The sequence below is a fragment of the Streptomyces sp. NPDC055013 genome (genome assembly GCF_053608645.1).
Genome location: NZ_JBSGVW010000002.1, coordinates 36,214 through 266,899, shown reverse-complemented (window position 1 = coordinate 266,899; position 230,686 = coordinate 36,214). Strand labels below are relative to the sequence as shown.

191 protein-coding genes, 1 tRNA gene and 7 pseudogenes are annotated in these 230,686 nt (G+C 70.9%); 96 read left to right on the top strand and 103 right to left on the bottom strand.

Annotation, left to right across the window (positions count from 1 at the left end; translation table 11 throughout):
• Positions 1-3: 3 nt before the first annotated feature.
• From ACWGDB_RS03850 to ACWGDB_RS03795, 12 genes are all read right to left on the bottom strand, one after another.
• Entirely contained in the window at positions 4-1,068 is a 1,065-nt protein-coding gene (locus tag ACWGDB_RS03850) for a polyprenyl synthetase family protein (protein WP_453821077.1), read from the bottom strand.
• A 71-nt stretch (positions 1,069-1,139) separates the two neighbouring features.
• Positions 1,140-2,567, bottom strand: coding sequence for a hydroxysqualene dehydroxylase HpnE (hpnE, locus tag ACWGDB_RS03845; protein WP_453820940.1), 1,428 nt, complete (start codon positions 2,565-2,567; stop codon positions 1,140-1,142).
• Positions 2,564-2,707 carry a DUF6380 family protein gene (locus ACWGDB_RS03840; RefSeq protein WP_383600427.1) on the bottom strand — a complete coding sequence of 48 codons (144 nt, stop codon included), beginning with the start codon at positions 2,705-2,707 and terminating at the stop codon, positions 2,564-2,566. Before ACWGDB_RS03840 ends, hpnE begins: the two co-directional genes overlap by 4 nt.
• Positions 2,707-3,669 (bottom strand): presqualene diphosphate synthase HpnD, encoded by a 963-nt coding sequence (gene hpnD / locus ACWGDB_RS03835; protein WP_453820939.1) that lies wholly within the window; start codon positions 3,667-3,669, stop codon positions 2,707-2,709. The genes ACWGDB_RS03840 and hpnD overlap by 1 nt, the downstream gene beginning before the upstream one ends.
• A complete protein-coding gene (gene hpnC / locus ACWGDB_RS03830; RefSeq protein WP_453820938.1) occupies positions 3,666-4,595 on the bottom strand; it encodes a squalene synthase HpnC in 930 nt (309 codons plus the stop codon). The genes hpnD and hpnC overlap by 4 nt, the downstream gene beginning before the upstream one ends.
• 358 nt (positions 4,596-4,953) lie before the next feature.
• Entirely contained in the window at positions 4,954-5,733 is a 780-nt protein-coding gene (locus ACWGDB_RS03825) for an ABC transporter ATP-binding protein (RefSeq protein WP_389439581.1), read from the bottom strand.
• A complete protein-coding gene (locus ACWGDB_RS03820) occupies positions 5,726-6,655 on the bottom strand; it encodes an ABC transporter permease (RefSeq protein WP_383600438.1) in 930 nt (309 codons plus the stop codon). The genes ACWGDB_RS03825 and ACWGDB_RS03820 overlap by 8 nt, the downstream gene beginning before the upstream one ends.
• Positions 6,656-6,754: 99 nt before the next feature.
• Positions 6,755-7,627 carry a glycosyltransferase family 2 protein gene (locus tag ACWGDB_RS03815; RefSeq protein ID WP_453821076.1) on the bottom strand — a complete coding sequence of 291 codons (873 nt, stop codon included), beginning with the start codon at positions 7,625-7,627 and terminating at the stop codon, positions 6,755-6,757.
• Positions 7,628-7,635: 8 nt separating this feature from the next.
• Positions 7,636-8,415 carry a CDP-alcohol phosphatidyltransferase family protein gene (locus tag ACWGDB_RS03810; protein WP_383600441.1) on the bottom strand — a complete coding sequence of 260 codons (780 nt, stop codon included), beginning with the start codon at positions 8,413-8,415 and terminating at the stop codon, positions 7,636-7,638.
• On the bottom strand, positions 8,393-9,454 hold the full coding sequence (locus ACWGDB_RS03805) for an iron-containing alcohol dehydrogenase family protein (protein WP_453820937.1): 1,062 nt from the start codon (positions 9,452-9,454) through the stop codon (positions 8,393-8,395). The genes ACWGDB_RS03810 and ACWGDB_RS03805 overlap by 23 nt, the downstream gene beginning before the upstream one ends.
• Complete coding sequence (locus tag ACWGDB_RS03800) at positions 9,442-10,194, bottom strand: phosphocholine cytidylyltransferase family protein (protein ID WP_369274749.1); 753 nt, start codon at positions 10,192-10,194, stop codon at positions 9,442-9,444. The genes ACWGDB_RS03805 and ACWGDB_RS03800 overlap by 13 nt, the downstream gene beginning before the upstream one ends.
• A complete protein-coding gene (locus tag ACWGDB_RS03795; protein WP_453820936.1) occupies positions 10,191-11,999 on the bottom strand; it encodes a DUF5941 domain-containing protein in 1,809 nt (602 codons plus the stop codon). The genes ACWGDB_RS03800 and ACWGDB_RS03795 overlap by 4 nt, the downstream gene beginning before the upstream one ends.
• Positions 12,000-12,276: 277 nt before the next feature.
• On the opposite strand from ACWGDB_RS03795, the gene galE reads away from it, so the two are divergent.
• From galE to idi, 3 genes are all read left to right on the top strand, one after another.
• A complete protein-coding gene (gene galE / locus ACWGDB_RS03790) occupies positions 12,277-13,260 on the top strand; it encodes a UDP-glucose 4-epimerase GalE (RefSeq protein WP_453820935.1) in 984 nt (327 codons plus the stop codon).
• 169 nt (positions 13,261-13,429) lie between these two features.
• Complete coding sequence (locus ACWGDB_RS03785; protein WP_453820934.1) at positions 13,430-14,371, top strand: cation diffusion facilitator family transporter; 942 nt, start codon at positions 13,430-13,432, stop codon at positions 14,369-14,371.
• A gap of 187 nt (positions 14,372-14,558) precedes the next feature.
• Positions 14,559-15,152, top strand: coding sequence for an isopentenyl-diphosphate Delta-isomerase (gene idi / locus ACWGDB_RS03780; RefSeq protein WP_453820933.1), 594 nt, complete (start codon positions 14,559-14,561; stop codon positions 15,150-15,152).
• Between the two features lie 27 nt (positions 15,153-15,179).
• On the opposite strand, the gene ACWGDB_RS03775 is transcribed toward idi, so the two are convergent.
• Both ACWGDB_RS03775 and ACWGDB_RS03770 read right to left on the bottom strand, forming a co-directional pair.
• Positions 15,180-15,689 (bottom strand): ATP-binding protein, encoded by a 510-nt coding sequence (locus tag ACWGDB_RS03775; RefSeq protein WP_453821075.1) that lies wholly within the window; start codon positions 15,687-15,689, stop codon positions 15,180-15,182.
• 175 nt (positions 15,690-15,864) lie between these two features.
• Complete coding sequence (locus tag ACWGDB_RS03770; protein WP_453820932.1) at positions 15,865-16,461, bottom strand: HdeD family acid-resistance protein; 597 nt, start codon at positions 16,459-16,461, stop codon at positions 15,865-15,867.
• A gap of 112 nt (positions 16,462-16,573) precedes the next feature.
• On the opposite strand from ACWGDB_RS03770, the gene ACWGDB_RS03765 reads away from it, so the two are divergent.
• The gene (locus ACWGDB_RS03765) at positions 16,574-17,329 is read left to right on the top strand and encodes an enoyl-CoA hydratase/isomerase family protein (RefSeq protein WP_453820931.1); all 756 of its coding nucleotides are present in this window, start codon (positions 16,574-16,576) and stop codon (positions 17,327-17,329) included.
• On the opposite strand, the gene ACWGDB_RS03760 is transcribed toward ACWGDB_RS03765, so the two are convergent.
• Positions 17,316-17,951: a DJ-1/PfpI family protein gene (locus ACWGDB_RS03760; protein ID WP_453820930.1), complete on the bottom strand. Its 636-nt coding sequence runs from the start codon at positions 17,949-17,951 to the stop codon at positions 17,316-17,318. The two genes, ACWGDB_RS03765 and ACWGDB_RS03760, sit on opposite strands and share 14 nt — an antisense overlap.
• Before the next feature lie 23 nt (positions 17,952-17,974).
• Entirely contained in the window at positions 17,975-18,934 is a 960-nt protein-coding gene (locus tag ACWGDB_RS03755) for a GlxA family transcriptional regulator (RefSeq protein ID WP_453820929.1), read from the bottom strand.
• A 113-nt stretch (positions 18,935-19,047) separates the two neighbouring features.
• On the opposite strand from ACWGDB_RS03755, the gene ACWGDB_RS03750 reads away from it, so the two are divergent.
• From ACWGDB_RS03750 to ACWGDB_RS03735, 4 genes are all read left to right on the top strand, one after another.
• The gene (locus ACWGDB_RS03750; protein ID WP_453820928.1) at positions 19,048-19,917 is read left to right on the top strand and encodes an SCO6745 family protein; all 870 of its coding nucleotides are present in this window, start codon (positions 19,048-19,050) and stop codon (positions 19,915-19,917) included.
• 114 nt (positions 19,918-20,031) lie between these two features.
• A complete protein-coding gene (locus ACWGDB_RS03745; protein WP_010042827.1) occupies positions 20,032-20,163 on the top strand; it encodes an LPFR motif small protein in 132 nt (43 codons plus the stop codon).
• Positions 20,164-20,284: 121 nt separating this feature from the next.
• Positions 20,285-22,666 carry a Tex family protein gene (locus tag ACWGDB_RS03740; protein WP_453820927.1) on the top strand — a complete coding sequence of 794 codons (2,382 nt, stop codon included), beginning with the start codon at positions 20,285-20,287 and terminating at the stop codon, positions 22,664-22,666.
• An 80-nt stretch (positions 22,667-22,746) separates the two neighbouring features.
• Positions 22,747-23,298, top strand: coding sequence for a putative glycolipid-binding domain-containing protein (locus ACWGDB_RS03735; RefSeq protein ID WP_453820926.1), 552 nt, complete (start codon positions 22,747-22,749; stop codon positions 23,296-23,298).
• 20 nt (positions 23,299-23,318) lie between these two features.
• Here the strand turns inward: ACWGDB_RS03735 and ACWGDB_RS03730 are convergent, their stop codons facing one another.
• The 5 genes from ACWGDB_RS03730 to ACWGDB_RS03710 all read right to left on the bottom strand — a co-directional run bounded on the left by ACWGDB_RS03730 (position 23,319) and on the right by ACWGDB_RS03710 (position 31,252).
• Positions 23,319-24,959, bottom strand: a complete 1,641-nt coding sequence (locus ACWGDB_RS03730) for an ABC-F family ATP-binding cassette domain-containing protein (RefSeq protein WP_453820925.1) — start codon at positions 24,957-24,959, stop codon at positions 23,319-23,321.
• Positions 24,960-25,039: 80 nt separating this feature from the next.
• Positions 25,040-26,062 carry an oxidoreductase gene (locus tag ACWGDB_RS03725; RefSeq protein WP_453820924.1) on the bottom strand — a complete coding sequence of 341 codons (1,023 nt, stop codon included), beginning with the start codon at positions 26,060-26,062 and terminating at the stop codon, positions 25,040-25,042.
• Between the two features lie 171 nt (positions 26,063-26,233).
• On the bottom strand, positions 26,234-27,937 hold the full coding sequence (locus ACWGDB_RS03720; protein ID WP_453820923.1) for a BCCT family transporter: 1,704 nt from the start codon (positions 27,935-27,937) through the stop codon (positions 26,234-26,236).
• 88 nt (positions 27,938-28,025) lie between these two features.
• A complete protein-coding gene (locus tag ACWGDB_RS03715) occupies positions 28,026-29,297 on the bottom strand; it encodes a M14 family metallopeptidase (RefSeq protein WP_453820922.1) in 1,272 nt (423 codons plus the stop codon).
• Positions 29,294-31,252: a Xaa-Pro dipeptidyl-peptidase gene (locus tag ACWGDB_RS03710; RefSeq protein ID WP_453820921.1), complete on the bottom strand. Its 1,959-nt coding sequence runs from the start codon at positions 31,250-31,252 to the stop codon at positions 29,294-29,296. The genes ACWGDB_RS03715 and ACWGDB_RS03710 overlap by 4 nt, the downstream gene beginning before the upstream one ends.
• Before the next feature lie 208 nt (positions 31,253-31,460).
• Between ACWGDB_RS03710 and ACWGDB_RS03705 the strand changes: the two genes are divergently transcribed.
• Positions 31,461-32,954, top strand: coding sequence for a M1 family metallopeptidase (locus tag ACWGDB_RS03705; RefSeq protein ID WP_453820920.1), 1,494 nt, complete (start codon positions 31,461-31,463; stop codon positions 32,952-32,954).
• Between the two features lie 14 nt (positions 32,955-32,968).
• Here the strand turns inward: ACWGDB_RS03705 and ACWGDB_RS03700 are convergent, their stop codons facing one another.
• The 3 genes from ACWGDB_RS03700 to ACWGDB_RS03690 are packed head-to-tail and all read right to left on the bottom strand — an operon-like array spanning position 32,969 to position 35,872.
• Positions 32,969-33,880: a PfkB family carbohydrate kinase gene (locus ACWGDB_RS03700; RefSeq protein ID WP_453820919.1), complete on the bottom strand. Its 912-nt coding sequence runs from the start codon at positions 33,878-33,880 to the stop codon at positions 32,969-32,971.
• A complete protein-coding gene (locus ACWGDB_RS03695) occupies positions 33,877-34,365 on the bottom strand; it encodes a macro domain-containing protein (protein ID WP_453820918.1) in 489 nt (162 codons plus the stop codon). The genes ACWGDB_RS03700 and ACWGDB_RS03695 overlap by 4 nt, the downstream gene beginning before the upstream one ends.
• Positions 34,366-34,405: 40 nt before the next feature.
• Positions 34,406-35,872: an amino acid permease gene (locus tag ACWGDB_RS03690; RefSeq protein ID WP_453820917.1), complete on the bottom strand. Its 1,467-nt coding sequence runs from the start codon at positions 35,870-35,872 to the stop codon at positions 34,406-34,408.
• A 230-nt stretch (positions 35,873-36,102) separates the two neighbouring features.
• On the opposite strand from ACWGDB_RS03690, the gene ACWGDB_RS03685 reads away from it, so the two are divergent.
• A complete protein-coding gene (locus ACWGDB_RS03685) occupies positions 36,103-36,825 on the top strand; it encodes a MerR family transcriptional regulator (protein WP_383600508.1) in 723 nt (240 codons plus the stop codon).
• On the opposite strand, the gene ACWGDB_RS03680 is transcribed toward ACWGDB_RS03685, so the two are convergent.
• From ACWGDB_RS03680 to ACWGDB_RS03655, 6 genes are all read right to left on the bottom strand, one after another.
• Positions 36,802-37,506 (bottom strand): SDR family NAD(P)-dependent oxidoreductase, encoded by a 705-nt coding sequence (locus ACWGDB_RS03680; RefSeq protein ID WP_453820916.1) that lies wholly within the window; start codon positions 37,504-37,506, stop codon positions 36,802-36,804. The genes ACWGDB_RS03685 and ACWGDB_RS03680 overlap by 24 nt on opposite strands.
• A 139-nt stretch (positions 37,507-37,645) precedes the next feature.
• A complete protein-coding gene (locus ACWGDB_RS03675; protein ID WP_453820915.1) occupies positions 37,646-39,823 on the bottom strand; it encodes a 3-hydroxyacyl-CoA dehydrogenase NAD-binding domain-containing protein in 2,178 nt (725 codons plus the stop codon).
• Between the two features lie 34 nt (positions 39,824-39,857).
• Entirely contained in the window at positions 39,858-41,072 is a 1,215-nt protein-coding gene (locus tag ACWGDB_RS03670; RefSeq protein WP_453820914.1) for an acetyl-CoA C-acetyltransferase, read from the bottom strand.
• 44 nt (positions 41,073-41,116) lie between these two features.
• On the bottom strand, positions 41,117-42,259 hold the full coding sequence (locus tag ACWGDB_RS03665) for an acyl-CoA dehydrogenase family protein (protein WP_383622063.1): 1,143 nt from the start codon (positions 42,257-42,259) through the stop codon (positions 41,117-41,119).
• A complete protein-coding gene (locus ACWGDB_RS03660; RefSeq protein ID WP_453820913.1) occupies positions 42,256-43,422 on the bottom strand; it encodes a CaiB/BaiF CoA transferase family protein in 1,167 nt (388 codons plus the stop codon). The genes ACWGDB_RS03665 and ACWGDB_RS03660 overlap by 4 nt, the downstream gene beginning before the upstream one ends.
• 136 nt (positions 43,423-43,558) lie before the next feature.
• Positions 43,559-43,942, bottom strand: coding sequence for an MmcQ/YjbR family DNA-binding protein (locus ACWGDB_RS03655; protein WP_453820912.1), 384 nt, complete (start codon positions 43,940-43,942; stop codon positions 43,559-43,561).
• 91 nt (positions 43,943-44,033) lie between these two features.
• Here ACWGDB_RS03655 and ACWGDB_RS03650 point away from each other — a divergent pair, with 91 nt between their 5' ends.
• Entirely contained in the window at positions 44,034-45,215 is a 1,182-nt protein-coding gene (locus ACWGDB_RS03650; protein ID WP_453820911.1) for a saccharopine dehydrogenase family protein, read from the top strand.
• A 38-nt stretch (positions 45,216-45,253) separates the two neighbouring features.
• Here the strand turns inward: ACWGDB_RS03650 and mmpA are convergent, their stop codons facing one another.
• On the bottom strand, positions 45,254-45,400 hold the full coding sequence (mmpA, locus tag ACWGDB_RS03645) for a morphogenic membrane protein MmpA (protein WP_164905106.1): 147 nt from the start codon (positions 45,398-45,400) through the stop codon (positions 45,254-45,256).
• A gap of 540 nt (positions 45,401-45,940) precedes the next feature.
• Positions 45,941-46,624, bottom strand: a pseudogene (locus tag ACWGDB_RS03640) (endonuclease V); the annotation flags it as partial.
• A gap of 222 nt (positions 46,625-46,846) precedes the next feature.
• Here ACWGDB_RS03640 and ACWGDB_RS03635 point away from each other — a divergent pair.
• Positions 46,847-48,484, top strand: a complete 1,638-nt coding sequence (locus ACWGDB_RS03635) for an IS200/IS605 family accessory protein TnpB-related protein (protein ID WP_453820910.1) — start codon at positions 46,847-46,849, stop codon at positions 48,482-48,484.
• Positions 48,485-48,494: 10 nt separating this feature from the next.
• Positions 48,495-48,767 (top strand): annotated as a pseudogene (locus ACWGDB_RS03630) (YciI family protein); the annotation flags it as partial.
• A gap of 34 nt (positions 48,768-48,801) precedes the next feature.
• Here ACWGDB_RS03630 and ACWGDB_RS03625 read toward each other — a convergent pair.
• Positions 48,802-49,112 (bottom strand): annotated as a pseudogene (locus ACWGDB_RS03625) (plasmid stabilization protein); the annotation flags it as partial.
• A gap of 47 nt (positions 49,113-49,159) precedes the next feature.
• Positions 49,160-50,263: a WD40/YVTN/BNR-like repeat-containing protein gene (locus tag ACWGDB_RS03620; RefSeq protein ID WP_453820909.1), complete on the bottom strand. Its 1,104-nt coding sequence runs from the start codon at positions 50,261-50,263 to the stop codon at positions 49,160-49,162.
• 231 nt (positions 50,264-50,494) lie between these two features.
• Between ACWGDB_RS03620 and ACWGDB_RS03615 the strand changes: the two genes are divergently transcribed.
• The 5 genes from ACWGDB_RS03615 (at position 50,495) to ACWGDB_RS03595 (ending at position 57,317) form a co-directional block, all read left to right on the top strand.
• A complete protein-coding gene (locus ACWGDB_RS03615) occupies positions 50,495-50,911 on the top strand; it encodes an SsgA family sporulation/cell division regulator (RefSeq protein WP_453820907.1) in 417 nt (138 codons plus the stop codon).
• 317 nt (positions 50,912-51,228) lie between these two features.
• Positions 51,229-52,854: an ABC-F family ATP-binding cassette domain-containing protein gene (locus ACWGDB_RS03610; protein ID WP_453820906.1), complete on the top strand. Its 1,626-nt coding sequence runs from the start codon at positions 51,229-51,231 to the stop codon at positions 52,852-52,854.
• Positions 52,855-52,876: 22 nt separating this feature from the next.
• Entirely contained in the window at positions 52,877-55,249 is a 2,373-nt protein-coding gene (locus ACWGDB_RS03605) for an ATP-binding cassette domain-containing protein (RefSeq protein ID WP_453821074.1), read from the top strand.
• Positions 55,250-55,348: 99 nt separating this feature from the next.
• A complete protein-coding gene (gene ddaH / locus ACWGDB_RS03600) occupies positions 55,349-56,125 on the top strand; it encodes a dimethylargininase (protein WP_453820905.1) in 777 nt (258 codons plus the stop codon).
• A gap of 217 nt (positions 56,126-56,342) precedes the next feature.
• On the top strand, positions 56,343-57,317 hold the full coding sequence (locus ACWGDB_RS03595) for an acyl-ACP desaturase (RefSeq protein WP_453820904.1): 975 nt from the start codon (positions 56,343-56,345) through the stop codon (positions 57,315-57,317).
• Positions 57,318-57,408: 91 nt separating this feature from the next.
• Here the strand turns inward: ACWGDB_RS03595 and ACWGDB_RS03590 are convergent, their stop codons facing one another.
• Positions 57,409-57,663 carry a WhiB family transcriptional regulator gene (locus ACWGDB_RS03590; RefSeq protein ID WP_383600551.1) on the bottom strand — a complete coding sequence of 85 codons (255 nt, stop codon included), beginning with the start codon at positions 57,661-57,663 and terminating at the stop codon, positions 57,409-57,411.
• A gap of 273 nt (positions 57,664-57,936) precedes the next feature.
• On the opposite strand from ACWGDB_RS03590, the gene ACWGDB_RS03585 reads away from it, so the two are divergent.
• A complete protein-coding gene (locus tag ACWGDB_RS03585) occupies positions 57,937-58,728 on the top strand; it encodes a VOC family protein (RefSeq protein WP_453820903.1) in 792 nt (263 codons plus the stop codon).
• 13 nt (positions 58,729-58,741) lie between these two features.
• Here ACWGDB_RS03585 and ACWGDB_RS03580 read toward each other — a convergent pair whose 3' ends face one another.
• From ACWGDB_RS03580 to ACWGDB_RS03570, 3 genes are all read right to left on the bottom strand, one after another.
• The gene (locus tag ACWGDB_RS03580) at positions 58,742-59,776 is read right to left on the bottom strand and encodes a LacI family DNA-binding transcriptional regulator (protein ID WP_453820902.1); all 1,035 of its coding nucleotides are present in this window, start codon (positions 59,774-59,776) and stop codon (positions 58,742-58,744) included.
• 115 nt (positions 59,777-59,891) lie between these two features.
• Positions 59,892-60,815 (bottom strand): ornithine cyclodeaminase family protein, encoded by a 924-nt coding sequence (locus tag ACWGDB_RS03575; RefSeq protein ID WP_453820901.1) that lies wholly within the window; start codon positions 60,813-60,815, stop codon positions 59,892-59,894.
• Positions 60,816-60,829: 14 nt separating this feature from the next.
• Positions 60,830-61,846, bottom strand: coding sequence for a multicopper oxidase domain-containing protein (locus ACWGDB_RS03570; protein ID WP_453820900.1), 1,017 nt, complete (start codon positions 61,844-61,846; stop codon positions 60,830-60,832).
• Positions 61,847-62,024: 178 nt separating this feature from the next.
• On the opposite strand from ACWGDB_RS03570, the gene ACWGDB_RS03565 reads away from it, so the two are divergent.
• Both ACWGDB_RS03565 and ACWGDB_RS03560 read left to right on the top strand, forming a co-directional pair.
• The gene (locus ACWGDB_RS03565) at positions 62,025-64,502 is read left to right on the top strand and encodes a ThuA domain-containing protein (protein WP_453820899.1); all 2,478 of its coding nucleotides are present in this window, start codon (positions 62,025-62,027) and stop codon (positions 64,500-64,502) included.
• Positions 64,502-66,724, top strand: a complete 2,223-nt coding sequence (locus tag ACWGDB_RS03560; protein WP_453820898.1) for an OmpL47-type beta-barrel domain-containing protein — start codon at positions 64,502-64,504, stop codon at positions 66,722-66,724. Before ACWGDB_RS03565 ends, ACWGDB_RS03560 begins: the two co-directional genes overlap by 1 nt.
• 16 nt (positions 66,725-66,740) lie before the next feature.
• Here the strand turns inward: ACWGDB_RS03560 and ligD are convergent, their stop codons facing one another.
• Positions 66,741-67,793: a non-homologous end-joining DNA ligase gene (gene ligD, locus ACWGDB_RS03555; RefSeq protein ID WP_453820897.1), complete on the bottom strand. Its 1,053-nt coding sequence runs from the start codon at positions 67,791-67,793 to the stop codon at positions 66,741-66,743.
• A 75-nt stretch (positions 67,794-67,868) separates the two neighbouring features.
• Between ligD and ACWGDB_RS03550 the strand changes: the two genes are divergently transcribed.
• The gene (locus ACWGDB_RS03550; RefSeq protein ID WP_453820896.1) at positions 67,869-68,939 is read left to right on the top strand and encodes an ATP-dependent DNA ligase; all 1,071 of its coding nucleotides are present in this window, start codon (positions 67,869-67,871) and stop codon (positions 68,937-68,939) included.
• Positions 68,940-68,980: 41 nt separating this feature from the next.
• Here the strand turns inward: ACWGDB_RS03550 and ACWGDB_RS03545 are convergent, their stop codons facing one another.
• A complete protein-coding gene (locus tag ACWGDB_RS03545) occupies positions 68,981-70,171 on the bottom strand; it encodes a zinc-dependent alcohol dehydrogenase (protein WP_453820895.1) in 1,191 nt (396 codons plus the stop codon).
• Positions 70,172-70,423: 252 nt separating this feature from the next.
• On the opposite strand from ACWGDB_RS03545, the gene ACWGDB_RS03540 reads away from it, so the two are divergent.
• A complete protein-coding gene (locus ACWGDB_RS03540; protein WP_453821073.1) occupies positions 70,424-71,422 on the top strand; it encodes a DUF3048 domain-containing protein in 999 nt (332 codons plus the stop codon).
• A gap of 26 nt (positions 71,423-71,448) precedes the next feature.
• On the opposite strand, the gene ACWGDB_RS03535 is transcribed toward ACWGDB_RS03540, so the two are convergent.
• Positions 71,449-71,913, bottom strand: coding sequence for a MarR family winged helix-turn-helix transcriptional regulator (locus ACWGDB_RS03535; protein WP_328420981.1), 465 nt, complete (start codon positions 71,911-71,913; stop codon positions 71,449-71,451).
• A 210-nt stretch (positions 71,914-72,123) separates the two neighbouring features.
• Here ACWGDB_RS03535 and ACWGDB_RS03530 point away from each other — a divergent pair, with 210 nt between their 5' ends.
• The 8 genes from ACWGDB_RS03530 to ACWGDB_RS03495 all read left to right on the top strand — a co-directional run bounded on the left by ACWGDB_RS03530 (position 72,124) and on the right by ACWGDB_RS03495 (position 79,486).
• Positions 72,124-72,903 (top strand): CoA transferase subunit A, encoded by a 780-nt coding sequence (locus ACWGDB_RS03530; protein ID WP_453820894.1) that lies wholly within the window; start codon positions 72,124-72,126, stop codon positions 72,901-72,903.
• Positions 72,904-72,905: 2 nt separating this feature from the next.
• On the top strand, positions 72,906-73,550 hold the full coding sequence (locus ACWGDB_RS03525; RefSeq protein WP_453820893.1) for a CoA transferase subunit B: 645 nt from the start codon (positions 72,906-72,908) through the stop codon (positions 73,548-73,550).
• Positions 73,547-74,788: a thiolase family protein gene (locus tag ACWGDB_RS03520; RefSeq protein ID WP_453820892.1), complete on the top strand. Its 1,242-nt coding sequence runs from the start codon at positions 73,547-73,549 to the stop codon at positions 74,786-74,788. Before ACWGDB_RS03525 ends, ACWGDB_RS03520 begins: the two co-directional genes overlap by 4 nt.
• Before the next feature lie 17 nt (positions 74,789-74,805).
• Complete coding sequence (gene pcaH / locus ACWGDB_RS03515; RefSeq protein WP_453820891.1) at positions 74,806-75,579, top strand: protocatechuate 3,4-dioxygenase subunit beta; 774 nt, start codon at positions 74,806-74,808, stop codon at positions 75,577-75,579.
• Between the two features lie 6 nt (positions 75,580-75,585).
• A complete protein-coding gene (gene pcaG, locus ACWGDB_RS03510; RefSeq protein WP_453820890.1) occupies positions 75,586-76,191 on the top strand; it encodes a protocatechuate 3,4-dioxygenase subunit alpha in 606 nt (201 codons plus the stop codon).
• Positions 76,188-77,483 carry a 3-carboxy-cis,cis-muconate cycloisomerase gene (gene pcaB, locus ACWGDB_RS03505; protein WP_453820889.1) on the top strand — a complete coding sequence of 432 codons (1,296 nt, stop codon included), beginning with the start codon at positions 76,188-76,190 and terminating at the stop codon, positions 77,481-77,483. Before pcaG ends, pcaB begins: the two co-directional genes overlap by 4 nt.
• Positions 77,480-78,619 carry a bifunctional 3-oxoadipate enol-lactonase/4-carboxymuconolactone decarboxylase PcaDC gene (pcaDC, locus tag ACWGDB_RS03500; RefSeq protein WP_453820888.1) on the top strand — a complete coding sequence of 380 codons (1,140 nt, stop codon included), beginning with the start codon at positions 77,480-77,482 and terminating at the stop codon, positions 78,617-78,619. The genes pcaB and pcaDC overlap by 4 nt, the downstream gene beginning before the upstream one ends.
• 75 nt (positions 78,620-78,694) lie before the next feature.
• On the top strand, positions 78,695-79,486 hold the full coding sequence (locus ACWGDB_RS03495) for an SDR family NAD(P)-dependent oxidoreductase (protein ID WP_453820887.1): 792 nt from the start codon (positions 78,695-78,697) through the stop codon (positions 79,484-79,486).
• Positions 79,487-79,490: 4 nt separating this feature from the next.
• Here ACWGDB_RS03495 and ACWGDB_RS03490 read toward each other — a convergent pair whose 3' ends face one another.
• Positions 79,491-82,166 carry an ATP-binding protein gene (locus tag ACWGDB_RS03490; RefSeq protein WP_453820886.1) on the bottom strand — a complete coding sequence of 892 codons (2,676 nt, stop codon included), beginning with the start codon at positions 82,164-82,166 and terminating at the stop codon, positions 79,491-79,493.
• A gap of 206 nt (positions 82,167-82,372) precedes the next feature.
• Between ACWGDB_RS03490 and ACWGDB_RS03485 the strand changes: the two genes are divergently transcribed.
• The 3 genes from ACWGDB_RS03485 (at position 82,373) to ACWGDB_RS03475 (ending at position 85,937) form a co-directional block, all read left to right on the top strand.
• The gene (locus ACWGDB_RS03485) at positions 82,373-83,686 is read left to right on the top strand and encodes an MFS transporter (RefSeq protein ID WP_453820885.1); all 1,314 of its coding nucleotides are present in this window, start codon (positions 82,373-82,375) and stop codon (positions 83,684-83,686) included.
• 4 nt (positions 83,687-83,690) lie between these two features.
• Positions 83,691-84,845, top strand: a complete 1,155-nt coding sequence (locus tag ACWGDB_RS03480) for an anhydro-N-acetylmuramic acid kinase (protein ID WP_453820884.1) — start codon at positions 83,691-83,693, stop codon at positions 84,843-84,845.
• A 75-nt stretch (positions 84,846-84,920) separates the two neighbouring features.
• On the top strand, positions 84,921-85,937 hold the full coding sequence (locus ACWGDB_RS03475; protein ID WP_453820883.1) for a DUF2510 domain-containing protein: 1,017 nt from the start codon (positions 84,921-84,923) through the stop codon (positions 85,935-85,937).
• A gap of 164 nt (positions 85,938-86,101) precedes the next feature.
• Here the strand turns inward: ACWGDB_RS03475 and ACWGDB_RS03470 are convergent, their stop codons facing one another.
• Positions 86,102-86,716 carry a TetR/AcrR family transcriptional regulator gene (locus tag ACWGDB_RS03470; RefSeq protein ID WP_362381875.1) on the bottom strand — a complete coding sequence of 205 codons (615 nt, stop codon included), beginning with the start codon at positions 86,714-86,716 and terminating at the stop codon, positions 86,102-86,104.
• A gap of 285 nt (positions 86,717-87,001) precedes the next feature.
• Between ACWGDB_RS03470 and ACWGDB_RS03465 the strand changes: the two genes are divergently transcribed.
• Both ACWGDB_RS03465 and ACWGDB_RS03460 read left to right on the top strand, forming a co-directional pair.
• On the top strand, positions 87,002-87,823 hold the full coding sequence (locus ACWGDB_RS03465) for a phosphatase PAP2 family protein (RefSeq protein WP_453820882.1): 822 nt from the start codon (positions 87,002-87,004) through the stop codon (positions 87,821-87,823).
• A complete protein-coding gene (locus tag ACWGDB_RS03460) occupies positions 87,820-88,824 on the top strand; it encodes a DMT family transporter (RefSeq protein WP_453820881.1) in 1,005 nt (334 codons plus the stop codon). Before ACWGDB_RS03465 ends, ACWGDB_RS03460 begins: the two co-directional genes overlap by 4 nt.
• Before the next feature lie 18 nt (positions 88,825-88,842).
• On the opposite strand, the gene ACWGDB_RS03455 is transcribed toward ACWGDB_RS03460, so the two are convergent.
• Complete coding sequence (locus tag ACWGDB_RS03455) at positions 88,843-90,894, bottom strand: phosphocholine-specific phospholipase C (RefSeq protein WP_453820880.1); 2,052 nt, start codon at positions 90,892-90,894, stop codon at positions 88,843-88,845.
• 162 nt (positions 90,895-91,056) lie between these two features.
• Here ACWGDB_RS03455 and ACWGDB_RS03450 point away from each other — a divergent pair.
• The 8 genes and pseudogenes from ACWGDB_RS03450 to ACWGDB_RS03415 all read left to right on the top strand — a co-directional run.
• A pseudogene (locus tag ACWGDB_RS03450) lies at positions 91,057-92,389 on the top strand (MFS transporter); the annotation flags it as partial.
• Positions 92,390-92,474: 85 nt separating this feature from the next.
• The gene (locus ACWGDB_RS03445; protein ID WP_453821087.1) at positions 92,475-92,675 is read left to right on the top strand and encodes a hypothetical protein; all 201 of its coding nucleotides are present in this window, start codon (positions 92,475-92,477) and stop codon (positions 92,673-92,675) included.
• A gap of 82 nt (positions 92,676-92,757) precedes the next feature.
• Positions 92,758-93,480 carry a hotdog fold domain-containing protein gene (locus tag ACWGDB_RS03440; protein ID WP_453820879.1) on the top strand — a complete coding sequence of 241 codons (723 nt, stop codon included), beginning with the start codon at positions 92,758-92,760 and terminating at the stop codon, positions 93,478-93,480.
• Between the two features lie 145 nt (positions 93,481-93,625).
• Entirely contained in the window at positions 93,626-94,153 is a 528-nt protein-coding gene (locus tag ACWGDB_RS03435; RefSeq protein ID WP_453820878.1) for a hypothetical protein, read from the top strand.
• Positions 94,147-94,437 carry a thiamine pyrophosphate-dependent enzyme gene (locus ACWGDB_RS03430; protein ID WP_453820877.1) on the top strand — a complete coding sequence of 97 codons (291 nt, stop codon included), beginning with the start codon at positions 94,147-94,149 and terminating at the stop codon, positions 94,435-94,437. The genes ACWGDB_RS03435 and ACWGDB_RS03430 overlap by 7 nt, the downstream gene beginning before the upstream one ends.
• Before the next feature lie 115 nt (positions 94,438-94,552).
• Complete coding sequence (locus tag ACWGDB_RS03425) at positions 94,553-95,629, top strand: aromatic ring-hydroxylating dioxygenase subunit alpha (RefSeq protein ID WP_453820876.1); 1,077 nt, start codon at positions 94,553-94,555, stop codon at positions 95,627-95,629.
• On the top strand, positions 95,626-95,811 hold the full coding sequence (locus ACWGDB_RS03420; protein ID WP_453820875.1) for a hypothetical protein: 186 nt from the start codon (positions 95,626-95,628) through the stop codon (positions 95,809-95,811). The genes ACWGDB_RS03425 and ACWGDB_RS03420 overlap by 4 nt, the downstream gene beginning before the upstream one ends.
• Positions 95,808-96,773, top strand: a complete 966-nt coding sequence (locus ACWGDB_RS03415; protein WP_453820874.1) for a PDR/VanB family oxidoreductase — start codon at positions 95,808-95,810, stop codon at positions 96,771-96,773. The genes ACWGDB_RS03420 and ACWGDB_RS03415 overlap by 4 nt, the downstream gene beginning before the upstream one ends.
• On the opposite strand, the gene ACWGDB_RS03410 is transcribed toward ACWGDB_RS03415, so the two are convergent.
• Positions 96,688-97,539, bottom strand: coding sequence for an IclR family transcriptional regulator domain-containing protein (locus tag ACWGDB_RS03410; RefSeq protein WP_453820873.1), 852 nt, complete (start codon positions 97,537-97,539; stop codon positions 96,688-96,690). The two genes, ACWGDB_RS03415 and ACWGDB_RS03410, sit on opposite strands and share 86 nt — an antisense overlap.
• Positions 97,540-97,733: 194 nt before the next feature.
• Between ACWGDB_RS03410 and ACWGDB_RS03405 the strand changes: the two genes are divergently transcribed.
• Genes ACWGDB_RS03405 through ACWGDB_RS03390 form a run of 4 tightly spaced genes read left to right on the top strand, consistent with a single transcriptional unit; the run spans position 97,734 to position 101,099 of the window.
• Positions 97,734-98,702, top strand: coding sequence for an ABC transporter substrate-binding protein (locus ACWGDB_RS03405; RefSeq protein WP_453820872.1), 969 nt, complete (start codon positions 97,734-97,736; stop codon positions 98,700-98,702).
• Positions 98,699-99,472 carry an ABC transporter permease gene (locus ACWGDB_RS03400; protein WP_453820871.1) on the top strand — a complete coding sequence of 258 codons (774 nt, stop codon included), beginning with the start codon at positions 98,699-98,701 and terminating at the stop codon, positions 99,470-99,472. The genes ACWGDB_RS03405 and ACWGDB_RS03400 overlap by 4 nt, the downstream gene beginning before the upstream one ends.
• A complete protein-coding gene (locus ACWGDB_RS03395; RefSeq protein ID WP_453820870.1) occupies positions 99,469-100,248 on the top strand; it encodes an ABC transporter permease in 780 nt (259 codons plus the stop codon). The genes ACWGDB_RS03400 and ACWGDB_RS03395 overlap by 4 nt, the downstream gene beginning before the upstream one ends.
• A 20-nt stretch (positions 100,249-100,268) precedes the next feature.
• A complete protein-coding gene (locus ACWGDB_RS03390; protein ID WP_453820869.1) occupies positions 100,269-101,099 on the top strand; it encodes an ABC transporter ATP-binding protein in 831 nt (276 codons plus the stop codon).
• Here the strand turns inward: ACWGDB_RS03390 and ACWGDB_RS03385 are convergent.
• The 13 genes from ACWGDB_RS03385 to ACWGDB_RS03325 all read right to left on the bottom strand — a co-directional run bounded on the left by ACWGDB_RS03385 (position 101,071) and on the right by ACWGDB_RS03325 (position 115,544).
• Positions 101,071-103,227, bottom strand: coding sequence for a discoidin domain-containing protein (locus ACWGDB_RS03385; RefSeq protein ID WP_453820868.1), 2,157 nt, complete (start codon positions 103,225-103,227; stop codon positions 101,071-101,073). The genes ACWGDB_RS03390 and ACWGDB_RS03385 overlap by 29 nt on opposite strands.
• 81 nt (positions 103,228-103,308) lie before the next feature.
• Positions 103,309-104,892: a glycoside hydrolase family 13 protein gene (locus ACWGDB_RS03380; protein ID WP_453820867.1), complete on the bottom strand. Its 1,584-nt coding sequence runs from the start codon at positions 104,890-104,892 to the stop codon at positions 103,309-103,311.
• A gap of 44 nt (positions 104,893-104,936) precedes the next feature.
• Positions 104,937-105,797: a carbohydrate ABC transporter permease gene (locus ACWGDB_RS03375; protein WP_453820866.1), complete on the bottom strand. Its 861-nt coding sequence runs from the start codon at positions 105,795-105,797 to the stop codon at positions 104,937-104,939.
• Positions 105,794-106,750 (bottom strand): carbohydrate ABC transporter permease, encoded by a 957-nt coding sequence (locus tag ACWGDB_RS03370; RefSeq protein ID WP_453820865.1) that lies wholly within the window; start codon positions 106,748-106,750, stop codon positions 105,794-105,796. Before ACWGDB_RS03370 ends, ACWGDB_RS03375 begins: the two co-directional genes overlap by 4 nt.
• Before the next feature lie 6 nt (positions 106,751-106,756).
• A complete protein-coding gene (locus ACWGDB_RS03365; protein WP_453820864.1) occupies positions 106,757-108,103 on the bottom strand; it encodes an ABC transporter substrate-binding protein in 1,347 nt (448 codons plus the stop codon).
• Positions 108,104-108,234: 131 nt separating this feature from the next.
• Complete coding sequence (locus ACWGDB_RS03360; protein WP_453820863.1) at positions 108,235-109,233, bottom strand: LacI family DNA-binding transcriptional regulator; 999 nt, start codon at positions 109,231-109,233, stop codon at positions 108,235-108,237.
• 50 nt (positions 109,234-109,283) lie between these two features.
• Positions 109,284-109,982 (bottom strand): GntR family transcriptional regulator, encoded by a 699-nt coding sequence (locus tag ACWGDB_RS03355; protein ID WP_453820862.1) that lies wholly within the window; start codon positions 109,980-109,982, stop codon positions 109,284-109,286.
• A 53-nt stretch (positions 109,983-110,035) separates the two neighbouring features.
• Complete coding sequence (locus tag ACWGDB_RS03350; RefSeq protein ID WP_453820861.1) at positions 110,036-111,037, bottom strand: proline racemase family protein; 1,002 nt, start codon at positions 111,035-111,037, stop codon at positions 110,036-110,038.
• 21 nt (positions 111,038-111,058) lie between these two features.
• A complete protein-coding gene (locus ACWGDB_RS03345; protein WP_453820860.1) occupies positions 111,059-111,949 on the bottom strand; it encodes a dihydrodipicolinate synthase family protein in 891 nt (296 codons plus the stop codon).
• Positions 111,946-113,325, bottom strand: a complete 1,380-nt coding sequence (locus tag ACWGDB_RS03340; protein WP_453820859.1) for an FAD/NAD(P)-dependent oxidoreductase — start codon at positions 113,323-113,325, stop codon at positions 111,946-111,948. Before ACWGDB_RS03340 ends, ACWGDB_RS03345 begins: the two co-directional genes overlap by 4 nt.
• Positions 113,318-113,620: a (2Fe-2S)-binding protein gene (locus ACWGDB_RS03335; protein WP_453820858.1), complete on the bottom strand. Its 303-nt coding sequence runs from the start codon at positions 113,618-113,620 to the stop codon at positions 113,318-113,320. The genes ACWGDB_RS03340 and ACWGDB_RS03335 overlap by 8 nt, the downstream gene beginning before the upstream one ends.
• Positions 113,617-114,768, bottom strand: a complete 1,152-nt coding sequence (locus tag ACWGDB_RS03330; RefSeq protein ID WP_453820857.1) for an NAD(P)/FAD-dependent oxidoreductase — start codon at positions 114,766-114,768, stop codon at positions 113,617-113,619. The genes ACWGDB_RS03335 and ACWGDB_RS03330 overlap by 4 nt, the downstream gene beginning before the upstream one ends.
• Positions 114,769-114,881: 113 nt before the next feature.
• Positions 114,882-115,544, bottom strand: coding sequence for an MmyB family transcriptional regulator (locus ACWGDB_RS03325; RefSeq protein WP_427843953.1), 663 nt, complete (start codon positions 115,542-115,544; stop codon positions 114,882-114,884).
• Between the two features lie 223 nt (positions 115,545-115,767).
• Here ACWGDB_RS03325 and ACWGDB_RS03320 point away from each other — a divergent pair, with 223 nt between their 5' ends.
• From ACWGDB_RS03320 to ACWGDB_RS03310, 3 genes are all read left to right on the top strand, one after another.
• The gene (locus ACWGDB_RS03320; RefSeq protein WP_453820856.1) at positions 115,768-116,418 is read left to right on the top strand and encodes a helix-turn-helix domain-containing protein; all 651 of its coding nucleotides are present in this window, start codon (positions 115,768-115,770) and stop codon (positions 116,416-116,418) included.
• Between the two features lie 53 nt (positions 116,419-116,471).
• The gene (locus ACWGDB_RS03315; protein ID WP_383601203.1) at positions 116,472-116,996 is read left to right on the top strand and encodes a toxin-antitoxin system, toxin component; all 525 of its coding nucleotides are present in this window, start codon (positions 116,472-116,474) and stop codon (positions 116,994-116,996) included.
• 125 nt (positions 116,997-117,121) lie between these two features.
• Entirely contained in the window at positions 117,122-117,352 is a 231-nt protein-coding gene (locus ACWGDB_RS03310) for a hypothetical protein (protein ID WP_453820855.1), read from the top strand.
• 27 nt (positions 117,353-117,379) lie between these two features.
• Here ACWGDB_RS03310 and ACWGDB_RS03305 read toward each other — a convergent pair whose 3' ends face one another.
• Both ACWGDB_RS03305 and ACWGDB_RS03300 read right to left on the bottom strand, forming a co-directional pair.
• Entirely contained in the window at positions 117,380-118,060 is a 681-nt protein-coding gene (locus tag ACWGDB_RS03305) for a 4'-phosphopantetheinyl transferase family protein (RefSeq protein WP_453820854.1), read from the bottom strand.
• Complete coding sequence (locus ACWGDB_RS03300) at positions 118,057-118,917, bottom strand: metallophosphoesterase family protein (protein WP_453820853.1); 861 nt, start codon at positions 118,915-118,917, stop codon at positions 118,057-118,059. The genes ACWGDB_RS03305 and ACWGDB_RS03300 overlap by 4 nt, the downstream gene beginning before the upstream one ends.
• Before the next feature lie 312 nt (positions 118,918-119,229).
• Between ACWGDB_RS03300 and ACWGDB_RS03295 the strand changes: the two genes are divergently transcribed.
• Complete coding sequence (locus ACWGDB_RS03295) at positions 119,230-120,363, top strand: ATP-grasp domain-containing protein (RefSeq protein ID WP_453820852.1); 1,134 nt, start codon at positions 119,230-119,232, stop codon at positions 120,361-120,363.
• Between the two features lie 235 nt (positions 120,364-120,598).
• On the opposite strand, the gene ACWGDB_RS03290 is transcribed toward ACWGDB_RS03295, so the two are convergent.
• From ACWGDB_RS03290 to ACWGDB_RS03275, 4 genes are all read right to left on the bottom strand, one after another.
• Entirely contained in the window at positions 120,599-121,849 is a 1,251-nt protein-coding gene (locus tag ACWGDB_RS03290; protein ID WP_453820851.1) for an alpha-L-fucosidase, read from the bottom strand.
• A 5-nt stretch (positions 121,850-121,854) separates the two neighbouring features.
• Entirely contained in the window at positions 121,855-124,908 is a 3,054-nt protein-coding gene (locus ACWGDB_RS03285) for an alpha-mannosidase (RefSeq protein ID WP_453820850.1), read from the bottom strand.
• Between the two features lie 95 nt (positions 124,909-125,003).
• Positions 125,004-126,344, bottom strand: coding sequence for a 6-phospho-beta-glucosidase (locus ACWGDB_RS03280; protein WP_453820849.1), 1,341 nt, complete (start codon positions 126,342-126,344; stop codon positions 125,004-125,006).
• Positions 126,341-127,105: a DeoR/GlpR family DNA-binding transcription regulator gene (locus ACWGDB_RS03275; RefSeq protein ID WP_453821072.1), complete on the bottom strand. Its 765-nt coding sequence runs from the start codon at positions 127,103-127,105 to the stop codon at positions 126,341-126,343. The genes ACWGDB_RS03280 and ACWGDB_RS03275 overlap by 4 nt, the downstream gene beginning before the upstream one ends.
• Before the next feature lie 167 nt (positions 127,106-127,272).
• Here ACWGDB_RS03275 and ACWGDB_RS03270 point away from each other — a divergent pair, with 167 nt between their 5' ends.
• The 9 genes from ACWGDB_RS03270 to ACWGDB_RS03230 all read left to right on the top strand — a co-directional run bounded on the left by ACWGDB_RS03270 (position 127,273) and on the right by ACWGDB_RS03230 (position 139,025).
• Entirely contained in the window at positions 127,273-128,292 is a 1,020-nt protein-coding gene (locus ACWGDB_RS03270; RefSeq protein WP_453820848.1) for a carbohydrate kinase family protein, read from the top strand.
• Between the two features lie 89 nt (positions 128,293-128,381).
• On the top strand, positions 128,382-129,668 hold the full coding sequence (locus ACWGDB_RS03265) for an extracellular solute-binding protein (RefSeq protein ID WP_453820847.1): 1,287 nt from the start codon (positions 128,382-128,384) through the stop codon (positions 129,666-129,668).
• Positions 129,668-130,627, top strand: a complete 960-nt coding sequence (locus ACWGDB_RS03260; RefSeq protein ID WP_451173053.1) for a carbohydrate ABC transporter permease — start codon at positions 129,668-129,670, stop codon at positions 130,625-130,627. The genes ACWGDB_RS03265 and ACWGDB_RS03260 overlap by 1 nt, the downstream gene beginning before the upstream one ends.
• A 12-nt stretch (positions 130,628-130,639) precedes the next feature.
• Positions 130,640-131,479, top strand: a complete 840-nt coding sequence (locus ACWGDB_RS03255; RefSeq protein ID WP_453820846.1) for a carbohydrate ABC transporter permease — start codon at positions 130,640-130,642, stop codon at positions 131,477-131,479.
• Complete coding sequence (locus ACWGDB_RS03250) at positions 131,476-134,424, top strand: glycoside hydrolase family 2 TIM barrel-domain containing protein (protein WP_453820845.1); 2,949 nt, start codon at positions 131,476-131,478, stop codon at positions 134,422-134,424. The genes ACWGDB_RS03255 and ACWGDB_RS03250 overlap by 4 nt, the downstream gene beginning before the upstream one ends.
• A 72-nt stretch (positions 134,425-134,496) precedes the next feature.
• Complete coding sequence (locus ACWGDB_RS03245; protein WP_453820844.1) at positions 134,497-136,326, top strand: LamG-like jellyroll fold domain-containing protein; 1,830 nt, start codon at positions 134,497-134,499, stop codon at positions 136,324-136,326.
• Between the two features lie 18 nt (positions 136,327-136,344).
• Positions 136,345-138,012, top strand: coding sequence for a PHP domain-containing protein (locus ACWGDB_RS03240; protein ID WP_453820843.1), 1,668 nt, complete (start codon positions 136,345-136,347; stop codon positions 138,010-138,012).
• A gap of 7 nt (positions 138,013-138,019) precedes the next feature.
• A complete protein-coding gene (locus ACWGDB_RS03235) occupies positions 138,020-138,856 on the top strand; it encodes a hypothetical protein (protein ID WP_453820842.1) in 837 nt (278 codons plus the stop codon).
• Positions 138,857-138,893: 37 nt separating this feature from the next.
• On the top strand, positions 138,894-139,025 hold the full coding sequence (locus tag ACWGDB_RS03230) for a hypothetical protein (protein ID WP_453820841.1): 132 nt from the start codon (positions 138,894-138,896) through the stop codon (positions 139,023-139,025).
• 12 nt (positions 139,026-139,037) lie between these two features.
• Here ACWGDB_RS03230 and fxsT (ACWGDB_RS03225) read toward each other — a convergent pair whose 3' ends face one another.
• Complete coding sequence (gene fxsT / locus ACWGDB_RS03225) at positions 139,038-143,096, bottom strand: FxSxx-COOH system tetratricopeptide repeat protein (protein WP_453820840.1); 4,059 nt, start codon at positions 143,094-143,096, stop codon at positions 139,038-139,040.
• A gap of 167 nt (positions 143,097-143,263) precedes the next feature.
• Here fxsT (ACWGDB_RS03225) and ACWGDB_RS03220 point away from each other — a divergent pair, with 167 nt between their 5' ends.
• Genes ACWGDB_RS03220 through fxsT (ACWGDB_RS03205) form a run of 4 tightly spaced genes read left to right on the top strand, consistent with a single transcriptional unit; the run spans position 143,264 to position 150,007 of the window.
• Entirely contained in the window at positions 143,264-144,010 is a 747-nt protein-coding gene (locus tag ACWGDB_RS03220) for a TIR domain-containing protein (protein WP_453820839.1), read from the top strand.
• A gap of 17 nt (positions 144,011-144,027) precedes the next feature.
• On the top strand, positions 144,028-144,879 hold the full coding sequence (locus tag ACWGDB_RS03215; RefSeq protein ID WP_453820838.1) for a macro domain-containing protein: 852 nt from the start codon (positions 144,028-144,030) through the stop codon (positions 144,877-144,879).
• Positions 144,880-144,906: 27 nt separating this feature from the next.
• Positions 144,907-146,175 (top strand): TIR-like protein FxsC, encoded by a 1,269-nt coding sequence (locus tag ACWGDB_RS03210; protein ID WP_453820837.1) that lies wholly within the window; start codon positions 144,907-144,909, stop codon positions 146,173-146,175.
• Positions 146,159-150,007 (top strand): FxSxx-COOH system tetratricopeptide repeat protein, encoded by a 3,849-nt coding sequence (fxsT, locus tag ACWGDB_RS03205; protein WP_453820836.1) that lies wholly within the window; start codon positions 146,159-146,161, stop codon positions 150,005-150,007. Before ACWGDB_RS03210 ends, fxsT (ACWGDB_RS03205) begins: the two co-directional genes overlap by 17 nt.
• 48 nt (positions 150,008-150,055) lie before the next feature.
• Here the strand turns inward: fxsT (ACWGDB_RS03205) and ACWGDB_RS03200 are convergent, their stop codons facing one another.
• The 4 genes from ACWGDB_RS03200 to ACWGDB_RS03185 are packed head-to-tail and all read right to left on the bottom strand — an operon-like array spanning position 150,056 to position 153,837.
• Positions 150,056-150,511: a MaoC family dehydratase gene (locus tag ACWGDB_RS03200; RefSeq protein WP_453820835.1), complete on the bottom strand. Its 456-nt coding sequence runs from the start codon at positions 150,509-150,511 to the stop codon at positions 150,056-150,058.
• Positions 150,508-152,022 carry an acyl-CoA synthetase gene (locus tag ACWGDB_RS03195; protein ID WP_453820834.1) on the bottom strand — a complete coding sequence of 505 codons (1,515 nt, stop codon included), beginning with the start codon at positions 152,020-152,022 and terminating at the stop codon, positions 150,508-150,510. Before ACWGDB_RS03195 ends, ACWGDB_RS03200 begins: the two co-directional genes overlap by 4 nt.
• A gap of 10 nt (positions 152,023-152,032) precedes the next feature.
• Positions 152,033-152,908 (bottom strand): amidohydrolase family protein, encoded by an 876-nt coding sequence (locus ACWGDB_RS03190; RefSeq protein ID WP_453821071.1) that lies wholly within the window; start codon positions 152,906-152,908, stop codon positions 152,033-152,035.
• Between the two features lie 11 nt (positions 152,909-152,919).
• The gene (locus ACWGDB_RS03185) at positions 152,920-153,837 is read right to left on the bottom strand and encodes an SDR family NAD(P)-dependent oxidoreductase (RefSeq protein WP_453820833.1); all 918 of its coding nucleotides are present in this window, start codon (positions 153,835-153,837) and stop codon (positions 152,920-152,922) included.
• Between the two features lie 111 nt (positions 153,838-153,948).
• Here ACWGDB_RS03185 and ACWGDB_RS03180 point away from each other — a divergent pair, with 111 nt between their 5' ends.
• From ACWGDB_RS03180 to ACWGDB_RS03160, 5 genes are all read left to right on the top strand, one after another.
• Positions 153,949-154,488, top strand: a complete 540-nt coding sequence (locus tag ACWGDB_RS03180; RefSeq protein ID WP_453820832.1) for a MarR family winged helix-turn-helix transcriptional regulator — start codon at positions 153,949-153,951, stop codon at positions 154,486-154,488.
• Between the two features lie 36 nt (positions 154,489-154,524).
• The gene (locus ACWGDB_RS03175; protein WP_453820831.1) at positions 154,525-155,313 is read left to right on the top strand and encodes an IclR family transcriptional regulator; all 789 of its coding nucleotides are present in this window, start codon (positions 154,525-154,527) and stop codon (positions 155,311-155,313) included.
• A 100-nt stretch (positions 155,314-155,413) separates the two neighbouring features.
• Positions 155,414-156,607: a sensor histidine kinase gene (locus tag ACWGDB_RS03170; protein WP_453820830.1), complete on the top strand. Its 1,194-nt coding sequence runs from the start codon at positions 155,414-155,416 to the stop codon at positions 156,605-156,607.
• On the top strand, positions 156,604-157,275 hold the full coding sequence (locus tag ACWGDB_RS03165) for a response regulator (RefSeq protein ID WP_453820829.1): 672 nt from the start codon (positions 156,604-156,606) through the stop codon (positions 157,273-157,275). Before ACWGDB_RS03170 ends, ACWGDB_RS03165 begins: the two co-directional genes overlap by 4 nt.
• A gap of 129 nt (positions 157,276-157,404) precedes the next feature.
• Entirely contained in the window at positions 157,405-159,510 is a 2,106-nt protein-coding gene (locus tag ACWGDB_RS03160) for an MMPL family transporter (RefSeq protein WP_453821070.1), read from the top strand.
• A 70-nt stretch (positions 159,511-159,580) separates the two neighbouring features.
• Here the strand turns inward: ACWGDB_RS03160 and ACWGDB_RS03155 are convergent, their stop codons facing one another.
• The gene (locus ACWGDB_RS03155; protein WP_453820828.1) at positions 159,581-159,868 is read right to left on the bottom strand and encodes a DUF1905 domain-containing protein; all 288 of its coding nucleotides are present in this window, start codon (positions 159,866-159,868) and stop codon (positions 159,581-159,583) included.
• A gap of 187 nt (positions 159,869-160,055) precedes the next feature.
• On the opposite strand from ACWGDB_RS03155, the pseudogene ACWGDB_RS03150 reads away from it, so the two are divergent.
• A pseudogene (locus ACWGDB_RS03150) lies at positions 160,056-160,213 on the top strand (carbohydrate-binding protein); the annotation flags it as partial.
• A 196-nt stretch (positions 160,214-160,409) separates the two neighbouring features.
• Here ACWGDB_RS03150 and ACWGDB_RS03145 read toward each other — a convergent pair.
• Positions 160,410-161,297 carry an AraC family transcriptional regulator gene (locus ACWGDB_RS03145; protein ID WP_453820827.1) on the bottom strand — a complete coding sequence of 296 codons (888 nt, stop codon included), beginning with the start codon at positions 161,295-161,297 and terminating at the stop codon, positions 160,410-160,412.
• A 177-nt stretch (positions 161,298-161,474) separates the two neighbouring features.
• Here ACWGDB_RS03145 and tkt point away from each other — a divergent pair, with 177 nt between their 5' ends.
• From tkt to ACWGDB_RS03100, 9 genes are all read left to right on the top strand, one after another.
• Positions 161,475-163,550: a transketolase gene (gene tkt / locus ACWGDB_RS03140; RefSeq protein WP_453820826.1), complete on the top strand. Its 2,076-nt coding sequence runs from the start codon at positions 161,475-161,477 to the stop codon at positions 163,548-163,550.
• A 19-nt stretch (positions 163,551-163,569) separates the two neighbouring features.
• The gene (gene tal / locus ACWGDB_RS03135) at positions 163,570-164,718 is read left to right on the top strand and encodes a transaldolase (RefSeq protein ID WP_453820825.1); all 1,149 of its coding nucleotides are present in this window, start codon (positions 163,570-163,572) and stop codon (positions 164,716-164,718) included.
• Positions 164,715-166,250, top strand: a complete 1,536-nt coding sequence (gene zwf, locus ACWGDB_RS03130; protein ID WP_453820824.1) for a glucose-6-phosphate dehydrogenase — start codon at positions 164,715-164,717, stop codon at positions 166,248-166,250. The genes tal and zwf overlap by 4 nt, the downstream gene beginning before the upstream one ends.
• Entirely contained in the window at positions 166,247-167,182 is a 936-nt protein-coding gene (gene opcA / locus ACWGDB_RS03125; RefSeq protein WP_328421110.1) for a glucose-6-phosphate dehydrogenase assembly protein OpcA, read from the top strand. Before zwf ends, opcA begins: the two co-directional genes overlap by 4 nt.
• 4 nt (positions 167,183-167,186) lie before the next feature.
• On the top strand, positions 167,187-168,869 hold the full coding sequence (gene pgi, locus ACWGDB_RS03120) for a glucose-6-phosphate isomerase (protein WP_453821069.1): 1,683 nt from the start codon (positions 167,187-167,189) through the stop codon (positions 168,867-168,869).
• Position 168,870: 1 nt separating this feature from the next.
• Positions 168,871-169,749 (top strand): phosphogluconate dehydrogenase (NAD(+)-dependent, decarboxylating), encoded by an 879-nt coding sequence (gene gnd, locus ACWGDB_RS03115; RefSeq protein ID WP_453820823.1) that lies wholly within the window; start codon positions 168,871-168,873, stop codon positions 169,747-169,749.
• Positions 169,750-169,755: 6 nt separating this feature from the next.
• Entirely contained in the window at positions 169,756-170,343 is a 588-nt protein-coding gene (locus tag ACWGDB_RS03110; protein ID WP_453820822.1) for a histidine phosphatase family protein, read from the top strand.
• Between the two features lie 114 nt (positions 170,344-170,457).
• Positions 170,458-173,319, top strand: coding sequence for a peroxidase family protein (locus tag ACWGDB_RS03105; RefSeq protein WP_453820821.1), 2,862 nt, complete (start codon positions 170,458-170,460; stop codon positions 173,317-173,319).
• A gap of 63 nt (positions 173,320-173,382) precedes the next feature.
• Positions 173,383-174,849 carry a membrane-associated oxidoreductase gene (locus tag ACWGDB_RS03100; RefSeq protein WP_453820820.1) on the top strand — a complete coding sequence of 489 codons (1,467 nt, stop codon included), beginning with the start codon at positions 173,383-173,385 and terminating at the stop codon, positions 174,847-174,849.
• Between the two features lie 10 nt (positions 174,850-174,859).
• Here ACWGDB_RS03100 and ACWGDB_RS03095 read toward each other — a convergent pair whose 3' ends face one another.
• Together ACWGDB_RS03095 and ACWGDB_RS03090 are read right to left on the bottom strand one after the other, a co-directional pair.
• Positions 174,860-176,677, bottom strand: a complete 1,818-nt coding sequence (locus ACWGDB_RS03095; protein WP_453820819.1) for a bifunctional sugar phosphate isomerase/epimerase/4-hydroxyphenylpyruvate dioxygenase family protein — start codon at positions 176,675-176,677, stop codon at positions 174,860-174,862.
• A 39-nt stretch (positions 176,678-176,716) separates the two neighbouring features.
• Positions 176,717-177,604, bottom strand: a complete 888-nt coding sequence (locus ACWGDB_RS03090; protein WP_453820818.1) for a shikimate dehydrogenase — start codon at positions 177,602-177,604, stop codon at positions 176,717-176,719.
• A 169-nt stretch (positions 177,605-177,773) separates the two neighbouring features.
• On the opposite strand from ACWGDB_RS03090, the gene ACWGDB_RS03085 reads away from it, so the two are divergent.
• Positions 177,774-178,439 (top strand): TetR/AcrR family transcriptional regulator, encoded by a 666-nt coding sequence (locus ACWGDB_RS03085; RefSeq protein ID WP_328878046.1) that lies wholly within the window; start codon positions 177,774-177,776, stop codon positions 178,437-178,439.
• A 201-nt stretch (positions 178,440-178,640) separates the two neighbouring features.
• Complete coding sequence (locus tag ACWGDB_RS03080; protein ID WP_453820817.1) at positions 178,641-179,987, top strand: MFS transporter; 1,347 nt, start codon at positions 178,641-178,643, stop codon at positions 179,985-179,987.
• A gap of 126 nt (positions 179,988-180,113) precedes the next feature.
• On the opposite strand, the gene ACWGDB_RS03075 is transcribed toward ACWGDB_RS03080, so the two are convergent.
• The 4 genes from ACWGDB_RS03075 to wecB are packed head-to-tail and all read right to left on the bottom strand — an operon-like array spanning position 180,114 to position 185,875.
• Entirely contained in the window at positions 180,114-182,309 is a 2,196-nt protein-coding gene (locus tag ACWGDB_RS03075) for a glycosyltransferase (RefSeq protein WP_453820816.1), read from the bottom strand.
• Positions 182,306-184,114 carry a hypothetical protein gene (locus ACWGDB_RS03070; RefSeq protein ID WP_453820815.1) on the bottom strand — a complete coding sequence of 603 codons (1,809 nt, stop codon included), beginning with the start codon at positions 184,112-184,114 and terminating at the stop codon, positions 182,306-182,308. Before ACWGDB_RS03070 ends, ACWGDB_RS03075 begins: the two co-directional genes overlap by 4 nt.
• Complete coding sequence (locus ACWGDB_RS03065; protein ID WP_453820814.1) at positions 184,114-184,815, bottom strand: class I SAM-dependent methyltransferase; 702 nt, start codon at positions 184,813-184,815, stop codon at positions 184,114-184,116. The genes ACWGDB_RS03070 and ACWGDB_RS03065 overlap by 1 nt, the downstream gene beginning before the upstream one ends.
• Positions 184,808-185,875: a non-hydrolyzing UDP-N-acetylglucosamine 2-epimerase gene (gene wecB / locus ACWGDB_RS03060; protein ID WP_453820813.1), complete on the bottom strand. Its 1,068-nt coding sequence runs from the start codon at positions 185,873-185,875 to the stop codon at positions 184,808-184,810. Before wecB ends, ACWGDB_RS03065 begins: the two co-directional genes overlap by 8 nt.
• A gap of 190 nt (positions 185,876-186,065) precedes the next feature.
• On the opposite strand from wecB, the gene ACWGDB_RS03055 reads away from it, so the two are divergent.
• Genes ACWGDB_RS03055 through ACWGDB_RS03045 form a run of 3 tightly spaced genes read left to right on the top strand, consistent with a single transcriptional unit; the run spans position 186,066 to position 190,083 of the window.
• Positions 186,066-187,568, top strand: coding sequence for a glycosyltransferase family 4 protein (locus tag ACWGDB_RS03055; protein WP_453820812.1), 1,503 nt, complete (start codon positions 186,066-186,068; stop codon positions 187,566-187,568).
• A 28-nt stretch (positions 187,569-187,596) separates the two neighbouring features.
• A complete protein-coding gene (locus tag ACWGDB_RS03050) occupies positions 187,597-188,922 on the top strand; it encodes a nucleotide sugar dehydrogenase (RefSeq protein ID WP_453820811.1) in 1,326 nt (441 codons plus the stop codon).
• A gap of 27 nt (positions 188,923-188,949) precedes the next feature.
• Complete coding sequence (locus ACWGDB_RS03045) at positions 188,950-190,083, top strand: glycosyltransferase (protein ID WP_453820810.1); 1,134 nt, start codon at positions 188,950-188,952, stop codon at positions 190,081-190,083.
• A 7-nt stretch (positions 190,084-190,090) separates the two neighbouring features.
• Here the strand turns inward: ACWGDB_RS03045 and ACWGDB_RS03040 are convergent, their stop codons facing one another.
• Positions 190,091-190,540, bottom strand: coding sequence for a PPOX class F420-dependent oxidoreductase (locus ACWGDB_RS03040; RefSeq protein WP_453820809.1), 450 nt, complete (start codon positions 190,538-190,540; stop codon positions 190,091-190,093).
• Positions 190,541-190,623: 83 nt separating this feature from the next.
• Between ACWGDB_RS03040 and ACWGDB_RS03035 the strand changes: the two genes are divergently transcribed.
• The 3 genes from ACWGDB_RS03035 (at position 190,624) to ACWGDB_RS03025 (ending at position 193,875) form a co-directional block, all read left to right on the top strand.
• Positions 190,624-191,229, top strand: a complete 606-nt coding sequence (locus tag ACWGDB_RS03035) for a TetR/AcrR family transcriptional regulator (protein WP_453820808.1) — start codon at positions 190,624-190,626, stop codon at positions 191,227-191,229.
• The gene (locus tag ACWGDB_RS03030) at positions 191,226-192,578 is read left to right on the top strand and encodes an MFS transporter (protein WP_453820807.1); all 1,353 of its coding nucleotides are present in this window, start codon (positions 191,226-191,228) and stop codon (positions 192,576-192,578) included. Before ACWGDB_RS03035 ends, ACWGDB_RS03030 begins: the two co-directional genes overlap by 4 nt.
• A 64-nt stretch (positions 192,579-192,642) precedes the next feature.
• On the top strand, positions 192,643-193,875 hold the full coding sequence (locus ACWGDB_RS03025) for a serine hydrolase domain-containing protein (RefSeq protein WP_453820806.1): 1,233 nt from the start codon (positions 192,643-192,645) through the stop codon (positions 193,873-193,875).
• Between the two features lie 8 nt (positions 193,876-193,883).
• Here ACWGDB_RS03025 and ACWGDB_RS03020 read toward each other — a convergent pair whose 3' ends face one another.
• The 4 genes from ACWGDB_RS03020 to ribA form a co-directional block, all read right to left on the bottom strand.
• Positions 193,884-195,047: a saccharopine dehydrogenase family protein gene (locus tag ACWGDB_RS03020; protein ID WP_453820805.1), complete on the bottom strand. Its 1,164-nt coding sequence runs from the start codon at positions 195,045-195,047 to the stop codon at positions 193,884-193,886.
• Positions 195,040-196,110 carry a saccharopine dehydrogenase gene (locus tag ACWGDB_RS03015; RefSeq protein ID WP_453820804.1) on the bottom strand — a complete coding sequence of 357 codons (1,071 nt, stop codon included), beginning with the start codon at positions 196,108-196,110 and terminating at the stop codon, positions 195,040-195,042. The genes ACWGDB_RS03020 and ACWGDB_RS03015 overlap by 8 nt, the downstream gene beginning before the upstream one ends.
• Positions 196,107-197,246, bottom strand: coding sequence for an NAD(P)/FAD-dependent oxidoreductase (locus tag ACWGDB_RS03010; RefSeq protein WP_453820803.1), 1,140 nt, complete (start codon positions 197,244-197,246; stop codon positions 196,107-196,109). The genes ACWGDB_RS03015 and ACWGDB_RS03010 overlap by 4 nt, the downstream gene beginning before the upstream one ends.
• A 69-nt stretch (positions 197,247-197,315) precedes the next feature.
• Positions 197,316-197,984, bottom strand: coding sequence for a GTP cyclohydrolase II (gene ribA, locus ACWGDB_RS03005; protein ID WP_453820802.1), 669 nt, complete (start codon positions 197,982-197,984; stop codon positions 197,316-197,318).
• A 40-nt stretch (positions 197,985-198,024) separates the two neighbouring features.
• On the opposite strand from ribA, the gene ACWGDB_RS03000 reads away from it, so the two are divergent.
• Positions 198,025-198,813: a creatininase family protein gene (locus tag ACWGDB_RS03000; RefSeq protein ID WP_453821068.1), complete on the top strand. Its 789-nt coding sequence runs from the start codon at positions 198,025-198,027 to the stop codon at positions 198,811-198,813.
• Between the two features lie 146 nt (positions 198,814-198,959).
• Here the strand turns inward: ACWGDB_RS03000 and ACWGDB_RS02995 are convergent.
• The 5 genes and pseudogenes from ACWGDB_RS02995 to ACWGDB_RS02975 form a co-directional block, all read right to left on the bottom strand.
• Positions 198,960-199,976: pseudogene (locus ACWGDB_RS02995) on the bottom strand (lysylphosphatidylglycerol synthase transmembrane domain-containing protein); the annotation flags it as partial.
• Positions 199,973-201,022 (bottom strand): class I SAM-dependent methyltransferase, encoded by a 1,050-nt coding sequence (locus ACWGDB_RS02990; RefSeq protein WP_453820801.1) that lies wholly within the window; start codon positions 201,020-201,022, stop codon positions 199,973-199,975. The pseudogene ACWGDB_RS02995 and the gene ACWGDB_RS02990, both read right to left, overlap by 4 nt.
• Positions 201,019-202,239, bottom strand: a complete 1,221-nt coding sequence (locus ACWGDB_RS02985; protein ID WP_453820800.1) for a glycosyltransferase family 4 protein — start codon at positions 202,237-202,239, stop codon at positions 201,019-201,021. The genes ACWGDB_RS02990 and ACWGDB_RS02985 overlap by 4 nt, the downstream gene beginning before the upstream one ends.
• Positions 202,236-202,634: a 6-pyruvoyl trahydropterin synthase family protein gene (locus ACWGDB_RS02980; RefSeq protein WP_234768421.1), complete on the bottom strand. Its 399-nt coding sequence runs from the start codon at positions 202,632-202,634 to the stop codon at positions 202,236-202,238. Before ACWGDB_RS02980 ends, ACWGDB_RS02985 begins: the two co-directional genes overlap by 4 nt.
• 173 nt (positions 202,635-202,807) lie before the next feature.
• A complete protein-coding gene (locus ACWGDB_RS02975; protein WP_453820799.1) occupies positions 202,808-203,791 on the bottom strand; it encodes a zinc-dependent alcohol dehydrogenase in 984 nt (327 codons plus the stop codon).
• 108 nt (positions 203,792-203,899) lie between these two features.
• Between ACWGDB_RS02975 and ACWGDB_RS02970 the strand changes: the two genes are divergently transcribed.
• Positions 203,900-204,664, top strand: coding sequence for a CDP-alcohol phosphatidyltransferase family protein (locus ACWGDB_RS02970; protein ID WP_453821067.1), 765 nt, complete (start codon positions 203,900-203,902; stop codon positions 204,662-204,664).
• Between the two features lie 42 nt (positions 204,665-204,706).
• On the opposite strand, the gene ACWGDB_RS02965 is transcribed toward ACWGDB_RS02970, so the two are convergent.
• The 7 genes from ACWGDB_RS02965 to ACWGDB_RS02935 all read right to left on the bottom strand — a co-directional run bounded on the left by ACWGDB_RS02965 (position 204,707) and on the right by ACWGDB_RS02935 (position 211,676).
• On the bottom strand, positions 204,707-205,144 hold the full coding sequence (locus ACWGDB_RS02965) for a GNAT family N-acetyltransferase (protein WP_453820798.1): 438 nt from the start codon (positions 205,142-205,144) through the stop codon (positions 204,707-204,709).
• A 9-nt stretch (positions 205,145-205,153) separates the two neighbouring features.
• Positions 205,154-206,380, bottom strand: coding sequence for an MDR family MFS transporter (locus ACWGDB_RS02960; RefSeq protein ID WP_453820797.1), 1,227 nt, complete (start codon positions 206,378-206,380; stop codon positions 205,154-205,156).
• A complete protein-coding gene (locus ACWGDB_RS02955; RefSeq protein WP_453820796.1) occupies positions 206,377-208,170 on the bottom strand; it encodes an ABC transporter permease subunit in 1,794 nt (597 codons plus the stop codon). The genes ACWGDB_RS02960 and ACWGDB_RS02955 overlap by 4 nt, the downstream gene beginning before the upstream one ends.
• A 3-nt stretch (positions 208,171-208,173) precedes the next feature.
• Entirely contained in the window at positions 208,174-209,676 is a 1,503-nt protein-coding gene (locus ACWGDB_RS02950) for an ABC transporter substrate-binding protein (RefSeq protein WP_453820795.1), read from the bottom strand.
• Positions 209,677-209,679: 3 nt separating this feature from the next.
• The gene (locus ACWGDB_RS02945) at positions 209,680-210,216 is read right to left on the bottom strand and encodes a GNAT family N-acetyltransferase (protein ID WP_453820794.1); all 537 of its coding nucleotides are present in this window, start codon (positions 210,214-210,216) and stop codon (positions 209,680-209,682) included.
• 474 nt (positions 210,217-210,690) lie between these two features.
• Positions 210,691-211,230: a hypothetical protein gene (locus ACWGDB_RS02940; RefSeq protein ID WP_453820793.1), complete on the bottom strand. Its 540-nt coding sequence runs from the start codon at positions 211,228-211,230 to the stop codon at positions 210,691-210,693.
• A gap of 176 nt (positions 211,231-211,406) precedes the next feature.
• Positions 211,407-211,676 carry a hypothetical protein gene (locus tag ACWGDB_RS02935; protein ID WP_453820792.1) on the bottom strand — a complete coding sequence of 90 codons (270 nt, stop codon included), beginning with the start codon at positions 211,674-211,676 and terminating at the stop codon, positions 211,407-211,409.
• 171 nt (positions 211,677-211,847) lie between these two features.
• On the opposite strand from ACWGDB_RS02935, the gene ACWGDB_RS02930 reads away from it, so the two are divergent.
• Positions 211,848-212,492, top strand: a complete 645-nt coding sequence (locus ACWGDB_RS02930) for a DUF6461 domain-containing protein (protein ID WP_453820791.1) — start codon at positions 211,848-211,850, stop codon at positions 212,490-212,492.
• 85 nt (positions 212,493-212,577) lie between these two features.
• On the opposite strand, the gene ACWGDB_RS02925 is transcribed toward ACWGDB_RS02930, so the two are convergent.
• Positions 212,578-214,479, bottom strand: a complete 1,902-nt coding sequence (locus ACWGDB_RS02925; protein ID WP_453820790.1) for a discoidin domain-containing protein — start codon at positions 214,477-214,479, stop codon at positions 212,578-212,580.
• Positions 214,480-214,805: 326 nt separating this feature from the next.
• Between ACWGDB_RS02925 and ACWGDB_RS02920 the strand changes: the two genes are divergently transcribed.
• Positions 214,806-216,644, top strand: a complete 1,839-nt coding sequence (locus ACWGDB_RS02920; protein WP_453820789.1) for a coagulation factor 5/8 type domain-containing protein — start codon at positions 214,806-214,808, stop codon at positions 216,642-216,644.
• Positions 216,645-216,697: 53 nt separating this feature from the next.
• Here ACWGDB_RS02920 and fusA read toward each other — a convergent pair whose 3' ends face one another.
• The 5 genes and pseudogenes from fusA to ACWGDB_RS02895 form a co-directional block, all read right to left on the bottom strand.
• The gene (gene fusA / locus ACWGDB_RS02915) at positions 216,698-218,773 is read right to left on the bottom strand and encodes an elongation factor G (RefSeq protein WP_453820788.1); all 2,076 of its coding nucleotides are present in this window, start codon (positions 218,771-218,773) and stop codon (positions 216,698-216,700) included.
• 166 nt (positions 218,774-218,939) lie between these two features.
• Positions 218,940-219,083 carry a hypothetical protein gene (locus tag ACWGDB_RS02910; RefSeq protein ID WP_453820787.1) on the bottom strand — a complete coding sequence of 48 codons (144 nt, stop codon included), beginning with the start codon at positions 219,081-219,083 and terminating at the stop codon, positions 218,940-218,942.
• 122 nt (positions 219,084-219,205) lie between these two features.
• Positions 219,206-219,370, bottom strand: a pseudogene (locus ACWGDB_RS02905) (ferredoxin); the annotation flags it as partial.
• A gap of 141 nt (positions 219,371-219,511) precedes the next feature.
• The gene (locus ACWGDB_RS02900) at positions 219,512-219,877 is read right to left on the bottom strand and encodes an iron chaperone (protein WP_453820786.1); all 366 of its coding nucleotides are present in this window, start codon (positions 219,875-219,877) and stop codon (positions 219,512-219,514) included.
• 111 nt (positions 219,878-219,988) lie between these two features.
• Positions 219,989-220,073, bottom strand: a tRNA-Leu gene (locus ACWGDB_RS02895).
• Between the two features lie 142 nt (positions 220,074-220,215).
• Here ACWGDB_RS02895 and ACWGDB_RS02890 point away from each other — a divergent pair.
• Positions 220,216-221,547, top strand: coding sequence for a DUF2254 domain-containing protein (locus ACWGDB_RS02890; RefSeq protein WP_453820785.1), 1,332 nt, complete (start codon positions 220,216-220,218; stop codon positions 221,545-221,547).
• Between the two features lie 119 nt (positions 221,548-221,666).
• Here ACWGDB_RS02890 and ACWGDB_RS02885 read toward each other — a convergent pair whose 3' ends face one another.
• The 3 genes from ACWGDB_RS02885 to sucC all read right to left on the bottom strand — a co-directional run bounded on the left by ACWGDB_RS02885 (position 221,667) and on the right by sucC (position 225,354).
• Positions 221,667-223,214, bottom strand: a complete 1,548-nt coding sequence (locus tag ACWGDB_RS02885; protein WP_453820784.1) for an aldehyde dehydrogenase family protein — start codon at positions 223,212-223,214, stop codon at positions 221,667-221,669.
• Between the two features lie 110 nt (positions 223,215-223,324).
• Complete coding sequence (gene sucD, locus ACWGDB_RS02880; protein ID WP_453820783.1) at positions 223,325-224,209, bottom strand: succinate--CoA ligase subunit alpha; 885 nt, start codon at positions 224,207-224,209, stop codon at positions 223,325-223,327.
• A gap of 14 nt (positions 224,210-224,223) precedes the next feature.
• A complete protein-coding gene (sucC, locus tag ACWGDB_RS02875) occupies positions 224,224-225,354 on the bottom strand; it encodes an ADP-forming succinate--CoA ligase subunit beta (protein ID WP_453820782.1) in 1,131 nt (376 codons plus the stop codon).
• A gap of 144 nt (positions 225,355-225,498) precedes the next feature.
• Here sucC and ACWGDB_RS02870 point away from each other — a divergent pair, with 144 nt between their 5' ends.
• From ACWGDB_RS02870 to ACWGDB_RS02860, 3 genes are read left to right on the top strand one after another with little or no spacing between them, the layout of a single operon-like run.
• Positions 225,499-227,181: a thiamine pyrophosphate-binding protein gene (locus tag ACWGDB_RS02870; protein WP_453820781.1), complete on the top strand. Its 1,683-nt coding sequence runs from the start codon at positions 225,499-225,501 to the stop codon at positions 227,179-227,181.
• A 10-nt stretch (positions 227,182-227,191) separates the two neighbouring features.
• The gene (gene frc, locus ACWGDB_RS02865) at positions 227,192-228,433 is read left to right on the top strand and encodes a formyl-CoA transferase (RefSeq protein WP_427839028.1); all 1,242 of its coding nucleotides are present in this window, start codon (positions 227,192-227,194) and stop codon (positions 228,431-228,433) included.
• Positions 228,434-228,437: 4 nt separating this feature from the next.
• Positions 228,438-230,582 carry an acetate--CoA ligase family protein gene (locus ACWGDB_RS02860; protein ID WP_453820780.1) on the top strand — a complete coding sequence of 715 codons (2,145 nt, stop codon included), beginning with the start codon at positions 228,438-228,440 and terminating at the stop codon, positions 230,580-230,582.
• Positions 230,583-230,686 lie beyond the last annotated feature (104 nt).

Sequence of the window (230,686 nt, the reverse complement as noted above, 5' to 3'; positions counted from 1 at the left end):
TGCTCATCTCTTTCGTACGACGACGAAGTCGGCGAGTGCCGTGAACTGCTCCCGCACCCGGTCGGGCATGTCGACGGCGTCGAGGGCCTCGACGGCGATGGCGTGCTGACGGCGTGCCTCGTCGGCGGTCCACTCGCGGCCGCCCGCCTCCTCGATGAGGGCGGCGCGGGCGGCGAACTCCTCCTCGGAGAAGTTCTCGAAGTCGCTGCTCTTGGCGTCGGCGGCGAGGATCTCGCCGAGCTCCTCGGAGGCGGAACCGCCCGCCGCGAGCGCGGCCACGACCGGCAGGGACTTCTTGCGCTGGCGCAGGTCGCTCCAGGTCTGCTTGCCGGTGGAGACGGGGTCGCCCCAGATGCCGAGGAGGTCGTCTACGGCCTGGAAGGCGAGGCCCAGGTGGTAGCCGTACTTCTCCAGGATGTCGGCGGTGCGGTCGTCCGCGCCGCCGAGCACGGCGCCGATGGAGCTGGCGCAGGCGAGCAGGGCACCGGTCTTGTTGCCCTCCATCTCCAGGCACTCCTCGACGCTGACGCGGTCACGGTGCTCGTAGGAGATGTCCTGCGCCTGGCCGTCGATGAGGGCGCGGGTGGCGGTGGTCAGGCGGCGGGTGGCGCGGCCGGCCTCGACGGTGCCGAGCTCCAGCAGGACCTCGTTGGCGAGCGCGAACATGGCGTCGCCGACGAGGATGGCCTGCGCGGGCCCGTGCACCTTCCAGACGGTGTCTCGGTGGCGGCGCTGTTCGTCGCCGTCCATCAGGTCGTCGTGCAGCAGCGAGAAGTTGTGGACCAGTTCGACTGCGACGGCGCCGGGGATGCCGGCCTCGGGCGCGGCGCCCGTGACCTCGGCGGAGAGCACCGCGAGGGCCGGGCGCACGGCCTTGCCGCCGTCGCCGGCCGTGGGGTTGCCGTCGGCGTCGATCCAGCCGAAGTGGTAGGCGGAGACGGTGTCCATGGGAGGGGCCAGGCGGTCGATCGCCGCCCGCAGTACCGGCGTGGCCAGGGTCCTACCGCGCTCCAGGAGCGCGGTCACGTCGACCGCGGTCTCTCGAGCGGCCTTCGAGGCCGGGGGCACAGTGGGCACGTTCTCTCCTCTTGTTGCGGTACCGGGGGTGCGGGGGCCTGCCGCCGTGTGCTGGTTCAGCATCACGCCGCCTCCTCTACGTCGAAGAGGTGGCTGGGGCGGGGCCGGCCCAGGGCGCTCAGCGCGGCGCCGGCCGCACTCACGCCACTGCGGACCGCACTCTCCATGGTCGCGGGCCACCCTGTGGCGGTCCACGCTCCGGCCAGATACAGACCGGGTGCCTTGGTACGAGCGCCGGGCCGCAGCCGCCCGACGCCTGGAGCGGGAGCGAACGTCGCCGTGCGCTCCCTGGTCACGAAGAAGTCCTTCACCTGCGCGCCTCGTGCCTTGGGCAACAGCCGCTCCAGCTCGGGCAGATACCGCTCGCGCAGCGCGGCGACGGGTGCGTCGATCTCGTCCTGCGCGGCCGACTGGGACAGGGCGAGGTACTGGCCGCCGCGCAGCCCGGAGGCGGCGGTGCGGTCGAACACCCATTGCACCGGGGTGCCGAGCGCCGCGAAGAACGGCCGGCTGAGCACCTGGCGGTCGTACACGACATGCACGTTCAGGATCGGCGCGGTGCCGATCTCCAGCAGCCGTTCGGGCGCGTCGAGGGCACCCTCGGGCAGCAGGTCGTAGGCCTCACGCTGGGCAACGGCGAGCACGACGGTGTCCGCCCGCAGCGTCTCGCCGGGAACCTGAACGCTCCAACGTCCGTTCTCGTCAGTGGAGATGGAGGTGACTCGTGTTCGGACCTCGGTACGAACGCCCGCGGAGTCGAGCGCCTTGCGGGCCAGCCGGTCGTGCAGTTCGCCCAGCGGGACATGCGCCCACCCGATGTCGGCCGCGCCCGGGTCGGACAGCAGACCGGTCTTGAACACCATCGCGGCGAGCCCCAGCGAGGCGTCGCCCGCGACCGCGTTGAGCGTGGCGACCCCGACCAGGTCCCACAGGGCCTCGACGGCACGCGCCGACTGACCGTGCGAGGTCAGCCAGCTGCCGAAGTCCTGGGTGTCCAGGGTCGGATCGGCGAGGTCGAGCCCCTTGAGCGCGAGCGCGGCACGCCCGACCTTGGCACGATCGGCGAGCGACAGATGCGGATACGTCGCCAGGCTCCGGCCCAGGTGCAGGGGTACGGGCAGCGCGTCGCGCCGCAGCCTGCCCAGGCGCCGCCCCTCGGGCCGCGCGACGTCGACCACGGGCACGTCGAGGCGGTCCTGCAGCGGTGCCAGCGCCGTGCCCTCGATCCGGTCGAGGAACCAGCGGTAGGCGGTGCAGCAGCGCAGATAGACGTGCTGTCCGTTGTCGACGACCAGGTCGCCGCGCTGGAAGGAGAAGGCCAGGCCACCGAGTCTCGGCCTGCCCTCGATCAAGGTGACGCGCACTCCGGCGTCGGCGAGGGCGAGCGCGGCGGTGATACCGGCGAGCCCGCCGCCGATCACGACGGCGTCCTTCCCCGAGCCTGACGGGACGTCGGCGAGCGACCCTTGTGGCGGCGTGCCGTCGGTCATCGTGCACCCTCCCCTGACCGACCGCCGTGCAGGTGCTTGAACGGTGCACGGCCGGTCGTCTCAGTCAGGGACGCGCCTCGGCAGCGGAGGGTTGCCCGCCACTTTTCGCCGGTGGCATCACCTTGGACCGGAATGTCCATCAGGCGCGCCTCCTGACGGCACGGGTGACGGTTCGGCGGGTCGCATGCCGGGCGTCCAGACCGGACAGACCCCGCACGGCGACGTAGGCCTTCTCGCGGCCGGGCAGCGAGACCCGGCCGCGCAGCACGGCCTCCGGGTCGCGCTCGATGCGGTCGAGGAGGCGCAGGTAGATGCCGGCCATCGCGGCGACACAGGCGCCGCTGCGCCGGTCCAGCATGGGGAGCAGCCGGTAGCCCTCGGCGAACAGGGCGCGGGCCCGACGCACCTCGAAGTGCACGAGGCCCGCGAAGTCGGAGCCCTCCGGTGGGGTCGGCCCGCTGAAGCCGGCCGAGCAGCCGAACTTCGCCAGGTCGTCGGAGGGCAGATAGGTGCGTCCGCCCACGGCGTCCTCGCGGACGTCCCGCAGGATGTTGGTGAGCTGGAGGGCCAGCCCGAGCGTGTCGGCGTACTCGGGGGCGCGCTCGGCGCCGCGCACACCGGGCCCGGTGCCGAACACGCCGAGCGAGAGCCGTCCGATGGCGCCGGCCACGCAGCGGCAGTAGACCTTCAGGTCGTCCCAGGTCTCGTAGGTCTCGCCGCGTACGTCCATCAGGACGCCGTCGATGAGCTCGTCCAGGCCGCCGAGCGGGATCGGGAAGGCCCCGGCGGCGTGGGCGAGGGCGACGGCCACGGGGTCGGTGTCGTCCTCGGCGACCGCTCCGTCGCGGATCCGGGTCAGCAGCTTCCGGGTGTCCTCGAGCCTGGCGATCTTGACGTCGCCGCTCAGGGCGCCGTCGCCGATGTCGTCGACGCGGCGCGAGAACGCGTACAGCGCCGACATCGCGCGGCGCTTGGACGTGGGCAGCAGCCTGATGCCATAGGCGAAGTTCCGGGCCTGCTGCCCCGTGACGGCCTCGCAGTAGCTGTAGGCGGCGAGTACCGGTGCGGACGCGTGTGGTGCAGACTCCACGGTCCGGATCACCCCTCTCCTCGCAGAGTCACGCCCACCTCGCGCAGCAGCTGGAGCTTGCTGGCCTTGGGCGGGCCGGGAAGTACGTCGTATTCGGCGGCGGCGATCGCACGGATCGCCGCCCTTCCCCCAGCCACGAAACCCGCCAGCAGCAGCTTGAGTCTGCCGTGGACGCTACCCACCAGGGGGGTGCCTTCATTCAGGAGGTCCAGAGCACGTTCGGCTTCGTATGCAACCAGTGCGCGCACCGATGCGCCCGCTGTTTTTGCCGCCAGATCGGTTTCCTGGATGTGAAAACGCTTCATGTCCTGCGCGGGCAGATAAATCCGGTCACGGCCGAGGTCCTCGGCGACGTCCTGGAGGTGCTCGACGATCTGCAGCGCCGTGCACACCGCGTCGGAACGGCGGATCCGCTCGGGCGTCCCGGTGCCGGTGACGGCGAGGACGAGCCGGCCGACGGGGTTGGCGGACAGTTCGCAGTAGGCAAGGAGATCGTCGTAGGTCTCGTACCGCCCGACGAGCTGGTCCTGGCGATTGGCGGCGATCAGGCCGAGGAACGGCTCGGGGCTCAGTGAGCAGCGGCGGACGGTGTACTGCAGGCGGCGCAGCAAAGGGTGGCCGGGGGTGCCGTCGAAGACCCGGTGCAGGTCGGCTTCGAAGGCGTCGAGGAGCGCGAGGCGGTCCTCGGCCTCCTCGGGCGACACGCCGAGCAGACGGGCGTCGGCACCGCCGGGGGCGAGATCGCCGTCGCCGATGTCGTCCACCAGGCGGGCGAAGCCGTAGACGGCCATGAGGTCGGTCCGCCAGGCCCTGGGCAGGAAGAACGGCGCCACGGGGAAGTTCTCCGCGGCGGCCTTGTCGAGTGTGACGCGCTCCGGTTCACCTGGGCGCGCGGATTTTCCCGTCACCGTGGACTGCCCGGCGCAAGGACGGCACATGCTGCGTGGAGCTGGGGAGTTTCCGTAGCCATTGCCGTCACATCTCCCGTTCTACACCGCAGACCCAATGCACACTATTTCGGACACGCCGCCCGGACGTCCGCGCCGCAGCCCGGAGAGAGGGGTGTCGTGCCTTATCGCCCTACTTGCCGCGTTTCGGTACCGGTACAGCTTACGTTGTACAACGATGCGGGGCCCGTGGGGGTGTCCTGCACATCACAACAACACACCGATTGGCGTCAAGCTTCCCAGGGCCAGGCGAAGTTGACGTTTCCTTTGCAGACGCGGGGCCCCGCCGGGGCAGTTCCGGCGGGGCCCGGTCAAGCCTGCTGGGCCGCTCGGCCCATGTCGGGGTGGACTACTTGCCCGTGAACTTCTCGTACTCCTTGAGGACCTCGTCCGTCGGTCCGTCCATGCGCAGCTCGCCACGTTCCAGCCACAGGACGCGGTTGCAGGTGTCGCGGATCGACTTGTTGTTGTGACTGACGAGGAACACGGTGCCGGCTTCCTTGCGCAGCTCGCGGATACGTTCCTCGGAGCGCTTCTGGAACTTGCGGTCGCCGGTGGCCAGCGCCTCGTCGATCATGAGGACGTCGTGGTCCTTGGCCGCGGCGATGGAGAACCGCAGCCGGGCCGCCATGCCGGAGGAGTAGGTGCGCATCGGCAGGGTGATGAAGTCGCCCTTCTCGTTGATGCCCGAGAAGTCGACGATCTCCTGGTAGCGCTCCTTGATCTGCTCGCGGGACATGCCCATGGCGAGCCCGCCCAATATGACGTTGCGCTCGCCGGTGAGGTCGTTCATCAGCGCCGCGTTCACGCCCAGCAGCGAGGGCTGGCCGTCGGTGTAGACCTTGCCCTTCTCCGGCGGGAGCAGGCCGGCGATGGCGCGCAGCAGGGTGGACTTGCCGGAGCCGTTGGAGCCGATCAGGCCGATGGCCTCACCGCGGTAGGCGACGAAGGAGACGCCACGGACCGCGTGCACCTTGCGCACGCCCCGCTCCTCGCCACGCTTGAGAATGCGGCTCAGCGCGGCGGTGGCGCTGCCCTTGCCCGTCTTGGCGCCGTTGACGCGATAGACGATGTGCAGCTCGTCCGCGATGACGGTGGGGATGTGGGAATCCGTCCTCTGCTCAGCCACGGCCGTACCTCTCCTCCGCCTTCCAGAAGTACACGAAGCCGCCGACGGCCACCAGCAGGGACCAGCCGAGCGCGACCGCCCAGACGTGGTCGGGCAGGTTCGAGGAGCCGTAGCCGTCGATGAGGGCGAAGCGCATCAGGTCCATGTAGACGGCGGCCGGGTTCCACTGCAGGACGGTCGCGATCCACTCCGGCTTGCCCTCGAGCATGATCGGGATGGAGAACATCACACCGGACGCGTACATCCAGGTACGCATCACGAACGGCATGAGCTGCGCCAGGTCCGGCGTCTTGGAACCCGCCCGGGCCATGATCATCGCCAGGCCGGTGTTGAAGAGGAACTGCAGGACGAGCACCGGAACGATCAGCAGCCAGGACATCGCCGGGTAGCTGCCGAAGGCCAGGGCCACGGCGAACAGCACGATCATCGAGAACAGCAGCTGCTGGAGCTGCTGGAGCGCGAAGGAGATCGGCAGTGAGGCGCGCGGGAAGTGCAGGGCGCGGACCAGGCCGAGGTTGCCGGAGATCGCGCGTACGCCCGCCATCACCGAGCTCTGTGTGAAGGTGAAGACGAAGACGCCGGTGACCAGGAACGGGATGTACACCTCGCGGGACATGCCGCGGTCGGCCTGGAGGATCAGGCCGAAGATGAAGAAGTACACGGCCGCGTTCAGCAGCGGGGTGGCCACCTGCCAGAGCTGGCCGAGCTTCGCCTGGCTGTACTGGGCGGTCAGCTTCGCCCGCGAGAAGGCGAGGATGAAGTGCCGCCGGTCCCAGAGCTGACGGACGTACTCGAACAGCGAGGGGCGGGCGCCGCTCACGGACAGCCCGTACTTGGCGGCCAGCTCGGCCGCCGTGAGTCCCTCGTCGGGCGACGGAGGCGCGCTCACCGCGACTGAGCCGTCGTGCGTTGTCTCACTCACCAGTTGAAACTTTCGTCTTCGAGATGCGCAGCCTGTGCGGGCATGGCATGAACCTGGGGCCGGGGTACGGTCCGGTGGCTGCTCTCAGGGTCGAGCTTGTCAGATGACGGGAGGTCGGCCCAGTCGGGTCAGCCGCCACACCGTACGCCACTTCATGGGCCTGCGGGGACCGCATGAAGTGGTCCAGCCTTCCCGGAATCCGCCGAACCATGCCCGCAGGGCGGAGCGGGAGGGACGGCGGGCGAGGGTGAGCAGCATCCAGACGCCCAGATAGACCGGGACGAGGGGGGCGGGAAGGTTGCGGCGGGCGAGCCAGACGCGGTTGCGGGCGACCATGCGGTGGTAGACCGCGTGCCGCGAGGGCGCGGTCGTGGGGTGGTACAGCACCATGTCGGACCGGTAGTCGATCATCCAGCCCGCGTCGAGGGCCCGCCATGCCAGGTCAGTTTCCTCGTGCGCGTAGAAAAATTCGTCCGGCAGCCCGCCGACTTCGGCGAAGACCTGGGTACGGACGGCGTTGGCGCCGCCGAGGAAGGTGGTGACCCGGGAGGAGCGCATCGGGTCGGAGGCGCGCAGCCGGGGGACGTGCCGGCGCTGGGTGACGCCGTTGTCCGGGTCGGCGATGCGGAAGCTGATGATGCCGAGCTGCGGGTCGGCGGCGAAGGCTGCGCGGCACAGCTCGGCGGTGTCGTGGTGGGCGAGGAGACCGTCGTCGTCGAGGAAGAGCAGTATGTCGACATCGTGACCGCTGGGGCCGAAGGCCTCGATGCCGACGTTGCGGCCGCCGGGGATGCCGAGGTTCTCCGGCAGCTCGACCGTCCGGACGCCTTCGGGGACGTCCGGGACCGGGGAGCCGTTGCCGACCACGACGACCTCGACCCGGTCGCCGTCCTGCTTGGCGACGGAGTCGAGGAGGGCGCGCAGTTCGTCGGGGCGGTTGCCCATCGTGATGATCACCGCGCCGACCTTCATCGGCGCGCTCACTTCAGCCTGCTCGACGCGAGGATGGACACCAGGTGCAGCACGGTCTGCAGCAGCGCGATGCCGGCCAGCACCGCGACGCCGAGCCGGGAGAAGAACAGGTCGCCGCGGATCTGGTCGGCGATCGCCAGGACCAGGATCAGCAGGGACGCCTCGATGCCGAGGACGAGGCGGTGGAACTTGAGGGCACCGGCGGCCTTGCGGGCCAGCGCCATGCCGGAGGAGCGCATCTCGGACGCGGCCTCCTGGACCGGAGGCTTCCCGGCCTGGTGCCGGGCGACCCCGACGAGGTCGGTCTCGGCCTTGATCAGGATGGCGCCGAGGGCGGCCAGGGTGCCGAGGAAGGCCCACAGCCAGTCGATACGGCCGCTGCCCCACAGGTCGGCCGCGCGCAGGCCGAAGCCGACGAGCACCGCGGCATCGGTGAGGTAGGCGCCGACGCGGTCGAGGTAGACCCCGCCCAGCGAGTACTGCTTCTTCCAGCGCGCGATCTCGCCGTCGACACAGTCCAGCAGCAGGTAGAGCTGGACCATGACCACGCCGAGCACGGCCCCCGGGATCCCCGGCACGAGAAGTGCCGGGGCCGCGAGTACGCCGCATACGGTCATCAGGTACGTGAGCTGGTTGGGCGTGACCCTGGTGTTCACCAGGTAGCGGTCGACCCGCAGGGACACCTCGCGCATGTAGAGGCGTCCCATCCAGTGCTCACCGCTGCGCCTGTCCTTCACCCCCGCGGGGTGAACGACGGGGCGGAGTTCAGCTACCGATGGCCTTGACATAGTCGGCGTAGATGTCCTTGATCTGGTCGGTTGTCAGGTCGAGGTGTTCGAGGATCGTGTAGCGGCCGGGCCTGGTCTGCGGGGCGAACTCCACGGCGCGGACGAATTCGTCGTCCGTGAAGCCGATCTCCTCCGGCAGTACCGGCAGCCCGTGCCGACGCAGCACCTCGGCCATGTAGGCCGACTCCTCGTGAGCTCCGCGCAGGTACATCGCGAAGGCCGCGCCCAGTCCGCACTGCTCGCCGTGGGCGGCGGCACGCTTCGGGAACAGCAGGTCGAAGGCATGGTTGATCTCGTGGCACGCGCCGGACGACGGCCGGGAGTCACCCGACACCGACATGGCGATACCGCTGAGCACCAGCGCCTCGGCCAGCACCTGGAGGAAGTCGGTGTCCCCGATGCCGCCGGGGTGGCGCAGCACCGCCTCGCCGGCCTGCCGGGCGATCGCCGCCGCGAGGCCGTCGATCTTCTCGCCCTTGACGCGGTTCGCCAGCTCCCAGTCCGCGATCGCGGAGATGTTGGAGACGGCGTCGCCGATGCCGGCCCGCACGAAGCGCACCGGGGCGTCGCGGATGACGTCCAGGTCGATGACGACCGCGATCGGGTTCGGCACACCGTAGGAGCCGCGCCCGGCGTCGTTGTCGAGGGTGGCGACCGGCGAGCACAGCCCGTCGTGCGCCAGGTTCGTCGGTACGGCGACCAGCGGCAGACCGACGCGCGCCGCGGCGAACTTGGCACAGTCGATGATCTTGCCGCCGCCGAGCCCGACGACCGCGTCGAAGTGGCCGGCCCTTATGGCACCGGCCAGCTGGACCGCGTCGTCGAGGGTGCCGCCGCCGACCTCGTACCAGGTGGCGCCGGGCAGCGCGGGAGCGAGCCGCTCCTTCAGCCGGGCACCGGAACCGCCGCTGACCGCGACGGCCAGCTTGCCGGAGTGCGAGATGCGCTCGTCGGCGAGCACACAGGCCAGGTCGTCGAGGGCACCCGGGCGGATGTCCACGACCACCGGCGAGGGAATCAGCCGGGTCAGTACTGGCACGCGATCTCCCGTCCGCGGGCGAGATCGTCGTGGTTGTCGATCTCCACCCACTTGACGTCGCCGATCGGCGCCACATCGATGCGGAAGCCGCGGTTCACGAGCTCCTGGTAGCCGTGCTCGTAGAACTGCTGCGGGTCGGTCTCCCACACCGCCTTGAGGGCGTCGGCCAGCTCGGGGGCGGCGTCGCCCTCGATGAGGGTCACGCCGATGTACTCACCGGTCGCCTCGGCGGGGTCCATCAGCTTGGTGATCTTCGTCATGCCCTTCTCGGGGTCGACGACGACCTTCATCTCCTCGTCGGCCAGGCTCTTCACCGTGTCCAGGGCGAGGATGATCTTCTTGCCGTCGCCGCGGGCGGCGAGCAGCGTCTTCTCGACGGAGACCGGGTGCACGGTGTCGCCGTTGGCGAGGATCACGCCGTCCTTGAGGGCGTCACGGCCGCACCACAGGGAGTAGGCGTTGTTCCACTCCTCGGCCTTGTCGTTGTCGATGAGGGTGAGCTTGAGGCCGTACTTCTGCTCAAGGGCTTCCTTGCGCGCGTACACGGCTTCCTTGCGGTAGCCGACGATGATCGCGACCTCGGTCAGACCGATCTCGGCGAAGTTGCCGAGTGTCAGGTCGAGAACCGTGGGTTCGCCCTCTATGCCCGCGGGCCCCACCGGCACCAGAGCCTTGGGAAGGCTGTCGGTGTAGGGGCGCAGACGCCGTCCGGCGCCGGCCGCCAGCACGAGGCCGATCATGCGGGTTCTCCTTCATCGTGTACGGCGGGTGCCCCGGAGGACACCCAGAAGCGGATGCTCTCGACGAGCACCACGAGGGCCACGGCCACGGCGAGCACCGTGAGCGCGACACTGAACTGCGAGGCGGAGAGCACCGCGGCGAGGACGGTGACGAGCAGCGTCCGTCCTTCGTGCCCCCCGATGGCGCGCACCAGCCAGGCCGGGGGCGCTCCGGCGTTGCCGCGGATGCGGTACACCGTGTCGTAGTGATGGTAGGCGACGGCGGCCACCAGGCCGAAAGCCGCAGGAAGGGCTCCGTTCACCTCGGCTTTGGCTGCGAGCAGCAGCACGAGGCTGTATTCGGCGGCCCGGAAGAACGGCGGGACCAGCCAGTCGAGCGCGCCCTTGAGGGGGCGGGCGACAGCCAGGGCGGAGGTGCCGGCGTAGACGACGGCACCGATGACCGCCCACGGACCGCCGAAGCCGGGCTGTGCGGCCAGCCCGAGAAGGACGAGACCGCCGAGGAGGGCCACGGCGGGGGCGGCGATGCCGGGCAGTCGGCCCGCGGCGTTCTTGAGGACCCCGGCCAGGCCCTGCGCGAGCGGCCCCGAGTCCGCGAGGTCGGCCAGCGCCTGCGCGGCCCGGTCGGTGCGGTGCGCCTTCCGCGTCAGCGACCGCAGCACCCGACCCGCCGTGGTGTACGTCGCCGCGAAGGCACAGCCCACGAGCAGGACGTAGAAGGTGATCCGGGGCGTCGTGACGGCCGTGAGCACCGCGATCATCGCCCAGCGCTCGCCGATCGGCAGGACGATCATCCGGCGCACCCACACCGTCCAGCCGACGCTGTCGAGCTTGTCGGAGAGGGCGGCGGTGGGGCTGGTGTTGGCGGTGGCGTCGTGGTTGGCCTCGTTGAAGGAGAAGTCGACGACGTGTCGGCAGGTCTGGAGGACCATCGCGCCGAGGGCGAGGGCCCATACGTCGTCCCCGCCGCGGGCGGCTCCCAGCGCGAGGCCGGCGTAGTAGGCGTATTCCTTGGCCCGGTCGAAGGTGGCGTCGAGCCAGGCGCCGAGCGTGGAGTACTGCAGGGAGTAGCGGGCGAGCTGGCCGTCGGTGCAGTCCAGGACGAACGACGCGATCAGCAGGACGCCGGCCGCGATGAACCCGCCCCGGGTGCCGGTGGCCGCGCAGCCCGCCGCGATGAGCGCGGTGATGAGGGAGGCGGTGGTGACCTGGTTGGGGGTCAGACCCCGGCGGGCGCACCAGCGGGCGATGTAGCGGGAGTACGGGCTGATGCAGAAGGTCGTGAAGAAGCCGTCGCGGGACTTCACGGCCGACTTCAGACGTACGGCCTCGTCGTCGACGGCGGCGACGGCCTGCCGTGCCTCGTTGCGGGCCTGCGGGTCGGCCGGTACGGCGGCGACCAGGCTGCCGAGCTCGGGGCGGTGCACGTCGGTGCCGTCGTGGTCGAGAGCGGTGACGATGCGGTCGGCGAGGCTGTCGACGGCGACGGCCGTACCGCCGCCCGCGGAGTTCTCGCGAGCCATCACCCGGGTCAGCGCCTGGCGTCCGGCCGGCTGGGCCGTGACGGCGCCCGGGATCGCGGCGAGCGGGAAGCGGGGGTCGGTCAGGCCGAGGCGCAGCGCGTGCAGGTGGCCGACGAAGCCGGCGTCGACCACGGCGACCCGCTGGTCGCCGGGCACCTGGGCGAGCAGGGTCTCGGCGTCGGCGGTGTCGGCGGCGACCCGCACGTCATAGCCGAGGGACCGCAGATCGCCCTCGATCGACGATCCGGGCACCGGCTGACCGGTGAGGATGGCGGTCGACAACCGAACTCACTCCCTGGATACCGGCATTCGCGCCGGTCATGTACATGGTGGCGGCGCCCCCGCCGGTGTCGGCCGGGCGGCGTGTCGGCAGAGGCTATCGGATGATTGGAAGCCAGCGTTCACCGGCCGTTTGGCGGAGCGATCAACGTGGTTTGCCCTGAGCTTTGCCGCGATCATCATCACGGATCGCGGGGTCCGCCCACAAACTCACGCTCGCATACCGGGGCATCGGGGACATTGCATTCCCCGCCGGGGACCCGTCATAGGGTGGGCGACCATGACATGGCTGATCACAGGCGGAGCCGGCTACATCGGAGCACATGTGGCGCGGGCCATGACCGACGCCGGGGAGCGGGTCCTCGTACTGGACGACCTCTCGGCCGGGTATCCCGCACGGCTCCCAGCCGACATCCCGCTCGTCGAGGGCTCGTCGCTGGACGGTGACCTGCTGAAGAGGGTGTTCGCGGAGCACGCGGTGACGGGTGTGGTGCATCTCGCCGCACGTAAGCAGGTCGGCGAGTCCGTGGCGCAGCCGACCCGCTACTACAGGGAGAACGTGGGCGGCCTCGCCACGCTCCTGGAGGCGGTCGCCGAGGCGGGGATCAAGCGGTTCCTGTTCTCATCGTCCGCGGCGGTCTACGGCAACCCGGATGTGGACCTCATCACGGAGGACACCGCGTGCGCGCCGGTGAACCCGTACGGCGAGACCAAGCTCACCGGGGAATGGCTGGTGCGGGCGGCGGGCCGGGCGCACGGCATCTCGACCGTGTGCCTGCGCTACTTCAACGTCGCCGGGGCCGCGTCGCCCGAACTGGCCGACACGGGCGTCTTCAACATCGTCCCCATGGTCTTCGACCGGCTCACCCGTGACGAGGCCCCGCGGATCTTCGGCGACGACTATCCGACGCCGGACGGCACCTGCGTGCGCGACTACATCCATGTCGCCGACCTCGCCGAGGCCCACCTGGCGGCGGCCCGGCGTCTCACCGAAACGGACACGGACGGCGATCTGACGGTCAACATCGGTCGCGGCGAGGGAGTCTCCGTCCGCGAACTGATCACCGTCATCGGCGAAGTCACCGGCGACGCACGCCCCGCCCTCGTCGAGGCCCGGCGCCCCGGAGACGCCCCGCGCGCCGTCGCGTCGGCCACGCTGGCCGCCGAGGAGCTCGGCTGGACGGCTCGGCGCGGGGTACCCGAGATGGTCGAGTCCGCGTGGCAGGGGTGGCTGCTGCACCACGGCGACCGAGCAGCCGACTGATCATGTGAAGCTCCCTGACCTGCGGATCGTTTCCGCAGGTCAGGGCACATGACAACGGTGTTCAGTGCCGCGTTGCCGGATACCCCCCACCCGTAGTTCACTGTGATCCCGGACGGAATTCCGATCGGACATTCCGATCGTCGACGGACCGCAGAAGGGCGGCTTTCTCATGGGGGCTGGGCACGATCACGGGCACGGGCATGCGCACGCGCCGACGACCGGCACAGCGGCGGCCGCGTACCGCGGCAGACTGCGCGTCGCGCTGTCGATCACCCTCGGCGTCATGGTGGTCCAGATCGTCGGCGGTGTGGCCGCGGACTCGCTCGCCCTGATCGCGGACGCGGCCCACATGGCGACGGACGCGGTGGGCCTGGCCATGGCCCTGCTCGCCATCCACTTCGCGAACCGCCCGCCGAGCGAGAAGCGCACCTTCGGCCTCGCCCGCGCGGAGATCCTCGCAGCCCTCGCCAACTGTCTGCTCCTGCTGGGCGTCGGCGGCTATGTCCTGTACGAGGCGATCGAGCGGTTCCTCACGCCGGCCGAGACCGACGGCGGCCTGATGATCGTGTTCGGCGCGATCGGCCTGGTCGCGAACATGATCTCGCTCACCCTGCTGATGCAGGGCCAGAAGGAGAGCCTGAACGTGCGCGGCGCGTTCCTGGAGGTGGCCGCGGACGCGCTGGGCTCGCTCGCGGTGCTGCTCTCCGCGGCGGTGATCCTGACCACCGGCTGGCAGGCCGCCGACCCGATCGCCTCGCTCGTCATCGGCCTGATGATCGTGCCGCGCACCGTGAAGCTGCTGCGCGAGACCCTCGACGTCCTGCTGGAGTCGGCGCCCAAGGACGTCGACATGGCCGAGGTGCGGGCCCACATACTCGCCCTGGACGGTGTCGAGGACATCCACGACCTGCACGCCTGGACGATCACGTCCGGCATGCCGGTGCTGTCGGCGCATGTGGTGGTCCGCTCCGACGCACTGAACGCGATCGGCCACGAGAAGATGCTGCACGAGCTCCAGGGCTGCCTCGGCGACCACTTCGACGTGGAGCACTGCACCTTCCAGCTGGAGCCGGTCGGGCACGCGGAGCACGAGGCCCGACTCTGTCACTGAAACAACCGTACGGTCCGATAAGACGTCAGTACGGACGGAATGCAGCGATCCGGTGGTAGGCCGCGTCCTCATGCTCACAGCGCCCCCGGCGGCGGTTCCGTGCCCGCCGCGCCGGGCACGATCAACTGCCGGGAGTGCCGGATTCGTACGGCACACTTGGGGCGCAAGACCGAAGTGAAGGATGGGTATGCCGATCACACCTGCCACCGCGACGCACAGTCCGTCGAACGGCGCCGCAGACGCGATTTTGCTGGAACTGGTCGACGAGAACGGTGTGGCGATCGGCACCGCGGAGAAGCTCGCCGCCCATCAGCCTCCCGGGCAGCTGCACCGCGCCTTCTCCGTGTTCCTCTTCGACGAGCACGGCCGGCTGCTGCTCCAGCAGCGCGCACTCGGCAAGTACCACTCCCCCGGTGTCTGGTCCAACACCTGCTGCGGCCATCCCTACCCCGGCGAGGCGCCCTTCGCCGCCGCGGCCCGGCGCACCCACGAGGAACTCGGCGTCTCCCCATCGCTGCTCGCCGAGGCGGGCACGGTCCGCTACAACCACCCGGACCCGGACTCGGGCCTGGTGGAGCAGGAGTACAACCACCTCTTCGTCGGACTTGTGCAGTCCCCGCTGCGGCCGGACCCGGAGGAGGTCGGCGAGACGGCCTTCGTGACGCCGGCCGAGCTGGCTGAGCGCCACGCGAAGGACACCTTCTCGTCCTGGTTCATGACCGTGCTCGACGCGGCCCGCCCCGCGGTCAAGGAGCTGACGGGTCCGTCGGCCGGCTGGTGACGAGGATCGGGGCCGGTCCGGCAGCCCCTAGGGCACGCGCGCGGGCTTGAGCGGCACGGCGGCCCAGATCACCTTGCCCCCGCTCGCCGTGTGCTCGACGTCGCACACTCCGCCCGCCTCCCGGGTCACCTCGCGCACCAGCAGCAGCCCGCGGCCACCTGTCTGGCCGTGGTCGGCCTCCAGGGCGGTCGGGCGGTAGGGGTGGTTGTCCTCCACCGACACCCGCAGCCACTCGGCACCGACGGCGACCTCCACGGCGAGCGTCGGCGACAGCAACGCCGCATGCCGGACGGCGTTCGTGACCAGCTCCGACACGATCAGCAACACCCCCTGGACCAGATCGTCGGGGACCGGCACGCCCTGGCGGTACAGCAGGTCCCGTACGGCGTGCCGCGCCTGCGGGACCGAGGCGTCGACGGCGGGGGCGGTGAACCGCCAGACGCCCTCGTACGGCAGCGGACTCGGCGGCCGCTGGACGAGGTGCTCGTCCGCGCCGCCTGCTGGGCGTGGGCCGGACCCGCGCCCGTGGTTCTCCATCGTCCGGTCGCCACCCTCGCGCTCGATTGTCACCACACGTCGAGTGTTGATAACGCACAGGTCCGCGCCGTAGAACTGAACAGAAGTCAGCAGGTATCGAGCGTTTCTGATCGTTGGCGTATGACACGGTCAGTTGTGGGACCGCTCCGGCGCCGCTTGGTGCCGACTTCACGAACTATTCGGGTTGTACGGGTTTGGCGGCGTCCTTCTCCGTGACCATGCCGACGATCCGGCGGCCGCCGTAGCCCGTGGCGATCAGGCCGAGCCCGTCGAAGAGCAGGGCGAGGGAGAAGAGGGTACCGATGACGTACCTGCTGCTGGGCCAGGTGCTGAGCACCAGGATGCCGAGGAACAGGTCGAACGCGCCCTGCAGCAGGGTCCAGCCGAACTGGGGACCGCGTACCACCAGGCTCCCGACCAGCCGGAACAGCCCGCCCGTGAGGAACAGCAGGGCGGCGAACATGGCCAGTGCCTCGGCCGCCGCCTCCGGTCTGCGGATCACCACCACGCCGGCCGCGATGTTCAGCGCGGCGACGACCACACCGAGCCAGAAGAAGTTGGTACCGCGCGCCTGGACCGAGTGCAACAGGCCGACGATGCCGCCGATCAGCAGCAGCCAGCCGAACAGCAGCATCGAGGTCAGCGTGGCGAAGGCGGTGTAGAGCAGGCCGACCACTCCCCCGAGGACCAGCAGCACACCGAGGGCGGCGAGCAGGCCGAAGCCGCGCTGAAGTTTCGCGGCCTCACCCGTGGGTTTGCTGGACCTGGCCATCCGCGCCTCCTCGGCCGATACTCTCCGATCACTTCACTTGCACCTTCTGCCGGAATCGGCCGCGCGACCCTTCCTGATCGGCCGTTCGGCGCAAGCGGATAGCATCCGCCGCATGGAGCCCCAGCTACTGCACAGCGTCACCGACTCGGTCGCCACCGTCGTCATCCACCATCCGGCCAAGCGCAACGCCATGACGGCCGCGATGTGGCGGGCGCTGCCGCCGCTGCTCGGCACGCTGGCCGCCGATCCGGGGGTTCGGGCGCTGGTGCTCACCGGTGAGGGCGGGACGTTCTGCGCGGGCGCCGACATCTCCACGCTCCAGGGCTCGCCGCAGGAGGCGCAGGGGCTGGCGGTGGCCGCCGAGGAGGCGCTGGCGGCCTTTCCGAAGCCGACGCTGGCGGCGGTCCGGGGGCACTGTGTGGGCGGCGGGTCGCAGCTGGCGGCGGCGTGCGATCTGCGGTTCGCCGAGGAGGGGTCGCTGTTCGGGGTGACACCGGCGAAGCTCGGGATCGTGTATCCGGCGTCCTCCACGCGCCGGTTGGCGTCGCTGGTGGGCCCGGCCACCACCAAGTACCTTCTGTTCTCGGGCGAGTTGATCGAGACGGAGCGGGCCCTGCGCACGGGCCTGGTGGACGAGGTGCTGCCCGAGGGTGAACTCGGCAAGCGCGTGGTGGAGTTCACCCGGATCCTCGCCTCCCGCTCACAGCTGACGCAGGCCGCGGCGAAGGAGTTCGCGGACGGGCGCACCGACCGCGACGAGCACTGGGCGGAGCAGGCGCGCGGAAGCGGCGACACCGCGGAGGGCGTCGCCGCGTTCCTGGAGCGGCGGCAGCCCCGCTTCACCTGGAACGTGCCTACACCAGGCTGAAGCGGCTGTTCGTGCGGAACTCCTCGACGAGGTGCGCGGGCGCCTTCTGCGGGGAGCCGGCGTCGTAGGGCGGCTGGGGGTCGTACTCGGTCAGCAGCTGGACCGCCTGGGCGTGTTCGTCACCGGCGATCTTCCCGACCAGGGTCAGGGCCATGTCGATGCCGGAGGAGACACCGGCCGCGGTGATGTATTTGCCGTCGGGTACGACACGCTCGCCCGTCGGCTCGGCACCGTACTGCGGCAGGAAGTCCAGGGTGAGCCAGTGGGAGGTCGCGCGGCGGCCCTGAAGGAGTCCTGCGGCGCCGAGCAGCAGCGAGCCGGAGCAGACGGAGGTCGTCCAGGTGCTCGTGGCGTCGGCGGCCCTGAGCCACTCCAGCAGGGCCTCGTTCTCGATCTCGGCGAACGTCCCGGGTCCGCCCGGCACCACGACGACATCGGGGTGCGGTACGTCGGCCAGGGCCTTGTCGGCGGTGAGGGCGAGGAACCCCGTGTCGGCACGCACCGGTCCCGCGGACTCGGCGACGAAGTCGACCCGCGCGTCCGGGAGACGGCTCAGCGCCTCGTACGGTCCCACGATGTCGAGGGCGGTGAAGCGGTCGTACAGGATCATCGCGATCTGCATGATTCGTCCCTTCGGAAGGAAAGTCAGCCGGCCGGAACCGGGCGGAACCGGCGGCGGTACTCGATCGGGGCGGCCCCGAGCGTCTTGATGAAGGCGCGCCGCATGGCTTCGGGCGTGCCGTAGCCACTGGCCCGGGAGATCTCCTCGATGCCGTCGCCCGTGTCCTCCAGGAGGCGCCGGGCGTGTTCGAGACGGACCCGGTCCACATAGCGGCCGGGGGTCATGCCGGTCTCGGTCTGGAAGGCGCGTGCGAAGTGGCGCGCGGAGAGGCTGGCGCGGGCGGCGAGCGTCTCGACGGTCAGGTCGGCGTCGGGGTGCTCGGTGATCCAGCGCTGGACCTCCCGGAGGGGTTCGCGCTGGGCGGTCTGGGCGGCGAGCTGGGCGCTGAACTGCGCCTGGTTTCCGGGCCGGCGCAGGAAGACCACCAGGTGGCGGGCGATACCGAGGGCCACGTCCCGGCCCAGGTCCTCCTCGACCAGGGCGAGAGCGAGGTCGATGCCGGAGGTGACGCCGGCGGAGGTGGCGACGTGCCCGTCCCTTACGTAGATCGGGTCCGGGTCGACCTCCACGGCCGGGTGGTCACGGGCGAGCTTGTCGCAGTACGCCCAGTGGGTCGTGGCGCGGCGGCCGTCCAGCAGGCCGGCCGCCGCGAGCAGGATCGCGCCGGTGCAGACGGACACCAGGCGCTCGGCGCGGGGTCCGTTCTCGCGCAGCCAGTCGGTCAGCCCGGGCTGCGGACCACGCGTGCCTTCACCGCCCGGGACGAGGAGGGTGTGCGGCTCGCAGACCTCGGTGAGGGATTCGTCCGGTACGACGGTCAGGTTGCTGGACGTGCGGACGGGGGCGCCGTCCAGGGATGCCGTGCGGATGCGGTAGGTGCCCGCGCGATGCTTCTCGGCCCCCGCGAAGACCTCCAGCGGGCCGGTCACGTCGAGACTCTGTACGCCGTCGAAAAGGACGAAGAGAACGGTTCGCTGCGCCATGTCATCGATTCTTGGAGAGCGACCGCATGACCGCAATGACGAGGACCCCACCTTTCCTGCCACGATCCGCATCCGCCCGAGCCACGTACCAAGCGGTTGGTAACGTGCCGACCATGACTACTTCCGCCCTGGAACCGCGTGCCGCCCGCCGCTGCCACAACATGCTCAACTCCCTGCACTCCACGTCCTACTTCGCCCCCGAGACGGGGAAGGAGCTGGGCGCCCTCGGGATCACGCACCCCAGGGCCGTCAACTTCGCGGTCAGGGCGGCCGCGCTGGGCCCGGTCGGCGCGGGCGCGGTGACGGCGACGTTCTACAACTACAAGTACGACCTGGTGGCCCGGCACGTACCGGCGGTCTGGACAATCGCGTCCCCGCAGGACGTACTGGCGGCACGCACGCGCGCGGTCGACACGGCCCTACGGCGGCTGCTGGGCGAGGAGGCGGTGACGTCCCCGGAGATGGCGGAGGCCGCGCACCTGGCGCTCCAGGCCACCGAGGCCTGTTCCCGCAGCGCCCGCCCCCTGTACTCGGCGCACGCGGACCTGCCGGTCCCCGAGGAGACCCACCTGGCCTACTTCCACGCCACGACGCTGCTGCGCGAGCACCGGGGCGACGGGCACCTCGCCGTACTGATGTCCGAGGGGCTCGACGGTCTCGAGGCGGTGGTGACCCACACCGCGACCGGCAAGGGCATGACTCCGAAGTGGGTGTGCAGCACGCGAGGCTGGACCCGGGAGGACTGGGACGCGGCGTCCGACCGCCTGCGCGAGCGCGGCCTCCTGGACGACACGGGTGACCTCACCCCGGCCGGCGTCGCCCTGCGCGAACGCATCGAGTCCGAAACGGACCGCCTCGACCGGGCACCGTACGAACACCTCGGCGCGGAGCGGGTCGCACGCCTCACGGAACTCGCCACGGGGTTCACGCGCGCGGCGGTGGCGGCGGGGGCCTTCCCCCAGGACCTCCTCGGCAAGTCCTGATCCCCTGTCCCGGCCGCGCCGGGACGACCTGCTGCGACAGCCATACGGATCACGCTGCATAGTCGGCCCGGGGCGCGGTACTCGGGGTCCCCAACCACAAGTAAGGGTGATCACGTGTTCCGTGCCATCGCAGATGTACTGCGCCAGATCGGTGGCGCCATCGCCACTGTCGTCACGCTGCCGTTCCGCGCTCTCGCCAGGCTCTTCGGCGGAGCCTCCAGCAGCACGCGCAGCCGCAGGGTCTGATTTCGTCCCGCCATGGGCCCGCGACCCGCCACGACCGGCCGGGTCGCCGCCCTGATCCCCGGTTGTCGGTGCCACCTGCCACAATTGCCGCGCAACCTCAGTGAGAAGGCGGGACGGGATCGTGACGACACCCCTCGTAGGGTCCATCGAAGACAGGATCGCCGCGGAGCTCGGCGTACGAGAGCGGCAGGTGAAGGCCGCCGTGGAGCTGCTCGACGGCGGTTCGACGGTGCCCTTCATCGCCCGCTACCGCAAGGAAGCGACGGAGATGCTCGACGATGCGCAGCTGCGCACGCTCGAGGAGCGGCTGCGCTATCTGCGGGAGCTGGAGGAGCGGCGCACCGCGATCCTCGAGTCGGTGCGTGAGCAGGGCAAGCTGACCGAGGAGTTGGAGGCCCGGATCCGCGCCGCCGAGACGAAGGCGCGGCTCGAGGACATCTACCTGCCGTACAAGCCGAAGCGCAGGACCAAGGCACAGATCGCCCGCGAGGCCGGCCTCGAGCCGCTCGCCGAGGGTCTGCTCGGCGACCCGGCGGTCGACCCCCTCGCGGCCGCCGCGGCGTTCGTGGACGCCGACAAGGGCGTGGCCGATCCGCAGGCCGCCCTGGACGGCGCCCGGGCGATCCTCACGGAGCGGTTCTCGGAGGACGCCGACCTGATCGGCGAGCTGCGCGAGCGCATGTGGGGGCGCGGCCGGCTGGCCGCCAAGGTGCGGGAGGGTAAGGAGGAGGCCGGCGCGAAGTTCGCGGACTACTTCGACTTCGCCGAGCCGTTCACCGAGCTGCCCTCGCACCGCATCCTGGCGATGCTGCGCGGCGAGAAGGAGGAGGTCCTCGACCTCGTCCTGGAGCCGGAGGAGCCCACCGAGGGGCCCTCGTCGTACGAGGGCATCGTCGCCCACAGGTTCGCGATCGCCGACCGCGGCCGCCCCGGCGACAAGTGGCTGAAGGACACGGTCCGCTGGGCCTGGCGGACCCGCATCCTCGTCCACCTCGGCATCGACCTGCGGCTGCGCCTGCGCACCGCCGCCGAGGACGAGGCCGTGGGCGTGTTCGCGGCCAACCTCCGCGACCTGCTGCTCGCCGCCCCCGCCGGCACGCGCGCGACGCTGGGCCTGGACCCCGGCTTCCGTACGGGTGTGAAGGTCGCCGTCGTCGACGCCACCGGCAAGGTGGTGGCCACGGACGTGATCCATCCGCACGTCCCGGCGAACAAGTGGGACGAGGCGATCGCCAAGCTCGCCCGCCTGGCGAAGGAGCACGCGGTCGAACTGGTCGCGATCGGCAATGGCACGGCGTCGCGCGAGACGGACAAGCTCGCCGGTGAACTGATCACCAAGCACCCGGAGTTGCAGCTCACCAAGGTGATGGTGTCCGAGGCCGGCGCCTCGGTGTACTCGGCCTCCGCGTTCGCGTCCCAGGAGCTGCCCGACATGGACGTGTCGCTGCGCGGCGCGGTCTCCATCGCGCGCCGGCTCCAGGACCCGCTCGCCGAGCTGGTGAAGATCGACCCGAAGTCGATCGGCGTCGGCCAGTACCAGCACGACCTGTCCGAGGTGAAGCTGTCGCGCTCGCTGGACGCGGTGGTGGAGGACTGTGTGAACGGCGTAGGCGTCGACGTCAACACCGCCTCCGCACCCCTGCTCGCGCGCGTCTCCGGCATCACCTCCGGACTCGCCGAGAACATCGTGTCCCACCGCGACGCGAACGGCCCGTTCAATTCCCGCTCGCAGCTGAAGAACGTGGCACGGCTCGGCCCGAAGGCGTACGAGCAGTGCGCGGGCTTCCTGCGCATCCGCGGCGGCGACGACCCGCTGGACGCGTCCAGCGTGCACCCCGAGGCGTACCCCGTGGTCCGGCGGATGGTGAAGACGTCGGGCCAGCAGGTCGCCGCACTCGTCGGCAACACGAGCGTGCTGCGGTCGCTGAGGGCGAACGACTACGTGGACGAGACGTTCGGTCTGCCGACCGTCACGGACATCCTCAAGGAGCTGGAGAAGCCCGGGCGCGACCCGCGTCCCGCCTTCAAGACGGCCACCTTCAAGGAGGGCGTCGAGAAGATCTCCGACCTGGCCTCCGGGATGGTCCTGGAGGGCGTCGTGACGAACGTGGCGGCGTTCGGGGCGTTCGTGGACGTCGGTGTCCACCAGGACGGGCTGGTGCATGTCTCGGCGATGTCGAAGACGTTCGTCAAGGACCCGCGGGACGTGGTCAAGCCCGGTGACATCGTCAAGGTGAAGGTCCTCGACGTCGACATCCCGCGCAAGCGGATCTCCCTGACCCTGCGCCTCGACGACGAGGCGGCTCCCGAGCGTCAGCAGGGCGGGGGCGGCGGCGAGCGCCGGCAGCGGGGTGGCCGGCCGCCCCAGCAGCGCCAGAGCCGCGGCGGCGGAGGCGGAGGCGGAGGCGGAGGTGGCTCGCGCCAGGCACCGCCTCCGGCGAACAGCGCGATGGCCGACGCCCTGCGCCGCGCCGGCCTGGTCGACCCGAAGGGCAAGCGCTGACACGACAGGCGGACCGGACTCTCCGAGCGACACGGAAGTGACACGGAGGGTCCGGGCCCGTTCGCCCCTAGGGTGACGGCATGCCGAAGTCGCGTGTCATCACCTGGGCGGTGTCGGGGAGCAAGGGCATCGAGACCGCGTGGACCGAGCTCGGCGACGATGCCCTGCGAGCCCGCGGCCGAGCGGTCGGGACGACGCCGGAGCCGTACTGGATCTCGTACGAACTCGACACGGCGGACGGCTTCGTGACGCGTCGGCTGCGTGTCACCGCCGAGTCCGCGGTCGGCACGCGCACGCTCGACCTGCGGCACGACGGAGCGGGCCGGTGGACGGCCGACGGCGAGCACGTGCCCGCAGTCGACGGCGCCCTCGACTGCGACCTGGGCCTGTGCCCGCTCACCAACACGATGCCGGTGCTGCGGCACGGGCTCCTTCTGGCGCCCGGGGAACGGGAGTTCCTGATGGCATGGGTGTCGGTGCCCGACCTGGCCGTCCTCCCGTCCCGCCAGACCTACACGCACCTGGGGCACAACCGGATTCGCTTCGCCTCCGGCGACTTCCGCAGCGACATCGAGTTCGACGACGACGGGTTCGTCGTCGACTACCCGGAGCTGGCCGCCCGGCTCGCCTGAGCCGGCCGCGGAGTTCCTCGCTAGCGCTCGGTCACCTTGCCGTCGGCGACCTCCAGGCGGCGCGTGACATGGACCGCGTCGAGCATCCGGCGGTCGTGGGTGACCAGGAGCAGTGTGCCCTCATAGGCGTCCAGGGCCGATTCCAGTTGCTCGATGGCCGGCAGGTCGAGGTGGTTGGTCGGCTCGTCGAGGACCAGGAGGTTGACGCCCCGGCCCTGCAGCAGCGCCAGCGCGGCCCGGGTGCGTTCCCCCGGGGAGAGGGTGGCCGCCGAGCGCAGGACGTGGTCCGACTTCAGTCCGAACTTGGCCAGAAGGGTGCGCACTTCCGCCGGTTCGGTGTCCGGCACCGCGGCGCAGAAGGCGTCCAGGAGGGACTCCTCGCCGTGGAACAGCTTGCGGGCCTGGTCTACCTCGCCGATCAGGACACCGGAGCCGAGCGCCGACTGTCCGCCGGTGAGAGGGATACGGCCCAGCAGGGCGCCCAGCAGCGTCGACTTGCCCGCGCCGTTGGCGCCCGTGACGGCCACCCGGTCCGCCCAGTCGATCTGCAAGGACACCGGGCCCAGACTGAAGCCGCCGCGTCGTACCTCGGCGTCGCGCAGGGTCGCGACCACCGCGCCCGAACGCGGTGCCGAGGCGATCTCCATGCGCAGGTCCCACTCCTTGCGCGGCTCGTCGACGACCTCCAGACGCTCGATCATGCGCTGGGTCTGGCGGGCCTTCGCGGCCTGCTTCTCGCTGGCCTCGCTGCGGAACTTGCGGCCGATCTTGTCGTTGTCGTTGCTCGCCTTGCGCCGCGCGTTCTTCACGCCCTTGTCCATCCAGGCGCGCTGGGTCTGCGCCCGGTCCTGGAGGGCGGCCTTCTTGTCGGCGTACTCCTCGTAGTCGTCACGGGCGTGGCGGCGGGCCACGTCCCGCTCCTCCAGGTAGGCCTGGTAGCCACCGCCGTAGAGGTTGATCTGCTGCTGGGCGAGGTCGAGTTCGAGGACCTTGGTGACCGTGCGGGTGAGGAACTCGCGGTCGTGGCTGACGACCACGGTGCCGGCGCGCAGGCCGCCGACGAAGCGCTCCAGGCGCTCCAGGCCGTCGAGGTCCAGGTCGTTCGTCGGCTCGTCGAGCAGGAAGACGTCGTAGCGCGACAGGAGCAGCGAGGCGAGGCCGGCTCGTGCCGCCTGGCCGCCGGACAGGGAGGTCATCGGCTGGTCCAGGTCCACGGCCAGGCCCAGCGAGTCGGCGGTCTCCTCCGCCCGCTCGTCGAGGTCGGCGCCGCCCAGGTCCAGCCAGCGCTCCAGGCTGGTGGCGTACGCGTCGTCCGCGCCCGGTGCCCCGTCGACGAGGGCCTGGGTCGCCTCGTCCATGGTCCGCTGGGCCTCGGCGACTCCGGTGCGCCGGGCCAGGAACTCGCGCACGGTCTCGCCCGGCCGCCGCTCCGGCTCCTGCGGGAGGTGACCGACGGTCGCGGTCGGCGGGGACAGCCGCAGCTCGCCCTCCTCCGGTGCGGTCAGCCCGGCGAGCAGGCGCAGCAGCGTGGACTTGCCCGCGCCGTTGGCCCCTACCAGGCCGATCACGTCTCCGGGCGCCACGACGAGGTCGAGCCCGCTGAACAGGGAACGGTCGCCGTGACCGGCGGCGAGGTTCTTGGCGACGAGGGTGGCACTCACAGAGCGCGATCCTAGTCGCCGCGCAGGGCCGCGAGCACCTTCGTCTCAGCGCGCCATCGTCTCCGAGGACTCCTGCGCCCTCACCGCGCCATCGCCTCCACCAGCACACCCCCCGAGGTCCGCGCCACCACGAACGATTCCCCCTTCACTGCCTTCGCGTCCAGCGCGATGCGATGGCGGCCCGCTTCCAGGACGCCGTCGAAGACCTCGTGGGTGTGGGTGCGGTAGAGGCGGTCGAGGCGGTACGCGGTGAGCTGGACGCGGCACGGCGAGGTGACCTCGACGCCAGCCTCGCCGTCGGCGGCCACCAGACGGGTCAGGCGCCGCTGTTCGACCGGGCTGCGGTCCAGGGCGTGTTCGATCTGCGCGACCAGCAACGGCACGATCGGCGCGAGGCCGTCGACGTACGCCACGTCGACTCCGGCCTCCGTGAAGGCGCGGCGTGCGGCGGCGCGGTTTTCCTCGCCGATGCCACGGCCGAAGGCGACGGCGCCGTAGGTGCGCAGTTCGTCGACGGCGACGCCGCTCACGTCATGGGTGATCTCGACGCCGATGCCGATGGTGCGCAGGGCGGCGGCGAGCTTGGCCAGGAGGGCGACGCGGGCGCCGATGAGCAGGACCCGGCGGCGGGGCGCCTCGGAGTCGGTGTCGAGCAGGGAACCCAGCGCCGAGCGGTACTCGGCGGCGTGGAAGCGGAAGGGCCCGATGCCGTGGTAGCCGTTGAGCTCCAGGTCGGCGTGTTCGTCGGTCTGCCAGGCGAAGTCCCGCCAGACGTAGTCGTCGCCCACCTTGTCGATGAGCGCGGTGACCGCTCCGCAGGCGAGGTCCTCGCATTCGGGGCAGCCGTAGATGACGTAGCGGCCGCCTGGAAGCGGGGCCTCCGCCTCCAGCAGCAGGCTGCGGACCTGTGCGGTGAAGATGGCTGGCGGGACGTCGGAGGCGAGAGGGGAGACGGCGTCGAGGTCGGAGAGCTGGAACAGCAGCGGGCGTCCGTCGACGATGAAGTCCACGAAATCCCGGTGCACCTGGTAGTCACCGTTGGCGAGGACGCCACCGGCACGCATCGCCGGTGCCAGGCCGAAGGTCGCGTACTCGGCAGACATGCTGTGAGTATCCCCAGAGCGGGACCGATATGAGCGCGGCATGACATATTCCGCATACGTCCCCGGCCGACGGCGAACGGCTGACCGAAGGAACACGCCGGCCACCCGGGGCCGAGTCACGTGGAGGAGGCGGCTCTGCGGCTCGCCCCCTCCCGCGTGCGTGCGTACCGCTCAGCCGTGGTCGTGGCCCAGCGGGTCGCCCTCCGTCTCGGTGCCGGCGCCCGGGCCGACCCTGATCTCGAAGTCTCCGTCGTACTTCTTGTGGCCCTCGATCACCGCGAGTTCGACGGCCTCCGAGCCCATCTCGGTGCGCACGATGATCGGGTCCCGGCGCAGGTCGCGCACGAGTGCGACGCACATGCCGATCATCACGAGGACGAACGGCGCGGCGGCCAGGATCGTGAGGTTCTGCAGGCCGGTGAGCGCATCGCCCTGACCGCTTCCGACGAGCAGCATGATGGCGGCGACGGCTCCGGTCACCACACCCCAGAACACGACGACGAACCGGCCGGGTTCCAGTGCGCCCTTCTGGGACAGCGTGCCCATCACGATGGACGCGGCGTCGGCTCCCGAGACGAAGAAGATGCCGACCAGGATCATCACCAGCAGGCTGGTGACGGTCGCGATAGGGAACTCCTGCAGGACGGCGAAGAGTTGACCCTCCGGGGTCTCCTCACCGCCGAGTGCGCCGCCCTCCTTCAGCTTCATCGCCGTACCGCCGAAGATCGCGAACCAGATCAGACTGACGGTGCTGGGCACGAGGATGACGCCGCCGACGAACTGCCGGATGGTGCGCCCGCGGCTGATGCGGGCGATGAACATGCCCACGAAGGGCGTCCAGGAGATCCACCAGGCCCAGTAGAAGACGGTCCAGCTGCCGAGCCAGTCCGCGACTCCTTCGCCGCCGCTGGCCTCGGTGCGGCCGGCGAGCTGGGGCAGGTCGCCCAGGTAGGCGAAGATCGAGGTGGGCAGCAGGTCGAGCACGATGATCGTGGGGCCCGCGATGAACACGAAGACCGCGAGGATCAGGGCGAGCACCATGTTGGTGTTGGACAGCCACTGGATGCCCCGCTCGATGCCGGAGACGGCCGAGAGGACGAAGGCCAGGGTCAGTACGGCGATGATGGCGACGAGCAGGCCCTCGCTCACGTCGTCCATCCAGTCCAGCTCCTGGAAGCCGGAGCCGATCTGGAGCGCACCGAGGCCGAGGGAGGCCGCGGAGCCGAAGACGGTGGCGATGATCGCGAGGATGTCGATCACCCGTCCCCCGGCGCCGTTGGCGTGCTTCTCACCGATCAGCGGGGTGAACACCGCGCTGATGGTCTGGCGGCGCCGCTTGCGGAAGGTGCTGTAGGCGATGGCGAGGCCGACCACCGCGTAGATCGCCCAGGGGTGCAGCGTCCAGTGGAAGAGGGTGGTGGCCATCGCCGTCTCCATGCGCTCGGCGGAGTCGGCGGGGGTGGTGCCGGGCGGTGGGGCGTTGTAGTGCGAGAGCGGCTCGCTCACGCCGTAGAACATCAGTCCGATACCCATGCCCGCGCTGAACATCATCGCGACCCAGGACACGGTCTTGAACTCGGGTTCCTCACCCTCGGCGCCGAGGTGGATGCGGCCGTAGCGGCTGATCGCCAGCCACAGGGCGAAGACCACGAAGCAGGAGGCGGCGAGCATGAAGGCCCAGCCGCCGTTGTGGATCAGGCCGTCGAGCATCTTCGTGGACACGCTCTCCAGCGAGTCCGTGGCGGTCCAGCCCCAGATCACGAAGGCCAGGGTGATGACGGCGGTGACGCCGAACACCACTCGGTCGGTGCTGCGGTGGCCGGGGTCGTCCGCAGGGCCTTCCCGGCCACCTCTCTTCTTAAGATCGTCAGTCATCAGCGGCACCTTCCCCGGGAAACCGTGGATACGCCCTCTCCACGTCGTCTCCCAGGACCTACCACAGATTCCGCCGATCGCAGCCGTTTCAGCAGCCGGTGTCGGGCTCACCGGCGGCGAGGTGATATGGAGCGCGCTCATCCAGGAGGAGCGGAACAAGGGCACGCAAAGACTGCCTAAGCGGCACAAAAGCACCAGTATCGGTCGATTTGGCCTTCACTCCGTGCAGCGTGAGCTCATCCTTGATCTGCGCGTACTGGTCGGTGGTGAGCCGGTAACCGCAGGGCGGGTCCGCGATCACCTCGGCGGGTTCGGCCGGGTCGTTGTCGGCGCCGCCGACGTAGACGGGCCCGGTGTCGGCGAAGCCCGCGAGCCTGGCCAGGCCGGTCGCCGCATCGACCTGTCCGCGACGGGCGTCGGTGAAGTCGAACAGGCCGTCCAGCGCCGCGACCTGGGAGTACACCCGGCGCCGGTTGTTGAGCGACTCGTCGGCCTTCTCCTCCTCGGTCAGCGGATCGACGCGGCTCTCGATCAGCAGGCCCACCGAGTGCTTGACGCCGGACATGTTCCGCAGGATGCGTTCCTGCCCGTCACCGGCGACCTGCTTGATCGGCTCGCCCGTCTCGGGGTCGGTCCAGATCCCGTACGTGCCGGTCGAGTAACCGGCGCCGGACGCGGCAGGGCGCACGTACGACCCGGAGAGGGCCTGCGCCTCGTCGTGGACGCGGGCGTCCGTGTTGAGGTTGCGCGGCCACAGGTCGAACAGGTCCTTGTCGTAGTACGGGGGTGTGGCGCCGTACTCGTGCAGGTCGTAGATCACGTCGGGGCGCTGGTCGCGGATGACCGCGGCCATGGCGCGCCCCTCGGCGGTCTGCAGCGCGAGGTGGTCGCGGTTGACGTCCACGCCGTCGCTGTTGCCGCGGGTGTCGGCGGCACGGCCGTCGGGGTTGGCCGTGGGCACCACCAGCAGGGTGGTGCGCTCCAGGAAGCGCCGGGTCTGCCGGTCCTTCGCGTAAGCCAGGTCGCGGACGGTGGACAGGCAGGCCTCGCGGCCGGAGGGTTCGTCGCCGTGCTGGCTGCAGATCAGCAGCACCTTGTTCGAGGTGGGGCGGGTGCCGATCCGGACGAGCTGGAGCGGGCGGTCCTGCTTCGTCGTGCCGATACGGCTGACGGAGACCCGCTTGCTCGCCTTGTCGACGGTCGCGAGGAAGTCCTGCTCCTCGGGCTGGCTGGTCCAGCGGGCGCCGTTCGACTTCTCGAAGCCGGTGCGGGGCGTGGAGTCGGCGGCGTGGGCCGGTACGGCGACGATGGATGCGGCGAGGGCCGCGGCGACCAGGGTGACTGCTCGGGTGCGGGTCACTGGCCTCCCTCCGGGATGCGGTGAGTGGGCGTGCGGGGTGCGGTCAGGCCGTCGAGCGGCGCGGCCTCGGGAGCCGCGGGGACGGAGCCCGACGTGGCGCGTGCGAAGGCGTGGGCGCCGCCGACCAGCGGGACGCGGGCCTTGGTCCGGGAGAGATCGAGGGTGAGCGTCGGCTTGGTCGACGGAGGGTCGATCAGGTCCCTGTCGGTGCCCGCGACGATCAGGGCGAGGCGGTGGCCGGCCGGCACCACGTGGTCGGTGGCCGCCAGGTCGAGGGTGATCGTGTACGCCTTGCCCGGGGTGAGCGGTGCGCCCTTCAGGTCGGAGGCGTGGTTGCCCAGGTCGGCCCAGCCGCGGCTGACGACGGTGTGGCCCACGTCGGCCGTCTTGGCCCGCGTCTCCTTGAAACAGGAGGCGTCGCCGGTGGTGCTCGCGCCCCAGCAGGTGCGGTCGGTGAGGGTGGTGATGCCTTCGCCGCTCGACGCGTAGTCGCGGATGGTGTCGGGGCCGAGGTCCACGAGGACGGCGGAGAGGTGGGCCGTCGAGGTGGTCGGGGTCGCGGTGACGGTGACCTCGGAGGAGCCGGACAGGCGCAGGTCGCGGGTGAGCGGCTCGGTGACGAAGCCCGCCTTGTCCGGGGTGGCCCGGTCGATGTTCGCGGCCCAGTCGGTCTCGCTGTGCTGCGGGTCGTCGGTGAAGGTCTCGGTGCCCTTGCCCTTGCGCAGGCCGAGGGTGCCGACGCCGGCCTCGGCACCCTTGGCGGGGCGCAGGATGGTCGCGTCGGTGCCGCGCGGCGGCCAGACCTTGGAGGTGCTCCACTGGTCGGGGTGGCGCTCGATGTCGGCCATCGGCTCACGGTCGATGCCGTTGTCGTAGCCGAGGAGTTCGTGGTCGAACCAGCGGTGCAGGGTCTCGACCCACTCGGCGCGGCGGAAGTCGAAGGGGTCGACGTGGCCGGTCTGGGAGAGCCAGATCTTGCGCTCGACACCGTGCTTCGCCAGGGCGTCCCACCACTGGCCGACGTGCTTCATACGGACGTTGAGGTCCTGCATGCCGTGGATCAGGAAGACACTCGCCCTGACCTTGCGCGCGTCCTTCACGTAGTCACGCTCGGTCCACAGCGGCGTCCAGTCACCCGTGCGCGGGGCCCCGTCGATGAGCTTCTGCTGAACTGCGCCGCACTTGGCGCGGGCATCGGGGCTGTTGACGTAGTCGGAGAGCCACTCGGGGCCGGAGTCGTACAGCGGGGCGCCCTGCTGGAAGTAGTAGTCGTACCAGGAGGAGATGGCGCTGATCGGGACGATGGTCCTCAGGCCCTCGACGCCGGTTGCGGCGACGCCGTTGGCGATGGTGCCGTCCCAGCTCTTGCCGATCATGCCGGTGCGGCCGTTGGTCCAGGTCGCCTTGGCCTTGGTCGTGCCGGTGCGGGTCGTGTACGCCTTGCCGCGGCCGTTCAGCCAGTCGACGACGGCCTTCGCGGAGAGGATGTCGGAGCGGCCGCCGACGTCCACGCAGCCGTCGGAACGGTTGGTGCCGGCGAGGTCGACGCCGACGAAGGCGTAGCCGCGGGGCACGAAGTAGTTGTCGTAGAACAGCGGCATCTGGACGACGGCGCCGTCGGCGTCGTACGTCTTCTTCTGGCTCTCGTTGCCGCGCCCGCAGCAGGAGTAGTACGGGCTGGCGTCCATGATGACGGGGATCCTGCGGCCCTGCGCGGCCGCCTCCCGGGGGCGGACGACGTCGACGGCGACGCGGTCGGTCTTTCCGTCGCGGTCGTCGTCGAGTCCGGTGTCCACCCATACGGCCTCGCGGATGGCGTTCTCGTACGAGTACACGGGCTTGCTCTCCCGCGGGGCGGCGTGCGCCGTCGCGGGTGAGAGGAACGTGGCCGTCAGCGCGGCTGCGGCCACCGTCGCGAGCGGTCTCCAGATCGTGAAGCGCATGCGTTTCGGCATGCGCGGACGGTACATCGGTCAACTCTCGTGCAGAAGGGGGCGACTGATGGCGTGTGAGGTCACGTGTGGCCGATAAACGTCTGCCGGACGAGTGGACTCATGTCGGCCGAATGGCGATCGTGTGACAGCCGTGGTCATGGACACACCCGTGACACAGGTGGTGAATAGGCTCCGGACAGACTTCGGGCCCCTACGACTTGGAGCTTTCGTGCACCGCAGATTCATGGCGCCGGGCGCACTGGCGGCCGCCTCGCTGATGCTGGCGATCCCGGCGTCGGCCGCGAGCCACTCCCCCGGCGCTCCGGGCATCGGCGACCCCTACTACCCGGCCTACGGCAACGGCGGATACGACGTCTCCCACTACGACCTCCGGCTGAAGTACCAGCCGGCCACGGACGAGCTGGAGGGGACGGCGACCCTGCTGGCGAGGACCACGCAGGATCTGTCCCGGTTCAACCTCGACTTCCTGCTGGACGTCAGCGAGGTCCGGGTCAACGGCGCGAAGGCGTCGTTCGCGACCTCGGGCGAGCACGAGCTGGAGATCACGCCGAAGAAGCCGCTGGCCAAGGGCACGGACGTCACGGTGGTCGTGCGCTACCGCGGCGTGCCGTCGTCGAAGGAGGCGTACGGCTTCACCAGCTGGCACCGCACTGCGGACGGCGGAGTCGGGGCGAACGAGCCCGAGGCCGCCTGGTGGTGGTTCCCCAGCAACGACCACCCGCTCGACAAGGCGACGTACGACGTCTCGGTGCTGGTCCCGGACGGCACGCAGGCCATCTCCAACGGCACGCTGCAGTCGACGAGTTCACGCCTGGGCTGGACCCGCTACAACTGGCGCTCCGACAGACCGCAGGCGACGTATCTGGCCACGCTCGCGGTAGGCCGGTTCGACGTGACGACGGGGACGAGCGAGAGCGGCATTCCGGTCATCAACGCGTACAGCAAGGACCTGGGCGCCAACTCCGGGGCGGCGCGGGCGAGTATCGAGCGGACCGGGGAGATCGCCGACTGGCTGAGCGGGTACTTCGGGCCGTACCCCTACAACGCGCTCGGCGGCTATGTGCCGAACACGAAGACCGGGTACGCGCTGGAGACGCAGACCCGGCCGTTCTACAGCCCGTCGAACTTCGCGAACGGGACGAACACTTCCATCGTCGTCCATGAGATCGCCCACCAGTGGTACGGCGACCTGGTGTCCGTGAAGGACTGGAAGGACATCTGGATCAACGAGGGCTTCGCCCGCTACGCACAGTGGCTGTGGTCGGAGCACGAGGGTGAGGGGACGGCGCAGGAGATCGCCGACTACGTGTACGCGTCGCGTGCGGCCGGCGATGCGTTCTGGACGGTCAAGCCCGGGGATCCGGGGCCGGAGAAGCAGTTCCACATCGCGGTCTACGACCGGGGTGCGCTGACCCTGCAGGCACTGCGCAACGAGATCGGGGACGAGGCGTTCTTCGCCATCCTCAAGGGCTGGACGCAGAAGTACGCCTACGGCAACGCGTCGGTGGCCGACTTCCGGCGGTACGCCGAGGAGGTGTCCGGGCAGCCGCTGGCAGCGCTCTTCGACACCTGGCTGTTCGAGCCGTCGAAGCCGGCCGCGCCGGCCGCACGCGCGGCGTCCATCGCCAGGTCGGACACGGATCCGGTGCAGCCGAAGTCCTGGAAGAAGATCGCGGCGACGAACGGCGTGCACGAGCACTGACGTCGTCCGGCGCCCTATGACCCCTCGAATGCGGCTGCGCGCTCGATGAGTTCGTCCCTGCCCATCGGCGCCGTCCGCGTGGACGGCACCGTGCAGGCATGGGCGCCGGCCACCGCGCCGTACAGAGCGCAGCGGTGCGGTGGCTCGCCGGTGAGCATGCCGTGGAGGAAGGCGGCCGCGAAGGCGTCACCGGCGCCGTTGGAGTCGACCACGGGGGCCGCGGGCCGGACCGGCGGGACGTGACTCAACTCGCCGTCGGCCAGCAGGTGGGCGCCCTCGGCTCCGGCCGTGGCCAAGACCACCTGGGCCCTCCCCCGCTCGGCGATACGGCGCATCGTCCGTTCGGGGTCGTCCAGGGCGGCCGTCGACAGGAACACGACGTCCGCCGCGTGGGCGAACGGCTCGTGGTACGGATTCTCGCCGTCCCAGTTGTGGAGGTCGGTGGAGAGCGTGACACCGGCCTCGAGGAGGATCGGCAGGGCGTGGGCGCACGGTTGGGTGATGGAGACGTGGGCATGTCGGCTCGCGGCGGCGAGAGCCCGGACCGTCTCTTCCGGCAAGCGGTCCTCGGAGTGTCCGCGGCTCGTGTCGTACAGGGACAGCCGCCGTCCGTCCGGCCCGACCAGGTTGACCGCGCGCTTGGTGCCGGCGGGCTGCGGGATCGCGGTGAGGGCGATGCCGTGCTCGCGGTGCAGGGCGCGCACGAGGTCGCCCTCAGGGTCCTCGCCGAGGAAGTCGACGTGGTGGGTACGCAGACCGAGGCTGCTCAGTCCGACGGCCACGAAGTCCCCGGTCTGCCCGGCGCGGGTGCGGATCCCCGAGTCGATCATGTAACTGTCGGCGTACGGGAGCGGCAGCTCGGGGACGTACACGATGGTGTCCACGCCGGCGCCGCCCAGCACCAGGACGTCGGTGTCGCGGCTCAACTCCGGCCCTCCCCGTGGTCGTAGACCGTGACGGCGATCCCCCGTCGGACCAGCCGCTCGGTGATCAGCGGCTCGACATGGGACCACTTGCCACCGGCCAGACCGCAGCCTATCCGCGGCATGTGTATGGACGCGCCGAGCTCCGTCGTCCTGTCGGCCAGCCGCTCCAGCGCCGCGTCGATCGCCTCGTAGCGCACGGGTACGCCCTTGCTGCCGGTGCGGATTCCACGCTGGCCGACCATGTTGGCCACCCAGACGTACGGCTCGACCTGGACGAACTGGACCGCGCCCAGCCCGAGGTCGTTCGAGGCGCGCTCGCGGTGCCATGCGCGGTAGGACTTCTCCGGTTCCGGCCAGCGGCGCGACAGGGCCAGGACGAAGCCCTTTCCCCATCCCCCGATGTCGTTGCAGACGTGGGCGATCACCTTGACGCCCCTGACCGACGGAACGGTGGCGTCACCCCGGACATACGTGATCTCCGACATGACGCCACCGTAGAGGCCGCCTCTGACAACGGCCTTCGAATTACTTCGTGAGCTCGGTCAGCTCCTGGTCCTCCGCGCGGGTCGCCCTGCGGCGGATCGCGTACCAGCCTGCGACCAGCATCGCGGCGATCACCGGGATGAGGAGAAGGGTCTTGCGGCCGACCTCGGGGTCGTTCCACATCATGGCGAGGCAGGCGAGCAGGAAGACGATCGTGGCGATCTCCGTGACCGGGCTGCCGGGGAGACGGAAGTGCGGTCGGTCCACCAGGCCCGCCTTGGCGCGGCGGACGAAGATCAGGTGGCAGACCATGATGATCACCCAGGTCGAGATGATGCCGAGGGAAGCGACGTTCAGCACGATCTCGAAGGCCTGGCTGGGCATGAGGTAGTTCAGGCCGACGCCGAGCACGCACACCGCGCAGGTGAGCAGGATGCCGCCGTAGGGCACCTGGCTGCGGTTCATGCGCGCCGTGAACTTCGGGGCCGAGCCCGCCATCGCCATGGAACGCAGGATGCGGCCCGTCGAGTAGAGACCGGAGTTGAGGGAGGACATCGCCGCCGTCAGGACCACCAGGTTCATCACGTCGCCGGCGGCCGGGACGCCGATCTTCGACAGGACCGTGACGAACGGGCTCTGGTCGGCCGAGTAGACCGAGCCGGGCAGGAGGAGGGCCAGCAGGACGACCGAGCCGACGTAGAAGAGGCCGACGCGCCACATGATCGAGTTCACCGCGCGCGGGACGACCTTCTCCGGCTCGGCGGTCTCGCCCGCCGCGACGCCGACCAGCTCCAGGGCGGCGTACGCGAAGATCACACCCTGCATGACCAGGACGACGGGCATCAGGCCGTGCGGGAAGACGCCGCCGTTGTCGGTGATGACACTGAGACCGGGCGTCGTACCGCCCACCTCCTGCTGCGTGGCGAGCAGGAAGATGCCGACGAACATGAAGGCCACCAGCGTGGCGACCTTGATGATCGCGAACCAGAACTCCATCTCGCCGAAGATCTTCACCGAGATCAGGTTCACCGCGAGGACCACCGCCAGGGCGATCAGGGCCAATACCCACTGCGGGATGTCGGTGAACAGGCTCCAGTAGTGCGTGTAGAGCGCGATCGCGGTGATGTCGGCGATGCCGGTCGTCGACCAGTTCAGGAAGTACATCCAGCCGGCGACGTAGGCGCCCTTCTCACCGAGGAACTCGCGCGCGTACGACACGAAGGAGCCCGAGGAGGGGCGGTAGAGCACGAGCTCGCCGAGGGCCCTCACCACGAAGAAGGCGAAGATGCCGCAGACCAGGTAGGCAATTGCCAGCGCCGGGCCCGCGTTGTGGAGGCGGCCGCCGGCGCCGAGGAAGAGGCCGGTGCCGATGGCCCCGCCGATGGCGATCATGTTGACGTGGCGGGCCTTGAGGTCCTTGCTGTAACCGGCGTCGCCCGCATCCGCGGGCACCTGGGCCGCGTCGGTGCGAGGTGCGGCCACTGCCGTGTTCACGGCGTCCTTGCTCACGGGTGGTACCACTCTCTGGTGCGCCCGAGCGGATTGCGCTCGGGTGGCCGGACGTACGTATGGCCTGTGCGCTCGATAAGTGCACAGACCAAGGGGTCACCTTCCCCCGGAAAACCCGGCTCACGCGGTGGCGGACGTCACACAGCGTTACTTCTCACACGGAGGTGCCGCCCCGCCCCACGAGTCGCCGGTGGTGTCACAGCACCGGTGAGACAGCGATACTGCTGCACATGACGACCGGCACCGAGGAGACGACCCTCACGATCGACGAGCTGGCCGCGCGGGCGGGCATGACGGTCCGCACGGTGCGGTTCTACGGCACCAAAGGGCTGCTGCCGCCTCCGGTGCTGGGTCCGCGCAGAGTGGGCCACTACGGGCGCGAGCACCTGGCCCGGCTGGCGCTCATCGAGGAGTTGCAGCAGCAGGGCATGACGCTCGCGGCGATCGAGCGGTACGTGCAGCAGCTGCCGCCGGATCTGGACGCCCATGACCTCGCCATTCACCGGGCCGTGGTGGCCTCCTGGGCGCCGGACGCCGTGGAGACGGTGACGCGGCCGGAGCTGGAGCGGCGGGCGGGGCGGGCGCTCGGCGACGACGACGTGGAGCGGCTGGCCGCGATGGGTGTGGTGAAGCCGGACGACGGCGGCGACGGCTACCGCGTCGACCTCGGGCTGCTGCGGCTGGGTGTCGGGCTGCTGGACGTACCGCTGTCGCAGGAGGCGATCCTCGCGGCGCGCAAGGTACTCATCGGACACTCGCGGTCCGCCGCGCACGAGTTGGCGCAGCTCTTTCGTGGTGAGGTTTCACAACGCGCCACGCAGGACGTGAAGTCACTGTCCGCACACATGCAACCCCTGGTGGTGCAGGCTCTGCTGACGACCTTTCAGCGATCCCTGCGCGAGGAGCTGCGGGATTGGCTGGGCGGCGTCTCAGAGGAAGGCCGATCCGCCTGACACGTTGAGCGTCTGCCCGGTCAGGAAGCCGCTGCCCTCGTCCACGACGTACAGCAGCGTCGACACGAGGTCGGAGGGGGCCTGCGCCTTCGGCACCGCCTGCCGGTCGCGGCCGTGCTCGAAGCCGCCGTCCGCGCCGGCGCCGCGCTCGATGGGCGCTATGGCGTTGACCGTGATGTCGTACGGCGCGAGGGCAGCGGCGAGCGAGCGTGTGAAGCCGATCAAGCCCATCTTCGAGGCGACGTACGGGACCATCGTGGGCGGTGGGGTCAGTACGGCCGCCGAGGCGATGTTGACGACGCGGCCCCAGCCGGCCGCCTTCAGATACGGCAGCGCGGCCCGGGTCACCAGGAACGGCGCCTCCAGGTTGACGCGCATGGTCCGGCGCCACTCCTCGACCGACGTCTCCTCGAAGGGGTGCGCGGGGTGGACGTCGGCACTGTTGACCACGACATGCAGCGTGCCGAACCGGTCGATGACGCGCTCCAGCCCCTGGCACACCTGGGTCTCGTCGGTGGCGTCGGCCGTCAACTCCACGTAGTCCAGGATCTTTCCGGCGGTCTCCGGCTGCGGGACGAGGTCGAGACCGGCGACCCGGTACCCCCGCCCGGCGAGCGCGACGGCGAACTCCTGCCCGAGGCCCTGTGCCGCTCCGGTCACCAGGGCGGTACGCGTCTCCATGAGGCGAGTGTGATGAGCCGTCAGGAACTGAGCAAGGGGGCCTGTGCTCCCCAACGGGCTTTACGGAAGGGGCAGATCGGCTTCCGGAGCGGGGCGGGCAGGGGCGGCGGAGCGATGAACTCCCCCGCCGCCCCTGGTGTCACGCGTCCCCGAAGCGCTCCCCCTTCTCCGCCTTCTCCACCAGCAGCGCCGGCGGCGCGAACCGGTCGCCGTACTGCTCCGCCAGCTCACGCGCGCGGGCCGTGAAACCGGCGACGCCGCCCTCGTAGCCGTTGATGTACTGCAGGACACCGCCGGTCCAGCCGGGGAAGCCGATGCCGAAGATGGAGCCGATGTTGGCGTCGGCGACCGACGTCAGGACGCCTTCCTCCAGGAGCCGGACCGTGTCCAGGGCCTCGGAGAACAGCATGCGTTCCTGCATGTCCCGGAAGGGGATCTGCGTGCCCTCGCGGGTGAAGTGCTCGCGCAGGCCGGGCCAGAGGCCTGCGCGCTTGCCGCCCTCGTCGTAGTCGTAGAAGCCCGCTCCCCCGCTGCGGCCCTCGCGGCCGAACTCGTCGACCATGCGGTCGATGACGGCCTCGGCGGGGTGGGACGCCCAGACGCCGCCCGCCTCCTCCACGGCCCGCTTCGACTCGTTGCGGATCTTGCGCGGGAGGGTGAGCGTCAGCTCGTCCATCAGGGACAGGACCTTGGCCGGGTAGCCCGCCTGGGCCGCCGCCTGCTCCACCGACGCGGGCTCGATGCCCTCGCCGACCATCGCCACGCCCTCGTTGATGAAGTGGCCGATGACGCGGGAGGTGAAGAAGCCGCGGGAGTCGTTGACGACGATCGGGGTCTTGTTGATCTGCCGGACCAGGTCGAAGGCGCGGGCCAGCGCCTCGTCGCCGGTCCGCTCGCCCTTGATGATCTCGACGAGCGGCATCTTGTCGACGGGCGAGAAGAAGTGCAGTCCGACGAAGTCGGCCTGGCGGTCCACTCCCTCGGCCAGCACGGTGATCGGCAGGGTCGAGGTGTTGGAGCACAGCAGCGCGTCCGGCTCGACGATGCCCTGGATCTCCTGGAAGACCTTGTGCTTGAGCTCGGGGTTCTCGAAGACGGCCTCGATCACCGCGTCGCAGCCGGCCACGTCCTGCGGATCGGCCGTCGGCGTGATGCGGGCCAGCAGCGCGTCGGCCTTCTCCTGCGTCGTACGGCCCCGGGAGACCGCCTTGGCGCACAGCTTCTCGGAGTAGCCCTTGCCCTTGACGGCGGCTTCCAGCGCCACGTCCTTCAGGACCACGTCGATGCCCGCGCGGGCGCACGAGTAGGCGATGCCGGCGCCCATCATCCCGGCGCCCAGCACGGCGACCTTGCGGACCTTGCGGGGCTCGATGCCGCCCGGTCGGTTGGCGCCGGAGTTGACGGCCTGGAGGTCGAAGAAGAACGCCTGGATCATGTTCTTCGACGTCTGGCCCGCCGCCAGCTCCACGAAGTAGCGCGCCTCGATGGCCTGCGCGGTCTCGAAGTCGACCTGGGAACCCTCGACGGCTGCCGCGAGGATGTTGCGCGGCGCCGGGTAGGGGGCGCCGTTGGTCTGCTTGCGCAGGTTGGCCGGGAAGGCCGGCAGGTTCGCCGCGAACTTGGGGTTGGCCGGTGTACCGCCGGGGATCTTGTAGCCCGGTCGGTCCCAGGGCTGCTGCGACTCGGGGTGGGCCTCGATGAAGGCGCGGGCCTTGGCGAGCAGTTCCTCCTGGGTGCCGGCCACGTCGTCGACCAGGCCGTTCTGCAGGGCGCGCTGGGGGTTGTACTGGGTGCCCTGGAGGAGGACCTTCAGCAGGGCGTCGGCGATGCCGAGGAGTCGGACGGTGCGGACGACGCCGCCGCCGCCCGGGAGCAGGCCGAGGGTGACCTCGGGGCAGCCGATCTTGGAGCCCGGCGCGTCCAGGGCGATGCGGTGGTGGCAGGCGAGCGCGATCTCGTAACCGCCGCCCAGGGCCGCGCCGTTCATCGCGGCGACGACCGGCTTGCCGAGGGTCTCGATGCGCCGCAGCTGGCGCTTGATCGCCATGCCGCCCTCGAAGAGGTCCTGCGCGGTGTCCGGCGTGACGCGGATCAGGTCGCGTAGGTCGCCACCGGCGAAGAAGGTCTTCTTGGCGGAGGTGATGATGACACCGCGGATGGTGTCCTTCTCGGCCTCCAGCCGGTCGGTGATGACGGCGAGGGAGTCGCGGAACGCCTGGTTCATGGTGTTCGCGGACTGGTTGGGGTCGTCGAGGACGAGCGTGACGACGCCGGCGCGGTCCTGTTCCCAGCGGATGGTGGTGGACTCAGTGCTCATGTGGAGGTGCTCCGTGTGATCCGTCGGGAGGGGGTCAGATGCGCTCGACGATCGTGGCGATGCCCATGCCGCCGCCCACGCACAGCGTGGCGAGGCCGTACCGCTTGTCCTGGCGCTCGAGTTCGTCGACGAGCGAGCCGAGGATGATCGCGCCGGTCGCGCCGAGCGGGTGGCCGAGGGCGATGGCGCCGCCGTTGACGTTGACCTTGTCCAGGGACAGGCCCATGTCCTTCACGAAGCGCAGGACGACGGCAGCGAAGGCTTCGTTGATCTCGACGAGGTCGATGTCGTCGATGGTCAGCCCGGCCTTGGCGAGCGCCTTGCGGGTCGCGGGCGCGGGGCCGGTGAGCATGATGGTGGGCTCGGAGCCGGAGACGGCGGCGGAGATGATGCGGGCGCGCGGGGTGAGGCCGTAGCGCTCGCCGACCTCCTTGTTGCCGATCGCGACGAGTGAGGCGCCGTCGACGATGCCGGAGGAGTTGCCCGCGTGGTGGACGTGGTCGATCTTCTCGACCCAGTGGTACTTCTGCAGGGCGACGGCGTCGAAGCCGCCCAGGTCGCCGATGTCGGCGAAGGACGCCTTCAGCTTGGCGAGGGAGTCGGCGGTGGTGCCCGGGCGCATGTGCTCGTCGTGGTCGAGGACGACGAGGCCGCTGCGGTCCTTGACCGGGACGACGGAGCGGTCGAAGCGCCCCTCCTTCCAGGCCGTCGCCGCCCGCTCCTGGGACAGCGCCGCGTACTCGTCGACGTCGCGGCGCGAGAAGCCCTCGATGGTGGCGATCAGGTCGGCGCCGATGCCCTGCGGCACGAAGTTCACGGAGAGGTTGGTCATCGGGTCGTTGAACCAGGCGCCGCCGTCGGAGGCCATCGGCACCCGGGACATGGACTCGACGCCGCCCGCGAGGACGAGGTCCTCGAAGCCCGAACGGACCTTGGCGGCGGCCATGTTCACGGCCTCCAGGCCCGACGCGCAGAAGCGGTTCTCCTGTACGCCCGCGACCGTGTCCGGCAGTCCGGCGGCGATCGCGGCGATGCGGGCGATATCGGAGCCCTGGTCGCCGACCGGGCCGACGACGCCGAGCACGATGTCGTCGATCGCGGCCGGGTCCAGCGTCGGGAAGCGGTCGCGGAGCTCGTGGATGAGGCCGACGACCAGGTCGATCGGCTTGGTGCCGTGCAGGGCGCCGCTCGCCTTGCCGCGGCCGCGCGGGGTGCGGATCGCGTCGTACACGTACGCTTCGGTGCTCACTGGGAAGCCTTTCGGGGATGAGGGTCAGCCGAGCAAAAGGAGCCTTAGCCCAGCAGGGAACGGCCGATGATCTCCTTCATGATCTCGGTCGTCCCGCCGTAGATGGTCTGGATACGGCCGTCGGTGAAGGCCCGGGCGACCGGGAATTCGCTCATGTAGCCGTAGCCGCCGTGCAGTTGCAGGCAGCGGTCGGCGACGCGCTTTTGCAGCTCGGTCGCCCACCACTTGGCCATGGAGGCGTGCACGGCGTCGAGCTCGCCGTTGTCGTGGTCCGCTATGCAGCGGTCGAGGAAGGTGCGGGTGACGGCACACTCGGTGGCCATCTCGGCGATCTCGAACCGGACGTGCTGCTTGGTGGCCAGCGGCCGGCCGAAGGCCTCGCGTTCCTTGACGTACTCGGTGGTGATCTCCAGCAGGTGCTCGGCGGCGGCGATCGCGGAGACCGCGATGCTCAGCCGCTCCTGCGCGAGGTTCGTCATCAGGTGGACGAAGGCGCCGTCGAGGTCCCCGAGGAGGTTCTCCTTGGGCACGCGGACGTCGTGGAAGAACAGCTCGGCCGTGTCCTGCGCCTTCTGGCCGATCTTGTCGAGGTTGCGGCCGCGCTCGAAGCCCTCCGTGCCGCGCTCGACGACCAGCAGCGACAGCCCGCGCGCGCCGCCCTCGGGGGTCGTCTTCGCTACCACGATCACCAGGTCGGCGAGGATGCCGTTGGAGATGAACGTCTTGGAGCCGTTGAGGACCCAGTGGTCGCCGCGGTCCTCGGCGTGGGTGCGGATGCCCTGGAGGTCGGAACCGGCGCCGGGTTCGGTCATGGCGATGGCCGTGATCAGCGTGCCGTCGCAGAAGCCGGGCAGCCAGCGCCGCTTCTGCTCGTCGGTGGCGAGCGAGGTGAGGTAGGGGCCGATGATGTCGTTGTGCAGGCCGAGCGCGAGGCCAGGGGCGCCCGCGCGGGTGAACTCCTCGGCGAGGACGGCGCTGTAGCGGAAGTCGGGGGTGCCGCCGCCTCCGTACTCCTCGGGCACGGCGAAGCCGAGCAGGCCCTGCTTTCCGGCCGCGCGCCAGGCGTCACGGGAGACGATGCCGTCCTTCTCCCACTGCTCGTAGTACGGCAGCACCTCCCTGGCCAGGAAGCTGCGCACGGTCGCGCGGAACGCGTCGTGCTCGGGGGCGAAGATCTGCCGCTTCATTCGAGGCCCTTCATACCGGGGTCCTCCACATCGAGGCCCTTCATCAGGTCGGGTACGTCCCAGTCGCGCGCCACGCCCGCGGTGTCGGCACCCGGCGGGGCGGGTCCGGTCCGTACGGCGGTGGGGGTCGCGGAGAAGCGGGGCGCGGGAGCGGGCTGAGTGATGCCGCCGTGGTCGGTGAAGGTGCCGCGGGCCGCCAGGTGCGGGTGCCGCGGGGCCTCGTGCAGGGACAGTACGGGCGCCACGCACGCGTCGGACCCCTCGAACACGGCCGTCCACTCGTCCCGGGTACGGGCCTTGAAGCGGGCCGCGACAGCCTCGCGCAGCTCGCCCCAGCGGGCCCAGTCCTTGCGCGCGCCGGCGTGTTCGGGGATCTCCAGAAGGGTCACGAACTCGTCGTAGAACTGCGGCTCCAGAGCGCCCACGGCCATGTACCGCCCGTCGGCGGTCTCGTAGGTGCCGTAGTACGGGCAGCCGCCGTCCAGGAGGTTCGCGCCACGCCGGTCCTGCCAGCCGCCGGCGGCGAGCATGCCGTGGATCATCGCGGCGAGGTGGGAGGTGCCGTCGACGATGGCGGCGTCGACGACCTGGCCGGTGCCGGTCGCGCGCGCGTGGTGGAGGGCGGCGAGGACACCCACGACGAGGTAGAGGGAGCCGCCGGCGTAGTCGCCGACCAGGTTGGCGGGGATGGCCGGGGGTTCGTCGGGGCTGCCGATCATGCCGAGGGTGCCGGTGAGCGCGATGTACGCGATGTCGTGTCCGGCACGCTGGGCGAGCGGCCCCTCCTGGCCCCAGCCGGTCATGCGGCCGTAGACGAGGCGGGGGTTGCGGGCGTGGCAGGCCTCGGGGCCGACGCCGAGGCGCTCGGCGACGCCGGGGCGGTTGCCCTCGATGAGGATGTCGGCGCGGGCGGCGAGGTCCAGGACGCGGGCGGCGCCTTCGGGGGACTTCAGGTCGACGATCACGGAGCGCTTGTTGCGGTTGGTGATGTCGTACTCGGTGTTGATGGCGAGTCCGGAGCCGCCGGGCCGGTCCACGCGGACGACGTCGGCGCCCAGGTCGGCCAGGAGCATGGCGGCGAAGGGGCCGGGTCCGATTCCGGCCAGCTCGACCACGCGCACGCCGGTGAGCGGGCCGTGCCCGGGCGTCGGTGCCGTTGTCATCCTGCCCCCATTGGCGTGACACAACTGATGTAACACCAGTGATGCTAAGAACGTGTTCCAGCGGACACAAGACCTGACGAGCAAGCGCTTAGCCAATTTACCGGCCGGTCACCCGGCCGGTCACCGTCCTGTCGGGTCAGTCGCGCCCGTCCAGGTCGGCTATCAGCCGTTTCGGCGCGATCACCCGGTAGCTCTCCTCCACCCAGTCGCACAGCAGCTCCGCCGCCGGGGCACCCTTCTGCTCCAGCGGGATGCTCACCCAGCCCGCCTTGCCCAGGCCGTATCCGGCGGGCTCGGCGCCCGGGCAGGTCAGGGCGTGGGCGTGGGCCGACTCGCCCTTGAGCTTCACGGTGACGCCCATCGGATAGCTGCCGTCGGCGACGCCGAGGAAGACGAACACCTTCTTGTTGACCTTCGCGACCGTCTCGCCCCACGGGAACTCCTCGACGGCGCCCGGCATCCCGAGGGCGAACTCGCGTACTTTTTCCCACTTCTTCAGGGCAGTCCTGGGAACGGCCACCGCTAACCTCCGGGCTCGTCGTCGGGCTCCGCACCCCTCACGCTAGCCTCGGCCACCGACAACGGCGCGTGCTGCGAGACCGAGGGGTGTCATGACCAGGCTGGACAGGACGGATCGCCCGTACGACATCGTGCTCTTCGGAGCGACGGGATTCGTCGGGATTCTCACCGCGGAGTACCTGGCCGCGCATGCGCCCGAGGGGTTGCGCTGGGCGATCGCCGGTCGGAGCAAGGAGAGGCTGGAGCGGCTGCGCGACCGGCTGCCGGACGGCGGCAAGGGGGTCGGGCTGCTGGAGGCGGACGTCTCCGATCCGGCCTCGATGCGCCGGCTCGCCGAGCACGCGCGTGTGGTGGCCACGACGGTGGGCCCCTACGTGACGTACGGCGAGGACCTCGTGGCGGCCTGCGCGGACACCGGCACCGACTATCTGGATCTGTCCGGTGAGCCGGAGTTCGTGGACCGGACGTACGTCCGGCACGACGCACGCGCGCGTGAGACGGGTGCGCGGCTGGTGCACGCCTGCGGTTTCGACTCCGTCCCGCACGATCTGGGGGCGTACTTCACCGTCCAGCAGCTGCCGGAGGGCGTGCCGCTGACGGTGGACGGTTTCGTGACCGTAGATGCCACCTTCTCGGGCGGCACGTTCGCGTCGGCGCTCAACCAGTTCGCGCGCGGGCGTCAGATGCTGGCCGCCGCGCGTGACCGTGCCCGGCACGAGCCGCGGCTGATGGGGCGTCGGGCCCAGGCGCCGACGGGCGCGCCCCGGTTCGCCAAGGAGGTCGGCGCGTGGGCGGTGCCGCTGCCGACGATCGACCCGCAGGTCGTCAAGCGGTCCGCGCGGGCCCTCGATGTCTACGGCCCCGACTTCCGCTACCGCCACTACGCCGCCGTACGGCATCTGCCGATCGCGCTCGGCGGTGTCGCGGCGATGGGCGGGCTCTTCACGGCCGCGCAACTGCCACCCGCCCGGCGGTGGTTGTCCGACCGTCTCAAGCCGGGTGAGGGGCCCGGCCCGGAGAAGCGCGCGAAGAGCTGGTTCTCCGTCCGCTTCGTGGGTGAGGGCGGCGGCCGGCGGGTCTTCACCGAGGTGTCGGGCGGGGACCCGGGGTACGGGGAGACGGCGAAGATGTTCGCCGAGGGGGCGATGTCCCTCGCCCTGGACGACCTGCCGTCGACGGCCGGGCAGGTCACGACAGCCGTCGCGATGGGAGACGCCCTGATCGAGCGGCTGCGGTCGGCGGGGATCACCTTCCGGGTGGCCGCCACGCGCTGAACCGATCCTGCAGCCGTCTCCCGCCCAAGCCCCAGCCCCTAGAGCGGCCACCCCGCGATCGTGTAGATCATCCCGACGATCCAGCCGAGCCCGGCCAGCGTCGCCAGAACCAGCGCGGCGGTCACGGCACGCTCGACGGGGCGGTCGGGGTCGGCGAGGGGCTTGGGGGAGCGGTGCGTCGTCATGCGGCTCAGCCTGCCGACCACCCCAAGGGGCTGACATCCGTACGGGTACTCAGACGAGGTACTCAGGCCGCTCGCTCAGGCCGTCGGCTCCTGCGGCGGCCACTCCCCCAACGCGTTGGCGATCCGGTCCCGCACGGCGCTATCGCGCGCGGCCGTGGCGAGACCCACGGCCAGGGGCCCGACCTGCCAGCCGGCATGGTGGTCGAAGAACGGCGGAGGACCGGCCGCGTTGTGGGCCAGTTTGCCCACCAGCTCGGCGAGACGGAAAAGGGCCTCCTGCTCCGCCGGGAGGCGGCCCTCGTCCGCTGTCGCGCGCCCACGGACCTGATCGAACACCTCGCGGCCCGTGCTCCATCGGTCGCGGTCGGCCGCCAGGGCCAGCGCAGCCTCGACCTCCGGCGTGCGGCCCGCGCCCTCCGCTGCCGCCGCGAGCACACGGCCGGCCCAGGTGACCGGATCGGCCTGGCGCTCGAACAGGGTCCGCCCCCAGGACCGGGTGGGGTCCGCCGCTGCCCGGGCCGCCAGTTCGGGCCTCGGACCGGTCGCCTCCTTCAACACCCGTCGGCACAGCGCATCCGCCCTGCGCGTCGTCTCCGGCAAGCGGTACTCGGGGGTCAACGCGAGGGTGTGGGCGCAGGCGTTGGGGAGGGCTACGCGGTGGCCCGCCGAGACGAAGACCGGCTTGACGGTGTCCCGGGTGCGGAGGGCCCGGCCCACCTCCTCGTCGCCTGCCAGGAGGGGTGCGGACGAACCGCGTGTGGGGGCGGGGTCGTCGTAGGTGAAGGTGAACGGGTTCTTGGCGACGCCGATCGTAGGCAGGCCGGTGAGGACGCCGAGATGGCTGGCGAGCCCGAAGCGGCGGGGGTGGGCGAGGCCGTAGCCGTCGCAGACGACCAGGCCGGGCGGGCAGGGCAGGGCGTCGAGGGCGGCCAGCACCGTCGGGATCTCGCGGAAGGCGAGCAGGCCGGGGACGTACGGGAAGGAGATCCGGCCGACGGCCGTGGACTCGGCGACGACCTCCAGGGTCGCGGCGTCCAGTACGACGGCCGCTGCCGCCACCACGTCGCGCTCGTCGTCGTAGGCCACGTCGACGCCGGTCACCTGCCCCGACCCGGGCGGTGGCCCCGGCTCGTCGAGCACCACCCTCTCCCGCAGCTCGTCCTGGACGGCGCGGGCCTCTTCCTCGGTCGCGGGCCAGCCCGCGGGGATGCTTACGGTCGTCATGGTGGGCACGAGCGTACGTCCGGGGCCGACCAAGGCGGTCCAAGGGGTTGGAACTGCTGCCGATTGACAGTGCCTGGGCGTCTTGAGCATGCAGGAGTGAGTGCTGCGATGACGGCGGACGGATTAGGTGGAACGCGAGTTCTTGCATCGAACGCGTGACCTTCCCTAAGGAGGATCGTTGTGCGGGATGACGGATCTTCGGCATCGGGCGGGGAGAAGAGTATGGGCGGACTGCGGGAGGTGACGGCGCCATTCGTCGCGTCCGGGCCCTGCGGTGTGGCGATCCGTGCCCGGCTGAAGGCGCTCACGCCCCAGGACGAGCAGGTCCTGACCCTGGTGGGTGCGCACCTGGGCTCACTCGCCTCGAAGGACCTCAAAGCGCGTTGCGCTGACGGTCTGGAGCACTCCGCCCGGACGTGGGCGGCCCGGAAGCGGGAGCTGACGGCCGCATCGTCGTCCCGGTGGGCGGGAAGCATCACGAAGGCCACGCACGATCAGTGGGCACTCGCCCGGCGCGGGCAGTCGGCGTACATCCAGTCCCTGGAAGCAGGCATCGGGATGCTTCAGCGCCGTCTTTCCCTGCCGATCGGCGAGAGAGGATCCAGGCACTCCCCCGGCGGCTACCGATCGGCGCACGAGTGGTTCCACAAGACACGCCGCCTGCATGCACTCGAAGACCGGCTCGTCTCGGTCCGTTCCGACCGTGAGACCGGTGTCGTGCGCGTGTCACGAGGCGGGAAACGCCTGTTGAACACCCGTTACAACCTCGGCAAGGCGGGGCTCACCGAGGCCGAGTGGCGTGAGCGGTGGGAGGCGGAGCGCTGGTTCCTCCAGGCCGATGGCGAGTCCGGCAAGAGGTTCGGGAACGAGACGATCCGTGTCACGCCTGAGGGCGAAATGAGCATCAAGCTCCCGTCCCCTCTCAGCGAGCACGCGAACACGGGGCACGGCCGGTACGTCCTCGCCGCGAAGCTCCGTTTTTCCCACCGGGGCACGGAGTGGGCCGACCGCGTCGCCGCGAACCGGGCCGTCGCCTACCGCATCCACTACGACGTAGAAGGCGGACGCTGGTACGTCACCGCGTCCTGGACGCTCCCCGTCTCCGAGACGATCCCACTCGATGCCGCACTCGCCGACGGAGTGATCGGCGTGGACACCAACACCGATCACCTGGCCGCCTGGCGCCTGGACACCCACGGCAACCCCATCGGTCACCCGCGCCGCTTCTTCTTCGACCTGTCCGGTTCGGCCGACCACCGCGACGCCCACGTCCGCCATGCCCTGTCCCGGCTGCTGAAGTGGTCCAAGACGTACGGCGTCAAAGCCATCGCCGTCGAAGACCTCGACTTCGCCGCCGAGAAGACGCGCGAGAAGCACGGGCACGAGAGGCATTTCCGCCAGTTGATCTCCGGCATGCCCACCGGCAGGCTCCGCGCCCGGCTCACATCCATGGCCGACACCACCGGGATCACGATCATCGCTGTGGACCCGGCCTACACCTCGAAATGGGGCGCCCAGCACTGGCAACAGCCGCTCACCACGAAGAACCGTAAGACGACCCGTCACGATGCCGCCAGCATCGCGATCGGGCGACGCGCCCAAGGGCATCCGATCCGGCGACGGACGGCACCGCCCCCTGCTCACCAGAGTGATGTGCTGGGGTATCGGACCGTCCAGGCCGGTGTGGAGGCCCCTGTGCGTGAGGGAACCCGCCCCCGCAGTCCCGGACCACGCACACGATGCGTGCCGCCGGGCACGGAGAGAACGCGGGCGACCAGGACACTCAACACCGTTCGGGATGTCCGCAGCGACCAGGTGTGGGTACAACACTCACTCCTGCTCACTGATCAGGAACGGTAGGCTCGCGATCATGTTCGTGCTGGAGCTGACGTACACCGCACCGATCGAGGCCGTCGACGCCGTGTTGGAGGCTCATGTGGCGTGGCTCGACGAGCAGTACGCGAGGGGGCATTTCCTGGCGTCCGGGCGCAAGAACCCCCGCGACGGCGGGGTGATCCTCGCCGTCGCGGGGAACCGGCCCCTGATCGAGGAGATCGCCGCGACCGATCCGTTCGTGGTGGCCGGGGTCTGCGCCTACCGCATCACCGAGTTCTGCGCGACCAAGACGGCGCCGGAACTCGAGCGGACCGCGAGACGCCGGACTGAGCCTCACTTGTTGCCCAGCGCCTGCTTGAGCTGTTCATGTCCGAACGACCCCGGATGTTGCGCTGCCTGGCCTCCTCGTAGAGCTGGTCGTAGGTGGGCCCCTGGGAGCCCTTGCCCGACCGTTGGCCGCCCCGCTTGCCGGAGGACATGTCCTGGGTGGACGTGCGGCCGGCGGTCTTCGACTCGCCTGACCGGGCGCGCTCCTTGTTCACCGTCCGTGCCGCGATCTCCTCGGCTCGCCCGGCGCTCTCGCCCCGGTCCTGGGCGCTCTGCTTGATGTGCTCGTACTGCGTTCCCTCTTGGGGCTCGAACCGCGTGGCATGGGGTCGCTCCTCTCGCAGTCCGCGCCCGAGTACCCACCATGCGCCGTCAGCTCTCCAGCCGCGCGACCCGGCCCTTCTCCCCCGCCGCCCAGCACCCCAGGTCCGGCGTGCAGTCCACGGTGTCGTACGACCCGGTGTCGACGGTCCGCCAGGTGCGCCCGCCGTCGGTCGTCAGGTCGGTGCCGGTGGGGCCGACGGCGAGGGCGGCCGTGCGGCTGTGCGGGAGCCAGGCTACGCCGGAGCGGTAGGCCTGCACCGGCAGCGTGGCGGGCTGCCAGCCGGCGCCCCCGTCGCCGGTACGGGCGGCGGCCCGCGGGGAGGTCTGGTCGGGGCGGTAGTCGCCGCCGACCGCGAGCCCGTGCGTGCGGTCGCGGAAGGCGAGGGCGAAGACGCCGCGGGCCGGATCGCCCGCCGGGATCGGCGAGTCGGCGGCCGTCCAGGTCAGTCCCCGGTCGCGGGAGTGCAGCACGCGCGCGCGTGCGGCCCCGCCGGTGGCCAGCCAGACGTCCTTCGGCCCGGAGCTCACCAGGCACTGCCCGCTCGCCGCGAAGCCGGCCTCGCCCTCCTGCGCCGCGGGCATGCCGGCGCTGGGCAGCACCTTCCAGGAGCGGCCGCCGTCGCTGGTCGACAGGATGCGGAACCTGCCCTCCACCGGGTCACTCATCGCCAGGCCGTGGCGGCGGTCGAAGAACGTCATGCAGTCGTAGAAGGCCCGGGCGTCGGTGTTGCGGAAGGACTCGGTCCAGGTCGCGCCGCCGTCGTCCGTGCGGTACACGCGGGACGCCTCCCCCTCCCCGATGGCCAGCACCACCGCGCGGCGCGCGTCGAACGCCTCGATGTCCCGGAACTGCAGCTCGGCCGCGCCCGGCGGCGAGACGTTCCGCCAGCTCGCGCCGCCGTCGGTGGTGCGCAGAACGGTGCCCCCGGTTCCGGCCAGCCACGCGGTGTTCCGGCTGACGGCGGACAGGCCCCGGAATCGCACCTCGGGTGTGCCGCTGTCCTTGACTTCCCAGTGCGGCGCCCGGCTCTGCGGCCCGTGCGCCTGTGCCGGCACGGCCGTCAGTGCGGCAAGCGCGGCCCCGCAGGCCACCCCAGCGGCCACTGTCCGAAATGTACGCCCAACCCGTCGCGTGCTCCCCGAACGCCTCATGGCGGGCGAAGCTAGCCGACCCTCACGGCGCCGTCCAGATGGCCACGTCCACCACAGAGACCACATGTGACTTTCCCGGCACTGCAGGGCGAACGCACCACTCCCGCGCATGAAGGCGGTGACAGAGGTCACTCGACATTCGTGTGCACGGATTGGCTGATTCCGTCGTCTCTACCAGTGCCCGTCGCGTCCGCCCGGATGTTCGTCCAGCCGTCACAAGGGAGCAAGGCGTTGTCCACCGTAATCGAGCAGCCCGTCGAGGCCCGTCTCGTCGCCGCCGCGCCGCGGATGCCGAGCATTCCGGCCACCCTTCACTACGACCGCAGCGACCCGTTCGCCGTGCGCATGACCTTCCCGGCCCCGGCAACCCTGGAAGGCGTGGAGGTCTGCTGGACCTTCAGCCGTGAGCTGCTCCTGGCCGGCCTGGAGGCGCCCGAGGGCCACGGCGACGTCCGCGTGCGGCCGTACGGCTACGACCGTACGGTCCTGGAGTTCCACGCCCCCGAGGGCACCGCCGTCGTGCACATCCGCTCCGGCGAGATCCGCCGCTTCCTGCAGTCCACGAGCGAACTGGTGCCGCTCGGCCTGGAGCACCTCCAGCTGGACATGGACCACGACCTGGCGGAGCTGATGCGGGACGCCTGCTGAAGCGTACGCACCACCGGGCGTTCCACTCCGAACGCGCCGCCAGGCCTGCGGCGCGTTAATTGCGTTGACACCCTCCCCGTCCCCTCCTAGCGTTTACAGCGGTCCTGTTGCCGTCGATTGGAGAAGGACGTTGCTCGTCTGAGGTCCTGAGACACCGCGTCACACACCTGAGGTGTGTGCGCAGCGTGCGACCTCGGCATTCGAGCCGTCCTCCGGAAACAGGGCTTTCCTCATGCCCTCCCGAGGCCTCCCCGCCGGTCGCCGGTGTCTCGAAACGCGTTTGCCCTTGATCGCTTCGAGCATCCGCGGAGGCCCGCATGTCTACTTCCATCACCTGTACGTCCCTTTCCTTCACCTGGCCCGACGGCAGCCCCGTCTTCGAGGGTCTCGACGTCGCGTTCGGCCCCGGCCGGACCGGGCTCGTCGGCATCAACGGATCAGGAAAATCAACCCTGTTGAAGCTGATCGCCGGTGAGCTCACCCCGGCCGACGGCGCCGTACGCGTCGCGGGCGAGGTTGGCTATCTCCCGCAGAACGTCACCCTCGACACCGGCCTGAAGGTCGACGAGGCCCTCGGCATCGCGGACCGGCGGGCCGCACTGCACGCCATCGAGGCGGGCGACGTGGCCGAGAAGCACTTCGAGACCGTCGGCGACGACTGGGACGTCGAGGAGCGTGCCCTGGCCACCCTCGGCGAACTAGGGCTCGGGCACGTCGAGTTGGACCGCACGATCGGCGAGGTGTCGGGCGGCGAGTCGGTGCTGCTGCGGCTGGCCGCGCTGCTGCTGCGCCGCCCGGACGTCCTGCTGCTGGACGAGCCCACCAACAACCTCGACCTGTTCGCGCGCAGGCGGCTGTACGCGGCCGTCGCGTCCTGGCCGGGGGTGATGGTGGTCGTCAGCCACGACCGTGAACTCCTGGAACTCGTCGACCAGATCGCCGATCTGCGCTCCGGCGAGGTCACCTGGTTCGGCGGCAACTACTCGGCGTACGAGGAGGCGCTCGCCACCGAACAGGAGGCGGCCGAGCGCATGGTGCGCGTCGCCGAGGCCGATCTGAAGAAGCAGAAGCGCGAACTCGTGGACGCTCAGGTCAAGCTGGCCCGGCGCAGGCGGTACGGGCAGAAGATGTGGGACCAGAAACGCGAGCCGAAGATCGTCATGGGGGCGCGCAAGCGGGCGGCACAGGAGTCCGCGGGCAAGCACCGCATCATGCACGAGGAGAAGCTCGCCGAGGCCAAGGAGCGGCTCGACGACGCGGTGGACGCCGTGCGGGACGACGACGAGATCCGCGTCGACCTGCCGTACACGGCCGTACCGCCGGGCCGTACCGTGCTCACGCTGATGGACCTGGAGCTCGTGTACGGCGCGCGCGTCGCCGGTGGCTTCGATCTGCGCGGACCGGAGCGGATCGCGCTGATCGGGCGCAACGGCTCGGGCAAGACGACGCTGCTGCGGACGATCGCCGGGGAGCTGGAGCCGGTTGCCGGCGAGGCGAAGGCCCATGTGCCCCTGCGGTTCCTGCCGCAGCGGCTCGATGTGCTGGACGGGGAGCTGAGCGTCGCCGAGAACGTGGCCCGGTTCGCGCCGGGCGCCACCAACAACCGGGTCCGGGCGCGGCTGGCCCGCTTCCTGTTCCGGGGCGCCCGCGCCGACCAGAAGGCGGCGACGCTGTCCGGCGGCGAACGCTTCCGGGCGGCGCTGGCCGCGCTGATGCTCGCCGAGCCCGCACCCCAGCTGCTGATGCTGGACGAGCCGACGAACAACCTGGACATGGCGAGCGTTCGGCAGCTCACCTCGGCCCTGGAGTCGTACGAGGGGGCGCTGGTCGTGGCCAGTCACGACCTGCCCTTCCTGGAGTCGATCGGCATCACTCGCTGGCTGATGGTGGAGGACGGAGAACTGAAGGAAATCACGCCAGAAGCTGTCGGGTATCCCGCCTAGCTTCGACTGCATGGCCGACTTCATGCCCGATTTCATCACCATCACCGGAGCAAGGGAGAACAACCTCAAGGACGTCGCTCTCCGTATCCCGAAAGGCCGGCTGACCGTGTTCACCGGCGTTTCGGGATCGGGGAAGTCGTCGATCGTCTTCGACACGATCGCGGTCGAGTCGCAGCGCCAGCTGAACGAGACCTTCACGTGGTTCGTGCGCAACCGGCTGCCCAAGTACGAGCGGCCGCACGCCGAGGCGCTGGAGGACCTCTCGCCCGCGATCGTCGTCGACCAGCGGCCGATCGGGGGCCACTCCCGGTCCACGGTCGGCACGATGACCGACATCTACTCGGTGATCCGGGTGCTGTTCTCCCGGCACGGCACCCCGAGCGCGGGTCCTGCGACCGCGTACTCGTTCAACGACCCCTCCGGCATGTGCCCCGAGTGCGACGGCCTGGGCCGGACCGTACGGCCGGACTGGGACCGCATTCTCGACCCGGACCGCTCGCTGGCCGACGGGGCGGTCCGCTTCCCGCCGTTCGCGGCGGGCACCTGGCAGGGGCAGGCGTACACCAACAGCGCCGACCTCGACCCGAGCAAGCCCGTCAAGCGCTTCACCGCGGCCGAGCGGGAGTTCCTGATGCACGGCCGCCCCGGCAGCAAGGTCACCGTCAACGGCACGGGCGGCACCTGGACCACCGAATACGAGGGGCTGGCCACCCGCTTCGAGCGGCTGTACCTGAAGCGGGACCTGTCAGCGATGAGCCAGAAGACGCGCGATCTGGTGCGGGAGTTCCTGGCCGAGGGGACCTGCCCGGACTGTGCCGGGGCCCGCCTGAACGCGGCGGCGCTCGCGACCCGGATCAACGGCATGAACATCGCCGAGTGCGCGAGTATGCAGGTCAGCGACCTGACGGCCGTACTGAAGGACATCGCCGACCCGGTCGCCGGACCGATCGCCCGGGCCGCCGTCAGCGCCCTCGAACGCATCGACGCCATCGGCCTCGGCTACCTCAGCCTCGACCGCGAGACATCCACGCTCTCCGGCGGCGAGGGTCAGCGCCTGAAGACCGTACGGCACCTGGGCTCCAGCCTCACCGGCATGACCTACATCTTCGACGAGCCGAGCGTCGGCCTGCATCCGCGCGATGTCGGCCGGCTCGGCGATCTGCTGCTGCGGCTGCGCGACAAGGGCAACACCGTGCTGGTCGTCGAGCACGACCGGGACGTCATCGCGCTCGCAGACCACGTCGTCGACATGGGGCCGGCGGCCGGCGCGGGAGGCGGAGAGGTCGTGTTCGAGGGGGCGCCGGGCGAGCTGGCCGGGTCGGGCACGGTGACCGGGCGGTGCCTGGGCCGCCGTACCTCGATCAAGGCGGACGTACGCACGGCGGACGGCGGGCTCTGGGTGAAGGATGCCGGCCGGCACAACCTGCGGGACGTGACGGTGGAGTTCCCGAGCGGGGTGCTCACCGTGGTGACCGGGGTCGCCGGGTCCGGAAAGAGCACGCTGGTCGCGGAGTTCACCGACGCGCACGCCGACGCCGTGATCGTGGACCAGTCGTCGATCGGGATCTCGGCGCGGTCGACGCCGGCGACGTATCTGGGAATCATGGACACGGTACGGAAGATCTTCGCGCGCGAGACGGGCGCGGAGCCGGGGTTCTTCAGCTTCAACTCGACCGGCGCCTGCGGCACCTGTGAGGGCCGCGGGATCATCTACACCGACCTCGCCTTCATGGACCCGGTGACGACGACGTGCCACGACTGCGAGGGGCGGCGCTTCAAGGACGAGGTGCTGCGGCTGACCGTCGACGGCAACTCCATCGCGGACGTCCTGGGGATGACGGCCGACCAGGCACTGGAGTTCTTCCAGGACGCGGGCGTGCGGCGCAGGCTGCGCGCCCTGCGGGACGTGGGGCTGACGTATCTCACGCTCGGCCAGCCGCTGTCCACGCTCTCCGGCGGCGAGCGGCAGCGCATCAAGCTGGCGACGCGGCTGCACAAGGAGCCGGAGGGGCGCGCCGGAGGCGAGAGCTCGAGCGCGCGGAGGCCCGAAGGGCTGAGCACGGTCGAGCTCTCGACACCGGCTGGAGCGCCCCGGAGGCGACGCAGCAAGAACAGCACCGGAGCGGTGTACGTCCTCGACGAGCCGACGACCGGGCTGCACATGTCGGACGTCGACGGACTGCTCGGCCTGCTGGACCGGCTGGTCGACACGGGCAACACCGTGGTGGTCGTCGAGCACAACCTGGACGTCGTGGCGCACGCCGACTGGATCATCGACCTGGGGCCGGACGGCGGCCGGGACGGAGGTCGGGTGATCTTCGAGGGAACCCCGCAGCAGCTCCTCAAGGCCCACGACTCCTTCACGGCGGAGCATCTCAGGAGGGCCACAGCCTGACCCCGAGGGTTTTGTACGGGCGGGTAGGCCCTGCATGATGGCGGATCGGTGCCCCATGCATCAGGGCGCCGACCCCGCCATCGATCCGGAGATCCCGTCGTGCCCAGCAAGAAGGCCCTCGTCCGCCGCCCGAGCCCACGCCTCGCCGAAGGGCTGGTCACGCACATCGAGCGTGAGAAGGTCGACTTCGATCTCGCGGTCGAGCAGTGGGAGGCGTACGTCGAGGCCCTGCACACGCACGGCTGGGAGACGGTCGAGGTGGACCCGGCCGACGACTGCCCCGACTCGGTGTTCGTCGAGGACACCGTCGTCATGTACAAGAACGTCGCGCTCATCACCCGGCCCGGTGCCGAGTCCCGGCGCGACGAGACCCTCGGCGTCGAGGAGGCCGTGGCCTCGCTCGGCTGCTCCGTGAACTGGATCTGGGAACCGGGCACGCTGGACGGCGGCGACGTGCTGAAGGTCGGCGACACGATCTACGTCGGCCGGGGCGGCCGTACCGACGCGGCCGGCGTCCAGCAGCTGCGGGCCGCGTTCGAGCCGCTGGGGGCGCGCGTCGTCGCCGTGCCGGTGAGCAAGGTGCTGCATCTGAAGTCGGCGATCACGGCGCTGCCCGACGGCACGATTCTGGGCCGCATCCCCCAGTTGGACGCACCGTCCCTCTTCCCTCGCTTCCTGCCGGTGCCCGAGGAGTCCGGGGCGCATGTGGTGCTGCTCGGCGGCGAGAAACTGCTGATGGCCGCCAGTGCGCCGAAGACGGCGGAACTGCTCGCCGACCTCGGCCACGAGCCCGTTCTGGTCGATATCGGCGAGTTCGAGAAGCTCGAAGGATGTGTGACATGTCTCTCGGTCCGGATGCGGGATCTGTACGCCTGACCGGCTGAGTGCTGCACTCGTTCAGCCCCGGGACCTGCGGGTCCCGGGGCATTTCGCACACCCGTGAACTCTCCACGGAACGGGGCTGATCTGCGGTCTTTACGTCGCCCTTAACCTACGGCTACGTAACCTACGGTTTCGTAGCCTACGATTCCGTAGGTTCCGGCAACCGCTCGCCGGTCATCTTTCCTGTGTTGTGCGTCCCCCTGGAGTTCCCGTGACGATCACTTCCCCTCACCTTGGCAGCCCTGCCGTCTGGACCGACGCCCGCCTGCTGTATGCGTTGGAGGAAGTTGTCGAGACCGAACTCAACCGGCATCTGAAGGTCGCCAAGGACTGGATGCCGCACGAGTACGTGCCGTGGACCGACGGCCGCAACTTCCCCGGCCTCTTCGAGGACGGCGAGGCCTGGGACAAGGAGCAGTCCCAGGTCACCGAGATCGGCCGCATCGCCCTGGTCGTGAACCTCCTGACCGAGGACAACCTCCCCAGCTACCACCACGAGATCGCCTCGCTCTTCGGCCGCGACGGCGCCTGGGGTACCTGGGTGCACCGCTGGACCGCCGAGGAGGGGCGGCACGGCATCGTGATGCGCGACTACCTGCTCACCTCGCGCGCGGTGGACCCGGACAAGCTGGAGCAGTTCCGGATGTCGCACATGAGCGAGGGCTTCGAGTCGGACAACCGGCACTCGATGCTGCACTCGGTGGCCTACGTCGCCTTCCAGGAGCTCGCGACCCGCATCTCGCACCGCAACACCGGCCACCAGTCGGGTGACCCGGTCTGCGACCGCATGCTGGCGCGCATCGCGACCGACGAGAACCTGCACATGATCTTCTACCGGAACCTGCTGAAGGCGGCCTTCGAGCTCGCGCCCGACCTGACGATGCAGGCGGTGCGGGACGTGGTCGTGAACTTCCGCATGCCCGGCCACGGCATCCCCGGCTTCGAGCGCGCAGCGGCCCAGATGGCCATCGGCGAGGTCTACAACCTGCGCATCCACCACGACGACGTCCTGCAGCCCGTCCTCCGCTTCCTGAAGATCATGGAGATCGACGGCCTCGGTCCCGAGGGTCAGAAAGCGCAGGAGGAGGTCGGTCTCTACATGGGCGGCCTGGACGCGGAGGCCCTGAAGTTCGACGAGAAGCTGGCGGCCCGCAAGGCCCGCATGGCGGCTCGCGCCGGGGCCTGACGGAACCTGGCTGAGGCCGCCCGGCCGAACCGGGGGCGGCGACGGTCGGCGCGGCGGGGCCGGCCGACAGCACGGGCTGCCGAGCGGGCCTTCAGCGTGCAGTACGCCTGAGCTCAAGGCGTTCCTTCTCCGAGAGGCCGCCCCAGACGCCGAAGCGTTCGTCGTTGTCGAGGGCCCACTCCAGGCAGGCGGAGCGGATCGGGCACATGCCGCAGATCCGCTTCGCCTCGCGTACGGAGCTGCCCGGCTCGGGGAAGAAGAAGTCCGCCCCGGTCTGCGCGCACAACGCCTCCTGCTGCCAGTCCAGGTCGGCCGAGGTGATCGTTGTGATCGTGTCGATGAGCATGCACAGGATCGTGCCGGGCGGCGAAAAACGTTCGATCAACGCGGGATCAACGCCGCGCCGCAAGGCCCCCGGCCGACTCGATGGTCTCCCTCCGCACGCGGCGACGCACGGCGGCGCGCGCGGAAACGGGTGAAAACCACGAGACCCGTACCGGTCACCTGCGGTAGCCGCAGGGGCCGCCCGAAACGACGGCAGCACCTCCGGCAGCGATTGTCAGTGGGCGGTGCAAGACTCGGCAGAGCAGACAACGGGACCCTTCCGAGGAGGGCGATGATGCTCACCACCCGTTATGTCACCGGCGCGCCGAACTGGATCGACGTCGGCACCTCCGACATCGAGGGCGCCAGTACCTTCTACGGCGGCCTGTTCGGCTGGCGTTTCCAGCCGGGCGGGCCCGAGACCGGCGGCTACGGGCTCTTCCAGCTCGACGGCCGGACGACGGCCGGCGGCATGCAGACCACCGAGGAGCAGGGCCCGCCGTCCTGGACGGTGTACTTCCAGACACCGGACGCGGAAGCCACGGCCAAGGCGGCCGAGCAGGCGCACGGCGCGGTGCTGGTACAGCCCATGGATGTGCTGGACATGGGCCGCATGGCGATCCTCGCCGACAAGGCGGGCGTGGGCTTCGGCCTCTGGCAGCCGGGGACCAACAAGGGCCTCGACGTCATGAACGAGCCCGGGACGCTGTGCTGGCTGGAGCTGTACACCACGGACGTACCGGCCGCGGCGGGCTTCTACAACACCACGCTCGGCATGGAGACCTTCGCCCTCGACTTCTACGGCGGCACCTACACGACGTTCAGCCCCGCGGGCCAAGGGGAGGACGCCATGTTCGGCGGGGTCGTCGACAAGGCCGACGACCCGGCGGAGGCGGACGGACCGGCGTACTGGCTGCCGTACTTCGAGGTCACCGACACGGACGCCACGGTCGCCAGGGCGCAGGAGCTGGGCGGCACGGTCCGCATGCCCGCCACGGACCTCCCGGACGTCGGCCGTATCGCCAAGCTCACCGACCCTTACGGTGCCCGCTTCGCGGTGATCAAGAGCGCACCGGTGCCGGGCTGAGCCCGACCGACCGCTAGGCGGATGCGCGCCGGACCAGCGTCGTCGGCAGGACGACGCTGGACGGCGTGCCTCCCACCTGCTCGCCGGTGCGGCGGTCGAGGCCGCGCAGCAGCAGCCGGGCCATCAGCCGGCCCATCTCCTCGATGTCCTGACGGACCGTCGTGAGCGGCGGGTCGGTCTGGTCCGCCATCGGCTGCATGTCGTCGAACCCGACCACGGCGACGTCGTCCGGCACCCGCCGCCCCGCCTCGCGCAGCACCCGCAGCGCACCCGCCGCGGTGAGGTCGTTCGCGGCGAACACGGCGTCCAGGTCGGGGCAGCGTTCGAGCAGCTCGCGCATCGCCCGTTCGCCGCCGGCCGGTGTGAAGTCGCCCTCGACGATCAGCCGTGGATCGGCGTCGACCATGACATCCCGGTATCCGTCGAGCCGGTCCACGGCCGACGTCTGGTCGAGGGCGCCGGTGATGTGCGCGACGCGGGTGCGGCCGAGGCCGACGAGATGCCGTACGGCGTCACGGGCGCCGCCACGGTTGTCGGTGTCGACGTACACCACGCCACGCCGGTCGCCGCTCCACCCGGGCCGTCCGCCGAACACGGTGGGGACCCCGGCGTGCTGGATCAGTGCGGGCAGCGGGTCGTCGAGGTGCAGTGAGAAGACGAGCGCCCCGTCGACATGGCCGCCGGCGAGGTAGCGGCCGACGCGGGCGTGGTCGTCGCGGCCCTCGGTGAGGAGCAGCACCAACTGGTTGTCGTGGGCCGTCAGCTCCTTGCTGATGCCGCGCAGTTGCAGCGCGAAGAAGGGGTCGGCGAAGACGCGCGTCTCGGGTTCGGCGACGACGACGGCGATGGCGTCATGGCGCCGGGTCACGAGACTGCGGGCGGCCTGGTTGGGCACGTACCCGAGTTCCTCCACCGCCGCGCGGACCCGCTCGACGAGCGGCTCCCGGACCCCGTCCCCGCCGTTGACGACGCGGGACACGGTGGCCCGGGAGACCCCGGCCCGGGCGGCCACGGCCTCCAGGGTGGGACGCGGTGCGGTTTCGGTCACTGCGGGGCTCCTCATCGGCGGTTGCGGATCAGGATAGCCGTGGTGGAGGCAGAGGTGAGAGCGCTCTCGGATGATCCAAACCGCTGGTGGAACCCCCCTGGCATCCACGAGGCCCTCACGCCAGCAGATCCACCCGCCGCCCGATGCCCTCCCGCTGCGCCGCCCGATACGCCGGCCAGCTCAACGCCAGGTCCTGCCAGGGCAACCCGACCGGGGCGTAGACGGTACGGCTCTCGGCGCTCGCGCGTCCCGGGTGTTCACCCCGCACCACCTCGCCCAAGGTCGCGTCGGCGGTCCCGCCCCGCGCCAAGACGCCCATGGTCGTCGCGAGTTCACGGTCGTCGACCACGACCGTCGCAGCCTCCAGCAGATCGACCGCCAGCTCCGCCTTGCCCGGCTCGTCGGCTCCCAGGCTCGTGAAGTGCTGGCCCGTTCTGGCGTCCGCCAGGTGCAGCAGCGGCTCCCGCGACCAGGTGGCCGACAGGACGACGTCGGCAGCCGCGGCGACCTCCGCCGCGGAGGACAGCACGCGCCCGCCGTGCCGCCCCGCGAACGCCGCGGCGCGGTCGGCGGAGGTGTCGTGGACGACCAGGGCGCCGCGAGGCCGTAGCGCGGCGAGTCCGCGTACCACCAACTCGGCCTGGGCCCCGGCCCCGATCACCCCGACCGTCTCGCCCGGACCGGCGAGGAGATCCGTCCCCAGCGCCGCCGCCAGCCCCGTACGCCACGCCGTCACCGTGGCCGAGTCCAGCAGCGCCAGCAACTCGCCGTCCCGCCCGCTGTGCAGGCAGATCACTCCGCGCAACGCCGGTTGCGCGCCAGGGAACTTGGCGTTGACCTTCACCGTGTACGCCTCGATGCCCGGCAGCAGGCCGGGGATCAGCGCGGTGGCGGTGCCGGGGAACGGCAGGTCGGTCCGCACCCGTTGCCCGGCGACGGGCACGGCGTCAGCGGTCCGGAACCCCTCCCGCAGGGCGCCCAGACAGGCCTCCGGTTCCAGGACGGACTCCAGGTCACCACGTGTCAGTACAAGTGTCACCCGTCCATGATGCGTCAGTGCTGGTGCGCGGACCCGGACGCCGGCTCATGACCGTGATCGTGCGGGTCGTACCCCGGGATCGTCCCGTCCGTCTTCTTCACCAGGAACAGTCCCACCATCCCCATGTCCGAATGGCTCTGCACATGGCAGTGGTACATCCACGCGCCCGCACCGACGCCCTCCCCCGCGATCACCTGGAAGCCGAAGGAGTCCGCGGGGCCCACGATCTTGTTGTCGATGACCTGGCTGGGGTCGTCCGGGCCGGTGAGCATGCCCGTACGGTTGTCCGCCCAGCGGTGACCGTGCATGTGGAAGGTGTGGTAGTACTCGCCGTGCGTGATCATCACGAACTCGACGCGATCGCCCACCGTGGCCTCGAAGTCGGGGCCGCTGTGCGCGGGCTTGTTGTTGATGAGCATGTCGTTGAAGACGACCGTGTGGGTCGCGTCGGGCAGGACGTCCCCCTTGCGCCGGACGATCACCGGCCCGTACAGGCCCTTGCGGATGCCGCCGGTGCCGTGCTCCGTGCCGACGACGTGGTCGTGGTAGTGCCAGTAACCGGCGCTGCCCGCCCGCCAGGTACCGTCCTTGCGGCGGCCGGGGGCGTGGGTGCGCCAGGTGTAGGTACGGGTGCCGCCGGGCTCCACGTCACTCTTGTTGAGCTTCGTGCCGTCGCTGGTGATCTCGTAGTCGAGGCCGTGGACGTGCAGGCTCACCGGCACGTCCATCGTGTTCTCGAACTCGATGTGCGCGGTGTCGCCCTCGTTGAGCTCGATCAGCGGGCCGGGGATGGTCGCCTTGCCCTTCTCGAAGCCGTAGCCCATCTGCCCGTCGGCGAGTTTCTCGGCGTACAGCTTGAGGTGCCTGACCTCGCCGCCGGCCGGGGCGGTTCTCGCCGGCGCGTCGGCGCTCGCGGCCTCGGGCACCTGCCCGAGCGACAACGATGTCGCGACGGTCGCGCCACCGAGCAGGACGCGTCTGTTGAAGGTGCGCCTGTCGAAGCCGCGTCTGATGAAGCTGCCTTCGCTCATGCCGAACTCCCCACGGCGTTACGGAAATTACGGGGGTGAACCGCTGAGACGGTACCGGTCGATCCCTCGTTTATCCACACTCAGGACAAAGTTGGCCCCAGTACGGCCGTAGGTATTGGCGAGTCGTTCAAAGGGGTCTAGCTTCCTTGTCGCTGTTGCTGTGACCGTGGAGGTGCCCATGCGCTTGCGAGGGTTGAGCACGACAAGACAGACCTGGGTGGCCACTGTGACCGCCGGGATCGTCGCCGCCGGGCTGATGTCCGCCCCGGCGGCCGACGCACGCCCGGCCCCGGAGCCACCCCTGACAACGATGTCCATCAAGTCGCCCCCGGGCGGCGCAAATGTACGAGTGCTCATCTTCTATGGGTCCGCGGCCGGCGGCGAGGAGTCGCCCGTGGTGAACGCCGGCATCGGGGCGATCGAGAAGATCGGCCTGTCGGGCCCGGCCGACCGGCGCTTCAAGACCGAGGCCACGAACGACGCCTCGGTCTTCACCAATGAGACGAAGTTGGGCCGCTTCAACACGATCGTCTTCCTGACCGGCGGTGGTGACGTCCTCGACCCCGAGCAGGAGGCGGGCCTGGAGGCCTACATGGAGGCGGGCGGCGGTTTCGTCGGCATCCATGACGCGGCCCGCGCCGAGCCGTACTCGGACTGGTTCACCGGCCTGGTCGGCGCCCGCCCGGCCGCCGGCGGCCCGACGAACGTGCAGCGGGCCGTGGTTGAGGTCGGTGACCGGCAGCACCCGGCCTCCAAGGAGCTGCCGGTGCAGTGGAAACGGCCCGACAAGTGGCTGAACTGGGCGAAGAACCCGTCGGGCGCGGTGCACACGGTCGCCCGGGTCCGGGAGTCGTCGTACCAGCCGGGCACGGGCGCCAACGGCTGGGATCACCCGGTGAGTTGGTGCCGTGACTACGACGGCGGCCGCTCCTTCTACACGGGTATGGGCGGCACGGCGTCGTCGTACGACGAGACCGACTTCCGTACCCATCTGCGCGGTGCCCTGCTGTGGACGACGCGGCTGGTCCAGGCCGACTGCAAGGCCACGATCAGCGGCAACTACAAGGCCGAGCGACTCACCCAGCCCAACCAGCCCGGCCAGAACGACCAGATCGGCGAGCCGCACGGCCTGGTCACCGCTCCCGACGGCCGCGTGCTCTACATCGGCCGGGGCGGCGCCGACTCCTCCCAGCCGGTCGTCACCGACTGGAACAACCCGGAGATCGGCAAGGGCAAGGGCGAGATCCACGTCTACGACCCGAAGACCAAGAAGGTCACCCTGGCCGGGGCGCTCACGGTCTTCGGCAACAAGGGCGGCGGCGATGAGCTGATCAAGGTCGAGGAGGGGCTCCTCGGCATCGAGCTCGATCCACGCTTCGAGGACAACGGCTGGGTGTATCTGCACTACACCCCGCACTCACGGCTCAACCGAGACACGAGGATGGCCGAGCGGCGCGTCTCCCGCTTCACGCTCGACCTCGCCACCGACAAGCTGGACCTGGGCAGTGAGAAGGTCCTGCTCAAGTGGCCGGTGCAGGTCCACAGTTGCTGCCACTCGGGCGGCGGGATGGCCTGGGACTCCAAGGGCAACCTGTACATCGCGACCGGCGACAACAACTCCAGCCGCTTCAGCGACGGTTACTCCGGCAACAACCCCGAGCCCAACTACAAGGGTGTCTCCTTCGCCGACGCACGCCGCACCGCCGGCAACACCAACAACCTCAACGGCAAGATCCTGCGCATCCACCCGGAGCCGGACGGCACGTACACGCTGCCGGAGGGCAACCTCTTCACGGGCAGGGAGACCGACGAGGGCGGCGGCAAGACACGCGGCGAGATCTACGTGATGGGCGTCAGGAACCCCGCCCGCATCTCCGTCGACAAGCAGACGGACGTCCTGTACGCGGGCTGGGTCGGCCCCGACGCGGGCGCGCCCTCGACGACCTGGGGCCCGGCCAAGTACGACACCTTCGCGGTCATCACCAAGGCGAGCAACCGCGGCTGGCCGTACTGCATGGGCAACAAGCAGCCCTACCGTGACCGCAATCTGCCCGACCCGACGAAGCCGCTGGGCTGGTACGACTGCGACCACCCGAAGAACGAGTCGCCGAACAACGACGGCCTGGTCAACCTCCCGCCGGTCACCGGCAACAACATCTGGTACTCGCCCCAGGGCGGCGCGCCGGACTTCCCGCGTGACGCGAACGGCGTCCCGTCGTACAAGCAGGAGGAGTCCACCTACGCGCTGCCGTGGCTCAAGGGCGGTGGCCAGGCCGCGATGAACGGGCCGGTCTACCGGTACGACGCGGCGAGCGCCGGTGACACCAAGTGGCCGGCCTACTGGGACGGCAAGTGGTTCGTCGGCGACTTCTACGACGCCGACCAGCCGCGCAACGCGGTGATCACCGACCCGAAGACGCACGGTGACGGCGGACTGCCGATCCACTCGGAGTCGCTGAAGAAGATCGTGCCGGTCGGCAACGACGGCATCAAGAACCTCATGGACTGGAAGTTCGGGCCGGACGGCGTGCTCTACGTGCTCGACTACGGCCGCGGCTTCTTCACGTCGGACACCAAGTCGGCGCTGTGGCGGGTCACTTACACGGGCGGCGCTGCGACTCCGGCCGCCGACCAGCTGGCGAGGGGAGCCCAGTGATGAAGCGAAGCAGTCCACCTCGGCGAAGAGTCTGGGCGGCCCTGTTGGCCGTGCTGCTGGTGATGCTGGGACTGCAGTCGGTCCCCGCCGTCGGGCGGCCCGAGTCCCCGTCCGCGAACGCTGCCGCCGCCCAGACGCTCACCTGGACGGCCGGCGACGACATCACGAAGTACACGTCGGCGCCGGCCACGGCGGTGGCCGGGACGACGACGATCGTCTTCGAGAACAGCACGGCGACCGGCAACACCACCGGGATGCCGCACACGTTGACGTTCGACACCTCCGACCCCGAGTTCAACAACGACGTCCAGCTCAACATCCTCGCCAATCCGAACGACGACCAGGGCGGCAAGCACACCGCCGAGGTCACGCTCACCCCCGGCCGCTACCGCTACTACTGCACGATCCCCGGTCACGGGCAGATGCAGGGCATCCTCGTGGTGACCGAGGGCAGCGGCGAGGACACGACGGCACCGCAGACGTCGGCGCACGTCAGCGGGACCCAGAACGCGCAGGGCCAGTACGTCGGTTCGGCGAGCGTGGCGGTCCACGCCACCGACGAGGAGGGCGGCTCCGGGCTCGACCGCACCGAGTACGCGGTCGGCGACGCGGGCGCCTGGCAGCCGTACACCGCGCCGGTCGTCGTCGACCAGGTCGGCGACCACAAGATCCGCTACCGGGCCTTCGACAAGGCGGGGAACGTCTCGGCGGAGAAGAGCGCCCAGTTCACGGTCGTCCCGCCGCCGACCGACGACACGACGGCGCCTCAGACCTCGGCGACCGTCAGCGGCGAGCAGAACCCCGACGGCACGTACATCGACATGGCGACCGTCACCGTCTCCGCCTCCGACACCGGTTCCGGTGTCAACACCATCGAGTACGCGATCGGCGACGGAGCCTGGCAGCCGTACACCGCGCCCGTGATGGTGCACGAGGTCGGCGCTCATACGGTGCGCTACCGGGCCACCGACAAGGCGGGGAACGTCGCCGCAGAGAAGAATGTGCAGTTCACGGTCGTGGCGGCGCCCCAGCCGGACACGACTGCGCCGGTGACGGGCGTGACCGTGGAGGGCACGAAGAACTCCGACGGGGCGTACATCGGCAATGCCAAGGTGACCGTCACGGCGACCGACGAGCACCACGGCTCGGGTGTCGACCGGATCGAATACTCGATCGACGGCGGGCCGTACCTCGCGTACGGCGCCCCGGTGGTCGTCGACCGCGCCGGCACGCACACCCTCGGCTACCGGGCGACGGACAAGGCGGGTAACACCTCCACCGCCCGCACGGTGACCTTCACCGTGGTGGCGGGCCAGGTCCCCGCGCCCAACTGCCCCGAGTTCGACGAGCGGTTGACGGTGATCGTCGGCACGGTCGACTCGGGCGTCCCGAACCGGCTCACCAACAGCCGGTGCCGGATCAACGAGTTGATCGAGGACGAGAAGCAGTGGACGTCCCACGCACTGTTCCTCAAGCACGTGACGACGGTCCTGGACAAGCTCCTCAAGGAAGGCGTCGTCGACCAGCGCGAGTACAACGCCGTCCGCAAGGCGGCCCGGCAGTCCGGGATCGGCAAGCCCGGCCAGACCGAGGGCTACCGCACCATCCTCGACGGAAGCGCGGCGTCCTTCGCCAAGTGGCAGCAGGTGGGCGGTGGTTCGTTCGCGCAGAACGCCGACGGCTCGATCACCAGCGGCACCAGCAAGGCGGGCCTGGGCATGCTGTGGTTCCCCGAGCGGAAGTACGGTGACTTCTCGCTCAAGCTGCAGTGGCGCGACGACGCTCCGGGCACCGGCAACGCCAACTCCGGTGTGTTCGTCCGCTTCCCGTGGGTCCACGACCACTCCGAGGAGTCGCGGCCGGAGTGGGTCGCCATCAAGTACGGGCACGAGGTGCAGGTGCTCGACCGTCCTGACGGCGACATGTACAAGACGGGCTCGGTGTACGGCTTCGACCGGGTGGGGCTCGCCGGTGCCGGCGTCACCCAGAAGGGCACGTGGAACGACTACGAGATCCGCGTGGTCGACCAGCACTACTCGGTCTACCGCAACGGCGTGCTGATCAACGAGTTCGACAACACCGGCGGTCAGGACTTCGTCCCGCCGCGCTCGGACGACCCGGGCACGGACGGGCGCAGGTTCGCCTCCGGCTACATCGGGCTCCAGGTGCACGGCACGACGGACGTGGTCTCGTACCGGGACATCCGGATCAAGGAGCTGTAGACCGGCGAGCAGGAGATCAAGGAGCCGTGGGTTCTGAGGGAGGCGCCTCCGACGGGGGCGCCTCCTTCTTCGCCCGGCTCGGCTGCACTCTCTTCGGCTCGCCCGGCATCTTCGGATACTCGGGCGGGTACGGCAGATCGCCGAGTCCGTGGTCGCGTTCGTCCTGGTTGGCCAGCTCCAGCAGCGCGTCCAGCGAGAAGCGGTGGTCGTCCATGTCCGCGTGCACGTCGCCGAGTTCGGCGAAGCGCGCGGGCATGGTCACGAGGTCGAAGTCCTGGGGGTGTGCCTCGCCGACCTCCTCCCAGCGCAGCGGCGCGGAGACCGGGGCGTGCGGCCGGGGCCGTACGGAATAGGCGGAGGCGATCGTGCGGTCACGGGCCGTCTGGTTGTAGTCGATGAAGATGCGCTCGCCGCGCTCCTCCTTCCACCACTTGATCGTCACCTGGTCCGGCATCCGGCGCTCCAGCTCCCGGCCGACCGCGATCGCGGCGCGCCGGACCTGGGTGAAGGTCCAGCGCGGCTCGATGGGCACGAAGACGTGCAGTCCGCGTCCGCCGGAGGTCTTGGGCCAGCCGCGCAGGCCGCCGAACTCGTCGAGTACGGAGCGCAGTTCATGGGCGGCGCGGGCGGCGTCGTCGAAGTCGGTGCCGGGCTGCGGGTCGAGGTCGATGCGCAGTTCGTCGGGGCTGTCGACGTCGTCGCGGCGGACCGGCCAGGGGTGGAAGGTGAGCGTGCCGTACTGGGCGGCCCACAGGACCGCGGCCTCCTCGGTGGGGCACATCTCGTCGGCGCTGCGGCCGCTGGGGAAGGTGATGTGGGCGGTGGGGATCCAGTCGGGCATGCTCTTGGGCGCCCGCTTCTGGTAGAACCACTCGCCGGTCACACCGTCCGGGTAGCGCTCCAGGGTGGTGGGCCGGTTGCGCAGGGCGCGCAGGATGCCGGGACCGACGGCGATGTAGTAGCGGGCGAGGTCCAGCTTGGTGAAGCCGCGTTCGGGGAAGAAGATCTTGCCCGGGTTGGACAGGCGCACGGTCCGGCCGCCCGCTTCCAGTTCCACCGCTTCGCCCATGCGAGACACGGTAGGCGCCCGGCGCATGCCGCGCACACCGGGCGACGGCAGCCGGATGCGAGCAGAATCGTCAGCATGGACCTGCCGGTGATGCCGCCCGTGAAGCCGATGCTCGCCAAGTCGGTGGCGAAGATTCCGCCGGGCATGCAGTACGAGGCGAAGTGGGACGGGTTCCGGGCGATCGTGTTCCGCGACGGGGACGAGGTCGAGCTGGGCAGCCGTACCGGGAAGCCTCTGACCAAGTACTTTCCCGAGCTGGTGGCGGCGCTGAAGGAGCGGTTGCCCCAGCGGTGCGTGCTGGACGGGGAGATCGTCATCGCGCGCGAGGGGCGGCTCGACTTCGACGCGCTCACCGAGCGCATCCACCCGGCCGACTCCCGGGTGCGGACGCTGGCCGAGCGGACGCCGGCCTCGTTCGTGGCCTTCGACCTGCTGGCGCTGGCGGACCGGTCGCTCCTCGAGGTGCCGCTCGCGGACCGGCGGGCGGCGCTCACCATGGCGTTGTCCGGGGTGACGGCGCCCGTGCATGTGGCACCGGCCACGACCGACGTCGACACGGCCCAGGGGTGGTTCGAGCAGTACGAGGGGGCGGGCCTGGACGGGGTCATCGCGAAGCCCCTCACGCTGCGCTATCTCCAGAACGAGCGGGCCATGTTCAAGATCAAGCACGAGCGGACGGCGGACGTCGTCGTCGCGGGCTACCGCCTCCACAAGAGCGGCCCGGTCGTGGGCTCTTTGCTGCTCGGCCTCCACGACGACCGGGGCGCCCTCCAGCACGTGGGCGTGTCCGCCGCGTTCTCCATGAAGCGGCGTGCCGAGCTGATCGAGGAGCTGGAGCCGCTGCGCATGGCGGATGCCGCAGGGCATCCCTGGGCGGCGTGGGCCGACGAGGCGGCCCACGAGTCGGCGCGGCTGCCGGGCGCGCCGAGCCGCTGGTCGGGCAAGAAGGACCTGTCCTGGGTGCCGCTCAGGCCGGAGTGGGTGGCCGAGGTGGCGTACGACCACATGGAGAACGGTGCCCGCTTCCGGCACACGGCCCGCTTCCGCCGCTGGCGTCCGGACCGCACGCCCGAGAGCTGCACCTACGCGCAGTTGGAGGAGCCGGTCCGCTACGACCTGGCGGAGATCTTCGCGCCGCAGGCCTGACGAGCGGCGCGGGGATCATCACGGCCCCACGCGAGCCGGAGTCACGGCTGCATCAGCACCTTGACCGCGCCGTCCTGCTTGCGCTGGAACATCTCGTACGCGTGCGGGGCCTCGCTCAGCGGCACGCGGTGGGTGGCGAAGTCGTCGACGCCGAGCGGGTCCTCGTCCGTCAGGTAGGGCAGGATGTCGTCGCTCCAGCGGCGCACGTTGGCCTGGCCCATGCGGATCTGGACCTGCTTGTCGAACAGGGTGAGCAGCGGTATCGGGTCCGCGGTGCCACCGTAGACGCCGGACAGGGAGATGGTCCCACCGCGCCGCACCAGGTCGATGGCCGTGTAGAGGGCGGCGAGCCGGTCGATGCTGAAGCGTTCGGCGAGCGGGCCGCTCAGCTTGCGGGGCAGCATCGCGGAGGCCTGCTGGGCCAGCCGGGCGGCGGCGCTGCCGTGCGCCTCGGTGCCGACCGCGTCGATGACGGCGTCGGGGCCACGGCCGTCGGTCTCGTCGCGGATGGCGGCGACGAGTTCCTTCTCGTCGTGGAAGCTCCTGAGGTCGAACGTCTCGACCCCGCGCTCGCGCACCCTGCGCAGCCGCTCGGGCACCAGGTCCACGCCGAACACCCGCCCGGCGCCCTGGACCTGGGCGACCCGGCAGGCCATGTCGCCGATGGGGCCGAGGCCGAGCACGGCGACGCTGCCGCCCTTCGGAACCTCGGCGTAGCGGACCGCCTGCCAGGCGGTGGGCAGCACGTCGGAGAGGTAGACGAACCGGTCGTCGGGCGGCCCCTCCGGGATCTTGATCGGACCGAACTGCGCCTGCGGGACCCGCAGATACTCGGCCTGCGCACCCGGCACCGCGCCGTACAGGCGGGTGTAGCCGAACAGGGCGGCGCCCATGCCCTCGCCGCTGACCTGAGTGGTCTCGCACTGGGTCGGCAGACCGGTCAGGCACATCCAGCAGTCGCCGCAGGCGATCTGGAACGGCACCACGACGCGGTCCCCCGCCTGCAGGTCCGGCACCCCCGCCCCGACCTCCTGGACGATGCCCATCGGTTCGTGGCCGAGGATGTCCCCCGGTGTCATGAACGGCGTGAGCACCTCGTACAGGTGCAGGTCGGAGCCGCACAGCCCGGTGGACGTGATGCGGATGACCGCGTCCGTCGGCTCCTGGATGGTCGGATCGGGCACGCTCTCCACGCGTACGTCCCGCTTGCCCTGCCAGGTCACTGCCCTCATCGCCCGCGCTCCCTCCGGAACATCTGCGCGTTCGCTCGTTCGGTGGCCGCCGGGTACCCCTGTGCTTCCTCGCCGAACCGTGCGGGCGGGCCGGTGATCCGTCCGCGAGCCGGCCGTGCGGTGTACGCCGACCGGCTGGCCGCGCCAGGGCCGATCGGCGGATTGGCGCGGGCAGGCCCAGCCGATCGGGTATGTCTCCTATGAACAGATAAGCGCACTATTGATGACGCAGGGTGGGTGGGTTGGGTGCGAGTGGCAACGGTGGGCAGACAACGAGGGGCGCGCTCCAGACGCCTCACGACCCTGGCGGGGCTGCTGGCCGCCGCGCTGGGAGCATCCCTGGCGGCGGGATGCACGATGTCGGGCAACCCGGGCGACGACGGCCGCGGCCGACCGCATGCGTCGACGCCGAGCGAGGGCGAGAGCCGGGCGAAGGGCCCCTCGGTACTGGCCGTGAAGATCGACAACGCCCGCGCGGCCCGACCTCACACCGGCCTGAACGCAGCGGACATCGTGTACGTCGAGCCGGTCGAGGGCGGACTGAGCCGCCTCATGGCGGTGTACGCGACGAAGCTGCCGAAAGCCGTCGGGCCGGTGCGCAGCGCACGCGAGTCCGATCTGGAACTGCTGGCCCAGTTCAACAAGCCGACCCTCGCCTTCTCCGGGGCGCAGGGCAAGCTCATGCCGCTGATCGACAAGGCCCCCCTGCAGGCGGAGCCACCCGAGAAGGCGGCCGGCGCCTACTTCCGCGGCGACGACCGGCCCGCGCCGCACAACCTCTTCCTCCGGCCCGAGCGGCTGATGCCCGCCGCGCCGGGCAGGGACGCCCTGACGACCGGCTTCCGCTTCGGCGCCGCCCCGGCGGGCGGCAAGGCCACGGCCTCGCAGACGGTGCGCTACAAGTTGGCCCAGTACACGTTCACCTGGTCCGCAGGCCAGAACCGCTGGCTGGTCGCCATGGACGGCAAGGACGCCGTGGCGTCGGACGGCAAGCGGCTCGGGGCCCCGACGGTCGTCCTGCAGTACGTGAAGGTGCGCAAGTCCGACTTCCACGACACGCTGGGCCACTACACGCCGTACACCGAGACGGTCGGTTCCGGGAAGGCGCGGGTGCTGCGGGACGGGCGCGCCTACGACGTCAACTGGAACCGCCCCAAGGCCACGGACGGCACGACGTTCACGACCGGTGCCGGCGAGCGGATGACCTTCCCGGACGGCCAGGTGTGGGTGGTGTTCGCGAAGGCGCCCTGAGCGTCCGAGGGCCCGGAAGTGCGGGATCAGGGGTGAGCGACGAGGGGTTCCGCCGGGTTGCGGAGCCCCTCGGCCGCGTCCGCGACGCGCCGGATCAGGTCGAAGAAGAGTGCCTGCTCGTCGGCGGAGAGCGGGGCCAGGAAGACCTGGTTCATCCGGGCCGTGCGCACGGTCAGCTTCTTGTGCGTGCGCAGCCCCTCGTCCGTGAGGCGCAGCAGGAAGCGCCGGCCGTCCTGGGGGTCGCGGACCTTGTCGAGCAGCCCGCGGCGGCCGAGCCGGCTGATCACCTCGGCGATCGTGGACCGGTCGAGCCCGACCCGCTCCCCCACCGTCCGCTGGTCCAGCCCCGGCTCGGCGACGAGCGTGTTGAGGACGGCGAACTGGGGCGAGGTGATCTCCTCCGAGACCATGGTGTTCCAGAGCAGGTAGTGCGCCTGCTGGAGCCGCCGGGCCAGATGCCCGGGGTGGGTGGTGAGGTCCACGGCGGCCATGCGTGCTCCCCTGGTCGAAATCGTCGGTGCACTGAACAATACCGGAGCTCCACTCGACTGTCCTCGGGCCATCGACCCCGTGACGTTCGCATTTGCCGAGCTCTTGACGGCTTCGCGCTCCGGTGGCAGCGTGAGACGCAACCTCGCAGAAATACTCAGTGCGCTGACTAACTAGGGTGCTGAGCGCTCGGAAGAGATGGGGCTTCTCGGATGGACAAGGTGGTCGCCACGGCCCTGGGGGCGGTGGCCGATGTGGGTGACGGCGCGTCGCTCGCGGTGGGTGGCTTCGGGCTGAGCGGTGTGCCGAACGTGCTGATCCAGGCGCTGCACGAGCGCGGGGTGGGCAGGCTGTCGGTGGTCTCCAACAACTGCGGGGCGATGGAGTCGGGTCTTGCGGTGCTGCTGTCAGCGGGCCGGATCGCCCGGGTGACCGGCTCGTACATCGGCGCGAACAAGGAGTTCGCCCGCCAGTACCTGGGCGGTGAGCTGGAGGTCGAGATGATCCCGCAGGGCACGCTGGCCGAGCGGCTGCGGGCCGGCGGGGCCGGGATCCCCGCGTTCTACACACCGGCCGGGGTGGGCACGCAGGTCGCCGACGGCGGGCTGCCATGGCGCTACGACGGCTCCGGCGGGGTCGCGCTCGCCTCGCCGCCGAAGGAGGTGCGGGAGTTCGACGGCACCGAGTACGTGCTGGAGCGCGGAATCCGCACCGACTTCGCCCTGGTGCGGGCGTGGAAGGGCGACCGGCACGGGAACCTGGTGTTCAACAAGTCGTCCCGGAACTTCAACCCGCTGGCCGCGATGGCCGGGCGGGTGACGATCGCCGAGGTGGAGGAACTCGTGGAGCCGGGCGAGATCGATCCGGACGCGGTGCATCTGCCGGGCGTCTTCGTGCAGCGGGTCGTGGCGCTCGCGCCGGAGCAGGCGGAAGACAAGCAGATCGAGCGGCGCACGGTTTCCGCGCCCCTGGCAGACGGGACGGTGAGCTAGCCATGGCGTGGACGCGGGAACAGATGGCCGCCCGGGCCGCTCGCGAGCTCCGGGACGGCCAGTACGTCAACCTCGGCATCGGACTGCCGACCCTGATCCCGAACTATCTGCCGCCCGGCGTCGAGGTGATCCTCGAGTCCGAGAACGGCATCCTGGGCACCGGGCCCTACCCGACCGAGGAGCAGGTCGACCCGGACCTGATCAACGCCGGCAAGGAGACCGTGACGGTCCTGCCGGGTGCCTCCTTCTTCGACTCGGCGCTGTCGTTCTCGATGATCCGCGGCGGACACATAGATGTCGCCGTGCTCGGCGCCATGCAGGTATCCGCCACCGGTGACCTGGCGAACTGGGCGATCCCGGGCAAGATGATCACCGGCATCGGCGGTGCGATGGACCTCGTGCACGGGGCCCGCACCGTCATCGTGGTGATGACCCACTCCGCCAAGGACGGCAGCCCCAAGATCCTCACCGAGTGCGCACTGCCGCTCACGGGCAAGGGCTGCGTGAACCGGATCATCACCGACCTCGGCGTGCTCGACGTGACGGCGGACGGTCTGCTTCTCGTCGAGACCGCGCCGGGTGTGGCCGTCGACGAGATCGTCGCCGCCACCGACGCCGAACTCGCCGTCGCGGAGGGTCTGCTGTGAACACCGTCTACCTCGTCGACGCGGTCCGCACCCCGATCGGCCGCTACAACGGCGCCCTCGCCTCCGTCCGCCCGGACGACCTGGCCGCCCACGCCATCCGTGAACTCATGGTCCGTACGCCCGACTTGGACCCGTCACGGATCGAGGACGTGTACTTCGGCAACGCGAACGGCGCCGGGGAGGAGAACCGCAACGTCGGCCGCATGGCCGCGCTCCTGGCGGGCCTGCCCACCTCCGTGCCCGGCGTGACGGTCAACCGGCTGTGCGCGTCGGGCCTCGAAGCGGTCATCCAGGCGGCCCGCGCCATCGCCGCCGGGGACGCCTCGATCGTCGTGGCCGGTGGTGTGGAGTCGATGACCCGGGCACCCTACGTGCTGCCCAAGTCCGACAAGCCTTTCCCGGCAGCCCACACCGAGCTGTTCTCCACCACCCTGGGCTGGCGCATGGTCAACCCGCGGATGGCGCCGCAGTGGACGATCCCGCTGGGCGAGTCGGCCGAGCTCATCGCCGAGAAGCACAAGATCGGCAGAGAGCAGCAGGACGAGTTCGCCCTGCACAGCCACCAAAAGGCGGCCCGGGCGCAGTCCGAGGGCCTCTTCGACGCCGAGCTCGCGCCGGTGGGCATCCCGCAGCGCAAGGGCGACCCGGTCGTCTTCGGTGCCGACGAGTGCGTACGGCCGGATGCGTCCCTGGCGGCGATGGCGAAGCTCAAGCCGTCCTTCCGCACCGCGAGCGAAGCGAGTTGGGGGTCCCCCCGGCCGAAGGCTGGGGGAGGGACCGTCACCGCGGGCAACGCCTCCCCGCTGAACGACGGCGCCGCCGCGCTGCTCCTCGTCGACGAGGAGGGCCTGAGGGCCACCGGGCGTGAGCCGCTCGCCCGGATCTGCGCGACCGGCGTCAACGCCCTCGATCCGGACTACTTCGGGCTCGCCCCCGTCGAGGCCGTCAACCGCGCGCTCGCCAAGGCGGGCAAGGGTTTCGGCGACCTGTCCGTGCTGGAGCTGAACGAGGCCTTCGCCGCCCAGGTGCTGGGCTGTGTCGCCGAGTGGCCCGAGTTCGACCCGGCGATCCTCAACCCGCAGGGCGGCGCCATCGCCCTCGGCCACCCGCTCGGCGCGTCCGGCGCCCGTCTCGCCGGCACCGTCGCCCACCAGCTCGCCCGCAAGGGCGGCGGAGTCGGCGTCGCCACCCTCTGCATCGGCGTGGGCCAAGGCCTCGCCCTAGTCCTCGAACGTTGACGAAACGCAGGATCCCCATGACTCTCACCCAGCACGACATCGACCGGGAGATCGCGGCCGAGCACGCCGCGTACGAGAAGCGGATCGCCGACGGAGCCCCCGTCGAGCACCACCCGCGCCGTGACTACACCCCCTACCGCTCCTCCGTCCTGCGCCACCCGAAGCAGCCGCCGGTCACGATCGACGTCAGCAAGGACCCGGAGCTGGTGGAGCTGCACTCCCCCGCCTTCGGCGAGCGGGACATCACCGAGATCGACAACGACCTGACCCGGCAGCACACGGGTGAGCCGATCGGTGAGCGCATCACCGTCGAGGGCCGGCTCCTCGACCGTGACGGCCGCCCCATCCGCGGCCAGCTCGTCGAGATCTGGCAGGCCAACTCGGCCGGCCGCTACGCCCACCAGCGCGAGCAGCACGACGCCCCGCTGGACCCGAACTTCACGGGCGTCGGCCGCACCCTGACCGACGACAGCGGCTTCTACCGCTTCACCACCGTCCAGCCGGGCCCCTACCCGTGGCGCCAGCACCTCAACGCCTGGCGGCCGGCCCACATCCACTTCTCGCTGTTCGGCACGGCGTTCACCCAGCGGCTGGTGACGCAGATGTACTTCCCGAGCGACCCGCTGTTCCCCTACGACCCCATCATCCAGTCGGTGACGGACGACACGGCCCGCCGGCGGCTGGTCGCCACCTACGACCACGGCCTGTCGGTGCCGGAGTTCTCGATGGGCTACCACTGGGACATCGTCCTCGACGGACCGAACGCCACCTGGATCGAAGAGGGACGCTGAGCTGCCATGACGAAGATCGACACGAGCCGCCCGGAGACCGTGCTCCCCACCCCGTCGCACACCGTCGGCCCCTTCTACGGACACGCCCTGCCCTTCCCCGGCGGCGGCGACATCGCCCCGATCGGCCACCCGGACACGATCGCCCTCCAGGGCTACATCAGCGACGGCGAGGGCAATCCGCTGCCGGACGCGTTCGTGGAACTGTGGGGCGCCGACCCGGACGGGAACGTCCCGCAGGTCGACGGCTCGATCCGGCGCGACCCTGCGAGCGGCGGCTATCTGGGCCGCAACGGCATGGAGTTCACCGGCTGGGGCCGTATCCAGACCGACGCCAACGGGCACTGGACCGCGCGGACGCTACGGCCCGGCCCGCGCGGGCGGAGCGCGCCGTATCTCAGCGTGTGCGTCTTCGCGCGCGGCCTGCTGGTGCACCTGTACACCCGCATCTATCTGCCGGGCGACGAGGCGGCCCTCGCCGCCGACCCGTTGCTGTCCCGGGTACCGGACGAGCGGCGCGACACGCTGATCGCACGGCAGCAGGGCGAGGGGACATACCGTTTCGACATCCGCCTTCAGGGCGAAGGCGAGACGGTCTTCCTGGAGTACCAGTGACTTCTCCCGATGCCGACACCGGCCTGCTCGCCCCCGGGTGGACAGGCTCCCCCGCCGCCTCCGCGACCGGCGACAGCGCCTATCTCCAGGCGCTGCTGGACGCCGAGGCCGCGCTGACGCGGGCCCAGGCCGCGCTGGGGCCGGCCCCGGCCGACGCGGCGCGAGCGGTCACGGAGGCGGCCGAGGCGACGCGCTTCGACGTACGGTCCCTCGCCGAGCGGGCGCGCGGGGGCGGCAGCCCGGTGATCCCGCTGGTCGCCGACCTGACGAAGGCGGTCGGTGAGGAGTACGGCCCGTACGTCCACCGGGGTGCCACCAGCCAGGACATCCTGGACACGGCGACGATGCTGGTCTCGGCGCGCACGCTGGACCTGGTGCTGGCCGACCTCGACCGCACCCAGCAGGCCCTGGCCGGGCTGGCAGCCGAGCACCGTGACACCGCGATGCCCGGGCGGACGCTCACCCAGCACGCCGTACCGACGACGTTCGGGCTCAAGGCGGCCGGATGGCGGTCGCTGGTGCTGGACGCACGGGACCGGGTGACTGCCGTACGGGACTCGCTGCCCGTGCAACTCGGCGGTGCCGCCGGGACGTTGGCGGCCTTCGGGGCGTACGGCGCGAGCGATCCGGCCGCGCTGCCGGCGGCGTACGCCCGCGAACTCGGCCTGCGGGCGCCCGAGCTGCCCTGGCACACCCTGCGCACGCCCATCGCCGATCTCGCCGGGTGCCTCGCCTTCACGGCGGGGGCGCTCGGCAAGCTCGCCGCGGATGTCATCACCCTCTCCCGCACCGAGATCTCCGAGGTCGCGGAGGGCAGCGGTGGGGGCTCGTCCGCCATGCCGCACAAGTCCAATCCCGTACGGTCCACCCTGATCGCGTCCGCCGCGCGGCGGGCGCCTCAGCTCGCGGCCACGCTGTACGGCTCGATGGCGGCGGAGGACGAGCGGCCTGCCGGGGCCTGGCACGCCGAGTGGGAGCCGCTCAGGGACCTGCTGCGACTGGTCGGCGGGGCCGCCCGGGACGCCGTCGAGCTGGCCCGGGGAATGCGGGTCGCCGCCGACGTCATGCGCGAACACCTGGATCTCACGAACGGGTTGATCGTCTCGGAGCGGCTGTCCGCCGAGCTGGCTCCCGTCCTGGGGCGGGCCCGCGCGAAGGAACTCCTGACCCGGCTGGCGTCCGAGGGCCGCCCGCTCGGTGAGGCGCCGGAGCTGGCGGACGTCGACCTCGATCCCACCCATTACACCGGCTCCGCCGGAGCCCTCACCGACCGTGCTCTGGAGCGACGTTGACCGGCAAACTCCTCAACCACCGTGCCGAAGGGCCCACTTCCGCGCCCCCGCTGCTGCTGGGACCCTCGCTCGGCACCTCGTACGCCCTGTGGGACAAGGTCGCGCCCGAGCTGTCGATCGGCCATCGGGTGGTCCGCTGGGATCTGCCGGGGCACGGGGGCTCGGCATCCGGCCTCATCGGCGCGGGCGCGACCGTCGGTGACCTCGCCGGTCTGGTGCTCGCGCTCGCCGACTCGCTCGGCATCGAGCGGTTCGCGTACGCGGGAGTGTCGCTGGGTGGTGCGGTGGGGCTGCACCTGGCCGTGCACCATCCCGAACGGGTCTCCGCACTGGCCGTGATCTGTTCGTCGGCGCACTTCAACGGCTCCAAGCCATGGGAGGAGCGGGCCGCCCTGGTGCGGCGCGAGGGGCTGGCGGGGCTCGCCGAGGGCGCGGACGACCGCTGGTTCACGCCCGGGTTCACCGTGCCGGAGCTGGTGCGGGACCACCGGGACGCCGACCCGGATGCGTACGCCGCCTGCTGCGATGCGCTCGCCGCCTTCGACCTGCGGGACCGGCTGCCCGAGATCTCCTCCCCCACGCTGCTGATCGCCGGGCGCGAGGACCCCGCGACCCCGCCGGCCCATCTGCGGGAGATCGCGGACGCCGTGCCCGGTGCCACCCTCGTGGAACTGCCGGGGGCCTCGCATCTGGCACCCGCGCAGTGCCCCGAGGCGGTGCTGACGGCGCTGCGGGCACACTTCGGCGGCGCTGCCAAGCGGGGCATGGAGGTACGGCGCGAGGTGCTCGGCGACGCGCACGTCGACCGCGCGCAGGCCCGGCAGACGCCTTTCACGGCCCGCTTCCAGGACTTCATCTCGCGCTACGCCTGGGGCGAGATCTGGACCGACCCGACGCTCAGCCGCCGCGAACGCAGCATGATCACCCTCACGGCGCTGGTCGCGCACGGCCACTACGACGAGCTGGCCATGCACGTCCGGGCGGCCCGGCGCAACGGGCTGACGCCGGACGAGATCGGGGCCGTCCTGCTGCAGACGGCCGTGTACTGCGGGGTTCCGGCGGCGAACTCGGCGTTCGCGGCGGCCCAGCGGGTGCTGGCCGAGGAGGCGGAGCCGGACGCGGGTACAGCAAGGTGAGAGCAGGGTGACCCTGGCGGTCGTACCTTCAGCGGCAGCTCGCACATGCCCGCACGACGTGCCTACGGTGGAGACATGTCCACGGTTCTGATCACGGGCGCCACCTCGGGTCTCGGCCGCTACGTCGCCGCCGAGCTGGTCCGCTCCGGGCACCGTGTCCTCGCGCACGGCCGGGACGCGGACCGTACGCACCGGCTTGTCGAGGAGCTGCGGGCCGACGGCGAGGCCGAGGGGTTCGTCGCGGATCTGGCCTCGCTGGGGCAGGTGCGGGAGCTGGCTGCCCATGTCGCCGGGGCCCATCCCGAGCTCGACGTACTGATCAACAACGCGGCGGTGGGCGCCGGGCCGCGCAGGTCAGCACGGGAAACCGGCGCGGACGGGCACGAACTGCGGCTCGCGGTCAACTACTTGGCACCGGTGGCCCTGACCCGCGCGCTGCTCCCCGTGCTGCGCGCCAACGCCCCCGCGCGGATCGTGAACGTCGGCTCGGCCGGTCAGGAACCCGTCGACTTCGACGACCCCGAGCTGACCCGCGGCTACGACGGACTCTCGGCGTACTGCCGCAGCAAGTTCGCCCTCGCGGCCCACACGTTCACGCTCGCCGAGGAACTCACCGGCACGGGCGTCTCGGTCAACGTGCTGCACCCGGCGACCCACATGGACACGGCGATGGTCCGCGACGGCGGCTTCACGCCCCGGCACACGGTCGCCGACGGCGCCCCGGGCGTCCTGGCCCTCGCCACCCGGGACCTGGGCACGGGCGGCTACTTCGACGGGACGTCCCGGGCGCGGGCACATGAGCGGACGTACGACCCGGACGTCCGCAAGCGACTGGCGGCCGTCACCGATCAGCTGCTGAGCCTCTGAGCCGTCACACCACTCCCGCGGCCAGCGCCGCCTCCGCCTGCAGCACCAGCCCGTCCGCGCCGCACGACCGCGCCAGCGTCAGCCCGCGCCGCAGCTCCGCCGACGAGCGCGCGGCGAGACCGAACTCGACCCGGGCGGCGGCGTGTTCGTACTGACAGGGCGAGGCCTCCAGATAGGTGACGGCCTGCTCGGCGAGGCGTACCGCGCGCTGGCCGGTCTCCAGGGCGGCGGCGCAGCGCAGGGCCTCGCCGATGGCGGTGTCGGTGCCGAGGCGCTCGGCGTGCCGGCGGACGTCGGTGGCCAGCCGGGCGGCGCGCTCCGGGTCCTCGTTGGCGAGGGCACGGGCCAGGTCGACCGCCCAGGGGACCAGGACCGGGTTGTTGTGGCCGCGTACGGCAGCCGCCTTCTCCGCGGCCTCCAGTTCGTTGATGCCGTCCTTGGTGCGGCCGACGGCGAGGAGCAGACGGCCGCGGACCGAGCGCGGGTCCGGCAGCACGATGGTGGTCGGGTACGGCGGGGCGAAGCCGTGCTGCTCGGCGAACTCCCAGGCCTCCTCGACATGGCCGCGGGCGAGCAGCGTGTCGACGAGGTTGCAGGTCGCCGACCAGTACAGGGGCAGTCGACGGCCGACCCGCTCCGCGAGCGCCAGCGACTTTCGCAGGGACGCCTCGGCCTCGCGGAGCCGGCCCCGCCTGCGGTGTCCGACACCGACGTAGGCGTGGGCCAGGGCGAGGTGGCCGCCACTCCAGCCGGCGGACTCGTACGCCCGCAGGGCCTCGTTGTAGAGGGACTCCGCCCGGTCGAGGCGGTCGGTGAAGGCGTAGGAGTTGGCCAGCATCATCAGCAGTTCGAGGCCCCACTCCGGGTCGGTCCAGCCGAGTCCGGGGGCGAGGCGGCCGTTGACGAGGGCGCGGTCGCACAGTTCGGCGACCTCCTCCGCGTTCTCACCGCGGGCCATGGCGTCGAAGCCGCGCAGGATGAGCAGGGCGCGCTCGGAGTTGTCGCGGCCGGTGCAGGTGCCGGCGAGTTCGGCGAGGCGCGTGGAGCGCCCCGGGTAGGCATCCTCGCCCGCGTGGATGCCCTCCCACATGAACTGCACCGCCTGCAGCCGCAGCCTGGCGGGGCCCGCCCGGTGCCGGGCGGCTTCCGCCTCGACGGTGCGGACGGCCTCCTCCAGCTGGTCGTTGTGGAGCAGGGCCTGGGAGAGGCGGTACACGGCGTCGACGCGTTCGTCGCCGTCGAGGCCGGGCATGGCCAGGGCGGTCTGGAGGTGGTCGATGGTGGTGGCGGGCGCGGTGAGGAGGGTCGCGCCGCCCAGTTCGTGGAGCACGCGCGCGTGGACCTCGGGCAGGGGCGGTTCCACCAGGGCCCGCTCCAGGCAGCGGCGGGCCGCGTCGGGGGCGCCGACGGCGAGGTGTTCGCGGGCGGCCTCGCGCAGCTGCTCGACGAGTTCCTCGTCGCTGTCCGGGTGGACCTCGAGGAGGTGACGGGCGGCGACCGCGGCACCGCGTCCGTTGTCGGTGACGACGCGGGCGGCGATGCCGTGCATCGCGGTGCGCAGGGCGTCGGGGATGGAGTTGTAGACGGCCGTGGCGATGAGGGGATGGACGAACTCCAGCTCCCCGTCGTCCGGTTGGGCGCCCGCCGGATCGGGCTCGGTGAGAATGCGGGCGGTACGCAGGAGGTCGGCGCAGCGCACCGCGTCGTCGAGGCTCATGGTGGCGAGCTCGGCCACCAGGTCGACGGAGATGCCGGTGCCGAGGATGGCGGCCGCCCAGGCGAAGCGGGTGGCTTCGATGCCGAGGGTCTCAAGGCGGGCGACGAGGCCGCCGCCGCGTGCCGCGCGGTTCAGGGCGCGCAGCTCGGAGGCCGCGGACTCGGTCGGCTCGAACTCGCTGTCCTGCACCTTGGCGAGGAGTTCGACGGTCTCGTACGGGTTGCCGCCGGTGACCGCCCAGACCTCGCGGCAGAACGGGGCGTCGGCGTGCGGGCCGAGGGTGGCGCGGGTGAGGCCGGCGGTCGCGTCCGGGGTGAGGGCGCTCAGGGTGGCGACGGAGCTGCCCGCGGCGGCGACGGCGTCGAGGTGCCGGGCGCTGTCACCGCTGACCTCGCCGGGGCGGCGGGCCACCACGACCAGGACGTTCTGTTCGCCGAGGCGTCCGGCGAAGGCGGCGAGCCAGCGCAGGGTCTCCTGGTCGGCCCAGTGAGCGTCGTCGATCAGCAGCACCAGCGGCCAGTCCCGCCGTGCCAGCCGGCGTACGGCGGCGACCAGGCCGTCGCACACGCCCTGCGGGTCGGCCTGCCGCTCGCCGGGGTCCGTGATGCCGAGGGCGGGTCCGGCGATGTCGTACCAGTCGCCGAGGTACTCGCGCGCCTCCTCCGGCATCAGCGACAGCAGGGCGGGCTGCATCAGCTGCCGGACGACGTTGAAGGGGACCGAGCTCAGCGTCTCGCTGGCGCGGGCGGACCACACCGTGCAGCCGCGGGCCTCGGCGATACGGCGGGTTTCGGCCAGCAGCGCGGTCTTGCCGAGTCCCGCCTCGCCCCGGAGCACCAGGAGGCTCCCCGAGGAGGACTTTTCCATGCACAGGCTGTCGAGCGCCCCCTCGACGGCGGCGAGTTCCTCGTCGCGCTCCCACAGGGAGGCCGAGGCGACCTGTGTGGGCCGTACCTCCGTCATCCCGCTCCCTCCCCAAGTCGCCCGAACGACGTACAGACCTCGAGCGTAGCCGTCGGATTGCCTAAGTGGAGGCGGGTCCGGGCAGCTGTTGCCGTGAAGGGTGACAGGTGATGCGCGCGGGCGACGCGAGGGGCCCGCGACCTGCCCCGGCAAAACTGACCAACAGTCAAAAATACGCCATCCCAACGACGTTCGAAGGAGGGGACATGACGCTGACTTCCTCCGACCGCGGCGCGGTCCGGTCCCGCAGGGCCCTGGTCGCGGGTTCGGTGGGCAACTTCATCGAGTGGTACGAGTTCGGGGTCTACGGCTACTTCGCCACGATCATCGCGGCGCGCTTCTTCACGCCGGAGGGCGGCAGTGAGGTCGAGGCGCTGGTACGGACGTATGCGTCGTTCGCGCTGGCCTTCTTCTTCCGGCCGGTCGGAGCGGCCCTGTTCGGGCGGCTCGGGGATCGGATCGGGCGACGACCGGTACTGATCCTGGTGATCACGCTGATGACCGGGGCGACGACGCTGATCGGCGCGCTGCCCACGTACGACACCGTCGGCGCCCTCGCTCCGTGGCTGCTGACGTTTCTGAGGGTGCTGCAAGGGCTGTCCGCGGGCGGGGAGTTCGGGGGTGCGGTGTCGGTGATGACCGAGTTCGCGCCACCCGGGCGGCGCGGTCTGTACGGGTCGTGGCAGTCGTTCACGGTGGCGCTGGGGCTGCTGGGCGGCGCGGGGGCGGCGGCGCTGCTGGCCACCATGCTGACCGAAAGCCAACTGGGCGACTGGGGCTGGCGGTTGCCGTTCCTGATGACGTTGCCGCTGGGGCTCGGTGCCCTGTGGCTGCGGTTGAGGCTGGACGAGACGCCTGCGTTCCGGGAGGAGCGGGAGGCCGGGCGGCCACCGGGGCGTGAGGTGGCGGGGGCGATCGCGCTGGGTGCCGGGCGGATCATGGGGTGGGCGGCGGCCGGGTACACCTTCCTGGTCGTGCTGCCGTCGTACCTGCAGTCCACGCTGGACGCGACCTTCCAGCAGGCGCTGCTCGCCACGGTGCTGGCCAACCTCGGTTTCGCGGTGACGATCGTGCCGGCGGGGTGGCTCAGCGACCGGTACGGTCGGCGGCCGGTGATGCTGGCGGGGGCGGTGCTCGTGGTGGTCCTCGCGGTGCCGCTGCTCAACCTTCTCCAGGACCCGGGCGTTTCCCTCACCGTGAAGGGTGCGGCGGTGTGCGGGGCGGGTGCCGTGGTGGGTCTGATGGCGGGGCCGGGCCCGGCGATGCTCGCGGAACTGTTCCCGACCAACGTGCGCTACACGGGGCTGGGACTCGCCTACGCCCTGTCCAATGCGGTGTTCTCGGGCTGCGCCGGGCTCATCATCACGGAGACGATCGAACGGACCGGCAACGTGGACATCCCGGCGTACTACGCTGCCGCGACCTGCGCGGTGAGTGTCCTCGCGCTGACCGCGACGCCGAAGACCCGGCCCCGGAAGCCGGGAGCCCCGGTCAGGGAACCGAAACGGAAGGCGAGCTGAGCGAATGCGAGTGATCGGCCTGATGTCGGGCACCTCCCACGACGCCATCGACGCCGCGGCCTCCGACCTGAACCTCGTCGGCGACAGCCTGGTCCTCAAGACGCTGGGGCTGGTGAGCGAGGCCTACGACGAGGCGTTGCGGGAGGTGATCGCGCAGGCGCTGCCGCCGGGGGTGGTTTCGATGGCGGAGGTGTGTCGGCTGGATACGCGGATCGGGCAGGCCTTCGCCGTGGCGGCGGTGCGGGCGGATCGTGAACTGTGCGGTGGGCGGGCCGAGTTGGTCGCCTCGCACGGACAGACCGTGTACCACTGGGCCGAGGACGGACAGGTGCACGGCACGCTGCAACTCGGGCAGCCCGCGTGGATCGCCGAGGCGACCGGGCTGCCCGTGGTCGCCGACTTCCGGCCGCGCGACATCGCGGCGGGAGGACAAGGCGCACCGCTGGTCAGCCTGGTCGACCTGCTGTGGCTGCGGGGCCGGCCGGGCACGCCCGTCGCCCTCAATGTCGGCGGGATCGCCAACCTCACCGCGCCCGACGGCACCGCCTTCGACACCGGGCCGGGCTGCGCGCTGATCGACGCCGCGGCGCGGGGGTTCAGCGGGGGACGGCTGGCGTACGACGTGGACGGGGCGCTGGCCGGTCGCGGCAGCGTCCATGAACCGCTGCTGCTGCGGCTGCTGGAGGAGCCGTACTACGCGCTGCCCGCGCCCAAGACGACCGGCAAGGAGCATTTCCACCTCGGCCATCTGCGGGACGCACTGGCCGGGTTCGGGACGCTGCCCGCCGAGGACGTCGTCGCCACGCTGACCATGCTCACGGCACGGACGGTCGCCGACGCCGTGCGTGCGATGGGCGCGACGGAGGTGATCGCCTCGGGCGGCGGGACGCGTAACCCCGTACTGATGAGGATGCTCGGGCAGCGTCTGCCGGGGGTGGCACTGCGCACGTCCGACGAGTTGGGGCTGCCGTCGGCCGCGAAGGAGGCGTACGCCTTCGCGGTGCTGGGGTTCCTGACCGCGCACGGACTGCCCGGCACCGTGCCGTCCGCCACCGGCGCCCGGCACGCGCGCGTGCTCGGTTCGATCACCCCGGGCCGGGACGGACTGCGGCTTCCGCCACCCGCGAAGGAGCGGCCGGTACGGCTGGTCCTGGAGTGATTCGGGCCGAAATCCGAGCACGCCGGGGCCGGATCCTCTCATCCGGCTTTCACCGACACCTCATACGGTGGGGTCATGACGCAGGTGACTCCTCCCGGCTGGTACCCCGACCCCGGCCAGAAAAGTGACGGTCCGCCCACCGAGCGCTGGTGGGACGGCAAGGCATGGACGGACCAGGTCCGGCCCGCGGGGTCGGCCGACGTATGGGGCCCTCCGGAGCAGTTGCCGGCCGCGGGCGCTTATCCGGCGTATCCGGCACATCCCGGTTATCCCGGCCAGTTGCAGTCGGGCGGTCGGCGCCGTCTGCGTACCGGCATAGCCGTGGGAGTGGCCGCCGTGGTCCTCGCGAGCATCGGTGTCGGCGTGTACGCGCTGACCGCCGACGACGGCTCGGGGGGCAGCAGCGCCAACTCCCCGCAGCAGGGGTCCGGCGGCCAGGGCGGACCCGGTGGCGGCCAGGGCGGCCCCTTCGGCGACTCCGGCGGCGGCAACGGCGGTTCGGGGGGCGGCGACGGTGGTTCCGGCGGCGAGTCGCCCGCACCCGAAGAGTCCGAGGCGCCGAAGGTGGACAGCGGTTCGGTGACCGACGCCGTGAGCGGGATCAGCATCCCCATCCCGGACGGCTGGTACGGACAGGAGAGCGGCTGGGGCGCGAACGTCGCCTCGGACGAGACGTACAAGTGCCCCGCCGACACCTCCCAGAGCTGCCAGAAGGGAGGCGCGTACTCCGCTCCCGCCCTCGCGCACGGCACCAAGGGCGACACGGCCGAGGAGGTCGCCAAGGCGGACATCGAGGCGAACGTCAAGGAGTCCTACGGCAAGGGGTACGGAGAGATCACCTCGCACGAGGTGCTGGCCTCCAAGGCGGTGACCGTGGCCGGACAGAAGGGCTACCTGGTCCGCTGGAAGGCGATCACGAGCAAGGGCGTCGACGGCTACGTCGAGTCACTCGCCTTCCCCTCGCCCGTGAGGGCGCAGCAGATGGTCGTGGTCCGCTTCGGCGTCGACGTGGGTGAGAAGCAGTCGCTGATCGACGAGATCACCAAGGGCATCAAGGTGTCCACCGGCGGCGGCAACGGCCAGGACGTCTGACACACCCCGACCGCCCCCCGTGCCCCGCACCTGATGCGGCCGGGTGGGGTGCCCCTCCGCTCAAGGGGAACCCCACCCGGCCGGGGGGTGCGCGCCGCCCCCGTCCCCACGGTGCGGCGCGAACAGGTCACCGTCCAGTCATCCCGTGGACGGCGGCCTGAGTCTCAGGTGAGGCCCAGTGCGGGCAGCACGGCGGCCTCCACGAAACGGACGAGGTAGTCGGGGTCGGCGTCCTCGCCCTCCAGCACGGGACGCGCCCGCAGCACGCCGAAGATCTGTGCGGGGACGTACTCCAGCGCCGGATGGTCGGCGGCGACCTCCCCGCGCTGGACCCCACGCCTCAGGATCTGCCTCAGCGCCTCGATCTCGGGGTCGATGAGTGCCTCACGCAGGGCGCATTTGAGTTCCGGGTCCTCCATCACGGCGTGCCCGAGCGCCTGGAACAGTCGCGTGTCCTTGGCCGACCACGCCCCCGCGGCCCGCGCGGCCTCACGCAGGTCGTCGGCGAGCGTGCCGGTGTCGATGCCGTCGAAGCGCGTGAGCCGGCTGGAGCGCAGGGCCGCCGCCACGAACTGGGGCTTGGTCCCCCACTGCCGGTAGAGCGTGGACTTGCTGCACCGCGTGCTGGCGGCGACGCCCTCCATGGTGACGGCGTCGTAGCCGCAGGCGCGGATCTGTTCGAGCACGGCGTCGAAGAACTCCCGCTCACGCTCGGGCGTGATCTTGGAGCGGCGCGAGGCGGCGACCGTCTCCGGTCCGTCCGCGGCCTGCGACGTCATGGCTCTTCTCCTCGCTCCGGTGGGGCGGCCTCGCGGGGTGACGGAGGCCGCGTTTCCAGTGTGTCGCACGTCTATCGATACGCCACTGTACCGGAACGCGCCCGTATCGGTACAGTGTCGTATCGGTACAGTCGCGTTTCGGTACATTGGCGTATCGGTACGTCGCCGTACCGATGAGTTCGCCGAGCCCCAGGAGTCATGAGCTCGACAGCTCAGCCCAGCACCACCCAGCGCCACCGAAGGCACCACCCAGCACCACCCACCGTCAGCGAAAGGGCCGGGGGAATGAATGCCCGCACCGAGCCTGCCCGGGCGGAGACCGACGCGATAGCGCGGCCTCCGCTCGTCCGGGAGCTCCTGCTTGTCGCAGGGCTCTTCCTCGTCTACAAGTTCGGCCGGCAGCTCGCCACGGGCCACACCGGCGAGGCCTTCCACAACGCGGACCGCGTGTGGGACCTGGAACGAACCGTCCACCTGCCCGGCGAGGGCTCGGTGCAGAACCTGCTGCTGCACGGCGACACGCTCATACACGTCGCGAACACCTACTACGCGACCGTCCACTTCCCGGCCACCGCGGCCTTCCTGATCTGGCTCTACCTGCGGCGCCCCGCGCACTACGTCTGGGCCCGCCGCGTCCTGGCCGTCGTCACCGCCGCCGCCCTGGTGGTGCATCTGACGTTCCCGCTCGCCCCGCCGCGCATGCTGGCCGCGACCGGCCTGCTCGACACCGGGCAGCTCTACGGCCCCTCCGTGTACGGCTCACCCGAGACCGACCACCTCTCGAACCAGTTCGCGGCGATGCCGTCGCTGCACTTCGGCTGGGCGCTGATGGTGGCGATCGGCCTGATCGTGGCGACCCGCTCGCGGTGGCGGTGGCTGTGGCTGCTGCACCCGCTGGTGACCCTGCTGGTCATCGTGGGCACGGCCAACCACTACTGGCTCGACGCGATCGTGGCCACCGCCATGCTCGGCATCGCGCTGGCGGTGATACGGCTGCCGCAGCGCACGGCGACGACCGCCGGACGCGGCGCGGACAGACTCGTACCGGCACCCCGCGGCGAGGCAGACACCGACGAGACCGCCGTACTCGTGGGGGCGGGCCGATGAACGCCACCGTCCTCGCCGTCGTCCTGTCGCTGTTCTCCGCCGTCGCCTACGCCGCCGCGGCCGTGGCCCAGGAGCGGCTGGCCTCCCGCGCGGCAGGGTCGGGTCTGCTGCGGCTGCTGGGCTCCGGCGCCTGGTGGGGGTCGGTCCTGCTCAACGGCTCCGGCGCGCTGCTGCACGTAGTGGCTCTCAAGTACGGTCCGCTGACCCTGGTGCAGCCGCTGGGCGCGCTCACCCTCGTGGCCGCGGTGCCGCTGGGCGCGCGCCTCGCCGGGCGGCGGGTCAGCGCGGTCGAGTGGCGCGGTACGGCGCTGACGCTCGCCGGCCTGGGCGCGATCCTCGTCACGGCGTCCGGGCCCGCGCCCGACGACGTACTGAGCACGTCCGAGGCGCTGGCGGTCGCCGCGGTGACCGTGATGCTGCTCGGCCTGCTGTCGCGGCCGGGCGCCCGGCCGGGGCTGCGGCACGCGACCGCGTCCGGCTTCGCCTCCGGGGTGGCCTCGGCGCTCACGCAGACGGTGACGGTGGCCGCGACGGACCACTCGGCCCCGCTGCTCAGCCTTCAGGTGGTCGGGGTGGCGTTGCTGGTCGCGGCCCTTGCGGCAAGCGGACTGCTGTTGTCGCAGACCGCCTACCGGGGCGGCCTCGGCGCCCCGCTCGCGGTGGTGACGCTGGCCAACCCGATGGCGGCCGCGGTCATCGGGCTGGTCCTGCTCGGCGAACGCCTGCAGGGCGGCGCGGCGGGCATCCTGCTCGCGCTGGCCGGGGCGGGACTGGCGTCCTGGGGTGTGGTGCTGCTCAGCCGGGCGACGCCCGAACCCGCTTCCCCGGCGCCTGCCACGCCCGGCCCCGCTGCGGACGACGACCACCCCGTCGCCGCCGTGCTGGCCCTGGAGGCCGGGAGGTCGGCGGCACTGTCACCGGCGCTGACGCCCCAGTCGCCTGCCCCGGAACCGGCGTTGGTGCCCCGGCAACCGGAGCCGGGGCACCTCACGGCACACTGAGCGGAACTGCGATCCGGACTAGTCCGTGATGATCGCCGGGTCGCTCACGCCCGGCCGCCCGTTCTCGACGTGCCCGGCGAAGCGCCGCAGGAACGTCGGGTCGGCGTCGGTGGTGACGGTCAGGTCGTACCAGCGCCGGCTCCCCTGCAGCTCGACCGTGCGGCGCGCGGTGTCGCCGGGCCGTACCGTCACCGTCGCGGGGCGGCCGCCGTACCCGTTGGCGATCTTCAGGCGGACGCTCGCCGTTGCCTTGTTGGTGAAGGTCAGCTCGATGTCGTCGCCCCTGTGCCGGGCGGTGACCTCGGGGCCGGCCGTCTTGTTCGAGCCCTTGAAGTAGCGCACGAAACCGTTGGGGCCGTGCACGGTCAGGTCGTACGAGCCGTTCGAGTACGCCGAGTTCCAGGTGTCCGCGATGCTCTTGCCGGCCTCGGTGGTGTACATCCAGGGGCCGTCGGTGCGGTTGCCGGAGGTGATGTGGAAGGCGGCACCGGCCTTGGCACCGGAGGCGAAGGTCAGCGTGAACTTGCCGACCGCCGCGTCGACGGAACCGTCCACGTGCGGGGCGTACTTGAGCGGACGGGCCCGACGCAGACCGCGCTCCTGCTTCGGCATGTCCGGGTCGGCCGGCGGTGTCGGCTTGTAGTCGGGGTGACGCTCGCGGTCCGGCGGCTCGTACTCGTCCGTCTCCGGCAGCGCGGCCGGGCGACTGTCCTTGCAGGAGAAGTCGAAGGCCGAGGTCAGGTCGCCGCAGATGGCGCGGCGCCAGGGCGAGATGTTGGTCTCCTTGACTCCGAAGCGGCGCTCCATGAACTGCAGGATCGAGGTGTGGTCGAGGGTCTCGGAGCAGACGTAACCGCCCTTGCTCCACGGCGAGACGACCAGCATCGGCACCCGCGGACCGAGACCGTAGGGGCCGGCCGGGCGCTTGCTGTCGCCCTTGTAGAGGTCGAGCGAGACGTCGACGGTGGACTTGCCCTTGGAGGCGTCCTTCGGCGGCAGCGGCGGCACCACGTGGTCGAAGAAGCCGTCGTTCTCGTCGAAGGTGATGAACAGGGCCGTCTTCGACCAGACCTCCGGGTTGGAGGTGAGGGCGTCCAGGACCTGGGCGATGTACCAGGCGCCGTAGTTCGAGGGCCAGTTGGAGTGCTCGGTGAAGGCCTCCGGGGCGGCGATCCAGGAGATCTGCGGCAGCTTGCCGGCCTTGACGTCCGCCTTCAGCTGATCGAAGTAACCGTCGCCGTTCTTGACGTCGGTGCCGGTGCGGGCCTTGTCGAACCAGGGGTCGCCGGGCTTGGCGCCCCGGTACTTGTTGAAGTACAGCAGCGAGTTGTCGCCGTAGTTGCCCCGGTAGGCGTCCTCGATCCAGCCCCAGGAGCCGGCCGCGTCCAGGCCGTCGCCGATGTCCTGGTAGATCTTCCAGGAGACGCCCGCCTGCTCCAGGCGCTCGGGGTAGGTGGTCCAGCCGTAGCCGAGCTCGTCGTTGCCGAGGACCGGTCCGCCGCCCGTGCCGTCGTTGCCCGTGTAGCCCGACCACATGTAGTAGCGGTTCGGGTCGGTGGAGCCGATGAACGAGCAGTGGTAGGCGTCGCAGATGGTGAAGGCGTCGGCGAGGGCGTAGTGGAAGGGGATGTCCTCGCGGTTCAGGTACGCCATGGTCGTGGTGCCCTTGGCGGGGATCCACTTGTCGTACTTGCCGCCGTTGTACGCCTGCTGACCGTCGTTCCAGCCGTGCGGCAGGCCCTCCAGGAACTGCATGCCGAGGTCGTCGGCGTCCGGGTGGAACGGCAGGACGTCCTTGCTGCCGTTCGACTGGTGCCAGATCGACTTGCCGCCGTCCTGCGCCACCGGGCGCGGGTCGCCGAAGCCGCGGACGCCGCGCAGCTTGCCGAAGTAGTGGTCGAAGGAACGGTTCTCCTGCATCAGGACGACGATGTGCTCGACGTCCTCGATCGACCCCGTGCGGTGGTTCGCCGGGAGGGCGGCGGCCCGCTGGATGCTGCTCGACAGAGCAGTGAACGCCGTGGTCGCGCCCGCGACTTGGAGGAATCTGCGGCGATTGACTTCGGGCATGGGTGAGGATCCTCTTCCCATAGGGGGTGATTTGACCGGACGGCATGTGACGGAATGCGCGCGGAAGGAGTGTTCCAGGAGCACCAAACGTCAGGGAAGGGTCCGGTGGCGCCCGTGTGAAAGTCGCGGGTACGTGAGGTGTGCCGGGACCGGGACGCGGGGATGGTCGCGATCATGACAGAGACGACGCGCACGGTATCCCCGCCGGCACAACGGCCCGTACGCCAGCTCCTCGCCGCCTCCGTCGGCAACGCCGTGGAGTGGTACGACTGGTACGCCTACACGTTCCTCGCCACCTATCATCGCGGCCGAGGTCATCCCCAGGAGCGCGGACAACTCCCTGGTGCCGCTGCTGTCGACGTTCGCGGTCTTCGCGGTGGGCTTCTTCATGCGGCCGGTGGGCGGGCTGGTGATGGGCGCGATCGCCGACCGCCGCGGGCGGCGCGCCGCGCTGACGGTCACCATCCTCCTGATGGGCGGCAGCAGCCTGCTGGTCGGTCTGACCCCGACCTACGAGACGGCAGGCGTCCTCGCTCCGGTGATCCTGGTCCTCGCCCGGCTCCTCCAAGGCCTGTCCGTGGGTGGCGAGTTCGCGGCGTCGACGACCTTCCTGGTGGAGTCGGCGGGACCGGGCCGCCGCGGACTGTTCTCCAGCTTCCAGTACGTGTCGACGACGGCCGGGCAACTCGTGGCCTCGGGCATCGCGACGCTGCTGGTGGGCACCCTGAGTGACGGGCAGATGAACGGCTGGGGCGATGGGGGTCCCCCCGCTCGAGCGAAGCCGAGAGTGGGGGAGGGTGCCGTTCGTCCTCGGTGCCGTGCTCAGCCTGGTCGGCTTCTGGATCCGGCAGGGCGCGCAGGAGACGAGGAGCACCGAGCAGCAACAGGCCCCGCGCCCCGCCCTGTTCGAGGCGTTGCGCCGCCACCCTCGCCAGTCACTGCTGATCTGCGGGATCACGGCGGGCGGCACGATCGCGTACTACACATGGACCTCGTACCTTCCGACGTACGCCGAACTCAACGCGGGCATCGAGAAGTCGGACGCGCTGCTGGCGGGCACGATCTCGCTCGCCTTCTTCGCCCTGCTCCAGCCCATCGGCGGCCTCCTCTCCGACCGCTTCGGCCGCCGCCCCCTGCTCCTCTTCTTCGGCCTGGGCTTCGCCCTCCTCACGGTCCCGCTGCTGCACGCCCTGCGCGACTCGTTCGCGGTGCTGCTGCTCGACAATGCGCGGGCATGGTGCTGCTGACCGGGTTCACGTCGATCAGCGCGGCCGTGAACGCCGAGGTGTTTCCGGCCCGGGTGCGGGCTGCGGGCATCGGGTTCCCGTACTCACTGACGGTCGCGATGTTCGGCGGCACGGCGCCGTACGTCGGCACGCTGTTCAAGGAGCTGGGTCACGCGGACCTGTTCCCCTGGTACGTCGCCGCCCTGTGCCTCGGCTCGTCCCTCGTGTACCTGCGCCTTCCGGAGACGGCCCACAAGCCTCTGGAGCGCAGAACTCCCCAGCATCGCATCGGAGTTGCGCGAGGCGCCGGGTCAGCGAGGCCCGGCGACGGTCCCCCGTACGACGAGCTGCGGAGTGAGGACCACCCCGCGGGGCTCGTTCGTCGCCGTGGGCCTCGGCAACGACGTCCCGTTCTGGACCGACTTCCTGCGGGCCCTCGCCGACATCGACCCGGACATGGCGGTGAACATCGAGCACGAGGACGCGGCGTACTCGCAGACGGAAGGGCTCGCCCTGGCGGCGAAGAACCTGCACAGCGCGGCTGGGGCGCTCTGAGCTCGGCCCGGGGTCGGTGACGGGCTGCCGAGTGCAGCCCGTCGCCATGATCCCGGTCCTCGGGTGTGGTGAGGTGGGGATCATGACGACGAGTGACGCGATCGTGGTGCCCGAGCTGTACGTCGGCTACCCCGAGGTGGCCTTCGGCGGGTACGTCGCCGGTGTGCTGGCGGAGCAGTCCGGGGCGCGGACGGTCCGGGTGGACTTCCGTGGGCCGGTGCCGGTCGAGGTGCCCGTGCGGATCGCCGAAACGGCCGACGGTGGCGTGGAGTTGGGCGAGGCCGAGCGGCCCCTCGCCGCGGCACGCCCCGCCGAACTGCCGGTCGACGCGCCTGCCGCGCCCTCCTGGGACGAGGCGGCCGCCGCGGCCGAGAGGTTCCGGGCGGCGCCGCCGTCGGGTGTGGTCGACTGCTTCGGCTGCGGGCTGCGTACCGCCGACCGCGGCCTGCGGGTGCACGGCACGCCGGTGCCGGACCTCGGTCTGGTGGCCTCCGCCTGGACCCCGTCCCCCGCCTTCGCCGACCCGGACGGCCGGCTGCCGGTCCCGCTGGTCTGGGGCGCCCTGGACTGCCCGGGACACTGGGCGGGCCGCTTCCTCGGCACCTTGCGCCCAGGAGCGGTCACCGCCTCGCTCACGGGCACGATTCTGCGGCCGGTCGCCGTAGGCGAGCCCTGCATCTCGTACGCGTGGCTGCGGTCGGAGTCCGGACGCAAACACACCATGGGCGTGGCACTCGCGACGGCCGGGGGCGAACTGTGCGCCGTCTCCGAAGCGTTGTGGATCGACCCGAGGCCCGCCCCCTGATAGTGCCACAGCCCGAGCTCGTCGTCCCGTGGCGTGCGAGGCGGAGGTGGCGCATGGTGGAGGAGGGAGCGGGTCCCCCTGCGTTCCGCGGGCTGCGGGGAGATCCGGCGTGCCCGGCTCCCGAACAGCCGGGAGGAGGACTTCCATGGTGTGTGTCACAGGTCCACTGCTCTACGGCGCCGCCGCCGGGGCCGCGGGGACGACGGCGCTCAACGTCGTCTCCTACGGCGACATGGTCCTGCGGGGCCGGGCGGCCAGTTCGACACCCGAGACGACCGTACGCACGCTGGCGCAGAAGCTTCACCTGCGCATCCCCGGCGACGGTGAGGCCCAGGAGAACCGCACCACGGCTCTCGGCGCGCTGACCGGCCTGGCTGCCGGGACCGGTATGGGCGTGGTGCTGGGGCTGGGGCATGCGGCCGGTTGGCGTCCGGTGCGCAGTACCCAGTACGCGGTGTCCGTGGTGGGGGCGTTGGTGGCCACCAACGGGCCCATGACCGTACTGGGGGTGACCGATCCGCGGACCTGGGCCGTGACCGACTGGGCCGCCGACATCGTTCCCCACCTCGCCTACGCGCTGGTGACGGTGAGCGTGTTCAACCGGCTCCTCGGCCCCCGGCCGACCGCAGCCCGGGTCAGGAGGACGTCACATCATGGCCGACACGGTTGCTGACCTCATCGGACTTCAACGCCCTGGCCCGCGCAGCCGGGCTGCACGCGTCCCCCGTCCGACGCGCGGACGAACTGGAGCAGGCGTTGCAGGACGCCTTCGCACACGACGGGCCCGCACTGGTCGACGTCCACACGGAGCGTCAGGAACTCTCGCTGCCTCCCAAACTCACGCTCGAGCAGATCAAGGGCTTCACGCTGTTCGCCACCCGCACCGTCCTGTCCGGGCGCGGTGACGAGGTCCTTGAGCTCACCAGGACCAATCTGCGTCAGCTAAGGCTTGAGTAGGGCCTGCCTTCCGTCTGGCAGAAGTCGCCTTGCGCGGCGGTCGCGGCCGTCACGACCCTGATGCCAACCACGGCACGCGGGGCGACGGAGCCCCGCCGACAGGGACGGGAACCCCATGCCTCACACCACCGCCTTCGCCAGGAACCAGTGGTACGTCGCCGCCTACAGCCACGAGGTCGGACGCGAGCTCCTCGGTCGGACCGTCCTCGGAGAAACCCTCGTGCTCTACCGCACGCAGGAGGAGGGGACCCCGGTCGTCCTGCACGACCGGTGTGTGCATCGCCGCTACCCGCTGTCCGAGGCGCCGACCCGGCTCGACGGTGACCGGATCGTGTGCGGGTACCACGGGTTCACGTACGACACCTCCGGGACGTGTGTGTATGTGCCTGGACAGAAACGCGTTCCGCGCACCGCGCGGGTCGCCTCGTACCCGGTGGTCGAGCAGGACTCGCTGGTCTGGGTGTGGATCGGCGACCCGGCGCTCGCCGACCCGCAGAGCATCCCGCGGGCCGGGCACCTCGACGCCCCCGGCTGGGTCACCGTGCGCGGTATGGAACCGATCGACTGCGACTACGGCCTGCTGGTCGACAACCTCCTCGACCTCTCCCACGAGACGTATCTCCACGGCGGCTACATCGGCACCCCCGAGGTCGCCGAGACGCCGATCACCACGGAGGTCGACGAGGGCGCCGGGATCGTCCGGGTGAGCCGGCACATGGACGACGCCGAATGCCCGCCGTTCTACGCCAGGTCGACCGGGATGGAGGGCCGGATCACGCGCTGGCAGGACATCGAGTACCACGCCCCCTGTCTGTATCTGCTGCACAGCCGTATCGCCCCGGTCGGCGTGCTGCCCGAGGCGGACGGCAGCGACCCGAACGGCTTCCACACCGAGATCACGTACGCCATCACGCCGTCCGGCGACGGCAAGGTGTACGACTTCTGGGCGGTGTCGCGGGACTGGGCGACGGACGACGACGAGGTCACCGAGTTCCTGCGCGGCAACAACCACACCGTCGTCATGCAGGACGTCACCGCCCTCAACCTGCTCCAGCGGACACTCGGCACCGAGCGCCACGGCTATCAGGAGCTGAGCATCAACATCGACACCGGTGGCCTGGCGGCCCGCCGCATCCTCGCCCGGCTGGTCGAGGAGGGCGCGAAGCCGATGGAGACGGAGCAGGTCCGGTGAGCGGTCCCACCGGTGAGATCTACCGCATCGACTGGCTGCCGGGCACCGACGCCCTGCACGGCACCTGCCACTGCGGCCGCGAGCACACCGCGCAGGATCCGGTGGAGATGTGGGAGTGGATGCTCGCCCACCCCCAGGGTCACCAGCTCCAGGGACACGAGCCGCGAGGAACCAGTTCATGAGTGACCTGTACGAAGCCGACCTCGTCGTCGAACAACGGGAGTTCGCGGCCGACGGCGTCCTCGCCCTCACCCTGCGCCACCCGCTGGGCGAGCGGCTCCCCGCCTGGGAGCCCGGCGCGCACATCGACGTCGTGCTCGGGCCGGAGCTGGTGCGCCAGTACTCGCTGTGCGGCGATCCGGCCGATCGCACGGCCTGGCGGATCGCCGTACTGCGGGAGCCGGACGGGCGACGGGGGTCCCCCCGGCCAAAGGCTGGGGGAGGTTCCGCCCATGTGCACGAGAAGGTGGAGCAAGGTGACAAGGTACGGGTGCGGGGGCCGCGCAATCACTTCCGGTTGGAGCCCGCTCCCCGCTATCTCTTCATCGCCGGCGGCATCGGCATCACCCCGATCCTGCCGATGCTGACCGCGGCCGAGGCGGCGGGCGCCGAGTGGACGTTGCTGTACGGCGGGCGTACTCGTCAGTCCATGGCGTTCACCGGGGAGTTGGGTCCTTACGGTGAACGGGTGACCGTCGCTCCGCAGGACGAGTCCGGGCTGCTGGACCTGGCCTCGGTGCTCGACGTAGTCCCGCCCGGCACCCTGGTCTACTGCTGCGGCCCCGGCCCTCTGCTGGACGCCGTGGAAGCGCGGTGCCCGTCCGGGGTGCTGCGAGTCGAGCGGTTCCGGGCGAAGGAACAACCGGTCGGCGAGGACGGGGAGTTCGACGTCGAGCTGGCGCGGAGCGGGCTGACGCTCACCGTCGGGCCGGGTGTGTCCGTCCTCGACACCGTGCGCGCCGCCGGCATCGAGGTGCTCTTCTCCTGCACCGAGGGCACCTGCGGCACCTGTGAAACCGATGTCCTCGACGGCGCTCCCGACCACCGGGACTCCGTGCTCACGCGGGAGGAGCGGGAGAGCGGCGAGACGATGATGATCTGCGTGTCCCGCTGCCGGGGGAAGCGGCTCGTCCTGGACCTGTGACGGTGAGGTCGCCCTCGATCCCGGCGACGGTCGCCAGCAAGTGCGGCAGCAGGTCGCTGCGCACGGAGTCGACCGAGTTGCGTCCGGCGTGCACGGCGATGTTGACGGCCGCGACCACCTCGCCGTCCCGGTCCCGCACCGGGGCGGCCACCGACCTGAGCCCCTCCTCCAGCTCCTGGTCGACGACGGCGTAGCCCTGCCGGCGCACGCGGCCCAGTTCCGCGCGCAGGGCGTCCGGCGAGGTGATGGTGCGCGCGGTCAAGGGTCGCAACTCGGCGTTCCACAGGCGGAGTTCTACCTCTTCGTCCGGCAGATGGGCGAGGATCACCCGGCCCACGGACGTCACGTACGCGGGGAAGCGGGTCCCGACCGTGATCGACGCCGTCATGATGCGACGGGTCGGCACCCGCGCCACGTACACGATGTCGTCGCCGTCCAGGACGCACAGCGACGACGACTCCCGTACCCGGGCGACGAGTTGCTCCAGATGCGGCTCGGCGATCTGGGGCAGCGTGTAGCTGGAGAGGTAGGAGTAGCCGAGTTCCAGCACGCGCGGGGTGAGGCGGAAGAGCCGGCCGTCCTGGTGGACGTAGCCGAGGTCGGCGAGGGTCAGCAGCAGCCGGCGGGCGGCGGCGCGGGTCAGGTCGCAGGTGTGGGCGACCTCGCTGAGCGTGCGGGCGGGATGGTCGGCGTCGAAGGAGCGGATGACGGCGAGGCCACGCTCGAAGGACTTCACGAAGTGTGGTGCGCGGTCTGCCGGAAGCATCGCCACCTCCAATAGTGTCAACAAAGTTGTCGGCGACGCTCCGTGCCGACCTGCCCCGCTCCGCCGACGCCCCGTCAATTGCCGTGCCTCCGTTGAGACTTCTACCTTCCCGCAGAGCGTTCTCGCGCACTACTGTGCGCCTTGCGCACAACCTGTCGGAACACCGCTGCACCGTTGTCTGTACAGGAGGAGCCATGCGTCGTCTGTCGGCCGGTCTCACCGCCGGTGCCCTGCTGCTCGTCGCGACGGCCTGTGGCTCGTCCGACGACGGTTCGCCGGATGCGGGCGCGTCGTCCGGCGGCGTCACCACCGTCAAGCTCGGAGTCATCCCGATCGTCGATGTCGCGCCGCTGTATCTCGGCCAGCAGAAGGGGCTGTTCGAAAAGCACGGCCTCAAGCTGGAGTTCACCGCCGCTCAGGGCGGCGCGGCGATCGTCCCCGGCGTGGCCAGCGGGCAGTTCCAGTTCGGGTTCAGCAACGTGACGTCCCTGATGGTCGCCCAGAGCAACGGCGTCCCGGTGAAGGCCGTCGCCAACGGCATCGCGTCGACCGGTGTGCGGGGCAAGGACTTCAACGGCCTCATGGTCAAGAAGGACAGCCCCGTCAAGTCGGCGAAGGAGCTGGAGGGCAAGAAGGTCGCCATCAACACCCTGAAGAACATCAACGAGACCGCGGTGCGCCAGGCGGTGCGTGAGGCGGGCGGCGACCCGGACAAGGTGAACCTCGTCGAGATGCCCTTCGACCAGATGCCCGCCGCTCTCGACCAGGGCCAGATCGACGCCGCTTGCGTGGTCGAGCCGGCGACCGCCACCATCAGGAGCCAGGGCGGCCGCGAGATCGCCTCACCCCTGATCGACGTCGCGCCGGAGCTCACCGTCGCGATGTACTTCACCTCCACGCAGTACGCGCAGCAGAACCCGGACGTGGTCAAGAAGTTCCAGGAGGCCACCGCCGAGTCCCTCGCCTACGCCGAGGCGCACCCGGACGAGGCGCGGCAGATCGTCACGACGTACACGAAGATCCCGGCGTCGGTGCTGGACCAGGTGAACCTGCCGAAGTGGCCCGCCGAGCCGAACCGTTCCTCCATCGAGGCCCTCATGAAGCTCGGCGAGGAGGACGGCCTGTTCAAGAAGACGCCCGACCTGGACGCCCTGCTGCCGTGAAGGGCGTGAACGTCGCACTCGGTGCGGCCGGCCTCGCGGCCTTCCTCGCCCTGGGCGAGGCGGTGCCGCGGCTCGGTCTGGTCGAGGAGGCCTACTTCCCGCCGACCAGCCGTATCACGGGGGCACTCGCGGACGAGGCCACCGACTCGGCCTTCTGGAGCGCCCTCGGCGACACGCTCACCGGCTGGGCGCTGGGCCTGGTGATCGCGTCCTGCGCGGGCATCGTGGTGGGCGTGGTCGTCTCGGTCGTGCCGTATCTGCGCGAGGTGACGGCCTCCACGATCGAGTTCCTGCGCCCGATCCCGTCGGTGGCCCTGATCCCGCTCGCGGTGCTGCTGTACGGCACCGAACTGCGCTCGGTGCTGCTGCTCGTCGTCTACGCCTCGTTCTGGCAGGTGCTGATCCAGGTCCTGTACGGCGTCCAGGACGTCGACCCCGTCGCCGACGAGACGGCGCGGTCGTACGGCCTCGGCACCTGGGCGCGGATCCGGCATGTGCTGTGGCCGACCGCGCTGCCCTACGTCATGACCGGCGTGCGGCTGGCGGCGGCCGTCGCGCTGATCCTTGCCATCACCGCCGAACTCGTCATCGGTGCCCCGGGGTTGGGCAGGCTCATCGGGGTGGCGCAGGCCTCGCAGGCCGTGCCCGAGATGTACGCGCTGATCGTGGTGACCGGGCTGCTCGGGCTGCTGATCAACGTGGGCGCGCGGACGGTGGAGCGGCGGGCGCTGGCCTGGCATCAGTCGGTGCGCGGGGAGGTGGCGGTGTGACGCGCGTACTGCTGCGGGTGATGTTCGTGGGCGCGCTGCCGGCCGTCCTGGTCACGGTCTGGTGGGCGGCGTCGGCCGGCAGCACGGACGTGTACTGGCCTCCCCTGCGGACGATCCTGGAGGCCTTCCCGGACGTATGGACGGCGGAGCGGCTGCGTGCGGACGTCCTGCCCAGCGTGCTGCGGCTGACGGGCGGCTACGCGTCGGCGGCCGTCGTGGGCGTGGCCCTCGGTACCGTCATCGGCTCCTACCGGCGGGTGCGGGCGGTGTGCGAGCCGGTCCTGGAGTTCCTGCGGGCGGTGCCGCCGCCGGTTCTGGTGCCGGTCATCATGCTGTTCGCGGGCATCGGCGACACCATGAAGGTCACGGTGATCGCGAGCGGCTGCGTGTGGCCGGTCCTGCTCAACACGGTCGAGGGCGTGCGGGCGGTGGATCCGGTGCTGGCGGAGACGGCACGGTCGTACGGCATCACGGGCGTGGCGCGGCTGCGGAAGGTGGTCCTGCGCTCGGCGAGCCCGCAGATCTTCGCGGGCCTGCGCCAGGCCCTGTCCATCGGCATCATCCTGATGGTGATCAGTGAGATGTTCGCCGCCAGCAACGGGCTCGGCTTCACCATCGTCCAGTTCCAGCGCGGTTTCGCGATTCCGGACATGTGGACCGGCATCCTCGTGCTCGGCCTGCTCGGCTTTGTGCTGTCGGTCCTCTTCCAGCGGGTCGAGCGGCGAGTGCTCGGCTGGTACCACGGTCTGCGCGCCTCGGCCCGGCGGTCGCCGTGAACCTCGTGAAAGGGCGGTCCATGCACGCGCTTCTCGCCGTATCCGGCCTGCGGAAGGTCTACGAGGGGTCGGGGCGGCGGGTGGAGGCGGTCCGCGACCTCACCTTCACCGTCGACGCCGGCGAACTGGTGTGTCTGGTCGGCCCGTCGGGCTGCGGCAAGACGACGCTGCTGAAGTGCATCGGCGGACTGCTCACGCCGACGGCCGGTGAGGTGCTCCTGGAACAGCGGAGGGTGACCGGTCCGCCGCCCGGGATGGCGTTCGTGTTCCAGGAGTACGGGCGCAGCCTCTTCCCTTGGATGCGGGTCGGCGAGAACGTCGAACTTCCGCTCAAGCAGAAGGACTTGAGCAGGTCACGGCGGCGCGAGCTGGTACGGGACGCGCTGGAGTCGGTCGGGCTGGCGGATGCCGTCCAGGCGTATCCGTGGCAGCTGTCCGGCGGTATGCAGCAGCGGGTCGCCATCGCCCGGGCGCTGGCCTACGAGCCCCGTGTACTGCTGATGGACGAGCCGTTCGCGGCGGTGGACGCGCAGACGCGGGCCGATCTGGAGGATCTGGTCCGGGGGCTGTGGCGGGAGCGCGGCATCACGATCCTGTTCGTCACCCATGACATCGACGAGGCCGTGTATCTGGGCGAGCGGGTTCTCGTCCTGTCCGCGTCGCCCACCGTCGTCCAGGAGCAGATGAAGGTCGATCTGCCCGCCGAGCGCGACCAGTTGCACACCCGGGTGGATCCGCGCTTCGCCGAGCTGCGTACGCATGTGTACGAGCAGATCCAGGCGGCGAAGCGCGGAACGCCTCGGGACGCGGTGCCGGAGACGGTCAGGACAGATACGCCTCCACCTCGCTGAACTGGGCCGCGGGCCACCCGGTGTTGGCGGTGACGTGCAGCCTCAGGTGGCGCAGGTTGGTGCCGCTCGGCAGGGAGACGGTGACCGTGTTGCCGGTCGCCGGGTCGAAGCGGTAGTCCTTCGCCGCGACCACGGTCGAGTATGTCGAGCCGTCCGTGCTGCCGTGCACCGACAGTGTCTGGGTGCGGGCCTGCCAGGCCGGCTGCGGCGGCAGCTTCAGCACCAGCCGGCGGACGGCCTCCGTGGTGCCGAGGTCGACCGTCCAGGACTGCGGGAAGGCGTTGTTGGCGGACTCCCAGTAGCTGTTCGCGTCACCGTCGGCCGCCCTGCCGGGCGTGTAGACGTCCTGCGAGCCGGTGGCCGAGGCCGGGCGGCCCTTGGCGAGGTTGCGGGCCGGGTCGGGGTCGGGGTCGGGGTTGCCCTGGCCGGGCTGCGGCCAGGTCGAGCAGTCGGACCAGGTGCTGCTCCAGCCGGAGTTGCCGCCGCCGTCGGTGAGGGTGAACGTGCCGGAGCCGGACGGGTAGGGGCAGTTGTAGATGCCGGCGGCGCCCACGCCGGAGGCCGTGACGTTGCGGAAGGTGGCGGCTCCCGGGGTCTCGGCCTGGACGACGACCGTGCCCGTGTTGCGCACGGTTGCGCCCTCGACGGTGATGTTCCTGGCCGCGAAGCCACGCCCGCTGCCCGAGACGAACTCGAAGGCGCTGTACGGGCTGTCGGTGATGGTGGTGTCGGTGATGCGGACGTTCGCCTCGATGGCGCTGTCGTAGGAGTCGACGCGCAGGGCGCCCATGGGGTGGTTCCAGTTGGGGTTCATCGCGCCCGTGCGGACCAGGGTGTTGCCGTCGACGGTGATCGTGCCGGCCAGCGGGTGGAAGGGGTCCAGGAACTTCTGGTTGGAGATCGCGATGCCGCTGCCCAGGGCGTTGGTGTCGGAGATCAGGTTGTCCTTGACGGTGATGTCGGTGCCGCCGTAGATCGCGATGCCGTTGGCGAGGTTCGGCTGCGTGATCGTGTTGTTCTCGAAGCTGCTGTCGGTGTCCGGCGCGTACAGCGACCACATGGCGAGCGCGTCGTCGCCCTGGTTGCGCAGGAAGTTGTGCCGGACGCGGACGCCGCGGGCGTTGCCGTTGAGGTTGAGTCCGTCGGCGGTCATGTCGAGGAAGCGGTTGTTCTCGACGACGAGGTCGTCGTTGTTGCCCATCAGCCAGAGGCCGACCTTGAGGTGCTGGAGCCACATGCCGGAGACGGAACTCCCCGGGCCCAACGCGCCGTTGACGAAGTTGTCGGGGTTGGAGTCGATCCGCTCGGTGACCTCGCCGATCACCGCGAAGTCCTTGATGTGAACCTTCCCGGAGGAGCTGGACTGGTCGATGAAGCGGGAGCTGCGCACGATCGAGTGCCAGTGCCCGGCGCCCTGGAGGGTCACGTTCTGCACACCGTTCAGGGACGAGGTCAGCCGGTACTCGCCCGGCGGGATCCACACCACCCCGCCCTGCGCGGCGGCGATGGCCTCGCGGAAGGCCGGGGTCGAGTCGCCCTCGCCGCTGGGGTCGGCGCCCTTGGACGTGACGGACACCGATCCGGCGGGCTGCCCGGTCGGCGCCGGGGCCTGCTCGAAGTCGGCGACGTCTACGGTCACCTGGGTGCCCGTCGCCTGGAAGGCCACCTTGTCGCCCGCCTGCACGTCCTGGCCGAGCAGCAGCCGGGCGTTGTCGTAGAAGTGGTGCGTCTTGGCGCCCGGGATCCAGCCGGTGTCGACGTAGGAGTACTTGGCGGTGACCGCGAGGGTCTTCGCGATCTTCTGGCCGTTGACGTACACGTCCAGGGTGCCGGACTGGCCGTCGGGGACGCTGTAGGCGACGTTCACGGCGTTGGCGGCCCGTGGAACCGTGAACTCGACGCGCTGACCGGCGGTGAGGCGTACGGCCTGCCGTCCGGAGGCCTCGGAGGCGAGGGTGCCCTGCGTGTGGTCGGGGCCGATCTTCGCGCCGGTCGTGGTGGCGGACTCGGCCTCGACCGAGGTGAAGGGGAGGGTGGCGCCGGCGGCCGCGTGGGCGGCGGGGGCCATCGCGGTGAGCAGACCACCGGCGAGGGCGACGACCATGGCGGCCGAGGCGCTGGCTGTCATGGGCCTGACAAATCTGTGCGTGTGCTGCTGCATGTGCTGATCCCTTCGTGGTGGGGGTACGGGGATGAGCGGGCCGCGGTGTCAGGCGCGCAGCCAGACCGCGGTGTCCTTGGGCAGCCGCCCCTCGATGTCCAAAGGGCCGCTGCCGAGCAGGAGTTCGGTGTGGGCGGGCAGGTCGGCGGGCGCGTCGGCGAGGTTCACCACGCAGGTCGCGCCCCGCACTCGGGTGAAGGCGAGCACGCCGTCCGGTGCGGGCAACCAGGTCAGCGGGCCGTCGCCGAACGCCGGCCGGAGCTCGATCGCCCGGCGGTACAGGGCGAGCATCGAACCGGGATCCGCCGCCTGTCGGTCGGCGGCGTACGCGGCCCAGTCGGCGGGCTGCGGCAGCCACGGCTCCTCGCGTGGGCCGAAGCCCGCGTACGGCGCCTCGGCGGCCCACGGCAACGGCACCCGGCAGCCGTCCCGGCCCGGGTCGATGCCACCGGAGCGGGTGTGCATGGGGTCCTGGACGCGGTCGCCGGGGATGTCGGCCTCGGGCAGGCCGAGCTCCTCGCCCTGGTAGACGTAGACGGCTCCGGGCAGGGCGAGCGACAGCAGTGCGGCCGCCCTGGCCCGGCGGGTGCCGAGGGTGAGGTCCGTCGGGGTCCCGAAGGCCTTGGTGGCGAAGTCGAAGCCGGTGTCGGCACGGCCGTATCGGGTGACCGTGCGGGTCACGTCGTGGTTGCACAGCACCCAGGTCGCGGGGGCGCCGACGGGGGCGTGCTCGGCGAGCGTCTCGTCGATGGCTCCGCGCAGCCGCCCGGCGTCCCAGGGGCAGGTCATGAACGAGAAGTTGAAGGCGGTGTGGAGTTCGTCGGGGCGCAGGTAGCGGGCGAAGCGTTCGGTGTCGGGGAGCCAGACCTCGCCGACGAAGACGCCGCCGTACTCGTCCGCGATGGCGCGCCAGGAGCGGTAGACGTCGTGGAGTTCGTCGCGGTCGACGTACGGGTGCGGCACCTCGCCCTCGACGAAGTCCGGGAGGTCCGGGTCCTTGACCAGGAGGGCGGCCGAGTCGATGCGGACGCCGGCGACACCGCGTTCGAACCAGAAGCGCAGGATGTCCTCGTGTTCCTGGCGCACGGCCGGGTGGGACCAGTCGAGGTCGGGCTGCTCGGGGGCGAAGAGGTGGAGGTACCAGTCGCCGTCGGGCAACCGGCTCCAGGCGGGGCCGCCGAACTCGGACCGCCAGTCGTTGGGCGGGAGTTCGCCGTGCGGGCCGCGTCCCGGGCGGAGGTGGAACAGAGCGCGCTCCGGGCCGCCGGCGAGGGCCGCGCGGAACCACGGGTGCTGGTCGGAGACATGGTTGGGCACGATGTCGACGATGGTGCGGATGCCCAGCTCACGGGCCTCGGCAATGAGCTTCTCCGCCTCGGCGAGGGTGCCGAACGCCGGGTCGACGGCGCGGTAGTCGGCGACGTCGTAGCCGCCGTCCTTCATCGGGGAGACGTACCAGGGCGTGAACCACAGCGCGTCCACGCCGAGTTCGGCGAGGTACGGCAGCCGGGCGCGGACGCCCGCGAGGTCGCCGGTGCCGTCGCCGTCGCCGTCCGCGAAGCTGCGGACGTACACCTGGTAGATGACGGCGGAGCGCCACCACTGTGGGGAGGCGTGACGGGGCTGTGCCACGGTGCGGCCCTTTCTGTCGGAAGGAGGAGGACGTCCTGGGGACCTCAGCCCTTGCTGCTGCCCGCGCCGATCCCGGCGATGATGTGCCGCTGGAAGATCAGGAACATGGCGACCATGGGGATGCTGGCGATCACCATGGAGGCGATGAGCACGGTCAGCGGGATGTTCTGCGACAGCTGGACGAGCGCGACGCTGATCGGCTGCTTGTCGGTGTCGGAGAAGACCATCAGCGGCCAGAGGAAGTCCTGCCAGACGGCCACCAGAGCGAAGATCGAGACGACCCCCAGGACGGGCCGGGACATCGGCAGCACGATGGACCACAGGGTGCGCAGCTTCCCGGCGCCGTCGATCTCGGCGGCCTCCAGGACATCGCGCGGGAGCTGGTCGAAGAACCGCTTCAGCAGATAGAGGTTGAAGGCGTTGGCGACGGCCGGCAGCCAGATGGCCAGGGGGTCGTTGAGCAGGCCGAGGTCCGCCACCGTCAGGTATTTCGGCACGACCAGGGCCTGGGCCGGGACCATCAGCGTGGCGAGGATGCCGCCGAGGACCACCTTGCCGAAGACCGGCCGCAGCTTGGACAGCGCATAGGCCGCGGCCGTGCAGAACACCAGCTGGAACACCCAGGCACCGGCGGCCTGGACCACCGTGTTCCACAGATGGGTCGGCAGTTGCATGAGGTCCCAGGCGTCCGTGTATCCGCTGAGGTGCCACTGCTCGGGGACGACGGTGGGCGGCGTGCGCGCCACCTCGTCCGGTGACTTCATCGCGCCCGTCGCCATCCAGTAGACGGGGAAGAGGAAGGCCAGCGCGAACAGCAGCACGGTGCAGGTGAAGACGGACCAGTAGACGGCCTTGCCGCGGGGGCGGGCCAGGGTCGCCGGGGAGACGAGGGTCCGGGTGGTCATGCGCCTTCCCCTTCGGTGCGCGTCAGACGCAGGTATACGGCGGAGAAGGCGCCCAGGAGCACGAGGAGCATGACGCTCAGCGCGCAGGCGCCGCCGAAGTCGTTGTAGAGGAAGGCGTACTTGTAGATCAGGTAGAGGACGGTCACCGTGGCGTTCTCGGGACCGCCGCCCGTGATCACGAACGGTTCGGTGAAGACCTGCATCGTGGCGATGATCTGAAGGAGCATCAGCATCAGGACGACGAAGCGGGTCTGCGGGATGGTGACGTGGCGGACGCGTTGCAGCAGGCTCGCGCCGTCGAGCTCGGCAGCCTCGTACAGCTCCCCCGGGATGGACTGGAGCGCCGCGAGGTAGATCAGGACGGTGCCGCCCATGTTGGCCCAGGTGGCCACGATCACCAGGGAGACGAGCGCGGTGTCGGCGCCGTTGGACCAGTTCGAGGTGGGCAGCTGCAGGAAGCGCAGCGCCTCGTTGGCGAGGCCGGTGCCGGGGTCGTAGAACCACTTCCACAGCAGGGCGCTGACCACCGGCGGGATCATCACCGGCAGATAGACGACGACCCGGAAGAACGCCTTGGCGTGCCGCAACTCGTTGAGGACCAGGGCGAGTACGAAGGGAATCGCGAAGCCGATCAGCAGGGCGAGCAGCGTGAAGGTGAGGGTGTTGCGCCAGGCCGCGGCGAACTCCGGGTCGGCGAGGACGCGGGTGAAGTTGGCGGTGCCGACCCATTCGGGGTCGCTGCCGGGCGTGTACTTCTGGAAGGCGATCACGACGGCGCGGATCGCCGGGTACCAGGAGAAGAGGGCGAAGCAGACCAGACCGCCGAGGAGGAAGCCGTGGGCACGCACCTGGTCGGTGCGGCGGCGCCGCCTCCGGTCCCCTGCCGGGGGCGGCGCCTGCATCGGGCGGACCGCGACCTTCTCGACGGTCCGGCGCTGAGCCGTCCTGGTCATGGCCCGTCAGCCTCGCGCCAGGATGCCGTCGATCTTCCCTGAGGCGTCCTTCAGGAGCTGGTCGATGTCGGCGTCCTTCTTGGTGAGGACGGCGGAGACGACGCCGTCGAGGACGGAGTAGAGCTGCTGGGCGCCGGGCGGTTCGATCTTCATGTCGAGGCTCTGGTTGCCGTCGAGGAAGGCCTGGTAGTTCTCCACGGGTACGTTCGCGTTGGCCTCCTTGACCTGCTGGTCCTTGGCGTCGGCGGCACCGGAGAACAGGCGCGGTTCGGGGAGTCCGACGGGCGCGTCGTTCTTCTTGGCGCGGGCGTAGTCGCCGAGGAAGCCGTCTCCGGGGGTGAGGAACATGTGGTCCAGCCACTTCAGCCCGGCGCGGATCTGCTCGGGGCTCGCCTTCTTGTTGAACATGTAGCCGTCGCCGCCGATGAGCGTGCCCTTGCCGCCGGGCATGGGAGCGAGGGCGAGGTCCTTGTAGTCGCCGCCCTTCTCCTTGACCAGGATCGGGATGTTGTCGGGGGCCGAGAGGTACATGCCGAGCTTGCCGGAACCCATCATCTGCTGGACGTCGTTGATGACCAATAGCTGCTTGCTGCCCATCGAGTTGTCCGTCCAGCGCATGTCATGCAGGTTCTGCAGCACGGCGCGGCCTTCAGGGGTGTCGATGGTGGCCGTCCTGCCGTCGGGGCTCACCACGTCCCCGCCCTGGGAGTAGAGCTCGGCGGTGAAGTGCCAGCCGCCTTGGTTCTGGGCGCTGTAGTCGGCGTATCCCACGGTGCCGTTGCCGAGGGCGGCTATCTTCTTGGCCGCGGCGCGCAGCTCCTCCCAGGTCGTGGGGGGCTTGTCGGCGTCGAGACCGGCCTCGGTGAACAGCTTCTTGTTGTAGATCAGGCCCATCGAGTAGCCGGTGCGCGGGATGCCGTAGACCTTGCCGTCGACGGTGTAGATGTCGCGCAGCTGCTGCTGGATGGTCTCGTAGCTCTTCAACTCCTTGAGATACGGCGTGAGATCGGCCGCCTGGTTGATGTCGACGACGTGCCCGGCATCCGTGAAGTACGTGTAGAAGACGTCCTCCATCTGCCCGCCGGCGAGCTTGGCGTCGAAGGTCTTCGGGTCCTGGCAGGGGAACGCGTCATGGGCCACGACGTCGATGTCCGGGTTCTGCTTCTCGAAGGACGCGATGTCCTGCTCGAAGAACTGGCGGTCGACCTTGGCGCTCTTCGGCGGCATGCAGTTGACCGTGATGCGGGTCTTTCCGCTCGCCGAGTCGTCGCTCGACCCGCAGGCGGAGACGGCCAGGGCGAGGGAGCAGACGCTCAGCGCGGCAAGGGTACGGCGGAACCCGGTGCTTCTCATCGGTGGACCCCTCTGGGCAGGAGCGGTGGGCGCCGCACACTCAAGCACCGCCGACATTGGTCCGCAAGATGTGGCGCGAAATTTGAAATTTTTTAACAGTCGGATGGATCTCAGGGACTACCGGTCGGATGTCAGGTGCGAGGCGCCTGCGCTGTCGATCCCCGGACCACCAGTTCCGGCTCGAAGAGCAGTTCCTCCGCCGGTACGGCGGTGCCCGCGATCTGCGCGTTCAGCAGTTCCACCGCAGCCCGCCCCATGGCCTCGATGGGCTGGCGGACGGTGGTGAGGGGAGGCTCCGTGCAGTTCATGAACGCCGAGTCGTCGTATCCGACCACGGAAATCTGTGACGGCACGTCAAGTCCCTTGCGGCGGGCGGCCCTGACCGCACCGAGTGCGAGCGGGTCGCTGGCGCAGATGATGCCGGTGACGCCTCGGTCGATCAGCCGGGAGGCGGCGGCGTGACCGCCCTCGATCGAGAAGATGGCCCGCGCCACGTGCTCCTCGGGCAGCTCCCCGGCGACACCCCGCGCGGCGGCCAGTTTGCGCGCCGACGGCACGTGGTCGCCCGGCCCGAGCACCAGCCCGATGCGCTGGTGGCCCAGCGAGGCCAGATGCCGCCAGGCCTGCTCGACGGCCACGGCGTCGTCGCAGGACACGGCCGGGAAGCCCAGATGCTCGATGGCCGCGTTGACCAGCACGACCGGGATGTTGCGGTCGGCGAGCTCCTTGTAGTGGTCGTGCGGCGCGTCGGCCTGGGCGTAGAGCCCGCCGGCGAAGACGACGCCGGAGACCTGCTGTTGCAGCAGCAGCGCGACATAGTCGGCCTCGGAGACCCCGCCCTTGGTCTGCGTGCACAGCACCGGCGTCAGTCCGAGCTGGGCGAGCGCCCCGCCGATCACTTCGGCGAACGCCGGGAAGATCGGGTTCTGCAGCTCGGGGAGGACCAGGCCGACGAGCCGGGCGCGTTCCCCGCGCAGTTGCGTGGGCCGCTCGTAGCCGAGGACGTCCAGAGCCGAGAGCACCGCCTGCCGGGTGGCCTCGGAGACGCCGGGCTTGTCGTTGAGCACCCGGCTGACCGTGGCCTCGCTGACCCCGACCTTCTTCGCCACTTCCGCAAGTCGTCGCGTCATGCACGCAAGAATAGCGCAAACACTGCAAGTGGCTTGCGTTGTGGTGCCGGCTATTTCTTCGCTGCCCAGAGTCCGCGAACGTGGCCCAGGTGGCGGGTCATCACCTCGCGCACGGCCTTCTCGTCGCGGGCGATCAGCGCGTCGAGGAGTTCGAGGTGTTCCTCGGCGGAGGCCAGCAGCCGGCCGGCCTGGACCAGCGCGGTCAGGCCGTAGAGACGGGAGCGCTTGCGGAGGTCGCCGACGACCTCGACGAGATGGGCGTTGCCGGCGAGGGCGAGCAGACCGAGGTGGAAGCGGGTGTCGGCCTCGACGTAGGCGATGAGATCACCGGAGACCGCGGCCTGGACGATCTCTTCGGCCGCCGGGCGCAGCGCCTCCAGGGAGACCCCGTCGGCGGTCCTGGCCAGTTCGACCACCGTGGGGATCTCGATGAGCGCCCGGATGTGGGTGTACTCGTCGAGCTGCTTCTCGGAGACCGCGGTGACCCGGAAGCCCTTGTTGGGGACGGTGTCGACCAGGCCCTCCTTGGCCAGGTCCAGCATGGCCTCGCGCACCGGGGTCGCCGAGACGCCGAAGCGGGCGGCGAGCGTGGGCGCCGAGTACACCTCGCCCGGGCGCAGTTCTCCGGCGATCAGCGCGGCCCGCAGGGCGTCGGCGACGCGCTCCCGGTAGCTGCTCTTCTTGCCGCCCAGGGAGGGCAGCGCCGGGCCGGCTGCGGCGGGCGGGGCGCTGGTGCGCTGGGCGGCCATGACTCTCCTAGCTGTGCAATGTCACGCGTTACGCGGGACATTATCGTCGACGTTCAGAGCACGAACCCGGCCGGGAACGGGTCAGACGGATCGAGCAGATACTGCGCCGTGCCCGTGATCCACGCCCGGCCGGTGAAGCTCGGCAGGACGGCCGGGCGACCCGCGAGCTCGGAGGTCCCGAGGAGGCGACCGGTGAAGTGGGTGCCGATGAACGACTCGTTCACGAACTCGGTGTGCAGCGGGAGTTCACCGCGCGCGTGCAGCTGCGCCATGCGCGCGCTGGTGCCCGTGCCGCAGGGTGAGCGGTCGAACCAGCCCGGGTGGATGGCCATCGCGTGCCGGGAGTGGCGGGCGGTCGCGCCGGGAGCGATCAGGTGGACGTGGTGGCAGCCGCGGATGGAGGGGTTCTCGGGGTGGACGGGCTCCTCCTCGGCGTTGATCGCCGCCATGAGGGAGAGGCCGGCCTGCAGGATGTCGTCCTTGCGGGACCGGTCGAAGGGCAGGCCGAACTGCTCCAGCGGCAGGATGGCGTAGAAGTTGCCGCCGTATGCCATGTCGTAGGTCACCGTGCGCCCGTCGGCCAGGGTGATCTTGCGGTCGAGGGCGACGGAGAAGGACGGCACGTTCTGGAGGGTGACCGCCTTCGCGGCGCCGTCCTCCACGGCCACCTCGGCGACGACCGGGCCCGCCGGGGTGTCCAGCCGGATCGTGGTGACCGGCTCGACGACCTCGACCATGCCGGTCTCGACGAGCACGGTCGCCACACCGATCGTGCCGTGCCCGCACATCGGCAGATAGCCGGAGACCTCGATGTAGATGACGCCCCAGTCGCAGTCGGGGCGGGTGGGCGGCTGGAGGATCGCGCCGCTCATCGCCGAGTGGCCGCGCGGCTCGTTCATCAGGAGCTGCTTGACGGCGTCGCGGTGCTCACGGAAGTACAGGCGCCGCTCGTTCATGGTCGCGCCCGGGATCGTGCCGATGCCGCCGGTGATCACTCGGGTGGGCATGCCCTCGGTGTGCGAGTCGACGGCGTGCAGGACGAGTTTGCTGCGCATGATCGGGTCTCCTCCGGCGAGTTACGCGAGCCCTGCCGCGACGGCCTTCTCGGTTGCGGCGCGGATGGCTGCCTCCTGCTCCGGCAGCAGCGGCACCCGCGGTGGCCGGCAGCGTCCCCCGTGGCGGCCCACGACGTCCATGGACAGCTTGATCGCCTGCACGAACTCGACCTTGGAGTCCCAGCGCAGCAGCGGGTGCAGCTGCGTGTAGAGCTGCTTGGCGGTGGCGAGGTCGCCGCCGACGGCCGCGCGGTACAGCTCCACCGTCGACCTCGGCAGTGCGTTCGGGTAGCCGGCGACCCAGCCCTTGGCGCCGGCGATCGCGAGCTCCAGCAGGACGTCGTCGGCGCCGATCAACAGGTCGAGTTCCGGGGCGAGTTCGACGAGCCGGTAGGCGCGGCGGACGTCGCCGGAGAACTCCTTGACCGCCTGGATGTACCCCTCGCCGTGCAGCTTCGCGAGCAGTTCGGGTACGAGGTCGACCTTGGTGTCGATGGGGTTGTTGTACGCCACGACCGGGATGCCGGCCTTGGCGACCTCCGCGTAGTGCGACAGCACCGACCGCTCGTCGGCACGGTAGGCGTTGGGCGGCAGCAGCATCACGGACTCGCAGCCCGCGTCACGGGCCTGTTCGGCCCAGCGGCGGGACTCGGCCGAGCCGTAGGCGGCCACACCCGGCATCACCCGCGAGCCGCCGATCGCGGCGACGGCGGTCTCCACGACCTTCGCCCGCTCCTCGGGCGTGAGGACCTGGTACTCCCCGAGGGAGCCGTTCGGGACGACGCCGTCACAGCCGTTCTCGACCAGCCAGGCGCAGTGCTCGGCGTACGTGCCGTGGTCGACACGGAGGTCGTCGTCGAGCGGGAGCGCGGTGGCGACGAGGACTCCGCGCCAGGGACGGTGGTCGGTCATGAGGTTCCTCTCCGAGTGGCGTTGTCGTGTTGCCGGGCGAGTACGCCGAGCGGCACGGGACGGGCGAACGGCCGTCGGGACGGGGTGAGTTCGCATCCGGCGAGCCCGGCGACCGCAGGACCGCACACGCGTCCCTGGCACCAGCCCATTCCGGCCCGGGTCAGCAGTTTCACGGTGCGGACGTCGCCCGCCCCGAGTTCTTCCACGGCCTCGCGCACGGCACCGGCGGTGACCTCCTCGCAGCGGCAGACGAGGGTGTCGTCGGTGACCTGGTCGCTCCAGTGGGCGGGCGGCGGGTAGGCGGCGGCGAGGGCGGCGGCGAGCCTGCGAAGTCGCGTACGGGACTTGGCGGCCGCCGTCCACAGCTCGGGATCGGGTTCGGTGCCCTTGAGGCGTGCGGCGGCGGAGAGTCCGGCGATGTGGCCCTCGGCGAGGGCGAGGGCCGAGCCGCCGATGCCGGTGGACTCCCCGGCCGCCCACACCCCGGGCACGTCCGTGCGCTGCTCGTCGTCCACGGCGACCGTCAGGCCGTCCAGGCGGCAGCCGAGGGTCTCGGCGAGGTCGGTGTGCGGGAGCATGCCTTGTCCGACGGCGAGGGTGTCGCAGGGCAGGTGCCGCTCGGTTCCGGGCCGGACGCGCCCGTCGGCGTCGAGGGCGGCGATGGTGACCCCGGTGAGCCGGTCGTCGCCATGGGCGCGGACGACCGTGTGCCGGGCGAGGAGTCGGACGCGGTGGCGCAGGAGGCGGGCCGCGTATCCGGCGCCCTCGGGCAGCTTGGCGGCCAGCGCCCGACCGTGCCGTACGAGGGACTTGGGGTCGGCGGCCTCGACGAGCGCCGCGATCTCGACGCCCGCCGCCGCGAGCCCGGTCGCCACGGGCAGCAGCAGCGGCCCGGTCCCGGCGACGACCGCGGTGCGTCCCGGCACCACGAGCCCGCCCTTGAGCATCGCCTGCGCACCACCGGCGGTGATGACGCCGGGCAGGGTCCAGCCGGGAAAGGGAAGCACCCGCTCGTAGCCGCCGGTGGCGAGGAGTACGGCGCGGGCGTGCACTGCGGCCGGCTCCCGTTGCTCGGGGCCGAGCAGGGCATGGACGGTGAAGCCCTCGGAGTTCCGTTCCACGCCCCATACATGATGCTCCGTCAGGAACTGGACGTCACTGCGGGCCAGACCGCCCCGCAGCCGCTCCCAGGTGCGCCACTGATGGTGCAGTGCCTGCGCGCGGCGGGCGCGGAGTGCGGGCGCGGGCTGCCGGTAGAACTGCCCGCCCGTCTCCGCCGCCGAGTCGACGAGCGTGACCCGTACGCCCTGCGCGGCGGCCGCCAGCGCCGCGGCGAGGCCTGCCGGGCCCGCGCCGATCACCGCGAGTTCAGTCATCGTGGCCCGTCCCCTCCTGCGTCCGGATCGTGTCGCCCGGGTGCAGCGGCACCAGGCAGGCCCGCTGGTTCGGGCGGTCGTTGACGGTGACCAGGCAGTCGAAGCAGACGCCGATGCCACAGAAGACGCCCCGTGGGCGGCCCTCGCCCCGGGTGGTCCGCCAGGAGGTGATCCCGGCCGCCCAGAGCGCGGCGGCGACCGTCTGCCCGGGCAACGCCTCGATCTCGCGGCCGTCCAGGCTGACCGTGAAGGCCGGGTCCGGCTTTGCGTCGGCGAGCTCCAGAGGGGTTCTCATGCGGCCTCCTCGGCGAAGCGGTCGGGGCGGAACGGCGTCAGGTCCAGGTCGGGGGTCTTCGCGGTCAGGGCCTGTGCGATCAAGTGGCCGGTGCCGGTGGCCAGTCCGATGCCGGCGCCCTCGTGGCCGCAGGCGTGGTGCAGGCCGGGGACCCGGGGGTCGGGACCGACGGCGGGCAGGTGGTCGGGCATGTACGGGCGGAAGCCCAGGTAGGCGCGCATGGCATGGACATCGGCGAGGAACGGGAACAGCCGTGTCGCGCCCGCGGCCAGCGCCCGTACGACGGGCAGGGAGAAGGTCCGGTCGAAGCCGACGCGTTCCCGGCTCGCGCCGATCAGGATCGGGCCCGCCGCCGTGCCCTCGACGACCGGTGAGGTCTGCAGCGCTGCCGAGTCGCTGGCGACGTCGGCCACATAGTCGGCGGCGTACACCTTGTGGCGGACCAGGCGCGGCAGCGGTTCGGTGACGAGGACGAAGCCGCGTCTCGGGAGGACGGGGAGGTGGGCGCCCGCGAGTGCGGCGAGTTCGCCGCCCCAGGTGCCGGCCGCGTTGACGACGGCCGGGGCGTGGATGTCGCCCTTGTCCGTGCGGATTCCCCGTACGGCACCGTCCGGCGTGCGCAGGACGTCCGTCACGGTCCGGCCGGTGAGCAGACGGGCGCCCGAGGCGCGGACGAGGTGGGCGGCGGCCAGGGCGGGCATGACCTGGCAGTCCTGGGGATAGTGGACGGCGCCCGGCAGGCCGGGGGCCAGGTGGGGTTCGAGGTCGTACAGGCAGTCGCCCGCGACCGGCTCGGCGAGGACTCCGGCGGCCCGCTGCCCGTCGGCGAACCGCTCCAGCGCCGCGAGCCCGGCCGGGGACGAGGCCACGACGACGCCGCCCTTCGCCTCGTACTCGACGGCCGGCCCCAAGTCCTGCGCCAGCTCGCCCCACAGACGGGCGGACAGCAGCGCGAGATCGAGCTCGGGGCCGGGTTCCTTGTCGGAGACCAGGAGGTTGCCCTCGCCGGCGCCGGTGGTGCCGCCGGCCACCGGGCCGCGGTCGACGAGGATCACGGCGAGGCCCGCCCGGGCCGCGTACAGGGCGCAGGCCGCGCCCACCATCCCGGCTCCGACGACCACGACGTCGCAGGTCAGTCGCTCGCTCACGCCGGTACTATGTCACACACCACTCTGCGAGGGAACAGGGCCGACGACGTCTCCCTGCCGGAATTCGTGCTGACGGGGCGCCGCCGGCGACCTGAACGCCGACGGTGCCCCGTTCAGTCCTCGGGGGCGGGCACCACGCGCAGGTGGGCCGCGGCGGCTCGGGCCCCACGGACCCTCGGCCGGTCGCGGCGCACCTCGCGCAGGACCAGCGTCAGCCGGGTGTAGCCCAGCTCCTGAAGGGTCCGGGGCGTCTCGTCGACGACCCGGCAGTCGGTGGCGCCCCAGCGCGGGTCGGGGTGCAGCAGCGGCCGTACGGCCCCGTCCAGTTCGGCCGCCCGTTCGCCGACCGCGCGGATCCAGTGCGGCAGGCCCTGCCGGTAGGCGGCCTCCATGATCGGGTCCTGGGCGATCTCCCGGCGGATGGCCTGCACGCCGTGGTCATGGCCGTGCCGCTCCACGGCGGCCGCGAAGCGGGCCAGCATCGGCAGGCACCAGCTGGACTCGTGCTCGCCGAGGACGGTGCTCGCGTCCGGGTGGAAGAGCACGAACCTGAGGAAGTTCTCGTCGGGCATGGCCGTCGGATGCGGGCCCACGCCGCGGAAAAGTGACGCGAAAGCGGTGTTCGCCAGAACGACGTCCCAGCGGTGGTCGACGATGACGGACGGGAAGGGCACGGCTTCGACGAGGGTGGCGTAGTCCCGCAGATACGCCTCGGCCTCGGGCCTCTCGGGGACGGGCCGCGGTACGGACCGCTGCCCACCTGCCTGATATGCCATCGGGAGGTCACCCCTCTTGCCTATGCGGCCTTCACGCGGCGCCTTGATCCTGCTGCCCGCGCCGGAGCGGTGTCAACTATCGTGGCATTTCGTGCCTGTTGACGGCTGAAATTGGCCACAGTTGTGGCGAGACCTGGATGTGAGTTCGAACTACCCGGTAATCTCCGTCCAGTTCACCGCGACCGCTTGTGAGAAGCCTGTGAGAGCTTTAGGAGATCTGTCGGTGACGGATGGCATCGAGGGTCCGGGCGTCATACCGACGGCTGAGCTGCCGGCCGTCGTCGCTCGCGTCACCGCGCTCGCCGACCGGCTCGGCGTACCGCACGCGGAGGTCTTCGACACCGGCCGTCTGTGTGTGGCCTGCGGCGTCCCGGAGCCCGTGGTCAAGGCCCTGCTGAGCGGCCGCCCGGCAGGAGAGCCCGACGTACAGGCCCGGTTCCTGCAGCGCCTCGACCTCCTGCGCCGCACCCGCGTCAAGCCGAACGGCCGCAGGTACACCCAGCAGGAGATCGCCGACGGCGCGGGCATGTCACGGCAGCAGGCCGGCGCCCTCATCAACGGCGACCGGCGCCCCACCATGGAGCACTGCGACGCGATCCAGCGCTTCTTCCGCGTCCACGCCGGATTCCTCACGGCCGAGGACCCCGAGGCGCTCGCGGGTGCACTCCAGCGCGCCGAGCAGGACCTGCTGCACAAGCTCGCGCAGCGCGAGGCGGCCCAGGCCGCCGAGGACCCGCTGGAGAGGCTGCTCCAGGACCACGGGGTGCGCGGCATCGCCTGGCGGGCCGCCCAACTGCCCACCGACCAGCACCGCGACAAGGTCGCGGAGTGGCTGGACATGCTCTTGGAAAGCGTCAAGCGGCCCGAGTCGTGATCCGGAGGGAAAACCGGGGGGAGAACGGGAGAACTGTGGGCATCGGTAGGGAAATGCGCCGCCTGTGCGGCGAGTTGGTCGCGGAGCTGACGCTCCCCGCACCCTCGCCGCCCGAGAAGCTGTACAGCGCCCTGTGCGGCGCGATGAGCAGACGCCGCGGTCGGCCCGTCCACTTCCGTACGGCCGCCTTCCCGCCCGGCACCGCCAGCGGACTGTGGCTCGACATGGCCGACCAGGACCTCGTCGTGATCGAGGAACGCACCGCACCCGACCATCAGCTGGTCATCCTCGGCCACGAGCTGTGGCACATGAAGGCCGGCCACTGCAGCCACAGCGTCGAGGGCGCCAGTGTGGCCGCCCGCCTCCTCGACGACAACGCCGATCTGCACTCGACGATCCTGAAGGTCGCCGCCCGCAGCCACTTCGACCAGGCGGAGGAGAAGGAGGCCGAGACCTTCGGGCTGCTGCTGGCCAGCAAGTGCCGTACGTGGCTGGCCGTTTCCTCGGTGCGCGGGCAGCGGGACCATCTGGCGGGGCGGATCGAGGCGTCACTGGGCTATCTCGGCCCGCAGGGCTGATCGAGGGAACGTCGGGCCCACGTCCGGGCGGTGGACGAGCCCGATTGTCAGTGGTGGACGGCAAGCTGGTGGTGCGCCCTCATGTGCGGGCGTGACGCGATGACGCCGATCCGGGGAGCCGACCGATGCACACCGCCGTACTGACCGACCGCGAGCGCACCGCCGTACAGGCCTATCTGCGGCTGTTGCACACCGTACGAGCCGCGTTCGACGGTCCTCCCGGCTCCCGCCGACCACCCGTCGTCCCGCCCGCCGTCCTCGCCGAGGCGGAACAGGCGCTGGCGGCCGCCGGCCTGACGGGCAACGAGGAGGAGTTCTTCCGGCTGCTGCAGAGCTGGTGCCCGGCGGAGCCGTAGCTGATCCGGCAGCGGGCCCGCGGAGGCTCAGGTGTGCGGCACGCTCACCGCTGTCGCCACCAGCCCCCGCCGGACCGTCCACCGGCCCTCGAACCGGTCGACGGTCCGGTCGCCCACGAGCGGGCCCGGCACGAGGAGCCGGGCGCGGAACCCTCCGCTGTGCTGCTCACCGGCGTCGGCGAAGAAGTCGAGGTCGGCCTCGGTGAAGTCCAGCCACTTCGCGGTGAGCGGGAACCACGCCTTGTAGACGGACTCCTTGGCGCTGAAGAGCAGCCGGTCCCAGTGGATGCCCGGACGGTCGTCGGCCAGGCTGCTCAGCCGGTCCACCTCTGCGGGCAGGGCGACGGCGGGCAGGACGCCCTCCGGGAGCGGCTGGTGGGGTTCGGCGTCGATGCCGAGGGAGGCCAGTTCGGTGGCGCGGGCCAGCGCGGCGGCGCCGTAGCCCTCGCAGTGGGTCATGCTGCCGATCAGTCCGGCGGGCCAGCCCGGGGCGCCGCGCTCACCGGGCAGGATCGGCTGGGCGGGCACGCCGAGCTTCTCCATGGCGCTGCGCGCGCAGGAGCGTACGACGGCGAACTCCCGGCGGCGCTTGAACACCGCCTTCGCCACGACCGCCTCCTCCTCGGGGTACAGGGCCGTGTGCGCGGGCTCCTCGTCGCCGTACGCCTCGACGGTGGCCACCGGGGCCGGCAGCAGTTCCTCGATCAACGGGCCCGGTCCTCCTTGGGCAGAATCGTGCGCAGCCGTCCCGGCGGGCCCGGTCGCTTGCGCCACTCGCGGGGGTATCCCACCGACACCTCCTCGAAGCGGACGCCCTCGTGCCAGGTGGTCCGCGGGATGTGGAGGTGGCCGTAGACCATCGTCTCGACCCGGAACCTGCGGTGCCAGTCCGCGGTCCGCCGGGTGCCGCACCACATGGCGAACTCGGGGTACCACAGCACGTCCGTGGGATGCCGGTCCAGCGGATAGTGGTTGACGAGGACGGTGGGCAGGTCCTCGGGCAGTGCCGCGAGCCTGCGCTCCGTCTCGGCGACCCTGGCCTCGCACCAGGCCTCGCGCGACGGGTAGGGGTCGGGGTGCAGCAGGTACTCGTCGTTGCACACGACCCCGGTCCCGTGCGCGTACGCCAGCCCCTCCTCCTTGGTCGTGCAGCCGGAGGGCAGGAAGGAGTAGTCGTACAGCAGGAACAGCGGCGCGACGGCGACCGGGCCGCCGGGGCCGTCCCAGACGGGATAGGGGTCCTCGGGGGTCGTCACGCCGAGCTCGCGGCACAGGTCGACCAGGTGCTCGTAGCGGGCGACGCCGCGCAGGGTGACGGAGTCCTTGGGGTGGGTCCACAGTTCGTGGTTGCCGGGGGCCCAGACGACCTTGCGGAAGCGGCCGGCGAGGGTCTTGAGCGCCCAGCCGATGTCGGCCACGGTCTCGGCCACGTCACCGGCGACGAGCAGCCAGTCGTCGTCGCCGGCGGGACACATCCGCTCGACGAGCGCGCGGTTCTCCTCGTACCCGATGTGCAGGTCACTGATGGCCAGCAGCTGTCCGGCACCGCCGGCCGTCGACGTCACCCCTCGCCCCTTTCGATCACACGAATGACCTTACGAGAACACAGGCCGCGTTCGGGGCACAAGGCCGGATCACGTCGTCGCGTCGCAGGGCGCTGTGCGGGCGGCCGGGGCGGGGTGACCGGGACGGTCAGGAACCGTCCGCAATTCCGTAACACGTACGTTGCACGCGGCACCCCTTGAAAGCCGTATGATCGCCGCAACACCACCGCCATGAACGTCCCTTCGCACGGGGCGGTTTGGTGTCCCTCCAACCACCCTGCCCGGGCACGGGCCTGCTTTGCCCTGCCCGCGAACCCGAAAGGACGGCCCTGCATGGTCTCTCGCGTACGCGTCTGGCTCAACCGCACGTACGCGGAGAACGTGTTCTTCATGGATCAGCTGCGACGAAATCCCAGCGATCGGGCCGTTGAGATCCATGCGACGCACGGGGACGCCGACTCCCCCGTGCTGGCCGCCGCCGACACCGCCGAACTGGAGCCCGAGGGCCTGTCCCCGGCCGGGTACGTCGAGTACGCCCTCGCCCAGTGCCGGCGCCGCGGCATCGACGTGTTCGTGCCCCGCCTGCACCAGTCGGCGATCGTGGCCCACCGGGCGGACTTCGAGGCGGTCGGTACGGCGCTGCTGGCGCCGCCGCCCGAGGCCGTCGCGGTGTTCCACGACAAGGTGATCGCGTACGAGGCCGTGCAGGCGGTCGGGGTGCCGGTGCCGCCGTGGTGGCGGGTACGCAACGCCGACGAACTGCTCGCCGCTGTCGAGGAGTTGGAGGCTGCCGGTCACAAGGCCTGCTTCAAGCCGGCGTCCGGTGCGGGCGGTGTGGGCTTCCGCGTCATCACCCGCGCCCCCTTCTCGCTCATGCACCTCAACGGGTTCCCGACGCCGTATGTGCAACTGGATCTGGTGCTGGACGCGTTGCGGCGCAGCGACGAGCCGGTGGACTGGCTGGTGATGCCGCGCCTCGAGCAGCCGGAGGTGTCGGTGGACTGCCTCACCGGGCCGGACAACCGGGTGCGGCTGGCGATCGGCCGGATCAAGAACGGCCGCCGTCGCGGGTTCACCGTGCAGGAGCCGTGGCTGGAGCCGGCGCGGCTGATCGCGGAGGGGTTCGGGCTGCACTATCTGTCCAACATCCAGTTCCGGATGTTCGGGGACACGCCGGTGCTGATGGACGTCAACACGCGGCCGGCCGGCGGACTGCACCAGCTGTCGCTGTGCGGGGTCAACGTGCCGTGGCTGGCCGTTCAGCTGGCGCTGGGCGACGACCCCGGCGAGGTGGTTCCGCCGTTCCTCGGGCAGGACTACACGGTCGTGTCCGGGCCGCGGCCGCTGCGGCCGGTGTCCATTCCGCAGCAGCGCTCGGAGATCGAGGAGCCGCTGCTTCCGGCGGTGCCCGCGCCGGCGTCGGTCGACTCCGTCGCTAGCGGGGCCGCTCAGGTTCTGCCGCTCTAGGTCGCCCGCTTCAAGTTGCCCGCCGATCGAACCCGTTGACGGAGTTCGAAAAAGTTTTCCCGGCAGGGTGTATCACGGCACCGACCGCGCGCTCATAAGAGTGAAAGGCAACGGGGGAACCGGGAAACACGGGGGATCCACGGGGGGACGCACCACCACGGGGGAAGTACGGGGGCTTCGGGCCGGCCGGCGCTGTCACGGGGGCAGCGGCCGGCCGGCCCGAAGGTTTCTCGGCTCAGAATCGGCCCGAGCCCCGGTACAGCTCCAACTCCCCGTCCAGCTCCACGGCGAGCACCGTGGCATGCGGGTCGAGGTCGGCCGCGGTGGGCGGCTCGATCCACAGCACGCCCGGCGTCTCATGGAGGCCGCCGGTGATGCGGTGGGCCAGTTCCGTGCCGCTGCCGACGACCGTGACCCGGCGTACCGAACCGAGCAGCCCGCGTACGTTGATCTCGGCGCGCGGGGCGTCGAAGAGGATCAGGTACAGGGTGCGGCGGTCCTCGGACAGGGTGCTCGGGCCGTAGTGGTGACCGGCCGGGAGGCCGCGCCCGGTGCCGTGCACCGCCTCCGCGTGCTTGGCGATCCAGTCACCCACTCCCTCCAGCCGCTCGGCCTGCTCCGCCGGGATCGTGCCGTCCTCGCGGGGTCCGACGCTCAGGAGCAGGTTGCCGCCCGCGCCGATCGTCTCGGCGAAGTAGCGGATCAGCTGGTCGACGGACTTGTGGTTGTGGTCGTGGTGCTGGTGGCCCCAGGAGTCGTTGATCGTCAGGCACAGCTCCCACGGGCCCTCCGGCGGTATGACCGGGGCCCCCTGTTCCGGGGTCGCGTAGTCGCCCTCGCCGAGCATGCGGGCGTTGAACACGACGTCCGGCACCTCGGAGCGGATCAGCGCGGCGAGTTCGGGGATGCGCCACTGCTCCTCGCTGCGGTCCCACTCGCCGTCGAACCACATCAGGTCCGGCTTGTAGCGGGAGGTCAGCTCGCGGATCTGGCCGTCCCGGTAGGCCAGGAAGCGTTCCCAGGCGTCCAGGTCCTCATGTTCGGCGGCGACTTCGGAGTACCGGTTGTCCTCCAGCTCCGGCGGGCGGCCGGGCTTGCGCGTGGAGGCGTAGTCGGGGTGGCTCCAGTCCGAGTGCGAGTAGTAGAGCCCGACCTTGAGGCCCTGCTCGCGCAGGGCGTCCGCGTAGCCGCCGATCAGGTCGCGGCCCACGTGCAGGTCGCCGTGGGCCGTGTCCCACAGGGCCACGCCGTCGTGGTGGCGGCTGGTCAGGACGGCGTACCTGGCGCCGGCCCGCGCGAAGAGCTTCGCCCAGTCGCGCGGGTCGTAGCGGGAGGCGGTGAAGCGGTCGAACTGGGACATGTACCGGTCGTACGGGACGATGTCGTCGTAGAACGACCAGGACTCCTGCACACCGTCGACGGCGTAGATGCCCCAGTGGACGAAGATCCCCAACTTGGCGTCGGTGAACCAGGGTTGCACGGGCACCCCGCTCAGCTCCCTTCCGCGCGCTGCAGGCGGAGCGTGAGGACCTGGAAGGGACGCAGGGCGACGGCGACCCCGCCGTCGCCGGTGACGTCCGCGTCCTGAAGCGGGCGCTCCAGCAGGTCGGTCACCTGGGCGCCCGCGAGCGGGAAGCCGGGGCGCAGGACGCCGTTCGCGCGGCCGCCGCGGGACTCGTAGAGGCGTACGACGACATCGCCGGACCGGTCGTCGGCCAGCTTGACCGCCTCGACGGTCACGCCGTCCCCGGCCACCGAGACGACGGGCTCGGGCGCGCCGGCCGCATCCGCCACCCGCAGGGGGAGGTTGAGGGCATAGCCCTCGGCGACGGCGTCCTCGATGCTCGCGCCGGGGAGCAGGGAGTAGGTGAAGCGGTGCATGCCCTGGTCGGCCTCGGGGTCCGGCACGCGCGGGGCGCGGACCAGGCTGAGGCTGACCCTGGTCGTCGTACCGCCGTCCTCGCGGACCGTACGGGAGACGTCGTGGCCGTACGTCGAGTCGTTGATGACCGCGACGCCGTAGCCGGGCTCGGCGATGTGCACCCAGCGGTGGCCGGAGACCTCGAAGCGGGCCGCCTCCCAGCTGGTGTTGGTGTGGGTGGGCCGCTGGATGTGGCCGAACTGGATCTCGGCGGAGGAGTGCGGGGCCCGGATGTCCACCGGGAAGCCCGCCTTGAGGATCTTCTCGGCCTCGTGCCAGTCGATCTCGGTCTCGAAGTCGATACGGGGGCTGCCGGCGCGCAGGGTGATCGTCTGGGTGACCTTCGAGCCCTTGCCGAACGACCTCGTGACCCGGATCGCCCCGATCAGGGCGTCCTCCTCGACGACGGTGACCGCGTCCGCGTCCAGCAGATCCGTGTAGCGGTTCCGGTAGTGCTTGTCGATGTCCCAGGCGTCCCAGTAGTTCGGGAGGTCGGTGTGCAGACGCAGCAGGTTGCCCTTGTCGGCGAGGACTTCACGACCGGCCCGCAGATCCCGTACGGAGGCGAGCGTGCCGTCCTGCGCGACCTCGACGCGGATCAGGCCGTTGTCGAGGACACGGCCGGAAACGGAGACCGGGTGCGCGGGTCCGGCGGCGGCGATGGGCGCGCTGCCGCTCGCGGGCACCTGCACATACGCCGGTGCGCCGTCGGCCGTACGGACCACCTCGGCCCGCTCGAACGGGCTCGTGTTGAACACCCGCGCGTCGCCACCGCCCAGCGCGGCCACCGCCTGTGCCGTCAGCGCCTCCAGCTCCTCGGCCACCCGGGCGTATTCGGCCTCGGCCTCGCGGTGCACCCAGGCGATGGACGAGCCGGGCAGGATGTCGTGGAACTGGTGGAGAAGGACCGTCTTCCAGAGCCGGTCGAGCTTCTCGTACGGGTAGTCGTAGCCCGGCGCGTGCAGCGCGGCCGTCGTCGCCCACAACTCGGCCTCGCGCAGCCGGTGTTCACTGCGCCGGTTGCCCTGCTTGGTACGGGCCTGGGAGGTGTACGTCGCCCGGTGCAGCTCCAGGTAGAGCTCGCCGACCCACACCGGGGCGTCCGGGTACTCCTCGCGGGCCTTGGCGAAGAACTCGTCGGGGTGCTCCACGACGACCTTCGGGGAGCCCTCCAGGTCCGCCAGCCGGCGCGCCCGCTCCATGATCTCGCGGGTGGGGCCGCCACCGCCGTCGCCCCAGCCGAAGGGCGCGAGCGAGCGCGTGCCGCCGCCCTTCTCCGAGTAGTTGCGGACGGCGCGGTCCATCTCCTCGCCGCTGAAGCGGGCGTTGTAGGTGTCGACGGGCGGGAAGTGCGTGAAGATGCGGGTGCCGTCGATGCCCTCCCACCAGAAGGTGTGGTGGGGGAACTTGTTGGTCTGGTTCCAGGAGATCTTCTGGGTCAGGAACCAGTCGTTGCCGGCGAGCTTGGCGAGCTGCGGGTAGGCGGCGGTGTAGCCGAAGGAGTCCGGCAGCCAGACGCCCTTGGTCTCGACGCCGAAGTGCTCGATGAAGAACCGCTTGCCGTGGATCAGCTGGCGGGCGATCGCCTCGCCGCCGGGCAGGTTGCCGTCGGCCTCGACCCACATGCCGCCGACCGGCGCCCACTGGCCCTTCTTGACGGACTCCTGGATGCGGGCCCAGACGTGCGGATAGTTGTCGCGCACCCACTCGTACTGCTGGGCCTGCGAGCAGGCGAAGATGAAGTCGTCGTACTCGTCGGCCAGGGACGTGACGTTCGAGAAGGTGCGGGACGTCTTGCGCTTGGTCTCGCGGATGGGCCACAGCCACGCGGAGTCGATGTGTGCGTGACCGACGCCGGAGACGGTGTGCGCGCTGGCGTGTGCGGGGCGGGCCAGGACGGGCGCGAGCACCTCGCGCACTGCCGTGGCGCTCCCGGAGATGTCGTCCAGGTCGAGGACGTCCATGGCACGGTCGAGGGCGTGCATGATCTCGTGGCGGCGCGGCTCGTGCTCACCGAGGTGGACCATGAGCTCGCGCAGCACCTGGAGGTCGAGGTCCAGGTGCCAGACCTCCTCGTCCAGGACGGCGATGTCGGCGCGCTGGAAGGTGTAGAGGGGCTTGTCGCCTGCCGTGAGGACGTCACCGAGCGGGGTGGGGGCGGCGAAGTCGTTGGCGAGGATGTCCGGGTTGGAGGCGGCCTCGACCAGGTAGTCGATCTCCTCGCCGCCCGAGACGGGGTTGCCGATCGGCACGTACTGGTTGAGCGGGTTGACCGCCTTCAGGGGCCTGCCGTCGGGCAGGTGGACCAGGGCCTCGGCCTGGTTGCCGGGCCAGTCCCCCACGAAGCCGAGGTCGATGACCGCCTCGACGCGCCGCCCGGCCCACTCGGCGGGCACCCGGCCACGCATCCGGAACCAGGTCGTGCCCCAGGGCGGGCCCCACGGGGTGTCCATCGCGAAGGGCGTGTACCGGGCGGCCGCGGCCTCCTCGAAGGAGACCGGCTCCCCCGGCGCGTGCCAGGCCTCGACCTCGAAGGGGACGGTGGCCGAGTAGACCGCGGGCTTGATGCGCTGGTTGTGGACGCGCTCGACGCGTTCCTCGATCCGGCGGCGTTCGTCGTGCATCAGGGTCTCCAGGGAGGGAGAGAACGGAGGTGGGAAGCGAGGGAACCGGGTGGAGGCCGGTGGGGCGAGGGCAGGAAGCGCTTTCTGGGCGTGCGCTACTTAAGGTACGCGAGGCCGGGATGCACCCCGGCGTAGCCCTCGACCAGTCTGCGGGCGACGCCCACGGAGTCGACCAGCGGGTGCAGCGCGAAGGCCTTCACCGCCGTCGTGCGGGAGCCGGACTCGGCGGCGGCGAGCACCTCCCGCTCGACCGCCTTGACCGAGCAGACGAGGCCGGTGGCGTGGTCGGGCAGCGGGGCGACGGCGACCGGGTGGGCGCCGTTGGCGTCGACGAGGCAGGGCACCTCGATGACGGCGTCGGAGTCGAGCACCGACAGGGTGTTCTGGTTGCGGACGTTGAGGATCAGGGTCGTGCGCTCGTCGCGGGCGATGGCCCGCATCAGCGCGAGCGCCACCTTCTCGTACCCGCCGGAGAGGTCGTCGGCGTCGCGCTCGCCGGCGCCGGCCGTCTCCCGGTTCTCGGACATGTAGGTGGCCTCGCGCTCGGCGCGGGTGCGGTCCCAGGCCTGAAGCGCGGAGACGTCCGGGTTGCGCATCTGCTCGTAGAAACCGGCCTGCTGGTCGCGCAGGAAGGCGCCGCGGGTCCTGTCGGCCTGCTGGTAGGCGCGGACGGCCTCGCGGTTGAAGTAGTAGTAGTGCAGGTATTCGTTCGGGATGGCGCCCAGCGACCGGAGCCAGTCGACGCCGAAGAGCTTGCCCTCCTCGAAGGAGCCGAGCAGGTCGGGGTCGGCGAGCAGGCGCGGCAGTTCGTCGCGGCCGGCGACGCGCAGGCCGCGCACCCAGCCGAGGTGGTTGAGGCCGACGTAGTCGATCCACGCCTCGCCCGGGTTCTTCACGCCGAGCACCCGGGCGATACGGCGGCCGAGGCCGACCGGCGAGTCGCAGATGCCGATGACGCGGTCGCCGAGGTGGCGGGACATGGCCTCGGTGACCAGTCCGGCGGGGTTGGTGAAGTTGATGACCCAGGCGTCCGGCGCCAGACGGGCCACCCGCCGGGCGATGTCCACGGCGACCGGGACGGTCCGCAGGCCGTAGGCGATGCCGCCCGCGCCGACCGTCTCCTGGCCGAGGACGCCCTCGGCGAGGGCGACCCTCTCGTCGTTCGCCCGGCCTTCGAGGCCGCCGACGCGGATCGCCGAGAAGACGAAGTCGGCGCCGCGCAGGGCCTCGTCGAGGTCGGTGGTGGCGCTCACCTCGGGCGCGTCGGGCACCCCGGCGGCCTGCTCGGCGAGCACGCGGGTCACGGCGTTCAGACGGCCGGCGTCCAGGTCGTGCAGCACGACCCGGGTGACCCGGCCCTCCGCGCGGTCCGTCAGGAGCGCCCCGTACACGAGCGGCACGCGGAATCCGCCGCCGCCCAGAATCGTCAGCTTCACGCCTGCACCTTTCCTGCCACGAGCACCTTGACGCCGGCCTCCTCCAGGGCGGACCGGGTCGCCGTGTTCACGGGAGCGTTCGTCACCACCATGTCCAGGTCCTCGGGACCGCATACCTTCGCCATGCCCGTCCCCGGGAACTTGGCCGCGTCGGCGAGCAGGACGACCTTGTCGCCGGCCCCGATCATGGCTCGCTTGACCGGCACCTCGACGACCGTGGTGTCCATGACCTGCCCGCCGGGCCGCACCCCGCTGGTGCCGAGGAACAGCCAGTCGGCGTGCAGCTGGCGCAGGTTGTCCTCGGTGAGGAAACCGACCAGGGAGCGGTACTCGCGGCGGACCATGCCGCCGAGCAGCACCAGCTCGATGCCCTCGTCGTCGGCGAGCTCCTCGTAGACCACCAGGTTGCTGGTGATCACGGTGATGCGGCGGCCGTGCAGCTGGCGGGCCAGCCGGAAGGCGGTGGTGCCGATGTCGAGCAGCACCGACTGACCATCTTCGATCATCGCGGCGGCGTGCGCGGCTATGGCGTCCTTCTCGGGCACGCGCATCTCGGCGACCTCGGCGAAGGGCTGGTCGCCCTCCTCCACGACCGCGCCGCCGTGCACCCGCGTGAGCAGGCCGTCCTCCTCGAGTTTGACCAGGTCACGCCGGATCGTGGCGGGGCTCACACCCAGCCGCTCGGAGAGATCGGTCACGGCCGCGGGGCCGCCGGAGCGCAGGGCCCGCAGGATGAGTTGGTGTCGTCGCTCTGCCAGCACGACGTGAACACTACTCGTCATCTTCAATCATCGCCATGCTCATTTCTGCTCGGGTATTGACCAATCCCGCGGAGCGGCGCACGATTCCGCTCACCGAAATGAAGAGTTTTGACGAGCTCTCCCCCACGGGAGTCCCCGGACGAGAGCCCGAGCGAGAGGACTTCTCCGTGGATGACGACCGGCCCGATGTGCTGCTGACCGGGCTGCTCTTCTACGACCTCGTCCTCACGGGGCTCGGGAAGCCGCCGACACCGGGCGAGGAGATCTGGACGGGCGGCATGGGCTGCGGCCCCGGCGGCATCGCCAACCTGGCGGTGGCCGCCGCCCGCTTCGGCCTGCGCACCTCTCTGGCCACGGTGTTCGGCGACGATCTCTACGGCGAGTACTGCCGCGACGTCCTGTGCGACCAGGAGGACATCGACCTCTCGCTCTCCCGCACGGCGGACGGCTGGCCCACCCCCGTCACCGTCTCCCTGGCCTACGGCCACGACCGTGCCCTGGTCACCCACGGCCAGGAACCCCCGTACTCGCAGGACACGCTGATGGGCGACCCGCCCGAGGCACGCACCGCCCTCGTGCACATCGAGGCCGAACCCCGCGAGTGGCTGGCCAAGGCCGCCGCGAACGGCACCCGGATCTACGCCGACGTCGGCTGGGACCCCACCCAGCAGTGGTCCACCGCCCTCCTCGACCAGCTCTCCCTGTGCCACGCCTTCCTCCCCAACGAGACCGAGGCGATGGCCTACACCCGCACCGACACCGCCGCCGCGGCCCTCGGCACCCTGAGCGAGCTGGTGCCGGTGGCCGTGGTGACGCGTGGCGGGGACGGCGCCGTCGCCGTCGACCAGACGACCGGCGAGTACGCGGACGTGCCCGCCCTGGACATCGATGTCCTCGACGCGACGGGCGCGGGCGACGTGTTCGGGGCGAGCTTCGTCGCGGCCTCGCTGGGCGGCTGGCCGCTGGCGGAGCGGCTGAAGTTCGCCGTCCTGGCCGCCGGTCTTTCGGTCCGGCGGCCCGGCGGGGCGCTGGCCGCCCCCGGCTGGTACGGCGTCGACCGCTGGTGGCGCTCCCTGACCGATCCCGAACTGAAGCGGGCGTACGGCTTCCTGACGGACCGGCTCCCGGACGATCCGGGACCCCCCGTCGCGTACGCCCCCGTGACCCCTCCCGCACGGCAGAACTGACTTCCCCAAGCGAGCTCCCCCACGTGCTCTCTCCCCCACGTGCCCCTCTCATGCGAAGTCCCGAAAAAATCCGAAAGGCGGTGGGAGCTGTGCGGCTCTCACGAAGAGGCCTGCTCCGCGCGGGCCTGGCCGGTACGGCCGCCACGGCGCTGGGCAGCCTGGCGTCCGGCTGTGCCGTTCCGACCGGCTCATCCGGCCGGAACATGGTCCTGTGGTACTGGAGCGGCGGGCTGAGCGACACGGTCGTGAAGAACGCCAAGGCGCGTTACGACAGCGCCGTGGACCTCGACGCCATCCAGATCGGCGGCTACTACCGGTCGAAGCTGATCACCACGATGGCGGGCAACGCCCACATCCCCGACATCGCGGGCCTCAAGGGCGAGGACATGGCGTCCTACCTGCCGAACTCCGACCAGTTCGTGGACCTCAGGACGCTCGGCGCCGACAAGCTCAAGAGCCGGTACCTGGACTGGAAGTGGCAGCAGGGCGTGGCCCCGGACGGCAGCCTCGTCGGCTTCCCGATCGACGTCGGCCCGGTCGTGCACTACTACCAGCCCGCCGTCTTCGAGAAGGCCGGGCTGGCCCACGAACCCGACGACGTGTCCCGGGAACTGGACACCTGGGAGAAGTTCTTCACGGCCGGCGAGCAGTTGAAGAAGCGGATACCCGGGACGTACATCCTGACCGACGTCGGCAGCGTCTTCGAGATGTCGATCGGCCAGAGCACCACCCGGTTCGTCGACGAGGATCGCAACTTCATCGGTGACGGCAGCAACGTCCGCACCTGCTGGGAGCGGGCCGTGGAGGCCAAGCGGCGCGGGATCGTGTCGAACATCGTGACGGGCACGCCCGACTCGATCTCGGCGACCGAGAAGGGGAAGCTGCCGAGCCAGCTCAACGCCTCCTGGGCGGCCGGTGACCTCAAGCTCGCCTACCCGAAGACCAAGGGCAACTGGCGGGTGGCGGGCTGTCCCGGCGGCCCCTCGAACGTCGGCGGCTCCTTCCTCGCGATCACGAAGGCGTGCCGGGAGCCCGAGCGGGCCTTCGAGATCATCACCTGGATGCTCGACGCGGACAACCAGGCCCAGGGCTTCGTCGAGGCCGGACTGTTCCCGTCGACCCCCGCGTCGTACGAGATGAAGAAGCTGCGCGAGCCGGACCCGTTCTTCGGCGACCAGATCACCATGGACGTCTTCGGGCCGGCCGCGGAGAAGATCCCGGTCGCCTTCAACAGCCCGTACGACGTCGCCCTCGGGCAGCCGATCAGGGACGAGATCAAGAACGTCGGCGTCCTCGGCAAGGATCCGAAGAAGGCCTGGGAGGACGCCATGAGCAAGTGCCGGCGTATCGCCAAGCACCTGGGGGTGAGCATCTGATGGCCGTCATCGAGCAGACCCCGCCCGCCGTGAACCGGCCGCAGCCCTCCACGGCCCAGCCGAAGAAGGGCCTGCGCAAGCACTGGCACCTCTACGCCGCGATCTCCCCGTTCTACCTGCTCTTCCTCGCCTTCGGCCTGATCCCCGTCGGCTTCTCGCTGTACCTCTCCTTCCACCGCTGGGACGGGCTCGGCTCGATGGAGTGGGCCGGACTGACGCAGTACCAGTACCTGCTGAGCGACAGCGACTTCTGGCAGTCCATCGGGAACACGATCGTCATCTGGGCGCTGGCCACCTTCCCCATGATCTTCCTGGCGATGGTGACGGCCGTGATGCTCAACTCGGCGGTCCGCTTCAAGAACGCCTACCGGTTCGCGTACTTCCTGCCGAACGTCACGTCCGTCGTGGCGATCGCCATCGTCTTCGGGTCGATCTTCTCCACCAACTTCGGCCTGGTGAACGCCCTGCTCCAAGCGGTCGGGCTGGACCAGGTGGCCTGGCTGAACACCCCGTGGGGCATCAAGGTCGCCATCGCCACCCTGATGACCTGGCAGTGGACCGGCTACAACGCGATCATCTTCCTGGCCGGGCTCCAGACCATCCCGAGCGACCTGTACGAGGCGGCGCGGATCGACGGTGCCGGTCCCGTGCAGACCTTCTTCCGGGTCACCCTGCCGCTGCTGCGGCCGACGCTGCTGTTCGTGCTCGTCGTCTCCACCGTCACCGGTCTTCAGAGCTTCTCCGAACCCCAGGTGCTGCTCCAGACCACGGCCAACGAGTCGACGTTCTCGGGCGGCCCGGACCACGCCGGCCGGACGATGGTCCTCTACTTCTTCCAGCAGACCTTCGACAACAACGACTTCGGGTACGGCGCCGCCGTGGCGTGGGGCATCTTCCTGGTCGTCGTCCTCTTCTCGATCATCAACTGGCGCCTGGTGCAGCGCCGGGGCGAACAGTAGGAAGGCCGCGACATGGCATCCATCAAGGGCTCCGGACGCCGGGGCATCGCCCTGCACGCGTCCCTGATCATCGGTGTGCTGCTGTCGGCCTTCCCGTTCTACTGGGCCGTCATCATGTCGACGCACACCTCGTCGGAGATCTTCTCGTACCCGCCGAAGCTGCTGCCGGGTTCGCACTTCCTGGAGAACGTCCGCAGCCTGTTCGACACGATCGACTTCTTCGGGTCGATGTGGAACTCGCTGCTGGTCGCGACGGTGGTGACGTTCCTGGTCCTGTTCTTCGACTCGCTCGCGGCCTTCGTCTTCGCCAAGTTCGACTTCCCGGGCAAGAACGTGATGTTCGCGCTGCTGATGCTGATCTTCATGGTCCCGGCCCAGATGTCGGCGATCCCGCAGTTCGTGATCATGGCGAAGATCGGCTGGATCGGCTCGATGACCGCGCTGATCGTGCCGGCCGCGGCCAACGCGTTCGGCATCTTCTGGATGCGCCAGTACATGAGGAGCGCCATCCACGACGAACTGCTCGACGCCTCCAAGCTGGACGGGGCGAACTTCCTGCGCCAGTACTGGCACGTCGCGCTCCCGGTCGTCCGCCCCGGGCTCGCCTTCCTCGGCATCTTCACCTTCATGGGCCAGTGGAACGACTACGCCTGGCCGCTGATCGCCCTGACCAACCCGGACAACGTCACCCTCCAGGTCGCGCTGTCCCAGCTCAACGGCACGCACGGCACCACCGACTACGGCATGGTGATGACCGGCGCCGTCCTCGCCCTCATCCCGCTGCTGATCGTCTTCGCGATCGGTGCCCGGCAGATCATCGGCGACCTCGCGAAGGGGGCCGTACGCGGATGAACGATCCGTCGATCCTCGGTCCCGGCGCCGTCGATCCCCTGGTCGCCCTGCGCCCCTGGGAGGCACCCGAGGTGACCTCCTGGGGGCGACTCCCCATGAACGCCGTCGACCGGCGCTCCGGAGTACTCCCCCTCGACGGCGACTGGCGCTTCCAGTTGCTGTCAGCTCCGGACGCGCCGGTCGGCGGTGCGTGGTCCTCTGCGTACGTCCCGGGCGTCTGGACCCTGCAGGGCACGGACGACCTGCCGCAGTACACCAACGTCCGCATGCCGTTCGCCGAGTTCCCGCCCCACTCCCCGGCCGCCAACCCGACCGGTGTGTACGAGCGCGAGGTGGACGTCCCCGCAGAGTGGGCCGGAGGCAGGATCGTGCTCCGGGTCGGGGCTGCCGAAAGCGTGCTGCTGGTGCATGTGGACGGGCGGCCGGTGGGCATCTCCAAGGACTCGCACCTGGCGGCCGAGTTCGATCTGACGGGACTGGTGCGCCCCGGCTCCCCCGCGACCGTGCGGCTCACGGTCGTCAAGTGGTCCGACGCCTCGCACATCGAGGACCAGGACCAGTGGTGGCACGGCGGGATCACCCGCTCGGTGCTGCTGTACGCGACGGACCCGCTGTATCTCGCGGACGTGACCGTGCGGGCCCACCACAGCGGTGAACTGCGCGTCGACTGCCAGGTGCGGTGCGCGGGTGGCACCCTGCCCGCGGGATGGCACCTCACCGGCGAGCTGGACGGTCAACTCCTCGTACAGGACGGCGAGTTCGACCGCATCAATGCCGAGGACGAACGGGTCTCCGACTTCCTCGGCGAGGCACGGCTGCGGACCACCGTGCCCGAGGTGCGCACCTGGAACGCGGAGACACCCGAGCTGTACGACCTGACCGTCCGCCTGCACCGCGCCGACGGCACGGTCGCCGACACCTCGCACCATCGCGTCGGCTTCCGCGACGTCGAGATCGTCGGCCGGGATCTGCTGGTCAACGGCGAGCGGGTGTTCATCCGGGGCGTGAACCGGCACGACTTCCATCCGCTGACGGGGCGGACGGTGTCGTACGACGACATGCGCGCCGATCTCGTCCTGCTCAAGCGGTTCGGATTCAACGCGATCCGCACCGCCCACTACCCGAACGACCCGGCCCTGTACGGCCTCGCCGACGAGCTCGGCTTCTACGTCGTCGACGAGGCGGACATCGAGTCCCACGACCACGCCCACGAGATCGCCGACGACCCGCGCTGTCTGAACGCTTTCGTGGACCGCGTCTCGCGCATGGTGCTGCGCGACAAGAACCACCCGTCGGTCATCATCTGGTCGCTGGGCAACGAGTCGGACTACGGCGCGAACCACGACGCTGCGGCGGGCTGGGTGCGCCGGCACGATCCGACGCGGCCACTCCAGTACGAGGGGGCGGCCAAGCTCGACTGGGCGGCGACGGACGACGCCTCCGACATCGCCTGCCCCATGTACGCGCCGCTCGAGGACTGCGTCGCCCACGCCCTGTCCGGCCGCCAGACGAGGCCGCTCATCCAGTGCGAGTACTCGCACGCGATGGGCAACAGCAACGGCACGCTGGCCGACCACTGGGCTGCCATCGAGGCCACCCCAGGTCTTCAGGGCGGGTTCATCTGGGAGTTCTGGGACCACGGGATTCTGCAACGCGTGAGCGATGGCAGACCTGCCGGGCGCGCGGGCGCCGGGCTCCATGACAACGGTGTCGCCGCGCCCGGGTACCGCTGGGCGTACGGCGGTGACTTCGGCGAGTCCCTCCACGACGGCGCGTTCATCGCGGACGGCATGGTGTTTCCCGACCGCACGCCCAAGCCCGCGATGTATGAGCACCGGGAGATCGCGGCGCCGGTGCGCATCGAGTGCTTCAAGCACGAGGGCGTCGTGCTCGGCAACCACCAGCACTTCCGGGGCCTGGACTGGCTGGCCGGCGAGTGGCGGCTGGACCTGGCCGACGGTACGACGCTGACCGGACCGGCCGAGCTGCCGAACCTGCGCCCCGGCGAGACGGCCGCCGTGCCGCTGCCCTTCGAGGTGCCGCACGACGGCGGCGAGGCCTGGCTGACGCTGTGCGTGACGGTGGCCGAGGACCAGCCGTGGGCGCCGCGCGGCACCGAGATGTGCGTGCCGCAGATCCGGCTGCGCGGGCCCGCCGTGGCCGCGGACGTGCCGGTGGACCGGCAGGTCGAGGTCGACGGCGAGGGACTCCTCCGCCATCCGCTGCTGACGGCGGCCCCCACGCTCTCCCTGTGGCGGGCGCCCACCGACAACGACGAGCTGGGCGGCATGGCCGGGCGCTGGCGCAGCTGGGGGCTCGACGCGCTGGTGCGCAAGGTCGTGTCCGTCCGGCAGGACGCCGGCCGGGTGACGGTGGAGGCCGAGTACGCGGGCACCACGGGTGTCGTACGGCACCGGCAGGTGCTCACGCCCGTCGAGGGCGGGGTCCGCGTCGACGAGGAGGCCGAGCTGCCGGAGACGTTCGACGACGTGGCACGGGTCGGCACGGTCTTCGAGACGGCCGCGGGGCTCGACCTGCTGGAGTGGTTCGGACAGGGCCCGTGGGAGTCCTATCCCGACCGCAGTGCGGGCGCGCCCGTCGGCCATCACCGCAGACCGGTCGACGAGTTGTTCACGCCCTATCTGCGTCCGCAGGAGAGCGGCGGGCGGCACGGCGTACGCCGGTTCACGCTGTCCGCGCCGGACGCCACCGGGCTCTGGGTCGCGCTGGACGAACCCCGCCAGGTCTCCGTGACCCGCTACCGCGCGGAGGACCTCGCCTTGGCACGGCACCACGACGAGCTGGTCCCGCGGCCCGGCTGCGTGGTGCACATCGACGCCGCGCACCGGGGCCTGGGCACCGCCTCCTGCGGGCCCGACACCTCACCCTCGTATCTCGTCGCACCGGGCATCCATCGCTGGAGCTGGGCCCTGCGCGTTCTGTGAACTCCCCCCACGCCCTTCGCTGTCACCCCTCATGGATCCCACGGATCTCACGGATCTTCCTACGGAGCACACGTGTGTACTTCGCATGACCCTGCCCAGGGCGAGGCCGAGCAGGCCGGAGCCGGGAGACGCGGTTTCCTGCGCGCGACCGCACTGCTCGGCGCCGCCGCCACGGCGGGGGTCGCGCTGCCGGCCGTGGCCGAGGCGTCCCCGGCCGCGGCCGGCCGGCGTCCGGACGCCGACAGCCGCCGCTTCACGCTGGCCGTGATGCCCGACACCCAGTACCTCTTCGACGGGCCGAGCATCAACGCGGCGCCCGTCGAGGCGTCCCTGCGCTACCTCCTGGAGCACGGGCGGGAGGAGAACATCGTCTTCCTGTCCCACCTCGGCGACCTCACCGAGAACGGCGCGAAGGACGAATGCGCCGCGATCGGCAAGGCGTTCGAGCTGCTCGACCGCAGGGGCGTCGGCTACAGCGTCCTCGCGGGCAACCACGACGTGAAGTCCTCCACGGACGACCAGCGCGGCCCGACGCCGTACCTGGACACGTTCGGCCCGCGGCGCTTCAAGGGCAAGCCCACCTTCGGGGGCGCGTCCTCGGACGGCTACAACACCTACCACCTGTTCCGCGCGGCCGGCCGCGAGTGGATGGTGCTCGCCCTGGACTGGCGGCTGTCGGCGAAGGGCTACGCCTGGGCGAAGGACGTGCTCGCCCGGCACCCGAAGACACCCGTCGTCCTCACCACCCACGAACTGGTCGTCCAGGACGACGCGTTGTCGTCGTACGGACAGCAGCTGTGGGACCAGCTGGTCAAGGACCACGACCAGATCTTCCTGACCCTCAACGGGCACCACTGGCCCGCGGGCCGGCTCACCCGCAGGAACGCGGCGGGCAACGACGTCCACCTGCACCTGACGAACTATCAGAACCGCTACTTCGGCGGCGCGGCGATGATCCGCCTCTACCGCTTCGACCTCGACCGGAACGTCATCGACGTCGAGACGGTCTCCCCGTGGATCCTGGGCCGGGCCGCGAAGGGGCTCAACGAGCTGGAGCGGCAGGAGATCGAACTCAGCGGCGACGCCGACCGTTTCTCCGTCGACATCGACTTCACGGACCGCTTCTCCGGCTTCGCCCCGGTGCCCGCCCGCCCGGCGCGCCCCGCGTCGAAGATGCTGATCCGGGACACGGCCGCGTACTGGCGCTTCGAGTCGCCCGTCTCCGGTACCGTCCGCGACCTGTCCGGCCACGGCAACGACCTCACCGTGGTCTCCGTGGGCGGCGGCGAGCTCGGCTGGTCGGCCGACCACCACCCCGACCAGCCCGGTCACGGCAGCCTGGAGTTCCAGGGCTACAAGTCCCCCCTGAAGGGGGCGTACCTGCGCACGGTCGACGGCGCCCCGCTCAACGCGGCCACCTTCAGGAACGGTTACACCGTCGAGGCCTTCTACCGGGTCCCCGCCGACTGGGACGCCTCGCACAACGCCTGGGCGGGCCTGGTCGGCCGTACCGGCACGGGTGGCGCCGCGGGCAGGACGGAGGGCGACCCCGACGAGCCGCTCGCCACGCTCTCCCTCTCCGACGGGCCCGGCCCGCAGTGGGCGGTCCGCCCGCTCAACCAGCAGGGCATCGCCACCAACTGGGGCGACGAGACCGCGCGCGAGACCTGGTGGCACGTCGCCGTCGTCAACGACGGCAGGCACACCACGCTGTACGTCCAGGGCTGTCCGGTGGCCCGCAACCCGCACGCCACCGCGATCGGCCTCACCTCGGTCGGGCTGCCGTGGCTGCTCGGCGGCTACGAGTACGGCGGCAAGATCGACCAGATCCTGTACGGCCGCCTCGGCGACGTCCGTATCGTCGCGCGGGCGCTGCCCGTCACGTCCTTCATGAACCACTGACGCCCGGCGAGGATGAACATGACCGATCAACAGCTGCCCACCTGGGCGGACCCGTCCGTCGCGCCCGCCGACCTCGACCCGCAGGGCGTCTCCCGGCGCGGCCTCCTGCGCCGCGCGGGCCTGTTCGGCGCCGCGTTCGCGCTCGGCTCCGCGGCCGTGCCCGCGGCGGCGTCCTCGCGGGGCTGGGGCGGCGACGACCCGCGCCTCGCGTATCTCGTCGGCGACCACCACATCCACACGGTCTACAGCCACGACGCCAAGTACACGTTCTCCCAACTGGCCGCCGCGGGCGCCAGGTACGGGCTCGACTGGATGGTGTTCACCGAGCACTCCAACTTCGGGCACGCCAAGTACGGTGCCGTGCTGGAGCACGAGGAGATCCTCAAGGCGCGTTCCGAGAACCCGCGCCAGCTCATCTTCCAGGGCCTGGAGTGGTACATCCCGGCCGCCGAGCACTGCACGGTCTTCGCGGCGCCCGGCCGGCACGAGGTCGACCTGCTCACACGGTTCGAGAGCGCCTACGACGGCAAGCTGCTCGGCTACGACAAGGGCGGCCCCGCCGACGCGGACACCGCGCGCAACGAGGCCCACGCCGTCAAGGCCATCAAGTGGCTGGCCGAGCAGCGCCGCAAGGGCTACGTCGACGACGTCCTCGTCCTCGCCAACCACCCGCTGCGCCTGGGCATCGACTCCCCGCACGAGATGCGGGGCTGGCGGGACGCGGCCCCCGAGATCATGATCGGCATGGAGGGCGCACCGGGCGCCCAGGGCGCGGCGATCCCCGGCTGGCGCGGAAGCACGTCCATGCGGGGCGAGTACGAGAACAAGCCCTCGGCGCAGTCCTGGCCGGGCTACCCGGCGGAGGCGTTCCTCACGTACGGCGGCTTCGACTGGGCGACCGCGACGGTCGGCGGGCTGTGGGACTCAATGCTGGCGGAGGGCCGCCCGTTCTCGATCACCACGAACTCCGACGCCCACCGCATCGTCTTCGACACCTGGCGCAACGGCGACTGGCCCGCGGGCCAGAACTTCGACAACACCGGCAAGCTGCCCGACCCGGTGAACACCGACACCCCGCAGCCGGGCAGCGACTTCTGGCCGGGCCAGTTCAGCCGCACCCACGTCGGCGTGACCCGCTACGGTTACCGCGCCGTGATGGCGGGCCTGCGCGCGGGCCGGGTCTGGCTCGACCACGGGCATCTGCTCGACGGCCTCGACGTCCGCCTCAAGCGGGACTGCGACCACGGCCGCGGCGTCACACTGGGCGGCCGGCTGCGGGTACGCAAGGGCGAGAAGCTCACACTGCATGTCACGGTCACGACGGCCTCCCGGCCCAACCCGCAGGGAATCCTGCCGGAGTTGGCGCACGTGGACGTCATCCGTGGCGCGGTGCGTGGCCCGGTGGCCGACCGGGACGCCTGGCAGGCGCCGGACACCAAGGTGGTGACGACGAAGGACGTGAGCGGCCGCAAGGGGACGTACACCCTGCGCATCCCGCTCACCGCCGGGCACGAGTCCTTCTACGTCCGCCTGCGCGGCAGCGACGGCAACCGCCACGGCACGGGCTACCTGGGCGCCTCGGTCGACCCGCACGGCCCGATCCCGCACACGCCCGGAGACGGTGACCCGTGGGCCGATACGTGGTTCTATTCGAATCCCGTATTCGTCGACGTGGCAGGAGCCTGACAATCTGATGAAGCGTCACTTCCTTACTCCCGTCTGCTTATTGGCCGCCCTGGGGCTCGGCGCGGGCACCGCTTCCGCGGCCGGAGACCCGCAATGGGCCGAGTCGGGCACGGCGTACACCGACACGCTGGGCGGCGGGCAGGGGCTCGCCGCCCGGGCGGACGGCTCGCTCCTCTACCGGGGCCTGGCCGACATCCCGCTGGGCCTGCGGATCAAGGGCTGGAACCACGTCGGCGACCCGGACATCGCCCAGGGCCACGTCTTCGACGCCTACCAGGGTCCGGACACGGCCACGTCCAAGATGTTCGCGGTGACGACCCCGGCCGGGAAGCGCTACGAGTACGTCCACCAGCTCAACCCGGGCGAGAAGCTCAACAACTCCTTCGCCACGGTCTCGCCCGACGGGCAGTGGCTGGTGTCGGGCGAGTGGGGCGACCAGCGAAGACTCCAGGTCTTCCCCGCTCCCCTGCTCAACCCCGCCACACCACCGACCGGCGGAGACCTCAAGGAGGCCTGGCAGATCAGCCTGGACAAGCCCGTACGCGATATCCAGGGCTGCGACTTCGTGACGGACACCCGCCTGATCTGCGCCTCCAACGACGCCTCGGGCACCCTCTTCCCGGAGATCCGCCCCCTTCTCCAGGTCGACCTGCCGCGCAAGGTGGACGGCCAGCCGATCACGGGCGCGGTGAAGAGCCTGTTCGCACTGCCGCAGCGCAGCGTGTGCACGGGCACGTTCGAGACTGAGGGCGTCGACTACGACGTGAACAGCGGCACGTTGCGGGCTCAGATGATTCCGCCCGGGGTGTGTGCGGTGGCCACGGCCGTGTACGCGTACAAGTGAGGGACCGGAACGACAAGTCCGCGACACCTCTTGGTCATTGGCCTTCCAGCAGCCGGAAACACCCGCACACCGGGATGATCTGGGGCACGAGGCGTCGTTGCGGGTGCTGCCCGACGTCTTCACCTGGCTGCTGGGCGGACGCTCGCGGCTGACGGCCGAGCCCGCCTGAGTCCCGTACCGGTCACACGGCCGGCGGCTCCAGGTCCCGGTGGATGCGCTTGCCCTCGCGGACGCTCACCGTGTGCGGATGGTTCTCGCCGAGCAGCCGTACGAACTCGGTGTGGGTGCTCTCCTGGAGCTGGTCGGACTCGGGGATACGGCCCAGCGCGCGCAGGGTCACGCCCAGGTTGGCGCGCGAGACGATGGTGTCCGGGTGCTCGTGGCCGAGGGTGGGCTGGAAGCCGGCGACCGCCATCCGCTCCAGGTCCTCCGCCTGGCGCAGCTCGTTCAGCTCCGCCAGTACGTTGGCGAGGTTGACGGCACACGCGAGCGTGTACGGGTGACGTTCGCCGAGCGCCTCCCGCAGGGTGTCGAGGTTCTTCTCCAGCAGCGTGCGCGCCCTGTTCGCCTCGCCGGAACCACGCAGGAAGATCCCGAGGTTGTTGACGGCGGCGAGCGTCGCCGGATGCCGCTCGCCGGGCGCCGTGCGGTACTGCCGCACGATGTCCTGCGCCAGCGCCAGCGCCTCCTCGCGCGCCCCCGTGGCGTAGAGGTCGGTCGCGTAGTTCAGCGTGCAGTCCAGCACGTCGGGGGTGGACGCGGGGGTGTCCCGCAGCCGGTAGTTCTCGCGGGTCTGCTGGGTGAGCGCCCGTGCCTCGTCCACCCGGCCGGCCTTGCGCAGCGACACGGCGAGGCTCTTCGCATTGCGCAGGGTCTCCGGGTAGGTGTCGCCGAACAGCCGCTTGTACGACTCGTAGCTGCTGCTCAGCAGGGAGATGGACGGCTCGTACTCGCCCGTCTCGCGCAGGTCGCGGCCCAGGTTGGTGATGCTGATCAGCGTGTGCGGATGCGCGGCACCGAGGTCGTTGCGTCGCAGGTCGTAGATCTCCTGGTCGACGTCGCGGGCCTTGGCGTAGTGGCCGAGCAGTCTCAGGCAGACCGCGCGGTTGTTGTTGGCGCTGAGGGTGCGCGGGTGATCCTCGCCGAAGTTCTCCTTGAAGCCGTTGTAGGCCTCCTTCGCCAGCTCCAGGGCGTCCTCGAACCGGCCGATGCTGCCGAGGTCGGTGGCGAGACCGCTGGCCGTCATCAGGATGTGCGGATGGCCCGGCGTCAGCAGGGCGCGCTGCCGGGCGAGGGTGCCGGAGCCCAGCTCCTCCGCCTCCACGTACTTGCCCAGCGAGCGCAGCACGTTGGCGATGTGGAACCGCAGGTGCAGCAGCTGGGTCTGGAGTTCCGTCACGTACCGCCGCTCCTCGGCGAGGGTGCGCGGGGCCCGCGGGTCCCGTAAGCCGGCCGGCTGGGGCACGGGTGCCTGCTCGACCGGCTGCCGCTTTTCCAGGTCGGCGATCCGGCCCCGGCTGACCGTCAACTGGCGTTCCCACAGCTGCCGCAGGCCGTCGGCGAAGGAGAGCCCGGCGTTCAGGTCGCCGCGCTTCCACAGGTAGCGGACGCGGTCGATGAGCAGCTGCCGGGTCTTCGGCTCGTCGCAGGTACTGGCCTCGGAGGCCTCCAGGTGCGGCCAGATCGCGGCGAAGATGGGCTGGCTCTTCGGATCGTCGATCGGCTCCTCGCCCGACGGGCGGGCACCGGCCAGGATGCGGTGCACGACGTGCTGGGCGTCCTCCTGTTCCCGGGGCGTGAGCTGGGAGCGGATCACCGCCTGCACCAGCCGGTGCACCTGGATCGACTCGGTGGCCCGGTCCACCTTGGCGAGGGCGAACCGGCCTATCTCCCGGATCACCCGGCCGAGCACCATCCTCTCCTGGAGCGACGGGTCCAGCTCGGCCAGCACGCTCGTCATCTCGTCGCCGTACAACAGCTCCATCGAGATGGGTTCGGCGGCGAAGAAGGCGCACAGCTGGAGCAGGCGCACCGCGGCCGGGGATCGTTCCTTCAGGCGGTCGATGGAGACGTTCCAGGTGGCGCCGACCGGTTCGGGGTAGTTCGCGGGCTGGCTGAGCGACAACACCCGCTCCGCCTGGTGCTCCAGTTCGGTGAGGTAGGTGTCGACGGGCGTGCCCGTCTCGGCCAGCCAGGCACCGGCCTGATCGAGGGCGAGGGGCAGGTCGCCCACGGCGGCGGCGACCCGGTCGGCGTCCTCCGTGCTGAGATCGGCGGCCCGGCGCAGCAGGTGCTCGATGCTCTCCTCGCGCAGGAACGGGTCGATCTCCAGGGCCTCGCCGAACTGCAACCAGGTCTGGTTGCGTGAGGTGACCAGCACATGGCCGGCACCGCCGGGGAAGTGCTTGCTCACCTCCTGCGGCTCGTCGGCGTTGTCGAACACCAGCAGCCAGCGCATCGTCGAGGACGCCTGGCGCAGATGGTCGCAGACCTCCTGCGCGGCCTGCGCGGCGTCGTCGCCGACCCGCAGTCCCAGCCGGCGGGCGAGATCGGTGAGGGCCGACACCACGAGCTCTGTCTGCTCGGAGGGGATCCACCACACCAGGTCGTAGTCGGCGGCGAAGCGGTGCACGTACTCCAGCGCGATCTGCGTCTTGCCGACGCCGCCCAGGCCGTAGAGGGCGTACGGCGCCGGGGAGCCGCCCGAATTGCTGCTGCCGAGCCCGTCGCGGAGCCTCTCCAGCACTGCGCTGCGGCCGGTGAAGGAACTGTTGCGTGGCGAGATGTTCCGGGCCTCGGGCACCGTGCCCGGGAAGCGGGCATCCCCGAAGGCCGCCTCGTCGGTCAACTCGGCGGGCATGGTCGGCTTACCGAGCGCCCGCAGCAGCGCGGACGTGGCGTGCTTCTCACTCGTGCGCACCAGGTCGACCGAGACCCGTTCGCTGAACACGGGCGCCGGGCGCAGGTCGCCGACCCGGACTGCGACCACCTGACGGCGGCCCGAGCGGTCGCTGCCGGTGGCCGTGTCCCACACCCGGCGGGCCCGCGCGGAGCGCTGGAACGCCGGCGAGAGGACGAAGACGGTGCGGTCGGCGGGCTCCTCGGCGCCGTCGCCCTCGCAGCCGACATACCTGCGCGACACCTTGAACCCGGCCCTGGACAACCGGGAGGCGATCCAGTCGGCCCACAAACGGTCCTCGGACACATAGCTGAGGTGCACGTCCGCGGGGAGCGCGAGCCGGGGGCGGGTGAACTTCGCCGTGACGGCCTCGCGTACCTCCTCGGCCATGGGTGGCAGAGCGATGACGGTCTGATCGCTGATCACGCCGGCGAGCCGCTCGAAGGCGGCCAGCAGGGACGTTGCGTTGCCGGCCTCGTCGCCGAACGTGGCCAGCGTCTCCTCGTACGAGTAGTAGGGCCGGTAGGGAATCTCCACCGACCCCCAGTACCCGGTGAGTTCCTCCTCGGTCATGCCGGACGGGAATCCGTCGAACTTGGCGCGGGCCAGGGCGCGCCCGGCATCCGCCTTCTCCTTCTCACCCTCGTCGATACGCATGGGGACGGGCAGGATGCGGATACGGCGACTGCGGTACCGGTCGTGGATGTCGTGCGCGACCGCCGCGGCGCCGTCGATGCTCTGGCCGCTGAGGGTGAAACAGTCGACGAGTGTGTCGGGCAGGTGGGCGGTGCAGACGTCGGCGATGTCGGACAGACCGGTGCGGCTGTCGAGGAGGACGTAGTCGTAGTTCTGACGCATGTCCTCGCGCAGCGCGTCAAAGAAGAGGCCGCCGCCGAGGTCCTCGTAGAAGTGGTCCCAGTCGAACGTGCTCACGAGCGCCGAGTAGTCACGGTTCTGCCGTCCCGTGGACACCAGGTCAAGGGTGCCTGGCTCGGGAAACAGCCAGTCCAGGGAGACGGCGTGGCGCTGGATGCGGGCGTAGTCCAGATGCCAGTCCGGCGGCCGTTCGTCCGGGCTGTCGCCGACTACGTCGCCGGCGGTGGCCCAGACGAAGTCATTGAGCATGTCGATGACACCGGTTGTCGCGCCGACGGTGGCCGGATCGAGAAAGGGATGGAAGAACCGATGCAGACCAGGTGCTTCCAGGTCCCAGTCCACCGCCAGAACTCGCTTGCCGTTGGCGGCGAGGATCCACGCGACGTTGGCCAGCGCCATCGTGCGGCCCGTACCGCCCTTGTAGGAGTAGAACGTGACGATGCGTCCGCCACGGCCATCGGCCATCGCCGCTCCCCGCCATGCCGTATCGAACCCGTGCCGTCGCTGTGGGTTATTGCGCGCGCCGGATCGTCAAGAGTAGCCGCTGGGACGGCTGTTCGCCTCATTTCGGGAGCAGTTGACCCCCTCGGGGCTTATCCTCGCAGCGGGCCGCAGATCCCGGGGGACTGAGAATGAAGATCTTTCTGAGCTGGTCCGGACGTGCCTCTCACGAGTGCGCGAAACTGCTCTCCGATTGGCTGCGGTTCTTCAGCGACGACATCGACCCCTTCGTCTCCTCGGAGAGCATCAGGATGGGAGCTCGCGGGCTGGACGAGCTCAAGGTGCAGCTCGACGAGAGCTCCTTCGGTATCGCCTGCATCACCCGTTCCAACCTCGACGCCCCCTGGGTCACCTTCGAATCGGGAGCACTGTCGAAGGAGGTGAACGAGCGTGAGGGAAGAGTCGTACCGTTCCTGCTCGAGGGAAGCCACGACGATCTGGAGGCCGCGGGCAGCCCCTTGCGCCAGTTCCAGTCGGCCCGCGCTCACGACCCGGACGATGTGCTGCGGCTGATGCGGACCATCAACGAGGTCCTGTGCAAATCCGCGGGCCGCCAGCCCGACGAGGCCCTTCTCGTGAAGCGCTTCACGAAGGTGTGGCCCGAACTGCGCGAAGGCCTGGCCACAATCGACCTGGCGGCTGACAGCGACGGGCAAGCACCACTTCGTCGGTCACAGCAGGAGATCCTGGAGGATCTGGCCTCGCTGGTGAAGGAGCAGATCAGCCGCATCACCGACCTGGAACGGGCGGTGGACGCCCTCCGCAACGGGCATGGCACACAGTCGAGGAAGCTGACCAGGTTCGTGGGTGTCTACGACGAACCCGTCGGCTTGGTCGCTGCGGTGGACGAGACCGCGGGTGGGGACGAGGCGGGATGAGCCGGCTCAGCCACCGGTTGCGGATCCTGTTCGGCACCCGTCTCGGGGTGTCCACGGCCGGACGGGCTTGCGCCGTGCAATTCGGCGTTCTGTCGGGCGCGGCACAGTTGTATCTCACGTTCTGGCCGGACAGCTCCCTGCCCCGCGGCGTGACGTTCCTCTCCCTCGCGGGCGTGGCGCTGGCCGGGGGCATCCTGCGGGCCTGGCCCAGGAGCAGCGTCAGCCACGAGTTCGTCCATCCGGGATTCCGCGTGACCGTGACGATCGGCGACCTGTTCGACCAGCCCTGCCATCTGGTCATCGGTTTCAACGACGTGTTCGACACCGACACCGCCGACGATGTGGTGATCGCACGGCGCAGCGTGCAGGGCCAGTTCCTGCAGCGGGTCTACGCCGGGGAGATCGAGAGGCTGGACCGCGAACTCGCGGTCGCACTGGCGGGGAAGCAGCCCGTCGAAGTGGAACAACGGACGATCAAGCGAGCGGGCAAGCTGTCACGCTACCCCGTCGGCACGGTGGTCGTCCTCGGCTCCCCCACCCAACGCTTTTTCCTCAGCGCCTACGGCATCATGCGCAACGATCTGACGGTCACTTCGGGAGCGGACCAAATCTGGCAGAGTCTGGGCGAGTTGTGGGGGGCGGTACATGTGCACGCCCGGCGCGAGACGGTGGCCATGCCGGTGATCGGATCGGACCTGGCCCGCATCGACAGTCTCGACCGCGCCGGTCTGATCAATCTGATCCTGCTGTCCTTCGTCACCAGGTCACGGCAGTCGGTGGTCTGCAAAGAGCTGACGATCGTTGTCCGTCCGGAGGAGTATGAGCGCATCGACATGCTGGAGCTGGCCGCGTTTCTGCGGGCGCTCTGACCACCGGACCCGTTGGGAGGGCTTCGGGTGCAACGGGACCAGGCGGATTCGAACGGGCCTTATTTCTTCCTGAGTTACGCACACACGCCAAGCCTCGACGACAGCTCTGATCCGGACATGTGGGTTCACCGGCTGTTCCGCGACCTGAGTGAGGACGTCATGGCGATGACGGCCGCTCCGGCAAACGTGCCCATCGGATTCATGGACCGTGAGATGAGGACCGGTCAGGTCTGGAGCCACCGGCTGTCCGAGGCACTCGCCACCTGCCGGGTGTTCGTCCCGCTGTACTCGCCGCGCTACTTCGTGAGCGACATGTGCGGCCGTGAGTGGTCGGCCTTCTCCCGGCGTCAGAGACACCACCACGCGTCGTCGCCTCCAGCCCCTGCGGCCATCGTCCCGGCGCTCTGGACACCAGTGCCGCGCCGGCAGCTTCCCCAGACAGCACAGAACCTGCACTACGACCACGATCAATTCGGCCGGGAGTACGCCACCCTCGGCCTGTACGGCCTGATGAAGCTGCGGTCGTTCCGGCAGCACTACGAGAAGACCACCTATCTGTTGGCCCGAACGATCGTGGCAGCCGCCCAGCAGAGTCCACCTCCCGTCGGGCCGCCCCTGGACTTCGCACAGTTGCCCAGCGCCTTCGAACAACGCATCAGCACCGTCTCACGGCGGATTCGCATCGTCGTGGCGGCGCCGAGCCGTCGAGAGCTGCCGCCGGGGCGCTCCGACCGGTGCTACGGCGCCTCAGCCCTCGACTGGAATCCCTATGGCGAGAGCGGCACGGACCACCGGCCACTCGCCGAAATCACCGCGAGCGTCGCAGAGCGGCTCGACTTCCGCCCCACGGTCGAGTCGCTCGACGAGGCGGCCGGCGCTCTGCTCACCGAGCGGGCATCGGTCAGTCCGACGCTGATGCTGCTCGACAAATGGGTTCTGGCCGACCCGGAAAGGCGGGCGCTGCTGACCCGCATCGACAATGCGGCTCTGCCGTGGCTCGGGGTAGTCGTGCCATGGGACCCGTCCGATGCTGACGCCGAATCCGGGCCCGAATTGCAGACGGCGCTGGAGCAGTCTCTCCCCCGAACCCACCAGCGCGTCCGGAGTGTCTCGCGGGTGGCCGTGACCGGGGTTCCCTCGCTGGAAGCGTTCGCCGCCCTCCTTCCTCACATGGTGCAGTGGGTCGCCACGCAGTTCCTCCGATTCACCGCGAGCCATCCGCCCCCGGGATCCGGAACCCCTCGGTTCCGGTTGGGAGGACCCGGAAAGGAGGCATCCGATGACCGCCACCCCTGACGGGCAGATCGTCACGTTCTACTCTCAGAACGGCGGTACCGGCCGGACCATGGCACTGGCCAATGTGGCATGGATCCTCGCTTCCAACGGCTATCGCGTGCTCGCCTCGGACTGGGACGTCGAGGCACCCGGGCTGCATCGCTACTTTCACCCCTTCCTCGACGCAGCGGCCTCCGGCGCAACGACGGGCGTGCTGAATCTCCTCACGGACTACGTGGTTGACCGGCGCCCCGACGTCGAGCCGGAAGCGGACGTGATACATCGCCATGCCCGGGTGCTCCCGCATTCGGTCTCGGTGGATTGGACCTTCCCCGGCCGGGGCGCCCTCGACTACATGCCCGCGGGGCGGCGGGACGCCGAATACCTGCGACATCTGATGGGCTTCGACTGCGGATACTTCACGGAGTTCCTCGGCGGCGTGCGGTTTCTGGAAGCGTTGCGCCACGACATGAGAAGCCGCTACGACTACACCCTCATCGACAGCAGGTGCGGGGTGAGCGATCTGGTCGCCCTGTGCACCATGGATCTGCCGGACGTTGTGGTGAACTGCTTCGCGCTCAATTCGCAGAGCATCGCGGGAGCGGCGGGCGTGGCACGAACCATCCGGCGGGAAGCACAAACGCGCCAGGTGCGCGTGCTGCCCGTCGCCACACGTGTCGTCGAGGGGCAGGACACACGCCTGACCGCCGCGCGGGAACTCGTCCGCGTCTCCTTCCCCGATCAGCCGCCCGGCAACTGGACCGGCCTGGAGATCCCGCACCGGCAGGACTACGCCTACGAGGAAATTCTCGCGGTGTTCGGGGACCCGCCCGGCGACCCCGACAGCCTGCTGACGGCCTTTGAAAGGCTGACGGACCTGGTCACCGAGGGGCGCGTGAGAGACTTGCCACCCCTCGACGACGATCTGCGTAGACGTCATCTCACCTCGTACGTAAGGCCTCTGTCACCCATCGCCACGCCCCTGAGACTCTGGCACGTTCCGGAGGACCGGATGTGGGCCGAGTGGGTCCGCTGGGTGCTCACTCGCGCGGGCTTCCGGGTGCTCGCCCCCGATGCCGGTACCGAGCCGGCGCCCTCCGGCACGACTCCGCGCACCGTGGCCCTGCTGTCCTCGTCCTTTCTGCGCTCGACGCGGTCCCGCGCCCTGTGGGAGCGCCTCGACCCCCGTCGCGTGGGTTCACCCGGGCAGCTGATCCCGTTCCGCGTAGAGCCGATCACGCTCACGCCGCCGTTCAACGACCACAGCCCCGTCGACCTGACGGCCCTCGACGAGTCGCGCACCGCAGAGACCGTCCTGCGCGGCGTCGGGCTCTCCGGCAAGGCGACCGTACGTTCACTGGAGTCAGCCCGGCCCCGGTTTCCCGGCCGTGTTCCGGTCGTATGGCAGGCCCCACCACGCAATCCGTTCTTCGTGGGGCGCGACAGGCAACTGGACCGGTTGCACGCCCTCCTCGAGGTCGGCCGTCGCCGGGCCGTGATCCTTCCCGTCCAGGATCTCGGCGCATGCGGGCGCACCCAGCTCGCCGCCGAGTACGCCCATCGTTTTCAGGCGGCGTACGACCTGGTGTGGTGGGTTCGCGCGCAGAGCCGGGAGTCGACGTTGCTGTCCCTGGCGCGGCTGGCCGACCGTCTTGGGCTGCGTCCTCGCGACAGCGTGCACGAAGCCGCTCGTTGGACCCTGGAGGAGTTGGGCTCGGGCAAACCGTATGACCGATGGCTGCTGGTCTACGACAGCGCAGGCGCCCCGCAGAGTGTCGACGGTCTGCTGCCTTCCGGCGCTCAGGGCCATGTCCTGGTCACCTCCCGCGATCGTCGCTGGATCGGGACTACGGATTCCGTGGAAGTCGAAGCCTTCGCCAGGGAACACAGCGTCGAGCTACTACGCCGACGCGTGCCGGCACTTTCCCCCGATGCCGCCGACCGGATCGCGATGGCCGTGGAGGACATGCCTCTTGCAGTGGCACAGGCGGCAGCGTGGCTGGCGCAGCTCCCACAAACGGAGCACTACCTGGGGCAACTCGCCGAGCAGCGGAACGAGTCGCCGTCGACACAGCCGGTCGATCCCATCGCAGCCACTACCCGGCTGGCCCTCGCCACACTGCGCGAGCGTTCCCCTTCGGCCTTGCGACTCCTCGTGCTGTGCTCTCATCTCGCCCCGTTGCCCGTTCCGTTGGCATCGTTGCACACCGACACAGCGCTGCATCTCCTGCGCTCCCACGACCCCGGCGTGGACGAGAGGGTGCTGCCGGAAAGGGCCGTCCGGGAAGTCAGCCGGCTCGGTCTGGCCGAAGTCGACCACGCCGGACGCATGCTGAAGGTGCACCGAAAGGTGCAGGCACTGGTACTGGCCGCGCTGCCCGAGGCCGGAAGCGCAGGCGTCCGCCATGACGCACACCGGTTGCTCGGCGCCGCCGGATCACGTCGCGAGAGGGCCGCCCCCGAAACCGGCGACGAGGTGTCCGAGGATTTGTGGCCGCACTTCGATCACGCACGTGCCGAGGAGTGCTCCGACGATGACATCCGGGACGTGCTGATCGAACGGCTGCGTCACACTGTACGACTTGGCATGCCGGAGCGAGCATTGGAGCTCGCCCGTCGCCTCGACCAGCGCTGGAGTCGGGGCAACCGAGGCGCCGAGCAGCACGTGCTGCGACTGCGCACCCATCAGGCGGCGGCGCTGCGAACCCTGGGTGCGTACGCGGAGGCGGCCGATCTGGACGCAGACACCCTCAGCCGGCAACGCGAGCTGCTACCCCCGCGCCATACGCACACCCTGATGACCGCCGCAGGTCTGGCGGAGGACCTGCGGGCCCTGGGCCGCTTCACCAAGGCTCTGCAACTTGCCCGTGAGGTGTCAGCCGGATTCCACGAGTCGTTCGGTGACGAGCACCCGCAGGCGCTGTCCGCGTCCGAGGCGGTGGCCAGATCGTTGTGCCTGGTGGGTGAGTACGCGGCCGCCCGGGAGCTGAGTCTGGCCGCTGTACAGCGCAGACGCGAAGTGCTGGGTAACGGCCATCCGTCGGCCCTCGTTTCCGTGTTGGGCCTCGGCCGCGACCTGCGCGAGGCGGGCGACTACGCCGGTTCCGTGGCCGTACTACAGCCGGCTTTCAAGGTGTTGCGCGGGCGAAGCACGCGCGGTTTGCTGCGTGCGACCGTCAGCCTGTCGGTTTCGCTGCGCCGCATGGGCCGGCTGAAGGAGGCCGAGGCGCACGCATTCGCGGCCGACCGGGGGTACGACTCCGGGTGGGACAGGGACGATCCCGATCGGCTGGCCTGCGGGCTCAATCTGGCGGTCGTGGCGGCCGATGTCGGTGACCTGGCGGCCGCACGCACCGCCATCAGCCTTCTCCAGCACCGTTTCATCCGGCTCCTCGGCCCCGAGCACCCGGACGTCGCCGTCTGCGATCACAACCTCGCGATATGCCTCCGCTCGACCGGCGAGGCCAACGAGGCGCTGACGACGGCCATTCGGACGGTGCAGGCTCTCGGCACATGCCTCGGCGACACTCATCCCTACACCCTCTGCGCCCGACTCACCCTCGCCAACGTGCTCGGAGACCTCGAGCAGTTGGACAAGGCCGAGGAGGTATCACGCTCCTGTGCCGCGGATCTGCGCCGCTGCCTGGGCAACAGTCACCCCGACAGCCTGATCGCCGGCGTCGGTCTTGCGGTTACGCTGCGCTCGCTCGGCCGCATACCGGAGGCCACTGAGCTGCGAGACACGGCGGCGTCCCACTTCGTCCGCCGGCTCGGGGCCGGCCACCCCTGGACGAAGGCAGCACGGACGTGGCAGCGCATCGACCGTGACCTCGAACCGCTGTTGCCTGCGTAGACCAGGACAGCGTCCAAGCCGCGGGAAAGCATGGATTCCCGTTACGGTTCAGGCGTAGAACCGCGACAGGCTCCGCAGGACGGCTGCGGGCTTCTCGCCACCCTCGATCTCCACGGTGCCGTCGACGGTGATCTGCACCCCGCCCGGTACTTCCTCGACCTCGGCCAGCTTCCCGACCAGCCGGATGCGGGAGCCGACCTTCACCGGAGACGGGAAACGCACCTTGTTCAGCCCGTAGTTGACCTTCGTCGTCACCCCCCGGACGTCCAACAGCTCGGTGAACAAAGGGATGAAGAGGGAGAGCGTCAGATATCCGTGTGCGATGGGCGCGCCGAAGGGCCCCTGCGCCGCCCTCTCCGGGTCGACGTGAATCCACTGATGGTCGCCCGTGGCGTCGGCGAAGGTGTTGATGCGGTCCTGGGATATCTCGATCCACTCGCCGGTGCCGAGGTCGCTGCCGGCCAGCTTCTTCAGTTCGTCGAGGCCGTTCACGGTGATGGTCATGCGGTTCCTTCACTCTTGCCGTACCGGGTACGGACACGGGATTTGAGGAGCTTTCCGGAGGCGGTTCGCGGGAGTCCGGGCGCGAGGACCACCGACTTCGGGATCTTGTACTTGGCGAGCCGGCCGGTCAGGGAGGCCAGCACCTCGTCGGGGTCGACGGTGGCGCCCTCGCGGGGCACGACGACCGCGCGCGGCACCTCGCCCCACTTGTCGTCCGGCACCCCGATCACCGCGCACTCGACGATGTCGGGGTGGGCGAGGAGGAGGTCCTCGATCTCCGCGGGGTAGATGTTCTCGCCGCCGGAGATGATCAGGTCCTTGATCCGGTCGACGATGAAGACATAACCGTCCTCGTCGACGCGGGCGGCGTCCCCGCTGCGGAACCAGCCGTCCGCGAAGGACGCGGCCGTCTCCTCGGGCAACCCCCAGTAGCCGGGCATGACATGGGGGCCGCGGACCACGACCTCGCCGGTCTCGCCGACGTCGACGGGCGCGAGGTCCGGCCCTACGACGCGTACGTCGCTGAAGAAGTGCGGTACGCCCGCCGAACCGGCCTTGGTGACCGCGTGTTCGGCGTCCAGGAACAGGGTTCCGGGCGCGGCCTCGGTCATGCCGTAGCCCTGCAGGAAGGTCAGGCCGCGTTCCTGGTACGCGGCGATGAGCGGGGTCGGTACGGGGGAGCCGCCGCATGTCAGGATGCGCAGGGACGACAGGTCCGCTGCGGGCCAGCGCGGATGCCTGGCCACCTGGTCGAACATGGTCGGCACGCCGAACATGAAGGTGATCCGGTGCCGTTCGATCAGGTCGAAGGTGGCGTCCGGGTCGAAGGCATCGACCAGGACGCAGGTGCCGCCCTTGAGGAGCACGGGCAGGGTCAGCATGTTCAGGCCCGCCGTGTGGAACAACGGGGCGCAGACCAGGGCGCGTTCGTCGGCGATCAGGTCGGTGTCGACGAGGACGTTGAGCGCGTTCCACGTGATGTTGCCGTGGGTGAGCATCGCGCCTTTGGGGCGGCCGGTGGTCCCCGAGGTGTACATGATGATGCAGGTGTCGTCGGGGGTGACGGGGGCGTCGATCGGTTCCTCGGACGCCGATGCCAGCGCCGCCTCGTACTCCGGGCCCAGTTCCACGTAGGTACGGACGTCGGTGCTGCCGGGGAGGCCTGCGACCAGACCGGTGTGTGACGGGCCGTAGACCAGGGCTTTGGCGCCGGAGTCGGCGAGTTGGTACGCGATCTCGGGGCCCGCCAGACGGGTGTTGAGGGGGACGAAGACCGCGCCCAGCGTGCCCGCCGCGAACAGGGTCTCCAGGTAGGAGGGGTGGTTCGGGCCGAGGTAGGCGATGCGGTCGCCGCGGTGGATGCCGCGGTCGCGCAGCGCGTGGGCGAGGCGGGTCGTGCGGGTGTGCAGGGTGCGGTAGTCCGTGGACGTCCCGCCGTGGATCAGGGCGGTGCGGTGCGGGGTCTTGCGGGCCCGGCGTGCGGGCCATGACCCCAGTCCCTCGTTGCGCATGTCACGCCCCTTACGGTTTCGTCAGCCCGAGCAGCCGGGCGGCGTTCTCCTTGAGGATCCTCGGCTTGACCTCGTCCTTGATCGACAGCTTCGCGAAGTCGGCGAGCCAGCGGTCGGGAGTGAGGACGGGGAAGTCGGAGCCGAAGAGCACCTTGTCCTTGAGCAGGGTGTTCGCGTACTGCACCAGCTGCGGCGGGAAGTACTTCGGCGACCAGCCGGACAGGTCGATGTGCACGCCCGGCTTGTGCGTGGCGACGGCGAGGGCCTCGTCCTGCCAGGGGAAGGACGGGTGGGCAAGGATGATCTTCAGGTGGGGGAAGTCGGCCGCCACGTCGTCCACGTGGAGGGGGTTGGAGTATTTGAGGCGGATGCCGCCGCCTCCCGGGACTCCCGCGCCGATGCCCGTCTGGCCCGTGTGGAACAGGGCTGTCGTCCCTGTCTCCTCGATCACCTCGTAGAGGCCGTACGCCACCGAGCGGTCGTTGGGGAAGAAACCCTGGATGCTGGGGTGGAACTTGAAGCCCTTCACCCCGTACTCCTCGACCAGGCGGCGGGCCTGCTTGACGCCCGCCTTGCCGCGGAAGGGGTCGATGGAGGCGAAGGGGATGAGGACGTCGGCGTTGGCGGCGGCCGCCTCGGCGACCTCCTCGTTCGGGACCGGTGCCGTGCCGGTCGCGGACTCGGCGTCCACCGTGAAGATCACTGCGGCCATCCTCCGCTCGCGGTAGTAGGCGGCCGTCTCCTCCAGAGTCGGCTTCCGCTTGCCCTCGGCCTTGAAGTAGGCCGAGGAGGCGTCGTGCAGGTCGTCGGCCAGGGAGGAGTGGCCCTTGGAGGAGACCTCCGCGTGGGTGTGGACGTCGATCGCGACCAGCTCGTCGAGGTTCATGGAGGGGGTCATCACGCCTCCGGGAACTTGGGCGCCGGAATGCCGACCGACTGGAGCTCGGCGCCGACCGAGGAGGACCAGACGTCGGCCAGGGTGTCGGGAGTCCAGCCGCCGTCCGCGAACGCCGCCGCGATCTCCTGCGGATGCGACCAGAGTGCCACCTTGTCCCCGCCGATGCCGATGGCTTGACCCGTGATGCCGCGGGCGGCCTCGGAGGCGAGGAACGGGACGAGGGCGGCACAGTCCTCGGGGCTGCCGAAGCCCTCGCCCTTGCGCAGGAAGCCTGGCAGCGGCTCGCCGTTCTTCATCGCCTCCACATACGGGGCGAACGCGGGGATCGTCTCCGTCATGGCGGTCGCGGCGACCGGCACGATCGCGTTGACGGTGATGTGCGCGCGGCCCAGCTCCATCGACCAGGTACGGGCCATGGCGGCGACGCCGGCCTTGGCGGCGGCGTAGTTCGTCTGCCCGAAGTTGCCGCGCTGCCCGGCCGGGGAGCCGACCAGGATCAGGGTGCCGCCCTCGCCCTGCTCGCGCATGCGGACGGCGGCGGCGCGGGCGCAGGTGAAGGTGCCCTTGAGGTGGGTGGTGAGCACCGCGTCGAAGTCGTCGTCGGTCATCTTCCACAGGACCTTGTCGCGCAGGATGCCCGCGTTGGTCACCAGGACGTCGAGCCGCCCGAACTCCTCGACCGCGCGGCCGACCAGCCGCTCGGCGGCCTCGGTCGTGCCGACCGGGACGACCTCGGCGACGGCGGTGCCGCCCGCTTCGGCGATGGACTTCACGGCCGCCTCGGCTACGGCCTCGTCGACGTCGTTGACGACCACGGAGGCGCCGTGGGCGGCCAGGGCGTGGGCGTAGGCCAGGCCCAGGCCCCGGCCGCTGCCGGTGACGACGGCGGCCTTGCCGGTGAGATCGATGCTGGGCACGGGAGGGTCCCTTCGGGTGGGGTGCGACTTCGATGTCGAAGGCGGTGCGAGATCGAAGGTAGGAACAATAGTTGTCGACGTCAATAGTTGTTGGTGACCCGTCCTTGCGTCATGCTGGGGGCAGCACGTACGCACGCCCCCTCACCCGGGGCCTCGACCAGGGAGCCCGCCATCGCCAGCCGGCCGACCAAGAACCCCGCACCGATCGACGCCGACGAGCCGTGGATGCGCGGACTGCACGCCGACACGGGCTATCTGCTGTACCGCCTCGGTCTGCGCTCCGGTCAGCTCTTCAACGCCTCCCTCCAGGAGTCGGGCCTGCGCCTGCGCCACTACGCGGTCCTGCGATTCCTCGCCACCACGCCGGGGGCGCTGCAGCGCGAGCTGAGCTCGTCGCTCGGCTACGACCCGAGCGCGATCGTCGGCCTGGTCGACGACCTGGAGAAGCTGGGCTTCGCCGAGCGGCGCCCTTCCCCCGACGACCGGCGCAGCCGGATCATCGTGCTGACCGAGGGCGGCCGGGCCTTCCTGCGCGACACCGACGAGGCCGGACAGCGCGTCACCGACGAGTTGCTCCAGCCCCTCGACCTCGCCGAGCGCGCGCAGTTGCACGCGTTGCTGCAGAGGGTCACCGAGTCCGGCCTGGGGTGACGGATTCGATGGGGTGATGGGTTGATGGGGGTGCCGATGTCCGCCGACGCCGAGCCGACCGCGCCGGCCAAAGGGACGCGTTCCGCACCCGACCGCCTGCTGTCCGTGCTCGGGGCCTTCGACCTCGAGCATCCGGCGCTGTGTCTGACGGACATCAGCCGGCGGGCCGGGCTGAGCCTGACCACCGCGCACCGGCTCGTGACCGCGCTCGGCGAGTGGGGCGCCCTGGAGCGGGACGAGTCCGGCCTCTACCACGTCGGCCTGCGGCTGTGGGAGCTCGCGGCACTCGCGCCGCGCGGGCCGGCGCTGCGGCAGATCGCGTTGCCCTACCTGGAGGACCTGTACGAAGCGACGCACGAGAACGTGCAGTTGGCGGTCCAGGACGGGCCCGAGGTCGTCTACATCGAGTGGCTGTCGGGACGCTCCGCGGTCGGCGTCCACATCCGCGTCGGGGCCCGCTGGCCGCTGCACGCCACCGGGGTCGGCCTCGCGCTGCTCGCGCACAGCGACCCGGAGTTCCAGGACCAGTACCTCGCCGGGCCGCTCACCTCCTTCACGCCGTACACCGTCACCGACCCCGCCCGTCTGCGCCGCATGCTGGCCGACGTGCGCCGTACCGGGGCGGCCGTGAGCAGCCGCCAGGTCACCGACGACGCCCTGTCGGTCGCCGCTCCGATCCGCGGCCCGGGCGGCTCGATCGCCGCCGCCGTGTCCGTGGTCGTACCGCAGGCCGACGCACAGGTTCCGGTACTGGTGCCGGCGGTACGGCTGGCGGCGCGAGGGATCTCGCGGGCGTTGGGGTGGCAGCCCGAGACGGGAGCGTAGGGGGGCGTGCGGCGCGGCGGCGGATATCCCTCTCGCCGGTGAGGACGAGGCGTGAGGGCGCTCGCGATACTGGAAGGGCCCTTGCCCCGAGGAGCCGCCTGTGTCCGCTCGTTCCTGGATCTCTCCCCTGGCCGAACGTCTGCGCACGACCAACCCGTATGTCGTCGACTCGGCGCTCGCCACGCTGGTGCTGTTCGCCGTCTCGCTGCAGTGGATCTTCCCCGGCGAGAGCGACCACCGGCTGACCTGGCAGGGCTGGCTGATCGGCGCTGCCACGGCGGTGCCGTTGGTGTGGCGGCGGCGGGCGCCGTTCGTGACCGCGTGTGTCGTCTCGGTGGCCACACCGGCGCAGGCCGTCCATCACGCGCCGCCGCCGGACGTGATGTACGGCGGCATGGTCGTCCTCTACACGACGGCCGCCCTGGCCAGGCCCTGGCAGCGTCGGCTGATGCTGGCGGGCTGGCTGATCGGGGTCTCGGTCACCATCCTGCACAAGGCGGACCCCCAGCCGTTCGAGTATGCGTTCCAGCTGCTCAGCGTGGTCTGCGCGTATGGTTTCGGCGTGCTCGCGCGGGTGCAGCGTGCCTACACCGCCGAGCTGGAGGACCGGGCTCGGCGCCTGGATCGGGAGCGCGCCGCCGACACCGCGCGGGCCATCGCGCAGGAGCGTTCCCGGATCGCCCGGGACATGCACGACGTCCTCGCCCACGCGGTGAGCCTGATGGTGGTGCAGGCCGAGGCCGGGCCGGTCGTCGTGCGCAGCGATCCGGCGCGTGCGGAGGCCGCGTTCGACGCGATCGCCGGCGCCGGGCGGGACGCGATGGCGCAGCTGCGCAGAATCCTCGGCGTGCTCAAGGAGCCGCAGGGCAACGGTGGTCCGTGGCGGTTGCCGCAGCCGGGCGTGGCCGAGCTGCCGGGCCTGGCCGGCCAGGTCGGCGAGTCCACCGGTCTGCGCGTGCAGCTGCGCACGTCCGGTGTGCCCCGCCCGCTGCCCACGGACACCGAGGTCGCTGCCTTCCGCGTGGTCCAGGAGGCCCTCACCAACACGGTCAAGCACGCGCAGGCCACCTCCGCCACCGTCGAACTCGACTGGGCGGAGGACGAATTGACCTTGACGATCGCTGACGACGGACGCGGGCCGACGGACGGGCACGGCGGGCACGGTCTGATCGGCATCCGGGAGCGGGCCGCCGCCTGCGGGGGCAGCGCACAGGCCGGGGGCGGGCCCGACGGCGGCTTCCGGGTGGTCGTACGACTACCCGCCGCCGTCGACCGGGAGGCGGCCCTGGGATGAGCATCCGGGTGGTCGTCGCCGACGACCAGGAACTGGTCCGCGCCGGGTTCAGCATGATCCTTGAGGCCCAGCCGGACATCGAGGTGGTCGCGGAGGCCGGGGACGGCGCCGAGGCGGTCGCCGCGGTGCAGCGGCACACGCCCGACGTGCTGCTGCTCGACATCCGGATGCCGGTCATGGACGGCCTGGACGCGGCCCGGCGGGTGTGTGGGCAGTCGAGCTGCAAGGTGGTCATGCTGACCACGTTCGACCTGGACGAGTACGTGTACGAGGCCCTGTCCGCGGGTGCCAGTGGCTTCCTGCTGAAGGACGTGCGGCGCGACGACCTCGTGCACGCGGTACGGGTCGTCGCCGCCGGGGACTCGCTGCTCGCGCCGACCGTGACCAGGCGACTGGTCGCGGACATCGTGCGGCGGCGGCGTGCGGAGGCCGTCGCGGAGAACACCCCGCGGCGTCTGGACGACGTCCTGACGGGGCGTGAGGTGGAGACCCTGCGGCTGCTGGCCCGCGGGCTGTCCAACGCGGAGATCGCCACGGCCCTGTTCGTCAGCGAGCACACCGTGAAGACCCATGTCAGCAATGTGCTGAGCAAGCTGGGTCTCAGGGACCGGGTGCAGGCGGTGATCTGCGCCTACGAGACGGGCCTCGTCACTCCCGGATCCCCCTAGCGAGGGAGTCGGGGCCGCCTCTCCCCCGTACGACGGAGGTCCGCAAACCGCTCGCTCCGGCGATCCGCCCACCACCCGCCCGGCACGAGTCTGGGAGCGATGGCAACCGACTTCCTGCCGGGAGGGACCGTGCTCTCCACGCTCGCCCGGGCGGCGACCCGCCGTCCGCTCACCGTCATCGCTCTCTGGGCGCTCTTCCTGCTGCTCGGCTTCGGCCTCGGGACGGGCGTCTTCAGCCGGCTCTCGGACAACGTCGCCGACATCCCGGGCACCGAGTCGGAGGCCGCCACCGAGTACCTCGACCGTGCCGATCCCACCGGCGAGTCGATCACCGCCGTCGTCGAGGGCGCCGCCGTGTCCGACCCCGCGCTGCGGGCCCAGGTCGAGCGAGCCGTCGCCGACGTGCGGTCCCTCGCCGGGGTGGCCGCCGTACCCGATCCGTACGCCACCCGCGGCCTGACCGCCGAGGACGGGCGGGCCCTGATCATCCCCGTCACCCTCGAAGGCGGTCTCGACGACGACGCGGAGGAAGCGGCCGTCGACGCGGCGGCCGACCGGATCAGGCAGATCGACGCACCCGAAGTCCATGTCAGCGGCGGCCCACTGCTGGGCACTCAGATCGGCGAACGGGCCCAGGAGGACGTCCGGAACGCGGAGTTGATCTCGCTGCCCGTCGTGCTCGCCCTGCTGCTGGTGGTGTTCGGCGGGCTGCGCTCGGCCGTGCTGCCCCTGGTGATCGCGGTCAGCGGGATCGCGGGGGCGTTCCTGGCGCTGTTCCTCTTCAGCGAGGTCACCGACATCTCGGTGTACGCGATCCAGGTGACCACGATGCTGGGGCTGGGGCTCGCCGTGGACTACGCCCTGCTGATGCTGGTCCGCTTCCGCGAGGAGCGGCGCACCACCGAGGACGTGGTGGAGGCCGTGCACCGCACGGTCGCCGCGGCGGGCCGCACCGTGCTCTTCTCCGGGCTCACGGTCGCGGTCAGCCTGACCGGGCTGCTGGTGTTCCCGAGCGTCTTCCTGCGCAGCATGGGCCTGGCCGTGGCCGCGGTGGTGGTCGTCGACATGCTGGCCGCGCTCACGCTGCTGCCGGCGCTGCTCGCCAGGTTCGGGGGGAAGATCGCCCCGGCCAAGGAGCGGCCGGACGGCGAGGAGGGCCGGATCTTCGCGCGCCTGGCCCGCTTCTCGGCCCGTCGCCGCGTCGCCGTGGTGGCCACGCTCGTCCCGGTCCTGCTGCTCCTGGCGCTGCCCGCCACCGGCATGTCGATCAACCTCGGCGACGCCAGACAGCTGCCGTCGAGCACCGAGGCACGGCAGTTGTACGACACCGTGGACGCGCGCTTCCCGCCGGGCACCGGTGTCTCGCCGATCACCGTCGTGCTGAAACCGGGCACGGACGCCACGACGGCCGACCGCATCCGGGCCCTGTCCCCGACGGCCCGGTCCGGTGAACTGCCGGGCGGCGCAACGGTCGTCCGCATCCAGCCGCCGGGCAGTGTCGACGGCAAGGAGGCCACCGACCTGGTCGAGCGGATACGGGAGGTGCGCGCCGACGAGCCGGTCGAGGTCACCGGCCCGGCCGCCCGCCTGGTCGACTTCCGGGAGATGCTCGCCGAACGGGCACCCTGGGCGGCGGTCACGGTCCTGGCCGGCATCTTCGCCCTGCTCTTCGCCTTCACGGGCTCGCTGCTGCTCCCCCTGCGCACGATCCTCACCACCCTGCTCAGTCTCGGCGCCGCGCTGGGTGTGGTGGTGTGGGTCTTCCAGGACGGCCACCTCGCCGGTCTCCTGGGCAGCGAGGGGCTCGGCGCGCTGAGCCTGACGGCACCGCCCCTGATCGTGGCGATCGCCTTCGGACTCGCCATGGACTACGAGCTGTTCATCCTGGCCCGGATGCGCGAGGCGCGGCAGCTGACCGGCGACGACCAGGAAGCCGTGGTCACCGGACTGCGCCGCTCCGGCCGCGTGGTCACCTGCGCGGCCCTGCTCCTCGCGGTGGTCTTCGGCGCCTTCATGACGGGCGGCTTCGCGCCGATCCTGCAGATCGGTCTCGGGCTCACGCTGGCGGTACTGATCGACGCGACGATCGTACGGATGCTGCTGGTCCCGGCCACGATGGCGCTGCTCGGGCGGCGGGCGTGGTGGGCGCCGAAGGCGCTGCGACGGGCGCACGAACGGTTCGGCCTGCAGGAGCAGCCGCCGACGCCCGAGCCGTCCGTGCCGACGAACGCCTGAGTCCCCCAACAGCAACAGCACCGGCACCGGCACTTCAGGAGTGCCGGTGCCGGGGTCTGCCGGACCGGCCCTACAGGCGGACGGTCATCTCCACGCTCACCTCGTCACCTGCCCCGATCCCCTGCGGCTTGCGTACCGCGTTCTTGAGCGGCAGCAGATAGCCGCCGTCCTTGGGGAAGAGGGACGTCTCGAAGACGACCTCGCCGATCCGTGCCTCGACCGGGATGACGCCCCAGCCGTAGGTGGCCATCGCGGCCACCTCGCGGATGTCGGCGGATTCCTCGTCCGGCACCCTGAGGAAGTAGTACGGCGCCGGGCCGCGCCATTCGATCACCGGGCCGGTGAAGGCGAGTTCCATGCGTTCAGGGCCTCTTCTCTCTGCAGCACGACGCTCCGGCACATTCACGCATTCGTAGGGTGAACTTACCTGTGGCGCAAGGGATTTCTCCGCTTCACCTCTGTTCCCGGGCCTGCCCGGGCACCACCTGCCAGGCGGGCGCTGTACCGCGGCGTCAACTTCGGCTCCACGGCGGCCACTCAGTTCGGGGAGTTTCGCGGTGGGCAACACGGGCGGCCGGCAGTCCTGGCGGACGATCCCGGCGAACATCAGCGGGTCACCGGCACGCACGACGTCCACCTCACCTTCACCAGCGGCCAGCCGTCGGACTTCGTCAACGTGAACTGGTTCAACTTCGGCCGCTGAAGGGTTACTTGACAAGGCCGGCCGAGTCGAGTGGTGACGTTGCCCCGCGAGAGATCACAAGCCCCGGCCGGCTCTCGCGGGGACGTCACCACTACCCCCAGGGGCGCGGGGAACTGCGCGACCAGCCACAACGGCGCCGCAGACACCCGACAACCCGGAGAGCGCCACTACCCCCTTCGCGCTGCCCAGCGGAGCGTCACAGCTCGGCCCGAAACGCCGCCGGCGTCATCTCCGTGTGCTGATGGAAGAACTTGGAGAAGTTCGCGGCGTCCGGAAAGCCGACCGCCGCGCCGACCCGCCCGATCGGCATCTCCGTATGGGCAAGGAGCCGCTTCGCCTCCAGGATCACGCGCTTGTCGATGAAGCCCTTGGGCGTCTCCCCGGTGGCGGCGCGGACCGCACGGACGAGGGTACGGCGCGAGTAGCCGAGCTGGTCGGCATAGCCGCTGACGCTGTGGTTGGTGGCGAAACCCCGCTCCACCGCGTCCCGGAACAGCGTGAACGTCGTGTCGGCCTGTCGGCGCGCGGCCTCCGCCGAGCTCGCGGCGAGGTGGGCCAGGCGCAGGAGGAATGCCGTGAGGGAGTGCCGCAGGACTGACGTATGCAGGCTCAGAGGGAGGGTCGTCGTGTCCTCGTACTCGCGCCGGAGTTGGGCGAGGGACGAGCGCAGGGCGGTGAGCTGCGCGTCGTCGGGGTGGAGCAGGGGCGGGAGGTCGTAGCGGTAGAGGCCGGTGGCCTCGACGGTGGCGCGGGGCAGGAAGCCCGGCTGCATGGTCAGGACGGTGCCCCGGTGGTCGCCGCTCCCGGAGAAGCGGTGGACCTGGCCGGGGCGGATCCACAACAGGTCGCCGGCTCCGGCCTCGTACTCGGCGAAGTCGATCATGTGGTGCACGGGACCCTCGTCGAAGAGCATCACGACGTGGAAGTCGATGCGATGCACGCGCTCCAGCGGCGCGTCGGCGGCGTGCCAGGTGCGGCCGGCGCCCATCGGGCCGACCTGCATGCCGACGCCGAGGACGCTCAGATCGACCGGGAACGGAAACGTCCGTATCGCCTGGCCGCCTTGGACCCTTGTGTCCACCATGTCCGTCTCGTGCCGTCTCAGTCGTGCGAGGGGCGCGCTCAGCCGTGCGCGGCGCTCGTCGCGGTGTCCCACTTTCACCACAGCCTGACACACCTCGACCTTCCCTCGTAAAAGTCAGACTTTTACTTTTGAACGCGTTGGACCAGCCACTTCGCTCTGATCGAGGACTTTTTGAAGATGAGCACGCAGACACCGGACAGCTTCGAATGGACCGAACTCGACCGGCGTGCCGTCGACACCGCCCGCCTTTTGGCGGCGGATGCCGTGCAGCGAGTCGGTAACGGTCACCCGGGCACCGCCATGAGCCTCGCCCCGGCCGCGTACACGATCTTTCAGAAGGTGATGCGTCACGACCCCGCCGACCCCGAGTGGACCGGCCGGGACCGTTTCGTCCTCTCCCCCGGACACACCTCGCTGACCCTCTACACCCAGCTGTTCCTGGCCGGCTACGAGCTGGAGCTCGACGACCTCAAGTCCTTCCGGACCCAGGGTTCGAAGACGCCGGGTCACCCCGAGTACGGGCACACGGCGGGCGTGGAGACGACGACCGGCCCGCTCGGTCAGGGAGCCGCCAACGCGGTCGGCATGGCGATGGCCGCCCGCTACGAGCGCGGCCTGTTCGACCCGGAGGCACCCGAGGGCGAGTCCCCGTTCGACCACACGATCTGGGCGATCGTCTCCGACGGCGACCTGGAGGAGGGCGTCTCCGCCGAGGCCTCCTCCCTCGCCGGCCACCAGAGGCTCGGCAACCTGGTCTTCCTCTACGACGACAACCACATCTCCATCGAGGGCGACACAGCGACCGCCTTCTCCGAGGACGTGCTGAAGCGGTACGAGGCGTACGGCTGGCACGTGCAGCGGATCGAGCCCGCGCTGGGCGGCGACATCGACGTCCACGCGCTGTACGGGGCGCTCAGGGCGGCGCAGGCCGAGACCGAGCGCCCCTCGATCATCGCGATGCGGACGATCATCGCCTGGCCCGCCCCGAACGCGCAGAACACCGAGGCCTCCCACGGCTCCGCCCTCGGCGCCGACGAGATCGCCGCCACCAAGCGCATCCTCGGCTTCGACCCCGAGCAGACCTTCGAGGTCCCGGCCGAGGTCCTCGCCCACGCCCGCCGTGCCCTCGACCGGGGCGCCGAGGCGCACGCGGCCTGGGACAAGCAGCTCGGCACCTGGCGGGCAGCCAACACCGAGCGCGCCCAGCTGTTCGACCGGATCGTCGCCGGCCAGCTGCCCGAGGGCTGGGAATCATCGATCCCGGTCTTCGAGGAGGGCACGTCGGTCGCCACCCGCGCCGCCTCCGGCAAGGTGCTCCAGGCCCTCGGCACGGTCGTCCCCGAGCTGTGGGGAGGCTCGGCCGACCTGGCCGGTTCCAACAACACCACCATCGACAAGGCGAGTTCGTTCCTGCCGAAGGGCAACCCGCTGCCCGAGGCCGACCCCTACGGCCGTACGGTCCACTTCGGCATCCGTGAGTTCTCGATGGCCGCTCAGATGAACGGCATCGCACTGCACGGCAACACCCGTATCTACGGCGGCACCTTCCTGGTGTTCTCGGACTACATGCGCAACGCCGTCCGTATGTCGGCCCTGATGCAGCTGCCGGTGACCTACGTCTGGACGCATGACTCGATCGGCCTCGGCGAGGACGGCCCCACCCACCAGCCGGTCGAGCACCTGGCCTCGCTGCGCGCGATCCCGGGCCTGAACATCGTCCGCCCCGCCGACGCCAACGAGACCGCCATCGCCTGGGCCGAGATCCTCGAGCGGCACTCCACCAACCCGGCCCCGCACGGGCTCGCGCTCACCCGCCAGGGCGTGCCGACGTACGCACCCAACCCCGATGCGGCGAAGGGTGGTTACGTCCTGCGGGAGTCCTCCACCGAGGTGCCCGAGGTGATCCTCATCGCCACCGGCTCCGAGGTCCGGCTCGCCGTCGCCGCGCGGGAGCGGTTGGAGGCCGACGGGATCGGTACCCGGGTCGTCTCGATGCCGTCCGTGGAGTGGTTCGAGGAGCAGCCCCGTGAGTACCGCGAGAGCGTCCTGCCGCCGGCCGTGAAGGCGCGGGTCGCCGTCGAGGCCGGGATCGGGCTGACCTGGTACCGGTTCGTGGGCGACGCGGGACGCATCGTCTCCCTGGAGCACTTCGGTGCCTCCGCCGACGCGAAGACCCTGTTCGCCGAGTACGGCTTCACCCCCGAGAACGTCGCCGCAGCCGCGCGCGAATCCCTTGCCGCCGCCCGCGGTTGATCCGAACGCCAGAAAGAAGATGATCACTGTGACCACCGAAGCAGCCGCGACCGCGGGCAGCCTCGAGCGCCTTGCCGACGAAGGCGTCTCGATCTGGCTGGACGACCTGTCGCGCAAGCGGATCGAGTCGGGCAACCTCGCCGAACTGATCGCGAACAGGAACGTCGTGGGCGTCACCACCAACCCGTCCATCTTCCAGGCCGCCATCGGCTCCGGTGAAGGCTACGAGGAGCAGCTCGCCGATCTGGCGGTGCGGGGCGTGACGGTCGACGAGGCCGTGCGCATGATGACGACCGCCGACGTGCGGGCCGCCGCCGACATCCTGCGGCCCGTGTACGACGCGACGGGCGGCCGGGACGGCCGGGTCTCCATCGAGGTCGACCCGCGTCTCGCCCACGACACGGCGGCCACGATCGCCGAGGCCCGCCAGCTCGCCTGGCTGGTCGACCGTCCCAACGTGATGATCAAGATCCCGGCGACCAGGGCGGGCCTGCCGGCCATCACCGAGGTCATCGCCCAGGGCGTCAGCGTCAACGTCACGCTGATCTTCTCCCTGGAGCGCTACCGCGAGGTCATGGACGCCTACCTCGCCGGTCTGGAGAAGGCCGCCGCGAACGGCCTCGACCTTTCCGCCATCCACTCCGTGGCGTCCTTCTTCGTCTCCCGCGTCGACTCCGAGATCGACAAGCGGCTCGCGGCGCTCGGCACGGACGCGGCCCTCGCCCTCAAGGGCCGGGCGGCGCTCGCCAACGCCCGGCTCGCCTACGAGGCGTACGAACTGGCCTTCACCAGTGACCGCTGGACCGCCCTCGGCGGTGCCCGGGCCAACAGGCAGCGTCCGCTGTGGGCCTCGACCGGCGTGAAGGACCCGGCGTACAAGGACACCCTGTACGTGGACGAACTGGTCGCGCCCGGCACCGTCAACACCATGCCCGAGGCCACCCTGAACGCCACCGCCGACCACGGCGGGATCACCGGCGACACGGTGACCGGAGGCTACGCGCAGGCCCGTGCCGACCTGGCCGCCGTGGAGGCGCTCGGCATCTCCTACGACGAGGTGGTCACCCGGTTGGAGGACGAGGGCGTCGCCAAGTTCGAGGTGGCGTGGCAGGACCTGTTGGACGCCGTGCAGAAGTCGCTCGGCAGCAAGGGAGCTGACGCAGAATGACCGCCGACTGGGACTGGGACAACCCCCTGCGCGACCCGCGCGACCGCCGTCTGCCGCGCATCGCGGGCCCGTCCGGGCTCGTCATCTTCGGTGTGACCGGCGATCTGTCCCGCAAGAAGCTGATGCCGGCCGTGTACGACCTCGCCAACCGCGGCATGCTGCCGCCGGGTTTCTCACTGGTCGGGTTCGCCCGCCGGGACTGGGAGGACCAGGACTTCGCGCAGGTCGTGCACGACTCGGTGCGCGAGCACGCCCGTACGGAGTTTCGCGAGGAGGTCTGGCAGCAGCTCGCCGAGGGCATGCGGTTCATCCCGGGTGACTTCGACGACGACGAGGCGTTCAAGCAGCTGCGTCAGACGGTCGACGAGCTGGACACGGCCCGCGGTACGAGCGGCAACTACGCCTTCTACCTCTCCGTACCGCCGAAGTTCTTCCCGAAGGTCGTGCAGCAGCTGAAGAGGCACGGCCTGGCGGACGCCCCGGAGGGGTCCTGGCGGCGGGCGGTCATCGAGAAGCCGTTCGGCCACGACCTCGCGAGCGCCCGTGAGCTGAACGCGATCGTGCACGACGTGTTCGACCCGGAGCAGGTCTTCCGGATCGACCACTACCTGGGCAAGGAGACCGTCCAGAACATCCTGGCGCTGCGGTTCGCCAACCAGATGTTCGAGCCGATCTGGAACCGGTCGTATGTCGACCATGTGCAGATCACGATGGCCGAGGACATCGGCATCGGCGGCCGGGCGGGCTACTACGACGGCATCGGCTCGGCACGTGACGTCATCCAGAACCACCTTCTCCAGCTGATGGCGCTGACCGCGATGGAGGAGCCGGCCGCCTTCGACGCCGGATCGCTGCTCACCGAGAAGCTGAAGGTGCTCAAGGCCGTCAAGCTGCCCCAGGACCTGGGCAGGCACACCGTGCGCGGGCAGTACGCGGCGAGCTGGCAGGGCGGCGAGCAGGTCGTCGGCTACCTCCAGGAGGACGGCATCGACGCGCGGTCGAAGACCGACACGTACGCCGCCGTCCGGCTGAACGTGGACAACCGGCGCTGGGCGGGGGTGCCGTTCTACCTGCGCACCGGCAAGCGGCTGGGGCGGCGGGTCACCGAGATCGCGGTCGTCTTCCAGCGGGCGCCGCACTCGCCGTTCGACTCGACCGCCACCGAGGAGCTCGGCCAGAACGCCATCGTCATCCGCGTCCAGCCGGACGAGGGCGTGACGGTGCGGTTCGGCTCCAAGGTGCCGGGCACGTCCATGGAGATCCGGGACGTGACGATGGACTTCGCGTACGGCGAGTCGTTCACGGAGTCCAGCCCGGAGGCCTACGAGCGGCTCATCCTGGATGTCCTCCTCGGTGACGCCAATTTGTTCCCCCGTCACCAGGAAGTGGAAGAGTCCTGGAAGATCCTCGACCCGATCGAGGCGTACTGGGACACGCACGGCAAGCCGGCGCAGTACGCGTCCGGGAGCTGGGGACCCGAGGAAGCCGACGAGATGCTCGCACGAGACGGACGGAGCTGGCGCAGGCCATGAAGATCGACCTGAGCGACACCACGGCAAGCAAGATCAACAAGGCGCTGGTGAAGGGCCGCCGCGCGATCGGCACGCCGGCCGTGGGCATGGTCCTGACGATGGTCATCGTCACGGACGAGGAGAACGCCTACGACTCGATCAAGGCGGCCGAGGAGGCCTCCCACGAGCACCCGGCGCGCACCCTGGTGGTCATCAAGCGGCACGCCCGCACCCCGCGCGACCGCACCCGCTCGCACCTGGACGCCGAGGTCCGGGTGGGCGCCGACGCCGGCACCGGTGAGACGGTCGTGCTGCGCATGTACGGCGAGGTGTCCGACCACGCCGACTCGGTGGTGCTGCCGCTGCTGCTGCCGGACGCGCCGGTCGTGGTGTGGTGGCCGGTGGAGGCGCCGGAGAACCCGGCGAAGGATCCGCTGGGGGCGCTGGCACAGCGCCGGATCACCGATCTGTACACCACCGAGAACCCGCAGGCCGAGCTGGAGGCCCGCGCGCGCTCCTACGCGCCCGGCGACACCGACCTCGCCTGGACCCGGCTCACCCCGTGGCGCTCCATGCTCGCCGCGGCCCTGGACCAGGCCCGGGTGCCGATCATCTCGGCGGCCGTGGAGGCCGAGGCCGACAACCCGGCCGCCGAGCTGCTGGCCCGCTGGCTGGAGGCCCGCCTCCACGTCACCGCCGAGCGGGTCGTCACCGCCGGTCCGGTCGTCACCGGCGTGCGCCTGGGCACCGAGAACGGCGAGATCGTCATCGACCGCCCCGAGGGTCCGCTGGCCACGCTGACCCTGCCGGACCAGCCGCCGCGCACCCTCGCGCTGAAGGTCCGCACCACCTCCGAACTCATCGCCGAGGAGCTCAGGCGCCTCGACGCGGACGAGATGTACGCCGTCGCCCTGCGGGGCGAGGCCACCAAGGAGACCCCTGACCATGTCTGACCCGCTGTCCGACACACCCCGTCTCACCCAGCGCCCCGAGTGGGCGGCCCTGGAGGACCACCGCGAGGACGCGCTGCAGCGCCCGCGGCTGCGTGAGCTGTTCGCGGCCGATCCGTCCCGCGCCGAGCGGTACGTCGTACGCGTCGGTGATCTGCGCATCGACTACTCCAAGCACCTGATCAACGACGAGACACTCGCCCTGCTCCAGGAACTGGCCGCTGCCACCGACGTGTTCGGGCTGCGCGACGCGATGTTCCGCGGCGAGAGGATCAACGTCACCGAGGACCGGGCGGTGCTGCACACCGCGCTGCGGGCGCCGCGGGACGCGGTGATCGACGTGGACGGCGACAACGTCGTGCCCAAGGTGCACGCCGTGCTCGACAAGATGAGCGACTTCGCCGAGCGCGTCCGCTCCGGGGCGTGGACCGGCCACACCGGCCGCCGGATCCGCAACGTCGTCAACATCGGCATCGGGGGCTCCGACCTCGGTCCTGCGATGGCGTACGACGCTCTTCGCCCGTTCGCCGCACGGGAGTTGACGCTCCGGTTCGTGTCGAACGTCGACGGCGCCGACCTGCATGAGGCGGTGCGGGACCTGGACCCGGCGGAGACGCTGTTCATCGTCGCGTCCAAGACGTTCACGACGATCGAGACGATCACCAACGCCACGTCGGCCCGTTCCTGGCTGCTGGCCGGGCTCGGCGGCGAGGACAAGGCGGTCGCCAAGCATTTCGTCGCGCTGTCGACCAACGCCGAGAAGGTCACGGACTTCGGCATCGACCCGGACAACATGTTCGAGTTCTGGGACTGGGTGGGCGGCCGCTACTCCTACGACTCGGCGATCGGTCTGTCCCTGATGATCGCCATCGGCCCGGACCGCTTCCGGGAGATGCTCGACGGCTTCCACACCGTCGACGAGCACTTCCGCACCGCACCCGCCGAGGCCAACGCCCCGCTGATCATGGGCCTGTTGGGCATCTGGTACGGCAACTTCTGCGCCGCCGAGTCCCATGCGGTGCTGCCGTACTCGCACTACCTGTCGAAGTTCACGGCCTATCTCCAGCAGCTGGACATGGAATCCAACGGCAAGTCGGTGGACCGGGACGGACAGGTCGTGGGCTGGACGACCGGGCCGGTGGTCTGGGGCACGCCCGGCACCAACGGGCAGCACGCCTACTACCAGCTGATCCACCAGGGCACCCGGTTGATCCCGGCCGACCTCATCGGCTTCGCCCGGCCGGTCGCCGAGCTGAGCGACGAGCTCAAGGCGCAGCACGACCTGTTGATGGCGAACCTCTTCGCCCAGGGCCAGGCGCTCGCCTTCGGCAAGACCGCCGACGAGGTCCGCGCCGAGGGCGTGCCCGAGGAGCAGGTCCCGCACCGCACCTTCCTCGGCAACCACCCCACCACCACGATCCTCGCCCCCGAGCTGACCCCGTCGGTCCTCGGCCAGCTGGTCGCCCTCTACGAGCACAAGGTGTTCGTCCAGGGCGCCGTCTGGAACATCGACTCCTTCGACCAGTGGGGCGTCGAGCTGGGCAAGGTCCTCGCCAAGCGCGTCGAACCCGCCCTCACCGAAGGGGCCGAGGTTCCCGGTCTCGATCCGTCCACGGCCGCCCTCGTGGCCGCGTACCGCTCGCTCAAGAACGCATCGGACGCGCAGGGCGTCCAGGAGGAAGTGAACTGACATGCAGATCGGTCTTGTGGGTCTCGGCAAGATGGGCGGCAACATGCGCGATCGCCTGCGCAACGCCGGCCACACCGTCGTCGGCTACGACACCAACCCCGAACTGTCCGACGTCGCGAGCCTGGCCGACCTCGTCGACCAGCTCGACGCGCCGCGCACGGTCTGGGTCATGGTTCCGGCCGGCCACCCCACCCAGCTCGTGATCGACCAGCTGGGGAGCCTCCTCAAGCCGTACGACACGGTGGTCGACGGGGGCAACTCCCGCTGGACGGACGACGAGAAGCACGCCAAGGAGCTGGGCGCGCACGGCATCGGCTTCGTCGACGCGGGCGTCTCCGGCGGCGTGTGGGGTCTGAAGAACGGCTACGCCCTGATGGTCGGCGGCGAGAAGGAGTACGTCGACCGGCTCAAGCCGATCTTCGAGGCGCTCAAGCCGGAGGGGCCGTACGGCTACGTCCACGCGGGCAAGGTGGGCGCCGGGCACTTCGCGAAGATGGTCCACAACGGCATCGAGTACGCCATGATGCAGGCCTATGCCGAGGGCTGGGAGCTGCTGGAGAAGGTCGAGTCGGTGGACAACGTCCGGGAGGTCTTCCGCTCCTGGCAGGACGGCACGGTCATCCGCTCGTGGCTGCTGGACCTCGCGGTGAACGCCCTCGACGAGGACGAGCACCTGGAGAAGCTGAAGGGCTTCGCGCAGGACTCCGGCGAGGGCCGCTGGACCGTCGAGGCGGCCATCGACCACGCCGTGCCGCTGCCGGCGATCACCACCTCGCTGTTCGCGCGGTTCGCGTCCCGCCAGGACGACTCCCCGCAGATGAAGATGATCGCGGCGCTGCGCAACCAGTTCGGCGGGCACGCCGTCGAGTCGAAGGAGTAGCAGGCCTTGGGGGATCTCCTCCTGGTACGCCACGGTGAGACGGAGTGGAGCAGGTCGGGACAGCACACCAGCCGGACCGACCTGCCCCTCACCCAGGACGGCGAGGAACAGGCCAAGTCCCTGGCTCCGCTGCTGTCCGGCCGGGCCTTCTCACTGGCGCTGACCAGCCCGCTGCGCCGCGCGGTCCGCACGGCCGAACTGGCGGGCGTGACGGGGGCCGTACCGGACCCGGATGTCCGCGAGTGGGACTACGGCGGCTACGAGGGCGTCACCACCGTCGACATCCACCGCTCCCGCCCCGACTGGTACCTGTGGACCGACGGGGTGCCGCCCGGGCCGGACGGTCACCCCGGTGAGTCACCGGCCGAGGTGGGGGCCCGCGCCGACCGGGTGCTGGCCCGGGTGGACGTGGCACTTCTGGACGGCGACGTCATCCTTGTGGCGCACGGTCACTTCCTGCGGGTCGTCACGGCCCGGCGACTGGGCCTCGCACCGGCGGACGGGCGGCTGTTCCAGCTGGCGACGGGCACGGTGAGCCGCCTGTCGACGGAGCACGGGCGGCCCGTGATCGCGGACTGGAACAGCAGGCCGTAGGCCTGGGCCGCATCCGAAGCGGGCGTCAACCTCGCGTTCACTGCGGATGCGGCCCGGTGGGGTTGCTGGGATGCTGAGGGTCCCCGTACGCAGTCGTACGAAGGAAGACCTCCGATGACCGAGTCCGGGCAGCACGAGCAGCGCTACGAACGGTACGAGGGCGGCAGTCCCGAGGCGGAACGCCTGGTGTTCGAGCGGCTGGCGCGCGAGCTGATGGAGGTGCAGGCCAGGAACCGGCGGGCCGGGGGCGGCGACGTCACCCGCACCTTCCACGCCAAGGCGCCGGTGGCTGTGGAGAACGCGCGGCTGCGCTTCCACGACGACCTCCCGGCGGCGCTGCGCGTGGGGTTCGCCCGGCCCGGCGCCGAGTATCCGGCGACCGTACGGCTGTCCAACGCGAGCGGCATCCGGCAGGGCGACGGCTCGCCGGATCTGCGCGGGGCGGCCGTGCGCGTGCGGGTGTCGGAGGAGGATAGCCACGACCTGCTGGCGACCAGCCATCCCGTCTCCCACGCCCGCAACGCCCGGGAGTTCGTGGCCTTCGCCAAGGCGATGGCGGGCGCCCGCAGCCCGGTGCAGAAGGCGTTCGGGCTGTTCGTGAAGCTGCCGCTCGCCGTGGGGCTGGGCACCGCCAACCGGATGCGGCGCAATGTGCAGGCGGCTGCGCGGCACACCGTGGACTCGCTGGCCTACGAGACGTACTGGAGCCGGGGCGCGATGCTGTGGGGCGACGCGGGGCCGGTGCGGTTCCTGTTCCGTCCCGCGCCGGGCACCCCGCCGGGGCCCGCGCCGGACCGCCGGGACCCCGACTTCCTGCACCGTGAGTTCGCGCGCCGGCTGACGCAGGGCGCCGTCGAGTACGACCTGTGCGTGCAGCGGTTCGTGGACGAGCGGCACACACCGGTCGAGGACGCCTCGGTGGAGTGGACGGACGGGGTGGCGCCCGCGCTTCCCGTCGCCCGGCTCACGATCCCCGGCCAGGACCTGGACTCCGCCGAGGCGCGTGCGATCGCCCGCCGCATCGAGGACCTGAGGTTCAACCCCTGGTACACGACCGAGGAGTTCAGGCCGCTCGGCAACATCAACCGGGCCCGCAAGGCCGCGTACCAGGCGTCGAGCGCGCACCGGCTCGGCCTGCGGTTCGTCACCGAGGAGCCGGTCCGCAACAAGGTCCTCGGCCGTCCCGTCGAAGCGGCGTTCACACTGCTCAACCGGTATGTGCCCTGGCACCGGCTGCCGACGCAGCCGAGCCTGCTGAACCTGGTGTTCCTGCGCAAGGTGCTGCGCCGGCTGAACCTGATCGACACCGAGCCGCGCGAGGCGCCGCCCCAAGCCCAGCCGGTGCCCTCACCGGTCCCGGAGCGGCTGCGCGGCGAGCGGTCGTACGACGGGACGTACAACGATCTGTCGGCCCCGGGCATGGGCGCCGTCGGCGCGGCCTTCGGCCGCAATCTGGAGCCCGTCTTCCGTCCCGACCTCTTCGACACCCCGAACCCGGTCACGGTCAGCCGCCAACTCCTGTACCGCGAGAGCTTCCTGCCCGCGACCTCGCTGAACGTGCTGGCCGCGGCCTGGATCCAGTTCCAGGTGCACGACTGGGTCAACCACCGCCGCCACCGGCCGGGCGAGCGCAGTGTCGAGGTCCCGTTGCCGCCCGGCAGCGGACCGTGGCACAACACGCCCGGCGGGCCCGGCGAGAACGTGATGCGGTTCGCGGAGAACCAGGGCATCGAGGTGCCGGGCGGCCCGCCGATCCTGTTCGCCAACACCGCCTCGCACTGGTGGGACGGCTCCGAGGTGTACGGCGCCGACGAGCAGACCGCCCGCTTCCTGCGCGAGGCCGACGGGCGTGCCGAACTCCGCCTGGAGGACGGCCACTTGCCGAACGGCGGCAACGGCGGCCTGCCACTGACGGGCTTCAACGACAGCTGGTGGATGGGCCTCAGCGCCATGCACACGTTGTTCGCGCGCGAGCACAACGCGGTGTGCGCCGCGCTGCGGGCCGAGTATCCGACGATGGCCGAGGAGCGGATCCACCAGACGGCCCGTCTGGTGGTCTCGGCGCTGATCGCGAAGATCCACACGGTGGAGTGGACGCCGGCGATCCTCGCCACCGAGGCGATCGACATCGCCCTGCACACCAACTGGCAGGGTCCGCCGAGCAATTGGCTGAACCAGCTCGGGCTGTGGCTGTTCGAGTCGCACTCCCTGACCGGCATCCCCAAGACCCTGCCGGACCACCACTCCGCGCCGTACTCCCTCACCGAGGACTTCGTCACCGTCTACCGCATGCACCCGCTGATCCCGGACGACTTCGAGCTGTGCGAGCACCAACTCGGGCAGCGTCTGGAGACGGTGGGCTTCCTGGACATCCAGGGCGGCGCGGCGGAGGCGCAGATCCGCAAGACGGGGCTCGCGAACGCCTTGTACTCGTTCGGCATCGCCCACCCCGGCGCGATCGCTCTCCACAACTTCCCGCGCTCCTTGCAGCAGTTCGAGCGTGAGGGCGAGATCATCGACCTGTCGGTGGTGGACCTGGTCCGGACCCGGCGCCGTGGCGTCCCGCGCTACAACGACTTCCGCGAAGGGCTGCACAAGCCGCGCCTGCGTTCCTTCGAGGAGCTGACGGAGAACGCCGAGACGCTGGCGCGGCTGAAGGACGTGTACCGCTCGGTCGACGAGATCGACACCGTCGTGGGGCTGTTCGGGGAGAACCCGCCGACCGGGTTCGGCTTCAGCGACACCGCGTTCCGGGTGTTCATCCTGATGGCGAGCCGGCGTCTGCAGTCCGACCGCTTCCTCACGGTCGACTACCGGCCGGAGGTCTACACGCCGCTGGGCATCGACTGGGTCGAGCGGGGCGGCCTGAACTCCGTGATCCTGCGGCACTGTCCGGAACTGGCGGCGCTGCTGCCGCGCGGGGCGAGCGCGTTCGCGCCCTGGCGGGCGGTACGGCCGGCAAGTGGCTCTTCCTGAACGAGCCAGGGTGGAACGGCGGTGAGTTGACAGGTTCGACGGCCGGCGTCAGAGTCCCGGCTGATGGAGATCAACGATCTGACGCCGGCCGAGCGCGCGGTATGGGATGCCTTTCCCAAGGGCGCGGCTGTGGACTTCCGCGATGCGGAGGGGGAGAGCCCGGCCGGGGGCGCCGACTGGGGCCCTCAACGGACCGTCCGCGCCACGGTGTTGCGTGCCCTTCTGCTCGACGGCCCGACTCAGAGCGGTGAGGTGGCCGCCCTCAAGGTGGCGGGCGCGCGGATCACCGGTGTGCTGGACCTGCGGTACGCGACGGTGGACAGCATCGTGCGGCTCAGCCACTGCCACTTCGAGGACGTGCCCGATCTGTCCGGCGCCCAGCTGAAGTACCTCAATCTGACCGGGTCCCAGCTGCCGGGTCTGGCGTCCGCCCGGGTCCGGGTCGACGGTGGGCTGCGGCTCATGGGCTGCCGGTTCCAGGGGCCGGTACGGCTCGGCGGGGCGCAGGTCGCCGGGGCGCTGTATCTGGAGGGAACCGAGGTCACCGCGCCGGAGGGGACCGAGGGTCCGGTCCTCCAGCTCCACCAGGTGACCGTCGGGGAGGACGTGTGCGCGACCCGGCTGCGCACGCGGGGTGAGATCCGGTTGAACGGCGCCACGATCAGCGGCTCGCTCCGGCTGGAGAACGCCGAACTCCGTCATCCCGACGGCTTCGTCCTCAACGCCGAGGCCCTCCAAGTGGGCGCCAACGTCCTCGGCAGGCGCCTGAGCGCGCACGGCCGCATCGACCTGCGCGGCGCCCGCATTCCGGGCCGGCTCGACCTGCTGTACAGCCGGCTGTCCAACCCCGGCGGCACGGCGATGCGGGCGAGCAGCTGCGTCATCGGCGAGGTGTGGCTGCGTCAGGGCCCCCCGATCGAGGGCAGACTCAATCTGCGCCGCTCCCAGATAGAACACCTCAACCTGGACCCGGAGATGCTGCCGGACCAGGTCCGCCTCCTCGACCTCACCTACGTCTCCCTGACCCCGCACGTGCCGCCCGAGCACCGGCTGCCCATGCTGACGCGGGACGAGGACACCTTCGACCCGCACGGGTACGAGCAGTTGACCGCCGCCTACCGCCGGATCGGCGACGACGACGGCGCCCGGCTCGTCCAGCTGGCCAAACAGCGCCGCCACCGCACCACGCTCCCCTGGTACGGCCGTCTGTGGGGCCACGTCCAGGACGCCACCGTCGGCTACGGCTTCCGGCCGATGCGTGCCCTGGGCTGGCTGCTGTCCCTGCTCGCCGTGGGCTCCGTGGCGTTCGCGGTGCACACGCCGCCGGCCCTGAAGGCGGACGAGGCACCGCAGTTCAACCCGGTCTTCTACACGCTCGACCTGCTGCTTCCGGTGATCTCCTTCGGGCAGGAACCGGCCTTCGCCCCGGAGGGCGGGCAGCAGGCGCTGGCGTACGTCCTCGTCCTCACCGGCTGGATCCTCGCCACGACGGTCATCGCCGGCGTGACGCGGACCGTCAGCCGCCAGTAGGCCGGCGCGGTCACTGCGCGATGTGCTGCGCGGCCAGCCGCACGGGCGCGTTCTGGGCGCCGTAGCCCCGGTAGCCGTCCCGCTGCACCAGCTCGAAGAAGACCCGGCCGACCGTCATGGTGTAGCAGTGCCGGAACTCCCCGTACGCGTCACGGTCGTAGAGGATGCCCAGCTCGCGGTACGTCTCCAGCTCACCGTCCGCGAACTCGTACCGTGCCGCCAGGTCGTCGTGGTAGTTGGCGGGGATCGGCAGCAGCCGGCCGCCGGACTCCCGGAAGCGGCGGGCCGCGGTGACCACGTCGTCCGTGGCCAGGGCGATGTGCTGGGCGTGCACGGTGTCGTCCGTGGGAGCCGCGCCGACGCTCAGGGCGATACGGACGCTGCCGTCGGGGTTGGTGACGGCGCGGCTGCGCATCAGGCCGTACGGGTCGGCGACGTCGACGCTCTCCTGGGGGCGCAGGCCGAGGACGCTGCGGTGGAAGAGGGTCGCCTCGTCGAAATGATGCCAGGGCTGGACGAGAGCGAGGTGGTCGATGCGGGTCACTCCCGCATCCCCCGGGCTCTGCTCGGCGCCTCCTGTGCTCTGCTCGGCCTGCCCTGTGTCGGAGAAGTCGGCGCGCCAGTCCGGCAGTTCGGGCCGGCCCGTCGCGCAGAAGAAGAGTTCCGTGCCGTCGGGGGCCGCGACCGCGTCCAGTGGGGCGTCCTGCGGAGCGCGGCGGCGGGGCAGGACCGGGGCCAGGAGGGCCTCGGCGCGGTGGGCGGCGCCGGTCGGGTCCGGCGACTCCAGGCCGATCGCGGCGAGACCGGTGCCGTCCCGGCGTGCCGAGCCCTGGGTGTTGACCAGGACGCGGGCCTCGCCCTGCTGCCAGAGGTCGACCGGCTTGCTGCGGTGCCGTGCGGTGCGGGTGAAGCCGAGGGCGCCGAGTACGGCCGTGACCGGGCCGGCGTCCGGCGTGACGAGTTCGGCGAAGGCGACGCCGGTGGGGACGACGGGAGCCGGCGGCGTGGTCCGGCCGACCTCCTCCTGGAGGACCAGCAGGGAGCGGAGGGCGTCCACGGCGGTCGGGCCGGCCTCGGCCTGGCGGAAGACGTCGTTGAAGACCTCCAGGGAGAGCGGGCCGTCGTATCCCGTGTGCAGGACGTGGCCCACCAGTCCGGCGACGTCGAAGCCGCCCTGGCCGGGGAAGCAGCGGTAGTGGCGGCTCCACTGCAGGACGTCCATGGCGAGCAGCGGGGCGTCGGCGAGCTGGAGGAAGAAGATCTTTTCGCCGGGGATGTCCTCGATCCCCTCGAGGTCCTTGGGGTCGGAGCTGCGCGACAGGATGTGGAAGCTGTCCAGGCAGGTGCCGAGCGCGGGGTGGTCCGCGGTCTCGACGATGCGCCAGGCGTGGTCGTACGTGTTGACGTGCCGGCCCCAGGCAAGCGCCTCGTAGGCGACACGGATGCCGAAGTCCTGCGCCAGGTCGGCGAGTTGACCCAACTGCTCGGCGGCGAGCGCGTCGTCGTCCACCGCGCGCGGGTGCACGCTGGAGCAGACGAGGACGGTGTCGGCGCCGAGCCGCCGCATCAGCTCGAACTTGTGCCGGGCCCGACGCAGGTTGCGGGCGAACTCGTCGGCGGGCACGGCCTCGATGTCCCGCATCGGCTGGTAGAGGTCGACGGTGAGGCCGAGGTCGGCGCAGCGGGCGCGGATCTCCTCGGGGGTGAGGGGGCTGGCCAGCAGGTCGTTCTCGAAGATCTCCACACCGCCGAAGCCGGCCCGGGAGGCGGCCGTGAGCTTCTCGGTGAGGGATCCGCTGAGGGAGACGGTGGCGATGGACGTACGCATGCCGGTACCTCTTCTCCTGGCTCTCGCTGTTCCTGGCTCTTACTGGCTCGGGGTTCCCACGGCGTCCGCCAGCTCGGCGATGTCCGCGAGCATGCGCACGCTGTCGGGCTCACGTCCGGTGAACAGGCGGAAGGCGTCGGCGGCCTGGAAGACGGCCATGCCGCCGCCGTCGAGGGTGGCGCACCCGAGCGAGCGTGCCGTGCGCAGCAGTTCCGTCTCCAGCGGGCGGTAGACGACCTCGGCGACCCACAGTCCCGGGTGGAGCAGCTCGGCCGGCAGGGGCATCCCGGGGTGGGCGGCCATGCCGGTGGGGGTGGCGTGCACCAGGCCGTCGGCGTGGGTCAGCAGTGCGGGCAGCGCGTCGAGGGCGGCGCCGGCCGCGCGGCCCGCGCCGAAGTGCCGGTTCAGGGCGGCGGCGAGATCGGCGGCACGGTCGGCCAGCGCGTCGACCACGGTGACCCGCTCGGCGCCGAGGGTCAGCATGGCGTGCGCGACGGCCGCGCCCGCGCCTCCGGCGCCGAGCTGGACGACCTGCTCCAGCGGTACGTCGGGCAGGCCCCGCGCGAAGGAGGCGGCGAAGCCGGTGACGTCCGTGTTGTGGCCGACGGACCGGCCGTCCTCGAAGACGACGGTGTTGACCGCGCCGAGCGCCTCGGCCTGCGGGGCGAGCGCGTCCAGGTGCTCGATGACGAGCTGCTTGCACGGGTGCGTGATGTTGAGCCCGTCGAAGCCCAGGTCGCGCGCCGCCCGCAGCAGGTCGCCCACCGCCTCCGGCGGGACCCCGAGCACGTCGATGTCGATGAGCCGGTACAGGTAGCGCAGGCCCTGCCGGTCGGCCTCCCTCTCGTGCAGCGCCGGGCTGAGCGACGGACCGATGCCGGAACCGATCAGCCCGACGAGATACGAGTCGTTGGCGTCCTTGGCCACCGGGAGACCTCCTGAGCGGCTCACTAATGTACGAACTGGTGAGTTAGTAATAGCAGCCGAACCGGAGCTTGGGAAGCCCTGACCCGGCGCACGGAGCGGCCGGGCTTCTACAATCACCGGCACGCGGGTGGGCCACCGGGGCGCGCTCACCCCTCGCCGAAGGAAGCCGATGACCAGCGTCGAAGAGCCGGCACGCAGCAACGGGCGGATCCGTGACGCCGCCCGCACCCAGGCCGAGATCCTCGACGTCGCGACGCAGGAGTTCGCCCGCGCCGGTTACGACGGCGCCCGCGTGGACGAGATCGCCGCCCGCACCCGGACCACGAAGCGGATGATCTACTACTACTTCGGCGGCAAGGAACAGCTGTTCACGGCCGTGCTGGAGCGGGCGTACGGCGTGATCCGAGAGGCCGAGCAGGAGCTCGACGTCGAGCATCTGGACCCGGTCGCGGCCATCCGCCGGCTGGCCGAGGTGACCTTCGACCACCACGAGCAGCACCCGGACTTCATCCGCCTGGTCAGCATCGAGAACATCCACGGGGCCGAGCACATCGCCGCCTCGGAGAAGCTCGGCAAGATCGGCTCACCGGCCCTGGACGTGATCCGCCGGATCCTGGAGTCGGGACAGCAGTCCGGCCTGTTCACGGCCGACGTCGACGCCGTCGACCTGCACGCGATGATCAGCTCCTTCTGCTTCTTCCGGGTCTCCAACCGGCACACCTTCGGCGCCCTGTTCGGCCGCGACCTGGTGGACCCGGCCCAGCGCGAGCACTACCGGGCGATGCTCGGCGACATGGTGATCGCCTATCTGACGGCGGAGCGCGCGGCCGACTGAGGCGACGGGCCCAGCAGCGGACCGAGGTTCGTACGGCAGCACCTCTTGACACCCGGGAAACGTCGGCGCAACATCCGTAGCCACCGCTACTAACTACCCAGTGGGTTAATTAGCCGGGATCCGGCACTTCTCCCCCTTCCCTGGTAGTCCCTCGTTTCCGCTCACTCCGCTTACGTTGGAGTCCCCTCGAAGGAGCACGCCGTGTCCGTCCCCGTCCCCCAGGCCCCGCCCGGGCAACCGAAGAAAGCCGCGACCGCCGCGTGGATCGGCAGCGCCCTCGAGTACTACGACTTCTTCATCTACGGCAGCGCCGCCGCGCTGATCTTCCCCGAGGTCTTCTTCGACGAGTCCGACCCGGCGACCGCCACCCTGCTGTCGCTGGCCACGTTCGGTGTGGCGTACGCGGCCCGGCCGGTCGGCGCGCTGTTCCTCGGTCACTTCGGCGACCGGCTGGGGCGTAAGAAGATCATGGTCTTCACGCTGATCCTGATGGGCGTGTCGACGTTCCTCATCGGCTGTCTGCCCACCCGCGACCAGGTCGGCACCCTCGCGCCCGCCCTGCTGGTGCTGTGCCGGGTGCTCCAGGGCATCTCGGCGGCGGGCGAGCAGGCCAGCGCCAACTCGATGACCCTGGAACACGCGCCACCGCACCGGCGCGGCTTCTTCACCAGTTTCACGCTGAGCGGTACGCAGGGCGGGCAGTTGCTGGCCACGCTGGTCTTCATCCCGATCGCCGCGCTGCCGGAGGAGCAGTTGCTGTCGTGGGGCTGGCGGGTGCCGTTCTGGATGAGCATCGCGGTCGCCGTCGTCGGCTATGTGATCCGCCGCAAACTCGAGGAGACGCCCGCCTTCGAGCAGCAGGCCGCCGCCGAGGGCGTCGTCAAGCTGCCGCTCGCGGTGCTGATGCGGGAGCACTGGGCGGATGTGCTGCGGGTGATCGCCGGTGCGCTGGTCGCCTCGGTCAGCACGATCTTCACGGTGTGGGCGCTGTCGTACGCCACCAGCGACTCGGTCGGGATGAGCAGGTCCTCCATGCTGTGGGTGGGCGCCCTCGCCAACCTGGTCGCGCTGGCCGCGATCCCGCTGTGGGCCACGCTGTCGGACCGTATCGGCCGCCGCCCGGTGTTCCTGGTCGGCGCGGCCGGCAGCGCGGTGACGATGTTCCTGTACCTGTGGGCCATCTCGACCGGCTCCTACCCGCTGACCCTGCTGCTGGGCATCGTCGCCTTCGGGGTGGTCTACAGCGCCGCGAACGGCGTGTGGCCCTCCTTCTACGGCGAGATGTTCTCCACCCGGGTCCGCCTGTCCGGCATGGCCATCGGCACCCAGATCGGCTTCGCGGTCGCCGGTTTCGCGGTCACCTTCGCCGCGCAGATCGCCGGCCCGGACGGCGACGACTGGTCCGCGGTGGCCCTCTTCACGGCGGCCCTGTGCGTACCGCCGGTCGTGGCCGCGCTCTCGGCCCGCGAGACGGCGAAGGTTCCGACGGAGCTGCTGGGCGAGCGGGCGGCCGGGCAGGCCCCGCAGCCGACGAAGGTCGCGGCCTGACCATCACCTGGTCCCGGGACGCCGTGGAGGCTCCCGGGACCAGGTCGCTGAACAGCCCGCCGCGGTGTCGCGCCCCTCAGAGGCGCGGGGAACTGCGCGCTCAACCCCCACCGACCCGCAGACAGGTCACAAAGCTTCCAGCGGCGCACACAACAACTCCGTCCAGGTCTCGGCAACCCGCTCCAGCGAGAACCCCTCCCGAACCTGGGCGCGAGCCACCTCCGCGGCGGAGTGCCAGCCGTCCTCACCCAGTCCCGCGATCGCCTCGGCCATCGCCTCGGGATGTTCGTGGATCCACCGCCGGTCGTAGATCTCGTCCGCGCCGGGCCACGGCAGCAGCGACGGTACGGCGCCGGAGGCCATCCCCTCGGCGGGCGCCAGGTGGAAGCTCTCGTCGTCGCTGGTGGACAGCACATGTCCGACCCGCCGCAGCCAGCCCGCCACATCCGGGCCGAACGCGTCGAAGACGACGGCACCCTCCAGCAGCGGCGAGGTCTGCATACGGCGCAGCACGGCGTCGTAGTGCTCGCGCTCCTCGGGCTTGTTCCAGATCCACCAGTACTCCCAGGGCGGCTTGGACTTGACCGACAGATGCCACCGCGGGTCGCGGGCGCGCAGGGCCTCCAGCACGTCTAGGCCGAGGTCGAGGCGCTTGCGGCTGGGCGCGATGCCGATCATGCCGAGGCGGTGGTGGGCGCCCGGCGCCTTGGGGCGGTCCAGCTGTTCGGTGTCCACCCAGTTGGGGACGACCACGACCTTGGAGGCGGGCCAGCCGGTGTGCTCGCGGGTGCGGCGGGCGTAGTACGGGCTGACGCACACCACCCGGTCGACGGCGTCGATGTCGACCTGCCGGGGCCACCCGGCGTCCAGCTCGAAACGGTGCAGCCGTACGACGAGCCGGCTGCCGCGCCGCTTGTGGCGGCTGTACCAGACGGCCGCCGGGCCGCACCACTCGACGACCACCACGTCCGCCCAGTCGGCGAGTTCACGGCTGGCGTCCGGGTCATGGCGGGACAGCGCCGGCCAGGCGTCGACCCGCACCTCCAGGCCGGGCAGCGAGCGGAAGTGGTCGAGCAGGCGGGTGAGGAACTTCAGGTCGTGCCCGGCGACTCCGACGCGCAAGGGCCGTTGGCGGGCCGCCACCGCGGTGGGCGGGGCGGGGAAGGCGCGGTCGAGGTGGGTCCGCCAGCGGTCGGCCGCGCCGTCCAGGGTGTGGTGGCGGGCGGCCTCGCGGCAGCGGTCGGCCGCCAGGCGCCGGGCCTCCGGCTCACGCGCGACCCTCGCGACGGCTTCGGCGGCGTCGTCCAGTTCGGCGCGTCCGGACACGAACAGCGGATAGTCGGCGCCGAGCAGCGCCTCGTGCGCCGGGGTTCGGTTGAGGACCACGGGCAGGCCGAGAGCGCCGAACTCCAGGACCTTGGTGGACAGTTCGAGGCTGGAGTCGAGCGCCGGGTCCCGCCAGCCGAGGCCCACGTCGCAGTCCGCCGCGATGCGCATGGCCTCCTCGCGGGGCTGTCCGCCGTGGTGCACGACGCCGGGGGTGCCGGCCAGCGCACGCGCCATCGCGTCCTGGAAGCCGGGGTGTCCCGGGTCGTCGTGGATCTTGTCCCCGACGGTGTGCAGTTCGGCGGGGACGCCTCGCCGGGCGAGCAGTTCCGGCAGCCGGGTCATGGGCAGGGTGTTCCAGCGGGGCGCGAACTTGCCGGTGTAGACGAGCCGCAGTGGATCGTGCGGGGCGTCACGTTCAGGCATCGGGAAGTCCGGCTCGGGCACGGCGGGCGGGCTCAGCACACACTTGCCGTACGCCTCGGGCACCCACGTCTCCAGGAAGCAGCGCAGCTCCTCGGTCTGGCACAGGAGCCGCTGCGAGGCTTCGGCGATACGGCCGAGTTCCGCCCGGGCCGCCTCGGTCATCTCGGCGGCGGACTGCGGGATGTCGGTGAGATAGGCCCAGATCCGCCCGTCGAACACGCCGTCGGCCACGACCCGTGTGACCAGCCGCCGGCCGCGCAGCACCAGCAGGTCGCAGGGGTCCTCCTCGTCGAGCCGGGTGAGCACCTGCGAGGCCTGCACCGGCGACATGGGCCGGTCGGCCGGTCCCGGCAGCAGCCGCTCCTCGTGCGGGCGCACCAGGGTGACCCGGGGCAGCTCGGCCAGCGGATCGGTCAACCGGCCCGTGCGGACGGGCGACTTGAGGAGCAGCCGGGCCTCGCAGCCCGCCCGGGACAGCGCCTGCACCGTCGACTGGGCCCACACGGCGGAGCCGTCGATGAGGTTGAGGTCGACGTCGCCGTAGACGAGCGCCCGCAGCGTACGGCTCATGACGGCTCCTTCCCGCGCACGGCGAACAGTCGGTGTCCTTGCGCCGCCCAACTGCCGGGACCGGTATCGGACATGTGCAGCGCCCGGCGCACCAGCAGCGGACGCAGCGACGGTACGAAGACATAGTCGTCGGCGGCCGGCGTGTGGCCCACCGCGTCGGCGCCGGAGTACTCCTGGGCGCACATCAGGTCGAGCAGCAACGTGTCCGGCCGGTCCTCGGTGAGGTCCGTCCAGTCGGCCACCCAGGACGCCCGGGGCTGCCCCCGGCGTACGGTCACTCCGGCGGCGGTGAGTTCGTCCAGGCCCGTCTCATCGGGTACGACGACCTCGACCGGGCGGTGCAGCTGGCCGAGCACCTGCCCGACGAGCCGGGCGACATCGGTGTGGTCCCGGGGCGCGGCCAGCACGGCGACGTGCCGCTCGTCCAGCGGATCGGGGGCACCGGCGAGCCGCGCCAGCTGCGACAGCCGTACCCGGGTGCTGTCCTCGCGGAACACCTCGCGCAGCCGTTCCCTGCCCTCCGCGGCCGGGTCCAGCCGGGCGAGGCGTACACCGGTGTCGGTGTCGATGACCGCGTCCCAGGCGAGCCGCGCGAGGCCGGGCGCGGCGGAGGCCGGACCGTCCCGCCACAGCACGGCCGACCGGCCCAGCACCCTTTGTTCGGCGAGGAGTTCGGCGAGGGTGCGGTCCAGGTCGGGGGCGAGTCCGGTGCCGGTGAGCCACCAGGGACCGTCGCCCGTGCAGGCGCTCAGCTGCACGACGAGCACGTCGGGGTCGGTGCGCTGTACGAGCAGTCGTCCGTCATGGGGCAGCAGCCGGTTGACGACCGCATCCGCCGCGAAGTCCTCGGCGGTGGCGGGCGTGAGGATCCCGGCGACGACGAGGCGGTCACGGGGCGCCGAGGTCAGGGCGCGGTACGCGAGGTGGAACCGGTCGTCGACAGGCACGTCCGGTTCGGTCCGGGTCTGCGGCGCGTCGGCCGGCGCCTGCCCGGCCGTGCGGCGCCGCCCGCGCCACAGTCCGTACAGCTCCCCCGGCAGCCGGGCCGCGCCCCGCTTCGGCGAGCGCGCGGCCGACACCAGCGCCTTTCCGACCCTCAGCGAGGTCGAGCCCTCCAGCATGGCCACGCGCGCCTGCAGTACGCCGACCCGGTCGCGGGCGGCACGCAGCGCGGCGGCCAGCTGCTCCTTCTCCCGTACGGCGGCGGCGAGCCGCTCGGCGAGCCCGTCCTGCCCGGCGGCGGCCCGCGCGTGCTCCGCCTCCTCGACGGTCCGCTCCAGGTCCAGCACCCGGGCACGCAGGGACCGGGAGGCCAGGTCGGCGAAGACGTACTCGTCGGCGATCCGCAGGGCCGTGGCATGGCCGTCGGACGGCACGGGCCGGCCGAAGAAGTCGTGCGGCGGCAGGAGCTCGTCGGTGCGGGCGACGACCGCGCCGACGTGCAGATGGACGTAGTCGAGGGGTGCCGCGCGCAGGACCTGGCAGCGGTGGGTCACCAGATGGTCGAGGAGCCGGTGGTAGGGCAGTTCGGAGCCGCCGTGGCCGAACACGATCAGCCCGCGTGCACCGGGCCTCATCCGTGCCAGCACCGCACGAACGGCGTCCTCACCGCCGTGCAGCTCGGCTCGGGGTCCGTACGACAGCAGCGCCAACTCACCTGCGGTGACGGGTCGTTCGTCGTCGCCGCGCAGGGCGACACCGGGGGGCAGGTGCAGATACGGCTCCAGATTCAGCGCGCCTCGGGTCGCGTCCACCACCGTCGTGACGCCGTCGAGGTGCGGATGGAGCAGGTCGGTCAGACGCATCAGCGGGTCCTCGTGAAGACGTGGAAGCCGACCCGGTTCTCCCGGAAGCCGTACGGCCTGAAGAGGGTGTGCCGCAGGCCGAGCGGCTCGAGTTCGGCGCGGTAGGCGGCGGTCGGGCGGTGCACGATGTAGTCGCCGCGCGTCGTGCGATCGGCGGTGTCCTCTTCGGTGACGATCAGGCGGCCGGCAACGCGGATGAGGGAGGCCATGTTGCGCAGACCGGCCGCCCACGCCTGGTCGTCCAGTACATGGAACAGGACGTCCACGCAGACAACGATGTCGTACGGCCACGGACTGCGCCACTCGTCGAGCGCGGCGACGGCGTAGCGCGGGCCGCCGCCCTCCGCGCGGGCGTACTCCACGGCGGTTGGACTCGTGTCGAAGGCGTCCACCCGATGGCCGCACCGGGACAGGGCACGGGCGAAGTACCCCTTGCCGCAGCCGGCGTCGAGCACGAAGAGCGGGGCGGCGGGGCTGGACAGGTCACCGACGAGGGTGAGCAGGGTGCCGAGCCGCTGGGCGTAGAAGATCTCGTTGCCCGAACGGTCCAGTCCGATGTGCCCGCCGGACGCGAGCTCGTCGTGTTCGGCGTGCCGGGCGTCCCAGTACGGCCGCATGTCGTCGTGCGGGCGTGCTCCGTCGTACGGCCGTGATCCCTCGTACGGCGGCATGTCGTCGTGCGTGCGCGTGTCGTCAGCCATGACGCTCCAGCCATGCCGTGAGCACCCGGGCGATACGGGTGCCCGCCCGGCCGTCCCATAGAGGTGGCCCCTCGTTCGCCGCGGCTCCCCCGCCGTCCAGCACCTTGCGCAGCGCGGGCACCAACTCCCCGTGTGTGACAAGGCGGTTGGTGCCGTGGGAGACGGTGACGGGGCGTTCGGTCGTCGTGCGCAGGGTCAGGCACGGGACACCCAGAACGGTCGTCTCCTCCTGCACGCCGCCCGAGTCGGTGATCACCGCGGCGGCTCCCCGCACGAGGCTCATGAACTCGACGTAGCCGAGCGGGTCGAGGAGGTGGATGCCCGGTGCGTCCGCGAGGCCCGCCGCACTCAGCGCCGCCCGGCCACGCGGGTGCAGCGGTACGGCCAGGTCCAGGTGTCGGGCCGCCTCCGTCAGGACACGGGCGGCGGCCGCGGCGGCCTGCGGGTCGTCGACGTTGGCGGGCCGGTGCAGGGTGACGACGCCGTAGCGCTCGGGCAGTCGATGGGCCGTTCGGGCGACCGTGGGGTCGAAATGGTCCAGATGGGTGAGCAGGGTGTCGATCATCGGGTTGCCGACGAAGTGCACGCGCTCGGCGGCGATCCCCTCGCGCGCGAGGTGGCCGACGGCCTCGGGGCTCGTGACGAACAACAGCTCCGCCAGCTGGTCGACCAGCCGCCGGTTGGTCTCCTCGGGCATCGCCATGTCGAAGCTGCGCAGCCCGGCCTCGACGTGCGCCACCGGGACGCCCAGACGAGAGGCGACGAGCGCGGCGGCCAGCGTCGAGTTCACGTCGCCGTACACCGTGACCAGCGCGGGCGAGCGGGCGGTCAGTTCGGCCTCCAGGGCCACCAGCAGGTCGGCGATCTGGCGGGCGTGGCTGCCGGAGCCGACGCCGAGGTCGGTGTCGGGTTCGGGCAGGCCGAGTTGCCGGAAGAAGATGTCCGACATCCGCTCGTCGTAGTGCTGGCCGGTGTGCACGAGCACTTGGTCGCAGCCCGCCGCGCCGAGAGCGGCGACGACCGGCGCGGCCTTGACGAAGTTCGGCCGAGTGCCGACCACGTGGAGTACGCAGCCGTTCAATGGTTGCCTCCGTGTTGTTGGCTCGGTCGCCTACGGGGCGCCTCAGCCTGTGTTGAGGGGGCGATCGTGCTCGACCCTTCGGGCCTCCGCGCGTTCGCCCCCTCAACACAGGCGCGCCCCTTCGGCTCCCTCGCGGCCGGTGTCGTCGGACCAGTGAGGTTGGTGGGCCGTGGACGGCGTTGCGGCCTACCTTGACGATATGTCTCGCTATGTTCGTTATATTCCCCGGGCCATCAGTCTGGCCGTCTCCGTGGCGGTTGGCGAGCTGCGTCAGGATCCTGTGCGGGCGGCGCTGCTTGCCGTGCGGCTGGTGCCGGGGCGTGCTCGGCGGGGACTGCGGCCGATCGAACGGTGGCTGGCCGGGCGTGCACTGGCCGTGGGGCCGGCCGGGGCTCCTGCTCCCGGGCGGGTGCCCGCGCCCGCTGGGCGGTCGTTCCCTCCCGTGCCGGGCCGGGTGCTCCATCTGGTCACCAACGGGCTGCCGTTCCGGCACGCCGGCTACACCGTGCGCACGCAGAAGCTCGCCGAGGCCCAGCTGGCGGCCGGCCTCGACCCGCAGGTCGTGACCCGGATCGGCTTTCCCGTGACCCAGGGGGTCCTGGACGCCCGCCCGTCACAGCGCGTGAACGGCGTCCCGCAGCACCGACTTCTGCCGCCATGGCTGCCGTACGGGCAGGCCGCGTTGCTGGCCGGCAACGCCGAGCTGGCGGCGCGGCTGGTGGAGCGGCTGCGGCCCGCGGTGCTGCATGCCGCGTCCGACCACGGCAACGGGCGCGTGGCGCTCGCCCTGCGGGAGACGTACGGGCTGCCGGTGGTCTACGAGGTGCGGGGCTTTCTGGAGGAGACATGGCTGACGCAGAGGCCGGGCCGCAGCCGGGACGACGAGACGTACCGGACGCGACGCGCCCTGGAGACGACCTGCATGCGCGAGGCCGACCTGGTGCTGACGCTGGGTGAGGCGATGAAGGCCGAGATCGTGGACCGCGGGGTGCCCGAGGAGCGGGTGCTGATCGCACCCAACGCCGTCGCCGACGACTTCCTGGCCCCACCGCCGGACGGGGCACCCGTGCGCGCCCGGCTCGGCATCGCGCCGGACGAGTTCGTCGTGGGCACGGTCAGCAGCCTCACCCCGCTCGAGGGCATCGGCACATTGCTCCATGCGGGTGAAGAGCTGATCCGGCGTGGAGTCCCGCTGCGACTGCTGATCGTCGGCGACGGCCCGGAGCGCCCCGCGCTGGAGCGACTTGCCGCCCGGCTGGGCCTCGCCGACGGGGTCGTCCTGTTCACCGGCCGGGTGCCGCACGCTCAAGTGCGCGAATTCCACGCGGTGTTGGACGTGTTCGCCGTGCCACGCACCGACGAGCGCGTCTGCCATCTGGTGACCCCGCTCAAGCCGGTCGAGGCGATGGCGAGCGGTGTTCCGGTGGCCGCGAGTGATCTCACCGCACTGCGAGAACTGGTCGAACCGGAGGTGAACGGAAGGCTGATCAAGCCTGAATCACCATATTCCTGGGCTGATGAGATTGAAATACTCCTTTACAGTCGAAAACGGCGAACTGAGTGGGGAGCAGCCGCCCGCGCGACGGTCGCGCGTGACCGCACCTGGAAGCGCGTCGCCGCCACAACCCGTGAGGCGTACCGCGCTCTGGGCAGCCTTGATGCGACGCCTTGACGCAAGGCCTTGATGCGGGGTGAGTCCCATGCAGGTCGAACAGACCGGACCGCTCGGGGAAGAGAGCGAACCGCTCGGGGAAGCAGAACGGCCCGATCACGTGGATCTGGCGGTGATCGGGCTGGGTTACGTCGGACTGCCGCTCGCGCGGGAGGCGGCGTCGGTCGGCCTGAGGGTGGTCGGGCTGGACCGCGACCCCCGGGTCGTGGAAGCGCTCAACACCGGGCACTCCCATGTCGACGACGTCTCCGACGAGGACGTCCGCCGGATGCGGGCGGCCGGGTTCAGCGCGTTCACGGACGAGGACTGCCTGGCCAGTGCGCAGACCGTGGTGATCTGTGTGCCGACGCCGCTCGGCAAGGACGGCGGGCCCGACCTGGCCGCGGTCACCTCCGCCGTGCGGACGGTGGCGGACCGGCTGCGGCCCGGACAGCTGATCGTGCTGGAGTCGACCACCTATCCGGGAACCACCGAGGAGGTCGTACGCCCGCTCCTGGAGGAGTCCGGGCTGCGCGTCGGCGTCGACGTCGCGCTGGCGTTCTCGCCCGAGCGCATCGACCCCGGCAACACCGCGCACGGGCTGCGCACCACGCCGAAGGTGGTCGGCGGCTGCACACCGTCCTGCGCGGCGCGCGCGGTCGCCTTCTACGGCAAGCTCGTCGACACCGTCGTCCAGGCCAAGGGCACCCGCGAGGCCGAGATGGCCAAGCTGCTGGAGAACACCTACCGGCATGTGAACATCGCCCTGGTCAACGAACTCGCCGTGATCAGCCACGAGTTGCACGTCGACCTGTGGGACGCGATCCGCTGCGCCGGCACGAAGCCGTTCGGCTTCCAGGCGTTCCGGCCCAGTCCGGGGGTCGGCGGGCACTGCATCCCCATCGACCCCAACTACCTGTCGTACAAGGTGCGTTCCTCGCTCGGCTACGAGTTCCGTTTCGTGGAGCTCGCCCAGGAGATCAACCGGCGGATGCCGGAGTACGTGGTGCGCCGCGCCCAGGACCTCCTCAACACCGCCGGCCGACCGCTGCACGGCTCCCGGGTGCTGCTGCTCGGCGTCACCTACAAGCCGGACGTGGCCGACCAGCGGGAGTCGCCGGCGGTGCCGGTGGCGCGGCTGCTGCGGGAGCGGCAGGCCGTGGTCGCGTTCCACGACCCGCATGTGCGGGTGTGGTCCGTGGACGGGGCGAGCGTCCCGCGGGTGGACGACGTCATGGCGGCGGCACGCGAGCACGACCTGACGATCCTGCTCCAGGACCACTCGGCCTACGACCTGCCGGCCCTGGGCGACGGGGCCCGGATGCTGTTCGACACGCGGGGACGGATCTTCCGGCCCGACGTCGAGGTGCTGTGACCGTCGCCTGCGTCGAAAGGTGCTCTGATGCGGATACTCGTCGTCACCGTCGTCCACCACCCGGAGGACGCGCGGATCCTGCACCGGGAGATCGCCGCCCTGCGGCAGCGCGGCCACCGGGTCGTGTACGCGGCCCCGTTCGCGGCCCGGGAGATGACACCGCGACCGTATGTCGAGGGCGTGGACCTGCCCCGGGCCGCCGGCCGGGACCGCCGTGCGGCCCTGCGCGCGGCCCGCACCCTGCTAGCCCAGCGGGGGCCCAAGGCGGATGTCGTCCTGCTGCACGACCCGGAGTTGCTGCTCGCGCTGCCCGGCACCCTGCGGCGTTGGCGACGCGGCGGACGCGCTCCCGTCACCGTGTGGGACGTGCACGAGGACACGGCGGCGGCACTGGTGATGAAACGCTGGGTGCCAGGGCCCCTACGGCCGCCGCTGCGGCTGGCCGTACGGGCCGTGGAGCGACTGGCGGAACGGCATCTGCGGCTGCTGCTCGCCGAGGACGGCTACCAGCAGCGCTTCCGGCACCCCCACCCCGTGGTGGGGAACCTCGCGACGGTGCCGCCCGAACCCCCCGAGCCGCCGGGCGACGACCGGGTCGTCTACCTCGGGCACCTGTCGCGGGCTCGCGGCGCTCTGGAACTCATCGAAACGGCACGGCTGCTGGGTCCGGACGTCCGCGTCGAGGTGATCGGCGCGGCGGACCCCGAGGTGCGGGGCGCGCTCACCGAGGCCGACCGGGACGGCGTACTGCGCTGGCACGGCTACCTGCCCAACGACCGCGCCCTCGGCCTGCTCTCCGGCGCCCTGGCCGGCCTGTCCCTCCTGCACGACCAGCCCAACTACCGCCACTCACGGCCCACCAAGGTCGTGGAGTACATGGCCCACGGCGTCCCCGTCGTCACCACACCCACGCCCCTGGCGACCGACCTGGTCGAACGCTACGGCAGCGGCCTCGTCGTCCCCTACGGCGATCCCGCTTCGGCGGCAGCGGCCGTGCGACGCCTGCGCACCGACCGGGAACTGCGCCTGCGTACGGCCACGCAGGGGTGGGAGGCGGCGCTGTCGGACCTCAACTGGGCCGATCACGCCACCGAGTTCGTGATGTGCCTGGAGACCTGGGTGAAGGAGGCGTCCGCGCCCCCGACACCCGCCATGCGCTGACGGGCGCTCAGCCCCGGTTGGTCCCCTTGGGGATGCCGTACACCCGCTCCACCCGCAACCGCAGCACGAGCCTCCCGTCCCGGACCATCGCCGCCCGGAAGTCGTCCCAGTCGGGGTGCTCGCCCAGGACGTCCCGGTAGAGGCGGACGAGTTCCTCGACCGTGGCGTCGTACGGCTCCTGTGCGACCGGCGCCAGGTCGGCCGTGCCCTCGGCGACGACGTAGGCCCGCCGGTCGGGGCTCGTGACGTGGTACGACGCCCGGGGATCCCGGCGCAGATTGCGGGTCTTGGCGCGGCCGTCGGTGATCGACACGCGGATGAGCTGCTCGTCGGGGTAGTAGGCGTGACTGACGTTCGACAACTGCGGCCGCCCGTCGCGCTTGAGGGTGACCAGCACCCCGCCGTGACCCTCGGAGAGCAGCGTGAGCAGTGCGTGGTGCGTGGCGTTCTGAGTCATGCCTCCATCAACCCTGTCGGGCGGCCCGGGCATTCCGGCATTCGCCGTAGACACTGTCTACTCGGTCATGGTAGACACTGTCTATGTCTCTGCCCGAGCAGGAATCCGATACGGGGCTGCGGGCCCGGCTGGTCGACGTCGGGGTGGAACTCGTGGCGCGGGAGGGCGTGCAGGCGCTCACCCTGCGGGAGATCGCCCGCCGGGCAGGCGTCTCGCACGGCGCGCCGCGCCGCTACTTCCCCACCCACCTGGAGCTGCTCTCGGCGATCGCCCGCCGCGGCTTCGGCGAGCTGGCGGAGCGGGCGACGGCTGCCGATGCCGCGGCGGTGAACAGCGACGGCCCGACGACACCGCGGGAGCAGCTGACCGCACTGGGCCGCGTCTACCTGGAGTTCGCGCTCGGCAACCGCGGCATGTACGAGCTGATGTTCCGTCATGATCTGCTGGAGAGCGGCCACTTGGGGCTGCGGGACACCAGCCTCCCCCTCTTCGGCCGACTCGTGGATCTCGTCGGCCGGGTGCGCCCCGACGCAGACCCCCGTCTCGTCGCGGGGGCGTTGTGGGCCAACCTGCACGGCATCGCCCAGCTGTGGGGCTGGGGCAGTCTCCAACTCGCCACGGGTGCGGACGACTTCGTACCCCTGCTGCGGTCGGCCCTGGACTCCCACCTCGGGGCGGAGCGCGCGTGAACCCGCGTCTCACCCTCGCCGCCGGCATCGTCGGAGCCGTGATCGTCGCACTCGACGGCACCGTCCTGACCGTCGCCCAGCCCGCCCTGCAACGCGACCTGGGCGCCTCCTTCGCACAGGTCCAGTGGACCAGCACCGGCTATCTCATCGCGGTGGCGAGCCTGTTGGTGTTCGCCGGGCGGCTCGGTGACCGGTACGGGCACCATCGGCTCTTCGGTATCGGGATGCTCGGCTTCGGGGCCGCGTCGGCCGGTATCGCGCTGGCGCCCGGCGTCGGATGGGTGATCGGGCTGCGGGTCGCGCAGGGGGTGTTCGGGGCGCTGCTTCAGCCGGCCACGCTCGGGATGCTGCGGGCCGCTTTCCCGCCCGACCGGCTGCGGAAGCCGATCGCCGTGCGGACCGCCGCGATCGGGGCGGCGGCCGCTGCCGGGCCGGTGCTGGGCGGCGCGCTGGTGGCGGGGCCGGGCTGGCGGGCGGTGTTCCTGCTGAATGTCGCGCCCGCCGTCGTCTTCGGCGTGCTCGCCCTCGCCGTCCGGCGGCCCCCGCGCACCACCTCCCCCGCCCGGCTCGACCTACCCGCCGCCCTACTGCTCGCGGTGACCCTGGCCTGCCTGGTCCACGCCCTCGTCGCGCTGCCGGGATGGGGCTGGACCGCCGCCACCGCCGCCGTCACGGGTGCCCTCTTCGTCCGGCACGAGCGCCGCGCCGCGAGCCCGCTGCTGCCGCCGGACGTCATCGGGTCGACGGCGGTCGGCTCGGCGCTCGGCATGCTGGTGGCCGCGTCCGCGGCGCTGTCCGGCGCGCTGTTCGTCGGCACGTTCCTGCTGCAGGACACGCTCGGCATGGACGCGTTCCACAGCGCGCTGGTCAGTCTGCCGCTCGCCCTGCTGATGGTCCTCGCGGCGGCCACCTGCCCGGTGCTGCTGCGCCGGGCCGGAGCCCGCCGTACGACCGTGGCCGCGATGGCGCTGCTCGCACTCGGGATCCTCGCGCTCTCGGCCGCGGGCGCCACCGCCGCTCTGTGCGCCGGGTTCGCCCTGGTGGGGGCCGGGTTCGGCACGGTGATGGTGGCGGCGACCCATGTCGTCGTACGCGAGGCGGCCGTCGAGGCGGCCGGTGTGGCAGGCGGGCTCCAGCAGACCGCGATGAACGTCGGACCGGTGCTGGGCGTGGCCGCCGCGACCGCCCTGATGGGGACCGGCGATGGCCCTGAGCTGCCGCTCGCTGTCCTCGCCGCCCTCGCCCTGTCCGGTGCGGCGCTGGGCCGGGGGCTGCCGGGGCGGGAGGGCGCCACGATCGACGATCATGGCCAATCACGGGACCGTACACGCGTTCCTGCGCGACGATGAGTCTGAGGCCGTTCCGGCTGGGTATGCCGGACCGCACCTCGTCGTTCGTATCCGGAGGAGAGCGATGGCACTGCTGAGACAAGAGGTCGACCCGGGTGAGGTCGGGCTGGACGCGAAGGCGCTGGACCGCCTCGACCAGTGCTTCGCCCACTACGTCGACGAGGGGCGGATACCCGGCTACCTGGTGGCCGTCGCCCGCCGCGGACGCGTCGCCCACCTCACCACGCACGGCCACCGGGACGTCGCGGCCGGGCTCCCCGTCGAGCCGGACACGCTGTGGCGGATCTACTCCATGACCAAGCCGGTCACGTCGGTGGCCGCGCTGCTGCTGGTCGAGGAGGGAAAGCTGTCGCTCGACGACCCGGTCGGCCGCCATCTGCCCGCCTTCGCCGAGCCCCGGGTGTACGTGAGCGGATCCGGCGCCGACGCGGTGACCCGGCCGGCCGACGGGCCGCTGACCGTCCGGCATCTGATGACCCACACCGCAGGGCTGACCTTCGCCTTCTACCGTACGCATCCCGTCGACGCCCTCTACCGCGACGCCAACCTGGAGTCGGCGGTGCTGCCCGGCTCCGACCTGGCCAGGACGGTCGACGTGTACGCGAGCCTGCCGCTGCAGTTCGAGCCGGGGACGCAGTGGAACTACTCGGTCGCCTCCAACGTCCTGGGCCGGGTCATCGAGGTGGTGTCCGGGCAGCCGCTCGACGAGTTCTTCGCCGAGCGGATCTTCCGGCCGCTCGGGATGACCGACGCAGGGTTCTGCGTGAGCGGCGAACAGGCGGACAGGCTCTCCGAGTTGTACGGCGAGACCGAGGACGGCGGCATCGAGCCGATCCCCGGCCTCCCGCTGCACGGCCGGCCCCGCTTCCTGTCCGGCAGCGGCGGCATGGCGGCCTCCGCGCACGACGTCCACCGCTTCATGGAACTGCTGCGCCGCCGCGGCGAACTGGACGGCACCCGTCTGCTCAGCCCCGGGACCGTGGACCTGATGACGTCCAACCACCTCCCGGGCGGCGCCGACCTGCGGTCCTTCGGCAGCCGCCCCGCCCATGACGAGCCCGGCAACGACGGCCTCGGCTTCGGCCTCGGCGTCTCCGTGGTGATCGACCCGACCCGTACGAGGGCTCCGGCCGGCCTCGGCACATACGGCTGGAGCGGCGTGGCGACCACCACGTTCTGGGTCGACCCCGGCCGCGATCTGACGGTGCAGTTCATGACCCAGGTGCGGCCGAAGACCTCGCACACGATGTTCCAGGACCTCAAGCGGCTCGTGCACGAGGCCGTCACGGAAGGCTGAGCCGCCGGTCACCGGTCCACACGCAGGGTGAACTCCACTCCTTCCAGGGCGAGTTCACGCAGCCACTCCTCCGAGCGGGCCGCCGTCTCGGCGGCGCGGTTCAGGCCCGCCGGCAGGGAGCCGTCCAGGATGTGCCGGACGCCGAGGGCGAGAGGGCGGGACACACAGCGGGCCATGGCGCTCTCCTCCGCGTCCCCCACCAGGTCCAGCAGGTAACTGCCGGACCAGCTCTGCCCGCCCCCGCCACGCACATCGAGCGACACGGCGAGGACGACCCGGTCCCGGTCGGCGTCCGTGGTGGGATGTGTCGCCGCCAACTCCCCTGCCAGGGCGGCGATTCGGGCGTCGTCGCCGGTCTTCAGCTCCTCGAACACGGCGTCCCAGGCCTGCAGCCAGCCCTCCAGCCGCAGGGTGCCCCGCACGAAGGTCTGCGGTTTCCACGCGGGCGGCAGCCCGTACTGCTCGACGAACGGAACGCTGTCGCGGTTGGGGTAGACCTCGAACGCCTCCCCGTCGACGACATGCCGCCGCGTCACCTCCCACGGCCGCTCGGCGACGGTCTCGGCACCGTCCTTGAGGTAACGGGCCGGTGCGCGCAAGGCGTTGAGAACCCCGGCGGGCGCCCAGCTGAAGCGGTACCTGAAGTCGTTCGGGACGGCGGGGACACCGCCGCAGTACGAGGTGAGGCTGTACGAGGCTGCCGTGTCGTCACCGACGGCCACCCGGGCGCGGCCGACCAGGCAGTGGGCGAAGAGGTGGTCGATGCCCGGGTCGAGGCCGGCCTCGGTGAGGACGACGAGCCCGGCCGCTTCAGCCGCGGCCACCTGTTCGACGACGGCGTCCGACACATAGCTGGAGCAGGCGAAGTGCGCCTGCTCCCGGATGCAGGCCGCCAGCAGCCCGGCGTGCTCGGGTGCCGGCAGCATCGATACGACCACATCGCCCGGCGCCAGTTCGGCCGTGAGCGCGGGGAGCGTGTACGCGCGGGGCTCGGCGCGTCCGGTGAGGCCCAGCCCGGCCAGGGCGTCGGCGGCGCGGTCCGCGGTGCGGTGCCACAGCCGTACCCGGTCGGCCGTGTCGCACAGCCGCGCCAGACCGCTGCCGGTGGACAGCCCGGCGCCGACCCAGTGGACGGTGCCGCTCGCGGGCACCCGTGCGGAGCTGTCAGCCATGGCGGTACTCCCCTTCTGGTTCTGCGATGCCGAGTTCGCGGCACGCCTGGTGGTACCGGTCCCGACAGCGTCCCCAGGGCCCGCCCGTCCCGAAGTCCAGCAGCTGGGGCAGCAGCGCCGCCGAGAAGTCGGTGCTGGACTCGCGGGGCAGCAGGGAGGGCAGGTTGTCGATGGCGATCAGGTCGAGCGGGGGCTCCTTGCGCAGCCGGCGCACGGGGTCGGTCCAGTCGGTGGTGCGGTCGTAGATCGGCAGGACGTTCAGGGGGGAGCCGACGTCGACGGTGACGTCGCAGAGGGTGCGCAGCCGGCGCGCGGGGTCGTCGAGGTCCTGCTCGCGCAGGAAGGGCGGGATCGGGGTGGTGGCGAGGACGGCGTTGACCAGCACGTCGTGCGCGAGCAGGGCCGGGCGGTCCAGGTCACGGGTCTCGGCGAGGTCCCAGGGCGTGGCCGCCTCGACGCCTGCGGTCATCAGCGCGAGGCGTGCGCCCCGGCCGCTGCGGCCCAGTGCACCGATCACGAGCGCGGTGAACTCCTCGTCGTCGGGGGCGGGTTGCAGGGTCACGTCCAGCTCCTCCTTCGACGTCGGGGTGAGCGGCGTGACGAGCTTCCCGCGGTGCTGGAGGACGGCGAGGGCGGCGCCGACATAGCCCGCCCAGAAGCCGAAGGCGGCGAGGCGACGGCCGTCGTCGTCCACCAGGTACTCCAGGTCGAGCAGGACGCCGCCGCCGCGGGCGAACCGGCGCAGCAGGTCCTCGGCGCCGGGCTGCTGCTTGTAGGCGTGGCCGAAGCAGATGTGCCGGTGGGTGAGCTCGCCGGGCCGGTCCGGGAGTTCCTTCAGCCCGACGACCACGGCCTCATCGGGCGCCGACACCCAGGAGCCCGCGGGCGCGACCCGGCAGCCGACCGGCTCGTACTCCTCGACGGGAAAGATCCGCTGCGGGGACACCTCGACTGTCAGCGTCACCCCGCTCTCGACGAGCCGACGTGCGTCGGCCGGCACGATCGGAGTGCGTCGCTCGGTGGGACGGACCTCGTGGCGCAGCCACAGATGGAGATCGGTCATACGCGGTTGGCCTCCGGGCGCGGGGCGTCGGCCATGAACCGGCCGGCACTCAAGGGGCTGACGTCCACGAAGGGTACGCGGCCGAGGTACAGGTCACGGATGACCTCGCCGACGGCCGGTCCCTGCAGAAAGCCATGGCCGGAGAAGCCGGTCGCATACAGAAAACGGGATACGGAAGTCGCCTCACCGATCAGCGCATTGTGGTCCGGCGTGACCTCGTACAGGCCCGCCCAGCCTCCGGTGCGGCGCAGGTCGAGCAGGGCGGGGGCACGGTGCTCCATGGCCTCGGTCAGGCGGGGGATCCAGCGGTCGTGGGTGTCGGTGGCGAAGCCGGGGCGTTCGTCGGGGTCCGACATGCCGAGGAGGAGGCCGGGGCCCTCGGTGTGGAAGTAGAGGCTGGTGGTGAAGTCGATCGTCATGGGCAGCTGCGGCGGCAGTCCGGTGACCGGTTCGGTTACCGCGATCTGGCGGCGCAGCGGCACCACGGGCAGGTCCACGCCGACCATCGCCCCGATCGTGCGGGACCAGGGGCCGGCCGCGCAGATCACCGTGTCGGTGGCGATACGCCCGATGGTCGTCGTCACGGCGGTGATCCGGTCGCCGTGCAGTTCGATGCCGGTGACGTCGTTGTGGCGTAAGAGCCGCGCCCCGTGCTCGCGGGCGGCGGACGCGTAGCCGTGGACGACGGACTCGGGGGTGCAGTGGCCGTCGTCCGGCGAGAACGCGGCCGCCAGCAGTCCGTCGGTGGTGATCAGCGGGGACAGCCGCTGCGCCTCGGCGGGGTCGATCATGCGGCTCGGTACGCCGAGGGCGTTCTGCAGCCGGACGCCCGCCTCGAAGCCGGCGACCTCCTCCGGCGTGGACAGCAGGAACAGATAGCCGACCCGGTGCAGCCCGATGTCGTGGCCGGTCTCGTCCTCGAACCGGCCGAACGCCTCCAGGCTGCGTGCCCCGAGCTGGATGTTGAGCTCGTCGGAGAACTGCGCCCGCACGCCCCCGGCCGCCTTGGACGTGGACCCGGACGCCAGTTCGTCCCGCTCGACGAGGACGACGTCCCGGACCCCCGCACGGGCGAGGTGGTAGGCGATGCTGGTCCCCATCACACCGCCGCCGATGACGACGACACTCGCACGCATGTTCACGGGCCCACCTTCCGGGAAGTCGTCGGTCGTTCCCTCTTCCTGTCCGGATGGGCCGCGCGGCAATCAGGACAGGTGCGCCACCGCGTCCAGATGGGGCAGGTGGTGGTCGAGGCGCTCGCGCTTGGTGCGCAGGTAGGTGATGTTGTTCTCGCACGGCGGGATCAGCAGCGGGACCTGCTCGGCGATCTCGATGCCGTGCCGCAGCAACGCGTCGCGCTTGCGCGGGTTGTTCGACATAAGGCGGACGCTGTTCACGCCCAGGTCGTGCAGGATCCCGGCGGCGACGCCGTAGTCGCGGGCGTCCACGGGCAGGCCGAGCGCGAGGTTGGCCTCGACGGTGTCCAGGCCCTCCGCCTGCAGGGCCATCGCCCGCAGTTTGCCGAGCAGCCCGATGCCGCGGCCCTCGTGGCCCCGCAGGTAGACGACGATGCCGCTCCCCTCGGCGACGACGGCGCGCAGCGCGGAGGCCAGCTGGTCGCCGCATTCGCAGTGCTGGGATCCGAAGGCGTCGCCGGTCAGGCACTCGGAGTGCAGTCGGGTGAGGACGCTCTCCGCGCCTATCTCGCCGTAAACCAGGGCCACTTGCTCGTCACCGCGGTCGTGGTCGAGGTAGCCGATCGCACGGAATTCCCCGTACACGGTGGGCAAGGGGGCATTCACCACGCGTTCCACGCCGGAACGCTGCGTCCGCTGAGCGGACTTCTTGCCGAGGACGCCAATTTTATCTGTCATGATTCTTCAGTTCCTAAGCAGAGACGAAAGGCCGGAAAAGATGAGTGATTCGCAGACGCGGCCGGCGGCACACTCGCTGGTGCCGGCGGACACCACCGAGGACGTACGGACGCGGGGCGCGGGCGTCTCACGACAGGTCGCGGTCCTGCCCGTCGGAAGCTTCGAGCAGCACGGCCCGTACCTTCCGCTGGCGACCGACACGCTCGTGGCCTGCGCCATCGCGCGCGAGATAGCCGCCGCACATCCGGTGCACCTCCTTCCGCCGGTGACGATCTCCTGCTCGCACGAGCACGCGGCCTGGCCGGGGACCGTGAGCATCTCCTCCGTGACCCTTCATGCGGTGATACGGGACATAGCGGCTTCGCTCCGCCGGTCCGGTGTCGACGCCCTGGTGGTGGTCAACGGGCACGGCGGGAACTACGTACTGGGCAATGTCGTTCAGGAGTCCTCCGCGCGCGGTGAGCGAATGGCGTTGTTCCCGGCCCCGGAGGACTGGGAGGCGGCACGGGAGCGGGCGGGGGTGGAGACCTCGCTGCTCACCGACATGCACGCGGGGGAAATTGAGACCTCCATCCTTCTGCACACTCATCCCGAATTGATCCGACCCGGTTATGAGACTTCCGATTTCGTGGCGGACGACCGCCGTCAGCTACTCACCCTCGGTATGTCCGCCTATACCGATTCGGGTGTCATAGGCCGCCCTTCGCTGGGTTCTGCGGAAAAGGGGAAGCGCCTGCTGGCGAGCCTCGCGGATTCCTTCGGCGCGTATGTGTCACTGCTGACCTCCGCGGACGATTCCGTACGGGACACGGGAGACGCACGAAAATAGCGGCTGGGCTCGGGGTCCGCTACGGCTGCGGCGGACCCGGAGTCCGTGCGCAGGCCGGTGTACCAGCGGGCGACGAGGACGAGGACGCCGGGCAGGGCGGCCACGAAGCTGAGGACGCCGTACACGACGGCGACGGCCAGTCCGGTGTCGGCGCCGAGCCCGGCGGCGCCGAACGCCCAGGCGGTGGCGCCCTCGCGGGGACCGAACCCACCGACGTTCAGGGGCACGCCCATGGCGAGCAGGGCCAGGACGGCGAGCGGCAGCAGGGCGGCCACGGAGGCGGCGGAACCGGCGATCCTCGCGGCGAGCACGAACATCGCGATGTGGCCGGCGAGGACGACGACGGAGGACACGGCGACGCCCGGACCGTTGCGGCGGGACAGCAGGGCCTCGCGGGCCTCACCGAGAGTCGTACGCACGGCCGTCGGCCTGGACCGCTCGCGGCGGGACGGCGCGCGGTTCATGCGCAGGGCGGCCACGACGGCGAGCGTGCCCACGGCGGCGAGCAGGATGAGCGGCGTGAGGTCGCGGGCCTCGTTCAGCACCGGGGACGGCATGGTCAGCAGCACGACGGCGCCGACGACGGCGAGGACGACCTGGCCGGCGGTCCGTTCGAGGACGACCGCACGGACACCGCGGCCCATGTCACCGGCGCTCTGCCCGTGTCGCACCGCCCGGTGCACATCGCCGAGGACGCCGCCCGGGAGGGCGGCGTTGAGGAAGAGGGCGCGGTAGTAGTCGGCGACGGCCGGCCCGAGCGGCAGCCTGATCCGCAGCCCGCGTGCCACCAGCTGCCAGCGCCACGCGCTGAACACGGTGGTGACGAGCCCGATCCCGAGCGCCGCGACCAGCGCCGTCGCATCGATCCGGCGCAGCCCGTCGAGGAAGACACCGGTACCGAGCCGCCAGAACAGCGCGACGAGGATGGCGACGCCGACGACCGTGCCCAGATGGGTGCGGACGGCGGGGGTGTTGAGACGGGCCAGGCGGGTGCGCAGGCGGGGCCGGCCCGGCTGCGCCTCGGGCCGGGTGCCGAGTCTGGTGGCAGGGCCCGCCTCCGGAACCAAGACGGGCCCGTTCACGGCCAACGCCTTCACTCGCCGTTCTCGCGCCTTGGCGCCGGGTCGCGTGACGCGGGCCCCGGCCACCGTCTCCACGCTCATGACGCTGCGCCTGTCGGTCGCACCAGTGCCAGCAGGTCGCTGTGGTGGACCACGACACTCAACTTGCCCGCCTGGCAGGCGGCGAGGCGGTCCTGCAGATAGCGGTCGGCGCGCTCGCGCAGGTCGGGGCGCTGCTCGACCGCGGCGCCGACCCAGCCGCGCAGCCACTGGGAGGTGAGCGCGGACTCGTCGGGGCCGAGCCGCCAGGGGCTCGGGTGCACCTGGACGGTCGCGCCGTGCTCGGAGAATGCCTCCGCCGCCGCAGTGATCGCGTCCGGGCCCAGCATCCCCGAACGCCGCTGGTGGGCGTTGAACGCCTCCGCGATCTCCTGGTCCAGCGGGTCGGACGGGGTGAGTTCGACGCGGCCGGCGACGGAGAGTGTCAGCAGTGCCGGGCAGCCCGCGCCCGCGCAGGCGGCGGCGAGGGTGTCGACCTCCTCGCGGGTGAGGACGTCGAGCAGTGCGGAGGCGGTCACCAGCGAGGCGCCGGCGAGGCTGTCCGGGGTGAGGCGGCCGACGTCGCCGCGGCGCGTCTCGACGGTGACCCGGCTGCCGTCCGCGGACGAGCGCGGGGAGGCCACGGCGGCGAAGTGCAGGAGGTAGGGGTCGCGGTCGTGCAGGACCCAGTGCTGGGCGCCGTCCAGGTGGGGCGCCAGCCAGCGGCCCATGGAGCCGGTGCCGCAGCCGACGTCGTGAATCACCACTCCGGCCCGTCCGGGCAGGTTGGCGAGCCGGATCCGCAGCGGGTCGAGCAAGTCGTGCGCCCGCGCGACGGCGTCGGCGCCTTCCCGCAGCTCCAGCCACTCCGGGGCGTAACGGGGCGGGTCGTCCGACCCGGCGTCCCTGAGCCGCACGGTCGCCCGCTCGCCGGGACCGAGGCTGGGCCCGGCCCCGAGGATCACGGCGTCCGCGTCAGGTGCCGCCGGTACGGATACGCCGTCCATCGCGCCCTCCGCCGAAACGACCCCGCTCTGCGGTGCGGGATCGCGCGGTCCCGGCTGGGCCGGAATCGCCCCTCCGCTCTGTGCCGTTGCCGTGTCCCTCATGCGACCCTCCGGGGTTCGTTCGGCAGTCGGCCCAGTACCGAGGCCAGGCTGCGGGCCGTGCCGGCCCAGCCGTTCAGGGCGGCCCGGCGTCCCCGGGCAGCCGCCTTCAGTCGGCGTCGTACGTCCGCCTCCCCGAACCAGCCGCGCAGTTCGGCGGCGATCGCGGCGGGGTTCTCCGGCGGGACGAGGATGCCGGGGACACCGCCGTCGGGGGCCCGGCCGACCGCCTCCGGCAGTCCGCCGACGTCCGTCGCGAGCACCGGGATGCCGCGCGCGAGTGCTTCCGTCACCGCCATGCCGTACGTCTCGGCGTAGGAGGTGAGCACCATCAGGTCGGCGGCGTTGTAGCTGGCGTCGAGTTCAGCGCCGGACTGCGGGCCCGCAAGGACCAGCCGGTCCTCGAGCCCGTGCTTCGCGATCAGGGACCGCAGTTCGGCCACGTACTCGGGGTCCTGATTCAGCGGGCCCACGCAGACGCAGCTCCACGGCAGGTCGGTCACCGACGCCAGTGCCTCGACCAGCCGGTGCTGTCCCTTGCGGGGTGTCACTGCGGCCACGCACAGGAGGCGGGACACGCCGTCGGTGCCGGACGCGAGGGGGGCGATGTCGGCGCCGGGGGCGGCGACATGGACCCGGTCGGGCGCGAGGCCGTGGTGGGAGACGAGGCGGCGGACGGCCCAGTCGCTGGTGGCGATCACTGCGGGAACGGCCCGCAGCACCGTGCGTTCCCGGGCGTCCAGCTCCGTGGCGGCGGCGGGCTCCAGTCCCGTCTCGTCGCCGAGCGGCAGATGGACGAGGACCGCGAGGTTCAGCCGCTCCGCCTCCGGGACGATGATCTCGGGTACCCCGCAGGCGACCAGCCCGTCCAGCAGGACGACGGTCCCGTCGGGGAACTCCCGCAGTGTGCGCGCGAGTTCGGCGCGGTCCGCCGCACCGGGGAGCGGCCAGCTGCCGTCCACCGCGTGCTTGTGCACCTGCCAGCCGAAGCCGGGCAGATCCAGACTCACCCGCCGGTCATAGGCGTTGCCGCCGCTCGGCGCGGACGCGTCGTCGACGCCGCCCGGCATCACGAAGTGCACGGAGCGCAGGGACATGGGGATGATCTCGGCGTTCTTCAGGGCGGAGTGCTGCACGGGCACATAGCCGAGTGCCACCTTCTCCGACTTCTCCGGAGCCTTTTCCACGGCGACGGCCTTCTCCAGGGTCACGTCGGTCACAGCGCACGCTCATAACTCGCCCATGCGACATGCGACTCGTGCAGCGTGACCGTGAGGCCCGCGAGGCCCTTGGCGCCCTCGCCGAGCGCACCCTTCTCGATCCGCTCGGCGAGCCGGTCGGCGATGACCTTGGCCAGGAACTCGGTGGAGGTGTTGACCCCGGCGAAGTCGGGTTCGTTGTCGAGGTTTCTGTAGTTCAGCTCACCTACGACGGCTCCCAGTTCCCGTGTGGCCAGACCGATGTCGACGACGATGTTGTCGTCGTCCAGCTGCTCGCGCCGGAATGTGGCGTCCACCAGGAACGTCGCTCCATGCAGGCGCTGCGCGGGTCCGAAGACGTCGCCGCGGAAGCTGTGGGCGATCATGATGTGATCGCGGACGGTGATGCTGAACAACGGACGACCCTCCAGGTGCGGTGCGCTCCTCATCCCCGCCGATCGGCTGCCGGGGATGCCGTGTAGTACGGCTCTTCGCTTCCCGTTGTTCAGCCGTCTCTCACTCTTTTCTCAGGTCAGGCGCTCTTGTCGTCCCGACTTGAACGAGTCCGTCAGGGCGTGTCCGAGTCCTGTCACGGCGTGCCGGAGTACCTGACACGGTGACATAGCGCCGGAATCTCCCCGGAGGCGAGCTTCGGCATCACCTCGGGCAGCTCCGCGAAAGCACTCTCCCCGGTGACGAGCGCGTCGAGGGCCGGGTCGGCGAGCAGGTCGAGGGCGAGGGCGAGCCGGTCGGCGTACGTACGGCTGGCGCTGCGGGCCGGGGAGACGGTGCCGACCTGGCTGCTGCGGATGACGAGCCGCCGGGAGTGGAAGGCCTCGCCGAGCGGCAGGCCGACCGTCCGGTCGCCGTACCAGCTGAGTTCGACGACCGTGCCCTCGGGGCGGAGCAGCTCGAGCGACCGGGCGAGGCCCTGCTCGGTGGCGCTGGCATGGACGACCAGGTCGCAGTCGCCGAGCGCCTCGTCGGGCGTGGCGAAGGCGATGCCGAGAGCCGCGGCGATCTCGGCCCGGCGCGGATCTGCGTCGACCAACTGCAGCCGCACACCCGGGAAGCGGGCCAGCAGGGCTGCCACCGAGCAGCCGACCATGCCGCCGCCGACCACGGCGATCCGGTCACCGACCAGGGGCGCGGCGTCCCACAGCGCGTTGACGGCGGTCTCGACGGTGCCGACGAGGACGGCCCGTTCGGCGGGCACGGTGTCCGGTACGAGGGTGACGGCGCTCGCGGGAACGACGTACCGCGTCTGATGCGGGTACAGGCAGAAGACAGTACGGCCGACCAGTGCCGTCGGCCCCTCCTCGACCACCCCGACGCTGAGATAGCCGTACTTCACCGGTGCGGGGAAATCGCCCTCCTGGAAAGGCGCCCGCATGGCCGCGTACTGGCTCTCCGGAACCCCACCGCGGAACACGAGCGTCTCCGTGCCCCGGCTGACTCCCGAGTACAGCGACCGCACCAGCACATCGCCCTCGCCCGGCTCCGGAAGGGTGACCTCCCGGATCTCTCCTTCACCCGGAGAGCTGAGCCAGAACGCACGTGCGGCGCGGTTCATCGGAATCCTCCTGAACGATCGTGAAGCCGTGCACGTACCGAGGTGTGCACAGGTCGCGCACAGTACGCGGCCTTGATCGACTCTGTCATCCGGCCGGAGGAATGTGCGGTGGCCCTGAACAACACTTACGACGCGAGGCTGGTCCAGCAGGAGACCGCTGTGGGAGCGGGCGTGCAGATCCTGTTGCTGGCCCTGCTCGGTTCGGCGATCGGCATGGGGCCGGCGGGCTGGCTGACCGGCCTCGTCTTCGCCATCGCCACCTGGGCGCTGCTCTCGCTGGCCCTGCACCGATCCAGGCTCCGATCCTTCGGTCCGGCGAACCGGGTCACCCTCGGCCGCGCGACGCTGGTGGGCGGCGTCACGGCGCTGGTCGCGGACTCGTTCCAGAGTTCACCGCCGGTGACGCTGTTCGTCGGCCTGACGGCGGTCGCCCTGATCCTCGACGGCGTGGACGGCAAGGTGGCCCGCCGTACGGGCACGTCGACCGCCCTGGGCGCACGCTTCGACATGGAGGTGGACGCGTTCCTCATCCTGGTGTTGAGCGTGTACGTCTCGATGTCGCTGGGTCCCTGGGTGCTCCTCATCGGCGCCATGCGCTACGGCTTCGTCGCCGCAGCCCGCGTCTGGCCGTGGCTGAACGCCGCGCTCCCGCCGAGCACGGCCCGCAAGACGGTCGCCGCGGTGCAGGGTGTGTTCCTGCTCATGGCCGCGTCCGGCCTCTTCCCGTACCTGGCGACGTTCGCGGTCACCGCGACGGCGCTGGCGGCGCTGATCTGGTCGTTCGGCCGGGACATCCTGTGGCTGTACCGGAACCGGCCGTCGCGCGTGCGGCGGGCGCCGGTGGCGGAGGTACGGGAGCTGGTGGCGTCCTGACGGTCGGTCGTCGGGCGGCACCGCGGGCGCCGTGGACGGCAGTCAGCCGTCGAGCGGCATCCGGTACACCGTCGAGCGCCTCGCCGCGAATCCCAGATGTTCGTACAGCCTGTTCGCCGAGGCCCGGTCCGGCCGCGAGGTGAGATCGACGGTCCGTGCCCCGGCCTCCCGGGCGAGCCGGACCGCCTCACGCATCAACAGCCCCGCGACTCCGTGACCGCGCGCGGCCCCGTCGACGACCACGTCCTCGATCCGGGCGCGTAGTCCGGACGGCACGGGAATCCGTACGAGGGTCAGCGTGCCGACGATCTCGCCGTCCGCCCGAGCGACGAGCACGGTGTTCGTCTCGCACCTCACGATGCGGTCGACCGCCGCGAGGTCGAGGGGCTCCGCGCTCCGGGACAGCTGCGGCAGCAGCCGGGCGAAGGCGGCCACGAGTTCAGCGCTCGCCTCCCGGGCGACCTCCACCTGAACATCCATGCCGGGACCCTACCGGCGCGGCAGCACCCCGATCGCCGCCACCGGTACGGCCGCCAGCACCAGCCACGGGACGGCGGCGGGCAGCCCGGTGTCCAGGAGACTTCCCGTGGCCGAGCTGCCGAGCAGGACGATCAGGCCGGAGACCGAGGACAGCGCGCCGGTGTAGAGGCCGAGTCGGCCCTCCTCCGCGAGGTCGGGGACCCAGGCACGGGCGACCGGGGCGACGAGCATCTGGCCGAGGGTGAGCAGGACGACGAAGCCGGCCGCGGGCAACAGACCCGCCGTACCGGTCCGGTCCGCGGGCCGGGCCGCGGCCACGACCGCGAACCCCGCCGCGATCAGCAGCAGTCCGGCCACCATGGACCGGCGCAGGGTGAGCCGCTCCCCCACCCACCGGGTGACGGGCAGCTGGGCGACCACCACCAGCAGCGAGGACAGGGCGAACAGCCAGGCCAGCGCGGCCTGGGACCCCGTGGCGCGCTCCACCTCGTCGGGGAGGGCGAGATAGAGCTGGTTGTAGGCGAGCAGGTAGGCGCCGTAGGCGCAGCACAGCGCGAGGAAGCGGCGGTTGCGCAGCAGCTTCCCCATGCCGCCGCGCAGCCGCACACCCCCGCGGCCGGGTATGTGCTGCGGCAGCAGCCACGCGTGCCCGGCGAGGACGAGGACGAAGATGCCGGCGCCGGCGAGGCAGACCGAACGGAAGTCCACCGACAGCAGCAGCGCGCCGAGCAGCGGCCCGACGAACGCGCCCGCCTGTCCGGCCACCGTCAGCAGCGCGAGGACGCGGGTGCGGGAGCCGCCGCCCGACTCCTCCCACACGACCGCCTGTCGGGCGACCTCGGACTCCACGGCGGGTGAGAACAGCGCGGCGGCGAACCCGATCAGCAGCACGGCACCGATGACCGCCCAGGTCTGTCGGGCGTACCCGAGCCAGGCGAACCCGGCGATCCGCAGTGCGCAGCCAGTGAGCACGACCGGCCGGATGCCGTACCGGTCGGCCAGCGCCCCGCCCACCACGAACAGCCCCTGCTGGCTGAACGTCCGCAGCCCCAGCACGAACCCGATCATCCAGCCCGCCATCCCGACGGCCTGTCCCAGATGCTCGGCGAGGAAGGGCAGGACGGCGAAGAAGCCGATGTTGAAGGCGAGTTGGGTGAGGATGAGGAGGCGGAGAAGAGGGGAGAGCCGGTGACGGTCCGGCGCCCTGCGCAGGCCGCGCGACAGCAGCGAGGTCATCCGGTCCTCACCAACTCCTTTGCGGGCGACTGCTGTTCGGGCACGGGCACGTCCAGCTCGCCCGTGTCCCGTCGCCGCCGCCCGCCGCGCAGGCCGCCGGCCGCCGTCACCGCCAGTGCACCCAGCAGGGCGAGTACGGCGGCGGGGGCGAGGACCGCCCAGGGGGCGCGTTCGGCGTAGGGCTGGTTCTCGGCGAGGAGCAGGCCCCACTCCGGGGAGGGCGGCTGGGCGCCGAGGCCGAGGAAGGCCAGCGAGGCGAGCGCGAGGGCGACGCCGGGCAGGCGGAGCAGGGCGTGGCGGGTGACGGGCGGCACGACGGCAGGGAGCAGTTCGTGGCGCAGCAGGTACCAGGGACCGGCGCCCAGGGCGCGGGTTGCGGTGAGATGGAGGGCGGCGCGTTCCTGCCGTAGCAGCGCGGAGGTATGGGCGGCCAGCGGGGCCCACGCCACGGCGGCCACGGCGAGCGCGGGCGTGGCGGTTCCGCTGCCGACGACCGCGGTGACGAGCAGGGCGACGAGGACCGGCGGCAGCGCGGTGACGGTGTCGACGAGCGTTCCGGACACACGGGGCAGCAGGCCGAGTGCCACTCCGGTGAGCAGGGTGACGGCGGTGATCGCGCCGGCGAGCAGCAGTGTGTCGAGGGCGCCGTGGGCGACACGGGCAAGGATGTCCCTGCCGAGGGCGTCGGTGCCGAACGGGTGCCCCGGCGAAGGGGCCGCGAGTCGCTCGGTGGTGTCCAGGGCCAGCGGGTCACGGGGCAGGCCGAGGGCGACGACGGCGACGAGCAGCCCGCCGTAGACCAACGGCAGGAACCTGCGTGCGGGCGGCGTCGGCCGGTGCAGGGACGGCAGCGCGCCGTCGCGCAGGGCCGGGCCGATCAGCAGGCGGGCGAGCAGGTGGGCCACGCCGGCGGCGGCCGCGGCGAGCAGGACGAGGGCGAGCGTGCCGGCTTGGAGGACGGGCAAATCCTGGGCGAGGGCGGCCTGGAGGGTGGTGCGGCCGAGGCCCGGGATGTCGAAGATCTGCTCGACGGTGACCGATCCGCCGGTCAGGCCCACGACGAACAGGCCGGTGTTGGGCAGCAGTCCGGGCAGGCAGCGGCGCAGGGCCTGGCGGGCGACGGTGCGGCCGGGCAGTCCGCGTGCGGTGGCGGCCAGGGCCCAGGGCTCGGCGAAGGCGCCGGGCAGCAGGTCGTCGAGGAGCCGGCCGAGCACGGCGCCGGCGGGCAGACCGAGGGCGAGTGCGGGGAGGATCGTCCACTGGGGGCCGTACCAGCCGAGGGCGGGCAGCCAGCCCAACTGCACGCCGACGACGGTCGCGAGGACGGACGCGGTGAGGAACTCGGGCAGCGCGGCGAGGACGGCGGAGCCGCTGCCTCCGGCACGCCCGTCGAGCCGCCGGTGTGCGCCGAGCGACAGGGTGCGGGCGCAGATCAGAGCGGCGGTGACGGCGGCGACCACGAGTGCCACCGCCATCAGTAGCAGGGACACCCCGAGGGCCTGGCACACGGCGGGGGTGACCTCGCTGCCGGAGATCCACGACCGGCCGGCGTCCCCGCGCCACAGCCCGCCCAGCCAGTCACCGAGGAGTCGGAACGGACCGGCGTCCAGGCCGAGCTGGGCGCGGATGTCCGCCAGCACCTCGGGCGTGGGGTCGCGGTCCGCCGAGCGGGCCTTGAGCACGGTGAGCGCCGGGTCGGTGCGCGACAGCCACGGCAGTACGCCGATGGCGCACACCAGGGCGGCCGCGATCCCCGCACGCCACAGGAGCGTGACTGCCCGGCGCCGCACGGATCAGCGCCGGGTGCCGATGCCGACGAGGGTGCGCTCGTACGGGTCGAGGAGCTCGCCTCGGACATCGGTGCCGACGCCGGTGATGATGCGCTGGTGGACCAGCGGTACGACGGCGTCGGTGCCGAGGATCTCGGCCTCGGCCGTCATGGCCGCGTCCTGCCGCTCGGCGGCGTCGGTGAGGTCCGCGGCCTCGGCCACGGCCCGGTCGACGTCCTGGTCGCAGAGCAGGGCCAGGTTGTAACTGCCGTCGCACGTGTAGTCGCTGGCGAGGACACCGACGGGGTCGCCGGTGTCGACCAGGCTGTTGCGGGCGCCGACGAACGCGTCGAACCTGCCGTCCAGCGCGTCGCTCTCCAGCCGCGAGTACTCGCGCACCTCCAGCTTGACCTCAAACCCTGCCTTCTCCAGCTGCTGCTTGAGCACCTGGGCGACTTCCGGGAGCTCGGGCCGGTTGTCGTAGGTGGCGAGGGTGATCCGGGTCTTGTCGGGCTTGCCCGGCTTCGCCCGGCCGACCGGCTCGGTCCGTTTGCCGGTGGCCCAGGTGACGGCGGGCCCGTAGATGCCGGCGCCGGCGTCGGCGTATCCCTCGTAGACGCCCTTGGCGAAGGCGGAGGTGTCGACGGCCTGCCGGGCGGCGGCCCGCAGGGCGGCGTCCTTGAAGGGGCCCTTCTTCGTGTTGAGGGACAGGCTCGTGGTGCGGGTGGTGGCGGTCGCCTCGCGGGTGGCCGGGTCGAGAGTGGCGGCCTGGGCGACGGGGATCGCCTCGGCGAGGTCGACCTGGTCGGTGCGCAGGGCGCTCGCGCGGGCGGTGCCATCGGCGACGAACTTGACGTCGACGCCGGTGGCCTGGGCGCGGCCGCCCCAGTAGTCGTCGTAGCGGTCGAGCGTGGCGGCCGTGGCGCCGAGCACCTTGGTGAGCTCGAAGGGCCCGGTGGCATGGCCGACCGGGTCGACCTCGGTCTGCTTGTCCTTGGTGCCGTAGGCCTTGCCGGAGAGGATGGCGAGGGAGGGGCTGGACAGACGCAGCGGCAGGACGGGGTCGGGTGCCGCGGTGGTGATCCGTACGCCCTGGCTGCCCTCGGCCTTCGCGGTGAGGGTGACGCCGGAGAGGGCGGCGGGGACGGGCTTGGCCTGCGTGGCGTGGGTGAGGGCGGCGGCGACCGCGGCCGGGGTGACCGGGGAGCCGTCCTGGAAGGTGGCCTCGCGCAGGGTGAACAGCCAGGTGCGGTCGTTCTCCTGGCGCCAGGAGGCGGCGAGGGCGGGGGCGGCGGCGCCGTTGGCGTCCAGCGCGGTCAGGCCCTCGGTGACGCCGAGGCGGCTGAGGAGGGTGGCGTCGGCGCCGTACGGCGAGAGGTTCTCGGCGGGCGGGAAGGCGAGCGCGACTCGCAGGCGGGAGCCGTCCTGGGCGTCGCCCGCGGCGTCGGAACCGCCACCGGAGGCGAAGCAGCCGGCCAGGACGGGGGCCAGCACCAGGGCGAGGAGCGGGCGGGTTCGGCGTGGCACGGTCTATCGCTCCATCGGTATCTCGAAGTGGACGACGCCGTTCCCGCCGTCCGCGTCCTCGCGCTCGTCGTGCACGACCTTGCCGAGCGAGCGCCAGAACGCCTCGGCGCCCGGCACCTTCGGGTCGGTGTGCAGATACACCGCGCGGTAGCCGCCGTCCGCCGCCGCGAAGGCGAGCAGCTCGTCGACGAGCCGCCGGGCCAGGCCCCGCCTGCGGTGCTCGGCCCGGACGTAGACACGGCGCAGCTGCGCGGTCCCGCCGGAGGGGTAACGCTCGGCGAGCGCGCGCGGATTCGGCGGGTGGGCCGGGCCGCGCGCGTCGAGGGCGGCGGTGGCGACGACACTCCCGTCGCGTGGGTCGAGCGCGACGAGGAGGGTGTGGCGGGGCGGGTCGAGATAGGCGGCGGCCGGGTCGATGATGTCCGCGTGCCAGCGAGGCACGTAGCCGGTACCGAAGTCGTGGTAGACGGTGTCGAGCATCAGGGCTCGCGCACCGTCGAGGTCGTCCGGGCTTGCCGCCCTGATGCTGTAGTCATGCACTTGCACATCATATGCATCAAGCACGAAAGGCCTTTCCACCCGCCTCGCCCCGAAGAACAACCGTCTTGCGCTTCAGCAGGTTCGACAGTGACCGCGGGCCGCCGACGGCCTGGTCACATCGATGGCCACCGCTGGTGCGGATCACGTCGGCAACGGCGACGGCGGCAGCGGCAGCGGCAGCGGCAGCGGCAGCGGCAGCGGCAAGACCACCCCGTCGGCACTGTTCTCCCGCTACCTCACACGTGCTCCGGCGCGTACGTGCCGGCCATCGAAGCCGACATCAACCAACACCTCACCAAGGACCCGGGGCGTGACGGGGAGCCCCTGGTCAGTCCGTCGCGCGCCATCAACACGGGGACATCAAGGAGTTCCTGCGCGGCATCAACCCGGGTTCACTTGGTGCGCGCGCCGGTACGGAGCCGGACGCCGACGGTCCGGGACTGCCGAGTCGACGCACCCCACGCATGGCACCGTCTACTCGACGCCGGTCGCTTCGAGTAGACGAACCAGATCCTCGCGGCCGTAGCCGAGTAGCGCGGCACGATAGGCGGCCATCAGGAGCAGGTGGGCGACGATCTTCGCCCCGTATCCGTCCTTTCCGTCACCGAACCACTCGTCGGGCTTCTCGATGCCGAGGCTGTTCATCACCAGTCCGTGCTGACGACGGATCTCGGCGACGGTTTCTGCAACGGCCTCCAGAAGCGTCCCTCCTGGCCGCTCGCACTGCAGGGCAAAGGAGCCCCAGTCGACGGGAGTACAGCCGTGCGGCGGGTTCTCACGCAGGCTCGCGTACCGCTGGTCGTCAAAGCCTCCGGGACCGAACGAGTCGTCCACCAACGCGAATCGATGGTATCCAGGCGGCACGGGAGGTGGCGGGGGCGTGTAGTCCCAACCAGCGTCTTCATACAGGCGCCGTTTGACCTCTTCCTCATCGGTGTCAGTCACCGTGAAGCCGGTGTCGCTGTTGCGGCCGGTGGTCGTGCCGTCGGCGTTGCAGTGGAAGGACAGGCCCATGTGCACCTCGTCGTCTGCGCGGAGCGGTAAACATCAACAGTGGTTCTCCGGTCGACCGTAGGCCCGGGGAACCACGAGGCGTGACGACCCGGAAGCGTGTCATCCCATCGCGTGAGGATCCCGCCCGGACGGAACCGTTCCACGCGACCCGTCGCCCGTCGGCACACCAATTGGTCCTAGACAGTCGGGATGTCGACCACAGCCACCTCGATTCCCTGAGCGCGCAGTGCCCGAGCGGCCTGCAAGAGGGACATCTGCGAGAGCGTGAAGAGGTTCTGCGTCGTCAAGGGCTTCCCGCTCTTGAGGGAGAGCGGAGCCGAGGAGTCGGCACGCTTCACGTGGACGGGAGTGCCGTGTGCAGCCACGAGATCGGCGGCCTCGAAGCCGTACGGGTGTTGCGCGGTCCGGAGCGGGGGCTTCCCCGGCAAGTACCGGTTGCGCGACAAGGACCCTTACTGGGTGAACTTCCCCCAATTCGCGCACTGCGATGCGTCGAAGGCGCGCGTGACCTGCACGGTTCCCAAGCCGTGACAGTCTTCTGAACGTTGGTGGGGCACAGCATTGGTTCTCGCTGTGCCCACCGGCCCCACGTTTGTGGACGGAAGGAGTGAACCGCAATGCCTGAAGATCTCGCCTGGATCGCAGATGCCTGGCGCGGCACCAGTCCGAGCGCCACCGACCTGTACATCACCTGCGCCCGCGGCCTCAGCCCTCAGCAGCTGGCCGAACGCATGGCCGACCATGAACCCGTCGAGGTCGGGCCTGCCCTCACCGCCCAGGAAGCACACCGCATGGTCGACCTCACCCGGGTCTACTGCGTCGGCCGCGTCGGTCGAAGCGGCGACTGGTCGTTCATCGTGGAGTGCGTGGGCAGTGAAGGCTGGTCCCTCGACCCGGCGGTGTCCCGCGACGGCGCCGAGGTGCTGATCTTCGACCCACGGCCGGACGATCCGCCCTCCTTCTTCACCTACCTCGCAGACGGTGCGCTTCAGCTGCACTTCGAGTTGGGCTTTGGCTACGACCCCGTCGGCGCCCAGCCCGACCTCCTGCGCCCGGCGCTGGAAGCGGCCGGCGTCATCCCGCCGGAAGACGACATCGACGACCTGCTCGGCGAGGACGAGGAAGTGTCGACTGTCGAAGAGAAGCGTCGGGTGTTGAAAGTGGTCGGTGAGCACTTCGGGCTGTCACTCCCCCGACAGGTGATTGAAAGCGGTCAGCTTCCTGCCGTGGTCACCCGCACCTCACCTCCGTCCTCCTGGTGACCACGAGCGTCCTCAGAGGCGTTGCGCGGCTAAGCCCGCGACATGCGGACCGAGCAGTGAAGCCTGTGCGGCGTTGACGCTCCCGCTACCCCTTCTGCTCCACCCGCACCCAGTCCACCTCCGCCTGCACTCCCCCACCCGCAATCCGGTCCACGCTCGACTGCGGCAGCCCCCAGTACGGAGTCGTCACCTGGTTCCAGCCTGCCGGGTAGGCCCCGCCCAGGGCGAGGTTCAGGATCACGTACTGGTTGTGGTCGTAGACCCACTGCCCCCGCGTCGACTCCAGCTTGTTGCGGGTCGTCTCCTGGACGAGGCGGTCGTCGACGTGGAAGCGCATGCCCGTCGGGGTCCATTCGACGGCGTAGGTGTGCCATTGGTCGACCGTGCCGCCGTTCGGGAATGTCTGGCGGGCGCCGATGTTGCCGTCGGCCGAGTAGCCGGGGCCGTGCAGGGCGGTGCTGGTCCAGTCCGGGTAGCCGACGTTCTCCATGATGTCGGTCTCACCGGACGCGGGCCATGAGACCGAGGGGTCGTCGACGTCGCTGCCGAGCAGCCAGAAGGCGGGCCAGAAGCCGTCGCCGACGGGGAGCTTCATGCGGGCGCTGACCCGGCCGTATGTGAAGTCGAACTTCGTGTTGGTGTCGATGCGGCCGGACGTGAAGTCGTACGTGCCGCCGCCGGCCTGCGTGCAGCCCTTGCAGTGCTTGGCGCGCAGGACCAGGTTCCCGTTCTCGGTGCGGATGTTGTCCGCCGAGTCCACGTACGCCTGCGACTCGCCGTTGACCGAACCCATCTCGGTGCCGGTCCGCACGACGCGCCACTTGGAGCGGTCGAGGGCGGCGCCGGTGAAGTCGTCGAAGAAGGCCGTCCGGTACGTCCCCGGCTGCTCGGTCGGGAGCGCCGGGTAGGCGGCGCCGGCGCTGCCACCCGTGCCCCAGACCTGGAACTCGTACAGGGAGTAGCCGAACTGGGCCGTCGCGGGAGCCGGGTTGTGGAAGCTGCGGCGCTCCTTGCCGAGCACGCGGACGTAACGGCCGGTCGCCGGGGCGGACAGGGTGATCGCGTCGTGCAGGCCCACCGCCTCCGCCGGGGACTTCACGTTCGCGCGGCGGGCCGCGACTTCGGCGGCGGAGGGCTGGTGGACGGTACGCCAGGTGTGGTTGTCGTCGGAGACCTGGAGCTGGTAGTCGACGGCGTAGGCAGCCTCCCAGTAGAGGTCCACGGACGAGATCGTCGACGTGGCGCCCAGGTCGACGGAGATCCAGCGGTTCGCGTTCCAGTCGCTGGACCAGCGAGTGGCGTCGGCCTTGAGATCCGCCGGCCAACCTCCGTCCGTCGCGAAGGCCGGTGAATTGCCCGCGTGCTGGTAGTAGTCGGTGTACGCGGGGTGGTTCAGGGCCAGGTTCGTGCGAGTGGTGGACGCCGGGGCCGGTTCACCGCCGTAGACCTTGAAGGAGTACAGCGAGTAGCCGTAGGGCGTGGCGCGTTCGAGGCCGCGCATGCGGACGTAGCGGCCGGTCACCTCCTGCGGGTAGGTGTGCACGGTGACCGTGCCGCCGGTGCCGGCCGTCTCCGTGTAGAACGGGGTCCAGTCCGTGCCGTTCCTCGAGACCTCCAGGACGTATCTCTTGCCGTGGGCCGCCTCCCAGTCGAGGGTCACCCGGTCGACGCGGATCGTCGCGCCGAGGTCCACGCGGATCCAGGCGTCGTCGGCGAAGGTGCTGGACCACCGGGTCGCTCCGTCGCCGTCGAAGGCGAGGCCGGGTGCGGTGCCGGCGTTCTCGCTGCCGGACGCGGTGACGGCGTCAGGGTCGGCGGCGTGGGCCTCGGCCGCGCGGTCGGTGTCCCATGCGGCCACCACTGCGGTGGGCGCTGCGGGCGGAGCGGCGAACGCCGAGCCGGTGCCGAGCACGGCGAGGGTGGTAAGCGCGGTCAGAAGGGTCCGCGGAGTGCGGGTACGCGGACGGGTACGGGTGCGGGATGGCATGCGGCTCTCCTTGGGGATGTGAGGGGGTTCCCGCAGGGGATGTGACGGGGTCCTCGCAGGGTGCGCATTCCGTGCCGTGATGCCTTCGTGCCGTCGCCGTCGGGCGACCCGTCGCACCTGTCCCGGTGACTGCGGGCCTTCGCATCACGTCTTAGTTTAGAGCGTGAGTTAAGCCTCGGAAGGCAGGCCCGTCAAGGGCTTTGACACACTCTCAGAACTTCGGCCGCAGCTCTTGACTCACACGTTCCACAGTTGAACCATTCAGCGGCAAGAGAGCGCTCCCCGCACGTCGTGACGTTCACTTCCTGAACCAGGAGAGCCGCCTGATGCTTCCTCCCTCCCCGTCCTCCGAGCCGTCTTCGATGGGCCGCCGGGCCCTGATCGGCGCCGCGATCGCCTCGGCACCGGCCGTGCTCGGCCTGTCGACCGAGGCCTCCGCGCAGACCTCGGCACAGAGCTCCGCGCAGGCTGCCGCGCGGAGTTCGGCGTCCCCGTCGGCCCGGAAGAAGCCGCGTGCCCTGCCGGGCGGCGGCGACCTCGGCCCGAACGTCGTTGTCTTCGACCCGTCGACTCCAGGCATCCAGGCCCGGCTCGACGAGGTGTTCCGGCAGCAGGAGTCGGCACAATTCGGCACCGGCCGCTACGCCCTGCTCTTCAAGCCCGGCACTTACCACGGCCTCAACGCCCAACTGGGCTTCTACACCTCGATCGCGGGCCTGGGACTGTCCCCCGACGACACCACCATCAACGGCGACGTCACGGTCGACGCCGGCTGGTTCAACGGCAACGCCACGCAGAACTTCTGGCGTTCGGCGGAGAACCTTGCCCTGGTTCCGGTCAACGGAACCAACCGGTGGGCGGTCGCCCAGGCGGCCCCGTTCCGGCGCATGCACATACGCGGCGGACTCAACCTCTCCCCCACCGGCTACGGCTGGGCGAGCGGCGGCTACATCGCGGACAGCCGCATCGACGGCCAGGTCGGGCCGTACTCGCAGCAGCAGTGGTACACCCGCGACAGCGCCATCGGCAGCTGGCTCAACGGCGTGTGGAACATGGTGTTCTCCGGCGTCGAGGGCGCCCCCGCGCCGAGCTTCCCCAACCCGCCGTACACCACCCTCGACACGACTCCCGTCTCCCGCGAGAAGCCGTTCCTGTACCTCCAGGGGAACGACTACCGGGTCTTCCTGCCGGAGAAGCGCACGAATGCCCGCGGCGTCACGTGGGGCAACGGCACACCGAGAGGCACCTCGCTGCCGCTGACGCAGTTCTACGTCGCACGGCCCGGTGTCACGGCGGCCACGCTCAACGAGGCGCTCACCCAGGGCCTGCACCTCCTGCTCACCCCGGGGATCTATCACCTCGACCGGCCGATCCAGGTCAACCGGCCGAACACCGTCGTCCTCGGCCTCGGATACGCGACCCTCATCCCCGACAACGGCGCCACGGCCGTGAAGGTCGCCGACGTCGACGGAGTCCGGCTGGCCGGCTTCCTGGTGGACGCCGGACCCGTCAACTCGGCGACGCTGGTGGAGATCGGGCCGCGGGGCGCGTCCAGGGACCACTCCGCCAACCCGATCACGGTCCAGGACGTGTTCGTCCGCATCGGCGGGGCCGGCGCCGGCAAGGCCACCACCAGCGTGATGGTCAACAGCCGGCACACGATCGTCGACCACACCTGGGTGTGGCGGGCCGACCACGGGGAAGGAGTCGGCTGGGAGACCAACCGCGCCGACTACGGCGTGGTGGTCAACGGCGACGACGTCCTGGCGACCGGCCTGTTCGTCGAGCACTTCAACAAGTACGACGTGCAGTGGTTCGGCCAGCGCGGCCGCACGATCTTCTTCCAGAACGAGAAGGCGTACGACGCCCCGAACCAGGCCGCCATCCAGAACGGCTCGATCAAGGGTTACGCCGCCTACAAGGTCGGCGACGGCGTGACCTCGCACGAGGGCTGGGGGCTCGGCAGCTACTGCTATTACAACGTCAACCCCTCGATCGTGCAGCATCACGGCTTCGCCGCCCCGGTGCGGTCCGGGGTGCGCTTCCACAACCTGCTCGTGGTCTCGCTCGGCGGCAACGGACAGTACGAGTGCGTCATCAACGACACCGGGGCGCCGACGTCGGGGACGTCGACGGTGCCTTCGACCGTGGTGTCGTATCCATGAGGTGAAGCAGGCCGGACGAGGGCCCCGTCCGTAGAGGACGGGGCCCCTGTGGCCTAGTGCGACACCGCAGCGACCGGCGCCGGCGCATAGCCGGTGGGCCGGGCGGTGAACGTGCCGCGCCCCTGCGTACGGCTGCGCAGCCGTGTCGCGTAGCCGAACAGCTCGGCCAGCGGCACGGTCGCCGTCACGACCGCCGCCCCCGCCCGGGTGACGGAGCCCGTGACGCGGCCGCGGCGGGCGGCCAGGTCGCCGAGCACGGAGCCGACCGCTTCCTCCGGCACGGTGACCGTGACCTCGACGACCGGCTCCAGGAGGACCATCGCGCAAGCGCGCAGGGCATCGCGGAGGCCGAGTCGGCCGGCCGTGCGGAAGGCCGTGTCGGAGGAGTCCTTCACATGGGTCGACCCGTCGGTGAGCGTGACGCGCAGGCCCGTCACCGGATGGCCGCCGAGCGGACCCTCGGCGAGGGCGTCGCGGCAGCCGGCCTCGACGGCACGGACGTACTCCTGTGGCACCCGGCCGCCGACGACCGTCGAGCGGAACTCGAAGCCGTTGCCGCCCTGTCCGGCCGCCGTGACCGTCAGGAGCTCGACGTCGAGAACCACATGCGCGAACTGCCCCGCCCCACCGTCCTGTTTGACATGACGGAACACGAAGCCGGAGACCCCTCGGCCGACCGTCTCGCGATACGACACCCGCGGCCGGCCGACGTTGACGTCCAGCCCGAGGTCACGCCGGATCTTCTCCACCGCGACCTCCAGATGCAGTTCACCCATGCCGGACAGCACCGTCTGACCGGTCTCGGCGTCGGTCCGCACGACCAGCGACGGGTCCTCCTCCGCAAGCCGTGCCAGCGCGCCCGCCAGCCGGTCGGTGTCGGTGGACCTGCGTGCCTCGACCGCCACGGACACCACCGGGTCGGCCACGCTCGGCGGTTCGAGGACGAGCGGGGCGTCCGGTGCGCACAGGGTGGAGCCCGGGCGAGCCGACTTCAGGCCGACCACCGCCACGATGTCCCCGGCGACGGCGCGGTCGATGTGGGCGTGACGGTCGGCCTGCACCCGCAGGATCCGCCCGACCCGCTCGGTGCGTCGCGCGACGGCGTCGAACACCATGCCTCCCTTCTCGATCGTTCCCGAGTACACCCGCAGATAGGTCAGCCGCCCGGTCGGGGTCGCGCTCACCTTGAACGCCAGCGCCGCGAACGGTGCCGACGGGTCGGCGGGCCGCTCCTCGTCGGCACCGTCGCGCAGGCCGCGTACGGCCGGTACGTCGAGCGGTGACGGCAGATACGCCACGACCGCGTCGAGCAGCGGCTCGACACCGCGGTTGCGGTAGGCCGAGCCGCACAGCACGACCACTCCCTCACCGCTGCGGGTCAGCTCCCGCAGGGCTGCGACCAGGCTCTCCGGGGAGAGCGCCGAGCGCTCGCAGAACTCCTCCAGCGCGCCTGCATGCAGTTCGGCCACCGCCTCCTCCAGCAGCCGCCGACGCCGTTGCGCCTCTTCCAGGAGATCCTCGGGCACGGGACGTTCCACGGCCTCCTCCGCACCGTCCGCCCACACCAGCGCCCGCATGCGCACGAGGTCCACGACCCCGCGGAATCCGTCCTCCGTACCGATGGGCAACTGCACGACCAGCGGCGCAGGATGCAGCCGTTCCCTGATCGATTCGACAGCCGTGTCGAGGTCGGCCCCGGCCCGGTCGAGCTTGTTGACGAACGCGATCCTCGGAACGCCGTGCCGGTCCGCCTGCCGCCACACCGACTCGCTCTGCGGCTCGACCCCCGCCACGGCGTCGAACACCGCGACCGCGCCGTCCAGGACACGCAGCGACCGCTCCACCTCGTCGGCGAAGTCGACGTGCCCGGGGGTGTCGATCAGGTTGATCCGGTGACCGTCCCAGGCACAACTCACCGCCGCCGCGAAGATGGTGATACCGCGGTCCCGCTCCTGCGAGTCGAAGTCGGTGACAGTCGTGCCGTCGTGGACCTCGCCCCGCTTGTGGGTGGTCCCGGTGGCGTACAGGATCCGCTCGGTGACGGTGGTCTTGCCGGCGTCGACATGGGCGAGGATGCCGAGATTGCGGACGACGGCGAGCGTGTTGAGGTTGGTGATGTTGGTGCGCACGGCCTTGGGCCTTTCGGATGATCCGTAAGTGGAACGGAAAGGGGGCAGCGCGATTCCCGGACGATACGTGCACGCACATGGCGCGGTGGCGCGGGCGTACGTCGGCATGACCTGTCGCTCCATCAAATGAGTGACGTGACAGGTGAGTTGACGTACTCGGGCGCTCTCAGGTGTTCGTCACGGACATCCAGTGCCGGCCGCGCAGCGGGCACCGGACGGACAAGGACACGAGGATCACGTCGTACCGGTCGTACCGGTCGTGCCGGTCGTGCCGGGACGGGGAGACGACGACAGCGGTGCGGTCACGCACGGCCCGGCTCCCCTCAACTCGTCACGACGACGCGCCGCCGAGTGGTGGGCGGCGCGAGCTTGTGTGGTGAGTGTAGGGAGCCGGGCGAGGTCGAAGCAGCTGATTTTTTTCCACTGCTGGCGGTCGTCGATCGCGATGGCCGACGCCGGGCAGACCGCGGCTGCCTCGCGGGCGGCGGCGTGGCGGTCCTCGGCGCGGTTCGATTCGAGGAGGGTGACGATGCCGTCCTCGTCAAGCTGGTCGAAGACCTCGGGTGCGATCAGTACGCACTGTCCGGCGCCGCAACAGCAGTAGCGGGGACCCGCTGGACCAGAGCGCCTATGTACTCCTCACCCCAGCTCGAGCCCCAGGGAGCGATGTCCATCCCGGACGTCGTCGAGGCCTTCGGGCGCGGACCCTCGATCCGTCCGGCGGCGTGGCCTGCACAGTCAGCAGATCGGTCCCCGGTCGCCCGCCGTGGCCCGCAGCAGGTCCCGTACGAGGTCGAAATCGATCTTCTCCGGTTTACGGAAACGCAGGCATCCCTTGCCCATGTCCTGTCCGGCCAGCCGTTCCTGGAAGGCGTCACGGACATCACTGCGCATCAGATAGAAGGAGATGTACTGCCGCTGACTCGCGAATGCGATCTCTGCCTCGCCCTCGCGCTGGTACGTCGGCATGCCGTAAGCCATGACCTCGCTGAAGCCCTGCAGCTCCGCGCGACACATCTGCCGCAGCCGCGTCAGGGCCGCCCTCCGCTCCACCGGCACCTCGGCCAGATAGCCGTCGACATCCTCCGCCGCGCTCCGCACCATGCGGTGAGGCTAAGCCCCGAGGCGATGCCGATCAATCGCTCCACCAAACAACCCGTGCGGGTCGAGGTGGCCCTCGACCCGCACGGGTTGCAGATGATCTGTTCTGTTCTGTGTCCGAGGGGGGACTTGAACCCCCACGCCCGATAAAGGGCACTAGCACCTCAAGCTAGCGCGTCTGCCATTCCGCCACCCGGACTAGGTGTCTGCCGCCTTGCCGGGGGTCTTCCCGGCGGCGACGTGGACAACAATACCAAGGTTTCGGAGTGCCTTTCACCTGCGTTTCCGCCCACCTGGCGGGGGTCCGGGACCGCACGGCCCGATGCCCTTAGGGTCGCATCATGAGTGACTGGACGGTTACGCAGAGCCCTGCCACAGGGCGTCGCCCGCGTGCGCTGTCGCCCCTCAGGGAGCATCTGCGGGACACGTTCTGGTTCGCCCCCACAGCGGCGATGGTGACCGTCTTCGCGGTCTGGCTGGTGGCTCAAGCGCTCGACGCAGCCATCGTCGAGGCGCTCCAGAAGGACGGCGACTACGAAACGCTCGATGAGCTGCTGCGGTTCGCGGACGACGCGAAGGCCGTGGTGAGCGCCGTCGCCTCGGCGATGATGACCTTCATCGGTGTGGTCTTCAGCATCTCGCTGGTGGCCGTGCAGATGGCGAGCGGGCAGTTCACCCCCCGTGTGGTGCGGCTCTTCGTGCGGAGCCGGATCACCAAGGCGACCTTCGCGGTCTTCCTGGCGACCTTCGTGCTGAGCCTGCTGGTGCTGACCTCCTTCGACACCGCAGACGATGCCCGTGCTGTCACCACGGTGCCGCTGATGCAGTCGGTTCTCACGCTCTGCATGGTCGCGTTGAGCCTGCTGCTCTTCGTGCTGTACGTGAACACCACTCTGCGGCTGATGCGGATCAGCCACGTGATCGCACGGATCGCCACCGAGTCCTTCCGGGTGGCCGCGTCGACGCCCGTGTCGGCGGACGGACCGGACGCGCCCGACCTCGGCACCGCGACCGCTTGGGTACCGCACGAGGGCCGGGCCGGGGTGCTGCGGGACGTGCACATCACGCGGTTGGTCCGGGTGGCTCGCAAACACGGGGTGGTGCTGCGGCTGATCCCCCGCATCGGGGACTTCGTGGTGCCCGGCACGCCCTTGCTGTCGGTGCACGGCGGCGCGGCCCCACCGCGCCGGGCGCTCCGGTACACGATCTCGGTCGGTGTGGAACGGACCTACCACCAGGATCTCGGCTTCGGGCTGCGACAGTTGTCCGACATCGCGCTGCGCGCCCTGTCGCCCGCGATCAACGACCCGACGACCGCCGTCCAGGCGCTGGACCGTGTCGTCCAGTTCCTGGCCGCGCTCAGCCGTCGGCCGCTGGACGCCGCCCTGCACCGGGACCGGCGCGGGGTGGTGCGCCTGGTGCAGCCCGTGCCGGGGTGGACCGAGTTGGTGGATCTCGGGTTCACCGAGGTACGGGGCTGCGCCGTCGGCAGCCCGCAGGTCTCACGGCGCATGCTGGCCGGCCTGGACGACCTCCTTCTGCTCGCACCGCCGGAACGCGGTGAGCCGCTCTCCCGCCACCGCGACCTTCTCCACCGGGCGGTCGACCGCGCCGAGCAGTTCCCTGCGGACCGCGCGTTCGCCCTGCATCCGGACCGGCAGGGCATCGGCTGACCGATTGCAGATCAACCAGGGCGCAACAGGCCCCCGGAGCCATCGCGTCGGCGACCGACGCCGGGCACCCGCGCGGCTGACCGCGTGGCGAACCCGGCATCGGACGCGACGCCCCCTCCTCACGGGCCGAGCTGATACTCCGGGAAGTTCCCGGGCAACCGCTCCCCCGCAGGCCCTTGTGTCACCGCGCGCACCAGCAGCTCGCCGCCGACGAACGCCCCGCGCCAGGACGCGCCGAAGCCGCCGAACAGCTCGTCACGGTCGCCGCGGGAGCGCGGCTTGCCGTGGCCGACCTTGAACGCGCGGATCTGCGGGGCCAGACGGTCGTACGTCGCCCGGTCGTCCGTGGACAGTGTGGCGACCAGCGCGCCGTTGGACGCGTTCATCGCCGCCAGCAGCTCCGCCTCCGTGTCGACCAGGACGATGGTGTCGACCGGGCCGAAGGGTTCCGCATGGTGCAGCGGGGAGGACGGTGGCGGATTGAGCAGCGTGACCGGGTGGACGTACGCCGAGGTGTCCTGGCCGGGCAGGAAGTGGGCGTCCGCCGGCTTGCCCCGGTGCAGCGGGACGGCACCGCGGTCGATCGCCTCGGCGACCTGGTCCTGGAGTTCCTTGGCCTTGGCGGCGTTGATCACCGGCCCGAAGTCCAGTTGCGGGAAGGGGTCGTCGTCCTGTTTATCCACCGCCAGCGGGTGGCCGACCCTGAGCGTGCGCACCGCCGGGAGGTACGCCGCCAGGAACTCGTCGAACAGCTCACGCTGGACGACGAAGCGCGGGTACGCCGTGCAGCGCTGTTTGCCGTAGTCGAAGAGCTTGGGCACGACCGCCGTGAGCGCGTCCCAGTCCGTGTAGTTCCAGATGCCCCAGGTGTTGAGTCCTTCCTGTTCGAGTACGTGTCGTTTACCCAGGTCGGCGACTGCCGTGGCCACCGCGGCGCCGGTGTCCCGGCCGCCGACGAAGGAGACGCAGCCGATCTCGGGCGCCCGCACCAGCGCCTCCGACAGCTCGCCGCCGCTGCCACTGACCAGGGTGACGGGAATTCCCTCGCGGGCGGCCAGCGCGCAGGCCAGGGTCAGACAGGCGACACCGCCGTCGGTCGGGGTCTTGGCGATGACCGCGTTGCCTGCCAGTGCTTGTACCAACACTGCGTGAACGAGCACGCTCATCGGGTAGTTCCAGCTTGCGATGTTGGATACCGGCCCTTCCAGCGGGGCCCGGCCGGCGACCATCGGCTCGATGCCGTCGACGTACCAGCGCACGCCGTCGATGGCCCGGTCGACATCCGCCCGGGCCAGCCGCCAGGGCTTGCCGATCTCCCAGACGAGCAGGAGGGCGAGCAGGTCCCGGTGCTGGGTCAGGGCGTCGAGGGTGGCCGCGACACGGGCTCGGCGCTCTTTCAGCGGGATGTGCCGCCATGCGCGGTGCTGGTCCAGCGACGCCCGCACGGCCTGGTGGGCGGTGGCCCGGTCCAGGCGCGGCGGCCCCGCGATCGGGGTGCCGTCGACGGGGCTGGTGGCGGGCAGGGCCCGGCCGTCGGCCTGCCAGGTGGAGTTCCAGAGGTTAAGGACGCGGTCGTCCTGGAAGGCCTCCGGGGCGACGGTGAGGCAGCGCTGCCAGACGTCGGTCCAGGAGGTGCCGGATTTGAGGGTGAGGGTGGTTGCTGCCATCGGGTTCTCCGCTCTCGGTGCACAGTCGGGGGCGGTCGTACATGGCTACGGCGGAAGTTAGCGGCGCGCGGCAACCCCTTAAAGTGACCTCGCGCCGACTATGAGTGACGTCACGCCTCGACGCCCAGTCGGTCCAGCACCAGCCGCGCGGTCTCGGTGGGTGTGCTGCCGACTCCCACGCCGACCGCTTCCAGCGCTTCCTTCTTCAACGCCGCCGTGCCGGATGAGCCGGACACGATCGCGCCCGCGTGCCCCATCGTCTTGCCCTCGGGTGCGGTGAACCCGGCGATGTAGCCGACGACCGGCTTGGTGACGTGCTCGCGGATGTACGCGGCCGCGCGTTCCTCCGCGTCACCGCCGATCTCCCCGATGAGGACGATCAGTTCGGTGTCGGGGTCGTCCTGAAAGGCGGCCAGGCAGTCGATGTGGGTCGTGCCGACGACCGGGTCGCCGCCGATGCCGACGCACGTCGAGAAGCCGATGTCCCGCAGCTCGTACATCAGTTGGTAGGTGAGCGTGCCCGACTTGGAGACCAGGCCGATACGGCCGGGCTTGGTGATGTCGGCCGGGATGATGCCGGCGTTGGACTGGCCAGGGGTGATCAGGCCGGGGCAGTTGGGGCCGATGATGCGGGTGCCCTTGGCCTTCGCGTACGAGGTGAAGGCGACGGAGTCGTGGACCGGGATGCCCTCCGTGATCACGACGGCGAGCCCGATACCGGCGTCGGCGGCCTCGACGACGGCCGCCTTGGTGAAGGCGGGCGGCACGAAGACGACGGTCACGTCGGCGCCGGTCGCGCGCATCCCGTCGGCAACCGAACCGAAGACCGGGACGGCTCGGTCGTCGAAGTCGACGGTGCGGCCCGCCTTGCGCGGGTTTACGCCGCCGACGACGTTGGTGCCGGCGGTGAGCATGCGCCGGGCGTGCTTCATGCCCTCTCCGCCGGTCATGCCCTGGACGAGGACCTTGCTCTCCTTGGTGAGGTAGATGGCCATGTCGTCACGTCTCCTCAGGCTGTGGTGGCGAGTTGGGCGGCCCGCAGCGCGGCGCCGTCCATGGTGGTGGCCTGCTGGACCAGGGGATGGGCGCGGTCGTCGAGGATGGCCCGGCCGCGCACGGCGTTGTTCCCGTCGAGACGCACGACGAGCGGCTTGGTCAACTGGACGGTGTCCAGGGCCTGCACGATGCCGTCGGCGACCGCGTCACAGGCGGTGATCCCGCCGAAGACGTTGACGAACACCGACTTCACGGCAGGGTCGGAGAGGATGACCGACAGCCCGTCGGCCATGATCTGGGCCGAGGCGCCGCCGCCGATGTCGAGGAAGTTCGCGGGGCGGGCGCCGCAGCCCGCGACGACGTCGAGGGTCGACATGACGAGGCCGGCGCCGTTGCCGATGATGCCGACCTCGCCGTCGAGCTTGACGTAGTTGAGGCCCTTTGCGGCCGCCGCGGCCTCCAGCGCGTCGTCGTGCTCCACGCCCTCGGCGCCCCAACGTGCCTGTCGGAACCGGGCGTTGTCGTCGAGGGTGACCTTGCCGTCGAGGGCGAGGATCTGCCCCTGTCCGGTACGGACCAGCGGGTTCACCTCGACCAGGACGGCGTCCTCGCGGACCAGCACCTCCCAGAGCCGTATGAGGACGTCGACGGTCTGCGGTGGCAGTCCGGCCGCTTCCGCGATCTCGGCGGCCCTCGCTGAGGTGACGCCCTCGGCAGGGTCGACGCGGATGCGGGCCACGGCCTCCGGACGACTGGCGGCCACCTCTTCGATGTCCATGCCGCCTTCGGCCGAGGCAATTGCGAGGAAGCTGCCCGCCGCACGGTCGAGGACGAAGGACACGTAGAACTCGGTCTCGATGTCGACGGGTTGGGCCAGCATCACCTTGCCGACCGTGTGGCCCTTAATGTCCATGCCGAGGATCTGGCGTGCCGTGAGCTCGGCAGCGGCAGGGTCCGCGGCGAGCTTGACGCCGCCCGCCTTGCCCCGGCCACCGGTCTTCACCTGCGCCTTGACCACGACCCGGCCACCGAGCCGACGGGCGATCTCGCGGGCCTCCTTGGGCGAGTCCGTCACCTCCGCCCTCGGTACCAAGATGCCGTGTTCTTCGAAGAGTTCCCTTGCCTGGTGCTCGTACAGGTCCATTCCGGCTCCTGACTCAAAAGTGCCGCACGCCCCCTGGACACCACCCACCGGATGCGGGATAACAAGGTTCATACAGTATTCGTCGACTGTATGCAATGTACGCGAGAGCCGTTCCACCCCCCTACGAAGGGACAGGACTTCGCCATGCCCGACGACACCCAGGACGTCATTTCCGGTGGTCATCTCGTTGCCAAGGCGCTGAAGGCCGAGGGGGTCGACCGCATCTACACCCTGTGCGGCGGCCACATCATCGACATCTACGACGGCTGCGTCGACGAGGGCATCGAAGTCGTCGACGTCCGCCACGAACAGGTCGCCGCCCACGCCGCCGACGGCTACGCCCGCATCACCGGCAAGCCCGGCTGCGCGGTCGTCACCGCGGGTCCCGGCACCACCGACGCCGTCACCGGCGTCGCGAACGCCTTCCGCGCCGAGTCCCCGATGCTGCTCATCGGCGGCCAGGGCGCCCTCACCCAGCACAAGATGGGGTCCCTCCAGGACCTCCCGCACGTCGACATGATGACGCCGATCACCAAGTTCGCGGCGGCCGTGCCGGACACGGCACGCGCTGCGGACATGGTGTCGATGGCGTTCCGCGAGTGCTACCACGGTGCGCCCGGGCCCTCTTTCCTTGAGATCCCGCGCGACGTGCTCGACGCGAAGGTGCCGGTGAGCAAGGCGCGTGTGCCGAAGGAGGGGGCATACCGTGCCTCCACCCGCTCGGCCGGCGACCCCGAGGCGATCGAGAAGCTCGCCGACCTGCTGGTCCACGCCGAGAAGCCGGCCATTCTGCTCGGCAGTCAGGTGTGGACGACACGCGGCACCGAGGCGGCCATCGAGCTCGTACGCACCCTCAACGTTCCGGCCTACATGAACGGCGCCGGCCGCGGCACGCTGCCGCCCGGCGACCCGCACCACTTCCAGCTGTCACGGCGGTACGCGTTCTCCAACGCCGATGTCATCGTCATCGTCGGCACGCCCTTCGACTTCCGCATGGGCTACGGCAAGCGGCTGTCACCGGACGCGACCGTCGTGCAGATCGACCTCGACTACCGCACCGTCGGCAAGAACCGCGACATCGACCTTGGGATCGTCGGCGACGCAGGACTGGTGCTGAAGTCCGTCACCGAGGCCGCCTCCGGGCGCGTCAACGGCGGCGCGTCCAAGCGCAAGGAGTGGCTCGACGAGCTGCGCGCTGCCGAGCAGACCGCTCTGGAGAAGCGGTTGCCCAGCCTGAAGTCGGACGCCTCACCGATCCACCCGTACCGGCTGGTCAGCGAGATCAACGACTTCCTCACCGAGGACTCGATCTACATCGGCGACGGCGGCGACATCGTCACCTTCTCCGGTCAGGTCGTGCAGCCCAAGTCGCCGGGCCACTGGATGGACCCGGGCCCGCTGGGCACGCTCGGCGTCGGGGTGCCGTTCGTGCTCGCGGCCAAGCAGGCGCGGCCCGACAAGGAGGTCGTCGCACTCTTCGGCGACGGCGCGTTCTCCCTCACCGGCTGGGACTTCGAGACGCTCGTCCGCTACAACCTCCCCTTCGTCGGCATCGTCGGCAACAACTCCTCGATGAACCAGATCCGCTACGGCCAGGCCCAGAAGTACGGCCAGGAACGCGAGCGGGTCGGCAACACCCTCGGCGACGTCCACTACGACAAGTTCGCGCAGATGCTGGGCGGTTACGGCGAGGAGGTCCGTGACCCCGCCGACATCGGCCCCGCACTGCGGCGCGCCCGCGAGTCCGGGAAGCCCTCGCTGATCAACGTCTGGGTCGACCCCGACGCGTACGCCCCCGGAACCATGAACCAGACCATGTACAAGTGAGGTGGCCTCCATGACTGGAACGCCGACCAAGGCCCTCGAAGGCATCCGCGTCCTGGACATGACCCACGTCCAGTCCGGGCCCTCCGCGACCCAGCTGCTCGCCTGGCTCGGCGCGGACGTCGTCAAGCTGGAGGCGCCGACCGGAGACATCACGCGCAAGCAGCTGCGCGATCTCCCGGACGTCGACTCCCTCTACTTCACGATGCTCAACTGCAACAAGCGGAGCATCACCCTCAACACCAAGACCGAGCGCGGCAAGGAGCTCCTCACCGAGCTGATCCGGCGCTCGGACGTCATGGTCGAGAACTTCGGACCGGGCGCGGTCGACCGCATGGGCTTCACCTGGGACCGCATTCAGGAGATCAATCCGCGTATCGTCTATGCCTCCATCAAGGGGTTCGGCGACGGCCCGTACACCAACTTCAAGGCGTACGAGGTCGTTGCGCAGGCCATGGGTGGGTCGATGTCGACCACCGGTTTCGAGGACGGGCCGCCGCTGGCGACCGGAGCCCAGATCGGGGACTCGGGGACGGGTGTGCACGCCGTCGCGGGGATTCTCGCGGCGCTGTTCCAGCGCGAGAACACCGGGCGTGGGCAGCGGGTCAACGTGGCCATGCAGCACGCTGTACTCAACCTGTGCCGGGTGAAGCTGAGGGACCAGCAACGCCTGACACATGGGCCGCTTGCTGAATATCCGAACGAGGACTTCGGCACGGAAGTTCCCCGCTCGGGAAACGCGTCCGGCGGCGGTCAGCCCGGCTGGGCGGTCAAGTGCGCGCCGGGCGGCCCGAACGACTACGTGTACGTCATCGTGCAGCCGGTCGGCTGGCAGCCGCTCAGCGAGCTCATCGGCCGGCCCGAACTCGCCGCCGACCCCGAGTGGGCGACGCCGGAGGCCCGGCTGCCCAAGCTGAGCAAGATGTTCCAGCTGATCGAGGAGTGGTCCTCGACCCTGCCCAAGTGGGAGGTGCTGGAGCGGCTCAACGCGCACAACATCCCGTGCGGGCCGATCCTTTCCACCAAGGAGATCATCGAGGACTCCTCGCTGGTCGCCAACGAGATGGTCGTCACCGTGCCGCACCCCGAGCGGGGCGACTTCGTGACCGTCGGCAGCCCGCTGAAGCTCTCCGACTCCCCCGTCGAGGTGAGCAGTTCGCCGCTGCTCGGCCAGCACAACGAAGAGGTCTACGTCGGCGAGCTCGGCCTCGGCGACGAGGAACTGCGCCTGCTCAAGTCGAACGGAGTGATCTGACGTGATGGCCGAAGACCGCGTCCTGCGGGTGCGGACGCTTCTCGACTCCGTGCGGAGCGAGGGACGCACCGCGCTGACCGCACCCGAGGGCAAGGTGATCGCCGACGCGTACGGGATCGCCGTACCGGGCGAGGAACTCGCGACGGACGTCGACGAGGCGGTGGCGTACGCGGCGCGCTTCGGCGGGCCGGTGGTGATGAAGATCGTCTCGCCCGACATCCTGCACAAGACCGACGCCGGCGGCGTGATCGTCGGGGTCGAGGGTGCGACGGACGTACGGGCCGCCTTCCACAAGATCGTCGACAACGCCCGTGCGTACGACGCGGATGCCCGCATCGAGGGCGTGCAGGTCCAGGAACTGCTCCCGCAGGGGCAGGAGGTCATCGTCGGCGCGGTCACCGACCCGACATTCGGGAAGGTCGTCGCCTTCGGGCTCGGCGGAGTGCTCGTCGAGGTCCTGAAGGACGTGACCTTCCGGCTCGCGCCCGTGGACGCCGACGAGGCGCTGTCCATGCTGGACTCGATCCGGGCGGCGGAGATCCTGCGCGGGGTGCGCGGCCAGGCGGCCGTGGACCGGTGGGCGGTCGCCGAGCAGATCCGCCGTGTCTCGCAGCTCGTGGCGGACTTCCCGGAGATCGCCGAGGTGGACCTCAACCCGGTGATCGCGACCGCGGAGGGGGCGGTCGCGGCCGACATCCGCGTGATCCTCGCCGAGGCGCCCGCGAAGCCGCGTCGCCGCTACTCGCGCGAGGAGATCCTCACCTCCATGCGCCGGCTGATGCAGCCGTCGTCGGTCGCCGTCATCGGTGCCTCCAACGAGCAGGGGAAGATCGGCAATTCGGTCATGCGCAACCTCATCGACGGTGGTTTCGCCGGGGACATCCATCCGGTGAACCCCAAGGCCGATGACATTCTGGGCCGCAAGGCGTACAAGAGTGTGACGGACGTTCCCGGTGAGGTGGATGTGGCGGTCTTCGCTATCCCCGCCAAGTTCGTGGCCTCGGCCCTGGAGGAGGTGGGACGCAAGGGGATCCCGAACGCCGTACTGATCCCCTCCGGGTTCGCGGAGACCGGCGAGCACGGACTCCAGGAGGAGATCGTGGCCATCGCCGAGCGGCACGGCGTCCGGCTGCTCGGGCCGAACATCTACGGCTACTACTCGACGTGGCAGGACCTGTGCGCCACGTTCTGCACGCCGTACGACGTCAAGGGCGGGGTGGCGCTGACCTCGCAGTCCGGCGGCATCGGGATGGCCATCCTGGGCTTCGCGCGGACCACGAAGACGGGCGTGTCGGCGATCGTCGGCCTCGGCAACAAGTCGGACCTGGACGAGGACGACCTGCTGACCTGGTTCGGCGAGGACCCGCACACCGAGTGCATCGCGATGCACCTGGAGGACCTCAAGGACGGGCGCGCGTTCGTCGAGGCCGCACGGGCGACCGTGCCGAAGAAGCCGGTCGTCGTCCTCAAGGCAGGTCGTACGGCGGCGGGCGCGAAGGCCGCGGGCTCGCACACCGGGGCCCTCGCCGGCGACGACGCCGTGTACGAGGACATCCTGAAGCAGGCCGGTGTCATCAGGGCACCAGGGCTCAACGAAATGCTGGAGTACGCGCGCGCGTTGCCCGTGCTCCCCGCCCCCAAGGGCGACAACGTCGTGATCATCACGGGGGCCGGCGGCAGCGGCGTACTGCTGTCGGACGCGGTGACCGACAACGGGCTGTCCCTGATGGAGATTCCGCCGGACCTGGACGAGGCCTTCCGGAAGTTCATCCCGCCCTTCGGGGCTGCGGGCAACCCGGTGGACATCACGGGGGGCGAGCCGCCGTCGACGTACGAGGCGACGATCCGGCTCGGTCTGGAGGATCCGCGCATCCACGCACTCGTGCTCGGCTACTGGCACACGATCGTCACTCCCCCGATGGTCTTCGCGGAGCTCACCGCGCGCGTGGTGGCCGAATTCCGGGAGCGCGGCATGGAGAAGCCTGTCGTCGCCTCGCTCGCGGGTGACGTGGAGGTCGAGGAGGCCTGCCAGTACCTCTACGAGCGCGGAGTCGTGGCCTACCCGTACACGACCGAGAAGCCGGTGGCGGTGCTCGGCGCCAAGTACCGGTGGGCGCGGGCGGCGGGACTGTTGGGGGGCGGTTCATGAGGTGAGGCAGCGGGGGGGGGGGGCCCGGGGGGGGGGGGGCGCCCCCCGGCCCCCCCCCCGCCCCCCCGGCCGGAGGGCGGGGGGGGGGGGGGCGACAATAGGGG

Excerpts from the sequence above, each read along its gene's own strand:
- hpnE (WP_453820940.1), bottom strand. The coding sequence starts at position 2,567 with ATGACCGACGGCACGCCGCCACAAGGGTCGCTCGCCGACGTCCCGTCA.
- ACWGDB_RS03840 (WP_383600427.1), bottom strand. The coding sequence starts at position 2,707 with ATGGACATTCCGGTCCAAGGTGATGCCACCGGCGAAAAGTGGCGGGCA.
- hpnC (WP_453820938.1), bottom strand. The coding sequence starts at position 4,595 with ATGTGCCGTCCTTGCGCCGGGCAGTCCACGGTGACGGGAAAATCCGCG.
- ACWGDB_RS03815 (WP_453821076.1), bottom strand. The coding sequence starts at position 7,627 with ATGAAGGTCGGCGCGGTGATCATCACGATGGGCAACCGCCCCGACGAA.
- ACWGDB_RS03810 (WP_383600441.1), bottom strand. The coding sequence starts at position 8,415 with ATGTCAAGGCCATCGGTAGCTGAACTCCGCCCCGTCGTTCACCCCGCG.
- ACWGDB_RS03800 (WP_369274749.1), bottom strand. The coding sequence starts at position 10,194 with ATGATCGGCCTCGTGCTGGCGGCCGGCGCCGGACGGCGTCTGCGCCCC.
- galE (WP_453820935.1), top strand. The coding sequence starts at position 12,277 with ATGACATGGCTGATCACAGGCGGAGCCGGCTACATCGGAGCACATGTG.
- ACWGDB_RS03785 (WP_453820934.1), top strand. The coding sequence starts at position 13,430 with ATGGGGGCTGGGCACGATCACGGGCACGGGCATGCGCACGCGCCGACG.
- idi (WP_453820933.1), top strand. The coding sequence starts at position 14,559 with ATGCCGATCACACCTGCCACCGCGACGCACAGTCCGTCGAACGGCGCC.
- ACWGDB_RS03775 (WP_453821075.1), bottom strand. The coding sequence starts at position 15,689 with ATGGAGAACCACGGGCGCGGGTCCGGCCCACGCCCAGCAGGCGGCGCG.
- ACWGDB_RS03770 (WP_453820932.1), bottom strand. The coding sequence starts at position 16,461 with ATGGCCAGGTCCAGCAAACCCACGGGTGAGGCCGCGAAACTTCAGCGC.
- ACWGDB_RS03765 (WP_453820931.1), top strand. The coding sequence starts at position 16,574 with ATGGAGCCCCAGCTACTGCACAGCGTCACCGACTCGGTCGCCACCGTC.
- ACWGDB_RS03760 (WP_453820930.1), bottom strand. The coding sequence starts at position 17,951 with ATGCAGATCGCGATGATCCTGTACGACCGCTTCACCGCCCTCGACATC.
- ACWGDB_RS03755 (WP_453820929.1), bottom strand. The coding sequence starts at position 18,934 with ATGGCGCAGCGAACCGTTCTCTTCGTCCTTTTCGACGGCGTACAGAGT.
- ACWGDB_RS03750 (WP_453820928.1), top strand. The coding sequence starts at position 19,048 with ATGACTACTTCCGCCCTGGAACCGCGTGCCGCCCGCCGCTGCCACAAC.
- ACWGDB_RS03735 (WP_453820926.1), top strand. The coding sequence starts at position 22,747 with ATGCCGAAGTCGCGTGTCATCACCTGGGCGGTGTCGGGGAGCAAGGGC.
- ACWGDB_RS03725 (WP_453820924.1), bottom strand. The coding sequence starts at position 26,062 with ATGTCTGCCGAGTACGCGACCTTCGGCCTGGCACCGGCGATGCGTGCC.
- ACWGDB_RS03720 (WP_453820923.1), bottom strand. The coding sequence starts at position 27,937 with ATGACTGACGATCTTAAGAAGAGAGGTGGCCGGGAAGGCCCTGCGGAC.
- ACWGDB_RS03710 (WP_453820921.1), bottom strand. The coding sequence starts at position 31,252 with ATGCCGAAACGCATGCGCTTCACGATCTGGAGACCGCTCGCGACGGTG.
- ACWGDB_RS03695 (WP_453820918.1), bottom strand. The coding sequence starts at position 34,365 with ATGTCGGAGATCACGTATGTCCGGGGTGACGCCACCGTTCCGTCGGTC.
- ACWGDB_RS03685 (WP_383600508.1), top strand. The coding sequence starts at position 36,103 with ATGACGACCGGCACCGAGGAGACGACCCTCACGATCGACGAGCTGGCC.
- ACWGDB_RS03680 (WP_453820916.1), bottom strand. The coding sequence starts at position 37,506 with ATGGAGACGCGTACCGCCCTGGTGACCGGAGCGGCACAGGGCCTCGGG.
- ACWGDB_RS03675 (WP_453820915.1), bottom strand. The coding sequence starts at position 39,823 with ATGAGCACTGAGTCCACCACCATCCGCTGGGAACAGGACCGCGCCGGC.
- ACWGDB_RS03665 (WP_383622063.1), bottom strand. The coding sequence starts at position 42,259 with ATGAAGCGGCAGATCTTCGCCCCCGAGCACGACGCGTTCCGCGCGACC.
- ACWGDB_RS03660 (WP_453820913.1), bottom strand. The coding sequence starts at position 43,422 with ATGACAACGGCACCGACGCCCGGGCACGGCCCGCTCACCGGCGTGCGC.
- ACWGDB_RS03650 (WP_453820911.1), top strand. The coding sequence starts at position 44,034 with ATGACCAGGCTGGACAGGACGGATCGCCCGTACGACATCGTGCTCTTC.
- mmpA (WP_164905106.1), bottom strand. The coding sequence starts at position 45,400 with ATGACGACGCACCGCTCCCCCAAGCCCCTCGCCGACCCCGACCGCCCC.
- ACWGDB_RS03635 (WP_453820910.1), top strand. The coding sequence starts at position 46,847 with ATGGGCGGACTGCGGGAGGTGACGGCGCCATTCGTCGCGTCCGGGCCC.
- ACWGDB_RS03620 (WP_453820909.1), bottom strand. The coding sequence starts at position 50,263 with ATGAGGCGTTCGGGGAGCACGCGACGGGTTGGGCGTACATTTCGGACA.
- ACWGDB_RS03610 (WP_453820906.1), top strand. The coding sequence starts at position 51,229 with ATGTCTACTTCCATCACCTGTACGTCCCTTTCCTTCACCTGGCCCGAC.
- ACWGDB_RS03605 (WP_453821074.1), top strand. The coding sequence starts at position 52,877 with ATGCCCGATTTCATCACCATCACCGGAGCAAGGGAGAACAACCTCAAG.
- ACWGDB_RS03590 (WP_383600551.1), bottom strand. The coding sequence starts at position 57,663 with ATGCTCATCGACACGATCACAACGATCACCTCGGCCGACCTGGACTGG.
- ACWGDB_RS03585 (WP_453820903.1), top strand. The coding sequence starts at position 57,937 with ATGCTCACCACCCGTTATGTCACCGGCGCGCCGAACTGGATCGACGTC.
- ACWGDB_RS03570 (WP_453820900.1), bottom strand. The coding sequence starts at position 61,846 with ATGAGCGAAGGCAGCTTCATCAGACGCGGCTTCGACAGGCGCACCTTC.
- ACWGDB_RS03565 (WP_453820899.1), top strand. The coding sequence starts at position 62,025 with ATGCGCTTGCGAGGGTTGAGCACGACAAGACAGACCTGGGTGGCCACT.
- ACWGDB_RS03560 (WP_453820898.1), top strand. The coding sequence starts at position 64,502 with ATGAAGCGAAGCAGTCCACCTCGGCGAAGAGTCTGGGCGGCCCTGTTG.
- ligD (WP_453820897.1), bottom strand. The coding sequence starts at position 67,793 with ATGGGCGAAGCGGTGGAACTGGAAGCGGGCGGCCGGACCGTGCGCCTG.
- ACWGDB_RS03550 (WP_453820896.1), top strand. The coding sequence starts at position 67,869 with ATGGACCTGCCGGTGATGCCGCCCGTGAAGCCGATGCTCGCCAAGTCG.
- ACWGDB_RS03545 (WP_453820895.1), bottom strand. The coding sequence starts at position 70,171 with ATGAGGGCAGTGACCTGGCAGGGCAAGCGGGACGTACGCGTGGAGAGC.
- ACWGDB_RS03535 (WP_328420981.1), bottom strand. The coding sequence starts at position 71,913 with ATGGCCGCCGTGGACCTCACCACCCACCCCGGGCATCTGGCCCGGCGG.
- ACWGDB_RS03530 (WP_453820894.1), top strand. The coding sequence starts at position 72,124 with ATGGACAAGGTGGTCGCCACGGCCCTGGGGGCGGTGGCCGATGTGGGT.
- ACWGDB_RS03525 (WP_453820893.1), top strand. The coding sequence starts at position 72,906 with ATGGCGTGGACGCGGGAACAGATGGCCGCCCGGGCCGCTCGCGAGCTC.
- pcaH (WP_453820891.1), top strand. The coding sequence starts at position 74,806 with ATGACTCTCACCCAGCACGACATCGACCGGGAGATCGCGGCCGAGCAC.
- pcaG (WP_453820890.1), top strand. The coding sequence starts at position 75,586 with ATGACGAAGATCGACACGAGCCGCCCGGAGACCGTGCTCCCCACCCCG.
- ACWGDB_RS03495 (WP_453820887.1), top strand. The coding sequence starts at position 78,695 with ATGTCCACGGTTCTGATCACGGGCGCCACCTCGGGTCTCGGCCGCTAC.
- ACWGDB_RS03490 (WP_453820886.1), bottom strand. The coding sequence starts at position 82,166 with ATGACGGAGGTACGGCCCACACAGGTCGCCTCGGCCTCCCTGTGGGAG.
- ACWGDB_RS03485 (WP_453820885.1), top strand. The coding sequence starts at position 82,373 with ATGACGCTGACTTCCTCCGACCGCGGCGCGGTCCGGTCCCGCAGGGCC.
- ACWGDB_RS03480 (WP_453820884.1), top strand. The coding sequence starts at position 83,691 with ATGCGAGTGATCGGCCTGATGTCGGGCACCTCCCACGACGCCATCGAC.
- ACWGDB_RS03475 (WP_453820883.1), top strand. The coding sequence starts at position 84,921 with ATGACGCAGGTGACTCCTCCCGGCTGGTACCCCGACCCCGGCCAGAAA.
- ACWGDB_RS03470 (WP_362381875.1), bottom strand. The coding sequence starts at position 86,716 with ATGACGTCGCAGGCCGCGGACGGACCGGAGACGGTCGCCGCCTCGCGC.
- ACWGDB_RS03465 (WP_453820882.1), top strand. The coding sequence starts at position 87,002 with ATGAATGCCCGCACCGAGCCTGCCCGGGCGGAGACCGACGCGATAGCG.
- ACWGDB_RS03460 (WP_453820881.1), top strand. The coding sequence starts at position 87,820 with ATGAACGCCACCGTCCTCGCCGTCGTCCTGTCGCTGTTCTCCGCCGTC.
- ACWGDB_RS03455 (WP_453820880.1), bottom strand. The coding sequence starts at position 90,894 with ATGCCCGAAGTCAATCGCCGCAGATTCCTCCAAGTCGCGGGCGCGACC.
- ACWGDB_RS03440 (WP_453820879.1), top strand. The coding sequence starts at position 92,758 with ATGACGACGAGTGACGCGATCGTGGTGCCCGAGCTGTACGTCGGCTAC.
- ACWGDB_RS03435 (WP_453820878.1), top strand. The coding sequence starts at position 93,626 with ATGGTGTGTGTCACAGGTCCACTGCTCTACGGCGCCGCCGCCGGGGCC.
- ACWGDB_RS03425 (WP_453820876.1), top strand. The coding sequence starts at position 94,553 with ATGCCTCACACCACCGCCTTCGCCAGGAACCAGTGGTACGTCGCCGCC.
- ACWGDB_RS03415 (WP_453820874.1), top strand. The coding sequence starts at position 95,808 with ATGAGTGACCTGTACGAAGCCGACCTCGTCGTCGAACAACGGGAGTTC.
- ACWGDB_RS03410 (WP_453820873.1), bottom strand. The coding sequence starts at position 97,539 with ATGCTTCCGGCAGACCGCGCACCACACTTCGTGAAGTCCTTCGAGCGT.
- ACWGDB_RS03405 (WP_453820872.1), top strand. The coding sequence starts at position 97,734 with ATGCGTCGTCTGTCGGCCGGTCTCACCGCCGGTGCCCTGCTGCTCGTC.
- ACWGDB_RS03390 (WP_453820869.1), top strand. The coding sequence starts at position 100,269 with ATGCACGCGCTTCTCGCCGTATCCGGCCTGCGGAAGGTCTACGAGGGG.
- ACWGDB_RS03385 (WP_453820868.1), bottom strand. The coding sequence starts at position 103,227 with ATGACAGCCAGCGCCTCGGCCGCCATGGTCGTCGCCCTCGCCGGTGGT.
- ACWGDB_RS03375 (WP_453820866.1), bottom strand. The coding sequence starts at position 105,797 with ATGACCACCCGGACCCTCGTCTCCCCGGCGACCCTGGCCCGCCCCCGC.
- ACWGDB_RS03370 (WP_453820865.1), bottom strand. The coding sequence starts at position 106,750 with ATGACCAGGACGGCTCAGCGCCGGACCGTCGAGAAGGTCGCGGTCCGC.
- ACWGDB_RS03365 (WP_453820864.1), bottom strand. The coding sequence starts at position 108,103 with ATGAGAAGCACCGGGTTCCGCCGTACCCTTGCCGCGCTGAGCGTCTGC.
- ACWGDB_RS03360 (WP_453820863.1), bottom strand. The coding sequence starts at position 109,233 with ATGACGCGACGACTTGCGGAAGTGGCGAAGAAGGTCGGGGTCAGCGAG.
- ACWGDB_RS03355 (WP_453820862.1), bottom strand. The coding sequence starts at position 109,982 with ATGGCCGCCCAGCGCACCAGCGCCCCGCCCGCCGCAGCCGGCCCGGCG.
- ACWGDB_RS03350 (WP_453820861.1), bottom strand. The coding sequence starts at position 111,037 with ATGCGCAGCAAACTCGTCCTGCACGCCGTCGACTCGCACACCGAGGGC.
- ACWGDB_RS03345 (WP_453820860.1), bottom strand. The coding sequence starts at position 111,949 with ATGACCGACCACCGTCCCTGGCGCGGAGTCCTCGTCGCCACCGCGCTC.
- ACWGDB_RS03340 (WP_453820859.1), bottom strand. The coding sequence starts at position 113,325 with ATGACTGAACTCGCGGTGATCGGCGCGGGCCCGGCAGGCCTCGCCGCG.
- ACWGDB_RS03335 (WP_453820858.1), bottom strand. The coding sequence starts at position 113,620 with ATGAGAACCCCTCTGGAGCTCGCCGACGCAAAGCCGGACCCGGCCTTC.
- ACWGDB_RS03325 (WP_427843953.1), bottom strand. The coding sequence starts at position 115,544 with ATGGCATATCAGGCAGGTGGGCAGCGGTCCGTACCGCGGCCCGTCCCC.
- ACWGDB_RS03315 (WP_383601203.1), top strand. The coding sequence starts at position 116,472 with ATGCGCCGCCTGTGCGGCGAGTTGGTCGCGGAGCTGACGCTCCCCGCA.
- ACWGDB_RS03310 (WP_453820855.1), top strand. The coding sequence starts at position 117,122 with ATGCACACCGCCGTACTGACCGACCGCGAGCGCACCGCCGTACAGGCC.
- ACWGDB_RS03295 (WP_453820852.1), top strand. The coding sequence starts at position 119,230 with ATGGTCTCTCGCGTACGCGTCTGGCTCAACCGCACGTACGCGGAGAAC.
- ACWGDB_RS03285 (WP_453820850.1), bottom strand. The coding sequence starts at position 124,908 with ATGCACGACGAACGCCGCCGGATCGAGGAACGCGTCGAGCGCGTCCAC.
- ACWGDB_RS03260 (WP_451173053.1), top strand. The coding sequence starts at position 129,668 with ATGGCCGTCATCGAGCAGACCCCGCCCGCCGTGAACCGGCCGCAGCCC.
- ACWGDB_RS03255 (WP_453820846.1), top strand. The coding sequence starts at position 130,640 with ATGGCATCCATCAAGGGCTCCGGACGCCGGGGCATCGCCCTGCACGCG.
- ACWGDB_RS03250 (WP_453820845.1), top strand. The coding sequence starts at position 131,476 with ATGAACGATCCGTCGATCCTCGGTCCCGGCGCCGTCGATCCCCTGGTC.
- ACWGDB_RS03240 (WP_453820843.1), top strand. The coding sequence starts at position 136,345 with ATGACCGATCAACAGCTGCCCACCTGGGCGGACCCGTCCGTCGCGCCC.
- ACWGDB_RS03235 (WP_453820842.1), top strand. The coding sequence starts at position 138,020 with ATGAAGCGTCACTTCCTTACTCCCGTCTGCTTATTGGCCGCCCTGGGG.
- fxsT (WP_453820840.1), bottom strand. The coding sequence starts at position 143,096 with ATGGCCGATGGCCGTGGCGGACGCATCGTCACGTTCTACTCCTACAAG.
- ACWGDB_RS03220 (WP_453820839.1), top strand. The coding sequence starts at position 143,264 with ATGAAGATCTTTCTGAGCTGGTCCGGACGTGCCTCTCACGAGTGCGCG.
- fxsT (WP_453820836.1), top strand. The coding sequence starts at position 146,159 with ATGACCGCCACCCCTGACGGGCAGATCGTCACGTTCTACTCTCAGAAC.
- ACWGDB_RS03200 (WP_453820835.1), bottom strand. The coding sequence starts at position 150,511 with ATGACCATCACCGTGAACGGCCTCGACGAACTGAAGAAGCTGGCCGGC.
- ACWGDB_RS03195 (WP_453820834.1), bottom strand. The coding sequence starts at position 152,022 with ATGCGCAACGAGGGACTGGGGTCATGGCCCGCACGCCGGGCCCGCAAG.
- ACWGDB_RS03190 (WP_453821071.1), bottom strand. The coding sequence starts at position 152,908 with ATGAACCTCGACGAGCTGGTCGCGATCGACGTCCACACCCACGCGGAG.
- ACWGDB_RS03180 (WP_453820832.1), top strand. The coding sequence starts at position 153,949 with ATGCTGGGGGCAGCACGTACGCACGCCCCCTCACCCGGGGCCTCGACC.
- ACWGDB_RS03175 (WP_453820831.1), top strand. The coding sequence starts at position 154,525 with ATGTCCGCCGACGCCGAGCCGACCGCGCCGGCCAAAGGGACGCGTTCC.
- ACWGDB_RS03165 (WP_453820829.1), top strand. The coding sequence starts at position 156,604 with ATGAGCATCCGGGTGGTCGTCGCCGACGACCAGGAACTGGTCCGCGCC.
- ACWGDB_RS03155 (WP_453820828.1), bottom strand. The coding sequence starts at position 159,868 with ATGGAACTCGCCTTCACCGGCCCGGTGATCGAATGGCGCGGCCCGGCG.
- ACWGDB_RS03145 (WP_453820827.1), bottom strand. The coding sequence starts at position 161,297 with ATGGTGGACACAAGGGTCCAAGGCGGCCAGGCGATACGGACGTTTCCG.
- tkt (WP_453820826.1), top strand. The coding sequence starts at position 161,475 with ATGAGCACGCAGACACCGGACAGCTTCGAATGGACCGAACTCGACCGG.
- tal (WP_453820825.1), top strand. The coding sequence starts at position 163,570 with ATGATCACTGTGACCACCGAAGCAGCCGCGACCGCGGGCAGCCTCGAG.
- zwf (WP_453820824.1), top strand. The coding sequence starts at position 164,715 with ATGACCGCCGACTGGGACTGGGACAACCCCCTGCGCGACCCGCGCGAC.
- opcA (WP_328421110.1), top strand. The coding sequence starts at position 166,247 with ATGAAGATCGACCTGAGCGACACCACGGCAAGCAAGATCAACAAGGCG.
- gnd (WP_453820823.1), top strand. The coding sequence starts at position 168,871 with ATGCAGATCGGTCTTGTGGGTCTCGGCAAGATGGGCGGCAACATGCGC.
- ACWGDB_RS03105 (WP_453820821.1), top strand. The coding sequence starts at position 170,458 with ATGACCGAGTCCGGGCAGCACGAGCAGCGCTACGAACGGTACGAGGGC.
- ACWGDB_RS03100 (WP_453820820.1), top strand. The coding sequence starts at position 173,383 with ATGGAGATCAACGATCTGACGCCGGCCGAGCGCGCGGTATGGGATGCC.
- ACWGDB_RS03095 (WP_453820819.1), bottom strand. The coding sequence starts at position 176,677 with ATGCGTACGTCCATCGCCACCGTCTCCCTCAGCGGATCCCTCACCGAG.
- ACWGDB_RS03085 (WP_328878046.1), top strand. The coding sequence starts at position 177,774 with ATGACCAGCGTCGAAGAGCCGGCACGCAGCAACGGGCGGATCCGTGAC.
- ACWGDB_RS03075 (WP_453820816.1), bottom strand. The coding sequence starts at position 182,309 with ATGAGCCGTACGCTGCGGGCGCTCGTCTACGGCGACGTCGACCTCAAC.
- ACWGDB_RS03070 (WP_453820815.1), bottom strand. The coding sequence starts at position 184,114 with ATGCGTCTGACCGACCTGCTCCATCCGCACCTCGACGGCGTCACGACG.
- ACWGDB_RS03065 (WP_453820814.1), bottom strand. The coding sequence starts at position 184,815 with ATGGCTGACGACACGCGCACGCACGACGACATGCCGCCGTACGAGGGA.
- ACWGDB_RS03050 (WP_453820811.1), top strand. The coding sequence starts at position 187,597 with ATGCAGGTCGAACAGACCGGACCGCTCGGGGAAGAGAGCGAACCGCTC.
- ACWGDB_RS03045 (WP_453820810.1), top strand. The coding sequence starts at position 188,950 with ATGCGGATACTCGTCGTCACCGTCGTCCACCACCCGGAGGACGCGCGG.
- ACWGDB_RS03040 (WP_453820809.1), bottom strand. The coding sequence starts at position 190,540 with ATGACTCAGAACGCCACGCACCACGCACTGCTCACGCTGCTCTCCGAG.
- ACWGDB_RS03035 (WP_453820808.1), top strand. The coding sequence starts at position 190,624 with ATGTCTCTGCCCGAGCAGGAATCCGATACGGGGCTGCGGGCCCGGCTG.
- ACWGDB_RS03025 (WP_453820806.1), top strand. The coding sequence starts at position 192,643 with ATGGCACTGCTGAGACAAGAGGTCGACCCGGGTGAGGTCGGGCTGGAC.
- ACWGDB_RS03020 (WP_453820805.1), bottom strand. The coding sequence starts at position 195,047 with ATGGCTGACAGCTCCGCACGGGTGCCCGCGAGCGGCACCGTCCACTGG.
- ACWGDB_RS03015 (WP_453820804.1), bottom strand. The coding sequence starts at position 196,110 with ATGACCGATCTCCATCTGTGGCTGCGCCACGAGGTCCGTCCCACCGAG.
- ACWGDB_RS03010 (WP_453820803.1), bottom strand. The coding sequence starts at position 197,246 with ATGCGTGCGAGTGTCGTCGTCATCGGCGGCGGTGTGATGGGGACCAGC.
- ribA (WP_453820802.1), bottom strand. The coding sequence starts at position 197,984 with ATGACAGATAAAATTGGCGTCCTCGGCAAGAAGTCCGCTCAGCGGACG.
- ACWGDB_RS03000 (WP_453821068.1), top strand. The coding sequence starts at position 198,025 with ATGAGTGATTCGCAGACGCGGCCGGCGGCACACTCGCTGGTGCCGGCG.
- ACWGDB_RS02990 (WP_453820801.1), bottom strand. The coding sequence starts at position 201,022 with ATGAGGGACACGGCAACGGCACAGAGCGGAGGGGCGATTCCGGCCCAG.
- ACWGDB_RS02975 (WP_453820799.1), bottom strand. The coding sequence starts at position 203,791 with ATGAACCGCGCCGCACGTGCGTTCTGGCTCAGCTCTCCGGGTGAAGGA.
- ACWGDB_RS02965 (WP_453820798.1), bottom strand. The coding sequence starts at position 205,144 with ATGGATGTTCAGGTGGAGGTCGCCCGGGAGGCGAGCGCTGAACTCGTG.
- ACWGDB_RS02960 (WP_453820797.1), bottom strand. The coding sequence starts at position 206,380 with ATGACCTCGCTGCTGTCGCGCGGCCTGCGCAGGGCGCCGGACCGTCAC.
- ACWGDB_RS02940 (WP_453820793.1), bottom strand. The coding sequence starts at position 211,230 with ATGGGCCTGTCCTTCCACTGCAACGCCGACGGCACGACCACCGGCCGC.
- ACWGDB_RS02930 (WP_453820791.1), top strand. The coding sequence starts at position 211,848 with ATGCCTGAAGATCTCGCCTGGATCGCAGATGCCTGGCGCGGCACCAGT.
- ACWGDB_RS02925 (WP_453820790.1), bottom strand. The coding sequence starts at position 214,479 with ATGCCATCCCGCACCCGTACCCGTCCGCGTACCCGCACTCCGCGGACC.
- ACWGDB_RS02920 (WP_453820789.1), top strand. The coding sequence starts at position 214,806 with ATGCTTCCTCCCTCCCCGTCCTCCGAGCCGTCTTCGATGGGCCGCCGG.
- ACWGDB_RS02900 (WP_453820786.1), bottom strand. The coding sequence starts at position 219,877 with ATGGTGCGGAGCGCGGCGGAGGATGTCGACGGCTATCTGGCCGAGGTG.
- ACWGDB_RS02890 (WP_453820785.1), top strand. The coding sequence starts at position 220,216 with ATGAGTGACTGGACGGTTACGCAGAGCCCTGCCACAGGGCGTCGCCCG.
- ACWGDB_RS02885 (WP_453820784.1), bottom strand. The coding sequence starts at position 223,214 with ATGGCAGCAACCACCCTCACCCTCAAATCCGGCACCTCCTGGACCGAC.
- sucD (WP_453820783.1), bottom strand. The coding sequence starts at position 224,209 with ATGGCCATCTACCTCACCAAGGAGAGCAAGGTCCTCGTCCAGGGCATG.
- sucC (WP_453820782.1), bottom strand. The coding sequence starts at position 225,354 with ATGGACCTGTACGAGCACCAGGCAAGGGAACTCTTCGAAGAACACGGC.
- ACWGDB_RS02870 (WP_453820781.1), top strand. The coding sequence starts at position 225,499 with ATGCCCGACGACACCCAGGACGTCATTTCCGGTGGTCATCTCGTTGCC.
- frc (WP_427839028.1), top strand. The coding sequence starts at position 227,192 with ATGACTGGAACGCCGACCAAGGCCCTCGAAGGCATCCGCGTCCTGGAC.
- ACWGDB_RS02860 (WP_453820780.1), top strand. The coding sequence starts at position 228,438 with ATGGCCGAAGACCGCGTCCTGCGGGTGCGGACGCTTCTCGACTCCGTG.